The organism is Luteolibacter flavescens (assembly GCF_025950085.1).
In the GTDB taxonomy this organism is placed as follows: Bacteria; Verrucomicrobiota; Verrucomicrobiia; order Verrucomicrobiales; family Akkermansiaceae; genus Haloferula; species Haloferula flavescens.
Window position 1 is genome coordinate 1 of record NZ_JAPDDS010000013.1, and the last position, 161,805, is coordinate 161,805.

At 63.3% G+C, this 161,805-nt stretch carries 118 protein-coding genes, 1 tRNA gene and 1 pseudogene; 58 read left to right on the forward strand and 62 right to left on the reverse strand.

What is annotated here, in order from left to right; all coding sequences use genetic code 11:
• Positions 1-156: 156 nt before the first annotated feature.
• The 5 genes from OKA04_RS19300 to OKA04_RS19320 form a co-directional block, all read right to left on the reverse strand.
• On the reverse strand, positions 157-2,721 hold the full coding sequence (locus OKA04_RS19300) for a beta strand repeat-containing protein (RefSeq protein ID WP_264502848.1): 2,565 nt from the start codon (positions 2,719-2,721) through the stop codon (positions 157-159).
• Between the two features lie 615 nt (positions 2,722-3,336).
• Positions 3,337-4,734, reverse strand: a complete 1,398-nt coding sequence (rimO, locus tag OKA04_RS19305; protein WP_264502849.1) for a 30S ribosomal protein S12 methylthiotransferase RimO — start codon at positions 4,732-4,734, stop codon at positions 3,337-3,339.
• A 123-nt stretch (positions 4,735-4,857) separates the two neighbouring features.
• Positions 4,858-5,523, reverse strand: a complete 666-nt coding sequence (locus OKA04_RS19310; protein WP_264502850.1) for a hypothetical protein — start codon at positions 5,521-5,523, stop codon at positions 4,858-4,860.
• A 33-nt stretch (positions 5,524-5,556) separates the two neighbouring features.
• Entirely contained in the window at positions 5,557-6,318 is a 762-nt protein-coding gene (locus OKA04_RS19315) for a spermidine synthase (RefSeq protein ID WP_264502851.1), read from the reverse strand.
• A 72-nt stretch (positions 6,319-6,390) separates the two neighbouring features.
• Positions 6,391-7,155, reverse strand: coding sequence for a 3-keto-disaccharide hydrolase (locus tag OKA04_RS19320; RefSeq protein ID WP_264502852.1), 765 nt, complete (start codon positions 7,153-7,155; stop codon positions 6,391-6,393).
• A 157-nt stretch (positions 7,156-7,312) separates the two neighbouring features.
• Between OKA04_RS19320 and OKA04_RS19325 the strand changes: the two genes are divergently transcribed.
• The 3 genes from OKA04_RS19325 to OKA04_RS19335 all read left to right on the forward strand — a co-directional run bounded on the left by OKA04_RS19325 (position 7,313) and on the right by OKA04_RS19335 (position 14,053).
• Positions 7,313-8,215, forward strand: coding sequence for a helix-turn-helix domain-containing protein (locus OKA04_RS19325; protein ID WP_264502853.1), 903 nt, complete (start codon positions 7,313-7,315; stop codon positions 8,213-8,215).
• A gap of 53 nt (positions 8,216-8,268) precedes the next feature.
• Complete coding sequence (locus OKA04_RS19330) at positions 8,269-9,495, forward strand: MFS transporter (RefSeq protein ID WP_264502854.1); 1,227 nt, start codon at positions 8,269-8,271, stop codon at positions 9,493-9,495.
• A gap of 187 nt (positions 9,496-9,682) precedes the next feature.
• On the forward strand, positions 9,683-14,053 hold the full coding sequence (locus OKA04_RS19335; RefSeq protein ID WP_264502855.1) for a putative Ig domain-containing protein: 4,371 nt from the start codon (positions 9,683-9,685) through the stop codon (positions 14,051-14,053).
• On the opposite strand, the gene OKA04_RS19340 is transcribed toward OKA04_RS19335, so the two are convergent.
• The 4 genes from OKA04_RS19340 to OKA04_RS19355 form a co-directional block, all read right to left on the reverse strand.
• Entirely contained in the window at positions 14,054-15,700 is a 1,647-nt protein-coding gene (locus tag OKA04_RS19340; RefSeq protein WP_264502856.1) for a 3-keto-disaccharide hydrolase, read from the reverse strand.
• A 193-nt stretch (positions 15,701-15,893) separates the two neighbouring features.
• Positions 15,894-16,115, reverse strand: a complete 222-nt coding sequence (locus OKA04_RS19345; protein WP_264502857.1) for a hypothetical protein — start codon at positions 16,113-16,115, stop codon at positions 15,894-15,896.
• Between the two features lie 18 nt (positions 16,116-16,133).
• Positions 16,134-17,126, reverse strand: coding sequence for a flagellin family protein (locus OKA04_RS19350; RefSeq protein ID WP_264502858.1), 993 nt, complete (start codon positions 17,124-17,126; stop codon positions 16,134-16,136).
• A gap of 231 nt (positions 17,127-17,357) precedes the next feature.
• Positions 17,358-17,729, reverse strand: a complete 372-nt coding sequence (locus OKA04_RS19355) for a VOC family protein (protein WP_264502859.1) — start codon at positions 17,727-17,729, stop codon at positions 17,358-17,360.
• A 162-nt stretch (positions 17,730-17,891) separates the two neighbouring features.
• Here OKA04_RS19355 and pdxH point away from each other — a divergent pair, with 162 nt between their 5' ends.
• From pdxH to OKA04_RS19370, 3 genes are all read left to right on the forward strand, one after another.
• Positions 17,892-18,527 (forward strand): pyridoxamine 5'-phosphate oxidase, encoded by a 636-nt coding sequence (gene pdxH, locus OKA04_RS19360; RefSeq protein WP_264502860.1) that lies wholly within the window; start codon positions 17,892-17,894, stop codon positions 18,525-18,527.
• Between the two features lie 314 nt (positions 18,528-18,841).
• A complete protein-coding gene (locus OKA04_RS19365; RefSeq protein ID WP_264502861.1) occupies positions 18,842-19,705 on the forward strand; it encodes a hypothetical protein in 864 nt (287 codons plus the stop codon).
• Positions 19,706-19,796: 91 nt separating this feature from the next.
• On the forward strand, positions 19,797-20,846 hold the full coding sequence (locus tag OKA04_RS19370; RefSeq protein ID WP_264502862.1) for a DUF302 domain-containing protein: 1,050 nt from the start codon (positions 19,797-19,799) through the stop codon (positions 20,844-20,846).
• A 9-nt stretch (positions 20,847-20,855) separates the two neighbouring features.
• Here the strand turns inward: OKA04_RS19370 and OKA04_RS19375 are convergent, their stop codons facing one another.
• From OKA04_RS19375 to OKA04_RS19385, 3 genes are all read right to left on the reverse strand, one after another.
• Positions 20,856-21,695: a CvfB family protein gene (locus OKA04_RS19375; protein WP_264502863.1), complete on the reverse strand. Its 840-nt coding sequence runs from the start codon at positions 21,693-21,695 to the stop codon at positions 20,856-20,858.
• A 132-nt stretch (positions 21,696-21,827) separates the two neighbouring features.
• The gene (locus OKA04_RS19380) at positions 21,828-22,391 is read right to left on the reverse strand and encodes a plasmid pRiA4b ORF-3 family protein (protein ID WP_264502864.1); all 564 of its coding nucleotides are present in this window, start codon (positions 22,389-22,391) and stop codon (positions 21,828-21,830) included.
• Between the two features lie 45 nt (positions 22,392-22,436).
• Complete coding sequence (locus tag OKA04_RS19385; protein WP_264502865.1) at positions 22,437-24,617, reverse strand: hypothetical protein; 2,181 nt, start codon at positions 24,615-24,617, stop codon at positions 22,437-22,439.
• 89 nt (positions 24,618-24,706) lie between these two features.
• Here OKA04_RS19385 and OKA04_RS19390 point away from each other — a divergent pair, with 89 nt between their 5' ends.
• Complete coding sequence (locus tag OKA04_RS19390; protein WP_264502866.1) at positions 24,707-26,143, forward strand: DHA2 family efflux MFS transporter permease subunit; 1,437 nt, start codon at positions 24,707-24,709, stop codon at positions 26,141-26,143.
• On the opposite strand, the gene OKA04_RS19395 is transcribed toward OKA04_RS19390, so the two are convergent.
• The gene (locus OKA04_RS19395) at positions 26,137-26,757 is read right to left on the reverse strand and encodes a TVP38/TMEM64 family protein (protein WP_264502867.1); all 621 of its coding nucleotides are present in this window, start codon (positions 26,755-26,757) and stop codon (positions 26,137-26,139) included. The genes OKA04_RS19390 and OKA04_RS19395 overlap by 7 nt on opposite strands.
• A gap of 147 nt (positions 26,758-26,904) precedes the next feature.
• On the opposite strand from OKA04_RS19395, the gene OKA04_RS19400 reads away from it, so the two are divergent.
• Positions 26,905-34,494: a BACON domain-containing protein gene (locus OKA04_RS19400; protein WP_264502868.1), complete on the forward strand. Its 7,590-nt coding sequence runs from the start codon at positions 26,905-26,907 to the stop codon at positions 34,492-34,494.
• Between the two features lie 4 nt (positions 34,495-34,498).
• Positions 34,499-35,647 (forward strand): hypothetical protein, encoded by a 1,149-nt coding sequence (locus OKA04_RS19405; RefSeq protein WP_264502869.1) that lies wholly within the window; start codon positions 34,499-34,501, stop codon positions 35,645-35,647.
• Positions 35,648-35,678: 31 nt separating this feature from the next.
• On the opposite strand, the gene OKA04_RS19410 is transcribed toward OKA04_RS19405, so the two are convergent.
• The 5 genes from OKA04_RS19410 to OKA04_RS19430 form a co-directional block, all read right to left on the reverse strand.
• The gene (locus OKA04_RS19410) at positions 35,679-37,103 is read right to left on the reverse strand and encodes a hemolysin family protein (RefSeq protein WP_264502870.1); all 1,425 of its coding nucleotides are present in this window, start codon (positions 37,101-37,103) and stop codon (positions 35,679-35,681) included.
• Positions 37,104-37,109: 6 nt separating this feature from the next.
• Positions 37,110-37,370 (reverse strand): FmdB family zinc ribbon protein, encoded by a 261-nt coding sequence (locus tag OKA04_RS19415; RefSeq protein ID WP_264502871.1) that lies wholly within the window; start codon positions 37,368-37,370, stop codon positions 37,110-37,112.
• Between the two features lie 63 nt (positions 37,371-37,433).
• Positions 37,434-37,703 carry a 30S ribosomal protein S14 gene (gene rpsN, locus OKA04_RS19420; RefSeq protein ID WP_264502872.1) on the reverse strand — a complete coding sequence of 90 codons (270 nt, stop codon included), beginning with the start codon at positions 37,701-37,703 and terminating at the stop codon, positions 37,434-37,436.
• Between the two features lie 75 nt (positions 37,704-37,778).
• Positions 37,779-38,726 carry an N-acetylmuramoyl-L-alanine amidase-like domain-containing protein gene (locus OKA04_RS19425; protein ID WP_264502873.1) on the reverse strand — a complete coding sequence of 316 codons (948 nt, stop codon included), beginning with the start codon at positions 38,724-38,726 and terminating at the stop codon, positions 37,779-37,781.
• A 48-nt stretch (positions 38,727-38,774) separates the two neighbouring features.
• On the reverse strand, positions 38,775-39,029 hold the full coding sequence (locus tag OKA04_RS19430; protein WP_264502874.1) for a DUF3253 domain-containing protein: 255 nt from the start codon (positions 39,027-39,029) through the stop codon (positions 38,775-38,777).
• Positions 39,030-39,126: 97 nt separating this feature from the next.
• Here OKA04_RS19430 and OKA04_RS19435 point away from each other — a divergent pair, with 97 nt between their 5' ends.
• Complete coding sequence (locus tag OKA04_RS19435) at positions 39,127-39,552, forward strand: DUF5069 domain-containing protein (RefSeq protein WP_264502875.1); 426 nt, start codon at positions 39,127-39,129, stop codon at positions 39,550-39,552.
• Positions 39,553-39,567: 15 nt separating this feature from the next.
• On the opposite strand, the gene OKA04_RS19440 is transcribed toward OKA04_RS19435, so the two are convergent.
• Positions 39,568-41,013, reverse strand: coding sequence for a type IV pilus twitching motility protein PilT (locus OKA04_RS19440; protein WP_264502876.1), 1,446 nt, complete (start codon positions 41,011-41,013; stop codon positions 39,568-39,570).
• 185 nt (positions 41,014-41,198) lie between these two features.
• Between OKA04_RS19440 and OKA04_RS19445 the strand changes: the two genes are divergently transcribed.
• The 7 genes from OKA04_RS19445 to OKA04_RS19475 all read left to right on the forward strand — a co-directional run bounded on the left by OKA04_RS19445 (position 41,199) and on the right by OKA04_RS19475 (position 50,102).
• The gene (locus OKA04_RS19445) at positions 41,199-41,906 is read left to right on the forward strand and encodes a PEP-CTERM sorting domain-containing protein (protein ID WP_264502877.1); all 708 of its coding nucleotides are present in this window, start codon (positions 41,199-41,201) and stop codon (positions 41,904-41,906) included.
• A 117-nt stretch (positions 41,907-42,023) separates the two neighbouring features.
• Positions 42,024-43,652, forward strand: a complete 1,629-nt coding sequence (locus OKA04_RS19450; RefSeq protein WP_264502878.1) for a fumarate hydratase — start codon at positions 42,024-42,026, stop codon at positions 43,650-43,652.
• 16 nt (positions 43,653-43,668) lie between these two features.
• The gene (locus OKA04_RS19455) at positions 43,669-44,229 is read left to right on the forward strand and encodes a Uma2 family endonuclease (protein ID WP_264502879.1); all 561 of its coding nucleotides are present in this window, start codon (positions 43,669-43,671) and stop codon (positions 44,227-44,229) included.
• A 37-nt stretch (positions 44,230-44,266) separates the two neighbouring features.
• The gene (locus OKA04_RS19460; protein WP_264502880.1) at positions 44,267-44,920 is read left to right on the forward strand and encodes a hypothetical protein; all 654 of its coding nucleotides are present in this window, start codon (positions 44,267-44,269) and stop codon (positions 44,918-44,920) included.
• A 215-nt stretch (positions 44,921-45,135) separates the two neighbouring features.
• A complete protein-coding gene (locus tag OKA04_RS19465) occupies positions 45,136-45,522 on the forward strand; it encodes a hypothetical protein (protein WP_264502881.1) in 387 nt (128 codons plus the stop codon).
• A gap of 122 nt (positions 45,523-45,644) precedes the next feature.
• Complete coding sequence (locus OKA04_RS19470) at positions 45,645-49,349, forward strand: phosphoribosylformylglycinamidine synthase (RefSeq protein ID WP_264502882.1); 3,705 nt, start codon at positions 45,645-45,647, stop codon at positions 49,347-49,349.
• Between the two features lie 108 nt (positions 49,350-49,457).
• Complete coding sequence (locus tag OKA04_RS19475) at positions 49,458-50,102, forward strand: hypothetical protein (protein ID WP_264502883.1); 645 nt, start codon at positions 49,458-49,460, stop codon at positions 50,100-50,102.
• 6 nt (positions 50,103-50,108) lie between these two features.
• Here OKA04_RS19475 and bamJ read toward each other — a convergent pair whose 3' ends face one another.
• Positions 50,109-50,582 (reverse strand): BamJ family beta-barrel-assembly machinery protein, encoded by a 474-nt coding sequence (gene bamJ / locus OKA04_RS19480; RefSeq protein WP_264502884.1) that lies wholly within the window; start codon positions 50,580-50,582, stop codon positions 50,109-50,111.
• Positions 50,583-50,639: 57 nt separating this feature from the next.
• A complete protein-coding gene (locus tag OKA04_RS19485) occupies positions 50,640-50,990 on the reverse strand; it encodes a nucleotide pyrophosphohydrolase (RefSeq protein WP_264502885.1) in 351 nt (116 codons plus the stop codon).
• A 97-nt stretch (positions 50,991-51,087) separates the two neighbouring features.
• Between OKA04_RS19485 and OKA04_RS19490 the strand changes: the two genes are divergently transcribed.
• The 3 genes from OKA04_RS19490 (at position 51,088) to OKA04_RS19500 (ending at position 52,157) form a co-directional block, all read left to right on the forward strand.
• Positions 51,088-51,330, forward strand: coding sequence for a hypothetical protein (locus tag OKA04_RS19490; protein WP_264502886.1), 243 nt, complete (start codon positions 51,088-51,090; stop codon positions 51,328-51,330).
• 143 nt (positions 51,331-51,473) lie between these two features.
• A complete protein-coding gene (gene msrB / locus OKA04_RS19495) occupies positions 51,474-52,031 on the forward strand; it encodes a peptide-methionine (R)-S-oxide reductase MsrB (RefSeq protein WP_264502887.1) in 558 nt (185 codons plus the stop codon).
• Between the two features lie 44 nt (positions 52,032-52,075).
• Positions 52,076-52,157 (forward strand) — tRNA-Leu (locus tag OKA04_RS19500).
• Between the two features lie 190 nt (positions 52,158-52,347).
• On the opposite strand, the gene OKA04_RS19505 is transcribed toward OKA04_RS19500, so the two are convergent.
• Complete coding sequence (locus tag OKA04_RS19505; protein ID WP_264502888.1) at positions 52,348-54,492, reverse strand: hypothetical protein; 2,145 nt, start codon at positions 54,490-54,492, stop codon at positions 52,348-52,350.
• 233 nt (positions 54,493-54,725) lie between these two features.
• Here OKA04_RS19505 and OKA04_RS19510 point away from each other — a divergent pair, with 233 nt between their 5' ends.
• Together OKA04_RS19510 and OKA04_RS19515 are read left to right on the forward strand one after the other, a co-directional pair.
• A complete protein-coding gene (locus OKA04_RS19510; RefSeq protein ID WP_264502889.1) occupies positions 54,726-55,250 on the forward strand; it encodes a GNAT family N-acetyltransferase in 525 nt (174 codons plus the stop codon).
• A 75-nt stretch (positions 55,251-55,325) separates the two neighbouring features.
• The gene (locus tag OKA04_RS19515; protein ID WP_264502890.1) at positions 55,326-55,532 is read left to right on the forward strand and encodes a hypothetical protein; all 207 of its coding nucleotides are present in this window, start codon (positions 55,326-55,328) and stop codon (positions 55,530-55,532) included.
• Positions 55,533-55,626: 94 nt separating this feature from the next.
• Here the strand turns inward: OKA04_RS19515 and OKA04_RS19520 are convergent, their stop codons facing one another.
• From OKA04_RS19520 to OKA04_RS19540, 5 genes are all read right to left on the reverse strand, one after another.
• Positions 55,627-56,967: a lipopolysaccharide biosynthesis protein gene (locus tag OKA04_RS19520; RefSeq protein ID WP_264502891.1), complete on the reverse strand. Its 1,341-nt coding sequence runs from the start codon at positions 56,965-56,967 to the stop codon at positions 55,627-55,629.
• 109 nt (positions 56,968-57,076) lie between these two features.
• Positions 57,077-58,594, reverse strand: a complete 1,518-nt coding sequence (locus OKA04_RS19525; RefSeq protein ID WP_264502892.1) for a sugar transferase — start codon at positions 58,592-58,594, stop codon at positions 57,077-57,079.
• 107 nt (positions 58,595-58,701) lie between these two features.
• On the reverse strand, positions 58,702-60,882 hold the full coding sequence (locus OKA04_RS19530) for a GumC family protein (protein ID WP_264502893.1): 2,181 nt from the start codon (positions 60,880-60,882) through the stop codon (positions 58,702-58,704).
• A 39-nt stretch (positions 60,883-60,921) separates the two neighbouring features.
• Entirely contained in the window at positions 60,922-61,497 is a 576-nt protein-coding gene (locus OKA04_RS19535; RefSeq protein ID WP_264502894.1) for a polysaccharide biosynthesis/export family protein, read from the reverse strand.
• Positions 61,498-61,513: 16 nt separating this feature from the next.
• On the reverse strand, positions 61,514-62,746 hold the full coding sequence (locus OKA04_RS19540; RefSeq protein WP_264502895.1) for an outer membrane beta-barrel protein: 1,233 nt from the start codon (positions 62,744-62,746) through the stop codon (positions 61,514-61,516).
• 285 nt (positions 62,747-63,031) lie between these two features.
• Between OKA04_RS19540 and OKA04_RS19545 the strand changes: the two genes are divergently transcribed.
• From OKA04_RS19545 to OKA04_RS19560, 4 genes are all read left to right on the forward strand, one after another.
• Positions 63,032-64,849: a non-ribosomal peptide synthetase gene (locus OKA04_RS19545; RefSeq protein WP_264502896.1), complete on the forward strand. Its 1,818-nt coding sequence runs from the start codon at positions 63,032-63,034 to the stop codon at positions 64,847-64,849.
• Complete coding sequence (locus OKA04_RS19550) at positions 64,846-73,782, forward strand: non-ribosomal peptide synthetase/type I polyketide synthase (protein ID WP_264502897.1); 8,937 nt, start codon at positions 64,846-64,848, stop codon at positions 73,780-73,782. Before OKA04_RS19545 ends, OKA04_RS19550 begins: the two co-directional genes overlap by 4 nt.
• A 4-nt stretch (positions 73,783-73,786) precedes the next feature.
• Complete coding sequence (locus OKA04_RS19555; RefSeq protein WP_264502898.1) at positions 73,787-77,857, forward strand: non-ribosomal peptide synthetase; 4,071 nt, start codon at positions 73,787-73,789, stop codon at positions 77,855-77,857.
• Positions 77,858-77,919: 62 nt separating this feature from the next.
• The gene (locus OKA04_RS19560; RefSeq protein WP_264502899.1) at positions 77,920-78,798 is read left to right on the forward strand and encodes a hypothetical protein; all 879 of its coding nucleotides are present in this window, start codon (positions 77,920-77,922) and stop codon (positions 78,796-78,798) included.
• A gap of 8 nt (positions 78,799-78,806) precedes the next feature.
• Here the strand turns inward: OKA04_RS19560 and OKA04_RS19565 are convergent, their stop codons facing one another.
• The 3 genes from OKA04_RS19565 to OKA04_RS19575 all read right to left on the reverse strand — a co-directional run bounded on the left by OKA04_RS19565 (position 78,807) and on the right by OKA04_RS19575 (position 81,314).
• The gene (locus tag OKA04_RS19565) at positions 78,807-80,243 is read right to left on the reverse strand and encodes a PP2C family protein-serine/threonine phosphatase (RefSeq protein WP_264502900.1); all 1,437 of its coding nucleotides are present in this window, start codon (positions 80,241-80,243) and stop codon (positions 78,807-78,809) included.
• A 15-nt stretch (positions 80,244-80,258) separates the two neighbouring features.
• Positions 80,259-80,795 (reverse strand): STAS domain-containing protein, encoded by a 537-nt coding sequence (locus OKA04_RS19570; RefSeq protein ID WP_264502901.1) that lies wholly within the window; start codon positions 80,793-80,795, stop codon positions 80,259-80,261.
• A gap of 87 nt (positions 80,796-80,882) precedes the next feature.
• The gene (locus OKA04_RS19575; RefSeq protein WP_264502902.1) at positions 80,883-81,314 is read right to left on the reverse strand and encodes a hypothetical protein; all 432 of its coding nucleotides are present in this window, start codon (positions 81,312-81,314) and stop codon (positions 80,883-80,885) included.
• A 129-nt stretch (positions 81,315-81,443) separates the two neighbouring features.
• On the opposite strand from OKA04_RS19575, the gene OKA04_RS19580 reads away from it, so the two are divergent.
• The 3 genes from OKA04_RS19580 to argH are packed head-to-tail and all read left to right on the forward strand — an operon-like array spanning position 81,444 to position 83,611.
• Positions 81,444-81,944, forward strand: a complete 501-nt coding sequence (locus tag OKA04_RS19580) for a Fur family transcriptional regulator (RefSeq protein WP_264502903.1) — start codon at positions 81,444-81,446, stop codon at positions 81,942-81,944.
• Positions 81,945-81,955: 11 nt separating this feature from the next.
• A complete protein-coding gene (locus OKA04_RS19585; RefSeq protein WP_264502904.1) occupies positions 81,956-82,210 on the forward strand; it encodes a hypothetical protein in 255 nt (84 codons plus the stop codon).
• A gap of 57 nt (positions 82,211-82,267) precedes the next feature.
• On the forward strand, positions 82,268-83,611 hold the full coding sequence (gene argH / locus OKA04_RS19590; RefSeq protein ID WP_264502905.1) for an argininosuccinate lyase: 1,344 nt from the start codon (positions 82,268-82,270) through the stop codon (positions 83,609-83,611).
• Between the two features lie 9 nt (positions 83,612-83,620).
• Here the strand turns inward: argH and OKA04_RS19595 are convergent, their stop codons facing one another.
• From OKA04_RS19595 to OKA04_RS19605, 3 genes are all read right to left on the reverse strand, one after another.
• Positions 83,621-90,400 (reverse strand): hypothetical protein, encoded by a 6,780-nt coding sequence (locus tag OKA04_RS19595; RefSeq protein WP_264502906.1) that lies wholly within the window; start codon positions 90,398-90,400, stop codon positions 83,621-83,623.
• Between the two features lie 94 nt (positions 90,401-90,494).
• On the reverse strand, positions 90,495-93,878 hold the full coding sequence (locus OKA04_RS19600) for a vWA domain-containing protein (RefSeq protein ID WP_264502907.1): 3,384 nt from the start codon (positions 93,876-93,878) through the stop codon (positions 90,495-90,497).
• A gap of 58 nt (positions 93,879-93,936) precedes the next feature.
• Positions 93,937-94,506, reverse strand: coding sequence for an RNA polymerase sigma factor (locus tag OKA04_RS19605; protein ID WP_264502908.1), 570 nt, complete (start codon positions 94,504-94,506; stop codon positions 93,937-93,939).
• 88 nt (positions 94,507-94,594) lie between these two features.
• Here OKA04_RS19605 and OKA04_RS19610 point away from each other — a divergent pair, with 88 nt between their 5' ends.
• A complete protein-coding gene (locus OKA04_RS19610) occupies positions 94,595-94,843 on the forward strand; it encodes a Precorrin-3B methylase (RefSeq protein ID WP_264502909.1) in 249 nt (82 codons plus the stop codon).
• A 22-nt stretch (positions 94,844-94,865) separates the two neighbouring features.
• Here OKA04_RS19610 and OKA04_RS19615 read toward each other — a convergent pair whose 3' ends face one another.
• Positions 94,866-95,156: a DUF6172 family protein gene (locus tag OKA04_RS19615; RefSeq protein WP_264502910.1), complete on the reverse strand. Its 291-nt coding sequence runs from the start codon at positions 95,154-95,156 to the stop codon at positions 94,866-94,868.
• Positions 95,157-95,293: 137 nt separating this feature from the next.
• Between OKA04_RS19615 and OKA04_RS19620 the strand changes: the two genes are divergently transcribed.
• Positions 95,294-95,782, forward strand: coding sequence for a hypothetical protein (locus OKA04_RS19620; RefSeq protein WP_264502911.1), 489 nt, complete (start codon positions 95,294-95,296; stop codon positions 95,780-95,782).
• A gap of 99 nt (positions 95,783-95,881) precedes the next feature.
• On the opposite strand, the gene OKA04_RS19625 is transcribed toward OKA04_RS19620, so the two are convergent.
• Positions 95,882-96,274 (reverse strand): acyl-CoA thioesterase, encoded by a 393-nt coding sequence (locus OKA04_RS19625; protein ID WP_264502912.1) that lies wholly within the window; start codon positions 96,272-96,274, stop codon positions 95,882-95,884.
• Positions 96,275-96,392: 118 nt separating this feature from the next.
• Here OKA04_RS19625 and OKA04_RS19630 point away from each other — a divergent pair, with 118 nt between their 5' ends.
• The gene (locus OKA04_RS19630; RefSeq protein WP_264502913.1) at positions 96,393-97,319 is read left to right on the forward strand and encodes a hypothetical protein; all 927 of its coding nucleotides are present in this window, start codon (positions 96,393-96,395) and stop codon (positions 97,317-97,319) included.
• 9 nt (positions 97,320-97,328) lie between these two features.
• On the opposite strand, the gene fabF is transcribed toward OKA04_RS19630, so the two are convergent.
• The 7 genes from fabF to OKA04_RS19665 form a co-directional block, all read right to left on the reverse strand.
• A complete protein-coding gene (gene fabF / locus OKA04_RS19635) occupies positions 97,329-98,573 on the reverse strand; it encodes a beta-ketoacyl-ACP synthase II (protein WP_264502914.1) in 1,245 nt (414 codons plus the stop codon).
• A 122-nt stretch (positions 98,574-98,695) separates the two neighbouring features.
• A complete protein-coding gene (locus OKA04_RS19640) occupies positions 98,696-98,938 on the reverse strand; it encodes a hypothetical protein (protein ID WP_264502915.1) in 243 nt (80 codons plus the stop codon).
• Positions 98,935-99,678 carry a hypothetical protein gene (locus OKA04_RS19645; protein ID WP_264502916.1) on the reverse strand — a complete coding sequence of 248 codons (744 nt, stop codon included), beginning with the start codon at positions 99,676-99,678 and terminating at the stop codon, positions 98,935-98,937. The genes OKA04_RS19640 and OKA04_RS19645 overlap by 4 nt, the downstream gene beginning before the upstream one ends.
• Positions 99,679-99,752: 74 nt before the next feature.
• Positions 99,753-100,190 carry an ExbD/TolR family protein gene (locus OKA04_RS19650; protein WP_264502917.1) on the reverse strand — a complete coding sequence of 146 codons (438 nt, stop codon included), beginning with the start codon at positions 100,188-100,190 and terminating at the stop codon, positions 99,753-99,755.
• Complete coding sequence (locus tag OKA04_RS19655) at positions 100,187-100,879, reverse strand: MotA/TolQ/ExbB proton channel family protein (protein WP_264502918.1); 693 nt, start codon at positions 100,877-100,879, stop codon at positions 100,187-100,189. Before OKA04_RS19655 ends, OKA04_RS19650 begins: the two co-directional genes overlap by 4 nt.
• A gap of 58 nt (positions 100,880-100,937) precedes the next feature.
• A complete protein-coding gene (locus OKA04_RS19660; RefSeq protein WP_264502919.1) occupies positions 100,938-101,408 on the reverse strand; it encodes a free L-methionine (R)-S-oxide reductase MsrC in 471 nt (156 codons plus the stop codon).
• Positions 101,409-101,507: 99 nt separating this feature from the next.
• The gene (locus tag OKA04_RS19665) at positions 101,508-102,320 is read right to left on the reverse strand and encodes a DUF2971 domain-containing protein (protein ID WP_264502920.1); all 813 of its coding nucleotides are present in this window, start codon (positions 102,318-102,320) and stop codon (positions 101,508-101,510) included.
• A 346-nt stretch (positions 102,321-102,666) separates the two neighbouring features.
• Here OKA04_RS19665 and dnaX point away from each other — a divergent pair, with 346 nt between their 5' ends.
• The 3 genes from dnaX (at position 102,667) to OKA04_RS19680 (ending at position 105,700) form a co-directional block, all read left to right on the forward strand.
• Positions 102,667-104,256: a DNA polymerase III subunit gamma/tau gene (dnaX, locus tag OKA04_RS19670; RefSeq protein WP_264502921.1), complete on the forward strand. Its 1,590-nt coding sequence runs from the start codon at positions 102,667-102,669 to the stop codon at positions 104,254-104,256.
• 88 nt (positions 104,257-104,344) lie between these two features.
• Positions 104,345-104,647, forward strand: a complete 303-nt coding sequence (locus OKA04_RS19675) for a YbaB/EbfC family nucleoid-associated protein (RefSeq protein ID WP_264502922.1) — start codon at positions 104,345-104,347, stop codon at positions 104,645-104,647.
• Positions 104,648-104,674: 27 nt separating this feature from the next.
• On the forward strand, positions 104,675-105,700 hold the full coding sequence (locus OKA04_RS19680) for an endonuclease/exonuclease/phosphatase family protein (RefSeq protein WP_264502923.1): 1,026 nt from the start codon (positions 104,675-104,677) through the stop codon (positions 105,698-105,700).
• A 7-nt stretch (positions 105,701-105,707) separates the two neighbouring features.
• Here the strand turns inward: OKA04_RS19680 and OKA04_RS19685 are convergent, their stop codons facing one another.
• From OKA04_RS19685 to OKA04_RS19695, 3 genes are read right to left on the reverse strand one after another with little or no spacing between them, the layout of a single operon-like run.
• Positions 105,708-106,478, reverse strand: a complete 771-nt coding sequence (locus OKA04_RS19685) for a S1 family peptidase (RefSeq protein WP_264502924.1) — start codon at positions 106,476-106,478, stop codon at positions 105,708-105,710.
• 21 nt (positions 106,479-106,499) lie between these two features.
• Entirely contained in the window at positions 106,500-108,200 is a 1,701-nt protein-coding gene (locus OKA04_RS19690) for a PQQ-dependent sugar dehydrogenase (protein ID WP_264502925.1), read from the reverse strand.
• Complete coding sequence (locus OKA04_RS19695) at positions 108,194-109,570, reverse strand: Gfo/Idh/MocA family protein (protein WP_264502926.1); 1,377 nt, start codon at positions 109,568-109,570, stop codon at positions 108,194-108,196. The genes OKA04_RS19690 and OKA04_RS19695 overlap by 7 nt, the downstream gene beginning before the upstream one ends.
• Positions 109,571-109,673: 103 nt before the next feature.
• Here OKA04_RS19695 and OKA04_RS19700 point away from each other — a divergent pair, with 103 nt between their 5' ends.
• Complete coding sequence (locus OKA04_RS19700) at positions 109,674-110,522, forward strand: 50S ribosomal protein L11 methyltransferase (RefSeq protein ID WP_264502927.1); 849 nt, start codon at positions 109,674-109,676, stop codon at positions 110,520-110,522.
• 15 nt (positions 110,523-110,537) lie between these two features.
• Here OKA04_RS19700 and OKA04_RS19705 read toward each other — a convergent pair whose 3' ends face one another.
• Positions 110,538-112,451, reverse strand: coding sequence for a carboxypeptidase-like regulatory domain-containing protein (locus OKA04_RS19705; protein ID WP_264502928.1), 1,914 nt, complete (start codon positions 112,449-112,451; stop codon positions 110,538-110,540).
• 186 nt (positions 112,452-112,637) lie between these two features.
• Between OKA04_RS19705 and OKA04_RS19710 the strand changes: the two genes are divergently transcribed.
• Together OKA04_RS19710 and OKA04_RS19715 are read left to right on the forward strand one after the other, a co-directional pair.
• On the forward strand, positions 112,638-113,804 hold the full coding sequence (locus OKA04_RS19710; protein WP_264502929.1) for a pyridoxal phosphate-dependent aminotransferase: 1,167 nt from the start codon (positions 112,638-112,640) through the stop codon (positions 113,802-113,804).
• A gap of 292 nt (positions 113,805-114,096) precedes the next feature.
• On the forward strand, positions 114,097-115,791 hold the full coding sequence (locus tag OKA04_RS19715) for a CotH kinase family protein (RefSeq protein ID WP_264502930.1): 1,695 nt from the start codon (positions 114,097-114,099) through the stop codon (positions 115,789-115,791).
• 65 nt (positions 115,792-115,856) lie between these two features.
• Here the strand turns inward: OKA04_RS19715 and OKA04_RS19720 are convergent, their stop codons facing one another.
• Entirely contained in the window at positions 115,857-117,182 is a 1,326-nt protein-coding gene (locus tag OKA04_RS19720) for a homoserine dehydrogenase (RefSeq protein WP_264502931.1), read from the reverse strand.
• A 48-nt stretch (positions 117,183-117,230) separates the two neighbouring features.
• Positions 117,231-117,545 (reverse strand): hypothetical protein, encoded by a 315-nt coding sequence (locus tag OKA04_RS19725; RefSeq protein ID WP_264502932.1) that lies wholly within the window; start codon positions 117,543-117,545, stop codon positions 117,231-117,233.
• Between the two features lie 91 nt (positions 117,546-117,636).
• Between OKA04_RS19725 and OKA04_RS19730 the strand changes: the two genes are divergently transcribed.
• Positions 117,637-119,001, forward strand: a complete 1,365-nt coding sequence (locus OKA04_RS19730; protein ID WP_264502933.1) for an OmpA family protein — start codon at positions 117,637-117,639, stop codon at positions 118,999-119,001.
• A 38-nt stretch (positions 119,002-119,039) separates the two neighbouring features.
• Positions 119,040-119,843 (forward strand): HAD family hydrolase, encoded by an 804-nt coding sequence (locus tag OKA04_RS19735; RefSeq protein WP_264502934.1) that lies wholly within the window; start codon positions 119,040-119,042, stop codon positions 119,841-119,843.
• Between the two features lie 261 nt (positions 119,844-120,104).
• Here the strand turns inward: OKA04_RS19735 and yidC are convergent, their stop codons facing one another.
• From yidC to rpmH, 4 genes and pseudogenes are all read right to left on the reverse strand, one after another.
• Positions 120,105-122,003, reverse strand: coding sequence for a membrane protein insertase YidC (yidC, locus tag OKA04_RS19740; RefSeq protein WP_264502935.1), 1,899 nt, complete (start codon positions 122,001-122,003; stop codon positions 120,105-120,107).
• Positions 122,004-122,056: 53 nt separating this feature from the next.
• Positions 122,057-122,341: a membrane protein insertion efficiency factor YidD gene (yidD, locus tag OKA04_RS19745; protein ID WP_264502936.1), complete on the reverse strand. Its 285-nt coding sequence runs from the start codon at positions 122,339-122,341 to the stop codon at positions 122,057-122,059.
• Between the two features lie 130 nt (positions 122,342-122,471).
• Positions 122,472-122,822 carry a ribonuclease P protein component gene (gene rnpA, locus OKA04_RS19750; protein WP_264502937.1) on the reverse strand — a complete coding sequence of 117 codons (351 nt, stop codon included), beginning with the start codon at positions 122,820-122,822 and terminating at the stop codon, positions 122,472-122,474.
• A gap of 80 nt (positions 122,823-122,902) precedes the next feature.
• Positions 122,903-123,034: pseudogene (rpmH, locus tag OKA04_RS19755) on the reverse strand (50S ribosomal protein L34); the annotation flags it as partial.
• Between the two features lie 179 nt (positions 123,035-123,213).
• On the opposite strand from rpmH, the gene OKA04_RS19760 reads away from it, so the two are divergent.
• The 5 genes from OKA04_RS19760 (at position 123,214) to OKA04_RS19780 (ending at position 126,955) form a co-directional block, all read left to right on the forward strand.
• The gene (locus OKA04_RS19760; protein ID WP_264502938.1) at positions 123,214-123,702 is read left to right on the forward strand and encodes a GNAT family N-acetyltransferase; all 489 of its coding nucleotides are present in this window, start codon (positions 123,214-123,216) and stop codon (positions 123,700-123,702) included.
• Positions 123,703-123,707: 5 nt separating this feature from the next.
• Entirely contained in the window at positions 123,708-123,980 is a 273-nt protein-coding gene (locus tag OKA04_RS19765; protein ID WP_264502939.1) for a hypothetical protein, read from the forward strand.
• A 90-nt stretch (positions 123,981-124,070) separates the two neighbouring features.
• Positions 124,071-124,592 (forward strand): hypothetical protein, encoded by a 522-nt coding sequence (locus tag OKA04_RS19770; RefSeq protein WP_264502940.1) that lies wholly within the window; start codon positions 124,071-124,073, stop codon positions 124,590-124,592.
• 459 nt (positions 124,593-125,051) lie between these two features.
• Positions 125,052-125,684, forward strand: coding sequence for a hypothetical protein (locus tag OKA04_RS19775; protein ID WP_264502941.1), 633 nt, complete (start codon positions 125,052-125,054; stop codon positions 125,682-125,684).
• An 11-nt stretch (positions 125,685-125,695) separates the two neighbouring features.
• On the forward strand, positions 125,696-126,955 hold the full coding sequence (locus OKA04_RS19780; protein ID WP_264502942.1) for a hypothetical protein: 1,260 nt from the start codon (positions 125,696-125,698) through the stop codon (positions 126,953-126,955).
• Positions 126,956-127,038: 83 nt separating this feature from the next.
• Here the strand turns inward: OKA04_RS19780 and OKA04_RS19785 are convergent, their stop codons facing one another.
• The 3 genes from OKA04_RS19785 to OKA04_RS19795 form a co-directional block, all read right to left on the reverse strand.
• Entirely contained in the window at positions 127,039-127,926 is an 888-nt protein-coding gene (locus OKA04_RS19785) for an HvfC/BufC N-terminal domain-containing protein (RefSeq protein ID WP_264502943.1), read from the reverse strand.
• Positions 127,913-128,776: an MNIO family bufferin maturase gene (bufB, locus tag OKA04_RS19790; protein ID WP_264502944.1), complete on the reverse strand. Its 864-nt coding sequence runs from the start codon at positions 128,774-128,776 to the stop codon at positions 127,913-127,915. Before bufB ends, OKA04_RS19785 begins: the two co-directional genes overlap by 14 nt.
• Positions 128,777-128,858: 82 nt before the next feature.
• The gene (locus OKA04_RS19795; protein WP_264502945.1) at positions 128,859-129,164 is read right to left on the reverse strand and encodes a hypothetical protein; all 306 of its coding nucleotides are present in this window, start codon (positions 129,162-129,164) and stop codon (positions 128,859-128,861) included.
• Positions 129,165-129,343: 179 nt separating this feature from the next.
• Here OKA04_RS19795 and OKA04_RS19800 point away from each other — a divergent pair, with 179 nt between their 5' ends.
• Positions 129,344-130,249, forward strand: a complete 906-nt coding sequence (locus tag OKA04_RS19800; protein WP_264502946.1) for a GNAT family N-acetyltransferase — start codon at positions 129,344-129,346, stop codon at positions 130,247-130,249.
• A 5-nt stretch (positions 130,250-130,254) separates the two neighbouring features.
• On the opposite strand, the gene OKA04_RS19805 is transcribed toward OKA04_RS19800, so the two are convergent.
• The 3 genes from OKA04_RS19805 to OKA04_RS19815 all read right to left on the reverse strand — a co-directional run bounded on the left by OKA04_RS19805 (position 130,255) and on the right by OKA04_RS19815 (position 133,342).
• On the reverse strand, positions 130,255-130,575 hold the full coding sequence (locus OKA04_RS19805) for a YdbT family protein (protein ID WP_264502947.1): 321 nt from the start codon (positions 130,573-130,575) through the stop codon (positions 130,255-130,257).
• Positions 130,576-130,917: 342 nt separating this feature from the next.
• Positions 130,918-132,177, reverse strand: a complete 1,260-nt coding sequence (locus tag OKA04_RS19810; protein ID WP_264502948.1) for a hypothetical protein — start codon at positions 132,175-132,177, stop codon at positions 130,918-130,920.
• Between the two features lie 244 nt (positions 132,178-132,421).
• Positions 132,422-133,342: a 6-phosphofructokinase gene (locus tag OKA04_RS19815; RefSeq protein WP_425503703.1), complete on the reverse strand. Its 921-nt coding sequence runs from the start codon at positions 133,340-133,342 to the stop codon at positions 132,422-132,424.
• Positions 133,343-133,624: 282 nt separating this feature from the next.
• Here OKA04_RS19815 and OKA04_RS19820 point away from each other — a divergent pair, with 282 nt between their 5' ends.
• The 7 genes from OKA04_RS19820 (at position 133,625) to OKA04_RS19850 (ending at position 139,743) form a co-directional block, all read left to right on the forward strand.
• Entirely contained in the window at positions 133,625-133,792 is a 168-nt protein-coding gene (locus OKA04_RS19820; protein WP_264502950.1) for a DUF1328 domain-containing protein, read from the forward strand.
• Positions 133,793-134,055: 263 nt separating this feature from the next.
• Positions 134,056-135,153 (forward strand): lipid A deacylase LpxR family protein, encoded by a 1,098-nt coding sequence (locus OKA04_RS19825; protein ID WP_264502951.1) that lies wholly within the window; start codon positions 134,056-134,058, stop codon positions 135,151-135,153.
• 35 nt (positions 135,154-135,188) lie between these two features.
• The gene (locus tag OKA04_RS19830) at positions 135,189-136,463 is read left to right on the forward strand and encodes a trypsin-like peptidase domain-containing protein (RefSeq protein ID WP_264502952.1); all 1,275 of its coding nucleotides are present in this window, start codon (positions 135,189-135,191) and stop codon (positions 136,461-136,463) included.
• A gap of 370 nt (positions 136,464-136,833) precedes the next feature.
• Positions 136,834-137,223, forward strand: coding sequence for a glycosyltransferase family protein (locus OKA04_RS19835; RefSeq protein ID WP_264502953.1), 390 nt, complete (start codon positions 136,834-136,836; stop codon positions 137,221-137,223).
• A gap of 20 nt (positions 137,224-137,243) precedes the next feature.
• Positions 137,244-137,711, forward strand: coding sequence for a glycosyltransferase (locus OKA04_RS19840; protein ID WP_264502965.1), 468 nt, complete (start codon positions 137,244-137,246; stop codon positions 137,709-137,711).
• A 57-nt stretch (positions 137,712-137,768) separates the two neighbouring features.
• Positions 137,769-138,848 (forward strand): Gfo/Idh/MocA family protein, encoded by a 1,080-nt coding sequence (locus OKA04_RS19845; RefSeq protein ID WP_264502954.1) that lies wholly within the window; start codon positions 137,769-137,771, stop codon positions 138,846-138,848.
• Between the two features lie 22 nt (positions 138,849-138,870).
• Positions 138,871-139,743: a hypothetical protein gene (locus OKA04_RS19850; protein WP_264502955.1), complete on the forward strand. Its 873-nt coding sequence runs from the start codon at positions 138,871-138,873 to the stop codon at positions 139,741-139,743.
• Between the two features lie 148 nt (positions 139,744-139,891).
• Here the strand turns inward: OKA04_RS19850 and OKA04_RS19855 are convergent, their stop codons facing one another.
• Positions 139,892-140,086: a hypothetical protein gene (locus OKA04_RS19855; protein ID WP_264502956.1), complete on the reverse strand. Its 195-nt coding sequence runs from the start codon at positions 140,084-140,086 to the stop codon at positions 139,892-139,894.
• Positions 140,087-140,271: 185 nt separating this feature from the next.
• Entirely contained in the window at positions 140,272-140,814 is a 543-nt protein-coding gene (locus OKA04_RS19860) for a hypothetical protein (protein ID WP_264502957.1), read from the reverse strand.
• 286 nt (positions 140,815-141,100) lie between these two features.
• Here OKA04_RS19860 and OKA04_RS19865 point away from each other — a divergent pair, with 286 nt between their 5' ends.
• Together OKA04_RS19865 and OKA04_RS19870 are read left to right on the forward strand one after the other, a co-directional pair.
• Entirely contained in the window at positions 141,101-142,186 is a 1,086-nt protein-coding gene (locus tag OKA04_RS19865; protein WP_264502958.1) for a sensor histidine kinase, read from the forward strand.
• 2 nt (positions 142,187-142,188) lie between these two features.
• The gene (locus tag OKA04_RS19870; protein WP_264502959.1) at positions 142,189-142,944 is read left to right on the forward strand and encodes a LytR/AlgR family response regulator transcription factor; all 756 of its coding nucleotides are present in this window, start codon (positions 142,189-142,191) and stop codon (positions 142,942-142,944) included.
• A 48-nt stretch (positions 142,945-142,992) separates the two neighbouring features.
• On the opposite strand, the gene OKA04_RS19875 is transcribed toward OKA04_RS19870, so the two are convergent.
• Positions 142,993-147,942, reverse strand: a complete 4,950-nt coding sequence (locus OKA04_RS19875) for a fibronectin type III domain-containing protein (RefSeq protein WP_264502960.1) — start codon at positions 147,940-147,942, stop codon at positions 142,993-142,995.
• 491 nt (positions 147,943-148,433) lie between these two features.
• Here OKA04_RS19875 and OKA04_RS19880 point away from each other — a divergent pair, with 491 nt between their 5' ends.
• Both OKA04_RS19880 and OKA04_RS19885 read left to right on the forward strand, forming a co-directional pair.
• Positions 148,434-151,496, forward strand: coding sequence for a choice-of-anchor D domain-containing protein (locus tag OKA04_RS19880; RefSeq protein WP_264502961.1), 3,063 nt, complete (start codon positions 148,434-148,436; stop codon positions 151,494-151,496).
• Positions 151,497-151,501: 5 nt separating this feature from the next.
• Positions 151,502-154,690: a choice-of-anchor D domain-containing protein gene (locus OKA04_RS19885; protein WP_264502962.1), complete on the forward strand. Its 3,189-nt coding sequence runs from the start codon at positions 151,502-151,504 to the stop codon at positions 154,688-154,690.
• 241 nt (positions 154,691-154,931) lie between these two features.
• Here the strand turns inward: OKA04_RS19885 and OKA04_RS19890 are convergent, their stop codons facing one another.
• Positions 154,932-159,995 carry a beta strand repeat-containing protein gene (locus OKA04_RS19890; protein WP_264502963.1) on the reverse strand — a complete coding sequence of 1,688 codons (5,064 nt, stop codon included), beginning with the start codon at positions 159,993-159,995 and terminating at the stop codon, positions 154,932-154,934.
• Positions 159,996-160,439: 444 nt separating this feature from the next.
• On the opposite strand from OKA04_RS19890, the gene OKA04_RS19895 reads away from it, so the two are divergent.
• Complete coding sequence (locus OKA04_RS19895) at positions 160,440-161,618, forward strand: porin family protein (protein WP_264502964.1); 1,179 nt, start codon at positions 160,440-160,442, stop codon at positions 161,616-161,618.
• Positions 161,619-161,805: the final 187 nt, after the last annotated feature.

Consider the following 161,805-nt stretch of genomic DNA (forward strand, 5'->3'; position numbering starts at 1 on the left):
GGCAAGCCGGTTCGGAAAGCGGCCTGAGCACGAGAACCGCCAAGGAAAATCACACGGCGGCTCGGACCACGCTTACGCTAGAAGGCTCCCGCCGGAAACAAAAAACCCGCCGGCCTCACGGGGAGACCGGCGGGATCGCATGAATCTGAGATTAACTCAGGGGATGATGATGTGGAAGCGCAGGAAGCCTCTCGACTGGTCACCACCGAAGCTGCTGTTGATCTTGCCGATCAGGAGAGCCGGTTGATCAGTCGTCACCTCGACGTCGTTCACGGCACTCGACCATGATTGCAGATTGCGGGAGACTTGCAGGACGACGAAGGCATAGGCATTCGGGTCGCGGACACCGCTGAGCTCGATTCCACCGCCGGGAGGCACGGACGAGGTGATCGTCGGGATGCTGCCGGGGTTTTCCGGATCCGAGCCGAAGGCGAACTCTTCCGCGTTCGAGAATCCATCCTGATCCGGATCCGCATCGGGACCAGAGATCACCGGATTGGTGTTTGCCGGAGCGGTGAATTCCTCGTTTCTCCACTGCGTGTAGGTCTTGAGACCGGAGCCCAGACCGCCGGGATTGTTGATGTCATCGTCAACAACGTCCGGTATTCCGTCGCCATCGGTGTCGGTGTCATCGTCCACCATGCCGTCTCCGTCGGTGTCGAGATCGCCGTTGCCAGCGGTATCGATGTCGTTGCCACCGGCGTTGTCGCTGTTCGGGTCGATGTAGTTCGGGATGCCGTCACCATCGGTATCGATCGGCGTCGAGCCACCTGCATCACCACGGCCGCCTGGCAGGCCGTCCACGGACAGGATGATGCCGTCGCGATCCGGATCCGGACCGTCACCGATGCCATCGTTGTTGGAATCGGTAGCGCCGAGTCCGCTCTCAATGAGGTCGGAGATGGTGTCGTTGTCGCTGTCGAGATCCAGGAAGTTCGGAGCGCCATCACCGTCGGTATCCGTCACGGGAAGGACAGTGCCACCTTCATCCGGGTCCACGGAGTCCACGATGCCATCGCCATCGGCGTCCGGCGTGCTGTCACCGCTGGAGTCTTGCAGGCCGTCGCCATTCGCATCGGTGCCACCGGCTTCGATCACGTCATTGATGCCGTCGTTGTCGGAATCAAGGTCGCGGAAATTCGGGATGCCATCGCCATCCAGATCACCATTGCCTTCCACCGAGTCCGGGATGCCGTCACCGTCGGAGTCACCATCGGCAATGTCCGGAACGCCGTCACCATCGGTATCCACCTGGCCGGAGCCTTCATCACCGTTAGGAATGCCGTCGCCGTCGTTGTCGCCGGCAGCATTCGGCAGGCCGCCGAAGACACCCGGCTGGATGTCCGCCACGTTTGGAATACCGTCGCGATCCGAGTCCGCGCTGGCATCGATCCGGCCGTCGCCATTGGTGTCGAGGGCAGCGAACGGCGTGCCGACGATGTCGGGCGTGCCGTCGTTGTTGCTGTCGGTATCGTAGGCGTTCGGCGTTCCGTCGTTGTCCGAATCAGGGATTGGACCGGTTGAGCCAGGTGCATCGCCGAAACCGACGAAGCCATCGACCACATCGTCAATGCCGTCTCCATCCGAGTCGCCGGTCCGGAAGACGCCGTTCTCATCGGCAGTCGTCACGAAGCCGGACTCCACGATGTCGCTCACGCCATCATTGTCGGAATCGAGGTCGAGGTAGTTCTTCACCCCGTCGCCATCGGTATCGGCGATGACCAGTGCCACGCCCTTGGTTCCGCCCAGAACATTGTCATTGGGATCGACCGAGTCCACGATGCCATCGCCGTCTTCATCGGGATTGGCGTCGCCACTGGGATCCTGGCGTCCGTCGCCATTGGCGTCTTTGCCACCGGCTTCGATCACGTCATTGATCCCGTCGTTGTCGCTGTCGAGATCGAGGTAATCCGGGACACCGTCGCCATCGGTGTCACCACCGGGGGCTGCATTTGCGATTTCGATCGCATCGGGGATGCCGTCGCCATCGCTATCCCCATCCCGACCGGCATAGAGACCGTCACCGTCCGGATCGTAGCCTTGCGAAGCCTGGGCCTTCCCGATCGCGATGTCGCCGCTCACCGCAGTGAGAATGCCGAGTTGAGCTGCAGTGAGATTGATCTTGATCGCCGTCGTCGTGGTGGTGAAGCCATCAAACGCATTTCCAACGGTCGCCGTCTCGTTGAGCATGATGGTGACGCCGGCAAGCGCGCCGCCATTAATGACAAGGCCGGTATTCGCCGGGACATTCGTGAGGTCGATCGAGGACAGATCGACTGTTGCCCCGAGCAACTTGATCTTCAGTCCGGCCAATGAAACAGTGGAAGTGGACGTGAATGATCCTGGCCGGCCTGCGATGGTGACGGCTGTCGTGACTGCCGGGACCTCGAGGCTGATCAGCGGGTCCGTCCCGAAAAGTCCCAGAACCTCTCCCACACCCAAGTTAAGGTTGGTCACACCGGACGTTGCCTTGGTCGTCTTCGAGCCCGACGAACCGTCGATGGTCGAGGAAACATTGGTACTGAAGGTTCCGTCGGACGCGAGCAGGGAAAGAACTCCCGGCAAACCCACATCCAGGTTAAGGAGTCCGGGTGAGGTGGTGTTGTAGGCAGCGGGCGCAGAGCCCGTGGCATGGCCTACATTTCCAGAATTGGCAGTGAGCAGGCTCAGCGTTGAGAGGGAGATATTCGCACCGGTGCCGGTGCTAGTTCCTTTCGACACTGCCGCTCCGGCAGGCAATTCGGCGCCGTGGACAATTTGCCAGGCGAACAGCGTTATCAGACAAGCAGACCGGGACGATAAGGGAGCAAGCTTCCTTAGTTGGCTCATCTCTTTGGGGTTCATAACCGGGTGGGAGTTCAGGTTCAAATTACCAATTTATTTTAAAAGTCACCAGAGGGCGAATTTCAGGCGCGACTATAAATGCGTAAAAACCGACATTCCCAACTCAATGTAAGATCTGGACGAGCTAAATATTTATTACCCGATAACCAAAAAGTTCAGCCTCACAGAAGGGTTTTCGTGCCAAGCAACGTGTACAAACACCTTGGAATCGTGCATATCGCCAACACCAACCCCGTGAATAAATTTATTCACAGCCGATAACACCCCGACGGTTATTCACAAAATATCGCCATCTTATTCCCAACCCGTTCACACACAAAGCCCCTAACAACCCGCTCATTCCGATCTGTTAGGCGACATTATCCGAAGTGAAGAAACGGATGTCCGCCAAATGAAACAGGGCCCGGGACTGATCAAAGTCCTCGAGCCCTGTGAATAACTCCCCTCGTGCGCCGCGGGGGGAAAATCAGCCGTTAACCCGTTTTGCGATGCTTATCGAGCGGCCACCAGATCATAGCCACGCCAGTCACCGATGGTGACATCGGCGAAACTGCCGACCGGGATATTCTCATCGACGTGCACGGAGCCATCGATTTCCGGCGCATCCCACTCGGTGCGGCCCACGCCCTTTTCCTCGACGAGCACGCGGACCTTCTTGCCCACCTGCTCCTGGTTCACCTCGGCGGCCACCTTCTGCAGCTCTGCCATCGCGCGGCTCCAGCGACCCTTTCGGGTCATGTGGTGGAGCTGGCCGGTCATCTTGTAGGCAGGCGTGCCTTCTTCCTTCGAATATTGGAACACACCTGCCCGCTCGAAGCGGAACTCACGGATAAACTCCAGCAGCTCCTGGAAGTCCTCCTCGGTCTCGCCGGGGAAACCTACGATGAATGTAGTACGAATGCCGATGCCCGGGATGCCCGCGCGCATGCGGCGCAGCAGGTCGCGGATGTAGTCGCCGTTCGTCTTGCGCTTCATCGCCGTCAGCATGCGGTCGGAAATGTGCTGCAGCGGGATATCGACATACTTCGCCACCTTGTCGCACTCGGCGATGGTGCGGATGAGTTCGTCGGACCAGTGCGCCGGGTGGGTGTAGAGGAGGCGAATCCAGAATTCGCCTTCGATCTTGTTCACCTCGCGGAGCAGCGTCGCGAGCGATTCGCCGCGGGTGGAGTCCACCGGGGAATTCGGGTTCGGGCGCTGGCCCTCCCACTTGTCCATGCCGAAGTAGGTGGTGTCCTGGGAGATCAGGTTGATCTCCTTCACACCGGCCTTCACGAGCGCTTCCACCTCGCGGACCACGCTTTCCTGCGTGCGCGAACGGTGCATGCCGCGGATCTTCGGGATGATGCAGAAGGTGCAGGTGTGATTGCAGCCCTCGGCGATCTTCACGTAGGCGAAGTGCTCCGGCGTCAGGCGGAAGCGCGGCGTGACGTAGTCCGGCACATACTGCGGCTTCAGCGTTACATAGTCGCGCGGGTCCTCCGTGGCGGAGTTCGCCTCCTTTGGCGCGGGCGCAGGCTGCTTGCCGACGAGATTCTCGATGATCGGAGCGACCTTCGTGATCTGGTCGAGACCGATGAAGGCGTCCACTTCCGGCATGATGCCCGGCAGGTCCTTCGCGAAGCGCTGCGAAAGGCAGCCCGCCACGATGATCTTCTGCCGCTCGCGGTCCGGGTCATCCTTGCGGGCATTCACCGCTCCGAAGATCGCATCGATCGACTCCTGCTTCGCCATGTCGATGAAGGAGCAGGTATTCACGATCAGCACGTCAGCCAGATCCGCCTCGGACGTGAGCGACATGCCGGCTTCCGCGAGGTGACCCATCATGACTTCGGAGTCGATGAGGTTCTTCGCGCAGCCAAGTGAGATGAGACCAACAGTGGTGGACATGGACGGGAATCTGAAATGTGGGATCTGGAATTGGAAATCGGGACGAGGTGGCAAAAGCGGGACCTGGAAAGCCAGCCCGCTCCTCCACCTCATGGGACCGGCTCTCCGCCGGCGTGCCTTTTCTTAAAACGGCGGCTCGAGGATGAGCTCGTCTCCGGGCTGCGGACGCGTCTCGGTGAAGGGCGTGATCGGGTTCGCTATCGCACCCTCGATGTTCACTTCGTCCACGCGCAGGCGACCGAGGATGCCGGTATTGCGGCGCAGGCAGAGGACGGAGCCGGGCTGGACATTCTCCGGCATCACGATGTCGATGGTGGCAAAGCTGCCGACCTCGGCATTCTCGACCCACTCGGTCACCCGGGCGATCACGAGCGCCTGGCTGATGAGGCGGGCACGGCGGACTTCTTTGTCGCGGCTCTCGATTACCCTGCCGCCAATATGGACCGCTTCGCTTTCCGCGGTTCTTGCGTCGCGCTCAGCCTTTTCCTTCTCGGCCTGAAGCTGGGCGATCTGCTCTTTCATCGCCTCCATCTCGGCAGGTGGCGGCGACTGCGTGACGGGTTCTGCCACGGGCGGGGCCTGTGCTGCCGCCTGTTGGAAGGCCAGCCGCTGCTTCTCAAGCTCCAGACGGTCCTGCTGCAGGCGCAGCTCGGCGATCTTGCGATTCAGCTCGGCCGTCTCCAGGGATTCCGCCGACTGGGAGCCGTCCTTCTGGTTGTAAAGTGAAACACCCAACGCACCGAGCAACAAAGCCACGGTGGCACCGAGCAGGATCTTCAGAGTGTCCATGTCCGCGGAGGTTGCTCACCCCCCGTGGGATTGTCAACGCGCCGCCACGGGGGTTAGACGGCGGACTTTCAGCCGCTTCCAGTAGCGGCGGTCGATCCCATCCGGGAAACTACCCACCCACGGGGTGAGCGCCGAGGCAGGCAAGACATCCGCCCCCCCGGCGAGGGTCTCATTCATGCTATCCGGCGTGGTCACGGACTTCACGACGGGGAACGCCTCACGGAAGGCAGCCCGGGTGCGGATCTGCATCGCGCGGTGACCGGGGCCGTTCACCAGATTCGCCAACAGGAGGCCGCCGGGTGCCACCAGCCGCTTCAGCGCGGAGATCTGCCGGTTGTCGGACTTCCCGGGCCGGAAAACATCGCTCTTTCCCGCGAGATAGACGTCGTCGATGACCACGTCGAATTTCTCCCGGCACGCGGCGATCCATTGGTAGGCGTCGCCGAAGTGGATCTCGATGCCCAGGTCATCCAGCTTCATGTTCAGCTCGGCCAGCGCGACGATCTCCGAGTCAATGTCCACGGCGACCAGTCGGCACTCCGGCAGGAGGTGCCGCAGGATGCGCATCGCAGTGCCGCCCGCGAGGCCCAGCATCAGGATCGAGCGCGGCGGACCGGCCGGCCGCAGCAGTGCCGCCGATGCGATATTGTCCCAAGCCAGGCCCGTGAGGAAGCGCCGCTCGTGCCACCACGCGTGGATTGCCCCGGCCACCCGAAACTCACACTGCCGCTCGGATTTCCAGATCTGGACCTGCTGGTAGGCGGTATCGACGACAGCGTGGCAGCGGAGACTCATCTCGGGAAATTCGGCACGGGGAGGGATGGGATGGAAAGGAAAACCCGGGAGCTATTGGAAGCCACACGCAGGTCACTCGGCGAAGTCCGTGTCCGGCTTCTCCAGGTCCAGCTCCTTGATCCAGATATTGCGGAAGCGCACGTCGTGGCCCTCGGCCTGGAGCTTCAGGCCCTGCGGGGTGTCGGTGATGCCCTTGCCGCCGTCATTGCCACCGTCCACGCCGGAATTCGCACCGCCCCACACCTGGTTGATGGTCTGGTTTTCGTGCACCTTCTTGCCGTTGAAAAACATCGTCACCTTCGCCTTCTCCGTGAGCTTGCCATCGGTGAAGCGGGCCGCGCGGAAGACGATGTCGTAGGCATTCCACTTCCCCACCCCGAGGTAGTGCTCGTAAGGGGACCCGGTCTCATTGATCACGGCGGCCATGCCGTGCTTCGTCTTGTCGCCGTCGAGGATCTGGATCTCGTAGCGGTTCTGGAGATAGACGCCGCTGTTCCCGCCCTTCTTGGCGATGTTGAATTCGATGTGCAGGCGGAAGTCCTTGTAGGCCTTCTTCGTCACGATGTCCGCGGTGCCATACTTGCCGCCGGCCGCGACCGGATCGTCGCTCATCACCACCGTGCCCTTGTCCACCGGGTCCTCGACGATCTTCCACTTGATCGGCAGCGAGGACGCAAAGCGCGGGCCCTGCCAATAGGTCCACTTTTCATCGAGCATCTCGCGGGAGCCATCGAAGACGACCTCGGCCCCCTCGATGGGCTTGGCCCCGACGCCGACCTCGGCATGGAGCGTGGCGGCGGAAAGGATCGAAAAAACGGCAAGGGCAAATGGTTTCACAAGCCCGTTACTCTTATGGCAGGAAGACACATTCCAAGCACGAAGAGAGACAGAAGACTTGAAGACCCAAGACGCAAGACTGGAAAATGCCGCGGCACTGGACGCGACTGGCTCAAGTCTTGTATCTTGGGTCTTCAAGTCTTCTGTCTCCCCATCAATGAAACGCGAAGCCATCCCCGCCGTCGGTCTTGGCGACTACCGGCAGTCCCTGCTGCGGGGAGAGGGCTTCGTGGCGGTGCCCTATCAGGAATCGCGGGCGTGGAATCCCACGCTGCTCACCCCGCACTACCACGATTTCTTCCAGATCTCGCTCATCCGCGGCCCGGCGAAGCTGATGCACGACTTCCGTGAAATGCAGGTCCGCGGGGACACGCTCTTTTTCCTCAGCCCGGGACAGGTCCATGCCGTGGCATCGGGAAAGGAAACCGACGGCACCATCCTGTCCTTCACCCGTGAATTCTTCGATGCCGGGGCGGCGGGTTCCACGCAGTTGCTGCTGGAGCTACCCTTCTTCTACACGCCGGATTTCCCGCCGTGGCTGGGCGTGCCTACCGGAGCGGGCGAGGAGATCGCGGCGATCTTTTCCGAGCTGCAGGAGGAATTCAACCAGGCCCGCCCGGGTGCCGGGGAAATCGTCCGGGCGCTCCTCCGCATCCTGCTGGTCAAGGCCAGCCGCTGGCGTGACCACGAGCGGCCCGCCACGAATCTCCAGCGCGGCGTGAGCCTCGTGCGCGATTTCCAGTTGCTGGTGGAGAGGAACTTCAGGGAATGGCAGGCACTCACGCCCTACGCCCGCGAACTCGGCGTGACGGCGAATCACCTGAACGACATGGTCAGCGAGGCGACCGGACGAGCCGCGGGCGAGCACGTCCGCCAGCGCCGCCTGCTGGATGCGAAGCGCCTCCTCCTCTATTCGGAGCTCGGTGTCGCGGAAATCGGCTACCGGCTCGGCTTCAAGGATCCCTCCTACTTCGGGCGCTTCTTCCGCCGCTACGAGGGACGCACCCCGGCGGAGTTCCGCGACGAAATCCGAGAAAAATACCAGAAAGAGGCGCGCTAGTTCCGGCCTCGGAAATTGCCCCTGCCGCGGGCGGGGCCGACTGTTCCCGGCCCATGAACGAAACCACCGCCAAGGACGAGCCCGCGGTCATCCCCGCGACCAGCCAACCCACGGATACGGTCCTGGCGCTCATCTTCGCCATCAGCGCCTCCCACCTGCTGAATGACACCATCCAGGCCCTGCTGCCCTCGATCTACCCGATCCTGAAGGAGTCGTATCAGCTCAGCTTCGCCCAGCTCGGTCTGATCACCTTCACCTTCCAGCTCACCGCCTCCTTGCTCCAGCCGCTCGTGGGTCTGGTGACGGACCGCAAGCCCATGCCCTACGCGCTGCCGGTGGGCATGACCTTCACGCTGATCGGCCTCGTCTGTCTCGCTCACTCGACCACCTTTCCGACGATCCTGATGTCGGCCGCGATGATCGGCACCGGCTCGGCGGTCTTCCACCCCGAAGCATCGCGCATCGCCTTCATGGCCGCAGGCAAGCGCCGTGGCCTGGCGCAATCGATCTTCCAGGTCGGCGGGAATGCGGGCAGCGCCATCGGCCCCTTGCTCGCGGCGCTGGTCATCGTGCCACACGGCCAACGCTCCATCCTCGCCTTTTCCGCGATCGCGCTGCTGGGCGTGGTGATCCTCACCTTCATCGGCCGCTGGCAGAGCCGGAATTTCCACCGCATCAAGCGGAAGGCCAAGTCAGGCACGGCCCAGTCCGCCTTTCCCCGCAAGACGGTGGTCCTCGCCCTCACGGTGCTGGTGGCCCTCACCTTTTCGAAGTACGTCTATCTATCCTCGCTGACCAGCTACTACACCTTCTACCTAATCGACCGCTTCCACATCTCGGTGCAGAGCTCGCAATACTATCTCTTCCTGCTGCTGGCGGCGGTGGCGGTGGGCACCATCGCCGGCGGTCCGATCGGTGACCGCATCGGGCGCAAGCGCGTGATCTGGGCCTCCATCCTCGGTGTCGCGCCCTTCTCCCTGATGCTGCCGCACGTGGGTCTGGGCATGACCGCCGCGCTGAGCGTGGTCATCGGCCTGGTGCTGGCCTCCGCCTTCTCCGCCATTCTCGTCTATGCGCAGGAACTGCTGCCCGGGAAGGTCGGCATGATCGCCGGACTCTTCTTCGGACTCGCATTCGGCATCGCAGGCATCGGCTCCGCGGTGCTCGGCAAGGTAGCCGACCACCAGGGCATCAACTTCGTCTTCCAGATCTGCGCCTACCTCCCGCTCATCGGCATCCTCACCGTCTTCCTGCCGGACGTGGAGGCCGACAAGGAATGAGGCACCATTGAAAAATCGTCGCCCGGGATAACATATTCCGGCATGGTCATGTGATACACCGCAAGGATGTGAATTCCTTCCCTCCCTGCGGTGTTTCCATTGATGAGGGAAGGTCGGATTTCCGTTAGGAAATGATCCTCGACCGCGGTGTGTCGATCTTGTCATGTCTTTGGAGCCTCCCAAACCCATGACTCGTCTCCTCCTCGGAATCCTCTCCAAGCTGTTCTTGATCTCGCTCTGCCTCGCCGGGGTTGCCTCCGGGCAGACGCCGTGGATCAAGTCGGTGAGGCACCAGCAGACCGCCTATTTCCTCTTCGACGGGAAAATCGAGCGATATGATATCCAGAACAACTCCTGGCTGAGCGGCGTCGCCCTGCCAGCCACGGGCGCGAAGTCGATCGTGGTCTCCGATCGTGGCGTGTATGTCGCCATCGGCTCCGATATCCACCGCTTCGACCTGAATCTCGGCAACCGCTCGATCCTCACCACCACCGCACTGCCGCTCGCGGAGCTCCTGATGGACGGCGACATGCTCATGGCAGTGCAGACCGGCAGCGGAATCACCGTGAATTTCCGCCCGCTGGGAGGAGGGAGCCCGATTCAATCGAATCTCGAGTCCACCACCTGGAACCTGCCAGCCGGATCCTCCGTCGCGACCGTGGCGAACAAGATCTTCGGCCGAAGCACCCGCGGCCCTGCGGATATCATCCAGGTCACCTACAAGACCGCCGGGGGGCTCCTCACCGTTCTCGATAGCCCGTATGCGGGTGGCGCCTTGCCCTCCGCAAGCAAGACCTACGTGATGCCCGGAGAGACGCTGGTGGTGGACAATGCCGGCATCGTTTATGCCGCTTCCGACCTTAGCTATGCCGGGTCATTCGGCGGGGGCTTCACCGACATCGCCTTCCAGGAGGACAGCCGGCTCCCCGTGGTGCTGCGCGGGAATCGGCTCGGACTCTTCGACTCCAGCAACCGCGAGACCACCTCGGCGATCCTGTCGGCGGAAGCCGCCAGCGTCCATCTGACTCCGGATGCGGCCATCGCCTTCATCCCGGAAAACACGGCTCGCGGGGTGCGGGCGGAGCGGGTTGCATTCTCGGACTTCCAGCCACCCGCCTCTGCTGCCGCGTCAAATCCCGCGGGCCTGACCTACACGGCGGACCAGATCCTGATGGATCGGGACGGGATCGTGCTCGTTTATTCGGCCGCCAATAGGACGGTCTTCCGCTGGTCTCCGGACGAAGGCCGGTATCTTGACGGGATCGGCCTTTCAGATACCCCCTCGACGATCGCCTACAGTGCCGAGGAGCACTCACTCTACCTCGGCTACTCCACGGGTGCCATCACCCGGATTGCAGCGGCACCCGGCTCTGTAGCGCAGCCCTTCGCCAATCTGCCCACCGCGGTCCGCGGATTGGTCGCGACGGACCGCCATCTGCTCGCGGTGCACTACATGAGCTCCGAGCGCTTTCATCGCGTCTTCAACCGCGCGGGATCGCAGTTGGATGCGAAGGCCCGCTCCACCGTCTCCAGCGTCTATGAATACAGCCCGGGCAGCCGCAAGGTCTTCTGGTTCCACGACAGCACCACCGGTGGCATCCTTCACAGCTCCGTGATTACGGAGAGCGGCGTCCTAGGACCGGACGTGGAGACGCCCTACCTGAAGCCGAACATCAGCGACACGCCACCCATCCGCCCGAATGCCGTGGGCACGAGGGTGGCCATCGCCCGCGGCATCATCTTCGGTGGCAATCCGCTGGACGTGGCATACGAGATGGAGCGCACCTCCACGGACCTTGGCTGGGTCGGCGAAACCCTGTACGGCATCGAGCCGCACGGGACGGGCAACACCTCCTTCCACCGCTGGACGGCGGACTGGAATGTCGAGCGGTCCCGCGTTTTCTCAGGCACGCCGCTGCGAGTGCTGCCCGGTGAGGACCGATCGGTCGTCATCACCCAGCATGAGGGCAAGCCGCGGTTCTACACGGTATCCCCGGACTTCGCCGTGCTCTCCGATTCGCTCGGAGGACGTATGCCGCTCATCGCCGCCCAACCGGAAAGTACCCGCGCGCACTATGGCGACCCGGTCATGCTCAGCGTGCAGCCCGTGGGTTCCGGCCCCTTCACGTACCGCTGGACGAAGGACGACGTCGAGGTCCCCGGGGCGACTGCCGCGGATCTCTTCGTGGAAAACTGCGGGTCCGCTGACGCCGGGATCTATCAGGTGAGGGTGAGCAATGAAGTCGGCAGCGTGATCTCTGCCACCGCCCGTCTGGCTGTCGGCCCCATCCGCAATTCCCCCTTCACTGCTGGCAACCTGCTCGTAAGTTCCCGCGACCGCCTTTACGAAGCCCGGACAAGCGGTCAGGTCGTCCGCTCGATCCAGGTGCCGAATCCCTTTGCCAGGGACTTCGCCCACCGGGTGGAGGACGCTGTTGTGGACCAGCTCGGCCGCGTCCATGTGATGTTCAAGGCCTTCTCCGGTGGATCGGAGCCGACGATGATCGGCACCTACGATCCGGAGTTTGAATTCTGGAATTACACGCGGCTTTGGGAATCCTTCGCCCCGAATGCGAACGAGACGGATCTCTCGCTGGCGGGCGACACGCTGATCACGAACCGGATGGTCACCGTGAACACCCGCAACCGGCACGTCAGGAGGCTGCCGCCGATCTACAACAGCTTCAGCCGGCCAAACCTCAACGGCGGTCTGGACGGATACGTCTATGGTGTGGAGTTGGGTCGCGTCATCGTCCGCTACCACCCGGAGACATGGGCTCGCCTGCAGACCACCACGGGCGCTCAAGGCAGCTTCTTAACTGGGGCAACTGCCGCAGCGGATGGCATGGTGTATGGCGTCACCACAAATCGCCGGATCGGCATCTTCCCCCCGGGCTCAAGCGATTCCGGCACCTACATGAGCCTGACGCCGCTGCAGGACTACACCTACTTCGATTTCAATCTCTCGACGTCTGGACTGATCGCCATGGGCACCGGAAATCCGGGGCTCGTCGTGCTCGCCAATCCGTCGCTCCGGACAGCCAGCACCGTCACCGTGGCCGGAGTGACAGGCGGCGTTTACGCCGGGTGGGTGGAGGCACCGGTCATCCCCGCGCCGGCATTTGCGGGCACTCCCCCGGCGACGACACTGGAAGATGCCCTCTTTGTCTTCGACCCGATGGTCATCCATCCCGACCCCGATGCGAACCTTACCCTCTCGCTTGAGGCTGCACCGCCGTGGTTGCGTCTGGACGAGACTGGAAAGCTGACCGGCACGCCGCTGGTCGATCACATCGGCACCTCGGCCGTGCGACTGACGGCGACGGACTCCTTCGGGATTTCCACGACGATTTCCTTCGATCTCGAAGTGCTGGAGGTGAATGACCAGCCACTCGCCATCGATCATGAGACGACGGAGGAAGAGGACGCGCCTCCATTCGACATTCCTCTGGGGCCGCTCTTTTCCGACGAGGAAACTCCCGACGAGAGGCTGGTCTTCCAGATCGTCTCCAATAGCAATCCCGCTCTCGTCACGCCGACGCTTGGCACGGGAAGCATTCGGATCACTCCAGTGAAGGATGCCTACGGTTCCACGACGGTGCTCGTGCGCGCTACCGACGAAGGCGGGTTGACGGTGGAGTCAGAGATACACATCACGCTCACAGCCGTGAATGACCCGCCGGTTTTCACAAGCGCTGTGCCGGACCTCATCGCGGAGCCTGCGGGGACGCCGCAGCAGCTCGCGCTCGCACCTTTCGTCTTCGATGCCGATCCCGAGGACTCGCTCGTCTGGTCGCTGGGCGAAGTCACCCGCAGCGACCTGTTTTCGAGCCTCGCCATCGACCCCACGACCGGGGTGCTCGATATCGCCTATGCACCTTATGTGAGCGGCCATTCCGACGTGACCGTGATCGCCACGGACGGCAGCGATACGTCCGCGTCATTCACCTTCCGCATCACCCTGCCAGACCTGCCTCTGCCCGGGCTCTCGGTGGCCACGACCATCGCGGTCAATCGCCAGACCGGCCTGCTGGAGCAGCAGGTGACCGTGACGAGCAATGCCGCGCGCGACATCGCGGGCTTCGACCTCTCCATCACGGGGCTGCCTGCGGGAGTGACCGTCCAGAATGCGACGAACGCGGTCGCCGGTGCGTGGGTGCTCCGTCACCGGACGGTCATGGCTCCGGGGGCATCGGTCACCTTCACCATCGAGTACAAGGTGCCCACGCGAGGAACCGCCATCTCCCCTCAGATCTCCGTGACGCTGGTTACCGCGCCTCAGCCACCGACCATCGCGGCACAGCCGGGACTGGCCGTGAGCCGTTGCGAATTCCTCGCCGACGGCGGCATGCTCATCGAGTTCCACTCCGTGCCCGGGCAAAGCTACGAGGTCCAATACACGAACGACGGCCAGACATGGCTCACCTCGCCGGTGGCCATCGAGGCCACCAGCAATCGTGTCCAATGGATCGACCGCGGGCCACCCCGGACCGCCTCGCCTCCGAAGACTCAATCCATGCGACTCTACCGCGTGCGGACGGTGGACCCGGAGCCTTGATCAAGGGGCGGGCTTCACGTTCTCGAGGAGGAACAGCGCGTCCTGGTAGTCGCCATTCGCCGCCTCCTCGAAGCCGACGATGAAGGCGTCTTTCAACTCGCGACCGGCGAAAAGACGCGCCGGATAGACCCGGGCCGTGCGGGCGATCTTCGCCTCGCTCGGCAGCCCGGGATCGGTGAAGGAGACGAACTGGTGGGCATTCAGGTAGAAGGCGAAGCCTTCCTCCGGGGTGTCGATCTCGACCGAAGACGCCTCGCCCTCCAGCGGTGGCAGCAGCGATTGATGGGAGTCCGCGACCTCGGCCGAGGTCGCGAGCTTGCCGGACTCGACGAGCGTGGTGGTGCCCTTTGCCACGATCCCGAAGGGCGTCGCGCCCGGAGGAGAAAAGCGTGCGAGCGGCGTGATGCGGACCTTCCCCTCACCTGCCTTCACGAAGTAGCGCACGTCCTTGCTGTCGCCGATCACGTCGACCTTCGTGTCGAGTTCCAGCTTCGTGCCTCCGGCATTCAGCGGGATGCCGAGCGCGTTCACGATGTCCTGGAGCGGCGGCTCGTTCTTCCCCTCGAATGCCGCAAGGCCGATGCCCTGCAGCAGCACGAAGGTCCCCTGCTCCGGCGAACCGACGCGCAGCCCGGCGGAATACCGCGCGGCCCCGCGCACCGGCTTGAAGTGAACCGTCACCTCCATCGACTCACCGGCACCGATGGTCGCCGCGGGTGCCGTGGCGCTGAAGGCGGCGGCATCCACGCCCTCGATGGACAGCGCGGCAGGCACCGGGCGATTGAGCGGATTCTTTACCGTGATCGTGGCGCTGCGGGCAGGCTTGTCCTTCACCGCGCTGAGGGCGAGGTGCGGCTTGCTGGAGCGCAGCGGCTCATCGAGCTCGCGGATCTGGACATTGCGATACTGGAGCTCCGCCCCCTCGAGCTGCAGGCAGATCTTCCCGGAGGAAAGCGGCGCACCGTCCGGCATGCGGAAGTCACCGAGACGCGCTCGGACATGGCCATTCAGCCGATGCTCGGCGGACTCGTTTGCATGGACGATCACCTCGACTTGGTTCCAGCCGCGGAGGTGATCATACTCCGGGAAGCGCCCGAGGTAGAGGAAGCCCTGGCGGCTGACGATCGGGACGCCGCCATTCTCCGGCAGCAGGCCGGCATCGCCTTGTCCTTCCGGGGCGCTGTCAGGCTGCGGGTGCTTCCACGAGGTGGCGTGGCGCTGGAGCAGCACGATGTCCGCGGTATCGCCCTCCTGGATCTGGTACTCCAGCGAATCCGGCCAGATTTTCTCCGCGGAGTGGACGTGATACAGCAGCCCGGCATCGCGGATGGCGTCCTTCCGCGGGGCGAATTTCTTGTCGAGCCAGCGATACTCCAGCGTGAGGTGGAAGCGGGAAAACGTATCCTCATGGGTGATCACGCCGAAGGGCACGGTCTCCGACGGATCGGTGTCCGGATACATGTGGATGGCCCCGTCGCGGACCTGCACCATCTTCTCCGGATCTTCGCCGGGCTTGTGCTTGTCCAGCGTGACCGTCCAGCCGGAGAGATCCTTGCCATTGAAGAGGGACTTCCAGTCACCTTCGGCATTGGCAGTGCAGGCTAGGATGAAGAATGCGGCGCAGGGGAAGAAGAAGCGGGTTTCCATGGGAGTAGGCAAAGCAGCAGCTCCTACGGAAGATCAAGACCATAGTTGTCAGACAGATTGTCATGATCGGCGCACGGGAACGCCTGACGATACAAAGCAACCGCGACCCTTCGATTGCGGGCAATGACCTTCCGCCCCCCAGGATGGCAGAGCAACAATGTGCCACGGGGGACGGAAGGTTCCCTATGCTTTCCTAGAAAAGGGAAAATTCCCGCTCAACGGCAGCGGTCAGCTCCGTCGCCGATGCCGAAGGGCCAGCCCACGCCGCAGCCCGGCCGAGGACGACCCTGACGTCATCCGTGGTGACATCGGGATGATTCCCGACGTACTGCTCGATGAAGGCGCCGCGCTGCGCCTCGTCGGAGAGATTCACCGGATCGTCCGCCACAGGATTTTGCTCGGTCAGGCTTTTCATGACGAAGGGATGAATCCATCAAGGTTCGCTGCCCTCGATTTCCTCGATGCGGTAGAAGTGCTTCTCCTCCCCCGGCACCAGAGGGATCACGACGTCACCTGCTCCGCCCGTATCCGTGGTCACCGTGCCGTGATCGATGGGGAAAGATTGGAGGTCGGTGGAGCCCCGGACGTTGTAGGTCGTCGATGCCTCTCCATTGAAGGAGATGTGATAGCTCCCATCGACGCTCCCGGCTGCCGTGATGACCGGCGGCGTTCCGTTGCCGGTGCCGGTTCCCGGTGCGGTCGCGATCACAAGATTGTCCACCAGATGTCCGGCGGCATCGGCGGCCAGCTCCATGCGCAGCGCACCGAGGTTGCCATCCCACTGGAAGGTGTCATTCACGACCTCCTGGCCATCGACCGATGCGATCACGTTGACATTCGTGCCGTCCGCGAAGGAGTCGAAGAGGTACTTGATCAAGACCTTCCGGGTGTTCGCACCTTCCGAAGTGGTGAAGGTGTTTCCTGAGAAGCCGAGGTTCGCCCGGTTGTCGAAGCGCTCATTCTGGCCGTTCATCCTGAGCAGCAGCGCGTGGTCATTTGCTGCATCGATGACGAATGCATCGTTGTCGGCCGTTCCCACGGCGAATCCGACCCAGCTCGGGGAGGTATTGTCGGCAAACGACCAGTCGAAAGACACCGTGAATCCGCCCGCCGCCAGAATGTCCGCACCCGTCGTACTGCCAGCCCAGTCGTAGCGCGGGCTCCCGCCGAAACGAACGCCACCGGTTGCGAACTGGTTGGCGCGAAGATCAAGGGCTCCTCCCGTGATTGCCTGCTGGACGGTGAAGGCTTGGAGCGAGGTCTCTGCCGAGGCAGTCCCCCCAAGGCGACCCGACGTTGGAGCACCGTCGAAATTCTCGGTGTCGTCCACATTGAAGTTATCGGAGAAAAGCTCGATCCCTCGGGCTTCGAAACACCCGGCCAGAAGCGCCGCGGACAAGACTGCCTTCGTGTGCAATGACTTCATATTTTTGGGGTAACATTTGTCACCGGTTCCCCATCGAGGGGACGTGACGATGAACCCGTCCATTATTCATCGGGATCGCCGGAGAGGAATGTCCGCGACGCTCGGATTGATGCCTGTTTTCCAACGCCCCACAGGAACAGGTAACTCCCTTGGAATGGCATTCATTCCAAGGGAGATGATCATCGGAGGCTCCGACTCTCGGGGCTATCCATCCAGGGGATGGCTTCAGGTTCAGACCATGCTGTGCAGCCCGACGACATTGCCCTCGGGATCGCGGAAGATGCCGATGAAGCCGTGCGGCGCGATGTCCATGCGGCCGCGGATGACCGTGCCGCCGGCCTCCGGGATGCGGGCGAGCACGCCATCCAGATCCCCCTCGACATTCAGATACACGAGGGTGCCGCCGGCACCGGGCTGGTGGCCCTCCATCTGCGTCAGCGCGCCGCAGACGCCCTTGTCATGATCGCCGGGGAAGATCGCCATGCGGCAGCTCTCCATCGTGCCCGGCTGCAGCTTCGCATTGAGGATGGTATTGTAGAAATCGGTGGCGTTGGCGAGGTCATTGGTGAAGATCTCGAACCAGTTCAGGGCATTCGTTTTCATGGTGTTTGGTAGCGTTGTTGGTCTTGGAATTCCGCCCGCATCGGGGCGACACACGCACTTCACCACCGCCCGCTGACAACCCTATGTCAGGAGCGTTTTCAAAACTCCGCGGGAGCCCAGCCGGGCCTTGCCCGCCGGCCTCCGCAGCCTTACATCCCCGGCATGGATCTCTCCGACTTCCGCAAGGAATACACCGACCGCGGGCTGAGCCGCGAAGACCTGGCCGCCGATCCCATGGCGCAGTTCGAGCAGTGGTTCCAGCAGGCGGTGGAGCTGAAGCTGCACGAACCAAACGCAATGAGCCTCGCCACGGTGGACGCGACCGGCCGCCCCCTGTTGCGCACGGTGCTGCTGAAGTATTTCGACACAAACGGCTTCGTTTTCTTCACGAACTACCAGAGCCGGAAGGCAAAGCACATCGCGGAGAATCCCAACGTCTCGCTCCTCTTCCCCTGGGTCATCCTCGAGCGCCAGGTCATCGTCCAGGGCCGCGCCGAAAAGATCTCCGCCACGGAGTCGCTCAAGTATTTCACCTCCCGCCCGCGCGAATCCCAGCTCGGCGCATGGGTGTCCGACCAGAGCTCGGTCATCTCGTCCCGCAAGCTGCTGATGCAGAAGCTCGCGGAAATCAAAGACAAGTTCGCCAATGGCGAGGTCCCCCTCCCTTCCTTCTGGGGCGGCTACCGCGTCGTGCCGGAAACCATCGAATTCTGGCAAGGCGGCTCGGCCCGCCTCCACGACCGCTTCTTGTACGAGCGGAAGGAAGGCGGCTGGGAGATCGAGCGGCTCTCACCGTGATCTTCATCGCCTCCGGTGGATCTTGCCGTCCGGTCGCCTGACTGCTAACTGCAGACGAAGTGAAACCTGCCCTCGTCGCGATTTTGGCCGTCGTGCTGGGATCGGCAATATGGCTCGCGGTGAGAAGTACCGACGAGTCGGCGATTGTCGCGGAAGGGCTTTCTCCAAGGATCGGATTGACAGGAGATTCTCCGGGCAGGCCGAAGACGGAAAGGATAGTCCTCACGAAATTCCGCGGACTGTCTCACCAGCCTCTGGAGAAGCGGCCCACCTTCCGGACGGTCCAGGCTTTGGCGGAAGAGGTTCCCACCGAATTGCTCGTTCCGTTGCTCGATGAGTCCGACGGCTCGATGCACGAGAGCATCGACGGATGGCGTCGTGCGGCCCTTTGGGCAGAGATTGGCAAGAGAGATCCGCAGCGAGGCAAGAGCCTGTTGGAAAGTCGCTTCCCTCTGGATAAGACCACGCCACAGCTCTCCGCAGATCCCTTTTCCGAAGATTCGGCTTTCGACGATGCCATCGCATCCATCAAGTCGCATCCGGCATCCCTCAAGCATTTCCAAGAAGAAGCAAACCTGGCGGCCTTCGCTTATTTCCGCGGACGGATTGAAGCCTGTGATCCATCTCCCGGCACACTTGAGCCGCTGATCGCGGATTTCCATGGCTTGGCGGAAGGGATATCGAACGAGGGCTGGAGTTCCCAGGTGGACGAGTTGCTTTTCCGTTCGCTTGCACATCGAAATCCGGAACTCGCTTGGGGGATTCTCCCCGGAGCCAAGAAAGAATCGGCTCTGGCCCAGTACCGGAGCTTCTTCACCTATCCGGCTTTCCAAGGATTTTTCGATGGTCTCGATTCCAGGAAAGAAGTGATCGGCTACGCCTACCGCTGGCTGGACCATTGGGAATCCCCCGAGGTGAAAGCCGCCTACATGATCGAGGGTCGGGTGGACGAGCAATGGTACCACCGCTCGTACGGAATCTCCGGCATCATCGTGGGCGCATTGGAGCGCGTTGACGCCGGAGCCGTCGAAGCATGGGTCGATGCCTCACCGTATTACGACCCGGATGACCTCGTCTACCGGGCTTCGAAGGGACCTCCCCAGCCCCCCGAGGACTCGCTCATCGCATTTCCCGAAGCCCACCGGGCCATCATTCCCGAAGGGTGGTCAAAGCCCTGACTCCTTCGCTTTCCGGGCAGTTGAATGATACGCACGACAACCCGGGTTTTGACCTCGCCACTATAAGTATTACTTCGCTAGGTTCCAGTGCATGCGCCTCCCCCGCTTGCTGCGTTGTATCTCATTCCTGGTCCTAGTCTTCGCCCGCTCTTTGGCGGAAGAACCCGCTCCGGCTGAAACAAAGGCATCCCTGCTCACTCCAAAGGACAAGCCCGTCTCGCTGGAAGAGATCGAGAAGCTGGCACCGGGCGCAAAGGTGACGCGATCCGAGGGCGCCGAAGGACTCATCCGCTTCACCGCGGAATGGGACGAAGCCACCGTCAATATCAACTTCAAGCCCGACTTCGACCGCGAGACCCAGACCGTGGGCGCGCTGGGCTTTATCTCGAAGTTTCCAGAGGAGGATCGAAAGACACCCGACGCGAGGAAGCTCGCCGCATTCATTCCTTCGGTTCAACAAGCCTATGGCATCATTCTGCCCCGTGGATTTGACAGCAAGGGCCAAGCCTCCGCCTTGCTTCGTGACCTGGCGAAACAACTCGACGGCTATGTGATTTCAGGCGGTTCGTTTTACGACAGCCTCGGTTTTCGCGTTCTCGGCTCCCCCTTCGACTCACCATTCCTCGGGCGGGCGGGGCGAGGCCTTTACCGCCCGGACCCAGCGACTCCCACCGCGAAGATTCTCGCTGGCGCTTGGGACGCGACCTTCGGGATGAAGAGCGTGATGGAAGATGCCACCATGCAGGTCTGGATGGAATCGGTGGATGTTTTCGGCGAAGATGGAAGCCACCGTTCCAAAGGCACGATGGAGCTGCTGCTCACACCGACCGATGCGGAGGAAGGATTCATCATGAGCCTCGACTTCGAAAACACGGGCGGATGGGAGGAAAAGGACGGCAAAATCGTGATTCATGCCGAGAAAACAACCACGGCGAATCATCAGGCCGAGATTGAGGAGCTCAAGGAAGTCATCGAGGAAATGGCCGCCGAAATGCGCAAGACCACTGACCCCGACTTGAACTGGATGATCTATCGCAATCCCGACCTCATCTTGTTCGAGGAGAGCGAGGTGGGAATCACCGGCCAGATGAAGCGCAAGGAAGCATCTGTGGAGCCGAAGGCTCCCGCGATGCCGAAATAACCTCGAACCTCACTCTTCCACCAACCGGATCCCGTCGTCGCCGATGGTGATCTTGCGCTTCTTGAAGAGCGCGCCGGTGGCTTGCTTGAAGGCCTTCTTGCTCACACCGAGGGCCTTGTGGATCTCTTCCGCGGGGCTGGAGTCGCTGACCGCCCAGAAGCCACCGCGTTGCTTCAGCTCTTCCTCAATCCGCGTTTCGAGGTCATTGATGCGGGTCCGGCCGGGCGGATAGAGGGAGAGGTCGATCTTCCCGTCAGGACGCGCCTGAACGATGTATCCCTTGGTTTTCTCCCCTGCTCGCAGGCGGCGGAAGACCTCGTTCGCGAAGAGCACGCCGGAGTGCTTGCCCTCGATGATGGCCTTGTAGCCAAGCTCCGTCTTCCCGTAGAGCATCAGCTCCACCTCCTGACCTTCCTTGTAGGGCGGAGGCGTCTGATTGAGGAATTTGTTCAGCCGCCGCGTCGCGACGATGCGGCCGCTTGCCTCATCGACGTGGACGTGGACGACGTAGGACTTCCCCGGCTCCAGCCGCTCCTTTTGCTCGCGGAAGGGCAGCAGCAGATCCTTTGGCAATCCCCAGTCGAGGAATGCGCCGACGCCCGTGATGGCCAGCACTTCCAGGTAGGCGAATTCCCCCGGCATCACCTTCGGCTGCTTCAGCGTCGCAACCGGGCGATCCTCGGAGTCATGATAGAGGAAGACATCCACGACCCCGCCCATCTGCCAATGACGCGGCATCTCGCGGCGCGGCAAAAGCACCTCGCCCAGCTCGTCCCCCGCATCAAGAAAGAGACCGAAGGGCTGCTCGCGGAGGATCGTCAGTTGGGCGCGCTCGCCGATGTTTGCCATGATGGGATAAGTGAACCGCCAAGGCGCAAAGAACGCCAAGGTAGAGGTTAAAAACTGGGAGCGCGGAATTCATTCCGCTTTGAAGTTAGGTAGCCGGGCTGGGAAGCGGAACGAATTCCGCGCGCCAACTCGTCAGAGCAGCTTGCGCTTCTTCGGGTTCCGCTTCTTGCCGCCGAAGACGACTTCCTTGATATCGAAGGCCTCGGGATCGTACTCGCCGCGATACCAGCCGATCTGTCCATGCAGCGCCTCCATGTATTGGAAGGCACCGCCGAAGTCCTCCGGCGGGCAGGCACGGGCACCGTCGATCATCAGCGGGCCGGCTTCCTCGCCGTCCTCTCGCTTCTCCAGCACCACCTCGTGGATCCACTCCTCGGCGAAGTCGTAGCGGTAGAGCAGGCGCATCGGCAGGCGCTTCTTGCCGATGAAGTCGGCGAGCGTGATCTTCAGCTCGTCCTGGAATTCCCCGCCCTTCGGCACCTGGTCGGCCAGGCCGACGGGACCGATCACGTCGGTCAGGCGCTTGCCCTTGCCGTGGCGGAATTCGTGCGGGTGCTTGTTTTCCCAGCCCATCGCATCCTGGATCGCGTCATTGAGCTGGAGGAAATTGAAAGACGCGGGCACCGAAAAACGCCGCCAGATCTGCGGGGTGATCTGGTAGAGGAAGACTTTTACGACGATGCGCGGCTGGGACATGCACGGGAGCTTAGGAAAACCACAGCTCCCCGTGCAAACCAAACATCACTCGCCCTTCCGCAGGTGCAGGCTGGTCCGCGGCGCACCATCCGCCAGCCACTTCCGGTAGCTCAGGCCCTCGAGCTTTTCGAAGGACTTGCCGATTTCCTCCAGGCTCTTCTTCGATTGTTCACGGATCGCGTCGGGCTGTTCCTCCGTCAGTTCGTTCGCGAGGTCCTCAAGCTCCTTTTCTCCCAGCTTCTTCATCTCCTCGGTCCAGGCACGCAGCGGTGCGAAGTCGATTTCCGCGATCATCCCGGTCTCACTGCCACTGGCAGGTGTGGCCATGGATTTCGAGAAGCCGACCGCCATGGATTGGGAGGTGCCCATCATCCACAGCTTGTCATTCAGCGAAACGCCGGGGAGGAAATCCCCACCGATGAAGGGCAGCGGCGGATACCACGTCTCAAGCCCGCCGGACTCCAGTCGCTGAGGCAGGATGAGCGGATAATTTGTACCAGAGGCCTCGGAGGCCCACGCGGTGAGAGAGCGCCAGGAGGCGGCAAAGGTCTTCCCTGCGGCGTCGATCTTCGCGCGATCCGTCACCGGGCGGGCGATGAGGAAACGGGGAATCGTGGAATTGGCCACCGTCTCCTCGGAGATCCCCGGCACCGGCGGCATCTCGCCCTTAAAGTCCATGGCGAATGCCATCTCGTCACCGATGCCCGCGCGGAACTCGTCGTGGTAGCCGCGATTAAGATTGCGGACCTCGTCGATCAGGCGCGTGACGATCTCCTCCGGAATCACTCCCGCGCCGGCCGAGTCGGAATTCTGCACCTCGGTCACGATGGCCTCCACCAGCATGCCGAGCTGCTCCACCTGATCCCACCGGCGCTCCTTCCGCTCGCGATTCTGCACCCAGTGCATGCGGGCCGCGGGCTGCAGGGACACCGCGGCATCCGTCATCAGCAGTGGAGCGGTGTAGTCCAGACCGGGATCCGGCCATCCGCCGCGGCTCTCGTAGCGCCACCCCTGATCCTCGACGAGCACCGCCGACCACGCCATGGCGGCACGCCCCGCGAGGTCGCGGTCGATGTCCGCCATGCCGGAAAGGAGATCACGCATCAGGCGCTCGTCCTTCACCGGAGGACGGATGGCGCGAGCAAGTCCGCTCCAGTATTCCGAGCTGTCCAGCCACGGCAGGACGGCGCGAACGATGGGCTCCGAAAGATAGCTCGCTCCCAGGACGCGCTTCTCCGCGTACCCTTGCGTCCACTTCAGGGCATCGGTGGCAGCCAGGGAGTCCTCCGGCTTCTCCGCGAAGCGCAGGCCTTCCTTGCCATTGCCCAGATAGACGAGCACCCGGCCATCCAAAACCCCGGACGCGACGGTGAACCGCATGTTCTCCAGCGCGACCAGCATCCGCTCGATCCGCTCGGGTGAAAGTCTCTCCATGACCTCCGCGGCCACTTCCTCCTTTTGCAAATCCTCGCGAATCCCCGCCACCAGATCGCCGAAGGCATCGCGGCCCGAGAGCTCGTAGCCCTTCATCGTGGTGCCGGAGGACTCGAAGCTCACGGGAGCCGCCTTTTCATTGGCTGAAAACATCTGATCCAGCCCTTCACCCAGCGACTTGAGGCATTCCTCCAACTTGCTCGCATCGGGACGCCAGCCCATCACCACGGTCGGCACCTGGAGGCGCGAGTCCTTTTCCAGGGCATCCATCCACCGCTCCATGAGATCCGCGTAGAGGCTTTCCTCCAGGGCGGAGAAGTCGGGCTCACCCTCTTTCTTCGCCATGGAATCCAGCGCGGCACCCAAGGCGAACTCCGTCCATGCGGCGGAGAATCCGCGGTAGCTCTTGCCCACTGTCTCGAGCTGCCCGCCGAGGCCGGGGCCGATGAAAAGGAAAGCCTCATCCCCCACCAGCGCGGAGAACTCCTCGGTTTTCTCGAGGATCTTCGCGATCTCCTCCTTGTTCTCTTCGACGTCCGGCAGCGTCATGAAGGGCTTGATGAAATTCACGACGGTATCGCTGGTTCCATAGCCCGCGATAAACACGTCCGCGTCCGCAGGAATGCGCGTCGCGATGCCGAGATGCGTGGCAATGGGCACCGGTGCGGGAGTCTTACCTTGCGCCGCTGCCTCCTCAGCCGGAGTGGCGGTCGTCTGGGCGGGGCTTTCCTTCTTCTGGCATCCGGTCGAAATCACCGCCGTGGCCGCGATCAGGCATGCGAATTTTTTCATCTCACACAGTCATGTCCATGTGGGTTCTTCCGGCCAAGTATAATCCCGCATTGTGACTCCACCCGCCGCGGCTAAGGTCGCCCCGGAAGATGGGCGAAGTCGTGGATCCCGGCCTTGAGAAAACCCGCCGCTACCTGCCGTGGGTGGTGGCGGTGGCGCTATTCATGCAGCAGCTCGACGGCACCATCGTGAATACCGCGGTGCCGACGATGGCGGCGTCGCTCGGCGTCGAGTCGCTGAGCCTGAAGTCCGTGCTCACCAGCTACACCATCGCCATCGGCGTGCTCATCCCGCTGAGCGGCTGGCTGGCCGACCGCTTTGGCACGAAGCGTGTCTTCGGCTTCGCGGTGGCGGTCTTCACGCTCGGCTCGCTGGCCTGCGGACTCTCACAAAACCTGCCCATGCTGGTCGCGTCGCGTGTCCTTCAAGGCGTGGGTGCCGCCTTCATGATGCCGGTCGGGAGAATCGCGCTGCTGAAGACCTTCCCGAAATCCGGCATCCTGCGGGCGATGAATTTCGTGATCATTCCCGCGCTGTTAGGCCCGCTGCTCGGCCCGCTCACCGGCGGGGTGATCGTCCACTGGCTGCCGTGGCGGATGATCTTCCTCATCAATATCCCCATCGGCCTGTTAGGACTCTGGCTGGTGAAGCAGCACATGCCCGACCATCGCGCGATCAAGGCCGATCGCCTTGATACCGCGGGCTTCCTCCTCTTCGGCAGTGGCGTTGCCCTGCTCTCGTGGGTGCTGGAGATCTTCGGCGAGCACTCGATGGACACGCTGCCGGTCGCCTGCCTCGCGGCGCTTTCACTGGTGCTGATCGGAGCCTATCTGTGGCGGGCGAAGCGGACGCCGCAGCCACTGCTCCCGGTGGATCTCTTCAAGGTCCGCACCTTCCGCGTCTCCGTCGTCGGGGGATTCGTCACGCGCCTCGGCATCAGCGGCATGCCCTTCCTGCTGCCGCTGCTCTATCAGCTCGGCATGGGCTTCACTCCGTGGCAGGCGGGCCTGCTGGTCATGCCGCAGGCGGCGGCGGCCATCGGCATGAAGCTCCTCACGCAGCGCATCCTCGGCCGCTTCGGCCACAAGCAGGTGCTGGTGGTGAATACGCTGCTCATGGGCGTCCTCATCGCCGCCTTCTCGCAGGTCGGCCCCGGCACGCCGGTCTGGGTCATCCTGCTCTTCAGCATGGCGCAGGGGTGCGTGTCCGCCCTGCAATTCACCGCGATGAACACGCTCGCCTATGCCGACACCAGCGATGAGCAGGCCAGCGACGCCAGCACCATCGCAAGCACGGGCCAGCAGCTTTCCATCAGCTTCGGCATCGCCTTCGCGTCGCTCGTCACCGGGGCCTTCCTCGGCAGCATCGACCGGTCGGACGCGGTGCTGCTCGTCCCCGCGCTGCACAAGGCCTTCCTGCTGCTAGGCGCGGTCAGCATCGCGAGCGCCGCCACCTTCCTCACGCTGAAAAAGTCCGACGGGGGGAATGTCAGCGGCCACGGTCAGGCCCAGCCGGAAGGTCACTGAATCACCTTCCTCGCCGCCAGCCACAACACGGCCGGCACCAGCAGGCTGAAAACAAGTGCCCACCCCGGAGCCTCGCGCCCCGCCGCGCCGATCCACGCGAAAAGATACCCCACCGGCAAGCTCCCGCAGGCCAGCGACGCCACGAACCGACCGAAGGGCATCCGCACCAGGCCCGCCGTGCAGGAGATCGCCTCCGGCAGGATCGGCAGCGACCGCGAAAGCGCGATCATCCAGCCGCCCCCGCGGGCGAAAAGCAGCCTGCCTTTCTCGAAATCCCTATCGCCTAAAAGCTTCCGCGCCGCGCGCTCCCCCACCAGACGCCCGACGCCATAGCCGCAGAGGCCCGCCGTCATCGACCCCGCCGCCGCGACCAGCCCTCCCAGCGCGAGGCCATACACATAGCCCAGCGCCGACATCACCACCGTGCCCGGCACCGGCAGCACCAGATCCGCCGCCAGCAGCCAGATCCCCGCCGCCCAAGCCCACGGCCCCGCCCTCTCCAGCCACGCCACCGACCCGGCCAGAGAGAAGCTCTCTTCCCACGATCCTCCCCACAGCACCCAGCCTAGAAGAATGACTGCAGAAATCGCGATGAACCAAATGACCAGTCGCATGGCAGCAGGGAACAAAGGCCCTCCAGACAAGCGGTCAAGGCAAGGATGAACACCCGTTCACCATGTAATCACACGGACCTCAGCCGTGCGAATTGTCACCACGCATTATCTCGACAGTTCCACAGATCTCCATCTCAACTCCAACGCATGCGTTCCCTCCTCAGCGCCTCGCGCTACCGCAATCCAGCGAAGGGCATCTCCCGACTCCCGAGATATGCCATGATCGCCGTCACCGCCCTGCTTGGCACCTTTGCCCGGGGTCAAGATGGTCCGGCGGACGAGCACCTCGATGTCACTCCCCGCTCGCTCCGGTTCACCCTCCGGTCCGGCGAAAAAGTCACCGAGCAGCTCACCCTCGAGAATCCATCGAGCCAGCCCATGGACTGGAATCTCTCGGTCCGCGGGTCGGATGGATATTCATCATCGCTTGAAGGCTCCCTGTCCGCTCTCCAGGACCGCCATGCGGCCCTGCTCGACGCCTTGCCTCCCGGTGCCATCCAATTCGGGGGAGGAGTGACGGGCAGCAGCATCAACGAGTCACCCCTTCAGGAAGCGAACAAGCTCTCCACGAACCTGAGCAGCGAACTCCCCTACTCCGACGGCGTCATCCGCGAGTCCTCTGCTTTTGGCACGGGTGGTCGCTATTTCACCCTCAAGTTGCCAAAGCTCTTCCTTTTGGGGGCTGACTCCAATGGCCCGACGCACTTCGACATCAGCGGGAACACGAAGTACAGTTCCACGCCGGACTTCCTCGTGTTCCCGCTTTCCCGCGGTGGACGCGATTGGCTGGGCTTGGCCACCCGCCACACAACGGCTTTCTCGCACTCCGTCGATCATATCATCCTAATCGATGATCCGGGCGCATTCCAGGTGGGCGACTTCACAACGAGGCTCATATTCTCCGGCAAGCGACGCCTGTATTATGCGATGTTCGTCACACCGCCCAATACGACAAGGATGGACACCAACTACCATGCCTTGGCCCAGACACTTCTCTACACCCTGCCCGACCATCTCTTCGGGCCCACCGGGGCGCCTGCCACAGGAACCCTGTCGGGAGCTGCCACCTCCACCTCAACCCTGACGATTGACACTTCCGGTTGGCCAACAGGCAACTACCTCTATCTGCTGGATCCCCAACCGGGCACCTCCGACGCAGAAAGCCGCCGCATCCCCATCAACGTCGAAGTAATGGAGCCAGCGGTGAAGCTCGATTCAGATTTCATTCGCCGAGGGAGCGTCGTTGGTGGCCCGGTGGAAAGCCACTTTCTCGGCACTGCCTCAACGACAGGCAGCCCGGTCACTTGGTCGGCCAATATTCCCGGCAATCCTCCATGGGTAACCCTGAGCCGGAGCACCGGAAACTCTCCCGAAGCAATCGAACTCAAATTCGATCCAACCAAGGTCCCCGGCACCACCGGCGTATTGCGTGCGGAATTGGTGGTGACGACCCCCAGAGCGACCCAGAGCATTCCCATTTCCTACACCGTGGATCCGGTCGCGATTCGCCATCTCATCGCGGACCCTCTGCGGTCACTCGTATATGCGGCCAACAAAGGTTACTTCAACGGTGCGTTCATCGTCGTCGACCCCGCTACCGCAAAGCCGATCCGCGTGATTCCTACCGGACTCGGATCTTGCGACATCGATATCAGCCCGGACGGTTCGCGAGCATATGTCATGAATGAGGTGGCCAGCACCATCACTGGCATCAATCTGGACACATGGGAGGTTCTTGGAACCATCGCCGCACCCCGCAATTTTTCAGGCAACGTATTTTCCTCCGTTCGTCGAGTTGCCGCTGGCACCGGCTCCCGCGTTTATTGTACCGATTCAGCCTCCCTTCCCAACCTGCATCTGTTGGATTTTGACCATGGCTCCGTCATCAATTCCTTCAGTGCCTCCGCCTTGCCTAGAGACGTCCGTACCACCGGGTTCGGAGATATTCATTTCGACGCCTCCGAGAAGCGCCTCTACTTCACCCGACGCTCCTCAAATTCCTCCGGACCGAGAAGAATATCGGCTTTGGATACCACGGATGATTCCCTGACCTTGGCTGGCGAATACCCCACAACCGCCACCGGCGGCTATCCCTCGGTCCATTCGAGGTTGTTTGCCGATCTGGACAGAAACTGGTTTTTCCATGGTCAGGATTCATTCACCCGACCACTAGGTGCTTCTCCCACACAACTTCTCTCGGAGAGTGCTTATTTGGAGAGCATCTCAGCCTACGGCGACCTCATCGTCTCATCCGTGGGAATCTTTCATGGCCGGAATGGCATGAAGCTCGCCTCGCTACCCACTGCCGACGGTTACTGGTTCAGCGCTTTCACAAACGATCAGTCCGCCCTCTTGCTCGCTGGTGCCACTGCACCGTATTTCCGCCGCTTCGAGTTGCCGGCCAATATCCGGCCTCCTGCCATCGGCATCCGGCCGAGCCCGGCGGATGGCGGGGCCGTGGGTGAAAACGCGACCTCGCTCTCGTGGTCGAGCCTCCCGTATGTGGATGGCTACAGGGTCTATCTCGGCACGGATCGGGATGTGATCGCCTCTGCCACGGCAGGTGACCCCAGCGACCGCGGCATCTTCACGCGCAATGTGCTTCCGCTCGATCCCCCTCTTCCGCCGGGATCGTATTTCTGGCGCATCGATGCGATCCGCGGAGGCACCGTGATTCCCGGTACGGTGACGTCCTTCGGAGTCGCCTCCTTCCGCATCAATCCCGCCTCCGTCGCGGTCGCGGCTCCGGTGGGGTCACTCACTCAGGAAGTCTCGCTGCAAGCGACGAACCAAGCCGGACAACCCGTGGCATGGACCGCCAGCACCACCACCCCTTGGATCTCGCTGACGCAGACCTCCGGGGCCGCCGGAACCCCGGTCAAGCTGCGCGTCAACCCTGCCGGTCTCGCGGCAGGCATTCGCCAAGGATCGGTCCGTGTCACCGGACTGGGACTAGCATTGGAAATCCCGGTCTCACTCGAACTCATCTCCGTCAATCTGACCCGTCTGAAGGCGGACCCCTCGCGGTCCATCGTTTACGGACTCGATACCGGGGTGCTTCGCGGAAAGCCGGGACACATCGTGGCCATCGATGCCGCCACGGGCTCCTATTTGCGGAGTCTTCCGCTGGATGACTACTCCACGGACTTCGCCGTCCATCCTCTGGAAGACCGGCTCTACGTGCCGACCGCATTCTCCAACAAGATCAAGGTGATCGACCTCACCACCTGGACCGAGCTTCCGACCATCACCCTCGCAGGCTGGACACAAACCGGCTTCGTCTATCCCGGCCGCGCCGGACGACTGGTATTGGAAAACAATAACTTCGGCCCCCAGCCATATCACATCGACACGGTCAATGGAACCGCTCTCGGCGTGATCCCCACCGGGAACTCTTACTCGAGCACCCCGCTCGCGGTGACCACGCCCGATGGCACACGGCTTTTCCGGACCGGACCTTCGAGAATCCAGCCGGTGGACATTTCCACCGACCCGTCTCTCGCGCTTGCCTCGGTCTCCGTACCGACGGAACCAGCGGTCGCCTATAAGAAGATGGCCCGCAGCCACGATGGCTCCCGCACGTCGATCGACAATATCGTGCTCGGCCCGCAGTTCGAGCTGATTGGCTTCCGGCCCGCTCCCATCGACGCGATGACCCGTGATGGCAGGCTCTCCGTTCATCCGGGTGGCATGTTCTGGACCGATACCGGACTCACCTTCGCGACCTATCCGTCCGGCTACACGACCACCTGCATCACCTCCGACGACCGCTATGTCGTCGCCTGGAGCGAGACCCTGGCCAAGCCGGTGTCGATCACGATCGGGAATACTGCCGCCCCGTCTCCCCTGCCCGGCGCCACCCTGCCGACCAGTCCGGCAGAGCTCTCCTGGCCTGCCGTTGCCGGGGCCACGGCGTATTACGTCTATCTGGGCGACAGCCAGTCTGCCGTGACATCCGCGACCAGCAATTCGCCTCTGCGAATCGCCACCGTTGTCGGCACCGGCAACCCCCTCTCCAGTGACCTTCCCTTCGGCTACCGCTACTACTGGCGCATCGATGCCATCACCCCCACCGGGACGCTGAAAGGTGCCGTCTATTATTTCGATGTATCCTTCCCGGAAGCGTTCACCCCTCTCCAAGCTTCCGCTGGATCAATCCTGGGTTCCAGCTTCGCGGCCAGCCCCACTGGCGAGATCGCCACTGCGAGCAGCCAGAGGATCAGCATCTACGAGCCCATTCCTTCCGGAGGTTTCGGCCATCGCGAAACCTTGATCGCGCAGGATATCGATAACTCCCAAAGCAATTTCGGCACGACACTCGCGTTCGGTCCGGGTGTCCTCGCCACCGGGGACAATAAATACTCGACGGCTGCCAACGACGACTCGGGGAGAGTTCATGTCTTCAGCCAATCCCCCGCAGATGGCTGGCAGCCTGAGAAGCCCCTGCTGCCTGCCTCTCCCACTCCTAACATCGGCTTCGGTAGCTCCGTGGCCTTCGCTTCGAACCAGTTGTTGGTTGGCGAAGGATGGGCTGGCCGGAATCGCGTGATGTCCTACTTCCAATGGCCGTCCTGGCAGCCGGGACCTCCCCTGGTTCCGACTCCGAACGAGGACGGATCCAAATTCGGCCATGCCATGGCCATCAGCGGCACGCGCGCCATCATTGGTGCGCCCGGCGAGGGATTCTCGATACGGGGGTCCGCATTCATCTTCGAATACGATGCAGCCAGCAAGAGATGGATACAGCGGTCGCGACTCCTGCCTCCCGCCGGGACCAACGGGGATTCCGCCGGCGGCTCAGTGACCATCTCGGGCGATCTTGCAGCCATCGGGATGGGCTCCAGGAATTCGATTTTCAACACTGCCCGCAAAGTCCAGGTGTTCCAGAGATCCTCCGGCGGATCCTGGAGCCAGATCACCTCGATCACCGACCCTCAGCCGGGAGCCGGCAACTTCGACGTTTACTCCCGCTTCGGCGAATCAGTCCTTCTTCAAGGCAATCTCCTCTTCATCCTGGACTCCTACGCCAAGCACGGAGGCAGACCGGGAGGGGTGGTTTACGTCTATCGGCGCAACGGCTCGAACTGGATCGCAGCCCCGCCGATCGTTCCTCCAAACCCTGACAGCGTGTTCGGCTCCGAGATGATCCTTCAAAATGGGATGCTCCTCGTTCTGGGCAGCAAGGGGGAAAACTTCAACGCCCCGCAGGTCATCCACGGATTCAACATCGAGGCAACCCGCAACCTGCCACCGAGCTTCGTCTCAGAGCCTCCCACGCAGATCGTTGCGGGAAGGCCTGTTGATTTCGAAGTCATCGTCACCGACGACGGGGATGTCACCTCTTTGACCTTCGGACAGGCCAACCTGCCCCCCGGACTTTCACTGGTCCCCACCGGCGAAGGAACCGCAAGCATCCAAGGCACGCCGACCGCTGCCGCCGGCACCGAGCATTGGCTGCGCATTCCCGTCACCGACCAGTCGGGGGCCCAGTCGATCCAGACAGCCCTCGTGAGGATCCTGGCGGCCAGCGAAGCGCCGGTGCTCGCTCCCCTACCCGAAGCCTTGGAAGTAAGGAGCGGGGAAGACCTGCACATCCAGCCTCTCGTCACCGGCACCGCGCCATTCACTTGGAAATGGCAGAAGGACGGCGAGGACCTTCCGGGCAAGGACAGGGCCGCTTTGGTAGTCTCCGAAATGAACGGGACACACGCCGGACTCTACCGCGTGATCGTCACGAATGCGGTCGGCTCGACCACCTCGACCGAGGTGCGAGTGACCGTCCGTGCCGCGGACCGAATGGCCGGAGATTGGACGGGATACGGCAGCGGACCGAATCACGACGGATACCAATCCGCCACGCTCGGCAATCACCGGTTCGTCCCGCTCTGGACCTATTCTCTCGGCGTCCGCTCCGGTCTCGGGCAAGTATTCACGTCCGGCGGAAGTGCCTACTTCTTGCAGGCGTCCATGCCCGGGACCCTGCGGTCCCACTCGCTCGCAGATGGTGCGGAAGTATGGAGCAGACCGCTGGGGTGGTTGAGTTACGCCGGAACGCCCAGCCTCTGGGACGGAAAGCTCTTTGCCAACTACACTGATGACAACTCGGCCACGAATCTGTGGGCCATAGGACGGGACGGAGCCACCCTCTGGCAACAGCCGAGCTACGGCAGCGGCTACGGGCTCCACGGCACCGTCGTCGATGATACCGGGGTTTTCGTCAGCTCGGGCTACGGGCTCCAGGGCTTCGAGGCAAATGGGAGCCCGAGATTCGCGATCCGGCCGAATTCGGCTCAGAGCTTCCTGCCTGCGCTTTCTCATGGCCGCCTGTTCACTTGGACGAGCGGTACCTTCAGTGAACGAGATCCGGCAGACGGAGCCGTGATCTGGGCCATCCCGGGGCCGGCGAGCCAAGGTTCGGCTCCCCTGCAAGTCCCGGTCATCCAAGGAGACAAGGCGTGTGTCCTCGACTCCTACGCTTATCTGCTGCGCTGCTTCGACATCCGCCTGCGGAAGGAGATCTGGTCCGTGAGCTATGGCCTCCAAGGTGCGCCTGCGATTTCCGGCAACCGCGTCTTCATCCTCCACGGAGCCGACGTCCGCGAACTCTCGCTGGAAGATGGTAGCTTGATCGCGACGCACAAGACCGATGCGCCGTCCAACAACAACTTGGCCGGCCAGCCCCTGCTGCTCAATGACCACCTCATCGTCACCAACGCGAGCAAGACATGGATCATCAACCGTGAGGCGGGCGAGACGGTGCAAACGCTCCCGTATGGTGGAGTGGCCAGTTATTCCGGCAACAAGCTCCTGCTCGGCGGCAGCGAAGGCCACTTGCGGGCATTTCTCGCCAATGTAGCTCCGCAATTCTCGGACACCGCTCCTGCCGACATCGCTGCAGGCGACGCCGCCACCGCCCAAGTCATCGCGCTCGCCGGTCATGTGACCGATGAGGATGCCGGTGACACCATGAGCTGGGCCATCGAGTCGGTGTCGAATCCGGGGCTCTTCCGCTCCATCGAGATCAATGCCACATCCGGCGATCTGAGCGTGGAATACAACCCGTGGACCAGCGGTGAATCCGAGGTGGTCATCACGGCGACGGATACCGCGGGCAATGTGGCTCGGCAGACGATCCGTTTCACGCTGCCAGTCCTGCCGGAGCCGGAGCTGCAGCTCGCGGCCACTCTGACGCTGAATCGCCAGACCGGCCTTTATGAGCACCGCATCACCGTGACGAATACGGCGGCGCGGGAGATCGCGGGCTTCGACCTCGCCATCACGGGACTACCAGCCGGAGTGACTGCCAACAATGCATCGTCTTCGGAAGGCGGCATCTGGACCATCCACCACCGCCAGCCCCTCGCGGCGGGTGCCTCGACGGTGATCCTGGTGGAATACTATACTCCGGTCCGAGGAACGGTGGTCCAGCCACAGGCGAGCGTGGCCATCGTGGCCGAGCCGGAGAGCGATCCCGCCGCCGGTGCGCCCGGGCTGGCCGTGGACCGCTGTGTGAAAATGGCCGATGACTCGCTGCTGATCGAATTCACCTCGACGCCGGGCACCCAGTATGAAGTCCAGTATTCGGATGACATGCGGAATTGGAAGGTTTCCCCGGTGAAGGTCCGTGCCGCTGGCAATCGCGTCCAGTGGATCGACCGAGGGCCGCCGCGCACCGACAGCCCGCCCGCCGAAAACAACTCCCGCTACTACCGCGTCCGCGAACTTCCCGCCTCCTGAAACCATGAGAATCCAGATTCCCCTCCTCCTGTTAGGTTGTGTCCCGGTCCTCGCCGGTGACTCGAAGAATCCAGCGCCCACCTCCGGCGGCGACTGGGAGTTTTCCCTCTCCGCCGGGCCTGCCGTGCGGACGCTGGGTCAGGTCAAGATCAACTCCGGCTATCGCAGCGGCGGCTTCACGCTGCCGTCGCTGGTCGGGTCGGACTCGCTGACGGTGCCGCCGATCGGCGACACCACCGGCTATGCGGATCGCGAATACAACGATGGCTACGTCCGCCAGGACGCGGGCACCGGCACCGACGGCACCACCTGGCACTGGGGCTATGACAGCGCTTCGCAGGTGCAGGGCGAGCAACTGGTCTTCCAAGCCACCGGCTTCCAGAGCATCCGCGGCGATCTCTCCAATGCGCCGAATTCCGGCCCGGCCTCGAAGGACACGCTCGATGGCATCGCGCCGCACATCCAGTTCGACGTGCGCAGCCCGCACTACATCGGCCCCTTCCGGGTCGGCTTCAGCGCGGGGATGGACTTCATCAAGACGGACCAATCGCTCGCCTTCTCGAATTTCTCCGCGACGCAAACACGCGAGGACTACCGGCTGGACTACGTGGACCGCTACGACCTGCAGGGCGTGATTCCGCCGCAGGCACCCTATGCCGGGTCATACGCGGGACCGGGACCGCTCATCGACAACATCCCCGCCATCCGGAACATCACGCCAGTGCTGATCTTCACGGACACGGCGACCTTTGCCAACCAGGTCCATTCCTCGATCAATATCGACGCCTTCAGCTTCACGATGGGGCCGACCTTTTCGCTGAGAAAAGGCCCGCTGGAATTCGCCTTCTCCGGCGGGGTCATCGTGAATGTCTACGACTGGAGCGCGCGGCAGAGCGAGACGCTCGACGGCACCAGCTCGACCGGGGTGACCCGCATCGCGCAATGGCAGGAGCACGACTCCGGCGTGAAAGTTCGCCCCGGCTTCTACGCACAGACGGACGTCACTTACGCGCTGAATGAGCAGCTCGGCTTCGGCGGATTCCTGCGGCTGGATGCCGCCAGCGAGTTCCGTGCGCAGGCAGGCCCCACGATCTACAAGATCGATCCCTACGGCGTCACCGCGGGCCTACAGCTCCGCTGGATGCTCGACTGATCGCCACGGCGGGCGGGCCGGGAAACCGGCCTCACTCCTCCTCGTCCTCGCCACCAGCGGCGAGGGCGGGCTCGAGGCGGCGGAAGTGGATCTGGCCCACGCGGCGGCCATCGGTGCTGGTGACCTTGGCCTCCCAGCCATTGATCTCCATGGTCTCACCGACTTCCGGGAAACGACCGAGCTGCTGCGTGATGTAACCACCCACGGTGGTCACCTCGCCGCTCTCCAGATCAAGCTCGTCCGCCATCACGGAGAGATCGTTCAGAGTCATCGAGCCCTCGATCACGAATTCCTTGTCGTTGATCCAGTTCGACTCCGGCTTCTCGTTGTCGAATTCGTCCTGAATGTCGCCAACCAGTTCCTCGATCACGTTGTCGAGGAAGACGATGCCGACCGGTGTGCCGAATTCATCGACGGCCATGGCAAGGTGGGCGCGCTCCTTCAGGAAGAACTTGAGCAGCATGTCCAGCGGCATGGTGTCCGGAACCATCTTCAACTCGCGCTTGATCCGCATCAGGTCGGGATCCGGCGCGCCGACGAGCTTCAGCACGTCCTTGATGTGGATCAGGCCGATGGCGTTGTCGAGGTGACCGCCCTTCACCAGCGGGAAGCGGGTGTGCTTCGTCCGGCGGGCGATCTCGAGGGCTTTCTCGAAAGGCTCGTCGGCATTCAGCGTCACCACCTCCTGGCGCGGCGTCATCACATCGCGCACCCAGAGTTCGTTCAGGCCGAGCGCATTGATCAGGATCTCGCGCTCGGTCTCGGTGACTTCCTCGGCGCGTTCGCTCTCGGCGACCAGCAGCGCGAGTTCATCGGACGAGTGGATGTGCTCGCCCTCGGCCACGGGGTCGATGTTGAAGACCCTCTTCAGGATCCAGTTAGCCGTGCCATTCAGCACTCGGATGGCCCAGTGGAAGGACTTGTAGAAAAGATGCAGCGGCCCCGCCAGCGCCAGAGTGGTGGCCAGCGACTTGCGGATGGCGATGGACTTCGGCAGCAGCTCGCCGATCACCACGTGTAGGAACGTGAAGGAGGCGATGGCCAGAACGAACGAGATCGTGGACGAGGGGTTGAGGGTCTTACCCCATATGTGCCACTCGGAAGGCACACCCACGCCGTGCAGCAACGGCTTGACCAGCGCTTCCACGAAAGGCTCGCCCAAGAAACCCAGCGCGAGAGAAGCGATAGTAATGCCAAGCTGATTCGCCGAGAGATAGCCATCCAGGTGACTGACGACGTGGTAAGCCGTCTTCCCCGAGCGGGTCCCCTTGACCGGCTCGATCTGACTCGGCCGGACTTTTACGATCGCGAACTCGGACGCAACGAAGAACGCGTTCAGCAGCAGGAAGAAGACGATCCCGATGATATAGAGCGCGATCATCCCGCCTGTCAGCGAGCCGTCCGCTTTCTCAGAACCGGCATTTGCCAAAAACAGAATCTCGGGAAGAAAGTTCATCCCGGATTAGAGTTTTTCATAAACACCCTGATCGCGGCGTTCGAGCACGGTGAAGCCCGCCGATTTGGCGTCGCTCACGGACAGCGGCTTCGCGATCCGTGGCGTGTTCACCTTGGAAATCACCTTGCGCACAGGTTTGCGGCAAAGCGGGCACTGCTCGAGTGCCGGGCGGTCGATGGGCCGCCTCAGTTCAAAGCCCTTGCGGCAGATGCGGCAAGATCGCTCGGGATCCTCGGGGCTCTCGGAAAGGTATTCGTAGATGGGCATGGAAGAGACGGAAGGACGGGCAGTTACCGCCTTCCGTCAACCTAAGCGGGCAGCGTGCCGGAATTACCAGCTCGACTTCGTCACTCCCGGGATCATGCCGTGCGAGGCGAGCTCACGGAAGCTGATACGGGAGAGGCGGAAGCGGCGGATGAAAGCGCGACGGCGACCGGAGTACTCGCAACGGTTCACGAGACGGGTCGGGCTGGCGTCACGCGGCAGCATGGTAAGGCCGACATAATCCTTCTCCGCCTTCAGTTTGTGACGGAGGTCGGCAAACTTGGCGACCGTGCGCGCTTTGCGCTCGTTGCGTGCAATCCAGCTCTTCTTGGCCATAATTCGGGGCGCGGTGAATACCCCACCAGCCGGGGCGTGCAAGCCCAAACTTGGTATTTCTCGCCAAAAAGACCATCACCGCGTCGCAACCGGCCGTTGCCAGAGCTTCGACGGCGGCAGGTCATTCGGCCGCACCACGACGATCCCGGCGTGTTTCGACCCTTGGTTCAGGTAGTCGGTGATCGGGCGGTCGATGATGGTCATGCGGCCCTTGTCGCGGTCGGAGGTGGCGTGGGTGAAGTAAGCGCGGCCCTGGAGCTTCACGATGAGCCCGACATGGGAAGTGTAGCCATTCTGCCAATTCGTGGTGATCGCGCAGATGTCGCCATCCTGCAGGTAGCCCTCGATGGCGCGGACGTTCTTCTTCGGGATGTGGTACACCGGCAGCTTCGACACGCGGGCCTCGATGCGACCCATTTCCGGCAGCAGGGACGGGCTGTTCCGCAGGTAGCGGTAGCTCTTCCACTGCACCGTCATTTCGCGGATCTCGCGGCGCAGGCGCTGGGCTCCGGGCAGGCGCGGGGTGATGTTCTTGGCGAAGCCGCGGCGCTCGTTGTCGTAAAAGACCTCCTCGAGGTGATGCATGCGGCTGAGGTAGCTCCCGGTGCAGACGCCGCCGCGGTAGCGCTCCACCTCCACCATGTGCAGCATGTCCTGCGGGGTGTAGGGCGCGGGCTTGTAGCGCAGCATGCGGGCGAAGGCCAAGGCGTTCTCGTAGTACGTCCAGCAGTCCATCGCGTTCAGGTTCACCACCGGCGACTCGATGCGGTCATCCACCTCCAGCGTGTAGTTCACATACGGCGTGCCGACCATCGCCCGCGCGGCGCGGATGGTGCGGGCTCCGAGCGGGAGCTGCCGCCAATTCTCCTTTTCCGCTTTCTGGACCAGGGCCCGGAATTTCGCCTCGCCCTTGAAGACGGTGCCCATCGGCAGGCGCACCGGGCTCGGCGGTGTCACGGTGTGCTGGGCGGCAGCCGGCAGGGCAGCGAGCAGCAGGGCGGAAAGGACGACGGCCAATTTCATGCCTGGCATCCTACGGAGATCGCGGGAAATGCAAAGAAGCATTCGCCGTCAGCCCCGGCGTCGCAGCCGGATCGGTCCCTTCGCCGTCGCCGGATCGACCACGCGGCCTTTTTGGACGACTTCGATTTCACCCCGTGATTCCAAGTGCCGGGCCACCCGCCGGACATCGTCCATCCGCTCCCGCCAGTCATCGGGGAAAAGCTCCCGGGAGACCTCGCTCGGGCAGATGGTCGCACCGGGGGTGCGCTGTCCCAGCAGGCCCATGATACCCTTCCCGATCCGGCCATCTTCCTCGCTGCCCATCACCCTCCAAGCTCGCGGACCTGCGATGAGGATGCAAGGAGCGGTCGCTGCTCTTTTGGCTGCTTGTGCCCGCAACCGGGATCTGCAACCTGACCGCGTGTCCCCGACCCACGAGCCACCCCGCAGCCCCCGCGACGAAATCGACGGCGTGATCTATTTTCCCCGCCTGTGCGACAAGGTGCGCCTGTATGCCGCCGGGAAGCTCCATCCGCAGTATCACGCGAACCTCGGCGGAGGGATGGACCTGTGGACCTGCCAATTCCTCGGCGTGGAATATGCCGCACTGGCCGAGGAGGTCCGCCACCTCGACTCGGATGCCGAGGCACTGGCATGGGCCAGTGAAAACGGTGCCACCCGCAGCCCGCAGGAATTCGCCTGGTGGTCCGCCTTCATGCGCACCCGCGGCTTCCGCGACGATCTCGCCGAGAAGCTGGCCCAGCGGAAAGCGGAGTCCGGCTTTCAGGATCGCGAGGACATCGTGACCTTCATGGACTACATCGACGCCGACGAGGGCCGGATCTAACGGACCCTCCCCTCCCTACTCCAGCAGGTGCTGGAGCGCCTTCGGGTCCATGGCGTGGCGGACGGCGGTCTCGCGGTCGATGACGCCCTTCCGCAGCAGCGAGGCAAGCGAGCGCTCCAGCGTGATCATCCCCTCCTCCACCCCGGTCAGCATCGCATTCCGCAGGTAGTGATCCTGTCCCTCGCGGATGCCGGTGGCCACGGCGGACGTGACGACGAGCTTCTCGATGGCGGGCACCAGCTTCTTCGACTTCGTCGGCACGAGGCGTTGGGAAACAACGGCCCTCAGCGACAGCGCGAGCTGCACGCGGATATGCTGCTGCTGGTGGCCGGGGAAGACATCGACGATTCGGTTTACCGCCGAACTCGCGGTGCCGGAATGCAGGGTCCCCAGCACGAGGTGACCGGTCTCCGCTGCGGTGAGCGCCGCGGAAATCGTGTCGAGATCCCGCAGCTCCCCGAGCAGGATGACGTCGGGATTTTCCCGCAAGGCAGCCCGCAGCCCGGTGCTGAAGCTTTCCACGTCCGCGCCGACCTCTCGCTGGTGGATCAGGCACTGGTTTTCCCGGTGCTCATACTCCACCGGGTCCTCGATGGTGATGACGTGGCGCTGCCGTGTGCAATTGAGATGATCGACCAGTGCGGCGAGCGTCGTGGACTTCCCCGAGCCGGTGGTGCCCGTCACGAGCACCAGCCCGCTGGGATAGTGGACCAGATCCAGCAGATCATCCGACAGCCCGAGATCCGCCAGCGGCGGGATCTTCTGACGGATGGGCCGCAGCGCCGCGGCCACCCCGTCACGATGACGGAAGACATTGATGCGAAATCTACGGCTACCTCCGGAAAGCTCCCAGCGCGTCGCGAAATCGACGCTGCCGCTTTCCTCGAATGTCTGACGCGCCGTCTCGTCCGGGATCAGCTCGATCATCTTCGCGGCGTCCGGAGCAGCCGCATCCAGAAAAGCAAGCTGGCCATTCCTCCGCACGCGCGGCTGCTTGCCGGAGGAAAGGAAGAGGTCTGAGGCATCGAGCGAGGCCGCTTGGTCGATGACGGCAAGCAGATCAGGACCGGATCTAACAACCGGAGCGGGAGTCGCAGGTGTGGGAGCGTCCGCGGGCCTCGCGAATTCCGCCACGGCCTTTGCCAGCGGATCGTCTTCCTCGACCGGCGGCGGCACGGCTCCGGCGTGGACCTCGATGCGGAATTCACCCGCGGAAGGCAGGATCGCGTAGCCGAATGACGCCCCGTCCGCCGCACTGAAGCGCCCTTCCTTCCTGCCGGTCACGTCTTCGCCCGCCATTTCTCCCGCGATGCGGGCAAGCATGTCCGCACGCAGCGCAGGCATCGAGAGCTCGATGGTCTCGCCTCCTCTCAGGAGAATGGGCACGGCATCCGAGACCAGCACCAGCCGCTCCGCCCGCTTCTCCAGCATCAGTTTCAGAAAGGTATCGATGACCGCCATTTTCTCCCAAGCTTCCCTTGATAAACCCGCAATCTAGCGGATTCGTCTCGACGCCTTGCCGGAAATCAAGGCTTGCGATTTGATTCGTAATTCTTAATTACCGGCTCGTCGTCCTCTGGCAGCGCCCCCCTCAGGCCCGTGCTTCACCCCACCGAACGATGAATTTCCCCTGTTTCCGAATCACCTTGGCTGCGGCCGCACTGTCCCTGCCCGCAGCCGCCCAGACGCTGCAGCCTGACATCGAGCAGCGCTACCAGACCCGCAACTATCTCATCTCCCGCGGCAACGAAGTAACCATGCAGGATTCCGGCACCGACCTGCGGACCGGTCCGGCAGGGTCGTGGATCTTCGATTTCTGTGCCGACTTCGATGCAGGCAATAACGAGAGCACGCTCTACAACGTGAGTTCCGGCTTCGGCGGGCTCACCGTGGCCCAGTCGAACGACATTTCCGCACTTCTCTACAATACCCTGCCGACCTTCGACGCCATGGTGCGCGAGGGCATCAGCCAGAGCGGCATGGATTGGCCGACGGAAAGCTACAGCGGCTACAATGACCTGCTCGCCTACGGCGCCGGGCTTCAGCTCGCGCTGTGGGAAATCATCCACGACTCGGCCTCGAGAAAGATCGGCACAGGCAACTTCAGCGTAGCCGATCCGAGCGACTCGGTAGCAGCCGCGGGCCGAGCGAATGCCCAGGCATTCCTCGATGGCGTGGCTGGCGGCTGGACCTATGCGCCCGGCTTCACCTTCCAATACGCGCGCCCAGTTGACGGAAATGGTGTCGGCGTGCCCAACGGCCAGGACCGCCTCTGGGTGGTGATCCCCGAGCCATCCACCGCCCTGCTTGGAGCCTTTGGCGCGCTCTGCCTGCTGCGCCGCCGCCGGGCTTGAGCCGACGATTGAAACGCTACTATCTCTTCCGCTGAATCCCCGTCCGGCCGCGTGCTGGCGGGGATTCAGTATTTTCCGGGACTGGACGCCCGGCGGGCCGCGCATAAGCTCACGCGCATGTCCGAATTCGTCTATCAGGATCCCTTCCCGCTCGGTCCCGACACCACCGAATATGAGTGCGTGACCAAGGAGCACGTGTCGGTCGCGGAATTCGACGGGAAGCCCATCCTGAAGGTCGCGCCGGAGGGCCTGGCCCTGCTGGCGAACGAGGCGATGAAGGCGATCAATTTCACCCTGCGCCCCAGCCACCTCGCACAGGTCGCCGCGATCCTCGATGACCCGGAAGCCACCGAGAACGACCGCATGGTCGCGCTGATGCTGCTGAAGAACGCGGAGATCGCCGCGAAGGGCATCCTGCCCGCCTGCCAGGACACCGGTACCGCCACCGTGGTCGGCAAGAAGGGCCAGCAGGTCTGGACCGGCTGCGACGACGCCGAGTGGCTCTCCAAGGGCATCCACAAGACCTACCAGGAGGAAAACCTGCGCTACTCGCAGACCGCCCCGCTCACGATGTACGAGGAGGCGAATACGAAGACGAACCTGCCCGCCCAGATCGACCTCTACGCGAGCGAGGGCGACGCTTACAAATTCCTCTTCGTCTCGAAGGGCGGCGGCTCGGCGAACAAGACCTTCCTCTATCAGGAAACGAAGGCGCTGCTGAACCCCAAGCGCCTGAAGGAATTCTGCATCGAGAAAATGCGCTCGCTCGGCACCGCGGCCTGCCCGCCGTATCACCTCGCCATCGTCATCGGCGGCACTTCGGCGGAGACCTGCCTGAAGACGGTGAAGCTTGCCTCGACCCGCTACTACGATGCGCTGCCGACCACCGGGAATATCCAAGGGCAGGCCTTCCGCGATCTGGAACTGGAGAAAGAACTGCTGGAAGCCGCGCGCAGCATCGGCATCGGCGCACAATTCGGCGGAAAGTATTTCGCGCTCGACGTGCGCGTGGTGCGCCTGCCGCGCCACGGGGCATCGTGCCCCGTCGGCATCGGAGTCTCCTGCTCCGCCGACCGACAGGCGAAAGCGAAGATCACGAAAGACGGCATCTTCCTCGAAAAGCTGGAGAAGGACCCCGGTCGCTTCATCCCGGAGAAGTATCGGAACTGGAAGTTCAAGGGCGTCGAGATCGACCTCGACCAAGGCATGGAGAAGACGCTCGCCACGCTGACCAAGTATCCCGTCACCACCGCGGTCTCGCTCAGCGGCACCATCATCGTCGCCCGCGACATCGCCCACGCGAAGCTGAAGGAGGTGCTGGATGAAACCGGCGACCTGCCCGCCTACATCAAGGACTACCCGGTCTACTACGCCGGCCCTGCCAAGACCCCGGCGGGCTATCCCTCCGGCTCCTTTGGCCCGACCACGGCGGGGCGCATGGATTCCTACGTCGATCTCTTCCAGAGCCACGGCGGCTCGAAGGTGATGCTTGCCAAGGGCAACCGCTCGCAGGCCGTGACTGATGCCTGCAAGGCCCACGGCGGCTTCTACCTCGGCTCCGCCGGCGGCCCAGCCGCCCTGCTCGCGAAGGAACACATCAAGAGCCAGGAAGTCGTCGAGTATCCCGAACTCGGCATGGAAGCCGTCTGGAAGATCCGCGTGGAAAACTTCCCGGCCTTCATCCTCGTGGACGACAAGGGCAACGACTTCTTCAAGAAGATCAACGAATGCCCGGTGTGCGTGTGATGGGAAACCTACGGCCATGACCGGGCTGACGACCGTCGCGGACTACCTCGACGCCGAGAAATCGGCGGAAGGGAAGCACGAGTTCGTCGGCGGCTTCGTCTTCGCGATGCCTAGTTTCTCGAACCGGCACAATACCATCGCTGGCAATGCTTTCGCGATCCTCCACGACCGGGTGCGTGGAGGATCTTTCCAAGCTTTCAACAGCAGCACCAAGGTCCGCATCCAGCTACCCGATCATAACCGGTTCTATTACCCGGATGCCATGGTCGTCTGCAATCCGAACGCATTGGGCGATCACTTCCAAGATCAGCCGGTGGTCGTGATCGAGGTCATGAGCGAATCCACTCGTCGGGCCGACCTCGGAGGAAAGCGTGATGCTTACCTTCGGATCTCCGCGCTCAAGGTGCTGCTCCTCGTCGAGCCCGACATGGCATTGGTCACGGTCCACCGCCGTCGCGCCGAGGGGGGATTTGCGGTCGAGCATCATCACGGCTTGGAGGCTTCCATCCCCCTCGCCGAGATCGACACATCGCTTTCTCTCGCCGAACTCTATGACCGGGCGGGAATCGAAGACTAAGTCATCGTCAAGGTATCCACCCCCTCTAATCTATCGAATGTCATCCAAGACGAAAAAATTAGATCGAAAACTGGTTACCGCATTATCTCACGATCTTCGGCCCGATGGCTTTTCAAAAATGTCACCGCAGGATTTGATCAGACATGCGAACGATCACTCGGAATTCATTTACTTTGGATCAAGGATAAACAGAAGCACCAGACTGGAAATGTTCCATTTCAGCGTCTGCATTCGCTTTCCTGCAATTGAGGCAATTCTCGACCCCTACGAGGAAAATATTCAGGGATGCACTTTCGGATCCCCGATTCACATCCTAACCGAAGAGCAAAAATTTCGTGAATGGACTTTAACCCCCACCTCGTTCGAAAGCGTCCGATCAGAAGCACGATCACTAATAACTCAATACGCATTTCCATTTTTCGAGGAATTCAAATCCATCGAGGATGTGGCAAAACATCTATCCCCTGAAAAAAACCCTCACTGGTCGATCTTAGATCAAACTCGTCAGATACAAATTTTCGCTGCAAGTTTATGCGTCCTTCACAGAAGGACGGAAGCGGTAGCTTTGCTAAAAGAGGAAATCGAGAAACTGGAGAAGGAAATGGAAAATAACCGCCCTAGATTATTCAAATATCGATTCCCGCTACAACAACTTCTCCAGCGACTTACCTCTGTAGATCCAAACTCTTGATTTTCATCAAGCTTTGGTCACAAGCGCCTCTTTCTCCTACGTGATGGGGAAGCTCCACGCGAAGGACCCCACCTCGACTGAATCCAAAAACCTGACCGTGGATGCGGTGAGGCTTTTTAACGGATGAGGCGGAGGACCGAGCGAGGCCGGACCCGCTGTCTAACGGCTAGCGTTTTCTATTGCGACGAGGTCTCAATTGAGCTTCCTTCCGCGGCGTGACGCTTACGCCACACGAGATCGACGCCCTCCTGCTGCCCATCGCGCCATCCTTGGCGAAGGAAGCGGACACCATTCTCGATTTGCGTGACCTGTTGATGTCCAAGGGACATCCGGGCAAGTGCGTGCGCTGTTTCTTCCGGCTTTTCACGGCCGCTGGCACCGAGTCCCAGCCAAAGCTGGCCCCGCTCCGGAATTTCATGGAGCAGCACCTCGAAATCGCCGTCCGTGCCGATGGCGCGGAGCTGGAGGTGCTTCCCGTGACCCTGCTGGCGGGGGAGGATCTCGAGGAATTCTGCCTGCGCTCGATGAAGCAGGTCCGCCTCGACCGGACCTACCGGGCGAAGCGCCTGGAACTCGCCTTCCGCTACAAGGCGGCGGCTTGAGACCTGGCGCGACCGCGCCCACGGCCCGCCGGAGAAAGGATCGGGCAATTCGACAATCACCCGTCTTGCCCTCTTCCGGGTGGTGACTAGCATCCCTTGCTTCCGCAGGTCCCAGCCCATCCATGAACCGCATTTTTGTCGAGAAGCAGCCCGCATTCAACGCCGAGGCCCGTCACCTCCTGCACGATCTCCGCGAATCCCTCGACCTGCCAGCGCTGGAAGGCGTCCGCATCGTCCAGCGCTATGACATCGATGGGCTGACCGATGCCCAATTCGAGCAGGCGGTCCGACTGATCCTTTCGGAGCCGCAGGTCGATGTGATCACCGAGACACTCGTGCAGTCGGAGGGCGAGACCGCCTTCGCCGTCGAGTATCTGCCGGGGCAATTTGACCAACGCGCCGATTCCGCCGCGCAGTGCGTGCAGATCCTCACCGGCCAAGAGCGCCCGCTGGTGGCCTCCGCAAAGGTGGTGGTGGTGAAAGGCAGCGTCTCCGCCGACGACCTCGCCCGCATCAAGGGCTACGTCATCAATGCCGTGGACTCCCACGAGGCCCGCATGGACCTGCCGGAAAGCCTTCAGCCGAAGATCAATGCGCCTGCCGACGTCGCCATCCTGACCGGCCTCACCACCAAGCCCGCCGCGGAACTCGCCGCGCTGCGCAAGGACCTCGGCCTCGCGATGTCCGATGCGGACCTCGCCTTCTGCCAGACCTATTTCCGCGACGAGGAGCAGCGCGACCCGAGCATCACGGAGATCCGGATGCTGGACACGTATTGGTCCGACCACTGCCGCCACACGACCTTCCTCACGAAGATCGACGAGGCGACCTTTGCCCCCGGCTCCGGCCCGGTGGAAAAGGCGTGGCAGACCTACTTGGCCACCCGCACCCAGCTCGGCCGAGATGAAAAGCCGGTCACGCTGATGGACATCGCGCTCATCGGCATGCGCGAACTGAAGGCCAGCGGTGAACTCGACAACCTTGAAGTCTCCGACGAGGTCAACGCCGCCTCGATCGTCGTCCCGGTGAAAATCGACGACCGCCCCGAGGAGGAGTGGCTCGTGATGTTCAAGAACGAGACGCACAATCACCCGACCGAGATCGAGCCCTTCGGCGGTGCGGCCACCTGCCTCGGCGGCTGCATCCGCGATCCGCTCTCCGGTCGCTCCTATGTCTATCAGGCGATGCGCGTCACGGGTGCGGGCAATCCCCTCACCCCCTTCGCCGAGACGCTGCCGGGCAAGCTCCCGCAGAAGAAGATCTGCCAGATCGCCGCGCACGGCTACTCTTCCTACGGCAACCAGATCGGCCTCGCGACCGGCCAGGTGGCTGAGGTTTACCACCCCGGCTATGTGGCGAAGCGCATGGAAATCGGTGCCGTGGTCGCCGCCGCACCACGCTCGCAGGTCTTCCGCGGCACCCCTGCCGCGGGCGATGTGATCCTGCTGATCGGCGGACGCACCGGACGCGATGGCGTGGGCGGAGCGACCGGTTCCTCGAAGGAGCACACGGACACAGCATTGGAAAACTCCGCCGAGGTCCAGAAGGGCGACGCCCCGACCGAGCGGAAGATCCAGCGCCTCTTCCGCAATCCGGAACTCACGAAGAAGATCAAGATCTGCAACGACTTCGGCGCTGGCGGCGTGTCCGTCGCCATCGGGGAGATCGCACCCTCGCTCGACATCGACCTCGATGCCGTGCCGAAAAAGTATGAGGGCCTCGATGGCACCGAACTCGCGATTTCCGAGTCGCAGGAGCGCATGGCCGTCTGCATCGACCCTGCCGATGCCGACTACTTCATCGCCGAGTCCGACAAGGAGAACCTGGAGTGCAAGCTGGTCGCCGTGGTCGGTGATCACGGCCGCCTGCGCATGACCTGGCGTGGCAAGACCATCGTGGATCTCAGCCGCGCCTTCCTTGATACGAATGGCGTCCAGCAGACCGCAAAGGTCCACGTGGCGGCACCCGAGGGTGACTTCTGCTCCGCGTTCAAGACCCCGGCATCGGCGACGGAGCTGCTTTCCGATCTCAACCACTGCTCGCAAAAAGGCCTCGGCGAACGCTTCGACGGCTCCGTGGGCGCGGGCACCGTTCTGTGGCCCTTTGGCGGCAAGCACCAGCTCACCCCACCCGATGCGATGGTGGCGAAGCTCCCGCTGCTGGAGGGCAATACCGACGTCTGCACCTACATGAGCTGGGGCTTCAATCCCTACCTCTCTGCATGGTCGCCCTTCCACGGTGCGGTCTATGCCGTCACCGAGTCCGTCTGCAAGGCGGTCGCTGCCGGAGCGCGTCTCTCCGACGTGCGCCTGACGCTTCAGGAATACTTCCCGAAGCTCGGCGGTGATGCCACACGCTGGGGCCTGCCCTTCGCGGCGCTGCTGGGTGCCTTCCAAGCGCAGCACGGCCTGCGCCTCGCGGCCATCGGCGGCAAGGACTCGATGTCCGGCTCCTTCAATGAGCTCGACGTCCCGCCGACGCTCGTCTCCTTCGCGCTCGCGCCGGGTCAGGCCAGCCTCGCGCTTTCGCCGGAATTCAAGAAGCCCGGCAGCACGCTCTCGCTGGTCACCGCACCCCGCGATGAAGACCAGCTCCCGGACTACGGGAAGCTCCGCGAGATCGCCGCGGAACTCCACGCACTGAATTCCTCCGGCAGGCTGCTTTCCATGAAGGCGCTCGGAGCCGGCGGCATCGTGCATGGCGTCGCCACCAGTGCCTTCGGGAATCGCATCGGCGCGACGATCACGGCGGAGCAGCCGTATGCGGAGCGCTACTTCAGCTTCCTCATCGAACACGATGGCGAGCTGCCCGCATCGCTCGCGGCCCAGGTGATCGGCGAAACCATCGCCGAGCCCGAACTCAATCTCCCCGGCGAAAGCCACAAGCTGGACGACCTGCAGGCGGCCTGGCTCGGCACGCTGGAGCCGGTCTATCCGACCAAGGAAGACTCTTCCTTTGCCAGCACGCCGCACCTTTCCCTCGCCGCGTCCTTCACCGGCAGCAAGCAGACTTCCACGGCGATGCACGCGAAGCCGAAGGTGCTGATCCCAGCCTTCCCCGGCACGAACAGCGAGTATGACTCCGCCAAGGCCTTCCGCGAAGCCGGTGCCGAGGCAGAGATCCAGGTCTTCCGGAATCTCAGCTCGCGCCACATCGAGGAATCTCTGGAAGCCTTCGCCCGGAAGATCCGCGAGTCGCAGATCCTGATGTTCCCCGGAGGCTTCAGCGCGGGTGACGAGCCCGATGGCTCGGCCAAGTTCATCGCCACCGTCATCCGCAATCCGCGGGTGGCCGATGCGATCATGGACCTGATCAAGAACCGCGACGGCCTCGTGCTCGGCATCTGCAATGGCTTCCAGGCCCTGATCAAGACCGGCCTCGTCCCCTACGGCGAGATCCGCGACCCGCACGCCGACGCGCCGACGCTCACCTTCAACGACATCGGCCGCCACGTCTCCTGCTACGTCACCACGCGCGTCGCCAGCACGCTTTCCCCTTGGATGGCAGGCATGGAAGTGGGCGACCTGCACAGCGTGCCCGTCTCGCACGGCGAGGGCAAATTCCTCGCCAGCCCCGGCGTCATCGCCGAGCTCGCGGCGAAGGGCCAGATCGCCACGCAGTACGTCGATACCGAAGGCACCTACTCGATGGAGATCGACATCAACCCGAACGGCTCGCTTTTCGCCATCGAAGGCATCACCAGCCCCTGCGGCCGCGTCTTCGGCAAGATGGCCCACACCGAACGCAGCGGCACCCTCGTCGGCAAGAACATCCCCGGCGAGAAGAAGCAGCCGATCTTCACGGCAGGGGTGAAATGGTTCTCGTAAGGCGGCTTGGACACCTTGACACAAGGTCACAAGAATAGCCTTCCCCATCATCAACATAACTGTATTCATCAGATCACGATGAATGCTGGATTACTTGTGATTGCAGGGATGGCACTGCTTGCGATGCGGCCCGCCACCGCCGCCGTGACCTTGTTCAATGTTCCTTCGCACACGACTTCCTTCGAAGCTCACGGCGATGGCATGGTGGGTTTCACCTTCCAGGTCCTGACGACCGTGACAGTGACCTCGGTCGGATGGTATGACCATGATGCCGACGGCCTCTCGCAGGCCTATCAGGTGGGACTGTGGAGCTCCTCCACCGGATTCCAGCCCGGCCAACCGGTCGAAGCCCTGCTCGGGACCTCGGGAGTTACGATTCCTGCCGCCGGCACCTTGGAAGGATCGTGGCGCGTCCTCGAACTCTCGACTGCCTTGGTTCTCCAGCCAGGAGTCTCCTACCAACTCGCCGGCCTCGACTCCGCGGCCTCCACCGATCCGATCCGCTACATTTCCCAAGTGGCTGACGAGTATTCCAACGAATTCACTTCGGTCGGGCAGTTCTTTTATCACGCCACCGGGACACCGAGTGAATTTGGAGTCACCACAAATGACCGCTTCTATCTGGCTAGCGGTTTCCAGCTAGGTCCGATGCTTTTCACCAACGTGCCAGAACCGTCTTCCTGCGCATTGGCGGCAATCGGACTCACTGCCGTCCTCTTGCGAAACCGGCAGCAGTCCGTGATCAGGCGCTGACGGGAATTACTGGATTCCCAGTAGTTCCACCTCGAAGACAAGCGTGCTGTTCGGCGGGATGGTAGGGCTCGGGCTTCTTTCCCCGTAGGCGAGGTTTGCCGGGATCTCGAACTTGAACTTGTCGCCCACGACCATGAGCTGGACACCCTCAGTCCAGCCTGCGATGACGCGGTTGAGAGGGAAGCTGGTAGGCTCGCCACGATCCACCGAGCTATCGAAGACGGTGCCATTCAGGAGCGTGCCGTGATAGTGGACGGTCACGTTGTCGGTTTCCTTCGGATGCACATCGCCGGTTCCCTTCTTCAGGATCGTGTATTTCAGGCCGCTGGCGGTGGTCTTCGTTTCAGCGGCAGCGCTTTCATCGCGCGGAGCGGATTCCGTCGAAGGGCTCGTCTCCGAACCGGCGCTGCCGGTCTCGGACTTGCAGGAGGTGAAACCGAAGGCAATGGCCAGCGTGAGGATCGAAAGGGTGGATTTCATGGATGGTTCGTTTGGTCGGAAAATTCGATGGAGAAGGAGAGCCGGATCAAGCGACGATCAGAGTTCGTTGTACTTGAGATTGTTTCCGCGCGCCTTGTCGGCGGGATAACGTTCCTCGTTGCGGGCAATCTTTCGCTCCATTACCTCGCCGAGGTTCATGCCGAGCAGATCCGCCATTTCAAACAGGAGGATGCCCACGTCCGCGATCTCCGAGGCGATCTCATCCCGGCGTTCGTCCGTGCGCTTTTCCACCTGATCCGGCTGCTGCCAGACGAAATGCTGGAGCAACTCCCCCGCCTCCGCGGCGATGGCCACGGCCATGTCCTTCGGATTGTGAAACTGCTGCCACTCCCGGGCATCCACGAAGCTCCGGATGCGGGTGGTGAGTTCGGCGATGGAGTCGGACATGCACGAATCCAACACCGCCCGCCCGTGTAGCGAAACTGTAATTTGAAACCCGCCCGCCCCAGCTTGCATCATCGCGATAGCACGCGCATGGTGTCACATGATCAGCACCCCTCATGCGTGGAACGACCCGCTGAAATGTCACGTGGGCGATTGGGTTCCCGCTTCGTCCTCTTCCGTCCTCTCGTGGGACAAGAAGAAGGGCACCTACTGGTATCGCGTCGGCGGCTTCATCTGCCGGAAGATGGCTGGCGCAGGCCCGGTGAATCCGGCGGTCCCGTGGGGCTTCGAGCTCCGGCTGCTGCCCGCCCTCGGCAAGTGGGCGTGGGTCCGCTGCTGCTGAGCAGGCGCAAGGGCCTGCCGTAGATGGCCGCCGAGCCCTCTTGCATCATGCCGCTCGCGCGCGTAGATCTATTTTCCGGTAGTCGGTCGGGTCCAATCGACCGGCACTTGCATCATGCCGCTCGCGCGCGTAGATCTATGCCGATGAAAGCCGTCCTGCTGCTCGCCGCCGCGATCCCGCTCTGCGCCTGCTCGGCGGAAGACACGAAGAAGGAGAAGCCCGCCATGGAAACCGCTGACAAAGCCCCGGAACAGCCGACCGCTAAGGTCGAAAAGACCGACGAGGAGTGGAAGAAGATCCTGACTCCCGAGCAGTACCGCATCCTCCGCCAGTCCGGCACCGAACGCCCGAACGGCGAGATCTACAAGGAATTCAACAAGCAGGGCGCGGGCACCTACTACTGCGCCGGCTGCGGCGCGGAGCTTTTCACGTCGAATGAGAAATTTGACAGCCACTGCGGCTGGCCCTCCTTCTACGACCCATCGAAGGCCAAGAACGTCACCACCAAGGACGACTTCTCCGGCGGCATGGTCCGCACCGAGGTGAATTGCGCCAAGTGCGGCGGCCACCTCGGTCACGTCTTCAAGGGCGAAGGCTTCGACACCCCCACCGACCAGCGATACTGCATCAACGGCGTCGCCTTGAAATTTGTCCCCGCCAAACAAGAGAAGGCGCCCGAAAAGGCCGCGGAAAAGAAGTGAATGCCGCTTGCCGCCGCAGGGCTCTTCCCTAGGCTAGCCCCCATGCCGGGATGGCGGAATTGGTAGACGCACCAGATTTAGGTTCTGGCGGAGAGATCTGTGTGGGTTCGAGTCCCACTTCCGGCACTGTTTTTTAGCCCAAAGTCCAAAGGGCAGAGGAAGCCCGAGCGATGGTTTTGGCAACCGGGCTCCAGTCGCCTGATGGCTTCGTCGGAAGTACGGCATCACCGCGGTGACATCGAGGTTTCCAAGCATCCCCTTGTCAGGCCCGACAGGAATTCGTTGGCAAGGAGGCGCTCGGTGGCGCTCGGTGGCGCTAGTCGATGCGGAACCACGCGGTGCCATCGCTCTGGATTTGGGCGCGGTCCCACTGTCCACCGAGAGAAATGGTCGGCGAGCCGTCGATGGTCTCGCTTCCAGCACCGTCGATGATCACCGCGTTTGAGCTCGGGTCGATCTTCTTGAAAACATAGATCCGCCCGGGCACTCCGGTGGCGCCTGCGGCCGGGAGCATGAACGAGAAGGACCCGCCGCTCGCGTCACCGAGCATCGTGTAATCATTGTGTCCCGGTTGATAGGTCGTGGTCTTGGTGACGATGCTCTGCGAAGCACTGGTCCCGAAGATACGCCAGCGCAGCGACGGATTGCCCAGATAGGTGCCATTGAATCCCGGGTAAAAGCCCGCAGTCCCGTCCTGTGCACCGGAAAGCGAGAAGAGAGTAGCTCCTTCACGCTTGAACGTCATCACCTTGGAAAGCGATTCAATGTTCCAGAAATCCAGATGATTGGTGAAGGGGCTGTCCTGGATTCGCAACCCCTTCGACAAGGAGAGCGGGTTGTCGAAAATCCACGCGGGTGTGGCTGTCGGTTCGGCCGAGGCTTGAAATATCCCGCCAGCACCGGCAGCTCCCAAATGGACGTCCCCGAGCGGAAGGATTGACCAGATGTGATGGTTGCGACGGATCACACCCTCGGTATTGAGATGGACCACGTCAGCCATCACACCCATTGCATTGGCGGCAGCGAAGCCTGACCCAAAGAGGGCATTCGTATCGATGAAGCACTCCCCCGCTTCTGCTGCCCACTCTCTCTGCGCCGTTACCTGGTCGGCGACAAGCTGGTCCTCACCCGAGGCAGGATTCCGTGACACCTGCACGAAGTCGCAGTCAGCATGCGCAGACTTCAGTCGATCATAGTAAGTTCTCCAATTGCCGCCACTCTGCCAGTTCGGCCCCTCGTCGGCCCACAAGGAAAAGACCAAGTCCGGAGCAAGCCAGCGCCAGATGGGAGCAAGAATCTCGGGCCGGGTTTTCAGGGAGTCGGTGATTTCCAGGCCTCCCCGCGAAGCAAACAACGTTCGGATCTCCGTGACCCCACCTCCGATGGTGGGAAAAACGGCACCACAGATGACATCCACATCCCCCCCCACGACACCGTCCACCATCAAGCGGAACGACGGATAATTCGAGGTTGCGAGATCATACTCTTTCACGACGCCGGTCGGCACTGAAACGGGGTTGCCACTGCCGTCCTTGCTCGCATCGATCATCCCGTCGAGGACCGAGATCGTACCTGTGGAAGTCTTCGATTGGAGCCTGAAAGTTCCTGCGCCCGGGCGGGCGATGTAAATGATGGCAGCCTTGTTTCCCTGGGTGTAGCCACCCGGACCGAGCCGCCCATTGGGCACGAATTCCCCGGAACTCCCTGGCGCGAACCGCTGGTATTCTCCATTTACCCATGACTGGAAGTCGTTTCTGACGTCCGTGACCGTTCCGGTCGCGAGGCTAGCCTCGACGGTGAGGCCGATGAACCCCCGTTTCGCCATCAAGGGCCCGAGGTTGATCCCCGTCGTCATGGAATCACCAATGGTCGCAATGCGAAGCGGAGCTCCGGTGATGGATTTCGCCAGAGCGTGAGGAGTATTCAGCAACCGGGCACCGCTTGCTGGATCCAAGACATCGGCCGCGCGAATCGCGTCGCGGACCTGACCCGCCTGAACTGCATTCAATGCCTGAAGCGCCGACAACAGATTCGAGGCCGTCACGGTTGCATCGCTGCCCGCCGGTCCCGGAGGGCCTACAGGGGCAACATTGCCGACATCACCGTCATCACGCAGTCGATAGTAGGCATTCGGCAAACCGCGGGTCCGGGCCAGAACCGATATCTGACCACCGGTGCCTTTCACCGAGTAACCCTCGTTGTCCCAAGTCGCCAAATCGGAGCTGATCTGGACCTGATAATACTTCCCGACCTCCGACTGGAAGACGAGTTCCACGGCACCTCGTATCCCCGGGGTAAAGCCCATTACTTGGCCGACATCGATTGGATTGGCCGGTGCCATCGCGGTGAATGCGACGAGACACGGCAGCGCGTATCTGAAATCTGAGCGAAACATCATGGTCCAGAGGGTTGCGCGAAGCAAAAGGATCACCTGATGGCAAATCCAGAACTTTTTCCTCATCTCACATCGCAACTCAGTTACCGCCACCAAGCATCCACATCCTCGTTTTTATCCGAACGCAGACGCGTGAACCGAACACCCCTACAAACCAGCAAGCTCAACGGAAAAAGCTGACGGGGACTCGTGCAAAATCCACCGGGAGTCGCTCCAACTCCGCCGATACCCCGTCTCCGTGACCAGATCCTCGACAAGCGCCCCTGAAGCCGATCATTTCCTCGGTGATCATTTCTCCGATGAATGTGACATTCCGAACTGCGGTCCTCTCCGATCTTGAGGCGATCATTGCCCTTCTCGCTGATGACGAACTCGGCCGGCAGCGCGAGGTGATCTCCCATGAAATAGATCCTCGCTACATCGCGGCCTTTCACGCGATCGAGGCTGACTCAAACCAGCGGCTGATCGTTGCCGAGAGTGGAGCCGAGGTGGTCGGAACACTACAGCTTACATTCATTCCAAGCCTCACGCTCGTCGGCACTTGGCGGGCTCAAATCGAAGCGGTCAGGATAGCGTCTCAATTGCGAGGCCATGGGCTAGGGAGAATGATGTTCGAGTGGGCGATTGGCGAATGTGCGGCTTCAGGTTGTCAGATTCTCCAACTCACCACTGACAAAAGCCGTCACGATGCTCACCGCTTTTACGAGAGCCTCGGATTCCTCCCGAGCCATGTGGGTTACAAGCTTGTCATTCAAAGGGACTCAGCAAGCAGGGTCCCGAGTCTCAGTCCTGAGTTCCCATCGATTGAAGAAGCGAATCCTTGATCCCGCGCAACCGATGATTGAACTCGCGAACCATCGTCTCGCCGTGTAGAGGGATGCTGATACCATCAAGTCGCCATGAATGAACTCAAGCAACGGCTGGCCGCGCTCGGATTGAGCGAGGAACAAATTGAAGGCACCCTCAAGACGGTCGCCGAATTCGTGAAATCGAAGCTGCCGCCGGAGTATGATGGTGCAGTCGATTCGCTGATGGCGGGCCAGACGCCCGACCTTTCCGCCATCGGCGGCGGGCTGCTGGACAAGTTCAAGGGCATGCTGGGCTGACAGGCCCCGGCCGATCCGATCCCCTTGGGGACAGGAAGCCAAGCGGATGACTTCCTGTCCCTCTACTATCCCCTCCCCTGTCTAACTGCCGCTTTCAGCCAACCGTCCGCAGACGGCCGGCCACTTCCCTCGGGAGGATCCACCCGGTGATCGCGAGGATCGACAGTGCGACCGCTGCGAGCATCGGAGCGATGCCTCCCCATTCCAGCGCTACGTACGCGGCCCCCGCCGCGAGCGTGGATTCTACAAATTGGATACGCGCCAACTTCCCGACCTGGCCGGTGCCGATCATCATGGCGTGATTCAGGTGCCGCCAGACGTGGGCAGCGAAATACAGGCCATAGGCGGCGAACATGACGCGCGGCAGGCCGGAGAATTCCTTGCCGAGCCACACGGAGAAGACCCACGGGCCGAGCAGCACCAGACCGGCGAAGGCACAGAGGGCAAAGCCGCTGCCATAGAGGTAGAGCTTCTTCGCCGCCTTCCGCGCCCATGTCACGTCGCCGCGGGCGAGTGCCGATGCGACCGCCGGCCACGTCGGAGTGCTCAGCATCATCACGAAGCCGAGCTGCATCACCGTCATCGAGATGAAAACGCCGTAAAGGGCAGTCGCGGCGGGTCCGCCGTGGCGACCCACGAGCCACCCGCAGAGATTGTATTCCACCACACCGGTGATGAGCGTGGCGGCGGAGAAGGCGAGGCCGTCGGTGAAGAGATGCTTTGCGACCGGCAGGCGGAAGCGCGTCCAAGCGGGCCGGACTTCCGGGTGCTTCCGCCACAGGGCGATGGTATTGCAGAGCTTCGCCACGACGAGCGAGCCGTGCACGGCCAGCACGAGGAACCACACCTGCGGGACAAAGAGCACACCGACGCCGACCGCGATGGCGGCGAGCACGTTGCCCGCGGCACCCCACACGTTGTTGGACGATGCCTCCAACAGCCCCTCGCGGGTGCGGTCGGTGAGATTGAAAACGAACATCGCCACGAAGAGCCCGAGGCCGGTCCAAAGCGCGGGACGCAGCACGCTCTCCTTCCCCGCAAAGGACTCCCCGAAGATCGCGGGCAATGGAACCGTGAGGAGCACCGCGGCAAAGATCAGCCCAGCCAGAAGACCGAGGCCCGTGGAGAGGTAGAAGGCGCTGGAGGAAAGCCGCCGCACCTCGGCATCGTCCCCGTTCGCATTCGCCTTCGAGATGCCATGCGCCAGGGCGGGCCCGATGCCGACCTGCAGCAGCGAGATGGTGCCGAGCGTGACGCCGACAGCCGAGTAGAGGCCCAGCTCTTCCTTTCCGAGCACGCGCGCGGCAACGGGGATCGACACCAGTTGCAGCAGCGCGTTCCCGGCTTTCGAGAGGAAGGCGGTCACCACCGCCAGCCGGATCGAGCGATCACGGCGCGCGGAATGCGATGACTCATCCATCAAGGCGGCATCCATCGGAAAAGAGACGGGAGACTTCAAGACCCAAGACGCGGGATTTCAAAGGTGATCCACCTTCCCGGGACCATCGGTCCCGGGTTCCACGACTTGTCAGGCCCTCGTCACTTCAGCAGGCACCCTTCCGGTTGAAGAAGGTCATCATCATGATCTGGAGGTCGAGGAAGACATTCCAGTTCTCGATGTAGTCGAGGTCGAACTTCACGCGCTCGCGCAGGCAGGTATCGCCGCGCAGGCCGTTCACCTGGGCCCAGCCGGTCACGCCGGGCTTGATGTTGTGGCGCACGTTGTAGTGGGGGATGTCTTCCTTGAAGTTCTCGATCAGCTCCGGGCGCTCCGGACGCGGTCCGACGAGGCTCATCTCGCCGGTCAGCACGTTCCAGAACTGCGGCAGCTCGTCGATATTCCACTCGCGCATGAAGGCCCCCACCTTCAGGCGGCGCGGGTCGTCCTTCACGGTCCAGCCCGGGCGACCGTTCGACTCGGCATCCACCTTCATCGAGCGGATCTTGATGATGTCGAAGGGACGGCCATTCAGGCCAATGCGACGCTGGCGGTAGAAGACCGGGCCGCGCGACTCCATGCGCACCATGGCGCAAAAGGCTGCGATGACCGGGGCGAAAAGGACCAGGCCGAAGATTGCACCGATGATGTCGATGCCGCGCTTCATGGCGTTGTTGAAGGCGTGGTGAAGCGGCAGCTTGCCGATGCCGAGGACCGGCATGCCTTGGAAATTCTCGAGCTGCAGGCCGGAGACAAGGATCTGGAAGCAGCTCGGCACCAGCTTGAAGTCCACGAATTCCTTCCCGCAGGTCTCGGCCAGCAGGAGCATTTCGTGGCGATCCATGCAGCCGTCGACAGCCATGATGAGGTCGGCACCGGAATTCCGGACGATGTCGCGGAAGTCATCGTAGGAGCCGAGCACCGGGGCATCGGACGGCGGAGCGGACTCCAGCTTGCCATTCGGCGGCAGGATTACGCCATGCACGTCGATCTGCTGCGAGCGGCCTTCGCTGAAGCGGCCGATCGCACGGCTGCACTCAGCATTCCAGCCCACGAAGACCGCCTTCTGCCGAAGCGCTTGAGCGAAGGACTCGCGGCGCAGCACGCAGAAGAGGAACCAGCGCCAGCCGCAGAGGAGTGCGATGGCGGTCACGCTGCCGAGCACGCAGTAGGCACGGCTGATCGCGGGATCCAGCTTGAGGATCAGGGCGATGCCGAGGAAAGCGACGAGCCAGATGGCGCAGGTTTTTACGATCACCGTAAAGGTGCGGCGGATCGCGAGGTAGTTGCGCGGATCGTGGACGCGGAAATTCGCCAGCAGAGCAAGCATCAGTCCACCGCCAATGAGGACGTGGCCAGCGTAAGCGCTCAGGCTGATCTCCGGATCATCCACTCCGACGTATTGGAGCTGGGACTCGAAGCGCACCAAATAGGCGATGAGCATCGAAATGAAGACCACGGCGGCATCTCCCAGGAAGCTGATCGCAATCAACTTCTGGTGGGCCACCCAAGGACGGTGGCGATGGCGCAGCGAATACGAGCGGGACTGATCGAGGGGTGGCAGCGAGGTCGAATCGATGGGGGACGATTCTTCCACAATCGGTGCCGGGGGAGCACAGTTCATGGGACGGGGGGATGTGGGTGTGTTTGACCGGGGGAGGTCAATCACGGTCGGGGGGACCGGTGACGGCGGAACTCTAACTAGGGAATTTTCGGACGCAAGCTAGGAAATCAGGAAATCACGGGGGATGAACTTTCAGGAGAAGCCGACCCTTCACCGGTCTTAGCTTCTGCCGCGGGACCAGCGAGGGCCGGGTGGCTGAAGGGGACGACAGGCTCGGGTGCCGAGTGGCCTTTCGACCTGACCGGCAACTCGTTCCAGACGAAACCCATCAAATTGCCACCGGTCGCGCGGATCATCTCAGCGGCCTTGCGGAGGTTCTTCCGCTCGCTGGCGTTCTGGCGCACCACGAGGCAAACGCGGTCGGCGTAACGGGAAATCGCGAGCGCATCGCTCACCGCGAGCACCGGCGGGCTGTCGATGACGACGGCGTCGAACCACCGGTAGGCATCTTCCAGCAGGGCCGGGAAACGCGTGCCGGAGAGTAGCTCGGCGGCATCGTCGCGCATCGGGCCGGAGGACATCAGGTAGAGATTTGGCAGCGCGGTGGGGAAGCAGGCCTTCGCCGGGTCGGACTTGCCGGAGAGGTAGTCGCCGAGCCCGCCGAACTCCGCCTTCACGTGCTCCCGGCTGAGGCCGGGCCGGCGCATGTCGCCATCCAGCAGGAGCGTCCGCTGGCCTTGCATGGCGAGCGACGCGGCGTAATTCATCGCGCAAAGCGAGCGACCCTCGCCCGGCACCGCACTGGCGAAAAGGATGGTGCGCGCATCGGGCTTCGCCTGCGGCGGCAGCAGGATGGCCCGCAGGCGGCGGAATGCCTCGGCGGTGGGCGAGGCGGGATCGGACAGCAGCACCATGTCCCCTTCCCTGCCAGCCTCGAGCGGCGGCAGGCTGGCGAGCAGCGGGGCACCGGTGGCACGCGCGGCACTGGCGGAGTCACGGACGCGGCCGTCGCGGAGCTCCGAGCCCACGAGCAGCGTGAAGCCGCCCATCATTCCAACGAACGCCGCCAGCGGGAAAAGGATCTTCTTCGCGGGCTTCGTCGCCTTCTCGGGCACGAACGGAGGCTCGGCCCACGTGATGGCGGAGGCGGCGACCGCGCTGGTGAGGGCCGTCTCGCGAAGGCGAAGGTCCACGGTGGCGTGCAGCTCGCGCGCCGCATCGGCCTCGCGCTTCAGGGCGTCGAAGTTCGAGCGGACTCCCTCCACGCCGATGGCCACGGTGCGCGCGCCCTCGACCTCGCCCTGCAGCTTGGCCTCGTTTTCCAGAGCGACATGGTAGCTGCGCTCCAGCGCCTTGCCCGCGGAACGCACCGCGCCGATGAGATCTTCCTTGAGGCTGGTGACCTCACGGTCCGCCTCCTTGAAGACGGGGTGCTTGAAGAGATAGCGCTCCTTGATCTTCGCGAATTCCAGTTCCTTTGCCTGAAGCGAGCGGGAGAGGGAAAGCACCTCCTCCGAGCGGGCCGTGGTGGCGATGCCACCGAGCGAGTCCGGGTCCTCGGGGTCGAATTTCTTGAAGGACTCGTACTCCGCCTCCAGGCGCAGCCGCTCCGACTTCGCCTGGGTGAGCTGCGTATTGAGCGCGCCGAGTTGATCGGTCACGGGGCCGGAGCCCTCGCGGCCCTCAAGTCCGGGGACGGGGTGGGTTTCGCGGAATTCCTGCAGGCGGGCATTCGCGGCATCCATCGACTGGCGGAGCTTCTCCTCTTCCTTTGCCAGTCCCTCCACGGCGCGCCGGGCGAGGTCCTCGCGGCGGTCCTTGATCCAGAGATCGTATTCGGACACCAGCGACTCCACGATGCTCTTGGCGCGCTCGGGATCCGTGTCCTCCACGCTGATCACAACCACGCGGGTGCCGCGGTCGAGTTCCACGCGGGTACGGCTGGCGAGCAGCGCAACGACGCCCTGCTCGCTCGTTCCCGGCGGGGCGAAATCCTTCGCCGTGAAGAGGTCGTGGGATTTCGCCACACGCATCAGCAGGGCGGAGGAAGCCATGTTCCGCTCGATGGTGCGGAGCTGTTCGAGATCCTTGGAATCCTCCGGTGACAGGCCGTCGATATTCAGCACCCGCGGGGCGTGGCTGCTCACCTCCACCGAGCCGGTGGAGACGTAGATCTTCGGAGCCTTCTTCACATAGTAGGCCATCGCACCGACGGCGAGCGCCATGCCCAGAATGACGAGCCAGCCCCGGCGCAGCAGGATGCCAAAGAGGCGTCCGGGCTCCACCTTCGGCAGATAAAGGGTCGGCTCGGCGATCGCCAGCTCCGTACTGCGGGGAGCTGCGGGCACGAGGGATTCCGTTTTGCGTGGCGATGGCATCGGCGGACCTTAGAAAAGACTTTCGGGAATGCTCAGCACGTCGCCGTCCTTGAGCGGGACATCGGCCACCTTGCCAGAAGTGATGTCCTTCAGATTGATCGTCTGGACCTTCCCGCCGGAGCGCTTGAGCGTGATCTTCTTGGTATTCGCGATGCGGGTGGAACCACCTGCCATGCCGATGGCTTCCACCACGGTGAGGGAGCGATTGGCCGGCAGCTCGAAGACCCCGGAATTCTGCACCTGGCCGAGCACGGTGATGGTGCGGCGGATACGGCCCTCGATGGTCACGGTCACCTCGGGCTTCACGAGGTAGCCGTCCTTGAGCTTCGCCTCGATCGCCTTCGCGGCGGACTCGGTACTGAGTCCGGCGAGCTTCACCGAGCCGATCAGCGGCATGGTGATGGTGCCGCTGGTGGAAAGCTGGCCGGTGGTGGTCAGGTCGTCCTCGCGGAAGACCCGGATTTCCACGGTATCGCGCTGGCCGATGATGCCGGAGGCGCGGCCACCCTCGGCGGTCTGGCCTGAGCTGAATGCCGCCAGCAAGCCGATGATGGCGCACAGCAGGAGCAGGAATTTCACGTTCATGTCAGGGGGGGATCTGTTAGAATCGGTAGCCCATTTCGATGCCCGCGCCATGGTTTTCGTAGCCAAAGGCGCGGCTGTTGGAGCGGTTCTCCGAGTAGCGGTAGAAGAGGCCCATGCTGAAATCGTCCGTGAAGCGGTACTCCACGGCCGGGCGGATGAAGTGGATCTTGTCCTCGCGACCGGCGATTCCAGCGCCGGAAACGCGGCTGTATTCAGCACTCTCCACGCCACCCTCAAGCTTCGCGCTCCACTTCTCGCCGAGGCGCTGGGTGATGCCGAGCGCCACACCACCCTGGGTGTAATTCTGGCCAGCCAGATAGGCAGATGCGCGCTCGCGGCGGTAGGCATCCAGATAGATCTCGGTGCCTTCCTTGGGAGTCCAGCCGACGCGGGCCTCGACCACCGGCGTGGTGTCCGAGCCGCTGTCAAAAATCCGGTGCTCGGCGCCGACCTCGATATCGACGGCGATCTTCTCGCGGGGCTTCCACTCGATGCGGGCCGTGGTCCGGTGGACATCCTGCGGCCCCGCACCATCCACCTCGAAGCGCCCGAACTTGTAGGCCGCGCTCAAGGTCGTCTTCGGCGAGTAGGCGTAGCGCAGCGCGATGCCGCCGTAGGCATTGCTGGAGTCGGCGAAGCGCGAGTCGTCGTAAGTCGTGGACTCGTAGCCCGCTGCGACTTCCACCGCCACCCGCTCCCGTACCGACCATGTCACACGGGCCTCACTCGCGAATTCCGTGCGATCCGTCAGCGTGCCGGTATCGGCGGTGGCATCCCCCAACGACCGGGCTTCCCCCGAGTAGGCGAGCTTGATCGCCTGGCCACGCCAGCCGACTTCCCAAGACGCGACCTGATCGACGCGATCATTGTCGCTAAAATCCGAATACTTCACCCCCGTGGGCTTGTAGGCCGCGCGGATGTAGCCGCCCTCGCCCTCCTTCGGGTCGCCCTTCCGCCACGCGATGGCGGGCGAGACCTTCACGACGAAGTCCGATTGCGCGTTGGGGCTCAGGAAGATGTTGTCGTCGTAGGCCGCGGAGATCGCGATGCCCATTTCGAGTTCCTCCGAGCGCTCCTTGCCCGCCAGTCCGTCGAGGCGCGGTGCATTCCGGGGGACAATACGGCTGTCCACCTCACCATCCAGCCGGCCGGGGGCCGCGGAGGTGAGTTCCTCGGCCGACGAAGGGGCCAAGACGCCCGCCGCCAGCGCGGCGATCGTCATCGGCACCACTCGGGGGGCTCGTGGCACTCGGTGGGACATGGGGGAAAATCAGCGCGCGAACTTTAAAAAATTCCAACAAAAACGGCAAGAAATTTCAAATTTCCAAACCTTACGCCTTCGCGTAATGCTGAATTTACAACTTCCTGATAGAGATCGGGAGGCGCATGAGTTAAAGAAAACTGTCTTCCAAAGCTCACCCCGAGCGCCACTCACCCCCATCCCCCCGGCCAACACCCAGCCCGATTATTGACCTTGCCTTATTTTTAAAATAGTCGAGCCGTTGTCCACATTCACTGTCGCCCGCCCGCTTGCATGACTGCGCCCCCCCTCATGCCGGAAGCTCTTTCCGTCGATTCGCTGATTTCCCCGTTCCACGCCCACGCTTCCCGTTTTCCTGACAGGATCGCGGTCACCGCCGGAACCCGCTCGCTGACGTATGGCGAGCTTCAGGCACGCGCGAGCCGCCTTGCCGGTCGCCTGCAGGCACTCGGGGCACGCCCCGGGGTATTCGTGGGGATCGGCCTCGACCGGTCCATTGACCTGATGGTCGCCCTGCTGGCCGTGGTGGAATCCGGGGCCGCCTATGTGCCGCTGGATCCCGCCTATCCTGCCGCGCGGCTTTCACACATGATCTCAACTGCCGGGCTGGACCTCGTCCTGAGCCGCGGGGATCTGGCCCCGGTCTTCTCGGCAGCGGGTGCGAAGACGGTCATCGACGTCCAGGCCTACGGAGGGAACGCGCACAGCACTCCCTACGCGACACCGGACGATCCGCTGTATGCGATCTTCACCTCGGGCTCGACCGGGCAACCGAAGGCCGCCTCGGTCTTCCGCAAGGGCTTCGCGAACCTCCTCGGCTGGTATGGCTCGGAACTCACGCTCGGGCCGGACGACTGCACGCTGGTGATCAGCTCGCCGAGCTTCGACCTCACGCAGAAGAATTTCTTCACTCCCCTGCTCACCGGCGGCCGCCTCGTCCTCGACGACTGCGGCACGTACGATATCTCTCGTATTTCCGCGCTGATCCGGGATCACCGCGTGACGCTGGTGAATTGCACTCCCAGCGCCTTTTACCCGCTGGTGGATGCGGCGGCGGCAGACGGTTACGCCGCGCTTTCCTCGCTGCGCTTCGCCGTCCTCGGCGGGGAGCCGATCTCCATCCCGCGGCTGCGCGCCTGGCTGGAGCACCCGGCCTGCCGAGCCGAGGTGGTGAATTCCTACGGCCCCACCGAGTGCACGGACATCTGCGCCTACCATCGCCTGCACCGGGGAAATCTGGATGACTTCCCCTTTGTCCCCCTCGGCCGGGAAATCCCGAATGTCACGGTGACCATCCGCGACGAGGATCTGGCCGTCATTCCCGACGGCGAGCTTGGCGAGCTGTGCATCGCCGGGGCCGGACTCGGCGGTGGCTACCTGAATGACCCGACGCGCACCGCCAGCAGCTTCGCGCTCGCGGGCGGGATCTACCGCACCGGCGACCTTGCCCGACGATTGCCCTGCGGAACTTTGGAATTCCGAGGCCGCGCCGACCATCAGGTAAAGGTGAATGGCTTCCGCATCGAGCTCGGGGAAATCGAGCTCGCCCTCGAACAACACCCCGACGTGCGCGAAGCCGTGGTGATCGCAAAGGACGGCCGCCTGATCGCCCACCTCAAGGGCAGCGCATCCGCCGCCTCGCTGAAGGAGCATCTGGCCACCCTGTTGCCCGGATACATGGTGCCCGGTGAATTCCACCACGCGGAGAGCTTCCCGCTGACGCCAAATGGCAAGGTGGACCGGCTGGCCCTCGCGAATGCCCCGGAGACCCCGAAAGCAGCTTCTTTCCAGGACGGCAGTTTGACAGGCCGCATCCTTGCCCTCTGGTCCGACGTTCTCGGACGTCCCGTCGCCGATCCCGAGGCGAACTTCTTCGACCTCGGCGGCACCTCGATCCATCTGGCGGTGATCCACGTGAAGCTCCGTGAAATGACCGGCCGCGACCTCGCGATCACCGATCTCTTCGCCTGCCCGAGCGCCAGGACGCTCGCCACCTTCCTCTCCCCTCAGGCGGCCACCGCGGCATCCGCCGCCCAGGACCGGGCCCGCCTGCAGCGGGCGGGACTCGCAAATTTCCGTCGCCCCAGATGAACGAAGAACTTCCCCCCCAAGAAGCAATCGCCGTGATCGGCATGGCCGGCCGGTTCCCCGGTGCCGACTCGCCGGATGAATTCTGGGCGAACCTGATCGCAGGCAAGGACTGCATCACTCGCTTCGATTCGCGCGAGGGCAGCGATGGCTCGAAGTACGTCGGCGCGCGCAGCATCCTGGAGCGCCCGGATCTTTTCGACGCGTCGTTCTTCGGCGTCTATCCGAAGGAGGCCGAGCTGATGGACCCGCAGCACCGGGTCTTCCTCGAGTGCGCTTGGGAAGCGATCGAGCACGCCGGATACGATCCCGGCGCGTATCCCGGCATGATCGGCGTCTATGCCGGCCTGAGCCTGAATACCTACCTGCTCCACAACCTCGGCAAGGCCGCGGAGCTCGCGAAGAACTACCAGGTGGCCGAGTACCAGACCATGCTCGGCAACGACAAGGACTTCCTGCCCGTCCGCGTCTCCTACAAGCTGAACCTGCGCGGCCCGAGCATGACCATCCAGACGGCGTGCTCGACGTCGCTGGTGGCGATCTGCCAGGCGGCCACCTCCCTGCTCACCTACCAGTGCGACATGGCGCTCGCCGGCGGGGTCTCGATCAGCTTTCCCCAGCAGCGCGACTATCTCTACACCGAGGAGGGCATGGTTTCCGGCGACGGCACCGTGCGCGCCTTCGACGAAAAGGCGAATGGCACCGTCTTCGGCCACGGCTGCGGCGTGGTGCTGCTGAAACGCCTGAGCGAAGCCATCGCCGACCGCGATCCCATCCTCGCCGTCATCAAGGGATGGGCGGTCAACAACGACGGCTCGGACAAGATCGGCTTCGCCGCCCCCGGTCTGAATGCGCAGGCCGACGTCATCGCCATGGCGCAGGCCACCGCGGGCGTGCATCCGGCGGACGTTTCCTATGTCGAGGCACACGGCACCGGCACCCCGCTCGGCGACCCAATCGAAGTGGCGGCACTCACGAAGGCCTTCCGCGAAGGCGGTGCGGAGGAAAGCGGCTACTGCACGCTCGGCACCGGCAAGACCCACATCGGTCACCTCGACGTGGCAGCCGGCGTCACCGGCCTGATCAAGACGATCCAGCAATTCCGCCACGGCAAGATCCCGGCATTGCTACACTTCACCGCGCCAAACCCGCGGATCGATTTTTCCAACAGCCCGCTGCGCCCGGCATCCGAAACGACGGACTGGCCCCGTGCTGACAAGCCGCGCATCGCGGGCGTGAGCGCCTTCGGCGTCGGCGGCACGAATGCCCACGTCGTGATGGAGGAAGCGCCTCCATCCGCGCCATCCGGCATCGGCCGGAAGCAGCAGTTGCTCGTGCTTTCCGCCAAGACCGCAAGCGCCCTTGATGCGATGGCCGCGAATCTCGCGAAGCATCTGGAAGGGGAAAGCTCGGCTTCGCTGGCTGACACCTCCTTCACCCTCGCCGCGGGTCGGAAGGCCTTCGCCTTCCGCCGCCATGTCGTGGCCGAAGATGCCGCCGGAGCCATCGCTAAACTCCGTGAACCGGCGAAGTCGTCCGCATCTAACAAGTCACCGCGGATGGCATTCCTCTTCCCCGGCCAAGGCTCGCAGTATCCCGGCATGGGACGCGAACTCTACCAGGGCGAGCCTGCCTTCCGCGAAGCGGTCGATGACTGCGCCGCGCTTCTCTACTCGCACCTCGGCGTCGATGTCCGCGCCACGCTTTACCCGGATGGAAGCGACCGCGCCGAGGCAGAGCAGCGCATCCACCAGACCTGGCTGACGCAGCCGTGCATCTTCGTCACGGAGTACGCGCTGGCCAAGCTGTGGGTCTCGTGGGGCATCCAGCCCGGGCTGCTGATCGGCCACAGCATCGGCGAATACGTCGCCGCCGTGCTCGCTGGCACCTTCACTCTTTCGGAAGCGCTCGGCCTGCTCGCCGTGCGCGCGAAGCTGATGCAGGGTCTCCCCTCGGGAGCCATGCTCGCCGTGCGCCAGCGAGCGGATGAACTGAAGCTGCCCGATGGCATCAGCCTCGCGGCGATCAACAGCCCCAAGCTTTGCACCGTCTCCGGCCCGCACGAGGCCATCGCCGCGTATCAGCGCGAGCTGGATGCGCAGAAGATCGCCTGCCGCGCGCTGAATACCTCGCACGCGTTTCATTCGGCGATGATGGAGCCCATTGTCGCACCCTTCACCGCCGAGGCGGCAAAGGTCGCCGCCCGCCCGCCTTCCATCCCGTGGATCTCCACCAGCACCGGCCGCGAGATGGACGCGACCACGCTGGCGGACCCCGGCTACTGGGCGCGCCAACTCCGCCACGAGGTCCGCTTCACCGATGCCCTCGCCACCGCCTGTGCGACGGGCGACCTGATCCTGCTGGAAGTCGGCCCCGGCCAAGCGCTCGGCCCCTTCGCAAGACAGCATCCGGGTCGCGGTGACAGCACGGTCATCTCCACGCTGCCTTCATCTTCGGACGACCTCACCGACCTGCTCAATGCGGCGGGCGAGCTTTGGAAAGCCGGTGCCACGCTGGATTGGCAGGCCTTCTTCGCAGGCCAGGAGCGAGCACGCGTTCACCTTCCGACCTATCCCTTCGAGCGCCAGAGCTACTGGATCGACAATTCGAAGGCTGCCACGATTCCCGATCCTGCGGCATCCCGGGTGGATGCCGGCCTTTCCCTCACTTCACCCATGGTGAGCGAGCCTCCCACGGCAACGCCCATCGCCCCCCCCCACCCTGCCATGTCCCGCATCCCCGACCTTGCAGCAAGGCTGCGAGCCATCGTCCTCGAACTTTCCGGCATCTCCGTGGATGACGATGCCGCGACCTTCACCGAGCTCGGCTTCGACTCCCTCTTCCTCACCCAGGCCAGCCAGGCGATCCAATCGCGCTTCGGCGTGAAGATCACCTTCCGCCAGATGCTCGGTGAGCTTTCTTCGGTGGCGGCGATCGCCTCGCACCTCGATGCGGAGATGCCCGCCGCGGCTGCACCTACGATGCCTGCCGTAGTTGCCCCGCCAGCACTCATCCCGCAACAAACCGCGGGAGGCTCGACCATCGAGCAACTGATGGCGTACCAGATCCAGCTCATGCAGGCGCTGCTGGCAGACCGGCAGAACCCGACACCCACAGCCGCCGCGGCACCCGCCACCACCACCGGGCTTGAGCCGGTCACGTGGCCCGCGAATCACACGCGCAACACGTCCACGAACACACGCTTCGGTCCCTACAAACCCATCGACAAGGGCGAGAATGGCGGCCTGACCGAGATCCAGCAGAAGTCGCTCGACGAGCTGATTTCCCGCTACGTCCGCAAGACGTCCGCGTCAAAGGCCTACACCGCCGAGCATCGTGACCACTACGCCGACCCTCGTGCCGTCTCCGGCTTCAAGTCGCTGTGGAAGGAAATGGTTTACCCCATCGTCTCGTCCCGCTCGAAGGGCGCGAAGATCTGGGACCTCGATGGCAACGAGTATGTCGATATCACCATGGGCTTCGGCACCTACTTCTTCGGCCATTCGCCGGAGTGGTTGACGGAGGCCATCGAGAAACAGCTCCACACCGGCATCGAGATCGGCCCGCAGTCACCCATCGCGGGCAAGCTCGCGAAGGCGATCTGCGAGCTGACGAACATGGATCGCGCCACCTTCTGCAACACCGGCTCGGAAGCCGTGATGGCGGCGATGCGCCTCGCCCGCACTATCACCGGCCGCACCCGCATCGCCTACTTCACCGGCGACTACCACGGCATGTTCGAGGAGGTCCTGGTGCGCGGCGCGTGGGTGGATGGCGTTTACAAGGCCCAGCCGATCGCTCCGGGCATCCCCCAGTCGCTGGTCGAGAACATGCTGGTGCTCGACTACGCGGATCCTTCTTCGCTCGATATCCTCAAGGCGCACGCGCACGAGCTGGCCGCCGTGATGGTGGAGCCGGTGCAGAGCCGCGCCCCGGGTCTCCAGCCGCGCGACTTCATTCACGAGGTGCGCGCCATCACGAAGGCATCCGGCACCGCACTGATCTTCGATGAGGTGGTGACCGGCTTCCGTTGCCATCCCGGCGGCGCGCAAGCGTACTTCGGCGTGGAAGCCGATCTCGCCACGTATGGCAAGGTCATCGGTGGTGGCATGCCCATCGGCGTGCTCGCTGGAAAGCGCGAATACATGGACGCCCTCGACGGTGGTTCATGGAGCTATGGCGACGACAGCTTCCCTGAGGTCGGCGTGACTTTCTTCGCCGGCACCTTCGTCCGGCATCCACTCGCGCTGGCCGCCGCGTGGCGAGTGGTCGAGCACCTGAAGGGCGAAGGCCCGCGCCTCCAGATCGATGTGACCGAGCGCGTCGAGCGCCTGTGCCGCACGCTGAACCAGCATTTCGAAGCCATCGGCGTGCCGATCCGCATTCCGCATTTCAGCGCCTATGCTGTGGTCGATTACGCCGCGGACCTGAAATACGCGAGCCTGCTCTGGTACTTCCTCCGCGAGAAAGGCGTCCACATCTGGGAAGGCCGCCCGCTTTACTTCACCACCGCGCACACCGACGAGGATCTCGACCGCGTGGTGCGCGGCTTCACCGAGGCCGTGGCAGAGATGCAGGCGGCAGGTTTCCTTCCCGCATCCACGAAGAACGTCCCCGCACCGACCTCGTTCCCGCGCCATGACTCCGCGCCGACGACCGAGGCGCAGCGCGAGATCTTCCACTCGCTGATGATGGGTGACGACGCGAACTGCGCCTACAACGAGTCGAACGTGATCCGCTTCGACGGCGATCTCGATGTCCCGGCGCTGCGCACCGCCCTGCTCGACCTCATCGTCCGTCACCCCGCGCTGCGCAGCACCTTCACGCCGGACGGCCAGCAGCAGGTCTTCCACGCCGCGCCGCGGCAGGTGGAGATCCACGAGCACGATCTCTCCGCGCTCACCGCGGATGCGCGTGACCTGCATTGGTCGCAGGTGAAAGAGGACGAAGCCCGCACGCCATTCGATCTCTCCTACAAGCCGCTGTTCCGCCTGCACATCGGCAGGCTCGCCGCGGATCACCACGAGCTGCTCCTCACCATGCATCACATCGTCTGTGATGGCTGGTCCTTTGGCATGATCCTGATGGAACTGGCGCAGTGCTACAATGCCCGCAAGGCAGGCCGCCTGCCGCTGCTGCCTCCGGCGATGTCCTTCGCCGAGTATGCGCGCCACGAGATCGCTACGAAGGACGAGCACGCCGGGGCGGAAGCCTGGTGGGTCGCAAAATACGAGAGTGGCGCGCCCGTGCTGGAGCTGCCCACCGACCGCCCCCGCCCGCAGGTGAAGACCTTCGCCGGAGCGATGGAGGCCATCACGCTCGACGCGGACCGCTACGCGAGACTGAAGAAGGCATCGCCAAAACTCGGCGGCACCTTGTTCGCCACCCTGCTCGCCAGCTTTGCCACCCTGCTCCACCGTCTTACCGGCCAGGAAGATCTGGTCATCGGTGTGCCCGCAGCGGGACAGACGCGCATCGGTCGCGACGAACTCGTCGGCCACTGCCTGAATTTCCTCCCGCTGCGCCTCCAGGCCGATGCTGATCGCCCGTTCCGTGACTTCGCGGCGGACGTGAAGGAACAGGTGCTCGAGGCCTACGATCACCAGGACTGCACCTTTGGCAGCCTGCTGAAAAAGCTCAGCCTGCCGCGCGACACGAGCCGCCTGCCGCTGGTGAACGTGATGTTCAACATCGACAAGTCCGGCAGCGACCAGATCGCCTTCGACGGCCTCGGCTTCGACGTCTGGACCAATCCGAAACGTCACGTCAATTTCGACCTCTTCTTCAACCTCGTCCAAACCGACGAGCGCATGATCGTGGAGTGCGAATACAATCCCGACCTCCACGACGCGGCCACCATCCGCCGCTGGCTGGGATGCTTCGAGCAATTGATCGAAAGCGCCATCAACGACGGCGGGACCGAGTTGCAATCCCTTCCCATTCTCGATGCGGAGGAAAGCCAGCGCGTGCTCGTCGAATGGAATGCGACCGCGCGCGAATACCCGCGCACGACCACACTCTCCAACCTCGTCGCCGAGGTCGCCTCGCGCTACCCGGACAAGATCGCGATCCACTGCGGAGACGACACGCTCACCCATGCCGCGCTTGACCAGCGCGCGACAGCAATCGCCGCGCGACTCCAGACCGCCGGGGTGAAACGCGGCGATCTCGTAGGCATCCATCTGGAACGCTCGCCCGACATGGTGGCGGGGCTGCTCGGCATCCTGAAATGCGGTGCGGCCTATGTCCCAATGGATCCCGCTTTCCCGGCGGAGCGCCTTGCCTTCATGGTGGAGGACGCGCGCATGCCGCTGATCCTTTCGCAGACGACGCTGCACAAGGAGCTGCCCTCTTCGCAGGCGCAGGTCATCCTGGTGGACCAGATCCTCGGTGAAGGCAATGGCTTCACGCCCGTCGAGGGAGATCCCGAAGACCTCGCGTATGTCATCTTCACCTCCGGCTCGACCGGCCGCCCGAAGGGCGTCCGCCTGCCGCACCGTGCGGTGATGAATTTCCTCAACTCGATGCGCCGCGAGCCCGGCCTGACGCCGGATGACGTCTTGCTCGCCGTGACCACGCTGTCTTTTGACATCGCCGGTCTGGAAATCTTCCTGCCGCTCACCACCGGAGCGGAGATCGTGATCGCCACCCGCGACATCACCATCGATGGCAATCGCCTCGCCGACACGATCGCGCGTCACAACGTGACCGTCCTACAGGCGACGCCCGTGACTTGGCGGCTCCTCCTGGAAGCCCGGTGGACCGGCAGACCCGGCTTCAAGGCACTCGTCGGAGGCGAAGCCGTGCCGCGCGATCTGGTCAACCGGCTCGCCCCGCTCTGTGGCGAAATCTGGAACGTCTATGGACCCACCGAGACCACCATCTGGTCCACGACCGCAAAGGTAACCGAAGGCGAGGGCCCGGTGACCATCGGCAGCCCGATCGACAATACCCAGGTCTTCATCGTGAATGCCGCGCTGCAACCGCAGCCCGTCGGCATCGCCGGTGAATTGCTCATCGGCGGCGACGGCCTCGCCCTCGGCTATCATGAACGGCAGGACCTCACCGACGACCGCTTCATTTCCACCCCGCTGCAGTCCGGCAAGCTCTACCGCACCGGCGACCTCGCCCGATGGAACGCGGATGGCACGATCGAGTGCCTCGGTCGCATGGACCACCAGGTGAAGGTCCGCGGCTTCCGCATCGAGCTCGGCGACATCGAGACCCATCTGGAGCAGCATCCGTCCGTCGCCCAGGCCGTGGCCCACGTGCACGACGGCCGCCTCATCGCCTATGTCCGCCCCGAGGATGCAGGCGGCAGTGGCACGGCCATCTGGGAGGACCAGTGGGACCTGCTCTACAAGTCCGCCATCGACCAATCCGGCAGCGGAAAGCTGGACAAGCTCGACTCGGTGATCGCCGGTTGGGCCGGCATCACGGATATCGATGTCCAGGTCGCGGAGTGGATCGAGACGACCGCCGCACGCCTCCGCGGCTATGGACCGAGCCGTGTCTTCGAGATCGGTTGCGGCACCGGGCAGATCCTCTCGCGCTTCGCCGCGGAGTCCGAGTGCTACTGGGCCGCGGACATTTCGAAGGTCGCCATCGACGCGCTCGAGAAGAATCACCCGCTCCCGCAGGTGAAGCTCTTCCACCGGCCTGCGGATGACTTCACGGACATTCCGGACGCCTATTTCGATACGGTCATCATCAATTCCGTCGCGCAGTACTTCCCCGACGCTGCCTATCTCGCCCGCGTGTTGGAAGGTGCCGCGAAGACCTTGAAACCCGGCGGCCGCGTCTTCCTCGGCGACATCCAGAGCAATGCACTGCTCTCTGCCCACCACGCGGAAATCCTCCGCGAACGTGCTCCCGCTGGTACCACCTGTAAGCAACTGCGCGAGAAGCTCGGCCAGCGACTTTCCCGCGAGACCGAGCTGTCGCTCGACCCGGCGTGGTTCGATCACCTTGACGGCTTCTCGCATGTCGAGGTGAAGCTCCGCCGCGGCCAGCTCACGAATGAAACGACGACCTACCACTACGACGTCATCCTGCATGTGGGCGAGAAGCCCGCGACGCAGGTCGTGACCAACTGGCGGCAGTGGGAGCGGCTGAATCTGGAGCAGCTCGAAGCGATGCTCGCCGAGGGCCCGAACGAATTGGCCATCGCGGGCATCCCGGATCTCCGGCTCGCCGGTCCGCTAGGCTTCCTGAGAGCGCTGGAGCATTCGCCGGAAGACGGCCCGCTCCCGGAAGTGCCCGTGCCCTCGAATACGGCGCTGACAGCCGAGGACCTTTTCGCCGCGGCCGCGAACTCCGGCTACCGCGCCCACGTGCGCTGGCGCGGCAATGGTGCCGCCGGGCTCATGGACGTGATCTTCCTGCCCGCTGGCAGCGGGGTCATGCCACTCTGGCCCATCCAGGCGACACCTGCTCCACTGGCGAACGTCCCGCATCACGAGAAGCCAACCCCGGCACTCGGCGCGGATCTCCGCCAGCATCTCGCCACGAAGCTGCCGAATTACATGGTGCCATCGGCCTTCGTGGTGCTCGACGCCTTCCCCCTCACGCCGAATGGCAAGGTGGACCGCAAGGCCCTGCCTGCACCCGGAGAAAGCGAGGAGGCACCCGCACGCGAGATCGTCGCACCGAAGAACGAGACCGAGGAGAAGCTGGTGGAGATCTGGAAGCAGGTCCTCGGCGTGAAGGAAATCGGCACCACCGATGACATCTTCGAGCTGGGTGGCGACTCGATCCTGATCTTCCAGATCAGCACCCGCGCCACCCGCATCGGGCTCCCCGTCGCCCCCGCGCAGGTCTTCCGCCACCGGAATATCCTCGCATTGGCCGCCGAACTCACGACCGTGGCGGAACCCGTGGCTGCCGCCCCGACCATCCAACGCGTGAACCGCGATGCCTATCGCCGCAAACTCTGACACCATGAGCGACCCAACCCACGACCCGGCGACCCAAGCGCCCGAGGCCGCGGACGTGCTGGCCTTCCCCGCTTCGGTGGCCCAGCAGAGATTCTGGTATCTGGAGCTTCTCCAGCCGGGAGTGACGGCATTCAATGTCCCGATGCGCTTCCGGTTGGAAGGCCCGCTCGACGCGATTCTGTTAGAGAAAGCATTGCGAACGATCGTCGAGCGTCACGAGTCGCTGCGGACGCACTTTGAGGAGGATGGCGGGGAGCTGTTGCAGGTCGTGGCACCCGAGGCCGACTTCATCTTCCCCATCCACGACGTCTCCCATCTGCCGGAAGGCGAGCGACAGGTGGAGGCGGACCGGCTTGGAAGCATCGAGGCGCAGCGCCCGTTCCATCTCGCAACCGGCCCGGTCTTCCGTGCGGAACTGGTGAAGCTTTCCGACACCTCGCATATCCTGCACGTCTCGGTCCATCATGCGATGTTCGACGGCTCGTCGATGACGGTGCTGACCGAGGAACTGGCGCAGATCTACCAGGCCTATCGCGACGGAAAAGAGTGCCCGCTGGAGCCACCGGCGATCCAGTACGGCGACTACAGCGTCTGGCAAAAGGACTTCCTCGAAGGCCCCGAGATCGCCAGGCAGCTCACCTATTGGAAAGAGCGGCTGGCCGACATGTCAGAGCTCGACCTCCCCACCGACCGGCCGCGTCCTGCGGCGAAGACTTGGAATGGCGAGCTGATCTCCACCCTGCTGCCGCGCGAGCTGACGCAGCGCCTGCAGGCGATCGCCTCGCGGAATGGCGCGACCCTCTTCCATCTGCAGCTCGCGGCCTACAAGGTCCTGCTCCACCGCTATACCGGCATGACGGACATCGCCGTGGGCTCGCCCATCACCGGCCGCACCCGTGCCGAAATGGAACGGCTCATCGGCGTCTTCATCAATTCACTCGTGCTGCGCAGCGATCTCTCCGGAGATCCCACCTTTGAAAGCCTCGTTCGCCAGGTGCGCGACACCGCGCTCTCCGCCGTGGAGAATCAGGATCTCCCTTTCGAATGCTTGGTTCGCGAGCTGAAGCCGAATCGCGATCCGAGCCGCAATCCGATCTTCCAGGTGAACTTCACGCACCAGCGCTCGTTCGCGAAGGCGGGCAAGTTCGGCGGTGTGGAGCTGATCCCGATCCCATCCCGCTCGGCCGGTGCGATCTTCGACCTGCATTTCTTCATCGTGGAGCGCGCGGAAGGGTGGCGGCTCTCGTGCGACTTCAGCACGGACCTCTACGATCACGCGACGGCGTGGCGCATGCTCGGCCACTACCGGCAATTGCTGGAAGGCATTGCGGAGAATCCCCAAAAGAACCTCTCGGAGCTGGAAATCCTAACAAGTGAGGAGAAGGCGACGATCCTCGGCGAGTGGTCGCGAAATCCCATCACCGGGAGCGCGGAATTCATTCCGCCCGGATCAGCATCGGATTCCACGGGCGGAATGAATTCCGCCCTCCCAGTCACTACCATTCCAGCGTGGTTTCTCGAGACTGCCGAGAAGCATCCCTCACGCACCGCCCTCGTCTTCGGAGATCAGACAATCACCTACTCGCGGCTCCATGCCGAGGCGACCACGTTGGCGGCACGCCTGATCAATTCAGGCGTGAAGCCCGGCGATCTCGTGGCGCTTTGCTCGAAGCCTTCGCCGGAGATGATCACCGGCTTGCTCGGCATCCTGCTCGCCGGTGGCGCTTACGTTCCGATCGATCCGGATTATCCGGCACAGCGCTTCTCGATGCTGCTGGAGGATTCCGGTGCGCGTGTGGGACTCGCCACGCCGGGCCTCGCGTTTTCCTACGGCGACTGGAACGGCACGCTGCTGGAGATTCCGAAGCTCGGGAGCGCCGAAGCCACCACGCTTCCGCCCGTCAAACTCTCGCCGGAGCACCCCGCCTACCTGCTTTTCACTTCCGGTTCCACGGGCAAGCCGAAGGGCGTGCTGGTCCCGCATCGCGGCGTGACCCGCCTCGTTCGCGACAATGGCTTCATGCCGATCACGAGCGACGATGTCTTCCTCCTCGCCGCTCCGCTTTCCTTCGACGCCTCGATCCTCGAAATCTGGGGACCGTTGCTCAACGGCGGCACCCTCGTCATTCCCTCACGGGGCGCGGGCCTTGATGAAATCGCCACCGCCGTGCGTGAGAAAGGCGTGACCACGCTGTGGCTCACCGCGGGCTTGTTCCAGGTGATGATCGAGGAGCACGTGGACTCTTTGAAAGGCCTCCGCTATCTGCTGGCGGGCGGCGATGTCCTCTCGGTCTCGCACGTGCGCCAGGCGATGGCAGCGCTGCCCGGCACCACGCTCATCAATGGCTACGGGCCGACGGAGAACACGACCTTCACGACCTGCCATGCGATCCGAGACGAAGACTGCGAGCGCCTTTCGATCCCGATCGGCCGGCCCATCGGTGGCACCACTGCCTACATCCTCGATGACCTCGGCCGCCCGGTGCCTGCCGGAGTCCATGGCGAGCTCTTCACCGGCGGCACGGGCCTCGCGCTCGGCTATCATGGCGACCCGGCTTTGACGGCGGAGAAATTCATCTCGCATCCGCAGTTCGGACGGCTCTACCGCACCGGCGACCTTTGTCGCTGGCTTGCGGACGGCACCATCGAGTTCATCGGTCGCCGGGACCACCAGGTGAAGATCCGCGGCTTCCGGATCGAGCTCGGCGAAATCGAAACCGCGCTCGCCTCCCACCCCGAGGTGCGCCAGGCGAAGGTGGCGGTGCGCGGCGAATCCGCCGAGACCAAGCGCATCCTCGCATGGGCCTCGCTCGAGCAGGGCAGCCTGCTCGACCCGGTGAAGCTGGACGCCTGGCTCTCGGCAAGGCTCCCCGCCTTCCTTCGACCGGACAGCGTTACGATCCTCGACACCTTTCCGGTCACCGCAAATGGCAAGATCGACCTCGCCGCCCTGCCCGATCCCGCGAGGGCAAGCGCCGTGCAACGCCAGTTCATCCCGCCGCAGGGCGAGACCGAGCAGCGGCTCGCCGTCATCTGGAGCGAGCTGTTAGACACGCCGCAGGTCGGTCGCGAGGACGACTTTTTCGCGCTCGGCGGACATTCGCTGATGGCGCTGCGCCTCTTCTCGCGGATCTCACGCGAATTTGGCATCAGCCTGCCGCTGGCCGCGTTGCTCAGCCATCCCACCATCGCGCGTTTGTCGGTCCTGCTCGCACCCGAGGCGGCGGCCACCTCCGCCAATCCCGCGAAGTCCGGCAAGAAAGGCCACCTCGTCACCCTCTCCGACCGGGGAAATCCTCCGCCGCTCTTCTGCATCCATGGAGGCGATGGTGGCGTGATCTTCTACCGCGGCATCGCGGAGAGGATGGCGGGAGACTTCCCCATCCACGCCATCGAGGCGCTCTCGCTCAGCAGCAGCACGCCGATCGAGGAGTCAAGCGTGGAGGAAACCGCGGCGGCCTACGTGCAGGAATTGCTCGCGGTCCATGCGACCGGGCCTTTCCGGCTCGCCGGTTACTCCTTTGGCGGAGTGGTAGCCCATGAGATGGCCTGTCAACTTGTTGACCAGGGCCACACGGTGGAATTCCTCGGGCTCTTCGACACCCACAATCCCACCGCCCCCAACAAGCGCTACTCCCTGCCCGGCAGGTTCGGTGCCTTCTGGCAGCAGCAGGAAGACCTGCCCTTGCCTGCAAAACTGGAGCGCCTGCGGGCACGCATTGCTGAAGGCATATCCGTCCACCGCCAGGTGAAAAAGGAAGTCGGCGAAGCCATGCACATGGGACCCGCCGAGGCCCACAGCGACCTCCGCCGCGTGCAGGTCCGCGAGGAAAACTGGCGCGCGATGCAGGCCTACAAGCCGCGCCCCTACCCCGGGCCGATCACGCTTTTCAAGGCGATGACCCCGAGCGACAAGGTCCAGTGGCCTGCCGACTACGGCTGGAGTGCCATGGCGCTGGGAGGGCTCCGCATCGTCCCGGTCCCCGGCCGGCACCTCACCCTTTTCACCGAGGAAAACATCGGCCCGCTGGCGAAGGCCCTCGAGGAGGCCATCCATTCAGCCGAGGCCACCTGAGAATTTCTGTTCGCCACACGGCACGATCGCCGCTACCTGACCGCACCCCCTTGCTGTCCCCCATGACCCTGCTGCACCCCCGCACCGCCCTGTTGTTTGCCCTGCTCCCGCTCGGGGCAGAGGCACAGACCTACGTGGATCTGGATTTCTCAAACAATGTCCAACCGGCATTGCAGATGTATCCGAACAATTCCACGCTCGGTCCCTACTACTCTTCCGCCACCTCGATGGACTTCACGAATGCGGGGTCCTACAATGGCCAGTCGGTCGATGTTCGGGTGTCCCTGCTCGGACTGACCGATGGAGAGGGCTCGTCATTCCGCGAGTACAGCTCCTACCAATGGGTCGGCTGGATCCCGGACTACAACGACGGCTTCGGCAAAAAGGACCTCGGCGTTTACTACCGCTTCGGTGGCAACAACGCCCAGCCAACCGGCGGCATCGCCTGGTCGATGTCATTCTATCAGGGCGGCACGAATTTCGGCACCCAGGTGACACTGCCCGGCGTGCGCCTGCTGATCTACGATCACGACGGCGAGCCGCTGCAGTCCGAGTCGATCCGCGCCTTCACCGGTGACGGGCTCGTCGGCTACCAGACCCACAACAACAGCGGCATCACAGCGCTGGCCGAGGACGGCTCTTACCGCTTCAACTCGCGCGGCGTGGGCCATCCGGAGACGACCGCGGACGGAGGGATGCTTCTTTACTACGAGAATACCTCCTCGATCCGCTTCGACATGTTCAGCACGACCCATGAAGATCTCCCGCCACAGGATCGCGGGATCTTCGCCGGGTTCAGCGGCCATCCCGCCGTCTATGGTGGCAACACGGATAACTTCGGCAGCTACGTCGTGGTCCCGGAGCCCACGGCTCCCATCCTGGCCAGTGCCGCGGCGGCGACCCTGCTGCTGCGCCGCACCCGTCAATCGGCGAGCGCCTGAGTTGATACTCAGCGCTTCTCGATCGCCACGAGCGTCACGTCATCCATCTGGGGAGCACCGGCGGCAAACCGGGACAGCTCCCGCTCCACGGCACGGATCGATGCCTCCGCGCCGCGCGCCGCTCCCTCGCGGAAGGCGTCGCGCAGGCGATCCATGCCGAATTCCTCGCCCGCTGCATCAACGGCTTCCTTCACGCCGTCGGTGTGGAAAAGCAGGCAATCGCCCGGGGCGAGGTGGATCTCGTGGACCTTCGTGACCCGCTCGAAGACATCGCCATCGTCGATCCCGAGGGCAAGGCCCGGCGGCTTCAGCAAGGTGACGGACTTATCCGCCGCCCGGTAGATCAGGGCCGGATCATGGCCCGCGCGGACCACCCTCATCGTGCCACCATCGCCCTCGATGACGGCGTAAAAAAGGCTGATGAACATGTCCTCGCGGATGTCCGGGAAAAGCTGGCGGTTCACCAAGGCCAGCGCCTCGGCTGGATTTTCATGCACAGCGGCGACCGAGCGGAGCACGCTGCGGCACATCGCCATCAGCAGGCCGGCGGCCACGCCCTTGCCCGACACGTCCGCAATGACCACGCCGTGGCGGCCATCGCCGAGGTCGAAGTGGTCGTAGTAGTCGCCGCTGATGATGCGGGCGGGCTGGTTCGTCCCGCTGATGCGGTAGCCGGGCACCACCGGGTCACCCTGCGGCAGCAACACGCGCTGGACCTCGCGGGCATTCCTCAGCTCGCCCTCCATTTGGCGTTTCTCGCTGGCCTCGCGATGGACCAGCGCGCTGCCGATGGCGAAGGCAGATTGCTCGGCCACGCTGCGGAAGACGGCGAAGTCATTGGCCGTGAATGCGCCATCCTCGCGGATGCGACTGACAGCGAGAATTCCCAGGTCCTTCCCTCCATGCCTCAGCGGCGCGATGAGGGCCATCGTGTCGGGCCCGAAGTGGATCGCCCCGTCCCGGAAACCCGGATGGGCCTTCACCTCGGGGACAAACTGCGCCTCGCCCGAAGAATGGATCGCGCCCAGCATCCCTTCGTCCGACGCCACCTGCGTGAGGCGGAGATAGCTTTCCAGCGCGCGAGGATCTTTCGCCGCCCGCTCCCGGACGTCCTGCGGGATGGAAATCAGCGGCGGGCACTCGGCGGAGAGATATTTCGGCTGCAGCCGCGTGCGCGAGTCATCCAGCAGGTAGAGCGCACCGCCGCGCGCGGCGACGACCCGGTCCACGCCATCCACGATCAGCCGGGAAAGCCCGGTCATGGTGGTATTGCTGTCGATCGCAGCCCCCAGATCGTGGAGGAAGGCGAACATCCGGTGCTCCTCGCCCTCGAAGGCGGAGAGTTCCGCGCGCTTGGAGGTCAGCTCCCGTCTCTTCCGCACCAGAGCGACCGCCAATCCGGAGAGGATCAGGGCCAGCAAGGAATAGAGGAGGAGGTGTTCCATGGGCCGGCCGGCTGATCAGTCGGCTTTCCGTTCATTCTCGGCGACCTCTTGCTCGAGGATGCCGACCACGCCTGCAAATTTTCGCGCGTTTTCCTCGCTGGTGGACGCCAGCGTCTGATGAGCTTCCAAAATGTGCTTCGCACGCTCCTTCATCGTCGGAGAGTGCCCGGGCTTGTAGGGCTCCAGTTCCGCCCGGATCTCGTCGGCCTTGCCGCGCCAGACGGCCACCGGAGGGTCGATCTCAAGCAGGCAATCGAGTCCGAGGTCTTCCAAGGAGCTGCGGTTCCGCTCCCCCGCCCCGGCGATCTGGACCCCGCCCTTCGCCCCCAGCTTCGAGAGCCGGGCGGCAAAACTGGCGAGCTGCCCCATGAACGTGGAGTCCATGCCGGTGCAGCCACCCAGATCAATGACGATACATCGCTCGCCCTCAGCGATTCGCGACTCGGCACATTCCTTCATCACCGGACTGATGACGAAGGAGCCTTTTCCCTCGCAGCGAATCCAAGTGAAGCCGTCGAATACTCCGACCAGAATGGCGTTTTCAGAACTCACGTAAGAGGGACCGAACTTGCTAGCGACCGCCCTACTCTAAATTCCTCCTGCGGCCATGGTCAACCGTGCATCTGTAAGAAAACCGAGTTATTGCCACAGATACGAATGGCGGGATGCGATCTCCCGGCCCCCGCGATACATCGTGCAACGCCATGCCAGCACCCGGCCACCCTCGCGGTAGTCCTTGCCGAGGATGGCGAATTCGGCACGTCCGGAGGTCTCCCCGTCCGAAATCCGGTGCACCATCTTCTTCACCCGGCTGCCCGTGGAGCCCTGCTGGTACTCGAAAACGATCTCCCCGGCGTCCGGCGAGGAGGCCTCGTTCCACAGGATCGTATAGGTATATCCCATCCGCTCGCCCTTCTCGCCGACGCTGACGGCCCCGTGGAAGCGACGCATGCGGTCTCCGCGGATCATGGGGTCATCGCTCTCGGCCGTGCTCACGTCGCGGATGTGAAGCGGCCGGACATCGAGCACCTGCGGCGAGCCGCAGGACCACAGGGCCAAGGCCGAAATCATGACCGCGAAGGGCTTCAAGAGCTTCATCGACGTCATTTCATGCGAGCCGGCGGGCCTTGCCAACCCGCAAATGCTGACATCCGCGCTTCGTCCTTCCCGCCTGCGTGACATGTCGCTTAAAATCACCCCGTGGAACAGGCCATCCTCGACCGGCTCGACGCCTTCATCCGGAAAAAAGGGCTGCGGAAGACCCCGCAGCGCGACGCGATCGTGCGCACCGCTTTCGCCAATGATGAGCATTTCACCTCCGAGGAGTTGTTTGATCGCTCGCGCAAGGCCAATGCGGGCGTCTCCCGGGCCACGGTCTACCGGACCATCTCCCTGCTGGTGGAGGCCGGCCTGCTGCACGAGATCGACCTCGGCGGCGACCTGAAGACCTACGACCCAAATTTCGTCGACAAGCCGAGCCACAACCACCTCGTCTGCATCGACTGCGGGAAGGTGCTGGAATTCGAGGACTCCCACCTGGAGCTGCTGAACGACTGCCTGACCCGCCGCATGGGCTTCCGGCCAAAGCGCCAGACCATCAAGATCGAGGCCTGCTGCGAGCAGCTGCGCAAAAAGGGGGTCTGCCCGAACCTGATCACCGCACGGGTGACCGGCAAGCGACTGCCGACTCGGAAGCGCTGAGCTTTTTCCCGATGGCAACTCCTCCTCCCTTCCCCGTCGACTCTTCCATCCGGCACCGGATTTTCCATGGACAGGCTGCGGGAGGCATCCGCTTCAATACCGCGAAGGCCCTGATCGAGCGGATCGACGACGCCCATCGGAAGGCAGAGGAGTGGCTCCGCCGGCAGCCGGGGATCGAGGTCATCACCATTTCCAGCGGCTCTGCGACCGACGGGGGCGCTGCAAATGCCTTCTTCGTGACCGTCTGGTATCGGGAGATTGGCTGAACCGGACCGCCTTTTCCCCTTGCTTGCCATCCCGGCCTGCCCGCTACTTCCGCCGCCATGTGGAAAGGTCGTTTTGCCCAGGATACCTCCTCGCTTGTCCAACAATTCGGTGAGTCGATCAGCTATGACTGGCGGCTTTTCCCTCACGATATCGCCGGGTCCATCGCCCACGCGCGCGCCCAACTGAAGGCCGGGCTGCTGACCGCCGATGAATTCGGCGCGATCGAGAAGGGCCTGCTGGAGATCAAGGCCGACATCGAAGCCGGGACCTTCGAGTTCAAGACCTCGCTCGAGGACATCCACATGAACATCGAGGCGGAGTTGACCAAGCGCATCGGTGCTGCCGGCGCGAAGCTCCACACCGCCCGCTCCCGCAATGACCAGGTCGCCACCGACACGCGCCTGTATTGCCGCACGGAGATCGATTTCCTCGTGGAGTCCCTTTCCGGCCTGCAGGCCGCGCTGCTCGACCGCGCGGAGAAGTATGCCGCCACCGTGATCCCCGGCTACACCCACCTCCAGCGTGGCCAGCCCGTCACCGTCGGCCATCACCTCCTCGCCTACGTGGAAATGCTGGAGCGCGACAAGGGCCGCCTGACCGACGCCCGCAAGCGCCTCAATGTCTCCCCGCTCGGCTCCGGTGCCCTGGCAGGCTCGACCATCAACCTTGACCGCCGCGCCATCGCCGCGGAACTCGGCTTCGACGGCGTGAGCACGAACTCGATGGATGCCATTGCGGACCGCGACTACATCGCCGAGACCCTCTTTGCCACCGGCCTCTGCGGCGTCCACCTCTCGCGCCTCAGCGAGGACCTCATCCTCTGGTGCACCGCGGAATTCGGCTTCGTCACCTTCTCCGATGCCCACACCACGGGCTCCTCGCTGATGCCGCAGAAGAAGAACCCGGACGTCTGCGAGCTGACCCGCGGCAAGAGCGGTCGCCTCATCGGCAACCTCATGAACCTGCTCGTCGCCGTGAAGGGCCTGCCCCTCACCTACAACCGCGATCTTCAGGAAGACAAGCCGCCGCTCTTCGACTCCATCGACACCCTCAAGCTGATCCTCGCGGTGAATACCGAGATGATCGCCGCCATGGAGATCCGCGAGGAGCGCTGCCTCGCCGCGGCGAGCGATCCGATGCTGCTCGCCACCGATCTCGCCGACTGGCTGGTGAAGCAGGGCGTGCCCTTCCGCCACGCGCACGAACTCGTCGGCAAGGCCGTCGCCGAATCCGTGAAGACCGGCGTGCCGCTCGACAAGCTGGACCTCACGCAGATCGACTCCGCCTACACCGCGGACGCCAGCAGCGTCTTCAATCTCCAGCGTGCCCTCGCTGCCCGCACGAATCCCGGCTCGCCGTCCGTGGAGAACGTGCGGGCCGAGATTGCGCGATGGAAGTGAGACCCGCAATCAGGCCTTCCGGATGCGATAGAACGTCGTCAGCACCCCTGCGGTGAGGACGCACAGGATGATCCCGAAGGCCCAGCCGCGGGACTGCATCGGCTCGATGACCAGCTCCAGCTTCATCGCCTCGCTGCCGTCCACCTGCACGCTGCGCTTGAAAGCAAGCACTGTCCCGCGCTCCGCCATCGTCACGTCGAGCGCGGCCGGAGCGGGATCGGCGGCGAGCTGCTGGGTCACGATCCGGTTCGCGATCGCCTTCATCGCCGCGTTCTCGTCGATAGTGTTGCCTTCCAGCAAGCGGTCGAACTGCTGCGGATCATAGTTGAGGCTACCTTGGAGCAGCGGGTTCTCCTGCGCCGCCTGCTCAAGCTGCCCGTTCGCCGTCGCGACCTCCGCCCGGTTATCCAGATAGAGCCGCTGGCGCCGGGTATTCAGGGCCAGCGTCGCCTGCTGGGTCTTCAGGTTGTGAAGCTGCACCCGCGCGTCCTCGTTCGAGGCCTGGTCGAGGAGGCCGTTGCGGGCTGCCTTGCTCAGCGCCTGGCCCGCCTTGTCCTGTTCACCCGCGCGCATCCACAGGTTGGCCTGGTCGAGCAGAGCCACCGCCTCCTGCTTTCCAGCGGCACGCTGGCGCGAGACGAAGCTGCGGTAGTCTTCCTTCACGACGCGCCGCGATTGATCCTGAAGCTCGAAGTCGCCTTGATGCTTCGCGAGCTTCCAGCCTTCCGGCAGCATCACGCGCCAGGTGAGATTCTCCAGCGGCACGTCGAGCTTCGGTCCCTCGAGCACGGTGCCCTTGCCATTCACGGCATAGACGAAGCGCACGCTGGCTGGGCGATTCCCCTCGGGCGCGGGATGCACGTGGAAGAGCCACGCCGAGCCATCCTTCACGAGCGGCACGCCGTCTTCATTCACCAGCACGTTGTAGAGGTCCGCGCCTTGCGGCAGGTCCAGCTTTAGCGTGCCCTTCTCGGCCACGCGGACTTCCAGATCGACCGCGGTCAGCGAAGCGCCCTCCGGGGAAACGAGCGTGGTCAGATTCCCGCGCTCGACGCGGAGATCCTGTGTCTTCTCCAGCTCATGGCGCTTCAGCGTCACCGCGAGCGGGGCCTCCACCTCCGCCGCGCGGAATACCGCCGCCGGGGTCTGCGGCGAGAAGGCATCGCGGAGGGACTGGGGAACCACACCCCAGTCGCTGCGCTGCCACCCACCCGGGAGGGCGGGGCTCTCCATCTCCAGGCGCCCGCCGGTGCGCAGCGCCACGAAATACGATGACTGCCGTACTTCCACCGGCACCACTGGAGCGACCGATGCGGAATCACCCGCCGTCTGCTGGAACTCGATATCCACCGCCGTCTCGCCTGCGACACCACGCTGGAAGCGGATCTCCCACAGCCCCGGCTCGCCCTCGACCGGGACGAAGTCGCCCACCGCCGGGCCGCTGGCACGCACGGTCGCCGTCGCCTTTTCATCCAGGCCAGGCACCCTCACGCGCAGCACCTTCATCGCCGCATTGTCGATGCGATAGGCGAGCCTCACCCGGCTCAGCGTCTGCCCCTCGCGCAGCGTCACCTCGTGGAGCACCTGTGCGGTGACCCATGCATCGAGCTTCGCGACGGCGAGAGCGAGCGACCAGTCCGACTGGAGCAGCTTGAAGGCAAGCGCGCCGGGCCTAGGCACTCCGGCGTCCCGGGGATCAAGCTGGGAGACATTCGTGCGAGAGACCGCCCGCACCTGCAGGCCGCGCTCCGGCACCACCGTCAGCATTCCCGTCTGCCGCGTCGCACCGCGCAGCGAAACGCGGGGCACCGGCCACGATGACTGCGCGCCGGGGAATGGTGCCGCCAGCGAGATCGCGAATGCCTGCTCGCCGAGCGTGCGGCCGTTCAGGTGGAGATTCAGCAGCCTCACGCCCTCGACCGTGGACTCCGCCCAATGCGCCAACGCGGCACCCGTCACGGACTCGACTTCGAAGCCTGCGGGAATCTCGACCTCCAGCTTGAAGAGGCCCGCCCGCGTGATCGATGCCATCAGGTCCACCGCCAGCACCATGCGATCGTCGCCGAGCGAAAGCGTCTGCTTCATGTCCGCGCGAAGCTCCGGGGCGACCGGCGTGACCTTCAGCGCGAGCGATGCATCGCCGCCCGTGTGTCGATAGGCGCGGTGCATCACGGCGAGCGCGCGGCCCTCGCGATCGTGCGGCAGGAGCTGCACGCCGAAGTCATCGAGATTCACGGCGCTCATCCCCTTCGCATTCACGGCCTCGGACTGCGCCTCATCGCCGAAGCCCAGGCCTAACAGACCCACCGCACCTGCCGAGCCCTGCACCTTCACCGGCTCCAGGGTCAGGTCCACGGGGAGCGTGGCCGTGCCCCGCTGCGTGCCGATGGAGAATGCGAACGCCTGATCCTGTGCGGGCTCGATGCCCACCTTCAGCTCGTGCGTCTCCGGATTGAAGCGCCAGCTTCCCACCGGACCATCCGTCACATCACCCACCGTGAAGCCTGCGGGAATCAGCACCGTCAGCTCCTTCACGACGCCACGCGAGGGACGCACAGCAACACGATGACGCCCGCTGACGACACCCGGCCCGGGCAGGTAGAGGTCATTCGTCTCCACGAAGAACCGCGTCTCTTCACTGGTCGCATCGCGGCGCAAGGGACGGGCCTGAAGCACGATCTCATCCGCGGGCGCGAGCACCAGCTCGGCTCCGCTGCCCCCCTCGATCGCCATCGGCGTGACCTTGGCCGCGCGCTGCGATACGAATTCCCAGCCTGGCTGGTTCCAGCTCACCTTCACGCGCTGCACCGCCGCAGGCCCGGTGGGCAGACGCCATCCGCCCTGCGGCGCAGGAAGCGGCATCTCAAAGGTGGCACGGCCGGTCTTCTTCCCCTCGGCACTGGCGACGAGGAAGTAGGCCTCCTCCTCACCGTGCGCGGCCTTCACCACGCGCCATCCATCACCGGTGAAGCCGGTCAGCACCGTGGGCGACGTGAGCAGCAGCACACGCTCGTCCGCCTTGCCGCGTGCCTCCACATCGATCTCACCGGTCAGGCGACCATCCTGGATGCGCCATGACTGGATCATGGACTCGGCGGGCTGCAACTCCGCAGCCTGCCCGAAATCGGATCCCGCGAAGAACATCAGCGCGACCGTCGCCGCCACCGGCACGGCACGCTTGCGAAAGAGTCCGGCGATGCCCGGCAAGCCCTTGCCCAAAAGCAAGATCGCACCCAGCCCACCGAAGAAAACCACCGCGCCGAAACGCTGTGCCAGCACGCCGAGCCCGACCAGGACCAGCCCGCCCGTCACCGTCAGGGCCGCATGCTTGCGAGTCCACAGGCCATAGATCGCCACGGCAATCCCGGCCACCACGAGCAGCACGCCGGGCACGCTGAGCATCGCCTGCCAGGTCGGCACATTGCCAAGCTCCAGCAACACCTGCTTGTCGGACGGCACCACCGGCGCGGAATACTCCAGCGCCGCGATGTTTACCCGGCGATCGTGCATGGCCTTCCATCCCAACCAGCAGGACGCGACACCGGCGAAGAGAATCAGGATCACGCCGGGAATCCTCAGGCCCGGGAGGCGCTGCAAGAACCAACCGACCAGCGCGACCAGCAGTATCGAAAGAGCACCCATCCGCGCACGGGACACGACCCACTCCAGCCCCGTCTCCGCAAGCACGGGACGCACCGGACGCAGGCCGCCGCGGGGAACGAGCTGCCGGCCATCGTCCGCCGTCACCTTCCACTCACCGATCACGGTGGGCGCGTGCAAGACAGGTGCCGCCAGCTTCGGCGAGCGGGCACTGTCGCCCTTCGCACCGTAGCGCAGCACCACCTCGACCGGTTCATTCGGGTCGGCATTCGCTGGCAGCGGCACCAGGATCTTCTCACCATCCCGGCGGGCATTCACGGGCTGGCCACCCACCTTCGATTCCCACAGTTCGCCCTGTGGCAGGGAAAGCTCCAGCACGGTGCGCCCGCGCGTTTTCACGAAGAAGCGCGCATCGGTGACGACCTGTCCGTCGCGGGACACGTGGCTGGCGAGCTTCGCGTAGTCCACCACCTGGTCCTCGGTCTCGCCGGGATCGTACCAGTTGATCTTCATCCCGATCGCCACGTCGCCCGCGGTGTATTGCCAGGCGGCCAGCGTGGGCGCGCTGCTGAGCAGGCGGTATTCGGCGGGGAGCTCGGTGGCATCAAGCTTCAAGACGGATCCCTCGCTACGGGAGATGTCGTACTTCACCTGCAGCGGGCTCACCACCTGGATGTGGCCGCGCTCCGACTGCACGTCGAGCGGCCTCACCTCGCCGGGCGAGAGATCACCACCACGGGCACTCATCGGCTGGTCAAAGGTCACCAGCACCGTGCCCGAGCCGAGCAATGGCCGGGCGAGCGGGATGACCAGGGTATCGCCCTCGCGACGCCAGTCACGGCCGACATTCTGGCCGATGACGTCCACATTCCCAAGGCTCTCCGGCACATGGATGCGCCATTGGCTCACCGGGGCACCGACGACGAAGTAGTTTACCAGCACGCTGCCGGTCACCGCGCCTTCCTTCAGCGAATAGAGGTGGAAGACATCCGCCTGCACGCTCTGCCCGAGCGCCTCGATCTTCATCGTCGCGGCCCACTCCACCTCGCGGATGCGGAAGGCCTGCTGGAGGCCGGTCATCTTCTTCGGAAAGTAATCCACCGGGGTCTCCACGAGCCCGCGGACAGCACCGGGCACCGCACGATATCCCGCGGTGACCACCACACCGACGTAGCCGCGCGATGACTTTGCGCCGGGATGGCCGATGACCGGCAGCACCCAATCGCCCGCCGCAGCCGCCAGATTTTTCTCGAGCTTCACGGTGATCAACTGCCGGCCAATGACCGCCTGGCTGAAGAGGATCTTCAATTCGCGCACGCCATCCACGGCATCGCTCGCCACGCTGTAGTCGGCCACCGGCGCACCCTCCACCGAGGCCACGGCGAAGTCGGCAGGCACGGCCACGCTCCACTCGCGCAGCGGTGCCTCGCGGACGTCCAGCTCCAGCTCCGTGGTGATGCGGCGGTCGGTCTCGGCAAGCTCGTGCACGGTCACCTCGGTGACGCCCACCTCCGGCAGCACCTGGTCCGCGGAGACCTCGTAGTCATAATCGGCGGACGGGAAGCGATAGACGAACGACTGCCGCAGGTCCTCGTCCTGCTTCGCCCATGGGAATTGCGCCGGGGAAAGCTGCATCAGCCCTTTCTTCGCGGCGACCTCCAGGCGCACCGCGCCGTCATTCGACACGCGCAGGTAGCCATTATGGCGGAGCGCACCGAGCGGGGAGAATCGCGGCGGTGTGAGCTTCGCGGGGAAGACTCCCAGGGCAGCCTGCGCCTCGATCTCGATCTCGCCTTCACCCTCGATCGGACGGCTGAGCCGCACGTCCAGCATGCGTGCCCCATCTTCCTCCGCCACGCTCCATGCGAGCACCAGCCCTCCCCGCACCGCGAGGATCTCGCCTGCGCCATCGATGCGGATCTTCAGTGCATCCAGCTTGCCCTGCAGCACTCGGAAGCCGAGCCGCGAGTAGCGCCGCGCGAGTCCCGCGCCGACGCGTGTCTCCGCGATCTCGCTGCTGGAAAAAAACAAGGCTCCATCGCCTTCATCCCGGCCCGTCTTCCACGCGAGTCCGGCGCGGCCCGTGGCTGGGAGATAGCCGGTCCATGTCCCCTCGCGGCGCTCAGGCACCACAGCCTCGTCGGGCTTGAAGGAAACGCCTTCATCGAGTCCCGCGATCCGCACCGGCACCACCGCGCCGCCATGCACCTTGAAGTCCACGCCTCTCCAATCCCCCTGCCGGACGAGCGGAGCCTCGAAGGAAAGATCGATGGGGAAGCTCCCCTCACGCTCGCCGACCAGCTCATGGATGTAGTTCTCGCCGTCCTTCTTCAGACGGATGAACCAGCCTTCGCCGGAGGTAACTCCGCTGAGGGCCACGCCTTCCAGCAAGGTCATCGCTTCCCCAGCCTTCGCGATGCGGACCTCGCCCTTCAGCGAGAAGGACACGCTGCTCGCATCCGCGGTGACCTGACCGTCGAGCGTGGCATTTGCCAGTTCCACGGCCCGCGGTGCCGCGCCCTTCAGGTCCACCTTCACATTCAGACGCGCCGCGACACTGCCGCTGAAGCGCTGCGTCTCCGCATCGCCCAGCAGCGACTGGAGGCCTTCCACGAGCAGCACCCGTGGCGAGGTGGCACCATCACCGGACAGGCTGATGGTGGAGGCAAAGCCCACCGAGGCACCGGGCGCGGGCAGCAGCAGATCGACGGGCTGCTCCGTATCCTCGTGGAGCGAGGTGATCGTCACGTCGAATTCCTTCGGCGTCTCCGCCTTCGGATCGGCGGGCAACTCGGGCTTCAGGTCGAGGAAGCGGGCACCATCGGCCTCGCGGCGGACGGTCCACGTCTTCAGCCCCGGCCCCGCGACTCCCGTGATCTCGCCGGTGCCCGTGAGGCCGATGCTGAGGATCTCCGGCCTGCCCTGATGCACCCGCAGCTTCGCGGTGATCGTTTCCTCGATGCGGTCGATGCCCGCCTTGATCACCGTGTCCGTCTGCGCGGAGAAGAACAGCGGAACGGGCTTCTCCCGTTCGACGGGTAGCAGCACCACCTTCTCGTCCTGCGCAGGAGCGAGGCTGCCTAACAGCATAACGCACGCGGCGAGCCAACGGCGGAGCCGGTGAGGTGCGGCGACAGGTCGGTCGCCGCGCGATGGGGAGAGATCCTGGAGAGTCCGGGAGTAGTTCATGACATGAGAGGATGCGGAGAGAGAACGCCGCCGGATGACCGGCGACGGGTAAAATGTAGGTAAAAACCCGCGGCAAGCGGCTGCGGCCACGGGGTCACTTCAGATGACCGATCATCGACTCCAGATCGGCGACGGGCTTGCTGCCGGCATAGCGGGCCTTCACCTTCGCCATCACGGGGGCGAGCTGCTGGAAATCCACGGCATCGGCCAGCGGGGCGCGGCGCAGCTTCTCGGCTGCAAGGGCGGATAGGCCGGCGAGCTGGATGGAGGGCGATGCCTGGTCGAATGCCGGAGCCTGCGCGTCGTAGGGAATCGTCCAGGTCCGCTCGACCATCTGGCCGCTGGCGACATCGCGGAAGCGCACGCTGACCTCGCCGACCTCGCCCTCGCCCCGCGGCAGGGTCTCGATCTGATAGAGCGCATTGCCCGCCTCCTCCGCGGCCATCTCCGCGGCATCCACTGCGTCATTGCGGAAGTCTTCCTTCTCCAGCCGATGCTCCTCGAAGCCGATCAGCTTGTATTTCGCGACGCGCGCCGGATTGAAGCGCACCTGCACCTTCACGTTTTCCGCGGCGGGGCGGAAGGCACCGGCGAGTTGCTTGGCAAAGCTCGCGTCCGCCTCCTCCGCGCTGTCCACGATGTAGTAGCGGCCATTGCCATTCCGCGTCAGACGCTCCAGCAGCTTGTCATTGAGACCGTCGGCCCCGAAGCCCGCGGCGTCGAAGGCGATGCCATTCTGCCGCATCTGCTCGACCTTCGCCTGCAGCGTCTCCGGCTTCGCATCGCCGAGATTCGCCGCGCCATCGGTGAAGAGGACGATGCGGTTCTGCGCCGCCGGGTTGAACTGCCGCATGGCAAGCTCTTCACCGAGCTTCAGGCCTTCCTCCAGGTTCGTGCCGCCTTCGGAAGGAGTCTGCGCGAAGATCCCATTGAGCTCCTGCGCGCGGTTCCCCGGCAGGCGGTCCACCAGCAGGCGCGGCTGGCGGGCGAAGCCGATCACGCTGACCGTATCGCCTTCCTTCAGCAGGCCGGAGAGTTCGCGGACCGCATTCGCGAGTCCGGCATTGCGGTCCTCGCGCTCCATCGAGCCGGAGCTGTCGAGCAGCAGCGTCAGATTGAGCGGCGTCGAGCCACCGCGGCCTTGCGATCCGGTCTTCACGCCGATGCGCATCAGATTCCGCTGCGGCAATGCCGGGTGCGCCGACTGCTCCACCGCGCAAACCACCGGCTCGCCATTCGCCGGAGCGGGATCGCCGTAGTCGAAGCCATTGTAGAATTCCTCCGGCCGGATGCCATCCGGTGCCGGGACGTCCCCGCGCTCCAGCGCTGCCTTCGCCATCTTGAAGGACGCATCGCTGACATGAAGCGAGAAGGTGGAAAAGGGCTCGGCGGAGGTCTGGGTCTCGGCCTTGAGTTCCACCGCGGGTGCGTCCTTCTTCTCCTGCTGGGAAACCTCGGCCTTCTCCTCGGGCTTGGGCGCTTCTCCCGATTTCTCCGCAGCTTCTTCGGTCGATGGAGGAACGGGCAGCTCCCAAGCCCGGTCCACTTCGGCTAGAAGCGTGGCGCGGGTCTGGTCGTAAGCCGCGCGATAGTAATCTTCGCGAGCTTTAGCCACCGTCTCGATGCCACGTCGGGCCGCTTTGTTGTAGGGGTCAATGCGTAGCACTTCCTCGTAGGACTTGTTCGCATCATCGAACCTGCCGAGATGGTAGTGCCCCTCGGCGATGTAGAGGTTGCGACGGATGTCGTCGGGGTTCTGTTCATGCTCTTCGATGAGAGCCGGATTGTTTCGGATCGGATCATCCACGAACCCGTCCTGCGTCTGGTCCTTCGCATTTTTAGCCAACTCGCCCATCACCGAGAGATCCGTAAAGTCGCCGGTTTGGGCGACTTCGTTACCCGGTGAGTAGCGATAGCCGTTAGCCTGATTCACCGAACGCTTCGAATCGAAAGCTCCTGCGATCTCACCACCTTCAAGGATGGCATCGATGTTATTGCGATTGATCGCACCCGCACCGGAACGATTGCCAGCGGTTGCGATTCCGTTCACCTCGCCATTTGGAGCGGCAGGTTTATCCGTGGAATCCCGGCGAGTGCCGAAGAAGGACAGGTCGCTTTTCAGGCCACTAGCCTGAGAATCCGCCAGCAACGACGACCTCTCCGCTGGCTGTTCCGGAGATGCTGCATCCGCATAGGGGTCCACGCTTCCCCCGGCGATGCCCAGCTCCGCCGGGCGATCCGCTGGCGCAAAGCCATCCATAGCCGCGGCAGGGGCCTCCTTCCGGAAGCGCGATGCGATTTCAGGCTGGGTTCCGTCACGCAGTTCCGATTTGCCCGCGAAGGCATCGTTGTCCGCGAGTTCCTTCGCTGTGTCGGGGAGGGCCGCATTCGCAGGTGCCGGGGAGGCAGTCTCCGAGCGCGGCATGTTCGACCGGCCCTGCGCCTGCAATGCGGGCTTGGAGGTGTAGGGACTACTTTGGGAAAGGTGGAGATAAGAAGACGCCGGCTTTTTCACCGGTGGTCCCGATGGCCTGGACTTGCTGCGCGCCGTGCTCTCGTCCGACAAGCTGGCCAAGGAATCATCCTCGGCTGTAATGCGTAAGGCTTTGGATTCTCTCGCGGCGATCAGCGGAGCGGAGGACGGCACGACCTCAGCAGCCGGGGCTGCCTGAGCGAACTCCCCTTCCGAGAGCTGCATCGCCATTTCTTCCGTCACCAGCTTCCGTTTGAGCTCAAGCAAAACCTGCTGGCTGCTCTCGAAGTCAGTCTTGGCATCCGCGACACTCTGATTTGCTACCTTGCTCTTTAAGGCATCAGTCGCGTCGTGCGCTTCAATCCTGCCCATTTCGTCCAATGAGCGCCCGTTACCGTCGGGAAAAAAAGCGATCCTCTCGTCACGATTGAAGTGAGCCAAGAACTTCCGCTTGTCATCCACCTTGTCCTGCTGAGCCACGACGGCCTTGCGAAGTTCTTCCAGTGCCTGCAAGCGATCTTCGCGGGACGGGCCCCGCTCCATGACCTCGGCTGACGACTGCATGGCGAACGCCTCCGTGGAGGACTTGCCCACGGAATTCATCAGCGTCCAGCCGCCGAAGCTCACGACGGTGCATGCCGCGATGGCCAGCAGGGCCTGGCGGCCGGTGCGGCGGATCGACGCGCGCTTCCTTGCGGTGCGGATGGCATCTTCTTCCCCGTCGGAATCTTCGTCGGTCAGGTCAACCGGCTTCTCCAGCAGCTCCTCGATCTTCACGCGCTTTTCCGCGGGCAGCTTCCACTCGTCGTCGGGGCCGGCCTTCCGGTCCTCCGTGATGAATGCGTGCAGCACCCGCAGGCGCTGCTCGAACAATCGCGCACCGGCATCCCGGGCGCAGATCTCCTCCAGCTCCGCCGCTTCGAACGGCGAGGCCTCGCCCAATACCCACGCGGTGATCCGCGCCTCCAGCGCAGCGTCACCCACCGGGTTCAGTGGCTTGTCCATGTCATCGTTCATAGGATTGTTTGCAGTCTTGCTTCTTGAGTCTTGAAATCTTGTGCCTCTAGCCGTTCGCGCTCTCGATCCCCATGCGTCTCAGGTTTTCGCCCAGGGACTTCAGCAGGTGGTGGAGCTTGTAGCCCACGTTCCCCACGCTGAGGCCGGTGCGCTCGCTGATCTGGTCGTATTTGAGATCCTCGTGGTATTTCAGTTGGAGCAGCGCGCGGTCGTCATCGCGGAGTTCCGCGAGCAGGAGTCGGACGGCGCCGGCGGCCTCCAGGCGGGCCACGGGGTCGTGGTCGTCGTGGCCGGCGGCGGCATCCCACTCGGGAGTCTCGTCCACCAGGGTCTCGCGCTTGTGGTCGCGCAGGTGATTCAGGGCCAGATTCCGGACGGAGCGGTAGAGCCACGCCTTCGGATTCGCGACCTCGTCCCAGTGGGAGTGGAGGCGAAGGAAGGCCTCCTGGACGAGGTCTTCCGCGCACTCGCGGCGGCCCACCATGCCGTGGGCGTAGCGCAGGAGCGGACTCTCCTCCGCCTCGAAGATCTGCCGGAGCGTGGGTTTCTCCTCGGTCATCGTGGCGAAAGGAAGCACCTCCGGGGCTTCAGCCCTGGGCTTGGATGCGGTTTCCATGCGGGGTGTGATTCATGGCTTCATTACCAAGGACACGGCACCGCGGAAATCCTTGGAAGAAATTTTCACCCGTGGGAACTTTCCCGCCGTGCCGCCGAAAAAGAAGCCGAATGCCAAGCCCCTGACCGGCCCCGCGCTGGTGAAGGAGGTCTGCCGCCGCATCCGGCTGGCACGCAGCCTCTGGGACGCGCACCGGAATGCCGCCTGCCGCGGTGAACGCGAAAAGGCGATCGCCCTCTACGAGACGCTGACCCCGGAGGAGCGGGAAAAGGTCCCGCAGGTACTCCGCGTGTGGCTGCGCTACCGCAGCGAAAAATATTTCGGCGAGGGCCGCTGATCAGCCTCCCCCGCCTGCCGCTTCACTCGGCCTTCTTCGCCCGGTGGCCAGACTTGGCGAGGATCTCGACATAGGCTTCCTTCCCGCCTGCCGTGGCGATCTCCGCGACGGCCTTTTCCAGATCTCCCGGGTGCGTGGCAGCGGCCTCCGCGGCGGTCGCTCCGACCCGGCAGTCGAAGTCCCAGAAATCCACGCCCTCCGGCAGCGGCTTCCGGCGCTCGCGCTTCAGGTACTTGCGCAGCTCGTGCTTCACCGCATCGAGCACCAGCGCGGGCTTCCGGTCCGGGACATCGAGGGAAAAGGTCTTCTTCATCGGGCCGCCTTGTGTCGTCAGCAGCCCGGATTGTCGATGTCGATTCACAACTAACAGCCGGTCCCGTGATCACGTAGCCCCATACTCCGCGATCCCGGTATGCCTGACTACGTACGTATGTCGCATCTTGCCTGCATATGAAGCGCGCCCTCCTGACCGCACTGATCATCTCCGCCTTCCCTCTCTCCGCCCAGCAGGTCGCCAAGCCGGCGGCCATGCGTGCGAACGAGCATCGTGAAGTGACCAGTGCCAGCGCCTCCCTGCTCGCCGGTGCGCTGAACTTCCGCCCGGATGGCACCGCCCACGCGACCCACAAGGTGGGGAACTTCAGCACGCGGGTGGAGCTGAAGGACCTGAGCCTTCAGGAAATCATCAAGCAGCCGGTCACGAAGGAAGACCAGGCGAAGGGCATCACCCGCCGCTACCACGCGAAGCTCGTCTGCCGCGCCCACCGCATCTGGGAAGGCTCGCAGGCCAGATGGTCGGAGTGGCGGTCCAGCAGCTACGGCTTCTTCCCCTCGACGATCGTGGTCGAGGAAGTGAACGGCAAGCTCGTGGCGAGCGCACGGCGCCTGACGGATTTCAGCCCCGGGACCGATGGCGCGATGACCGTCTCCACCCGGTGACCTTTTCTGTGTGTGTGTGTTTCCGGTGGGGGAGGATCCCAGGCCTCAGGTCGGCCGCTTGGATTTTCCTTCACCGGATTCCCCCCCCGGGCCTGCCAGCTAGCGGGCCAGCTTTGCCCGCGTGGCATCGTCGATGACGAGCGGCTTGCCGTGGGCGTCCACCCGCACAGTGGTCATTTTCCCGTGGGCACAGACTTCGCCGTCCCTCAGTACCTCGAAGACCCAGCTCACCGATGCCGCACCGAGGCGCTCGATGCCGAGCTGCACCTCGATCCGGTCGCCGAAGCGCAGCGGGCTCTTGAAATCGCAGGCCACATGGACCCGCGGCCAGCCGCCTTCCTCTCGGCTGATGATCGTGATCCCCTGCGCTTCCAGATACGCGTGCTCCGCTTCCTCCACATGACGAAAGATCTTCGGGAAGTGGATCCACCCGCTGCAGTCGGTGTCGCCGAAGGCAATCTGGGACTGGTGCACATGAAGGGGCTTGAGCATGCCGATGGTATGAACCGTGGACCCGCATGCCGCAAGGGCGGGCGCGTCCGGAGGAGAAAGCGGAGATGCCCCGCTTTCCATCTCCACAATTCCAAAGTGGCACGCTCTACTACCGGCAATGAAACTGGATCGCGCCGTCATCCTGTCTGGAGTTCTCGCCGGGCTCATCCCGCTGGCACTGGCGCAGGACCTTCTTCCGGGCCCGGAAGATCTGCCCCCGCCGCTGGAGGATGAGCAGATTCTCCTGCCGGAATCCGGAGAGGATGGCGTGATCGACCGGGTGAGGCCCGGCTCCGGCGCAAAGCCTCTGCACTCCGCCAAAGGCTCCGGGCCATCGCAAGTCATCGGCGAAGGCGGCGGCACGCGCCTGCTCCACTACCGCACCGCGAATCCGGCATCGACGAAGCCGTCCTTCTTTCACCGGCTCGTCGCAGCGACTGCGGACGGGCGGCAGTTCCTTGTCTATCACGACGAATCGAGGTCACCCGAGCCGCTTGCCCGCGTGAATGCCCGCGGTGATGTCGCCACCGTCTCCCGCTGGTCCTGCATCCGGGCTCACTTCGCTCCCGACTACAAGCCGGTGAATATCCGCAAGCTCCGCGGCGACCGCTTCCTGAAGACCGCCCCCGGATTCGAACGCTTCACCATCCGGGACATCGCCTGGGGAGAAAGCGTGCTGATCTGCAGCGGCCATCTCACCATCTCGGGCGGCGACTACCCGTTCCTCTCCCGTCTGCTCTTCACGGACAAGGGTGAGGTCAGCGACCACCAGATCCTATGGACCACGTGGAAGTCCGGTGTCGCCACACGTCTCCAGCGGAATTCCGCCGCCGACAGCATCCCGCGAAGCCTGCACCAGCAAGACCAGCTCGTGCTCTGGAAGAACGCCGGACCGCGCTCCTCCAAGGACTTGCCAGCGGGCTTCGAAAAGTCTGCCTGGCAATGCACCGACCTGACCACCGGCACGACACGCCTGCTAGCAGAAACGGATCCGGTGGACCGGACCCGTCTGGAGCAAATCGAGCAGGCGATCGGAGCCCGTTGAAGCGTCGGCTTAGAAGCGCTTCACGATCAGCGAGGCATTGTGCCCGCCGAAGCCGAAGCTGTTGCTGAGCGCCACGTCCACCTTTGTCTCGCGGGCCGTATTCGGCACCACGTCCAGATCGCACTCGGGATCCTGGTTTTCGACGTTGATGGTCGGCGGCACCACGTTGTCCACGATGGACATGATGGAGGCGATGAGCTCGATGCCGCCTGCTGCGCCGAGCATGTGACCGGTCATCGACTTCGTGGAGCTGACCATGAGGCCGTTCGTCGCGTGCTCGCCGAAGGCCAGCTTGATCGCGCGCGTTTCAGCGATGTCGCCGAGGCCGGTCGAGGTGGCGTGGGCATTGAGATACTGCACGTCTTCCGCATTCAGCTTCGCGTGCTTCAGCGCCATGCCGATGGCATAGGCCGGGCCGCTGCCATCGGGAGATGGCGCGCTGAGGTGATGGGCATCCGCACTCACGCCGTAGCCGACGAGCTCGGCATAGATCTTCGCGCCGCGGGCCTTCGCGTGCTCGAGCTCCTCGATCACCACGACACCGGCACCTTCACCCATCACGAAGCCGTCGCGGTCCGCGTCAAAGGGACGGGACGCTTTCTCCGGCGCGTCGTTGCGCGTGCTCAGCGCCTTCATGTTTGCGAAGCCGGCCAGACCCATCGGCAGGATGGTCGCCTCTGCACCGCCGCAAAGGAATGCATCGGCATCGCCGAATTTGATCATGCGCCACGCCTCGCCGATGTTGTGGTTCGAGGTCGCACAGGCGGTGACGATCACCATGTTCGGGCCGTAGAGGCCGTGCTCCATGGAGATGATGCCACTCGCGATATTGGAAATCATCATCGGGATGGTGAAGGGCGAGACGCGCTTCGGTCCCTTCGTCAGGCAAACCTCGTGCTCGCGCTCCAGCGTGCCGAGGCCGCCGATGCCGCTGCCCACCATCACGCCGAAGCGGCGGCGGTCCACCTTCTCCAGATCCACGCCGCTGTCCTCCAGCGCCATCTTCGACGCGGCCACGGCGAACTGCACGTAGCGGTCGGAACGGCGGGAGTCCTTCGGCACGCCGAAATACTGATCCGGCGAGAAATCCTTCACCTCACCGGCGATCTTGCACTCGTACGGCGCGGGATCGAGCAGCGTGATCGTGCTGATGCCGCTGCGCCCGGCTTTCATGCCGTCCCACGTGGTTTGCAAATCGTTGCCAAGGGGGCTGACGCAACCGATACCGGTGATGACGACTCTTCTTTCGCTCATGATTTGTGACTTAGGGCGTGTGGCGTGACGGGAATTTCGGGGGTCCTTAGAGGGTGCGGTCGTGGGTGGCAAGCCTCATCCCTGATTCGAGATCGCGGCTTCACCTCGTGGCTCCACGGTTTTCAGCCGAGGCTCTTGTTACGACCCCTCTCATTGTCCGCCCCGCAGTGGGGACACCGGAACGTACGCTCGCGCCCCTCATCCTCAACCACCAAAAGGCACAGGCGGCAGGTGACCCTCTTCCGCAGCGAGCGGCGCTCGGCACCGGCTGCGGACCAGCGCGAGATCCACTCGAAAAGGACCACGATGCCCATCGCGATCCCGATGGTCCACGCGGCGAGCTCGGTGAGGGTGACGTCGATCATGATCCGCTCGCGATTTCGACCGCGGTCCATCCGCCGCCCTTTTCCCCGCCCTCGATGATGATCTGGCGGAGCCACTGCTCGCCGCTGTCGTCCGGGACCGGCTCGGCGGAGATGAGCATGGTCACGCGGTTGACGCGTCCGCTTCCGTCATAGCCGAGCAGGTAGCGGTTGCCGCGAGCCAGCGTGGCAGGCGGCATGGTGGCTGGCGTGATCGCGCGGATTCCCGCACTGGAAAGGACGAGCGGCCGCAGCGGATCCGGCAGCGGCGGATTTTGTGAAGGAGGCTCCGGCACCGGCAGGGGTGGCAGGATGCCGGGGGAAGTCGAGGCGTCCTCGTCCTTCATCGCCAGCGGGATCTCCACCTCCACCGGGCGTAGCTCCGGCTCGTAGCGATACCCCGGCTGACGGGCGGTGGCCATCGAGCGGGCGATGGCCTCCTTCACCGTCACATCACCCGCGGGATCCGGCCGGCGGGGCATGGGCCCGGCTTCCAGCGCCATCAGCTCCAGCGATTGCCACTCCTTCCCGTGCGGGACGAGGATGAGCGAGCCGCGCTGCTCCGGCTGGCGGGGGACATTCCCCACCCGCACCCGCACCGTGGCGGCCAGCCCCGCGGTGATCAGAGAAACCACGCCGACCGCCATCAGGAAGCGCAGCGTGTGCCCCACCGGCAGGCGCCACTGGAAGACGAGACCGCTCTCGCGGTCGCGGCTCGTTCGCTTGTGGCGGGAATGGAACATCGGTGGACAGGAGGCGCGGGATTCAAGCCGCAGGGACGATCAAAGGGGCATCGCCCGGGAGAAAAGGAGGGCATTCATGGCGATTCCTTCGGATCGGCGACGGCCTCGGGCTGGCCCAGCAGGTAAACCCGCAGTCCTTTTTGCAAGGCGACCTCGGCGACGGTCCGCTGGGTCTCCACTGGCACGCCCTTGTCCACGCGTAACAGCACCGTGGTTGAGGGCCCGGACTCGCTGCCACGGCGGGCGTCGAGCCGCTCGGAAAGCTGCTCCAGCGTCACCGGCTCGCGCTCCAGCCAATAGCCCGGCGGATCTCCCGCAGTCACGGTGACGACCGACGCATCCGTCTGGCGCTCCATCTGAAAGCGCGAGACCGGCAACTCCACAGCCACGCCGGATTGGTTCACGAACTGCCCGCCGAGCAGTAGAAACACAAGCAACAGCCCGCACAGATTGAAAACCGGCACGACGAAGAGGAACCCCGGCCGTTCCGGCAGCGTGGATTCCAACTTCATTTCTTCCGTTCCTCGCGCCGCCGGGCTTCGAGTTCATCACGCATCGAGACGATTCCCGTGTCGATCCGGGCGTCGCAGATCATGTTTACCATCTCGATTCCCGTCCGCTCCAGGCGATGAAGGAGCCGCTTCGTCCGACCAAGGAAATACAAATAGAAGAGGTAGGCCGGGATCGCGATGACCAGGCCGACCACGGTAGCCACCAGTGCAGTGCCGACACCGGAGGTCAGCTCGACTGGTCCGGCGTAGCTGCCGTTGGCGCTCATCTGCTCAAAGGTCTTCCACAGCCCCAGCACCGTGCCCAGCATCCCCGTCATGGGAGCCAAGACCGCCACACCGAGGATGCCCCGCAGGTTTTTCTCGATTCGTGGCACCTCCAATTGCCCCGCCTCCTGCGCGATGTCGCGTAGGTCAGGACGCTCCATCGAGTGGCGCAGCAGGATGGCATGGGCGACGCGGGCCACCGGACCGGGTGCGCGGGCCGCCTCGTGCATCGCCTCGGCGTAGGCTTTCCGGCGAACGTGATTCGAAAGGCCCACCAGCAGATCCCCGACATTGATCCGGGCGCGGTGGAAGAAAAACAGCCGCTCAACGACAAAAACGGCGCCGAAAAATGCGAGCGCCGCCTGTAGCCAAATGATCAGCCCTCCGTTTTCGAGGAGGCCCGAGGAATTGAATTCGGTCGGCATGTGCGCGTTCTATAAACCACTCCGAAGCATCTGGCCAGTCCGATGAAAGAATCATCGGTCAACCGACGGCCCACCCGGCGAAGATCGCCTCCAGCTCCGCCCGGTCCACCTCGTCAAAGGCCTCCTTTTCCGTGGAATCCACGTCGAGGACCGCGATCACCGTGCCCCGGGCGTCACGGACCGGCACCACGATCTCGCTTTCCGCCCGGCTGTCGCAGGCGATGTGGCCGGGGAATTCATGCACATCCGGCACCACCTGCGTCTCCCCGGTTGCCCAGGCAGCCCCGCAGACGCCCTTCCCCCACCCGATCCGCGAACATCCCGGCGTCCCCTGGTAAGGCCCGATCACCAATTGCCCACCGACCACCCGGTAAAATCCGGTCCAGAATGCATGCGGCATCGCCTCATGAAGCACACAAGCCGCCCCCGCCATCCGGGCGATGGTATCCGGCTCCCCCGACCAAAGGGCATGCAGGCGTTCGCGGGCCGCGGTGTAGCGGGATCTCTTTTCGTCGGCGGTGGGGATCACGGGGGATTTCTGCTCCGGTCCAGCCGCCTTGGCAAATGGTTCCCGAGCGCTCATCCGCCTCCGACTGATGGCGATGCCTCTTACCACCAGCCAACCATACTAATTATCGTCAGTGTCCGGAAATGCCTCGAATCCGGATTCTGCAGTTACGGGTAAATATCTACCGATCTCATCAAGATCCACGGCTCTCCGCTTTAGCTGGTAATTTCCCGGAACCTCAAAGATCTCATAAAATTTAACGGGCTTTTGTCGACCGGAAATCGATTGAACAACGGAATGTACGACAGAAGCAGAGACCCTCAACCCAAAAGTCACATCTTTGAGAAGCAGGGGAGAACTTTGAAGACCCTCGTCCCCAATCAAGCGCCACTCTTTCTCGTAACTCCACCCTCTCGCCTTTCGAAGCAATACATCCTGATCGATTTGGCTCTTCGCACTTGGGTCACCCTCAACAAAGGCCCGAACTAAGACGGAAGTTTTGACCCCTCTATTTCCGCAGTAAATTGCTCGGTGGATCTGTGGCTTTGGATCGCGATCCAGACTAAAGCCCAGACATAAGCCGCGATGCTGATCACCGTAGTGACTCCAAAGAACTGGGCTCTTCCACGTAGTCGAAAAACAACACACTCCACGATCATAGCTCAAAATCAGTTCTTTCTGGATCTCCAACGTTAATAACCATTGTTCCGCATCTTCCTTGGAGCACTCGTGGTCGGGGTGACCTGCGTGATCAGCCATCTGAATCAAGATCTCTCTCGCCTCTTTTTGGGCACGGTTGTCGGCGAACGCAGTAGCACTTTCTTGCGAAACGCGTGCCTTCCGAAGAAATCCAAATGTCTCTGTAGAAACCCGCCTCTGGACTAAAAATGAAAGAAGGCCGCGCAACTGCTCTAAGTCGGAGTCGCACTCCACCGTTGGACGACAATCCAGCGGGTCATTGAACCTCCCCGGCGTCGAAAAATACAAAGTGTCCTTACACAGAGAATCTATCGTGAGTGAATCGAAGGCTCGGTATCGGAAAAATCTGGTGGGCATCTGACTCATACCTGCAAAGAACGAACTTCGGAGCCAAGGGCACCCCGCATTGAGGTAAAAGTCTAAAATTCAGCGCAATCCGCCAATCACGAAAGGACACCTTCGGCGACCACACCTCCACAGAGAGCCTCGAAATGCGCATTGAAGGCTTTCTGAGCTGAATGACGATCCGAAAAAGGATTCCACACTTTCCTTCCCTCCAATCCCCCCTCACCTTCCGCGCGTGAGCTACCAGGTCTTCGCCCGGAAATACCGCCCGAAAACCTTCGACGACGTCCTCGGACAGGATCATGTCGTGCGGACGTTGAAGAACGCCATCGCCCAGAAGCGATTGGCGCATGCCTACTTGTTCGTCGGCCCGCGCGGCACCGGCAAGACCACCACGGCGCGCATTCTCGCGAAAGCGCTGAATTGCACGGGCGGCCCGAAGGCGGACTTCGACCCCGACGAGGAAGCCTGCGTGGAGATCGCGGAGGGCCGCTCGCTCGACGTGCTGGAGATCGACGGCGCTTCAAACAACTCGGTGGACGACGTGCGGAATATCCGCGAGTCCGTCCGCTTCGCCCCGGCCCGCGGGCAATTCAAGATCTACTACATCGACGAAGTTCACATGCTCTCCACGGCGGCGTTCAATGCGCTGCTGAAGACGCTCGAGGAGCCGCCGGAGCACGTGAAATTCATCTTTGCGACCACCGAGGCGCACAAGGTGCTGCCGACCATCCTGTCCCGCTGCCAGCGCTTCGACCTGCGGCCGATCCCCACGGAAATCATCGCCAGCCACCTGCTGCACATCGCGAAGGAAGAGGGCGTGAACCTGCACGAGACCGCCGCCTGGGCGATCGGCAAGGGCGCGGACGGCGGCATGCGCGACGCGCAGTCGATGCTGGACCAGCTCGTGGCCTTCTGCGGCGACACGATCACCGAGGCGAACGTGCTGGATATCTTCGGCTTCACCTCGCGGGAGACCGTGGCGTCGGTCATCGGCAGCATCCTCGCCCGCGATACCCCGGCGGCGCTGACCACCGTGCAGCGCGAGTCGGAGGCGGGCCGCGAGCTTTCCCAGCTCCTCGGCGAGCTGATCGGCTGCATGCGGGCGCTGCTGGTGTCGAAGCTCGACTCCTCCGCAGGCGGCGACGGCATCCCCACCGAAACGTGGGAAGCGCTGAAAGCCGCTGCTGAAGCCTACCCGCCCGAGCGACTGCTTTCCGTCATCGACGTCTTCGCCGAGACCGAGGGCCGCATGAAGTGGGCGTCGAACAAGCGCCTGCACCTGGAGATCGGCATGATCAAGGCCGTCCAGACGCTCGGCGAAGTCCGCCTCTCCGATGTGATCCGCGTCCTGGCCGGGGCCACCGATCAGCTCACCTCGCCGGTCACAATCGCTCCCACCGCAACCGCGCCTGCCCCGGCAACAGCCGCACCGGCTCCGGTGGTAGAAGCAACACCGGCCCCGATCTCCATCGCGGAGCCCGAGGCGAAAGCCGAGGAAGTGACGCCCCCGGCCCCGGTGGAGGTCGAACCCGAGCCACCTGCTCCAGCAACCGCCCCACAACTCCTTCAGGAAGAGCCGCCACAGCCAGCCGCGAAGCCGGAGAAAGCCAGCTCACTGGACGACCTGATCGCGATGGCCGACGAGGGTTCCGCCTTCGATCTCACGCCGGAGCCCGTCGAGTCCGAGCCTCCGCCATGGAAGCCCGAACCGGACGCACCGCCGGAGCCCGCGGCCCCGAAGGTCGATCCGATGGAGGAATTCTACAAGGACCCGCTCATCCAGACCGCTCTCGAGATGTTTGCGGCCACGATCAAGAAGTGAAACTCCAAGCAGGAGGTGCCGCGTGCCGGAGAAAGGCACAGGACTTTTCACCCGGGATCTGCCATTCTACATCCACCATCCTTTCCCAATGAATATCCAGAAACTCATGAAGCAGGCGCAGCAGATGCAGGCCGGTATGGCCGCTGCGCAGGAAGAACTCGGCAAGCGCACCGTCGAAGCCAGCGTCGGCGGCGGCAAGGTCACGGTGGTCTCCACCTGCTCCGGCGACGTCGTGTCGATCAAGATCGACAAGTCGGTCGTCGATCCCGAGGACGTCGATTTCCTCCAGGACCTCGTACTCAAGGGCGTCCAAGAAGCCGTCAACAAAGGCAAGGAAGTTGCTGCGGCGGAGATGAAAAAGCTGACAGGCGGCATGGGGCTGCCATTCTAACAGCACCTCATCCCGTCCCTCCCCCCGATGAATTCCTCCCGCCTACGTCGCCGCTCCGGGTGGACGCTCGTCGGGTGCTCCTTGCTGCTGCACGTGGTGACGGTGTATGCCTTCGCCGAGCAGCCTGACAAGCTGGCCGCTTTCACCGTCATGCCCATCTGGGTGTGGGGGGGGATCGGCCTTCTTTGTTCCACGGTCGCCTTCTGGTTCCTGCGCGCGCCGCTGTCGCTCATCGTCACCGGCATCTGGGCCATGACCGTGCTGCTCGGGGCGGATGAGGCCAGGGTGATCGCGAATGTCGGCAAGTCCGCCCCCACCCCGGGTCCGGCGGGCGATCTGGATGGCCGCCCGCTGGTCCGCGTCCTGACCCTGAACTGCAATTTCTTCCAATACGGCGCGCACTCCGCCGGCGGCGGCGACCCCTCGAATGACATCCGCCGCTGGGACCCGGACATCGTCCTGCTCCAGGAAGTCCACCCTCATCAGGTCCGCCAGATCGCGGACCTGCTCTACCAGGGCCGCGGTGACTACCGCATCTACTCGTCCAATGGCGTGGTCTCCCGTTGGCCGATCATCCGCGAGGTGAACCCCAAATCGCGCGGCTACCGCATCCAGCAGGTGACGGTGCGGAAGCCGGACAAGCAGGACATCGAGGTGGTGAACATCCACCTCAGGAGCGCAGCCACCGACCTGCGCCTGTGGAAGCGCGAATGCTGGGTCACCCACGCCGCGAACCGTGCCCAGCGCCGGGAGGAACTGGCAATCGCGCTTTCGATCTTCGCGGAGACCGCCTCGGGAACGCCCGCGATCTTCGGCGGGGACTTCAATGCTCCACCCAGTGATCCTGTCCTGAACCTGCTCCGCGCGGATTTCCGGGACTCCTTCATCGAGGCTGGCACCGGTTGGGGAAACACTTACCAGCGCCGCATCCCTGTCCACCGGATCGACCAGATCCACCACACCAGCCACTTCAAGGCAATGCGCTGCCGGGCCGTGACCACCCGCCGCAGCGATCACCGCATGGTGGTGACGGATCTACTACCTTCCCCGTAGAAAGGCATCAGCGGTCGGCGGCGGCTTCCTTCGCCAGGCGGATCGTTTCGAAGATCAACGGAGCAGCGAGTGCCTTGCTCAATCCCATGGGCGTCTCGATCTTCCGGGTCTCGCGCTCGCTTTTGATATTCTCCACGTGATTGATGCGGGAGATCACCAGCCCGACCACCTGCGGCTTGCCACCGCCGGCGTCGATGAAGACCGGCCCGCCGCTGTCCCCATCCCACGCCGTGGCATCAATGATGAATTCGGGATGCTTGGCCATCGGTTCGGCGGGGAAGCTCCCGACCACCGCCTGCCGGGCGAGCGGGAAGCCCGCGCCATTCGCCTCCACCCGCGCAGGGTAGGTCAGCAGCATGACCGGGTCGCCGAAGGCCGGGAAGCCCTCCGACTTCACCACGTCGAGCGGCAAGGAGGCACCCTCGGGCAGATCCAGCTTCACCCGCATCACCGCCAGATCCTGCTTGGGATGCTTTGTCCACAGTGCCTGGTCGCCCTTGCGGATGGAGATCGTCTTGTCCTGACGCTTCCAGACGCCGTCTTGGTCCACCTCGCGCAGCACGAGGATTGAGGTCTCGCCGCTGGCCCTCTCAAAGGTATGCGCAGCGGTAACGAGATAAACCTCCGCGCCATCGCGCAGCAGGAAGCAGGTCGCCGTGGAGTCCTTGTTGAAGAGCTTGAAGGTCGCCCGCATCATCGCTTCCGCATGCTCCACGGCGCTGGCCGGTGAAAGCTGGAGCACGAGCGCCGCACAGGTGGAGAGGATGAGGGATTTCACGAACGGGAAGATGGAGTCGCTTCACTCGAAATGCGCGCCGGAAAAATCGATCCGGCTGATCATGCCTTCATAGCCGACGACATAGAGTTCGCCCGCCTCATCCTCGCAGAAGGAAACGACCCGCTGCGGGGCGGTGCCGATCTGGCGCGCGGTTTTCAGGACGCCATTCTCCACGGTGATGCCGAAGAGGATCTTCGACGTGTAGTCGGAGAAAACATAGACGCCTTGGAAAGACGGATTCGCCTTGCCGCGATAGACGTGACCGCCGGTCACGGAGTTCCCGTATTTCCGCCGATAGGCGAAGACCGGCCGGGTGAACTCGCGCCCTTCCTTCCGATACTGGCTGGAGAAGGACTCGAAGCCCTCGAAGACATTCCAGCCGTGATTCTCGCCACGGCGGACGATGGCCACTTCTTCCAAGCGATCCTGCCCCACATCAGCCAGCCAGAGATCCCCCGTGGGGCGATCGAAGCTGAAGCGCCAGGGATTCCGGAAGCCGTATGCCCAGATCTCAGGCCGCGCCCCCGCTTGGTCGGCGAAGGGATTGTCCGGCGGGATCGCGTACGGGCGACCGCCTTCCTCGCGATCCACATCGATGCGCATGACCTTTCCTAACAGGAGGCCGAGATCCTGCGCGTGGCCGTTCGGATCGTGATGCGGTCCGGTATCGCCCATCACGAGATAGAGGAAGCCATCCGGACCGAAGTCCAGGCAGCCGCCGCTATGGTCCTCCGCGACGCTGGCGATGGTCATGAGCAGCCGCGGAGCATCCCCCGAATCGCCTTTGAATGCCGGGTCGAATTTCTTCTCCTCGATCCGCGTGATCACCTCGCCCTTCTCCAGCGTCTGGTAGAAGAGATAGTATTTCCTGTTCTCGCGGAACTTCGGGTGGAAGGCCACGTCCAGCAGTCCATTCGGCCCTCGTTCACTGAAGACCACGTCGGTCAGGTTCGCGAAGACCTCGCTCTCTTCTCCCGTGGTCGTCTTCGTGACACGCCAGATCGTGCCGCCCTGGTGCAGGAGCAGGAATGCGCCCGGCGACCCGGGAATGGCGCGCAGCGAGGTGAGGCCGCTCTCCGCACGCACGCGCGGGAGCTTGAATTCCTTCGCGAAGAAGGGCTCGACCTTCACCGGCTTCGCCAGCTTCGGGATTTCCAGCGGCATTCCGCGATCCCCCGCCAGCGTGGATTCCTCCTGCTTCAGGGTGGTCAGATACTCGACGAGGTCGGTGAATTCATCCGTGGTGAGTTGAAGATGGAGCCCCTCGGGCATCAGGGAGACAGACGATCCCGACTGCTCCTTGATGTCCGCGGCGGCGATGGAGACCTGCTTTCCATCGAGACCCATGATCTCCACGCCCGCTTCGTTCTTCTGCTTGAGCGTGCCCTGGAAGGTGGTGCCCGACTTCGTCTCCACGATCACCGTGCCATAGCCCGGGGCGATGGTCGCGGAGGGCTTCAAGATGGACTCTATCAGATCGCGCCGGCCAAAGGCATCGCCCGCGGCAAAGAGATCCGGCCCGGCCTTGCTGGCGCTGCCATCCACCGAGTGGCAATGCGCGCATAGCATCCTCTGCTCGTGGAAGAGCGCCTTGCCTCGTGCCGCATCGCCGGAGCGGGTCAGCGCATGACGACGGTACGCCGCCTCGTCCGGCACCTGCGCGGAAGCAGATGCCGGCATCAGCATGGCGGCCGCGCCGATGACCGAAGCGACTTTTACCACCCGGGACGATTGTTCCGCTTCACGAATTGCGCCGCCTGCGGGCAGTTCGGCGAATGCATGCCCGGGCCGTCCCAGTCCATGCGGACACCCTCGCCGACGCGCAGCGCGATGCAGCCGAGCAGGATGATCTCGGTGAGGTAGCCGGCGATATCGAAATTCGAGTAAGCGGGCGTGCCGTTCTTCATCATGTCGAACCACTCCTGATTGTGACCCGGCGAGCGAGGGATGCTCTGCGGCACTGCCTTCACCGCCTCGTGGTCCTCGCCCTTGGTGAACTTGGTCTCGCCCTCGAGCTGGAGGAAGAACTGCGCACCGTAGTCGTCCGGCGAGAAGAGGATGCCCTTTTCCCCGATGATGAGGCAGCCGCTCGGGGGCAGGCTGCCCTTCATCGCGACGACGTCCTTCACGATATTCGGATACGGGCGCAGTGGCTTGAACTCCTTGTCCGGAGCGCCGTCATACCACCAGAACTTGAGCGGCGGCAGGCCGTCGCGCTCGGGGAATTCGAAGCGGATGCGCGAGGTGAGCGGGTAGCTTTCCGAGTAAATGCGCGACGCCATTTCACACTCCACCACGGTCGGATAGCCGAGCTTCAGCGCGCGGAAGGGCATGTTCACCGTGTGGCAGGCCATGTCGCCGAGCGCGCCGGTGCCGAAGTCCGTCCAGCCGCGCCAGGCGAAGTCGTGATACGCCTTGTCCACATACGGGCGCTCCGCGGCAGGTCCCAGCCACAGGTCCCAATCCAGGTGGCCGGGCACCGGGCTGGATCCCTGCGGGCGGTCCATGCCCTGCGGCCAGATCGGGCGATTGCTCCACACATGCAGCTCCTTCGGCGCGCCGATGACCCCGGCGTGGATTACCTCCACGGCGCGGCGCAGGCCATCGGCGGCGCTGCCCTGATTGCCCATCTGGGTGGCCAGCTTCTTTTCCGCGGCGATGCGTTTCAGCTCGCGCGCCTCGAAGACGGTCTGGGTGAGCGGCTTCTGGCAATAGATGTGCTTGCCCATGCCCATCGCCATCATGGCCGCCGGGCCGTGCATGTGGTCCGGGCCCGAGATCGTCACCGCGTCGATGGACGAGCCGAGCTCGCTCAGCATCTTCCGGTAGTCGGCGAATTTCTTCGCCTCGGGGAATTGGCCCGCCTTCTTGTCGAGGAAGCGCCGGTCCACGTCGCACAGCGCCACGATGGTGCCACCGCACTTCGCCGCGTCATTCACATCGCTGTCCCCTTTCCCGCCGACGCCGATGCAGGCGACATTGATGCGGCTGTTCAGGTTTTGCCCGCGCACGATCGCGGGAAAGCCGAGCAGGAGACTACCGGCACCGAGGCCGGTCTTTTGGAGGAATTGGCGGCGATGGATGGATGGCATGGTGGGAATCAGGGTTCGACGGGATACCCAATCAAAGCGCCGCGTCTTTCGATCCGCAAAAATGATGTTGGGACTTTCTCTGTCGTCCCTTTAAAACAGGGGCGTGTTCGTCTGGTCAAAACTCTCCGCCTCCAAGTGGCTCGACGCTTGGGAAGATCGCTTCCACGGCAATCCGAACTTCGTGCTCCACGTCCTGAAGGGCGGCAAATCCGTCCGGGTGGAGGTCTTCTGCGCCACGAAGCCGGAAGCGGAGGCCATCGCGAAGCAATTCGGCGGCTCCGTCCGCAAGCTCTCCGCCGACTGGAAAAAGGCCGGCCCGGAACTCCCGCCGCCGCTGAAGGTGCGCGACAAGTTCATCGTGACCCAGGCCTCCGCGGCGAAAGACCTGAAGGCGCTCGAGAAGGAATTTCCCGGTCGCGACATCATCAGCATCCCGCCGGAAATGGCATTTGGCACCGGGGACCACGCCACCACCTCGACCTGCCTGCGCTTCCTCGTGGACATCGCGAAGTCCCGCCCCGCCGGGTGGACCTGCGCCGACCTCGGCACCGGCAGCGGCCTGCTCGCCATCGCCGCGAAGAAACTCGGGGCCGGTGACACCTTTGCCTGCGACTACGATCCCTTCGCCCTGGCCGTCGCCGAGCGGAACTTCCCCCGCAACCACGTGGAGGGTATCGAGGCCAAGGAACTCGACATCCTGAAGTGGAAGCCGCGGAAGAAATACGACGTGGTCCTCGCGAATATCTTCTCCACCGTCCTGATCCAGGCCTTCCCGGTGATCATCAAGACGCTGAAGCCCGGCGGGGACATCGTCCTCTCCGGCATCCTCGCCAGCCAGGCATGGGACGTCTTCACCGCCGCCGCCTCCCACGGCCTCGGCTTCCCCGAGGTCATCAAGAAAGGCAAATGGGTCACCGCCCGCGGCGGCTGGATGAATGACCTGACGGCTTGAGCCGCGGGTCCGAACTCATTTATCGAAGATCGCCTCCACCTCCCCGCCTTCGGGGACTGTGACCTTGGCGACCCTCCGGTACAGTGATTCGCCGAAATCGAATGTCACCTTGATTTCAACCTCACCAGCAGGGACGGAGGGGAGGCGAAACTTGCCATCGCGATCGGTCCTGAATTTCAAGACAGGGTCCTGAAATCCGTCCAGAAGGACCTCGCCGTCGGCGAAAGCCCAAGGCCCGGTAATTTTGGCGAGAAGAGCGGTCTTTCCGGAAACAATGCCGCATCCACCGAGACGGACTTCTCCGATATCGATGTTTTCATCTTTCAGGGTAATCGAGCGACGCTGTGGGACTGCCCCGGCACAGAAGATCCTCAGCTCGTAGGGACCCGGCTTGAGATGATTGAAAACGAGCATTCCTCCGGGCTTGAAGGACTCCTTCAATGAACCGAACACCTTGCCGGGCGACTGCTCCCCCGGCAGCAGGGGAGTGAGTTCCGCAGTGACCAGACCAGTCGCTGTCGCAGGAAGGATCACCGAGGCCAACAACGAGCGCCCCGATACGATCCCCAATTCGAAACCGCCCTTCTTGAGCTGATCAAGCGACACCAGTCCTTCCCATCGGGCGTATCCTGACGACTCCACACCGATCCAAAGCTCCTTTGCATCTTTCGACACGTCCTTCGGCGAGAATGAGAACCGCCCATCTGCCGCGATCACATCAAGCGACTGCCAGAGGCGGGTCGGTGCCGACCCGGAGCTATAGCTCAATCGGTAACTGGCCACCGGCCGACCACCTACGTCCAAGACACGACCGGTAAGATTAGGAGGGACATCCATGGCAACATTCACCCCTGCCGCATCGATTTCATTTACCTCCAGCGTGACAGCCTCAAACCCTTCCTTTGAAAAATACAGACGACAGGTGTTCTTGACCGCCCATCTCGACAAACCGGCGAGCCGGAACTTTCCTTCCGCATCGCTCAAGGTCTCCTTGCCGATGTCACCGGACACTTCGACGCCCTTGAGAGGGCGTCCTGAGGCATCCGTTACGATGCCGCCGATGGCCTCGCCTCGCTCCAGCACGACGAGCAAGGAACCGTCGTCTGACTTCCTCGCTGAGGATATCTCCACCTTCTGGCTTTCGTGGTCGGGGTGATCCACCCACAAGGATCGCTCCACGCCTCGGATCTCAAACTTCCCTTGGGCATCAGAAACGACCGGGCGACTTCGCTCAGGAGTAAATATGGGAGGGGTCAAGACCATCGGAAAGACCCGTGCTCCCACCAAGACCTCTCCGGTCATCGCATCGGCCACTGTTCCCACAAACTTCTGACCGCGAGCAAACTCCAAGTTCAGCTCTCCAGCTCCATCAATCCTCATCTCGGACCTACCCGAGTAGTAGCCACGGGGAAAATCGGGATGTTCCGGCCGCAGATGAATACTGCCATTGAGAGGTGCCTTGATCACCACGACTCCTCCGTCGGCCAACAGTGGAGTGACCAGAAGCGGGTCCCAATACCCGCTCTCATTCAAGATCCGATAAGTGATCCCGAATCCCTCGGGAACCGGGCCGAACTGGTCGCCGAGGCGCAGGGTGACCTCGGTCCACGCGGGATCGATTTTAAGCACCTCGTCTCTCGCAGCCCAAGTCCCACCCTTTTGGTCGGTCCAGCCTCCGTTTTTGCCCGGAGTCAGGGTCAGGGGAGCTACTCCATCTTGGACAATCCGCACGGTATCTCCTTCTTCCTCGATCTCGGCAGGCCGGACGTCTCCCCCATCGTGGTAAAATGCATGTTTCCCCACGGTAATTTCCAAACGCTCACGAAAAGCCGGTTCCTCTCCTCCATCCCTGATCCACACGCCCGAAGGCAGGGCAAGCGCTTGGGAGAGAAGGAAAGGCAGGAGATAGAGCCGAAATGCCGACGACATCGCATCCCGAGTACGAAAATCCCCGACTCCTGTCCAGAATCCAGCCCTCCGGACCGGCATCCGGTGGACCATTTCACTTGCGCCAAAGCCTCCTGCCCGTCAGAAAAGCCGCCCGCTCCGACCGGGGGCCGCGCGAAAAGACCGTGCTCCGCCCGACCGGGCGAGAAACACCATCCGCGCGCTTCCATGGACAGCATTTCATCACGTATCCAAGAGGTTACCCCTTCCCTCACCCTGGCCGTCACGAACCAGGCCAAGGCCATGCTCGCCCGCGGCGAGGAAGTCTATGGCCTCGCAGGCGGCGAACCGGAGGTCGATACCCCGGAGCATATCAAGGCCGCCGCCATCGTCGCCCTCCAGGAGGGCAAGACCAAGTACACCGCTTCCGGCGGCATCCCGGAACTGCGCGACGCGCTCGCCGCCAAGTTCATTGCCGACAACAACCTGGCCTACGACCCCAAGCAGATCTGCGTCACCGCCGGTGCGAAGATGGCCTGCTTCAATGCCATCCTCGCCGTGGTCGAGGAAGGTGACGAGGTCATCATCCCGACCCCCTACTGGGTCAGCTACCCGGAGATGGTGAAGATCGCCGGTGGCAAGCCGGTGCTCGTCGAGACCCAGGAGTCGAACGGCTGGAAGATGACCGCCGAGCAATTCGAGGCCGCCATGACCCCGGCGACCAAGATGGTGATCCTGAACACACCATCGAACCCGACCGGCGCCGTTTACACCGAGAAGGAACTCCGCGAGATCGGCGAGGTCGCCCTGTCCGAGGACATCATCATCCTTTCCGACGAGATCTACGAAAAGCTCGTCTATGGCGACAACAAGCACGTCTCCATCGCCTCGCTGAGCCAGGAGCTCTACGACCTGACCATCACCGTGAACGGCTTCTCGAAGGCCTACTCGATGACCGGATGGCGCCTCGGCTACACCGCCGCGCCGAAGCCGCTGGCCGAAGCGATCGACAAGATCCAGAACCACACGGTCTCGAACGCGACCACCTTCGGCCAATACGCCGCGATCGCCGCGCTGCAGGGCGACCAGACCTTCATCAGCGACCTGCGCGACGAGTATGACGTGAAGCGCCAGTTCATGTTCCAGCGCCTCAAGTCCATCCACAACATCCGCGTGGTGGAGCCGAAGGGTGCCTTCTACTTCTTCATCTACACCGGCCAGCTCGGCCTGAAGTCGATGAACCTGACCGACAAGCTGCTGAGCCGCTACAAGGTGGCCGCCGTTCCGGGCGTCGCCTTCGGCTACGACGACGGCATCCGCATGAGCTACTGCACCACGCTGGACGTGCTCAACGAGGGCCTGACCCGCTTCGAGCAGTTCTGCCGCGAGCATTGATCGCCTGTCCGCAAGGAAGCGCCTCTAACAAAAAGCCCGGGACCGAGAGGTTCCGGGCTTTTTATTGTGCCCCGGTATCGTGGTCCGCATCGCTCCGCGTGCGGTCGAAGTCATCTGACGGCGGGCTTCACCTCCGGCTCCCGGACCGACTGACGATGACAGCGGACTCCAACCACAGCTTCCCCGACCGGCGAACCGCACGCGGAGCGATGCGGACCACGATGGGCGCAACCTTTCTCCAGGCCGAGTGTTCACCCCTCGTCTCTCTCCTCCGGGGCTGACTCGAAGCTCCATGAAACTCTACCTTTCCGCTGCCGCCCTCTTTCTCACTCCCCTGCTCGCCCAACAACCGCCGGAAGGCGGCCCGCCCGATGGAGGACCACCGGGCGGCTTCGCCGGTCGCGGCGGCCCCATGCAGCAGGAGAATCGCAAGATCCTCGCGCAATTCGACAAGGACTCGAACAAGCTCCTCGACAAGGAAGAGCGCGCCGCTGCCCGTGAATTCCTCAAGGCAAATCCCGGCCAACAACGCGGCGGACCGGGAGGCCCCGGCGGCTCGCGTCGCGGTCCCGGTGGACCCGGGGGCTTTGGCCCGCGTGAAGAAGACAGCACTCCGGCCACGCCCGGTGCCCGCATTTCTCCCGCCGACGTGAAACCGGAGTCCGGCGATCTCTACGCCGCGAACACCCTGCGGACCTTCTTCCTCGATTTCGAGAATGCCGACTGGGAAGCCGAGCTCGAGGCATTTCACGGCACGGACGTGGACGTGCCCGCGACGATGACCGTGGACGGCAAGACCTACCCCGGCGTCGGCATCCACTTCCGCGGCATGTCCAGCTACATGATGGTCCCCGCCGGAAAGAAGCGCTCTTTCAACGTCTCGATCGACCACACCGAATCGAAGCAGCGCCTCGCCGGCTACAAGACGCTGAACCTTCTCAACAGCAATGGCGACGGGAGCTTCCTCAGCGCCGTGCTATTCTCGCACATCGCCCGGCAATACATCGCCGCGCCGAAGGCGAATCTCGTCCGGGTGGTCATCAATGGCGAGAATTGGGGCGTCTATGTGAACCAGCAGCAGTTCAACAAGGACTTCGTCCAGGAGAACTACCGCACCTCGAAAGGCGCGCGCTGGAAGGTCCCCGGCTCCCCGAACGGCCAAGGCGGGCTCGATTACATCGGCGACAACATCGAGGACTACAAGAAGCGCTACGAGATGAAGTCCGGAGACGACGAGGACTGGAAGGCGCTCATCAAGCTCTGCAAAACGCTGACCGAGACACCCGCCGATAAATTGGAGGCGGCCATTTCCCCTCTCCTCGATGTGGAGAGCGTGCTGTGGTTCCTCGCACTCGATTGCGGGCTGCTGAATAGCGACGGCTACTGGACACGCGCCAGCGACTACAGCCTGTACCGGGACAAGGAAGGGAAGTTCCACGCCATCCCGGCCGACATGAACGAGGCCTTCCGTGCCGCGGGCGGCCCCGGCGGCCCGCGTGGAGGTGGCGGCGGTGGTGGCAGAGGCCCCGGACGCAATGGCGGAGGCCCGCCACAGGGCGGCCCGGATGCGGGCGGTCCCGAGGGCGCACCCGCTCCCTCTGCCTCACAAGGTGGCGGCCTCAAGCTCGATCCGCTCACCGGACTCGACGATGCGAAGAAGCCGCTGCGCTCGAAGCTCCTCGCCGTGCCCGCTTTCCGCGAACGCTACTTGGCAAATATCCACACGCTCGCGGAGAAGGACCTCGACTGGAAGAACCTCGGAACCGTTGTCGCCCGCTATCGTGAACTCGCCGGCAAGGAAGTCGCCGCCGACACGCGGAAGACCTCCACTACCGAGGCCTTCGAGAATCTCACTTCGGATTCCCCCGGAGAGACGGAGGCACCCCGAGGCTTCGGCCACGGAGGCATGCCGCTGAAGAGCTTCGCGGACCAGCGTCGCGAGTATCTCCTTTCACTCCCGGCCACCGCGGCAGCCGGGAAAGACTGATCTCATTGGTATAAGTGCACACCGCCCGCGGTGGGTCCGGAAGGGCTCGCCGCGGGCGACTTTCTTTACAGCTTCTCGATCCGGAAGACGACCGGGGTGCTATTGATGCAATCGAGCGCAGCGATCTTCTCGAGGGTCTCCTGCAACTGGCCGAAGCGGCAGGTGTGAAGGAGGAAGACCATGTCGAGGAAATCCGCATCCGGTTGGTCGGGCTTCACCGGCGAGTGGGTACCGGAGATGCCGATGCCGGCATCCGCCAACACGCGGGCCACCTCGGCGATGACGCCGGGGCGATCCGTCACGTCAAAGCGCACGTAATAGGCGGTCTCCGTGTCCTCCACCGGCAGCAGCGTGCCATTCTCGCGGTAGGGCAGGAAGCCGCGGTGACCGGTCGCCTGGCGCAGCGAGCGCCCGGCTTCCACTAGGTCGGCGACTACCGACGAAGCGGTCGGGTCCTGACCCGCGCCGCGACCGTAGAAAAGCGATTCGCCCGCGGCATCGCCATGGACGGCCACGGCATTGAAGACACCATTCACGCTCGCGAGGATGTGGCTCTTCGCGATGAAGGACGGCTGGACCCGCAACTCGACCTCGCCACCCGGATGCTCGCGCACCACGGCCAGCAGCTTCACGACATAGCCTAGGCGGGTCGCAAACTCGATGTCGATCGGGCGGACCTGCTCGATGCCCGCGACGTGAACCTTCGCGGGGTCGATGGGAAATCCATAGGCCAGCGTGGCAAGCAGGATGGCCTTGTGAGCGGCATCCCAGCCATTCACGTCGAGCGCCGGATCCGCCTCGGCGTAGCCCAGCGCCTGCGCTTCGGAGAGTGCGGCGGAGAATTCCAAGCCGCCGGTCGTCATCCGCTCCAGGATGTAATTCGAAGTGCCGTTGATGATGCCGGTGATGGAGTGAATGCGGTTCCCAATGAAGCTCTCCTGCACCGTCTTGATGATCGGGATGCCCCCGGCCACCGCGGCTTCGAAATGGATCGGCACGTCGAACTCCCTCGAAAGCGCGAACAACTCCACGCCGCGCTCGGCGAGAAGGGCCTTGTTCCCCGTGACCACCGGCTTGCCGGACTTCAGGGCGGCGGCGACGATCTCAAAGGCATCCGTAGTGCCGCCGATCAGCTCGACGACGATGTCCACGGCGGGATCCTCGACCAGCTCGCGCCACGAGGTGGTAATGGTCTCTGCGGGCAGGGTGACGGGGCGGACCTTCGCGGGATCGCGCACGAGCACCTTGGCCACCTCCAGCTTCACCCGGCCGCCGGTCCGGCCGCCGGTGCGGTCGCAGATGAGGCCGGCATTCCGCTCCAAGGCGAGCACGACACCCGAACCGACGGTGCCGAGCCCCGCCAAACCAATACCCAGAGACGAACAGCTCACGGGCCGGACTGTCGGTCCGCACCCGTGCCGGGAAAAGCCCAAAGCGGGTCAAGATCCCTCGGAATTCACCGCAGCATGCCAGTCGCCGTCCTGATCGCCCGGCAGGCCTTTCGAAACGCGATCCATGTAGTTGAGATATGCCGCCTTGGCGACGTCCACGGGCGGCTTGGGAGCAGCCTTCACGGCCTTTGGCGCGGCTGCCTTCTTGGCGGCCTTGGCAGCTTTCTTCGCTGCCTTCTTGGCGGGCACTTCCTTGACTACAGGCACTTGTGGCTCTGCGACTGGCGTTTCCTGGACCGGGATCTCCTGGGCGGACACATCCTTCTTCGCGGCGGCTTTTTTGGCAGCTTTCTTGGCAGGCATGGCGGCGTAAATCAGCACAGGTGGTGCCAAGCCGCAAGTTGCTTCGCAAGCAGGTGATTGTCACGGTGCCGTCGCGGCGTATAGTTGCGCCGTGGACGACGGCTATAGCTGGCGCGAATCGCGCGAATCGATGCCGCTGCGCCTGCCAGGTGCGACCGACAAGCTCGGCTGGTGGGCCGGCGTGGCGTTCTTCATTGCCATCATCCTCCACGTCGCGGCCTTCTTCGCCCTCGGCCACATCAAGATCGGCATGGGATTCGTCCCCAGCGCCGAGATCGAGACCGGCCCGGTGCAGATCGAGCAGGTGGAAATCCTGCCACCCGACCGTGATCTCACCCCGCCGGTCGAGGACAATACCCCGCCGCCGGACACAATGGCGCTGATGGAGGAAATCGACATCCTCGCGAAGCTGCCCGAGGACACCGAGATCGACCTGAAGCCGGACCTCAGCGATCCGGAATTCGCCATCCGCCTCTCGAACCCCGCGCTGGAGGGCGAGTCCTCCGGCGTGATCGTCGATCCCTCGGCGGGCTTTGACATCGATACCGCCCTGCCGGAGCTGGGACGCACCGCCGAGCCCATGCCGCTGGCCGCGGATGCCCAGATCATCGTGGACCCGGGCGCGGCCGTCGTCTCGGACAATGCGATCGACCGCTTCGCCGAAGACCTGATGAAAAAGGGTGTCGGCGGCACCGCAGCGGCAGGCACGCTGGATGGTGTCGTTTCCCTCGATGACATGGCAGGCCTGCCCGCCGACGTGCTGGTGGGCAAGATGACGATGCTACCGAGCGATCTCCTCTTCGAATACAACAGCGCCGAACTCCGCGAAAGCGCCCGCGTCGGCATGATGAAGCTGGCGATGATCTTGGAAAAGAATCCGCAGCTCTATTGCTGGATCGAGGGCCACTCGGATCTTTTCGGCACGGATCACTACAATCTGGAGCTATCCAAGCGGCGCGCCGCCGCGGTGGAGAACTACCTGACCCGCACCTTTTTCCTGCCCAGCGACAAGATAGAGACGCGTGGCTTTGGCAAAACCAAGCCCCTTCTCAAGCAGGGCAGCGTAGACGAGCAGGCGCCGAACCGTCGTGTGGAAATCCGCATGCGCCGGAAGCCCGCGCCACCGCAGATCGTGATCGCGGCGAAGGAGCCCGCCCCCACCCCGGCTCCACCAGTGGCCGAGCCCGCTCCGCAGCCGCCGAAGCAGACTATGCCGCCGCCCGTGCTGGTGAAGCCGCAGCGCGCCCTGCCCGTGGAGGAGGATGATATCGCACCGCCTTCCTCCCCGCGCGCGAAGCCGGTGGAAGAAACGGCACCCCGCATGAAGCCCCTGCCCGAGCCTCCCAAGGCGCGTCCTGTGGAGGAGCCTGCCGAGGAAGAGCCGCCGCGCGCCGCCGAGGTGATCGAGGAGCCCGAGCCGGAACCTGAGCCCCAGCGGGCCATCCCGGTGGAGTGACCGCTTGACCCCCGCTCCCGGGCCGCTATCCCGGGGCCATGAAGCCGCTCGAAACGCCTGCCCAAGCCGGAGCCATCCTGTCCTTCGACTTCGACGGCACCCTCCACGACCCCGCGGGCAAGCCGCCGGTCAGCCAGCGGTTCTTCGACACCATCCAGCGCCTGCGCCGGGAGAAAGGTGCGATCTGGGGCATCAATACCGGGCGCTCCATCGGACACGTCGCCGAGGGACTCGCGGATTGTCGCTTCCCCTTCGTCCCGGACTGGGTGGTCGCCCGCGAGCGGGAGATCTGGCTGCCCACCGCCTCCGGCCGCTGGACGCCGCTGGCCTCGTGGAACAACCAGTGCGAGCAGGAGCAGCACGCCTTCTTCAACGAGATCCAGCACATCCTCGACGCAATCCGGAAGGAAGTGGAGGAGCACACCGGTGCGACCTGGATCGAGCAACCGGGCGACCCCGCCGGACTCGTGGCCCGCACGGTGGAGGAGATGGCGTGGATCATCGGCCGGGTGGAATCGCTGGCGGCAAACGAGCCCTATCTCGGCTGGCAGCGGAACTCGATCTGGCTGCGCTTCGGCCACAAGAAGTATCAAAAGGGCAGCAGTCTGGCCGAGGTCGCGCGGCACTTCGGCCTGACCCGCGAGCAGACCTTCGCCATCGGGGACAGCCACAATGATTTTGAAATGCTCAGCCCCGAGGCTGCCGCGATGTTCGCCTGCCCGTCGAATGCCGTGCCGGAGATCCGCCAGCACGTGACATCCCAAGGCGGCCACGCCTGCCTGCTCGACCACAGCTACGGCTGCGTCGAGGCGCTGGAGCATTTCTTCGGAACGGGGGAGTAGCGGTCTTCGGGAGGAGCCGTCTTTCTCAATGTGGCATTCTCAACGTAGCTGGGCGACTGCGTCGCTCAGGCTGGGTGCGGCTTGAAGATTGATTCCCGGGCGCGATCCATTGTCGGGCTTGAAGATGACTCGTAAGCGGCGATCTCCAGCGACGCGCGAGACGCCGGAGCGACGCAGTCGCTCCGCTACGTGGCAGAAAAAAAGGCCGGCCCGTGATGGGCCGGCCTTTGGATAAAGAGAACGTGCAAGCGCACCGGGCAATCAACCACCCGTGCGCGGCGGGCGCTTCTTGCTGGAGTTCGGATCGTCCGTGCCGGGCTCGACGACGCGGCCGCGGGCCTGGCGCATGCGCTCCATTTCGGCCTGCTTCTCGGCCATGCGCTCCACCCAGCTCTTGCCGGTGCCACCACCGGCCTTCGCCTTCAGCTCGGGCTCTGGCATGCGGTTCGAGATCCAGGTCTGCGCGATGGAGAAGACGTTCGAGACCGTCCAGTAAAGCGCGAGGGCGGATGCGAAGTTGTAGCAGATGATGAGGAAGAAGAAGGGCATCATCTTCATGATCCGCATCTGCGTCTTGTCCCCGCCGGTATTCGGCATCATGGCCATCTGCAGGAAGCTCGTGATCGCCATCACGATGGGCAGCGGGTTGATCGCGAGACCCATGAGGTGCGTGACGGTATCCGGCTGGGAAAGATCCTTCACCCAGAGGAATTCCTGGCCGCGCATTTCGACGGCGTGCAGCAGCATTGAGTAGAAGCCGAAGAAGATCGGGAGCTGGGCGAGCATCGGGAGGCAGCCGCCGAGGGGATTAATGCCGTACTTGCGGTACATCCCCATCATCTCGGTGTTCATCTTCTGAGGATCGTCCGGATACTTCTCCTTCAGCTTGTCCATCTCCGGCTTCAGCTTCGCCATCCGCTTCATGGTGCGGTTCGAGCGATTGTAGAGCGGCCAGATGGCGAGACGGAGAAGGATGGTCAGGGCGACCACGGCGAGACCCCAGGACCACTTGCTGGAGATCTTTTCCATGCCGGAGTGGACCCAGAAGATGGACCAGCTCATGAAGCGGCTGAAGGGGCTGAAGAAACCGTAGTTCATCAGCTTGCCCCAATCCTCGCCCATCTTGCGGAGCACACGGTTCTGCTTCGGCCCGGCGAAGACGTGGTAGCTCATGGTCCGCGAGTCCTTCGGAGCGAGGGTCACGGTAGGGAGCTGGAGACCGGCGCGGACCGCCTTCAGCGGCTTCGCTCCGGGCTTGAGATTCACGTTCGACACCTTCGCCCAGATCATCGCAGGACCGGGCTCGGCGGGCTTCATGGCGGTGGCGAAGAACTGGTTCGCCACGCCGGCGATGTCCCCGCGTTCCATGGTCTCGGTAATCAGCTCGCGCTCGTCCTTGAACCACCCGCCCGCGAATTCCGTGGCGGCGGTAAAGGAGAAGCTGCGGTCATCCACGCGGACGAAGCCGGTCTGGGCGGCGGTCTCCACGGTATCCAGCGGCGAGGCGACGCCGAGGAAGAGACTGTAGTTCTCGAGGTTGATGTTATTCTGCGCGCCGTTCTCGAGTTGGAGTTTAAAGTCGAGCGAGAAGGGATCGCCCTCGTTGCCGGTCTCGCGGAGGGACCAGGTCTTCTTCGCCCAGAGGCCGGAGGACAGCTTGCCGCGGAAGACGATGGACTTGTAGTGCTCGGAATTCGGGAACTTCATCGAGTCCGCTTCCACGAACTCATAGGCGGTGGTCTCCATGCGGTCCGGACCGTCGGCGAGCGCGCCGACCGGGCTGCTGCCGTGGCGATTCAGCAGCACGGGGCCTTCCAAGCCGGGAGTCTGGTTCTTGAATTCAGCCGTCTTCAGGCCACCGCCGATGGAGGTGAAGGTGTAGATCGCCTCGGGCGTCTCCATCTTCACGAGCTGCTCGACCACCGAGGGTGCGGGCGGCTCGGCCTCGACGAGCGAGTTCGGCTTGTCACCGGTGGCGGCAGGAGCGCTGCCATCGGCCGGGGTGGCAGGAGCGTCCGCGGGCTTCGCGGCGGCTTCCCGGGCGGCTTGCTCGCGCTTCTGCTCGGCGAGCATCTGGCCGTTCTTCTGTTGGTAGAAGATGTTTACCGCCAGCAGCAAGCTGCAGACGATGACGACGATCCAAGTCTTGCGGTCGTACATGGGAAATGAGGAAAAAGGAGAGGTCCCGCGGTCAGGTCAAAGTCGGGTCGGTATCAGGCGTCGGGCCCGGCGGGACGGTGGGTGTCGTGGTTTTCTGCGGCACCCCGTTTCGGCGGGACGGGGTCATAACCATAGCCCCCCCACGGATGACAGCGGAAAATCCGGCAGACCCCGAGCCAGGACCCTTTCAGCGATCCATGGGCCTCGACTGCCTGCAAAAAGTAATTCGAACACGTCGGCGTGAAACGACACCCGCTGCCCGGACCGCACAATGCCTTCAGCACCGGATTCAGGAAAATCTGGTAGCCGCGGATGGCGATGCGGATGAGGCGCTTCAAGGAAGTTCCAAGTGAGAAGTTCGAAGTTCCAAAAACCGACTGTCTGACGAGCGATTCCAAGGGGTCATACTTATCCTTGGCACTTGAGACTTATTACTTGGCACTTCCCTCCACCTGCACTTGGAACTTTTCACGCGGAAAGTAGCCCGAGGCGCTTCGCTTGCTTCAGCCAGTCGCTCTCCAGCTCGGCATAGCTCGCGGTGGCGGAGCCGGGGCGCGGGATGGTGACGAGCAGGCGCCTCGGATCGGCGAGGCGCGCTCCGTGGAGCTGCAGGATGGCGCGGATGCGGCGGCGCAGGAGATTGCGGTCGTGCGCCTTGCCGACTTTCCGCGTGGTGATCACCGCGTGCTTCAGGTGAGGCAGCGCGGGATCGGCGAGCGTGCTGAGCACGACAAAACGGCCGGCTTTCGCCTGGCCGTCTTTCCGCGCACGGAGGAAATCCGCGCGCTTCGTCATACTGTGCGACCGCGGGAGGCGCATGGGCCGTGCGCGGCGCGCAGTGAGAGCTATCAGACCCCGTGCTGGGTGGTGTGACGGGCGTACTGGATCTCAGCACCCTTCGGAATGAGGCGCTTGCGGCCCTTCTGACGGCGGCGCTTGATGATGTCGCGGCCGGCCTTGGTCGCCATGCGGGCGCGGAATCCGTGCTGACGCTTGCGGGTGCGCTTGGATGGCTGGAAGGTGCGTTTCATGGCTGTCTCGGAAAAAAGGCGTTACTGGTATCCGCGCCGGGCGTCAGGCTCGGGCGGGCGCGCACTCTAGGAACCGAGGTTCGCTTGTCAATGCGCCAAATCCCCGGAATGGCGGAAATTTTTCCACGATGCCCTTGAAATGGCGTGCCGCTCCCCGGCGACCGTGCCACCGTCCGCGCGTGAGCCAAGGATCTTCGCCCAGCATCATCGCCAACCGGCCCAAGGTCGTGACCGCGACGATCGAGGACCTGCAAGGCCTGACGGATCTGGTGATGGATCTCTTTTCCGAGTCCGATGAATTCACCTCGAACCACGACGTGCAGGAGCGCGGGCTGGCACTGATCCTCGAGCAACCAAGCCGCGGCCGCATCTTCGTGGTGCGGAACGAGACCCGGATCATCGGCATGGTGAACCTTCTCTTCACCATTTCCACGGCCATGGGCGGCTTCGTCATCCTGATGGAAGACGTGATCGTCCACCCGGCCCACCGCGGGCAGGGCTACGGCTCGATGCTGCTCGACCACGTGATCGAGTTCGCGAAGCAAAAGGACTTCAAGCGCATCACCCTGCTGACGGACAAGATCAGCGCGGAGTCGCAGAATTTCTTCCGCAAGAACGGCTTCGAGTATTCGAACATGATCCCCATGCGGCGGATCATCTCCGCCTGAGAGCGATGAACCTGGGACTCATGCACCCCGCCGATGGCTTTGCCCTGGCGATGGTGGTGATCCTCGTTTTCAGCCTCGGCATCGTGGTGCTGCTCGCCGTGGGCATCTACCGCAGCGGAAAGCGCCGCCCGAGCGAGGCGGAAGATCTCATCGAAGAACTGCGCCTCGAGGAAGAGGCCGAGCGGCAGCGCCAAGACGAGCAGAAGCACCCTGCCTCCCCCACCCGCGACGAGGAACGCGAGCCATGGGAAAAAGAAGCGGACTGGTGGAAAAAATAAGGAGCAGGGGCGTCCCTCATCCCGTCCCCTCACCGATCGGGCCGACTTCAGCGGTTGTGATCGTCTTCCGCCCTCGGCTAGAAAACCCTCATGATTCTCGAGCAACTCATGCTCCAGCACCGCGACCCGAAGAGTGCGCTCGCTGTTGCATATCTGGCAGCACCAGATGCCTTCCCCGGCCTGCCCCGACGGATAGGCAACATCCGGGTGAAGCTGCTCAAGATTCCATCCTTTGAGCCCTGCACCGCTTGGACCCTTTTCGAAGATCAGGGCACCTTTTGCGTTCGTCGGATCGAATGGAATCAGCGAGAGGATCCCGAAACTTCACCGGGAGCTCAAGGCTCGGATGCGGCAATCAACTCCTCCATTGCGACCACCCTTCTTGATGGACTCACCGCACTCACCATTCCTGTCGCCCCGAAAACAAGAGAAGCCGGCATCGACGGAGTGAGCTATTCGGTCATCATCGGGGATTATTGGTGCAATTCGGAGTTCGCGTGGTGGGTGGAGCCGCCCGAAGAATGGAAGAAACTCGCAATATGGTATGACCGCGCCATTGCCGCCTTTGAAGCAGTTCTCCCCGTCAGGACCCCGGAGAATCCCGAGGCGTAAAGCCGGAAGTTGCGACCGGGATTCAATTGAATAATCCTGCGGGATGCTGCGTCTCCCGAATCTGCGGGAGATACCGATGAAGCAGGATTCGCGGACGATAGGACCTTGTGCCTCCGGCCCAATCTCGGCATTGTTTATCTCACGAGATCATTTTCCCCGAGTATCAGGCCTTCCTCTTCCATGTCCTCATCCCCACCTCGGAAAGCAGGCATTCACGTTTGGTTCGTGGTGACCTTGGCGATTGCCGTGCTGGCTGGGTATGGGACGGGCTCGATTCAGGAGCGCACCGGAACTGTGGCGAAGGAGTCGGATGACAGCCCGGGCACGAAGGCGAGACAGAGGAGCGAGGAGAGCAGAGAAGCCAGACTCACGTCGCGCGATTTCTTGCAAGGGGCCCTTCGAGGGTCGATCGACGGGCGGCAGCACTGGCGGCATGTCCGCTCGTTCACTGGGGAAGAGGTGAAGGCCGCCCTCGCCAAACTGCAGCGGTCCAGCGACCCGCTCAACGTCCACCGGGATCTGGAAGAAATGCTCTTTTACCGGTGGGCGGAACTCGATCCGGTCGCGGCCAATGCGGAGGCGAAAGCGAGGTATCCGGAAAGATTTGCCACAAGTCGCAAGGCGGTGATCGCGGCGTGGATCAATCAAGGCGGGGCTATTGCAGCCTGGAACGCGGTGAAGAATGAGGGAGACATGTGGGACTGCACCCAGTCAGTCGGTGGAGAGGTCGCGGACATGCTGGTGGCCAGCCTTTCCGACGTCGATGACGCGACAGCCTTCAGGGAGGTGAAGCGCTTCGATGACGAGAACTGTGGTATCGCGCATCGCCTCTGCGAGGCCCGCGCGGCAAAGGCGGCGGAGACGCCCGAGGCCCGCGCCTCTTTCCTGGCCGCCGCAGCCACTCATCCCGATCCCTACGTGATCAGTTGCGCCCGGGATTACTTGTTCAAGGAGTGGGCGAAAAGAGACGCGGAGGAGGCAAGGGCGGCAGCGATGGCCATGACTCTAGATTATGACGCCCGTCAGTCGGTGCTCTGGAAGATCGAATCCGTGAAACAGGACGCGGAAAGAGCCAACGGCGAGTCCCGATGAAGTCCGACGTCATGTCTCGACTGCTGATGATCTGCGCTGTCGCCGCGGCATTCGCCACGGGCTACACGACCTCGCGCGTCTCATCGGGAGGCCGCGATTCCGGCGCGGATTCGGCAGGAAATCCATCGCCCTCGCGGGAGTCCGACTCCAGGGCGGCAGCAAGCCATTCGACCGAAGACCGCCCGTGGAAAGAAGTGCAGCAACGGATCGTCTCGCGATGGGAGGCATCACCGGGGATCACGGTGGATTTCGAACTGCGGGATGAAACGGAGAGAGCCCTGGAGCGGATCCCACCCGAAGATCTGGAGACCTGGATGCGGAATCTCCGGTCAACTATGTGGACGGACAGAGACGAGGATGTGCCGTACGAACTCTGCAGGATGCTCCTGAAGGTGCTGGCCCAGCGAGGCGGCGGCGACTTCATCCAGGCGCTGAACCGGAACCCGATGGAACATGACCAAGACGACGTGAGCGAAGCAATGGGCCACTGGATCACCCACGATCCCGCAGCGGCGCTCGATTGGCTGGCGGGCGAGGTGCCGGAGGTGATCTCGGAAGACCTCGATGATCATCGAGCAGATGCCTTGATCACCCTCGCCGGGAGGGACCCCGTGGAGTTCGAGAAGCGATTTGACCGCGAGACCGACCCGGATCTTCGGGAAGTCGCCCAGGAGGCCCATGCCCGCCTGTGGGGAACGCCGGAAGAGCGTGACGAGCTATTGGCACGGGCGGAGACAGCCTCCCATGGCGAAGCGATGGCGATCCGGGAAGGCGTGCTAATGCGCGAAGGAATGGAGGATCCGGAGCAGGCATTTGCGACCTTGGCGGCGCTGGAGATTTCTCCCGAGGACCGCGATGACTTGGACGAGCGACTCGTGTCCTCGCTTTTTTACTGGAATCCGTTTACCCGAGAAAAAATCGACCGCTCCGCAGTGATGCGAGCATGGACGACACGGCACCCGGATGACGAGCTACCCGGGAGCATTCTCGGGGGATTCTCAGACTGGAGCAGGAGCGATCCGAACGGGAGTATAACTTGGCTCGCAGAGCTGCCGCCCGGAAATCAATACGACACACTCGCAAAGACCCTCATCGAAACCGGGACCCGGGAGCACGAGGGAGTCGCCAGCGTGATCGAGCGCATCAGCGACGAGGAAATCCGGGCGGAAATGCTGCGGCGATTGAAGGAGTCGTGGCAGGCCGACAATCCCGATGCCGCGGCGGCGTGGGAAAGCGGATTGCCGGAGAAAGATCGGGCGGGATTGGAATGAGGAACCAATCGGGAGACGGGCATGATTTTCAGGGATGGCTCCGGAAGGGAATCCACGTCCCGGACCATTGTTAGACCGCGGGGCTAATCTTCCATCGCCCTTGCCTGCGAGCCCATCTTGTCCACGCCGGTCCAGTCCTCGTCCGGCCGTGCGGTCAGCTCGATGACCTCGCTGCCGCGAGCCGTGATCCAGCCGCGGGATTGCCAGTCGGAGAACCAGCGCTGCACGTCTTCCGGACCCGGCTCGGGTTCGACGGGATCGGCGAAGAGCGCTTCGAGACTCCGGCCTTCCTTCAATCTCTCCAGCAAGACGAACTCCACGGCATCGAGCCGCACGCGGCGGGCACGTCCATCCGGACCGCGCCACACGGCGAGGCGGACGGGCGACTCGCCCTGCGGGGAAAAAGCATCCCATTCAAAGCAATCGTCCGCGGGCACGGGGAGCGCCATGAGGCGGACGTGCGGCTGGAGTTCCAGCACCTCGGTGGCGATGCGCTCGGGCGGCAGGGGCTCGCGCCCGGCAGCCTCGTAGATCTCCATGCAGGCATACTCGATCCCGGCGATGGCGGAGAACCAGCGCTGACGGTCTTCATCAAGTCCATCCCAACCCGCGACGAACTTCGACATCGAGCGCCCGAGATGCCGCAGCGTGTAGCTGCCGGACGGGCATGCCTGGAGGTAGGCCTCCAGCAACTCCCAGAATTTCTCCTCGCCCGCCATCCGGCGCAGCACGGGAAAATCCTCCGCCACGGAATCCAGCACGCGGAACCAGTACTGGCGGTGGTAAAGCTCCAGGCGCTCCGCGGAAGACAGGCTCGCGGTCGGCTTCATCAGCCGGTCGGCCGTGGCGAGGAAGTCCGGCGAATGCCCCTCGTCGGTCGGCGGCAGCTCCGTGCTCCGCCGGCTGGTGCCGCGCAGGGGTAGCTGCAGCGCGGCGAAAAACTCCCGCTGGATTTCCTCAAGCGGCTTCATCGTTCGCGCGTTTGGCCAAGGCGGCTTCGCGCCAGGTCTCGGACTTCCTTGCCTCCGTCCACACCTCGTCAAAGGACGGGATGCGTCCGTCCCACTCCAGCAGCGTGGCCACGGGCCCACTGCGCTCGATGGCTCGTTCGTAAAGCTTCCACACCGGGTCGATGACCGGGTGATCGTGCGTGTCCACGATAAAGCGCTCGTAGCGCGAGTGCCCCGCGATGTGGATCTGCGCCACACGCTCCGGCGGCACGAAATTCACGTAATCCAGCGGCTCGAAGACATTGTTCACCGAGGAGACATAGATGTTGTTCACGTCTAACAGGATACCGACGTCGGCCGCCTCCGCGACCTCCGCGAGGAATTCCCACTCGGTCATTTCGTCGCCATTGAATTCGCCGTAGCTGCTCACGTTCTCGACCGCCAGCGGCACCTCAAGGAAGTCTTGGGCGATGCGCAGATTCTCCGCCGTCTTCCTCACCGCTTCGAAGGTGAAGGGAATGGGCAGCAGGTCATGGCTCATGGTGCCATCCACGCTGCCCCAGCAAAGGTGGTCGGAGATCCACGGCGTTTTCGTCCGGCGGATCAAGCGCTTCAGCCGGCGCAGGTGGTCGAAATTGATGCCGCCCGCATTCCCCGGATACATGCCCACGCCGTGCTGCACGACGCGGTATTGGTCGAGGATGCGATCCAGCACCGCGAGCGGACGCCCGCCTTCCACCATGTAATTCTCCGAGATGATCTCGAACCACCCGACGGACGGCTTTTCAGCCAGGATGTGGGCGTAGTGCGGCACCCGCAGGCCGATGCCCGTGGCCAATTCCACGCCGGAAGTAAATCGGGGGTCGCTCATGCGTCGGGGCGAGACGGATCAGGGCACGGAAAAACCCCGCGGCACGTATGACAGCCGCGGGGCATTCCATGGCGGGATCAGGTCAGAGGATTTCCTTCTCTTCCTTTTCCTTCTCCTTTTCCTTACCGGGGCAGTCGTCCTTCTCCTTGTCGCCGGAGACGATGGTTTCTTCCTTCTTCTCCTTGTCCTTCTCCTTGCCCGGGCAGTCGTCCTTGTCCTTATCCTTGTCGCCGGAGACGATCACCTCCTCCTTCTTCTCCTTGTCCTTGCCGGGGCAGTCGTCCTTATCCTTGTCCTTGTCGCCGGGGATGTAGGCGGCGGAGGCGACGGTGCCAGCGGCGAAGACTCCGGCGAGTGCGGCGGTCACAAGGGCATTGGTAGCTTTCATGGGTTGGTTGGATTTGATGTGGTTTTGAGCAGCCATGGGACAAACGCGACCCGAGGCCAGACGATACGATTCCCCGCCTCGTGGATTATTCCAGTGATTTCCGTGTCGCGCTGGAGATACCCTCAAGTAAGGCACGAAAAGTTTTCGCCTGTTGTCCCTGCATGCGCCAATTTCAGGTCATGGTCGTGCGCCCCTTGAATCCCGGCGAGGTAGATGCCGTGGCAGAACTGATCCACCGATCCACCAACGATTGGTACAAGAAGTCCCTCGGCAGGGAGATCTTCAGCGGACGGCCGCGCGACTGCCGGATCTTTCCGGAAACCTACGAGTCACTCGACCCCGGCTGCGGGCTGGTGGTGGAGCTGGATGGGAAGCTCGCGGGCGTGTGCTTCTACCACCCGCGCGAGACGCACGTGGGCGTGGGAATCATGGCGGTAGCACCGGAATACGCGCGGCAGGGAGTCGCCCGCATGCTGCTGGACAAGGTGCTGGCAGAGGCCGGGACGCTGCCGGTGCGCCTCGTCTCCAGTGCGATGAATCTCGATTCCTACTCGCTCTACACCCGCGCGGGATTCGGCGCCGTGATGGCGTATCAGGACATGCGCATCCCCTCGGACGCGCCGCTGCCGCCGGTGCCGATGACTCATGGCAGCGTCCGCCCCGCGACCACCGCGGATCTCTTTCCCATGGTTGATCTCGAGGAAAATCTGGCGGGCATCCGCCGGGCGAAGGACCTCGCGCACTTCATCCAGAATCCCGGCGGGCACTGGCGAACCATGGTGTATCGCGACCAATCCGGGAAAATCGACGGCTGGCTCACGTCGGTCGATCACGCGGGCTGCCGGATGATCGGTCCCGGGGTGATGGCGGACGAGCACGTGGCGCTGGCGCTGCTGCACGCCCAGCTCTCCGTGCCGCGCGGCGGGTGGCCGATCTTCCTGGTGCCAACCCACGAATCCTACATGATCGCCGAGCTCTATCGCTGGGGCGCGCGGAATGTGGAGCTGCACCTGATGCAGGTCCGCGGGCCCTACACGCAGCCGACCGGACTGGTGATGCCGAGCTTCCTGCCGGAGAGCGGTTGAGAGGGTCAGTGCGGGTGATCCCGCTGCCATGCGATGAAGCGAGCGAAGTCGTCGCGCCGCGCGACCAAGCGGTGGTGCAGGCTTCCGGAGCGGATCGATTTGATAGGCTTGGTGCGGCGCATCTTTGTGAAGACCGGTGAGAGGAGTTCGATCCTGTCTTCGAAGACCTCGAAATAAGTTCGACCCCGGGCAATCACACCCAATGCGATGTTAGCCACGCCCGAAAAAAGGATTGCCCAAGCGGCGACGGGATTGAAATCGATGATCCTGACTCCGCAGTCCACCATGATCAGCCCGGCAATCGCAAGGCCGATGGAGTAGGCCAAACCGAACCTCACTCGCATCACCAGATTGTTACCGAACTCGGGAGATGGCCCGGAAGATTGGGGAGATTGATAGGGATTCAATACGTCAGGACTTTAACGCAAGTCGCCGCGGGTGGCAATTCATCCGGTGGTGCGGGTGAAGAGGACGGCGGTCGGTGATCGCAGCTTTAATAAACAGCGCCCATTTCCGCCGCCCCTGCCGGGGCGGGTTGATTTTTCCACGGTATGTCCGGTGGCTCACGCCACCGGCTACACTCCCGTGTCCCTCCGGGACAGAAAGGCATTCACATGTATTCGGAGTAGATGCCACCACTTGGCCCCCGCCCGGCCCTGTGCCAGCCGTCAGCGGAAAAGATCCCCACCCATGCGGCTTTCCTGGGAAACGGGGAAGACAGGCACGTTCTCCCATTCGAATTCCCAGTTCGAGAAATCCTTCTTCACGCGCTCCTTCGTCTGCTCGCTGATCGTTTCGGTGGTGAAGAGCGGGAGGATGGGCTGGCCGTTGGCCATGGTGCGATATTCGACACCCTTTTCCTCGACCATGAGCACGAAGCCGACCTTTCCACCCGGGCACTCGCCGATGCCGATGTCGAGTTGGACCTTCTCTCCCTTGCGGATCTTGATCCAATCGCCCTTCGTCACAGGGCCACCTGCGAGGGGCGTCGGGCCGCTGTCGGCGATGGGCTCGGCGGGTTCCCAGTCCCCGATGACGTGCGAGCGGACGCCCGGCCATGCGGCGACGAGGCGGCAGCGGCCTTTCACGAAGACGCCAAGATAATCGTCGCCCGTGCCGACGAAGCGGAAGGTGATGTCGCGATTGCAGACCACCTCGCCGCGATAGTGGATGAGCCATCCCGAGGGCTTCACCTTGTCCGCCACATTGAAGAACTGCGGCGCGGTGCCCGCATCGGAGAGCGGGATGGCGATCTGCGTGAGATACAGCGTGTCGGGCGACTCGAAGAATTTCCGGAAGGCAGTCGCGCGGTAGTTGCTGTCCTGGATCTTGATGATGCGGCTGCCGAAGTGGTCGTAGTTCGCGACATCGTAGTCCTTCACCGGCTTCGCATCGCGGGTCTGCTTGAAGTCGTAGAAGCGGCCCGGCATTGCACCCGCCACCTGGTCACGGCTGCCGAAGGGCGTGGTGTCGATGAAGCCCTTGCCCACTCCCGGGCCGGAGCCGGGGCCTGTGCCAGTCCCGACGCCTGTGCCGAGGCCACCGCCCTTACCCCCTCCCCCGCCGCCGCCTTCACCCGCGCTGGAGAGCGCGGACGGCATACCGACGTCCATGACCTGGGTGCTGGATTCCGGCAGCGAGAAAGTAGCGGCACCCGTGGAAGCGATCACGGGGCGGTGCGTGGGGGTGGCCATGGCACGGGCACGGGTCTTCACCTTGTTTGCCGTCTCGCCCTTGTTGCCACCGCCCCCGCCACCCGGGATGAAGTTGGGCACGGGCTCGTTGGGCTTATCGATCCACGAAATGAAATAGAAGACTGCCAGCAGGAGGAAGATGCCATGGATGAGCACCGAGATGGAAAAGGCACCCCAGCCCACGCGGCGCTGCTTTTTCCCGGGCTCGTATTGGATCGGAAGGTCGTCGTTCATGATAATGCTGGCGGTGCTCCCGCCATTCATCATCAGAAACGGATTGGCCAGCGGCCCCTTAGAGCCATCTGACATTTTACGTCAAATTATCCATCAATAAGGCGCTTTCCCAACATCAAAAATGCGCCTATCCCACCACGAGTGATGTGGGAAAGCGCGTCCAGAATGATGTGGGGCGGACTCGTCTCCGCCTCCTGTCATCATCGTGAACGCACCCGCCCGGAATTTCTTGGAAGGCCCTGTGTCAGGCGCAAAGCGGCCCGCACAGCTTCATGATCGCGGGGTCGATCTGATATTTCGAATCGACCACCGTGTGGATCGGCAGGTTGCCGAAGGTGCCGTCGCGATAGACCATGATGGAATTCGTCTGCCCGGCGACGAGGGAATCCACCGCAGCCACGGCGAACTTGTAGGCCATGATGCGGTCGTGGACGGTCGGCGAGCCGCCGCGCTGGACGTGGCCGAGCACGGTGAGGCGGGCTTCCATCCCGATCGCGTCATTGATGTAGCGGGTGGTGTACTCCGCCATCTTCGTGCCTTCCGCGACGATCGCGATGATGTGGTCGCGGCCCTCGTGCTTGATCTCGTGCTTCAGCTTCGCGCCGATCTTCTCGAGATCGTAGGGGATCTCGGTGGTCAGGCAGAGCTCGGCACCGCAGGCCAGCGCGCTGACCATGGCGAGGTAACCGCAGTGGCGGCCCATCACCTCGATGACGAAGGCACGGGAGAATGACGTGGCGGTATCCCGGATGGAGTCCACCGACTGGCGGATGATATTCAGCGCCGTATCCACGCCGAGGCAGTAGTCGGTGCCGGCGATGTCATTGTCGATCGTGGCCGGGATGCCGGCGAAGGGAACGCCGAAGTCGCTGTAGAATTGATTCAGCGCGCGGAAGGAGCCATCGCCGCCGATTACGATGAGCTTCTTGATACCGCGGCGCTCGAGATTCTCGAATGCCTGGCGGCGGTACTGGATGTCGAAAAACCGCTGCGACCGGGACGACCGTAGGAAGGTGCCGCCGCGGTGGAGGATCCCCGAGAGGAGCTGGGGGGTGGATTCGACGATCTTGTCATCGATCAGACCGCGCAGGCCGTCATAGACGAGCCATGGCTTGTAGCCGCGCATGGCGGCATAGTCGGCGGCACATTTGACGGCGGGGTTCATGCCGGCTGAATCGCCGCCTGAGGTGAAAATCGCTAGGCCTTCGCTCATGAGGTGCGGGCGGAAGGAAAGGGACCGCCCGGTGTGTGGCAAGCACGGGTTGTGCCCAGCCACCATGCAGCTTGCACCCAACGGTGCCTCAGCGGGAGCAGGTTGCACCGGAAAGCAGGGCCCACCCCGGATCCCGAATCACCGTAAACCACTGATCTTCAATTATGAAAAATCAGAAATCCAAGATGGCTGGATTTTTGCGAAAGCTTATTCCGAACAAATCAGCATAACCCCATGCTTCACTGGACCATCACTTTTCTGATTCTGGCGCTCGTTGCCGGGCTCCTCGGCTTCACCGGCCTCGCAGGAGCTTCCTACCAGATCGCCCAGATCCTTTTCTTCGTCTTCCTCGTCCTGTTGATCGTCTCTTTCCTCAAGGGCGGCCTCAAGGGAGCACGGTGAAAAAACCGTTTGCAAAATCCGGGAAGAAAACGAACGTACGATTGCAAGCCGACCAAGACGGTAAGCCCCCCAAGTTGACAGCAACTCCTCCACCGAATCATTCGCTTAAACGTTGATTCATGACACCTGACAGTGGGAGAGAATGCGGACAACAAATCGGGCAAACCGATCCGCCGGTCCGGCACTGAAGATTTGCTGCAGTTAACGCTGTAGCGGGGCGGGCACTCGGGGAGGGGTGCCCGCCCCAACTTTTGTACTCCGGCATGAAAAGTCCCCTCCCCGGTTCCAGCCTGACAGTGGCGCGCATCGTAGCGCTGGCCTCTCTCTTCATCGCGAGCATCGCGCGTGCGGACCGCGACAGTCCCTTGCCCGACTGGGGTGGCGGCTATCTCACCTTCTATCTGGATAACGACCTCTTCGCGAATACCGACCGCGACTACACGAATGGCGCGCGGCTTTCGTGGATCTCGTCGAACCGCGACATCAAGGACCTCGGCTCCGTCCAGCGGATGCTGCGGCGGCTTTCCGGCGATGCCGATAGCTTCTGGCTCTTCCAGAAGGTGACCGGCTTCGAGGACCCGTCGAACATCCAATACAACTTCGGCTTCTCCCTGACGCAGCTCATGTACACGCCGGAGCGCGCCGGCCCCTACGTGCAACCGCCCGGTGAGCGCCGCTATGCGGGATGGTCCGCACTCGGCTTTTCGCTGCATGCGAAGGATGACTCGGTCCTGAACTCCGTGGAACTGCTGCTGGGCACCACCGGGTCGAATTCGCTCGCGGAGAACTCGCAGGACTTCGTCCACAGCACGCGGGACATCCCGAAATTCAACGGCTGGGACTACCAAATCCCGAACGAGATCACCGCTGACCTCAGCTTCGTCCAGAAGCGCCGCTCGGACCTGCTGAACCGCGACCACGGACTGATCCGCATGGACGGCCTCACAGAATGGGGCACGCGGCTCGGCAGCTTCCGCACCTCGGCGCATGTCGGCGGATTCTTCCGCGCGGGCTATCACCTGCCGCCAGACTTCTCCGACCCCCGGCTGACGGAGACCGCTTACTCGAATCTCTACTTTGACTCGGATGATCCGTATCCCGGCCATTGGTCGCTGTATGTGCTCTTCGGCGCGACTGCCCGGGCGGTCGCTTTCGACGCCACGCTCGACGGTCCGATGTTTCATGACTTCGAGACGGGGATCACCCGGGAGCCCTTCGTCGCGGAGGTCTTCTGCGGGGGCGGCATCCGCTACCGGCAGGTGGAGGTGAGCTACGTCCACACGTGGCGGAGCCAGGAATACGAGGAGCAGCGCGATGGCCTCGCCGACTTCGGCTCGCTGGCGCTGCGGCTGAGATTCTGAATTGTCCTCCCGCCGACGGCGTGCATCTTTGCCCCATGTCCGGCACCATCCGTCTCGGCCTCGCCCTGCTCAGCCTGTCGCTCCCGGTCATCGCGGACGATACGGCGGACCTCGCGCGCCTCCGCACCCTGGTGCGTGAACACGCTGCGGGCATGACCTTCCCGAGTGTGAAGGCCAAGGACGGCAAGGTCTTCAAGGACGTGACCGTGACCGAAGTTTCGGCGCAAGCGGTGAAGTTCCACCACGACAAGGGCGACGCCACACTGCCCGCGGAGAATTGCCCGGAGATCTGGGCGGAGCTCTTCGGCTTCGGGGTGAAAACTTCGGCCACCGAGCCATCGGCCAAGCCCACCTTGGCCAAGCATTCGGACACCGCCGTGGCGGAAGCGATCGCGGTGATCGAGGGTGACCGTGGCACCGGCACCGGCTTCTTTTGCCGCGATGGCGACACCACCTACCTCTACTCTGCCGCGCACGTCCTCTCCGGAAATTCCCGACTGAAGGTGAAGCTGCGCGACGGCACCGTGATCCGGAAATTCGGCGCACTGGAAGCTGCCGAGGGAGCGGACCTGATCCGCCTGCCCGTGAATGAGCCGGTGCCGATGGTGCTGGAGATCGCCGCCGCGACGGGGGTCTCAAAGGTCGGTACCCCGGTCATGGCCTCCGGAAATGCCGGTGGCGGCGGCACGGTCGGCTTTGAAAAAGGCGAGGTCAAAGGCGTGGGCCCGGAGTCCATCGAGATCGACGCCCAGGTCATCCAGGGCAACAGCGGCGGGCCTATCCTCCATGGCGAGACGCAGCAGGCGCTCGGAGTCGTGACCCACCTCACCGCGGAGCGGAAGGACCATTGGGCAAAGGGCACGCGCTTCGCCGATGTGCGACGCTTCGGCTGCCGTCTCGACCGCACGTGGAAGTGGAAGCAGGTCCCGGTGGAAGCTTTCCTCAAGGAGGGAAAATCCATCCTCGCCGTGCAGCAACAGACCGAGTTGATGATAGCCGCGATGCAGCCGGACAAGTGGCAGGACGACATCTTCCAGCAACTCCGCGGCAATCCCCTCGCGCGGGACATCGCGGCGCTCCAGAGCTTCATGGCCCAGCAGCAGGCGGGCACCCAGCGCATGAGCGAGAGCGACCGGAAGAAGCGCCTGCGCGGCATCTTCGAGGGAGCCCGACACCGCTCGCGAGCGCAGATGGCGGAGTTCAAGAGCGACAGCTTCACCTGGTTCCACCGCGAGACAGCCCAGCAGGAGGTCAAGACCCGCGAGGAAATCGACAAGGCGTATGCCGACGCGGTGAATGAGATGCGCTGAGCATCTTTTACCTCAGGTAACGGCAAGATATTCATTCGGGAATTGACCCCTAACGGGATTCCCGTAGTCTCGCGGGCGTCACCGGAATGATATTCATATCTGGCGATCAAGGCACTCCCCCCATGCCGAGATGCAACCTGTATTGCCACGCCGTCCTTCCCCGGTAGGCCTCCATATCGGAGGTGCATGGTTGTATTTCCCTCCGCCGCTTGTCCGCGCGCGGTTATCCCTCCCTCCCCGATCCTGAATATCCTTCACGGATCGTGGTCCTGCCCCCCCCACCCCTCCCAGCAAGACCCCGATGAACCGAAGAAAACGTGTGATGGCCATCGCTTCCGGCGGCGGCCACTGGGTTCAATTGCGACGTATCATGCCAGCACTTGATGGTATGGATGTCTTTTATGTTAGTCTGGATAAATCACTGGCAGCCGATGTCCCGGGTCATGATTTTTATACGATCCGCGATGTCTCGCGCCGTGACCGCTTCGGATTTATCATCGTCGCTTTCCAGTTGCTGAAGATCCTTTTCAAGGAGCGTCCGAAGCTGGTCATCACCACGGGCTCGGCCCCGGCGCTGATCGCGCTGCTGCTTTCGAAGTATCTCTTCGGCAGCAAGACGATCTGGATCGATAGCATCGCGAATGCCGAGAAGCTTTCCTCATCGGGCAAGAAGGCCGGCAAGATCGCCGACCTGTGGCTGACGCAGTGGCCGCAACTCAGCGGGCCGGGAGGTCCACAACACTGGGGGGCGGTGCTATGATCTTCGTCACCGTGGGATCGATGTTCCCCTTCGACCGCCTCATCCGCATGATGGACGAGTGGACGGCGGCGCATGGCCGCCAGGATGTCTTCGCCCAGATCGGCAATGGCACCTACGAGCCGAAGCACATGAAGTGGACGCGGAAGCTCGACCAGCTCGACTTCGCGAAGACGGTGGAGGACTCGGCAATGATCGTGGCGCATGCCGGCATGGGCTCCGTCATCATGGCGGACCAGTATGGCAAGCCGATCGTGCTGCTGCCACGCATCAAGGACCAGGGCGAGCACACCACCGACCACCAGCTTGCCACGGCCGCATGGCTCCGCGGAAAGCCGGGCATCCACGTGGCGGACACCGATGCGGACCTCGCACCGACCATCGAGGTCGCCTCGACCACGGCTCGCGACACCTCCGGCAAATGGGCCGCGTCCGCCGATCCGGAATTCCTGAAGAAGATCCGCCAATACGTCATCGATTCGCTCGGGTGAGATCTCCCGAGTTCCCTCCCCTCACATTCTGTTCCCCCCTCGCAACATCCCCCCCACATGATCAAAGTAGGAGTAGTCGGTCTGGGGAAAATGGGCCTGTCCCACTTTTCCATCGTCAATGCTCACCCGGACACGGACGTCACCGTGTGCGACGCCACGGGCTACCTCGTGGACGGCCTGGTGAAATACACCAAGGTGACGGCCTACAAGGACTTCGACGAGTTGCTGGAGAAAGAGCCGCTCGACGCCGTGATGATCGTCACCCCGTCGAAGATGCACGCCGGCATGGTGCGCAAGGCGCTGGAGAAAGGCCTGCACGTCTTCTGCGAGAAGCCCTTCTGTCTCGACTGGAAGGACTCCGAGGCGCTCACGAAGCTGGCCGAGGAAAAGGGCCTGGTGAGCCAAGTAGGCTATCACTACCGATACGTCGGTGCCTTCCAGGAAGTGAAGCGCATCGTGGACAGCGGCGCGCTCGGCCAGATCACCCACGTGCTGGCGGAGGCATACGGTCCGGTGGTGCTGCGGCCGAAGGGCTCGACATGGCGCACGCAGCGCGCCGAGGGCGGCGGCTGTCTCTACGACTACGCGGCGCACGCGATCAATCTGGTGAACTGGTATTTCGGCGAGCCGTCCGGAGTCTCCGGCACGGTGCTCAACAGCATCTTCTCCGCGGACACGGACGACGAGGTCTATAGTACTTTGCTCTACCCCTCCGGCATGAGCGCGCATCTCTCCGTGAACTGGAGCGATGAATCACAGCGCAAGATGTCCACGCGCATCACGATGACGGGCACGAACGGACGCCTCTATGCGGACCGCCAGGAGTGCCAGCTCTACCTGCGCGAGGCGGTCCCCGCCTTGCCCGAATACCAGAAGGGCTGGAACGTGCGCTACACCACCGACCTGACGAAGGAGGTCGATTTCTACCTGCGTGGCGAGGAGTACTCCGCGCAGATCGATGACTTCGTGAAGGCCATCATCCAGAAGCGGAGGAACACGAACAACACCTTCCGCGAGGCAGCCGCGACGGACAAGACCATCGCCATGATCATCGCGGACAAGGACCGCTCGCCCTCGAACTCCCGCGCCACGCCCGTGGTCGCAGCACCGAAGAAGTCCTGGTTCAGCCTCAAGTGATCACCCCTCCCCCCACCCACCCATGGACAACCTACTTTTCGGCGACAACCAGTTCTTCGGCGTGAACCATATGTCCGAGGAAAAGGCACGCGCGCAGGCGATGCAGTTCCAAGACACGTCCGCAATCATCGACGTGCTCGATGCGGCCTACGAGGAAGGCGTGAAGACTTTTATGTGCACCACGCATGACCGCATCTCCGAGGTCTGCGACCACGTCCGTGCAAACCCGGCGAAGTACGAGGGCTTCCACTTCTACCCGTGCATGCCCTACGCGCACAAATACAACAATGCCGTGACCGAGCACGGCATGCTGGGCGCGATCAACCAATTCCTGCCCGACGACGGCCTCTTCAAGACCGCGCTCAAGGGCGGCATGGCGGTGGCGAAGAAGGATGTCGAGGGCCTCGCGACCATCCTCATCGACATGGAGATGAAGATGTTCAAGGGGCTCTCCACGCCGGTCATCTTCCTACAGAACGTGGTGGTGGACCTGCTGCTCGGCATGGGCTTCCACGAGGCCTTCCGCATCTTCCACGACCACGTCCGCAGCAAATACAATGCGGAGGCCGGCTTCATCACGATGAACATGCCGATGCTGCTCGACGCGCTTGAAAGCGTGGGCATCGAGAATCCGATCATCTGCTCGAACATCAACAAGATCGGCTTCCGCATGTGCGGCGGCTTCGACAAATACGTCGAGACGATGCGCAACCGGAAGGTGCGCGCGATTGCCATGTCCGTCTTCGCCTCCGGTGCCCTGAAGCCTGACGAGGCCATCGAGTGGGTATCGAAGCTGCCGAACCTGAAGTCGGTCGTCTTCGGTGCCTCCAGCCGCCGGAACATCCGCAGCACCCGCGAGCTGGTGGACAAGCACTTCGCCGCATGCGCCTCATAAGAGCGGCCTCCCCTTTCCCCCCGCCCCTGCGACACGACCTCGGCACGTCCGGGGTCGTGTCTTTTTCGCTGACGCCATGATCATGAAAAATGCCCCGGCCTTTTCAGACCGGGGCAACGCTCATGACCAAATCTCTGGGGATAGTCGATCAGCCGACCTTGGTGAAATCGCCACACCAGTCGTCGGCGGAGGTCACGGGGAACATCGACTCGAATTGGATCTCATCGTCCACCTTGAAGGAGATGGTCTGCGGGGCATGACGGCGGCATTCACCGGCGTCGCCCTCGAGTTTGTTCCAGTGGGCACAGGCTTCGCAGGCGCGGGTGTTGGTCTTGGTTTCCATGGTGATAATCGTTGAAAGGATTACCCCAACATGGCCCCACCAGACCGGAAGATCAAGGAAACTTCGACATGAGAAACAGTCTCATCTCAATGGCTTTCAATGTATTGCGACTCAATCTCAAGTGATCCACCGATGGTGATGCGATCCAACCGTAGTGCTACCTCACCGGTTGGTGACGACGATTCTCACTCCGCCTTGGAAAGGGCGGCACCGCGGCCGTGGTCACAAGCGTAGAGCACGTTTTCAGCACCCAGATACAGCAGGGTGAGCGCTTGCGTGGGATGCTGAAAGACCTCCGCACCCGGTTCACCGTCAATCGACGGGAACCAGGTGGGAGGTGCCATGTACTCCGGGAGAATCGGCTTGGGAGGCCCGACGGGAATCAGGCCGAAAGTGGTGGGGTCCCTGAGATCGCGAAGCAGCGTTTCGCTTGGCTGGAGCTTCATGAACCATGCCCAGCGGCTGACGCCATCCTCTCCGGACGACTCGATACGGAGCGCTTCCAGAATGTGGTCATCTGCCGATGGCTGGCGCTGGAAGCCGCGGTGGAAGACCTCTTCCGGAGCCCAATCGCTACGGAGCGTCTCGCCCGGGGCCTGTGGCATCATTTCCGCCACTCCCACCTCGTCCCCCGCCGCCCAAGTCTCCCCGCGCAATGCCAGCCAGCCACCGATGGCAGCGACGGCTGCCAGGGCGATGCCTGTGGTGACTTTGGCGGGGTGGTTCATGTCAGCGGACTGAGCAGGAGCGGATGGAGCCGCGGGAAGCACTCCGGGGTTAAGATGCTTCCAGATGGTTAAGAAACGCGAACCTTCGGCCCGCTACGCAAATCGGATCGTGAAACCTGCGCACCAACGCACGCCGTCTTTGACGAATGCGGCAGAATATTTAACGAATCGGGCAGAGGGGTGAGGAATCCCACTTCCGGGTGAGGAAGTGGTTGGCGGCTTGCCCCTGCCACGTCATGGAGTCTCCATCGTGGCACAGCAAAGCACGGCCGTGATTCGAAAAGCGATGAAACTCTTGGAGGCGGGCGCAGCCACAGAGGCGTCCGCACGGCGGAGGCTCTTCTGGACCTTGCAGATCAGCGGCTGGGCGACCGTGGGGGTGATGTCCCTCTATCCGCTGCTGCAAATCTTCGATGCCGGGACCATCGTCGTCATCCTCGTGCTCCGCTTCATCTCGGGCATCCTGGTCACGCTGGGGATGCGGGAGATTTTCCGCCGGCTGCCATGGCGCGAGTGGGCCTGGTGGAAGCTGGGCTCCGGCGTGCTGGTCTTCTGCATGATCGTGGGTCCGCTGGACTCCCTCGCCACACACTTCCTTGCCCGGTTCATCACGGCGGACTCCGTGCCTTCCGGGATCTTCTCCTTCCTGCTGACGATGAGCATGCTGCTGCGGGCGAGCATCCTCACGATCTGGAGCCTCCTCTACTTCGGCATCAAGGTGTGGCTGGAAACCGCGGAGGTAAAGCTGCGCGCCGCCGAGAGCGAGGCCGCCGCGCGCACGAGCGAGCTGAGGCAACTCCGCTCCCAGGTGAACCCGCATTTCCTCTTCAACGCGCTCAATTCCATCCTCGCAGAGAAGGACAACCCGGATGCTGTGGAAAAGCTCACGCAGGAGCTGGCGGGCTACCTGCGCTTCTCGCTGAGACCGACGGGTGACTGCCAGTTGCTCGGCGAGGAAGTCGATGCACTGCAGCACTACCTGAGTGTCGAGAAGGCGAGATTTGAGGAAAAGCTGCTCCACTCCGTGCGCATCTCGCCCGAGGCGCGGAACTGCCGCGTGCCCGTTTCCACGGTGCAGCCACTGGTGGAGAATGCGATGAAGTATGGCTGGAAGACGAGCCCCATCCCGCTGCAACTCCAGCTCTCCGCGGAGATATTGCCCGACTCCGGAGCGCTACAGGTGACCGTGGCGAATACAGGACGCTGGCAGGAATTTGACGCCACCCGCTCGCATGGCATCGGACTGTCGAACCTGCGGCGGAGACTGGAATTGCTTTTCGGCAGCGAGGCGCGTCTGACTCACGAAGCCACGGGCGACGGATGGGTCAGGGTGAGCGTCCTGATTCCCCGCGAGAGCCTGCTACCCTCATGATCATGACCAAGCCGTGCAAAGCCCTGATCATCGATGACGAGCGCCTGGCCCGGAAGCGCCTGCGCGATCTGCTGTCGGCGCATCCACGGATCAGCGTGGTGGGCGAGGCGGACGGGGTGCAGGCTGCCGCCAGTCTCTGCGCGGAGCTCCAGCCGGACCTCCTCTTCCTGGACATCGAGATGCCGCCGCACAATGGCTTCGACCTGCTACCGCTGCTACAGGATGGGCCCGCCGCGCCGGACGTGGTCTTTGTCACCGCGCACGAGAGCTTCGCGATCCGGGCTTTTGAAGTGAGCGCGCTGGACTACCTGCTGAAGCCGATCCACCCGGACCGGCTGGAAATCACCATCCGGAAGCTGGAAGCAGCGCCTAGACCCGGCATACCGGAGAAATTCGCCGATCAGGATGCCTGGACCATGACCTCCAAGATCGCACTGGGCGACAGAAGTACGACACATCTCGTAGTTGTCGCGTCGATCGTGCATATCCAAGCGTTGGGGGCCTATTCGCGGGTCCATCTGACGGACAAGCCACCGATGATCGTGCTGCGTAGCATTTCCGAGTGGGAAAAGCGTCTCCCCTCCTCCGGCTTTTGCCGAGTGGACCGCTCGCTGATCGTCCAGTCGGGCATGATCCGGAAGATGGCTACGAAGTCCCGCGACGAGACCGAGATCGTCATGGAAGGTCTTCAGGCCCCCCTGACCCTCGGACGGGCAGCGACTGCCCGGCTGAAGAAGCAGCTCAAGGAAATCGAGTAATCCGCGGACCAGTTCTCCGCGAAGAACCGGCCCGGCGGAAAATCTGCGTTACTCCGGAAGCGGCTCGAAGATCAGGATGACGAACTTCCTCTCCCCGGTCGCCGGAACTTCGACCACATAGTGCTCCCGCTGCTCCTGCGTGAGAGCCGTGATGTCCTGCGGCGTCAGCGAGGCGATGCGGTTTCCCGAGTTCGTGATATCCGCGAGATCGCTGCTCGCGTGCAGATGGTAGTGGCCCACCGGCTTCAACTCGGGACAGACGATCTGGATGCCGGTGGCGGTTACCGCGCATTCCAGGCGGAAGGTCAGGTCGTCATTCGGGTCCTTGGGATCCATTCCGAGACGATACTCGGCGAAGTTGTCCAAGCCCCCGCCGTCCGCATCGGGTTCCGATTCGCCGGTTAGCTCGTGTTCCTCCAGCCAGTCCTCAAAGCCCAGGGTCTCGATAGTGACCGTTGCGGGCTCGGAAAGCCGGTTCGCCGCGTCCTTCGCCCGCACCTCAAAGGTGTAGGACGCGCCTGTGGCCAGGCCTCCGATCGTGTGACCGAGGGTGGTCACCGTGGCGATGGGCAGGGACTCGCCGACCCGGGTGATCTGGTATCCGGTCACGCCGACATTGTCAGTGGCTGCGGTCCACGAGAGATGCACCGCATGATACTCCGGCTCAGCGGCGAGATCACCCGGCGGCGAGGGATTCTCCTCATCCGAAAGCGTCGTCACGGTGAGCAGCGCGGGATCGGAGATATTCTCTTCCTCGTCGATTGCCACGACCTGGTAATGGTATGCGATGCCGCTCTCCAATCCTGTGTCCTCGAAGGCGAGGCCGTTGACCGAGCCGACGACGTCGCCATTCCGGCTGATGCGGTAGCGATCGACTCCAGTGCCGCCCTCATCGAACGAGGCTGACCACGAAAGCAGGACGGAATTCATCGTCGGGACGCCTGCCAGATTTCCCGGCGTCGTCGGCGCTGCACTGTCCGGCAGGGTGGTCGCCACGATCGTTGCATCCGGCGAGATGTTCCCCCGGGCATCCACGGCCCGGACCACATAGGAGTATGGGATTCCGGGATCGAGACCGACATCGGCATAGCTCGTGCCGGTCACCGTTGCGATGGGGTCCGTAACGCTATCGCGGTAGATCCGGTAGCCAGTGACGCCGATGAAATCGAAAGGCACCGTCCATGTCAGGTCGATGGACGTGACATGCGCGGTCGCCGCCAGATTCTCCGGAGCATCGGGAGGAGTAGTGTCGAACAGCGTCGTCACCGGAATGCTCGCCGCCCCGGACTCGCGGCCCGAGGTGTCGATCGCGATCACCTTGTAAGAATAAGCGGTCCCGTCATGGAGACCTTCATCAAGGAAGGTGAGACCCTCCACCGTGCCGAGGATGACATCGCCGCGTTCGATGCGGTAGCCATCGACCGCCACATTGTCGGTCGAGGCGGACCAGGAAAGCCCCACCGTGGTCACAGTGGCAGTGGCAGCCAACGATTCAGGAACCGACGGCGGAAGGAGATCCGCATCGGTGATGATCGCGACATGGGCCTTTGAGGAAAGATTCCCCGCACCATCCACCGCGGCTACCCGGAAGTCATACGAGGTGGCAGGATCCAGACCGGTGACCACGTAGCTCGTGCCCGTCACCGTGGCGATGGGCAGCGTGTCTTCCCCGCGATAGATGCGGTAGCCAACGACTCCGACATTGTCCCCGGCAGCATTCCAAGTGAGGGACACCGACTGCAAATCGGGATCTGCCGCAAGACTGCCAGGCTCCTCCGGGGCGATGGTGTCGGGCACGACGACCACCGCGAGCGGCGTACTCGCCCGGCTACCCTTGCCCAGACGCCCCTTCCCGATCTTGAAGACCGGATCGGCGGCATTACCCGCGATAGAAACTTGCACCGAGGTCGATGCCGCCGACGGGGAAATACGGGCCACATAGTAGTAGCCGGAGCCACGGAACTTCTGGACCGTGCCGCCAGTCACCTGGAGATCGGATGCAGCGAAATTCTCGACATCCATGTCGAAGGCGATCGTCACGTCGAATGGCCCCATGACCGGTGCGACGGGGCCGGTGACGTGCACGCGGGCGGGCCGTTTGTTGTAGCCGGGATTGTATTCCTGAGGGTCAGGCGTATTCGGCCAGGTGCCCGAGTTCAGCGTCGTCCACGTGGTGCCGTTCGCGCTGTAGTCCACGACATACTGATAAATCCGGCCGTCTTCGGAATTGAGCCGAGGGAAGTATTTGAAGCCACCAATCTCCCGCGTCTCCCCAAGGTCGAAGACGAGGTAGTGCGGATGATTCGGGGCGGTGTTCCCTCCCGGATTCGTGGACTGCCAGAAGTTCGTGGACGCCCCGTCATTGCCATCACTCGCCTCGCCGGGAAGGGCCCCATCGGCGGAGATACCCGGATCAAACCCACCGCTCCCATTCTCGCGCAAATAGCTCACGCCGACCTGATTCGCCGGGATGCGCTCGCCCTTGTAGTCGAGGATGGCGAACTCGGCCACGGCAGCGTAGCGACGGCGACCGGTGATGGACTTCAAGCGCACGTAACGCGCCTGCGGACCATGACCCAGCGTCGGCTGGAATTCCTGGGCGGTCAGCCCGCCGATGTAGCCCTGCAGGTCCGCTACGCCCTGGGCATGTGCCATGTTCTTTGCCAGCGGCGGCATCGCATTGCCATCGCCCACCGCTGCGGCACGGACGTAGACGGCGGAGAGAGAAGTATTGCCCGGTTTGATATAGCGGCCGTCCGGACCAAGCTCCTCGTAACGCGTCGGGACCGCATCGATCAGATTCTGCTCCACAAGCGACGTGGCCAATCTCGCATCGAAGCCTTCACCCGAGGCACCCGGCTGGTGGCAGTGCGAGCAATTCGTATCAAGATACGACCGGATGCGATGCTCCAGCGGAGCGGTCTCGTCGTCGAGAGCGCGGGCCTCGATGAAGTCCTCGATCTGCGTCGCCGTGAGTGTCACGTCGAACATACCCAGATCATTGAGCGTCGAGAGTTGGTTGGCCGTTCGACCGGTCGCCGGGTAGAAGGAGAGCGTATTGAGATGAGCCGTGCGCACGCCGAGCGCCTGCCCCGCCACGTCATTGTGGCATACCATGCAATCGCCGCGCGAGGGGTAGCTCCACGTCTTGTGCTCCGTGCCGCTGCCGGTGTTGTAGTCGTAGGTCTCGTTGAGGCCGCCTTCCATCAGCTCGGCGTCGGTGCCGGCGGCGTTCCACTTGTAGGTGACGCCGTATTTCTGTCCGCCGGTGGTGCAGATGAGGAAGCGCGTTTCCAGCCGCTTCACCGCGGATGGATTGTTTGCATCGATCGGTGCCTCGAAGTGCTTCACGAAAACGGTGCCCGCGGGGAACACCCAGTTGCCCTTCGCGCTGAAAATCACGTCCTCCGCGGGAGTGTTGAAAGAGCCGTCATTCGGCACGATCATCCAGCGGCGCTTGTGCGAACCGTCCGACCACAGGGGATTCGGCACGTCATACGGAATGACGCCCGGCGCGGGCGTGAGCGTGGCCAGATCCGTGAAGACACCCGTCTGCGAAAGCAGGTGAGGCGGCTCCGCTGAGACAGCAGGCTCGGCCAGCTTCATGATGCGCCCATCGGTGCTGCTTACTCCACCGAGATCCATCATATAGATCTCGCCCTCGGCATCCGTGGAGAAGTTCGCGAGACCCTTCTTCGTCCCCGTGCGGAAAGACGAAAACATTTCGGTGACGACCGGCGATCCGCCACCCGTGGGCAGCTCGATACTCCAGATGCGGCCGCGACCGTGGTCGCCGAAGATCACCTTGCCACCGAGGAAGGAAGCCCAGCGCGCGCCGCGATAGCGCATGCCGCCGATGATGCTGTTTCCCACCGAGTGATCATAGGTGTGGGTCGGTGTGGTCTCGACATCGACGAGGATATTCGGATCGGTGCGCGAGTCGCTCTGCTCGGGACCTTCCTTGTAGGCCCATTGGCAATTGCTGCCCTTCACCACGCGGCTGAGTTCTTCCCAGCTCGTCTGCCCCACATCGCCTACCCAGATATCCCCGGTCGGCGGATCGTAGTGGGCGGAGTGAGGGCTGCGCAAACCGACAGCATAATATTCCTCCAGGACACTACCGCCGGCATCGATCCACGGATTGTCATTCGGAATGCCATAGCCTTGCGAATAACTTGCGGGCCATCCGGAGGGCCGCGGCACCGGCGTGCCATAGATCGCCCAATTCGGATCATCCTTCGGCTGCCGCACGATGGCATGCGATCCGGGCTTGCCGGGATAATAGTCCACATCGATGCGCAGGACACCGGAAAAGAAGCCCATGTTGATGCGCTGGGCATTCTTGAGCGTATCGGCACTGCTACCACCGTCGCCGAGCGTCACATACAAGTAGCCGGCGGTATCGAAGAACAAGGCTCCGCCATTATGATAGCGATGCGGGTCGTATTGCGAAATGAGGATCTGCTCGCTGCCCGGGACGATGGTGCCGGTCGCGGGATTCCACTCGAGGCGCGACAGCACCCAGTAGCTGCGGTCCGGATCACTGACGCCAGCATTCGCCTTGCGGTTGTAGCAGGCGAAGACCGAGTGCTCTCCCGGTTGACCGGCCTGGCCGAATTTCGGGTGGAAGACCAAGCTGTAGAATCCCTGGTCCTCCGATACTTGCGTGACCGCCGTCATGTCCATCACCTGGACACGCTGCGCCATCGTCGCGGCCGGATTCTTCGGGATTCGCCAGGCAAGGCCGGTCTTGCCTGTCACCAGAAATTGATTCTGCCCCGGGATCTCCGTGAGCATCATCGGGTCGGTGAAGGTCAGGCTGGGGAACGCATTCACCACGGCCCAACCGGACGGATCGCCGGGAGCAGTGGACGGGAATACGCCGCCGACATAGGACGCGATGGGCACGGGGGTGTCCAGGCCGGGGGTGGTTACAGCTTGCGCGGCGGTTCCACTCAGGGAGAGGAGGAGGGACGCGAGCAGACGCAGGCTCCGCATGTGTGACATTGGGGGGAAATGCACGTCGGCAGCACTATTCAGCTAATAGGACTATGCAACTCAATTATCTATACACCCATGAATACCTGAGGATTAATGAACATCAAAACCATCAACCAAACTTAAGAAACACACATCCGCGAAAAATCCGAAACGAATTGGCACCCGGTTAAAAAAGCTGGTTCATGATAACACTTTTTCTTACAGAGCAGCCGTCCGCCGCTCCGCAACGGACACCCTCCCACCCCGGATTTCCAAGTCCGGGTTATCCCCCCCCTAGGAAATGAAAAGACATCCCGGCGAGCTTCCACGAGCTTCACCCTCAGAGGAACCGCGCACGAACGGCACATCGTATCTGGCGTAATAATTGCTTCCACGCCCGACGGCCTGAAGCATTCCCGTCCGAGTCCTCCCCCATGTTCTCGCGCCTCCCCCGCATTCCATGCATAGGAATGACCGGCATCCTTTTGTGGATATCGGGCAGTACGGATATGATATCGGCGCAAGTGCCGAATACCCTGCGCCACTCGCTCTATGCACCGCGCACCGCTCCACAGAAATTTTGCAAGCAGGGCGCGTGCGTGGCTCTGGATGGCGGCCTCGCGGTGGTCGGTGCGCCGATGTATGACCAGCATGAAATCACCAGCCCGGACATCGGCGCGGTGCGCGTGCATGACGTGGCGACCGGCCTGCTGCGCCATGAATTCAAGAGCCCGGAGCGCACGCCCTTCGGCTACTTCGGACAAGCCGTCGCCATCTCCGGCAATCGCGTGGTGGTCGGCTCGGACTTGCCGGTCGGCGATTCGCAGCGCGCGGGAAAGGTGCATGTCTTCGACCTGAGTGCGGCCACGCCATCGACTCCTGTAGTGACGCTGACCCACCCCGATCCCACGGCGGATGATTTGTTCGGTCACTCCGTCGCGATCCATGGAAACATCGTTGTCGTGGGTGTGTGGCTCGATGATGAGGGAGCGGAGAATTCCGGCAGCGCCTTCGTTTACGACCTCGGCTCGGCGACGCCGGATGTCCCCGTTCATCACCTCGAGAATCCGACACCAGCGGAGAATGACAGCTTCGGCGTGGCCGTCGGCGTCTCGGGAACGCGGGTGGTGGTCGGCAGCCATGGCGACGACACGCTCGCGAGCAATGCAGGAGCAGCCTATGTTTTCGATCTCCTGTCCGGCACTCCCGGTGTGCCGGTGGCGACGCTGACGCTCCCAAGCGGCGCGCAGAATGATGGCTTCGGACACTCGCTCTCGATGTCCGGAAACAAGGTGGCAATCGGCGCAGAGGGTGCGAATGCAGGAGCGACGAACGCGGGCAAGGTGGCCGTCTTCGACCTCGCATCACCCTCGGCTCCCCCAATCGTGCTATCCAGCCCGGCACCACAGGAGCATGGCTACTTTGGTACCTCGGTCTCGCTTCACGGGACGCGACTCGTCGTGGGCGAGTATCGCAAGGATCTCACGGTGGAGGATGCGGGCGTCTGCCATGTGTATGATCTCGCGGGAAGCACGCCTGGCACGCCGACCCATACCTTGAAGAAGGTCACCCCCGAAGCCGCAGACTACTTCGGCAATGCCGTGGCGGTCTCCGGCAATACCGTGCTGGCAGGTGCCTTCCATGACGACACCGGGGACAGCGAGTCAGGCAGCAGCTATCTCTTCGATCTGGGATCAGGCACTCCGCTCGTGCCCACCATGGCGCTTAGCAGCCCGTTGGCGAGTTCGGCGGATCGCTTCGGAGCCGCGGTGGCCATCGCGGGAGATCTCGTAGTGGTCGGTGCGCCGGACAGCGAATCGGGAGCATCGAAAGCCGGGCGCATCCGCCTCTTCGACCTTGGATCGTCCGACCCAAAGACGCCGCTCGCGACCATCGAGAATCCATCGCCCGCTGCTGACGATGCCTTCGGGTCCGCAGTCGCCGTCTCTGGAACGCTCTTTGCCGTGGGGACACCAGGCGACGACACGGGAGCCATCAATGCGGGCTGCGTGCATGTCTTCAATGCTGCGGCCATTGATCTAACAGAGCCGTCGCTTTTCATCCCCAATCCCCAACCGGGTGCTGGCGATGAATTCGGGAAGGCCGTGGCAATGTCCGGAAACCTGCTGGTGGTCGGCGTGGCTGCGGACGATGGCGACGGCACCGACTCGGGCCGCGCGTATGTCTTCGATCTCGCAGGCAGCAACCCGGCAACGCCAACCAGAATCCTGAACAATCCCAATCCGGCGAACGGGGATCGCTTCGGCGAATCCGTGTCCATCTCCGGCACCCGCATCGCCGTGGGAGCGCCCGGTGATGACGCGACGGGAACCGACAGCGGAAAGGCCTACGTCTTCGACCTCTCCAGCCCGACGCCGACTTCGCCGTGGCTGACCTTTGACAACCCAACGCCATCCGCAGACGACAAATTCGGAAGCTCGGTGGCCATCTCGGAGGATCGCGTCGCGATCAGCTCGCCGGATGATGATGCGGGCGCTGCGAATGCGGGGATCGTCCACGTCTATCTGCTCGCCACACCGACAGCCCCGGAAATCTCGCTGCAGGTCCCGACGCCCGCGGCGAACGATCGCTTCGGCAACTCCGTCTCGATCTCCGGCCCGCGCGTGGTGGTGGGCGCTGCGCTACGTGACAGCCCCACGGATTCGGGCCGTGTTTATTCCTACAATCTAACAAATCCAACTCCGGGCACGCCCTCCGCGATCAACTCGAAGGGCAGCCCTTCATCCGGTGATCTCTTCGGCTCGTGCGTGGCAGTGGACGGCACCATCATGGTGATCGGCACGCCATCGGACAACCGCACCGCCACCGACAAGGGCGCGGCCTACATCTTCGGCCCGGCCGCGCCGGAGATCGCAGTCACTCATGAAAGCGTCGAGATCACTACCGGCGATGCCGCGGACTTCGGTGCCGTAGCGATGGGCATTGGCGGCGGAGGCAGCACGGTCTTCACGATTTTGAACACGGGTATCACCGGTCTCTCGATCTCCGGCATCACGATGCATGGCGGCAATGCAGACGACTTCACCGTGGTGACCACCGGCATGACGCCAAACATCCCCGCCGAGGACGACACGACCTTCACCGTGATCCTCACGCCATCGCAGCCCGGACTCCGCACCACCACGCTGCGGATCGCGAACAGCGACGCGAATGAGAACCCCTTCGAGATCCATCTCAGCGGCCACGGACTCTCCGCGGACAATGACAGTGACGGTGACGGGCTGAATGACGTGGCCGAGCTGCGGATGGCAGCACTGGGCTTCCGCTGGCAGCACGCCGACCCCGAGTTGGTGGCCATCTTCCAGTCGAGCATGTATGCCGCCGGATTCCATGATCCGGACGACATCGGCTCGATCCGCGTGGTGCAGCCCCGCATCGCCCCGTCAGGCAGTGGACTGCGCGTGTCGTTCTCCATCGAGAAGGCCGGGACATCCGGCATCTATCAGCCGTTCCCATTCACGCCGCAGGGGATCTCGGTGAATCCTGCGGGTGAAGTCCGGTTTGAGTTCATCGACCCCGGCGGTCCACCATTCTATAAACTGGAACCCTGATGGCGATGCTCCCTCCCCCCCCGAGCCCATTGGCCAACGCCTCGTCCCGCATTTTTCCTTGGAAGCGAGCACTGCTGGTCGCAATGCTGGCACTCGCGACGGGCACACTCCCTGCCGGTGCAGCGGCGATTCCTTACTCCAAGTCGAAGGTCTTTCACTCAACCTCCGCCTCGCGGCAGAACGACACCCGGATGGGCATCAGCGCTGCCATCGGGCAATCACTCGTGGTGCTCGGCGCGCCCTACGACAATGTGGGCGGCGAAGACAGCGGCGTGGTCTGGGTCCACGACGCTGCCAGCGGGGCCATGCTCCACCGGCTCGACAATCCCATACCTGCAAAGGCCAGCTACTTCGGCTGGTCGGTGGCAGTGTCCGGATCGCTGGTGGTGGTCGGTGTGCCGGAGGACAACTCCGCGGCGGTCGATGCGGGCATCGCGTATGTCTACAATCTCGCTTCGCCGACTCCCGCGGTCCCCGCTTTCACCCTCTCCAATCCTTCGCCCGCGAGGAACGATGGCTTCGGTTGGTCCGTCGCGATCTCCGGGAGCAAGGTGATCATCGGCGCTCCAAAGGCCGGGGCACCGAGCAGCGATGCCGGTAGAGCCTACGTCTATGACCTCGGCTCGGCCACGCCGACGAGTCCCGTGGTCCAGATCGACAATCCCGCAGCGACGATCAATTTCGGCAGCACCGTTGCCATCGAGGGAAACACCGTGGCCGCCAGCGCCATTCAGGAGACCGGCACCGGCGACACCTGCCGCGTTCATGTTTACAATCTCGCATCGCCCACTCCCGCACTGCCGCTGCTGACGCTCGCTGACTCCACTCCGACGACGAACGATCACTTCGGCCACGCGCTGGCGATCAGCGGGACGCGGGTGGTGGCCACCGCTCCGCTTTCCGACAACGGCGCGGACAACTCCGGCTCGGCCTACATCTATGATCTGAATTCCAGCACGCCCGCCACACCGGTCCACACGCTGCAAAATCCCACCGCCTTCCTGAACGACAACTTCGGCAACTCCGTCGCGATCTCCGGAACGCGCCTGGTGGTGGGCATCTCGCTGGACGATCTGGGCGGCACCGATGCCGGGGTGGCCTGCGTTTACGATCTCGGCTCGGGCTCCCCCACTACTCCCGTGCTGACCATTCAGCAACCGGGAGCGGCCGCAGGTGATGAATTCGGCCAGGCGGTTTCGCTTCACGGCAGCCGCCTGCTGGTGACCGCGCCGGATGACAACAGCGGCATTTCCTCCGATGTGGGCACGGCCTATGTCTTCGACCTCGCAAGTGGCACGCCCTCCACGGCTCTGCTCACCTTCAATAACTCCAGCCCGTCGGCCCACGAGGAATTCGGCTATTCGGTCGCGATCCATGGGAACCTCGTCGCAGTGGGTTGCCAAAAGGACGACAAGGTCGCGAGCAACGCGGGCAGCGTGAGCCTCTTCAATCTCGGATCCGCGACTCCGGAGCTCCCGTGGCTGGTCATCGATAATCCTGCTCCTACGACCAACGACTACTTCGGCACCGCGGTCGCCGTGTCCGGGACGAAGGTCGTGGTATCGGCGTATCAGGACGACACCGCGGGAAACAACACCGGCACCGTTTACATCTACGACACCACCGGGCCGACTCCGGGAACACCGGCCCACACGCTGCTCAATCCCTTCCCCCACGCGCAGGACCAATTTGGCAATGCCATCGCGATCACCGGCAACATCGTGGTGGTGGGATGCGCGAAGAACGATGCGGGGGCCATCCTGGATAGCGGCAGCGTTTACATCTACGATCTGGCTTCCGCGACGCCGACCGTTCCAGTGCTGACGATCGATCATCCCTCTCCGATGGCGGAGGATTGGTTCGGCCATTCGGTGGCGATCTCCGGCAGCAAGGTAGTGGTCGGGGCGAATGGCCGGGATGCGGGAGCGCTCGATGCGGGCACGGTCTACATTTACGACATCGCGTCCACCTCGCCCACCGTGCCGATTCGCACGCTGAACAATCCGACCCCGGCAGCGGAAGATGAATTCGGATTCTCGGTCGGTATTTCCGGAAACAGGATTCTCGTCGGCTGCCCCTACAAGGAAGGCGGTGCCACGGATGCAGGCGCGGTGTATCTCTACGACCTGAGCTCGGCCACTCCGGGCTCACCCGTGGCGACGCTGGTCAATCCCGACCCGGAGAATGAAGACTACTTCGGCATGGCGGTGGGCATCTCCGGGACGCGACTGGTAGTGGGCGTGCCCGAGAGTGAAAGCATGGGTACGGACAGCGGCTGCGGCTATGTTTACGAGATCGTTTCGGCCACCTTCCCCATCCCGGCTGACAAGCTGACCGCGAGCACGCAGAAGGAAGGCGAGCAGCTCGGATTCTCCGTGGCGATCGAAGGCGAGAATATCCTGATGGGAGCGCCGCTTCACGATGCGAATACCTCCGGGCGCGGTGCGGTGTATCTCTTCGACCCCGATCCGCCTGCGCCGCAGATGCAGGTGGAGCACCCGGCGGGCACCTCGCTGGTCGCGGGCGAAGCGAGCATCCAATTCGGCAACGTTCCCGTGGGTAGCCAGGGCAACAACCAGGTGGTGACCATCCGCAACGTGGGCACGTCCCAGCTCGATGTGACTACCATCTCGATCTCCGGGGGAAACGCCGGGGACTTCACGCTCGGACAGGTTTCGCTCCCTGCCTTCCTGCCGGTGGACGGGGTGCTCCAGTTCAACCTTTCCTTCACCGCGCCAACCACCGGCACCCGACTCACCACCCTGACCATCGGGAGCAATGCGAGCGTCGAGCAATTCGATGTCGCACTCACCGGACAGGCGCTCTCGCCAGCGGACGACACGGACGGTGACGGCATCAATGACGTGGCCGAGCTTGCCCTGGCAGCGCTGGGCTTCGACTGGCAGGTGAATGACGAGGAGCTGGTGCTGATCCTGCGTGCCGGAGCAAATGCCGTGGGACTGTATGGTGAAAGCCAGGTCGAGCAAATGCATCCGGGCACGCCAGTGATTGCGGTTCATCCAGGCACAGGCCGCCACACCCTCACCCTGCCTTTGAAGAGGTCGGTGAACCTCTCGAATTTCGAGCTCTATCCCGTGACAGCTCCCGCGGTCACCATTGGCAACGGTGGAGTTCTCCAGCTCGACCTCACGCCCACCGGACCGAAGGGATTCTTCCGTATCGAGCCTCGCTGAGCCGATCCCCGCGATATCGCGAGCCCCCTGCTGTCTGGCTGCTTTTGGAGAAGGCTTTCTAGCATGCGAGCAAGCAGGACGGAACTTCAGAAGAACAGGCGGAGAAGTAGCGACCTCACGTCAGCATGGACGGCCATTGATGCACTTCCTCTGACGGCTCGCTGCCCACGCAAAAAACCGGGGCAGCCGACACGTGGATCGGCTGCCCCGGCGGGACTATTTCTGATGATTCAGGCGATCCTCACGGAACAGCCACGGTCACCTTCAGGCGGGCGAATTTCGCGGTGTCCGTTCCCTGCGGGATGGTCACGGTGATGGTGTCGCTTCCTTCGCCGTCGGTGACCACCACGCCTTCGTCAGACGCGGCGGTATCGATGCCCACTTCATAGACTTCCGGCCATGTCGCGAGCGTGGTGCTCACTTCCACGGCGATGCTGATGTCCGGGGTGAGGGCAGCGTCATCACGGGTGAAGGTGAAGACCAGATTGCCACCCACCAGGCTCGCCGTCGGGGCGTTCGCGGAGGCCGGATCAGTCGGGTCGGTGCCGAGCACGTATTCCACCGCATCCTGCAGGCCGTCTCCATCCTCGTCATCCGTCGGGACACCGCTGAGATTGTAGGTCTCGGCGAAGGAGGCGAAGCTGCCACCTGTGACGGGCGCGACATCGAGGCGGATCTGCTTCAGCTCCGCATCATAGACCACCTCGTAGCCGGACGGCAGATCGACCACCTCGAAGGTGCCGGTGAGGTCCGTGGTGTAGCTGGCGATGATGTAGCTGTCCTCGGTCGGTGCGGTCAGCACGTCGAAGTTCAGCGTGGCACCCGCGATGTCGAGCGAGCCGGTAACCGTGAGACGGTCGGCGGTGGCACCGTCGATCTCGCAGGCGTAGGTGCCGTCGAGCACGGTATTGCCCGCGCTGAAGGTGCCGACGCTCGCACCCGGAGCGATGGTCGATCCCGCTGCAGCCGTGAGGGTGCTGGCGGTGCCGCCGGTGCCCTTCAGCGTTCCACCCGCAGCCACCGTCACCGGGCTGGCCGTGAGAGTGGAGTTCACCACTAGGGTGCCCGCGTTCACCGTGGTCGCACCGCTGTAGGTGTGCGTGCCGCTAATCGTCTGCGTGCCGAGGCCAGTCTTCGTGATCGCGATGGTGCCGCCACCGGTGCCGCCGTCCACATTACGGATCTGTCCGCCATAGACATAGCTGGCCGCTTCCGCGACATTGATGATGAGCGTGCCGGCATTGTAGGCGCCGCCGTCTCCCAGACCGCGGTTTTCGATCGCAGGCTCATTGATGTTTCCGGCGGAAACGAGTCCACCCACGGTTTCCGTGTGACCGTTCAGCCGGAGGTAACCCGCCTGCTGGACACCGCCACCAAAGGCAGTCGGCGTCCAGGTGATGACCGAGGTATTCGCAATCTGCTCGTCACCGGCCAGCACGATACCCGCATTGTTCGGGTTCGCGTTGGCAGCGCTGGACATGTTGATATTACCCGAAATGGCGATGGCTCCACCGGTCTTGGCGAGCAGGAGCTTGCCATTTCCGCCCAAGGTGGTGACTCCCGTGTAGGTGTTGTTCGTGGCACCGTTCAGCGTCACCACGTTGCTGGCGACCTTCACGAGACCGCCACCACCGCTGATCGGACCGCTGATGGCGAAGGGCATGCCGCCGCCAATACCGCTTTCCGTCGCAAGCACGATGTTGCCACCGTAGGTGATGTTGGTGCTGGCATCGTTCGCTTGCAGCGCACCGTTGCCGCCGCCCAGACCGTTCAGCTCGAAGTTCTCGAGGATGGTTCCGATCACGGCCCCACCTGCCGAGACACGCGCGTCAGCAGCCACCACCGTCTTGCCGACCGTGCTGCCGAAGGACGTGAGCGTGCGGAACTGGACCTCCGCCGTATTCACGAAGGTGTCGCCGTCATACGTGCTGTTTCCATTCAGGATCAACTGCCGCACACCGATCTTCGTGAGCGATCCGGGGCCGGAGATGACGCCGTTCGAGAACAGGAAGTTGGTGGGCGTGTCGGTATCGATCGTCCCGCCGCCCGCACCGAGCGTGATGTTGCGGTTGAAGGCACCATTGGAACCGGCATTCGTGTAGCGGAAGGTCGTCCCGTTCAGTGCCAGCGTGGTGCCAGCACCAATCGACGAGTTGAGCCCGTTTGCCGCCAGATTCAGCGCGGCAAGGACGCCGCCATCGACGCTGGTCGTTCCGGTGTAGGAACTGCTGCCGGAAAGCAGCAGGGTTCCCGGACCGGTCTTCGACAGACCCTGCGTGCCCGCCAGATTGGAAACAATCGTGCTGGTCACATTCTGGACGTTGATCGTCGGCGTCCCGGTGGGGACGGCGAGGGTCAGCACGCTGGTATTGCTTGCGGGATTCGAGATGGTCCAGGTGAAGGGATTGGTGTTCCCGAAGGTCAGGCTGCCAACGGTCCGGCTGATATCCAGTGAGACCACCCGGTTCGCCGTCTGCGGTAGGGTGAAGTCCACCGGAGCCCCGATGCTGCTCGGGATCATTCCGTTGTACCAGTTCCCGGAGCCGGACCATGCGCCATCCGCATCGACCACCCATCGTGGATTTGTCGCCGTGCGATAGACAGCGGTGCTGATCGCGCTGTTCGAAAGGCCGCTGCCCGCAGCAAAGGCCTTGAGGGTCACCACCGAGTCAGTCGCAATCGAGATCCCGGTGACCGGGCTCGTTCCAGTGAGGGTTGCGGGTCCATCGACCACCGGATCGGAGCCATCGATCGTGTAATAGATCGTCGAGCCCGGATCCGAAGCGATGGTCACCGACTGGGCACCCACGTAGCTGCCGCCATTCGGGCTGAAGCTGGGGAGGCTCGCCGTATTCACCACGGTGATGCGGCCGGTGCTATTCAAGCTCGTGGTCTCCCAATTCAATCCCGCAGGAAGGGTAGGAAGACCGGTGATGCTGGTGAATCCACCGGCATAGCTCCCGCTTGTTCCCGGCTCGAAGAGTTGGAAGCTGTCGCCAAGAACGAGCGTGTCACCCGTGAAGCTGAGGGTCAGCGTTCCGCCGTAGGTGATGGTGGTGAAGCCCTTCAGCTTGTCGTTCGTCAGGGTGGCTCCAGTCTTGTTCAGTTGGAAGGTGGAGTTACCGGCGAGCGTCACGGAATTGTTCGTGTTCAGCGTCGCGATGCTGGTCCCGCCGGGCGCGACTTCGGAGCCTGCCTGGGCATTCACCGCGCCGGTGATAGTGCCGACACCGCGGAGGATGCCGCCATTCCCGATGGTGGCCGATCCACCCAACGTCGAAGTACCCGCCAAGGAAAGCACACCGCCACTTCCCACGACCGGCGAAGAATTCAGCGTGGCCGTACCGGTGAGCGAGATCATGCCACCATTCCCCACCGTCACCGCGCCGCCTGCGATGAAGGTCCCTGCAGCAGCGACACCCGGGGAAAGCACACCTCCGGAGTCGATGGTCAGGGCACCGGTGACGGTTCCCGTACCCTCCAGAATGCTGCCGCTGCCACTCACGGCAACAGTCGCCGAAGCCAGCGAGCTGTTCACACGAAGGGTGCCGCCAAGCACTTGTGCAGGTCCAGTCGCGCCGGTCATGGTGCCACCCAGGATCTGGGTGCCGGTCCCGGTCTTGGTGAGGGCGATGGCACCGCCATTGCTGCCGCCGTCAATGTTGCGGATCTGACCTCCATAGGAATAGCTGTTCGTTCCGGTGACATTGATGATGAGAACGCCATTGGGATAGGCCCCACTGTCGTCTCTGCCACGATTCTCGATCACCGCCAGACCATTGTTCGGAGAAACCAGGCCGCCGACCGTCTCCGTCTTGCCGTTCATCCGGAAGAACGTGTCAGCCTGACTGGTATCGCCGTAGGCCTGTGAGGTCCACGTGAGGATCGCGGAGTTTGCGATCTGCTCGTTCTCACCCAGGACGATACCCGCGGCGTTCCCGCCGAAGTTGGAAGACGAGAGGCTGACATTCCCCGGGATGGCGATGGCACCGCCGGTCTTGGCTAGCAGGAGCTTGCCACTGCCACCCAGAATGGTCAGGCCGGTGTAGGTATTGCTCGTGGTACCCGTGAGCGTCTGGGTGCCACCACCGACCTTTGCCACCGTGACCGCTCCGACACCGTCGCTGATGGTGCCGCTGAAGCTGGAATTCCCAGCCGAGCCCACCTTCAGGGTCACCGGCGTGGCGACGCTGTTGATGACCGATCCACCGGCTCCGCCCGAGTCTGCCAGTCCGGCTGTGATGAAGGGGTGGCCATTCATGTCGAAGCTCGCACCCGTGGCGATAGCCAGTGACGAGGTCACAGGGATGGCCTGGCCAAGCGGATATGCATTGCTGAAGCCCGTGTTCGCAGAGTTGTTGTTCACGCCGTAAGTGGCAAGGTAGCCGGACCAACTGTAGGTCGTTCCGGGCCCTGCCTGATCCGCCGTCGAACGATCATCGATGACCGTGTAATTGAGATCGTCATTACTTGCTGAGAGCTTCCAGCGGCGAGGGTTGCGAGCAGGAGTTGAGTCGTTCCCGCTGGACCAGTTGTAACCATCGAAAGCCGTCGGCGTTCCGAAGTCGAACCTCAGGAAATAAGGGAGCGTTCCCACCCCGTATTTCGTGAAGCCATCATTGATGTTCGCCCCTTTGTTGTCGTTCGCATTGCTCCAAAGCTGCTCACCTGTTCCGGAGCCGGTCTGGGAACCGGCGATCGCCGCTGTCCTCACCCCGTTCTTGTAGTAGTGCAGCTCGCCGATCTGGTTGTATCCGTCGGATGGAGTGGTCTTGGTCAGCACCTCAAACCTGTAATACCGGTAGGTGGGATAGGCTGGCACTGACTTCAACGTGCCCGCCAGAATGGTGGTATTCCCCGTATAGGTGCTCAGGCCGGTCAGCGTCAGCGTGCCCGTGCCCGCCTTGGTGAGACCGGATGATCCGGTGATGACCGAGCTGACGGTGGCATCGACTCCCGGGGCAGTAGTGATGCTGCCGGTTCCGACCGCCAGCGTGCCGCCTTGCACGGAATATCCGGTCGTGTTGAAGGACACATTGGCCGCGGTGATGCCGCCTGCCGCGATGCTCACGTTGCCCGCAGTGCCGCCGAAGACGGCGTTCTGGGTATTGAGCCACGGGACGGGGTTGCCCGCCGTGACGGCGTCGTCCCAGTTTGCCGTGGTGGCGTCCCACGTGCCGGCACCACCGTCGGCATCCGCGGTGAGGTCGGTGCCGTCCCAGAAGTAGTCTGCCTGAACAACGGCGGGCAAACTGGCAGCGAGAAGGAGAATGGAGCTTCTCAGGATACTATGGTTTTTTTTCATCGGAGCTTTTGGGGAGAGCCTTGGCAGCCAGGTGGAAATTGGGTCCGTGGAAACAAGGCACGCGTCTTCCATACGTGCTCCCCGTTCGTGTAGGTTTAGTGAATACGATGAATATGCAATTTTCTGCAAGACACCCCCCTCGAAAGGGCCTTGCAGCGACATGATGCGCCCACCACAAGTCCCAGATCCTCCATGCCTTGGGATGATCATCCAGGGTTTGTAGTGAAGTGGATGACACGAAAGTAGTGATTCTCCCGATCAAGGAGCGGCCTCGCGATAAACTCGCGGTCGAAGCAGGTCGGCAGATGCTTCCTCGTGGCGGTTCGAGACATGCATTCGAATTGACATTTCCGCTCGATTTGAGAGACCCCTTGTCATCCTTCCCCCCGGATAAGTCGTATGCCCCCCCTTCGACCTTTTCCCGCGAGGTCTCTTCGCGGATTCGTGGCCGCAGCATTTGCTGGAGCGCCGTCTCTCCTCTCCGCCCAGGATTTCTCGCTTCGCGTGAGCGATGGGAACCGCACCCTGACGGACAGCTTCTTTCCCTCTCCGCCGGTCGAAGGCTTGAAAGGCGGATTCGAGTTCGGCCTCGGCGCGAGCCTGACCTATGACTCGAATCTCTTCCTGACGGACGACTACACGAGAAGCGATCTCCACGCGGCGGTCACGCCGTCGGTGACGTATCGCACCGATCCCGATGGAGGCGCGGAGTTCTCTCTAGAGGCCCGCTATGCGCCGACATTCCTCGCTTATCTCGATAATGAAGATCTCAATTCGGTGAATCACGCGGGTGGCATCACGCTGAAGTATGCGGCGACGAGGACGGCGTTCCAGGCCTACGCCGATTATGCAGAAGTCTCGTCCTCAGATCGCTTGGTCGGCGGTTTCATCGAGGGATCCATCCTCAGCTACGGCATCTCGGGCAGCTATCAACTCGGCCCGCGCACCGCCCTGCTCGCAGGATGGTCAGCGTCTCAGTCCGAGTATGACGCCGGTGCCCGCGCCGGAGTGGATGTCTATACCTCAGAAGTCGGCGGCCTGTGGGATGCGACGGAGCGCCTGCGTATCGGACCATCGCTGACCTACACACTCTCGGAGTCCGACGCGACCGGCGAGCGCGATGCCATCGCATTGCTGGTGAAGGCCCGCTATCAATGGGGCGAACGCATGACTCTGGATGCCGCAGGCGGCCTGGAGTATGCAAAGAACTCCCGCAGCAATGACGGCTGGGAGCCCGGCTTCACCGGCAGGCTCGCGGCAGACTACCGGCTGGGCGAATACTGGTCGCTCCGTGCGGGCGCGCGCTATTCCACCGTGCCCTCGCCAAACACGCTGAACTACGTCGTCAACGATCTCTCGTTCACCACCTCCGCGGTTCGGCATTTCGAGCGCTCCTCGCTCGAGATCGGGGTTGGTGTCAGCTTCTCCGACTATGAGTCGGTCGGCGTGATCGCCGCCGCGACCCGGGAGGATGATGATTTCACGAATGCCTACATCACCTATCGGCGGGACCTTTACGCTGATCGGGTGAAACTGGAGACAACCGTGCGCTGCGGCCGGAATGACGGCCAACGCGATTGGTCCCAGTGGCAGATCTCCACCGGGATCAGCGTGAGCTTCTGAGCGGGTCGCGGTCATCCCGTCGACTTTTCGCGAGACCCCGGCAACGGGAGACTCATGATATCGCGGGACGAGACGCCCGCCTGCAAAACTACACTGCATCGGGCCTAAGCACTAAGAAGCCGTCTGAAAAATAACTCATGCTGTAATTCTCGCCAGCATGCGCCTCGACATCGACAGGTGGATGAGG

Coding starts and splice junctions, on each gene's coding strand:
- OKA04_RS19475 (WP_264502883.1), top strand. CDS start 49,458: ATGGCACTGCTTGCGATGCGGCCCGCCACCGCCGCCGTGACCTTGTTC.
- OKA04_RS19355 (WP_264502859.1), bottom strand. CDS start 17,729: ATGAAAACGAATGCCCTGAACTGGTTCGAGATCTTCACCAATGACCTC.
- OKA04_RS19315 (WP_264502851.1), bottom strand. CDS start 6,318: ATGAGTCTCCGCTGCCACGCTGTCGTCGATACCGCCTACCAGCAGGTC.
- OKA04_RS19395 (WP_264502867.1), bottom strand. CDS start 26,757: ATGCGACTGGTCATTTGGTTCATCGCGATTTCTGCAGTCATTCTTCTA.
- msrB (WP_264502887.1), top strand. CDS start 51,474: ATGAAAGCCGTCCTGCTGCTCGCCGCCGCGATCCCGCTCTGCGCCTGC.
- rnpA (WP_264502937.1), bottom strand. CDS start 122,822: ATGCGCCTCCCGCGGTCGCACAGTATGACGAAGCGCGCGGATTTCCTC.
- OKA04_RS19785 (WP_264502943.1), bottom strand. CDS start 127,926: ATGAAGCCGCTTGAGGAAATCCAGCGGGAGTTTTTCGCCGCGCTGCAG.
- OKA04_RS19650 (WP_264502917.1), bottom strand. CDS start 100,190: ATGAAGTTGGAATCCACGCTGCCGGAACGGCCGGGGTTCCTCTTCGTC.
- OKA04_RS19825 (WP_264502951.1), top strand. CDS start 134,056: ATGAAAAGTCCCCTCCCCGGTTCCAGCCTGACAGTGGCGCGCATCGTA.
- OKA04_RS19845 (WP_264502954.1), top strand. CDS start 137,769: ATGATCAAAGTAGGAGTAGTCGGTCTGGGGAAAATGGGCCTGTCCCAC.
- OKA04_RS19425 (WP_264502873.1), bottom strand. CDS start 38,726: ATGAAATTGGCCGTCGTCCTTTCCGCCCTGCTGCTCGCTGCCCTGCCG.
- OKA04_RS19820 (WP_264502950.1), top strand. CDS start 133,625: ATGCTTCACTGGACCATCACTTTTCTGATTCTGGCGCTCGTTGCCGGG.
- OKA04_RS19795 (WP_264502945.1), bottom strand. CDS start 129,164: ATGAAAGCTACCAATGCCCTTGTGACCGCCGCACTCGCCGGAGTCTTC.
- OKA04_RS19875 (WP_264502960.1), bottom strand. CDS start 147,942: ATGCGGAGCCTGCGTCTGCTCGCGTCCCTCCTCCTCTCCCTGAGTGGA.
- OKA04_RS19345 (WP_264502857.1), bottom strand. CDS start 16,115: ATGAAAAGCCTGACCGAGCAAAATCCTGTGGCGGACGATCCGGTGAAT.
- OKA04_RS19830 (WP_264502952.1), top strand. CDS start 135,189: ATGTCCGGCACCATCCGTCTCGGCCTCGCCCTGCTCAGCCTGTCGCTC.
- OKA04_RS19865 (WP_264502958.1), top strand. CDS start 141,101: ATGAAACTCTTGGAGGCGGGCGCAGCCACAGAGGCGTCCGCACGGCGG.
- OKA04_RS19375 (WP_264502863.1), bottom strand. CDS start 21,695: ATGGCAAACATCGGCGAGCGCGCCCAACTGACGATCCTCCGCGAGCAG.
- OKA04_RS19325 (WP_264502853.1), top strand. CDS start 7,313: ATGAAACGCGAAGCCATCCCCGCCGTCGGTCTTGGCGACTACCGGCAG.
- OKA04_RS19855 (WP_264502956.1), bottom strand. CDS start 140,086: ATGGAAACCAAGACCAACACCCGCGCCTGCGAAGCCTGTGCCCACTGG.
- OKA04_RS19840 (WP_264502965.1), top strand. CDS start 137,244: ATGTTCCCCTTCGACCGCCTCATCCGCATGATGGACGAGTGGACGGCG.
- OKA04_RS19770 (WP_264502940.1), top strand. CDS start 124,071: ATGATTCTCGAGCAACTCATGCTCCAGCACCGCGACCCGAAGAGTGCG.
- OKA04_RS19890 (WP_264502963.1), bottom strand. CDS start 159,995: ATGAAAAAAAACCATAGTATCCTGAGAAGCTCCATTCTCCTTCTCGCT.
- OKA04_RS19575 (WP_264502902.1), bottom strand. CDS start 81,314: ATGATTTCGGCCTTGGCCCTGTGGTCCTGCGGCTCGCCGCAGGTGCTC.
- OKA04_RS19800 (WP_264502946.1), top strand. CDS start 129,344: ATGGTCGTGCGCCCCTTGAATCCCGGCGAGGTAGATGCCGTGGCAGAA.
- OKA04_RS19675 (WP_264502922.1), top strand. CDS start 104,345: ATGAATATCCAGAAACTCATGAAGCAGGCGCAGCAGATGCAGGCCGGT.
- OKA04_RS19545 (WP_264502896.1), top strand. CDS start 63,032: ATGACTGCGCCCCCCCTCATGCCGGAAGCTCTTTCCGTCGATTCGCTG.
- bufB (WP_264502944.1), bottom strand. CDS start 128,776: ATGAGCGACCCCCGATTTACTTCCGGCGTGGAATTGGCCACGGGCATC.
- OKA04_RS19460 (WP_264502880.1), top strand. CDS start 44,267: ATGTCATCCAAGACGAAAAAATTAGATCGAAAACTGGTTACCGCATTA.
- OKA04_RS19620 (WP_264502911.1), top strand. CDS start 95,294: ATGAAGCGCGCCCTCCTGACCGCACTGATCATCTCCGCCTTCCCTCTC.
- OKA04_RS19585 (WP_264502904.1), top strand. CDS start 81,956: ATGGCAACTCCTCCTCCCTTCCCCGTCGACTCTTCCATCCGGCACCGG.
- OKA04_RS19370 (WP_264502862.1), top strand. CDS start 19,797: ATGCGCCTCCCCCGCTTGCTGCGTTGTATCTCATTCCTGGTCCTAGTC.
- OKA04_RS19450 (WP_264502878.1), top strand. CDS start 42,024: ATGTCCGAATTCGTCTATCAGGATCCCTTCCCGCTCGGTCCCGACACC.
- OKA04_RS19715 (WP_264502930.1), top strand. CDS start 114,097: ATGAAACTCTACCTTTCCGCTGCCGCCCTCTTTCTCACTCCCCTGCTC.
- OKA04_RS19490 (WP_264502886.1), top strand. CDS start 51,088: ATGATCAGCACCCCTCATGCGTGGAACGACCCGCTGAAATGTCACGTG.
- OKA04_RS19485 (WP_264502885.1), bottom strand. CDS start 50,990: ATGTCCGACTCCATCGCCGAACTCACCACCCGCATCCGGAGCTTCGTG.
- OKA04_RS19340 (WP_264502856.1), bottom strand. CDS start 15,700: ATGGAAACCCGCTTCTTCTTCCCCTGCGCCGCATTCTTCATCCTAGCC.
- OKA04_RS19780 (WP_264502942.1), top strand. CDS start 125,696: ATGTCTCGACTGCTGATGATCTGCGCTGTCGCCGCGGCATTCGCCACG.
- rimO (WP_264502849.1), bottom strand. CDS start 4,734: ATGTCCACCACTGTTGGTCTCATCTCACTTGGCTGCGCGAAGAACCTC.
- OKA04_RS19390 (WP_264502866.1), top strand. CDS start 24,707: ATGGGCGAAGTCGTGGATCCCGGCCTTGAGAAAACCCGCCGCTACCTG.
- OKA04_RS19455 (WP_264502879.1), top strand. CDS start 43,669: ATGACCGGGCTGACGACCGTCGCGGACTACCTCGACGCCGAGAAATCG.
- OKA04_RS19335 (WP_264502855.1), top strand. CDS start 9,683: ATGACTCGTCTCCTCCTCGGAATCCTCTCCAAGCTGTTCTTGATCTCG.
- OKA04_RS19810 (WP_264502948.1), bottom strand. CDS start 132,177: ATGAACGACGACCTTCCGATCCAATACGAGCCCGGGAAAAAGCAGCGC.
- OKA04_RS19310 (WP_264502850.1), bottom strand. CDS start 5,523: ATGGACACTCTGAAGATCCTGCTCGGTGCCACCGTGGCTTTGTTGCTC.
- OKA04_RS19880 (WP_264502961.1), top strand. CDS start 148,434: ATGATATCGGCGCAAGTGCCGAATACCCTGCGCCACTCGCTCTATGCA.
- OKA04_RS19835 (WP_264502953.1), top strand. CDS start 136,834: ATGCCAGCACTTGATGGTATGGATGTCTTTTATGTTAGTCTGGATAAA.
- OKA04_RS19520 (WP_264502891.1), bottom strand. CDS start 56,967: ATGGATGCCGCCTTGATGGATGAGTCATCGCATTCCGCGCGCCGTGAT.
- OKA04_RS19680 (WP_264502923.1), top strand. CDS start 104,675: ATGAATTCCTCCCGCCTACGTCGCCGCTCCGGGTGGACGCTCGTCGGG.
- OKA04_RS19560 (WP_264502899.1), top strand. CDS start 77,920: ATGACCCTGCTGCACCCCCGCACCGCCCTGTTGTTTGCCCTGCTCCCG.
- OKA04_RS19735 (WP_264502934.1), top strand. CDS start 119,040: ATGAAGCCGCTCGAAACGCCTGCCCAAGCCGGAGCCATCCTGTCCTTC.
- argH (WP_264502905.1), top strand. CDS start 82,268: ATGTGGAAAGGTCGTTTTGCCCAGGATACCTCCTCGCTTGTCCAACAA.
- OKA04_RS19405 (WP_264502869.1), top strand. CDS start 34,499: ATGAGAATCCAGATTCCCCTCCTCCTGTTAGGTTGTGTCCCGGTCCTC.
- OKA04_RS19645 (WP_264502916.1), bottom strand. CDS start 99,678: ATGTTCCATTCCCGCCACAAGCGAACGAGCCGCGACCGCGAGAGCGGT.
- OKA04_RS19600 (WP_264502907.1), bottom strand. CDS start 93,878: ATGGACAAGCCACTGAACCCGGTGGGTGACGCTGCGCTGGAGGCGCGG.
- OKA04_RS19350 (WP_264502858.1), bottom strand. CDS start 17,126: ATGAAGTCATTGCACACGAAGGCAGTCTTGTCCGCGGCGCTTCTGGCC.
- OKA04_RS19705 (WP_264502928.1), bottom strand. CDS start 112,451: ATGTCGTCGGCATTTCGGCTCTATCTCCTGCCTTTCCTTCTCTCCCAA.
- OKA04_RS19695 (WP_264502926.1), bottom strand. CDS start 109,570: ATGCCATCCATCCATCGCCGCCAATTCCTCCAAAAGACCGGCCTCGGT.
- OKA04_RS19415 (WP_264502871.1), bottom strand. CDS start 37,370: ATGCCCATCTACGAATACCTTTCCGAGAGCCCCGAGGATCCCGAGCGA.
- OKA04_RS19410 (WP_264502870.1), bottom strand. CDS start 37,103: ATGAACTTTCTTCCCGAGATTCTGTTTTTGGCAAATGCCGGTTCTGAG.
- OKA04_RS19850 (WP_264502955.1), top strand. CDS start 138,871: ATGGACAACCTACTTTTCGGCGACAACCAGTTCTTCGGCGTGAACCAT.
- OKA04_RS19630 (WP_264502913.1), top strand. CDS start 96,393: ATGAAACTGGATCGCGCCGTCATCCTGTCTGGAGTTCTCGCCGGGCTC.
- OKA04_RS19860 (WP_264502957.1), bottom strand. CDS start 140,814: ATGAACCACCCCGCCAAAGTCACCACAGGCATCGCCCTGGCAGCCGTC.
- OKA04_RS19655 (WP_264502918.1), bottom strand. CDS start 100,879: ATGCCGACCGAATTCAATTCCTCGGGCCTCCTCGAAAACGGAGGGCTG.
- OKA04_RS19505 (WP_264502888.1), bottom strand. CDS start 54,492: ATGAGGAAAAAGTTCTGGATTTGCCATCAGGTGATCCTTTTGCTTCGC.
- OKA04_RS19515 (WP_264502890.1), top strand. CDS start 55,326: ATGAATGAACTCAAGCAACGGCTGGCCGCGCTCGGATTGAGCGAGGAA.
- OKA04_RS19510 (WP_264502889.1), top strand. CDS start 54,726: ATGAATGTGACATTCCGAACTGCGGTCCTCTCCGATCTTGAGGCGATC.
- OKA04_RS19565 (WP_264502900.1), bottom strand. CDS start 80,243: ATGGAACACCTCCTCCTCTATTCCTTGCTGGCCCTGATCCTCTCCGGA.
- OKA04_RS19385 (WP_264502865.1), bottom strand. CDS start 24,617: ATGAAAAAATTCGCATGCCTGATCGCGGCCACGGCGGTGATTTCGACC.
- bamJ (WP_264502884.1), bottom strand. CDS start 50,582: ATGAAATCCACCCTTTCGATCCTCACGCTGGCCATTGCCTTCGGTTTC.
- OKA04_RS19640 (WP_264502915.1), bottom strand. CDS start 98,938: ATGATCGACGTCACCCTCACCGAGCTCGCCGCGTGGACCATCGGGATC.
- OKA04_RS19625 (WP_264502912.1), bottom strand. CDS start 96,274: ATGCTCAAGCCCCTTCATGTGCACCAGTCCCAGATTGCCTTCGGCGAC.
- OKA04_RS19595 (WP_264502906.1), bottom strand. CDS start 90,400: ATGAACTACTCCCGGACTCTCCAGGATCTCTCCCCATCGCGCGGCGAC.
- OKA04_RS19885 (WP_264502962.1), top strand. CDS start 151,502: ATGCTCCCTCCCCCCCCGAGCCCATTGGCCAACGCCTCGTCCCGCATT.
- OKA04_RS19440 (WP_264502876.1), bottom strand. CDS start 41,013: ATGGCGGTCATCGATACCTTTCTGAAACTGATGCTGGAGAAGCGGGCG.
- rpsN (WP_264502872.1), bottom strand. CDS start 37,703: ATGGCCAAGAAGAGCTGGATTGCACGCAACGAGCGCAAAGCGCGCACG.
- OKA04_RS19710 (WP_264502929.1), top strand. CDS start 112,638: ATGGACAGCATTTCATCACGTATCCAAGAGGTTACCCCTTCCCTCACC.
- OKA04_RS19470 (WP_264502882.1), top strand. CDS start 45,645: ATGAACCGCATTTTTGTCGAGAAGCAGCCCGCATTCAACGCCGAGGCC.
- pdxH (WP_264502860.1), top strand. CDS start 17,892: ATGGATCTCTCCGACTTCCGCAAGGAATACACCGACCGCGGGCTGAGC.
- OKA04_RS19815 (WP_425503703.1), bottom strand. CDS start 133,342: ATGAACCCCGCCGTCAAATGTGCCGCCGACTATGCCGCCATGCGCGGC.
- OKA04_RS19555 (WP_264502898.1), top strand. CDS start 73,787: ATGAGCGACCCAACCCACGACCCGGCGACCCAAGCGCCCGAGGCCGCG.
- OKA04_RS19605 (WP_264502908.1), bottom strand. CDS start 94,506: ATGGAAACCGCATCCAAGCCCAGGGCTGAAGCCCCGGAGGTGCTTCCT.
- OKA04_RS19550 (WP_264502897.1), top strand. CDS start 64,846: ATGAACGAAGAACTTCCCCCCCAAGAAGCAATCGCCGTGATCGGCATG.
- OKA04_RS19430 (WP_264502874.1), bottom strand. CDS start 39,029: ATGGGCAGCGAGGAAGATGGCCGGATCGGGAAGGGTATCATGGGCCTG.
- OKA04_RS19535 (WP_264502894.1), bottom strand. CDS start 61,497: ATGAACGTGAAATTCCTGCTCCTGCTGTGCGCCATCATCGGCTTGCTG.
- yidC (WP_264502935.1), bottom strand. CDS start 122,003: ATGTACGACCGCAAGACTTGGATCGTCGTCATCGTCTGCAGCTTGCTG.
- OKA04_RS19400 (WP_264502868.1), top strand. CDS start 26,905: ATGCGTTCCCTCCTCAGCGCCTCGCGCTACCGCAATCCAGCGAAGGGC.
- fabF (WP_264502914.1), bottom strand. CDS start 98,573: ATGAGCGAAAGAAGAGTCGTCATCACCGGTATCGGTTGCGTCAGCCCC.
- OKA04_RS19765 (WP_264502939.1), top strand. CDS start 123,708: ATGAACCTGGGACTCATGCACCCCGCCGATGGCTTTGCCCTGGCGATG.
- OKA04_RS19615 (WP_264502910.1), bottom strand. CDS start 95,156: ATGAAGAAGACCTTTTCCCTCGATGTCCCGGACCGGAAGCCCGCGCTG.
- OKA04_RS19725 (WP_264502932.1), bottom strand. CDS start 117,545: ATGCCTGCCAAGAAAGCTGCCAAAAAAGCCGCCGCGAAGAAGGATGTG.
- OKA04_RS19870 (WP_264502959.1), top strand. CDS start 142,189: ATGACCAAGCCGTGCAAAGCCCTGATCATCGATGACGAGCGCCTGGCC.
- OKA04_RS19525 (WP_264502892.1), bottom strand. CDS start 58,594: ATGAACTGTGCTCCCCCGGCACCGATTGTGGAAGAATCGTCCCCCATC.
- OKA04_RS19330 (WP_264502854.1), top strand. CDS start 8,269: ATGAACGAAACCACCGCCAAGGACGAGCCCGCGGTCATCCCCGCGACC.
- OKA04_RS19380 (WP_264502864.1), bottom strand. CDS start 22,391: ATGTCCCAGCCGCGCATCGTCGTAAAAGTCTTCCTCTACCAGATCACC.